The sequence below is a fragment of the Lentilactobacillus fungorum genome (genome assembly GCF_016860605.1).
GTDB classification, from domain to species: domain Bacteria; phylum Bacillota; class Bacilli; order Lactobacillales; family Lactobacillaceae; genus Lentilactobacillus; species Lentilactobacillus fungorum.
The window spans coordinates 173014-403699 of sequence record NZ_BNJR01000012.1; the positions used below are offsets into that span (position 1 = coordinate 173014).

Annotated in this window: 181 protein-coding genes, 3 tRNA genes, 1 pseudogene, 1 CRISPR repeat array and 2 other annotated features (2 of these 188 running past the window's edge); of the genes and pseudogenes, 79 read left to right on the plus strand and 106 right to left on the minus strand. The window is 41.7% G+C overall.

The window, feature by feature from the left end:
* The 3 genes in view from YK48G_RS06475 to YK48G_RS06485 are tightly spaced (at most 15 nt apart) and all read right to left on the minus strand, a layout consistent with a single transcriptional unit that may run on beyond the window.
* On the minus strand, window positions 1-1535 hold the 5' portion of the coding sequence (locus YK48G_RS06475; RefSeq protein ID WP_203629902.1) for a copper-translocating P-type ATPase. 394 nt of this gene lie to the left of the window's left edge; only the first 1535 of its 1929 coding nucleotides appear in the window; its start codon is at window positions 1533-1535; its stop codon lies beyond the left edge, outside the window.
* Window positions 1532-1807, minus strand: coding sequence for a cupredoxin domain-containing protein (locus YK48G_RS06480; protein WP_203630089.1), 276 nt, complete (start codon window positions 1805-1807; stop codon window positions 1532-1534). Before YK48G_RS06480 ends, YK48G_RS06475 begins: the two co-directional genes overlap by 4 nt.
* A 15-nt stretch (window positions 1808-1822) precedes the next feature.
* The gene (locus YK48G_RS06485; protein ID WP_203629903.1) at window positions 1823-2191 is read right to left on the minus strand and encodes a cupredoxin domain-containing protein; all 369 of its coding nucleotides are present in this window, start codon (window positions 2189-2191) and stop codon (window positions 1823-1825) included.
* 240 nt (window positions 2192-2431) lie between these two features.
* Between YK48G_RS06485 and YK48G_RS06490 the strand changes: the two genes are divergently transcribed.
* From YK48G_RS06490 to YK48G_RS06515, 6 genes are all read left to right on the plus strand, one after another.
* A complete protein-coding gene (locus YK48G_RS06490) occupies window positions 2432-3295 on the plus strand; it encodes an SDR family oxidoreductase (protein ID WP_203629904.1) in 864 nt (287 codons plus the stop codon).
* 166 nt (window positions 3296-3461) lie between these two features.
* Window positions 3462-4166 (plus strand): ABC transporter ATP-binding protein, encoded by a 705-nt coding sequence (locus tag YK48G_RS06495; RefSeq protein ID WP_284692026.1) that lies wholly within the window; start codon window positions 3462-3464, stop codon window positions 4164-4166.
* An 86-nt stretch (window positions 4167-4252) separates the two neighbouring features.
* Window positions 4253-4534, plus strand: a binding site (T-box leader).
* 106 nt (window positions 4535-4640) lie between these two features.
* Window positions 4641-6239: a peptide ABC transporter substrate-binding protein gene (locus YK48G_RS06500; protein WP_203629906.1), complete on the plus strand. Its 1599-nt coding sequence runs from the start codon at window positions 4641-4643 to the stop codon at window positions 6237-6239.
* Between the two features lie 40 nt (window positions 6240-6279).
* Window positions 6280-7461: a metal-dependent hydrolase family protein gene (locus YK48G_RS06505; RefSeq protein ID WP_203629907.1), complete on the plus strand. Its 1182-nt coding sequence runs from the start codon at window positions 6280-6282 to the stop codon at window positions 7459-7461.
* A gap of 338 nt (window positions 7462-7799) precedes the next feature.
* Window positions 7800-8861: a YdcF family protein gene (locus YK48G_RS06510; protein WP_203629908.1), complete on the plus strand. Its 1062-nt coding sequence runs from the start codon at window positions 7800-7802 to the stop codon at window positions 8859-8861.
* A gap of 28 nt (window positions 8862-8889) precedes the next feature.
* Entirely contained in the window at window positions 8890-9996 is a 1107-nt protein-coding gene (locus YK48G_RS06515; protein ID WP_203629909.1) for a VanZ family protein, read from the plus strand.
* A gap of 111 nt (window positions 9997-10107) precedes the next feature.
* On the opposite strand, the gene YK48G_RS06520 is transcribed toward YK48G_RS06515, so the two are convergent.
* Together YK48G_RS06520 and YK48G_RS06525 are read right to left on the minus strand one after the other, a co-directional pair.
* Window positions 10108-10602 (minus strand): C39 family peptidase, encoded by a 495-nt coding sequence (locus YK48G_RS06520; RefSeq protein ID WP_203629910.1) that lies wholly within the window; start codon window positions 10600-10602, stop codon window positions 10108-10110.
* A gap of 95 nt (window positions 10603-10697) precedes the next feature.
* Window positions 10698-11585 carry a LysR family transcriptional regulator gene (locus tag YK48G_RS06525; protein WP_203629911.1) on the minus strand — a complete coding sequence of 296 codons (888 nt, stop codon included), beginning with the start codon at window positions 11583-11585 and terminating at the stop codon, window positions 10698-10700.
* Between the two features lie 149 nt (window positions 11586-11734).
* Between YK48G_RS06525 and YK48G_RS06530 the strand changes: the two genes are divergently transcribed.
* The 3 genes from YK48G_RS06530 to menC are packed head-to-tail and all read left to right on the plus strand — an operon-like array spanning window position 11735 to window position 15505.
* On the plus strand, window positions 11735-13087 hold the full coding sequence (locus tag YK48G_RS06530; RefSeq protein ID WP_203629912.1) for a M20/M25/M40 family metallo-hydrolase: 1353 nt from the start codon (window positions 11735-11737) through the stop codon (window positions 13085-13087).
* A 10-nt stretch (window positions 13088-13097) separates the two neighbouring features.
* Entirely contained in the window at window positions 13098-14363 is a 1266-nt protein-coding gene (locus YK48G_RS06535; RefSeq protein ID WP_203629913.1) for an MFS transporter, read from the plus strand.
* 17 nt (window positions 14364-14380) lie between these two features.
* Entirely contained in the window at window positions 14381-15505 is a 1125-nt protein-coding gene (menC, locus tag YK48G_RS06540; RefSeq protein ID WP_203629914.1) for an o-succinylbenzoate synthase, read from the plus strand.
* 222 nt (window positions 15506-15727) lie between these two features.
* On the opposite strand, the gene YK48G_RS06545 is transcribed toward menC, so the two are convergent.
* Window positions 15728-16018, minus strand: coding sequence for an HPr family phosphocarrier protein (locus YK48G_RS06545; RefSeq protein ID WP_203629915.1), 291 nt, complete (start codon window positions 16016-16018; stop codon window positions 15728-15730).
* A 303-nt stretch (window positions 16019-16321) separates the two neighbouring features.
* Between YK48G_RS06545 and YK48G_RS06550 the strand changes: the two genes are divergently transcribed.
* Together YK48G_RS06550 and YK48G_RS06555 are read left to right on the plus strand one after the other, a co-directional pair.
* Entirely contained in the window at window positions 16322-17461 is a 1140-nt protein-coding gene (locus YK48G_RS06550) for an exonuclease SbcCD subunit D (RefSeq protein WP_203629916.1), read from the plus strand.
* Window positions 17458-20595: an SbcC/MukB-like Walker B domain-containing protein gene (locus tag YK48G_RS06555; protein ID WP_203629917.1), complete on the plus strand. Its 3138-nt coding sequence runs from the start codon at window positions 17458-17460 to the stop codon at window positions 20593-20595. Before YK48G_RS06550 ends, YK48G_RS06555 begins: the two co-directional genes overlap by 4 nt.
* Window positions 20596-20644: 49 nt before the next feature.
* On the opposite strand, the gene YK48G_RS06560 is transcribed toward YK48G_RS06555, so the two are convergent.
* The 7 genes from YK48G_RS06560 to YK48G_RS06590 form a co-directional block, all read right to left on the minus strand.
* The gene (locus tag YK48G_RS06560) at window positions 20645-21403 is read right to left on the minus strand and encodes a M15 family metallopeptidase (protein WP_232365301.1); all 759 of its coding nucleotides are present in this window, start codon (window positions 21401-21403) and stop codon (window positions 20645-20647) included.
* A complete protein-coding gene (locus YK48G_RS06565) occupies window positions 21404-22840 on the minus strand; it encodes an APC family permease (RefSeq protein ID WP_203629918.1) in 1437 nt (478 codons plus the stop codon).
* A gap of 818 nt (window positions 22841-23658) precedes the next feature.
* A complete protein-coding gene (locus YK48G_RS06570; protein ID WP_203629919.1) occupies window positions 23659-24318 on the minus strand; it encodes a methionine ABC transporter permease in 660 nt (219 codons plus the stop codon).
* Entirely contained in the window at window positions 24311-25363 is a 1053-nt protein-coding gene (locus YK48G_RS06575) for a methionine ABC transporter ATP-binding protein (protein ID WP_203629920.1), read from the minus strand. The genes YK48G_RS06570 and YK48G_RS06575 overlap by 8 nt, the downstream gene beginning before the upstream one ends.
* Window positions 25357-26178: a MetQ/NlpA family ABC transporter substrate-binding protein gene (locus YK48G_RS06580; RefSeq protein WP_203629921.1), complete on the minus strand. Its 822-nt coding sequence runs from the start codon at window positions 26176-26178 to the stop codon at window positions 25357-25359. The genes YK48G_RS06575 and YK48G_RS06580 overlap by 7 nt, the downstream gene beginning before the upstream one ends.
* A 25-nt stretch (window positions 26179-26203) precedes the next feature.
* Window positions 26204-27154, minus strand: a complete 951-nt coding sequence (locus tag YK48G_RS06585) for a ketopantoate reductase family protein (RefSeq protein WP_203629922.1) — start codon at window positions 27152-27154, stop codon at window positions 26204-26206.
* 642 nt (window positions 27155-27796) lie between these two features.
* A complete protein-coding gene (locus tag YK48G_RS06590) occupies window positions 27797-28984 on the minus strand; it encodes a helix-turn-helix domain-containing protein (protein ID WP_203629923.1) in 1188 nt (395 codons plus the stop codon).
* Between the two features lie 156 nt (window positions 28985-29140).
* Between YK48G_RS06590 and YK48G_RS06595 the strand changes: the two genes are divergently transcribed.
* Both YK48G_RS06595 and YK48G_RS06600 read left to right on the plus strand, forming a co-directional pair.
* On the plus strand, window positions 29141-31174 hold the full coding sequence (locus YK48G_RS06595; protein WP_203629924.1) for a right-handed parallel beta-helix repeat-containing protein: 2034 nt from the start codon (window positions 29141-29143) through the stop codon (window positions 31172-31174).
* 198 nt (window positions 31175-31372) lie between these two features.
* Window positions 31373-32608 (plus strand): MFS transporter, encoded by a 1236-nt coding sequence (locus tag YK48G_RS06600; RefSeq protein ID WP_203629925.1) that lies wholly within the window; start codon window positions 31373-31375, stop codon window positions 32606-32608.
* Window positions 32609-32707: 99 nt separating this feature from the next.
* Here YK48G_RS06600 and YK48G_RS06605 read toward each other — a convergent pair whose 3' ends face one another.
* Genes YK48G_RS06605 through YK48G_RS06615 form a run of 4 tightly spaced genes read right to left on the minus strand, consistent with a single transcriptional unit; the run spans window position 32708 to window position 37469 of the window.
* Window positions 32708-34762 (minus strand): CocE/NonD family hydrolase, encoded by a 2055-nt coding sequence (locus YK48G_RS06605; RefSeq protein WP_203629926.1) that lies wholly within the window; start codon window positions 34760-34762, stop codon window positions 32708-32710.
* Window positions 34763-34767: 5 nt separating this feature from the next.
* Window positions 34768-35085, minus strand: a complete 318-nt coding sequence (locus tag YK48G_RS13525; RefSeq protein WP_232365302.1) for a periplasmic substrate-binding domain-containing protein — start codon at window positions 35083-35085, stop codon at window positions 34768-34770.
* The gene (locus tag YK48G_RS06610; RefSeq protein WP_232365303.1) at window positions 35086-36387 is read right to left on the minus strand and encodes a peptide ABC transporter substrate-binding protein; all 1302 of its coding nucleotides are present in this window, start codon (window positions 36385-36387) and stop codon (window positions 35086-35088) included. It abuts the gene before it with no gap.
* Window positions 36388-36401: 14 nt separating this feature from the next.
* On the minus strand, window positions 36402-37469 hold the full coding sequence (locus YK48G_RS06615; RefSeq protein ID WP_203629927.1) for a mandelate racemase/muconate lactonizing enzyme family protein: 1068 nt from the start codon (window positions 37467-37469) through the stop codon (window positions 36402-36404).
* Between the two features lie 307 nt (window positions 37470-37776).
* On the opposite strand from YK48G_RS06615, the gene YK48G_RS06620 reads away from it, so the two are divergent.
* The 4 genes from YK48G_RS06620 (at window position 37777) to YK48G_RS06635 (ending at window position 42476) form a co-directional block, all read left to right on the plus strand.
* The gene (locus YK48G_RS06620) at window positions 37777-38790 is read left to right on the plus strand and encodes a LacI family DNA-binding transcriptional regulator (RefSeq protein WP_203629928.1); all 1014 of its coding nucleotides are present in this window, start codon (window positions 37777-37779) and stop codon (window positions 38788-38790) included.
* 344 nt (window positions 38791-39134) lie between these two features.
* Complete coding sequence (locus YK48G_RS06625; RefSeq protein WP_203629929.1) at window positions 39135-39890, plus strand: glutamine amidotransferase; 756 nt, start codon at window positions 39135-39137, stop codon at window positions 39888-39890.
* A gap of 484 nt (window positions 39891-40374) precedes the next feature.
* Window positions 40375-41373 (plus strand): DMT family transporter, encoded by a 999-nt coding sequence (locus tag YK48G_RS06630; RefSeq protein ID WP_203629930.1) that lies wholly within the window; start codon window positions 40375-40377, stop codon window positions 41371-41373.
* A 47-nt stretch (window positions 41374-41420) separates the two neighbouring features.
* Window positions 41421-42476 (plus strand): linear amide C-N hydrolase, encoded by a 1056-nt coding sequence (locus YK48G_RS06635; RefSeq protein ID WP_203629931.1) that lies wholly within the window; start codon window positions 41421-41423, stop codon window positions 42474-42476.
* Window positions 42477-42687: 211 nt separating this feature from the next.
* Here the strand turns inward: YK48G_RS06635 and YK48G_RS06640 are convergent, their stop codons facing one another.
* From YK48G_RS06640 to YK48G_RS06690, 11 genes are all read right to left on the minus strand, one after another.
* Complete coding sequence (locus YK48G_RS06640) at window positions 42688-43257, minus strand: hypothetical protein (RefSeq protein WP_203629932.1); 570 nt, start codon at window positions 43255-43257, stop codon at window positions 42688-42690.
* Window positions 43258-43277: 20 nt separating this feature from the next.
* Window positions 43278-45032 (minus strand): DUF2075 domain-containing protein, encoded by a 1755-nt coding sequence (locus tag YK48G_RS06645; RefSeq protein ID WP_203629933.1) that lies wholly within the window; start codon window positions 45030-45032, stop codon window positions 43278-43280.
* Between the two features lie 18 nt (window positions 45033-45050).
* Window positions 45051-45362, minus strand: coding sequence for a nucleotide pyrophosphohydrolase (locus YK48G_RS06650; protein ID WP_203629934.1), 312 nt, complete (start codon window positions 45360-45362; stop codon window positions 45051-45053).
* Window positions 45363-45539: 177 nt separating this feature from the next.
* Window positions 45540-45989 (minus strand): protein NO VEIN domain-containing protein, encoded by a 450-nt coding sequence (locus tag YK48G_RS13670; RefSeq protein ID WP_203630091.1) that lies wholly within the window; start codon window positions 45987-45989, stop codon window positions 45540-45542.
* 181 nt (window positions 45990-46170) lie between these two features.
* Window positions 46171-48078: an MrfA Zn-binding domain-containing protein gene (drmB, locus tag YK48G_RS06660; RefSeq protein WP_203629935.1), complete on the minus strand. Its 1908-nt coding sequence runs from the start codon at window positions 48076-48078 to the stop codon at window positions 46171-46173.
* Window positions 48075-51602: a helicase-related protein gene (locus tag YK48G_RS06665; protein ID WP_203629936.1), complete on the minus strand. Its 3528-nt coding sequence runs from the start codon at window positions 51600-51602 to the stop codon at window positions 48075-48077. The genes drmB and YK48G_RS06665 overlap by 4 nt, the downstream gene beginning before the upstream one ends.
* Before the next feature lie 3 nt (window positions 51603-51605).
* Window positions 51606-54020 (minus strand): DISARM anti-phage system protein DrmE domain-containing protein, encoded by a 2415-nt coding sequence (locus tag YK48G_RS06670; RefSeq protein WP_203629937.1) that lies wholly within the window; start codon window positions 54018-54020, stop codon window positions 51606-51608.
* A gap of 34 nt (window positions 54021-54054) precedes the next feature.
* Window positions 54055-55302 (minus strand): DNA cytosine methyltransferase, encoded by a 1248-nt coding sequence (locus YK48G_RS06675; RefSeq protein WP_203629938.1) that lies wholly within the window; start codon window positions 55300-55302, stop codon window positions 54055-54057.
* A gap of 47 nt (window positions 55303-55349) precedes the next feature.
* Complete coding sequence (locus YK48G_RS06680) at window positions 55350-55787, minus strand: very short patch repair endonuclease (protein WP_203629939.1); 438 nt, start codon at window positions 55785-55787, stop codon at window positions 55350-55352.
* A 169-nt stretch (window positions 55788-55956) separates the two neighbouring features.
* Entirely contained in the window at window positions 55957-56463 is a 507-nt protein-coding gene (locus YK48G_RS06685; RefSeq protein WP_203629940.1) for a hypothetical protein, read from the minus strand.
* Between the two features lie 76 nt (window positions 56464-56539).
* A complete protein-coding gene (locus tag YK48G_RS06690; protein WP_203629941.1) occupies window positions 56540-57394 on the minus strand; it encodes a hypothetical protein in 855 nt (284 codons plus the stop codon).
* Between the two features lie 297 nt (window positions 57395-57691).
* On the opposite strand from YK48G_RS06690, the gene YK48G_RS06695 reads away from it, so the two are divergent.
* The 4 genes from YK48G_RS06695 (at window position 57692) to YK48G_RS06710 (ending at window position 62295) form a co-directional block, all read left to right on the plus strand.
* Window positions 57692-58531: a hypothetical protein gene (locus YK48G_RS06695; RefSeq protein ID WP_203629942.1), complete on the plus strand. Its 840-nt coding sequence runs from the start codon at window positions 57692-57694 to the stop codon at window positions 58529-58531.
* Window positions 58532-58688: 157 nt separating this feature from the next.
* Window positions 58689-59123, plus strand: coding sequence for a hypothetical protein (locus YK48G_RS06700; protein WP_203629943.1), 435 nt, complete (start codon window positions 58689-58691; stop codon window positions 59121-59123).
* Window positions 59124-59433: 310 nt separating this feature from the next.
* Window positions 59434-61647: an amidase family protein gene (locus YK48G_RS06705; RefSeq protein WP_232365304.1), complete on the plus strand. Its 2214-nt coding sequence runs from the start codon at window positions 59434-59436 to the stop codon at window positions 61645-61647.
* Between the two features lie 258 nt (window positions 61648-61905).
* The gene (locus tag YK48G_RS06710; RefSeq protein WP_203629944.1) at window positions 61906-62295 is read left to right on the plus strand and encodes a tautomerase family protein; all 390 of its coding nucleotides are present in this window, start codon (window positions 61906-61908) and stop codon (window positions 62293-62295) included.
* Window positions 62296-62656: 361 nt separating this feature from the next.
* A CRISPR array of direct repeats spans window positions 62657-63233; the repeat unit is 28 nt; unit sequence GGATCACCCCCACATACGTGGGGAATAC.
* A 294-nt stretch (window positions 63234-63527) separates the two neighbouring features.
* Here YK48G_RS06710 and YK48G_RS06715 read toward each other — a convergent pair.
* From YK48G_RS06715 to YK48G_RS06760, 10 genes are all read right to left on the minus strand, one after another.
* Complete coding sequence (locus YK48G_RS06715) at window positions 63528-64604, minus strand: M24 family metallopeptidase (protein ID WP_232365305.1); 1077 nt, start codon at window positions 64602-64604, stop codon at window positions 63528-63530.
* 378 nt (window positions 64605-64982) lie between these two features.
* Window positions 64983-66014 (minus strand): LacI family DNA-binding transcriptional regulator, encoded by a 1032-nt coding sequence (locus YK48G_RS06720; protein ID WP_203629946.1) that lies wholly within the window; start codon window positions 66012-66014, stop codon window positions 64983-64985.
* Window positions 66015-66671: 657 nt separating this feature from the next.
* On the minus strand, window positions 66672-69056 hold the full coding sequence (locus tag YK48G_RS06725) for a phosphoketolase family protein (protein WP_203629947.1): 2385 nt from the start codon (window positions 69054-69056) through the stop codon (window positions 66672-66674).
* A gap of 158 nt (window positions 69057-69214) precedes the next feature.
* Window positions 69215-70534 (minus strand): L-fucose:H+ symporter permease, encoded by a 1320-nt coding sequence (gene fucP, locus YK48G_RS06730; RefSeq protein ID WP_203629948.1) that lies wholly within the window; start codon window positions 70532-70534, stop codon window positions 69215-69217.
* Window positions 70535-70574: 40 nt separating this feature from the next.
* Window positions 70575-71510, minus strand: a complete 936-nt coding sequence (rbsK, locus tag YK48G_RS06735; protein ID WP_232365306.1) for a ribokinase — start codon at window positions 71508-71510, stop codon at window positions 70575-70577.
* 32 nt (window positions 71511-71542) lie between these two features.
* A complete protein-coding gene (locus tag YK48G_RS06740) occupies window positions 71543-72154 on the minus strand; it encodes a KpsF/GutQ family sugar-phosphate isomerase (RefSeq protein ID WP_203629949.1) in 612 nt (203 codons plus the stop codon).
* Between the two features lie 17 nt (window positions 72155-72171).
* Window positions 72172-72594, minus strand: a complete 423-nt coding sequence (locus YK48G_RS06745) for an RbsD/FucU domain-containing protein (RefSeq protein ID WP_203629950.1) — start codon at window positions 72592-72594, stop codon at window positions 72172-72174.
* Window positions 72595-72680: 86 nt separating this feature from the next.
* Window positions 72681-73103: an RbsD/FucU family protein gene (locus tag YK48G_RS06750; protein ID WP_203629951.1), complete on the minus strand. Its 423-nt coding sequence runs from the start codon at window positions 73101-73103 to the stop codon at window positions 72681-72683.
* Between the two features lie 306 nt (window positions 73104-73409).
* The gene (locus YK48G_RS06755; protein ID WP_203629952.1) at window positions 73410-73922 is read right to left on the minus strand and encodes an ECF transporter S component; all 513 of its coding nucleotides are present in this window, start codon (window positions 73920-73922) and stop codon (window positions 73410-73412) included.
* A gap of 49 nt (window positions 73923-73971) precedes the next feature.
* On the minus strand, window positions 73972-74553 hold the full coding sequence (locus YK48G_RS06760; protein ID WP_203630094.1) for a TIGR01440 family protein: 582 nt from the start codon (window positions 74551-74553) through the stop codon (window positions 73972-73974).
* A gap of 386 nt (window positions 74554-74939) precedes the next feature.
* Here YK48G_RS06760 and YK48G_RS06765 point away from each other — a divergent pair, with 386 nt between their 5' ends.
* Complete coding sequence (locus YK48G_RS06765) at window positions 74940-75815, plus strand: hypothetical protein (RefSeq protein ID WP_203629953.1); 876 nt, start codon at window positions 74940-74942, stop codon at window positions 75813-75815.
* A 57-nt stretch (window positions 75816-75872) separates the two neighbouring features.
* Here the strand turns inward: YK48G_RS06765 and gltX are convergent, their stop codons facing one another.
* From gltX to YK48G_RS06795, 6 genes are all read right to left on the minus strand, one after another.
* The gene (gene gltX, locus YK48G_RS06770; RefSeq protein ID WP_203629954.1) at window positions 75873-77381 is read right to left on the minus strand and encodes a glutamate--tRNA ligase; all 1509 of its coding nucleotides are present in this window, start codon (window positions 77379-77381) and stop codon (window positions 75873-75875) included.
* Between the two features lie 32 nt (window positions 77382-77413).
* Complete coding sequence (gene gad, locus YK48G_RS06775; protein ID WP_203629955.1) at window positions 77414-78862, minus strand: glutamate decarboxylase; 1449 nt, start codon at window positions 78860-78862, stop codon at window positions 77414-77416.
* Window positions 78863-78927: 65 nt separating this feature from the next.
* On the minus strand, window positions 78928-80454 hold the full coding sequence (locus YK48G_RS06780) for an amino acid permease (RefSeq protein ID WP_203629956.1): 1527 nt from the start codon (window positions 80452-80454) through the stop codon (window positions 78928-78930).
* 263 nt (window positions 80455-80717) lie between these two features.
* Window positions 80718-81296, minus strand: coding sequence for a TetR/AcrR family transcriptional regulator C-terminal domain-containing protein (locus YK48G_RS06785; protein WP_232365316.1), 579 nt, complete (start codon window positions 81294-81296; stop codon window positions 80718-80720).
* Window positions 81297-81568: 272 nt separating this feature from the next.
* Window positions 81569-81640: transfer RNA gene (locus tag YK48G_RS06790), tRNA-Gln, on the minus strand.
* A gap of 11 nt (window positions 81641-81651) precedes the next feature.
* A tRNA-Glu gene (locus tag YK48G_RS06795) sits at window positions 81652-81723 on the minus strand.
* A gap of 566 nt (window positions 81724-82289) precedes the next feature.
* On the opposite strand from YK48G_RS06795, the gene YK48G_RS06800 reads away from it, so the two are divergent.
* Together YK48G_RS06800 and YK48G_RS06805 are read left to right on the plus strand one after the other, a co-directional pair.
* On the plus strand, window positions 82290-82595 hold the full coding sequence (locus YK48G_RS06800; RefSeq protein WP_203629958.1) for a hypothetical protein: 306 nt from the start codon (window positions 82290-82292) through the stop codon (window positions 82593-82595).
* A 275-nt stretch (window positions 82596-82870) separates the two neighbouring features.
* Entirely contained in the window at window positions 82871-82966 is a 96-nt protein-coding gene (locus tag YK48G_RS06805) for a type I toxin-antitoxin system Fst family toxin (RefSeq protein ID WP_232365307.1), read from the plus strand.
* Window positions 82967-83431: 465 nt separating this feature from the next.
* Here the strand turns inward: YK48G_RS06805 and YK48G_RS06810 are convergent, their stop codons facing one another.
* Window positions 83432-83617 (minus strand): hypothetical protein, encoded by a 186-nt coding sequence (locus tag YK48G_RS06810; RefSeq protein WP_203629959.1) that lies wholly within the window; start codon window positions 83615-83617, stop codon window positions 83432-83434.
* A 321-nt stretch (window positions 83618-83938) separates the two neighbouring features.
* Between YK48G_RS06810 and rbsK (YK48G_RS06815) the strand changes: the two genes are divergently transcribed.
* The 6 genes from rbsK (YK48G_RS06815) to rbsK (YK48G_RS06840) all read left to right on the plus strand — a co-directional run bounded on the left by rbsK (YK48G_RS06815) (window position 83939) and on the right by rbsK (YK48G_RS06840) (window position 89689).
* Entirely contained in the window at window positions 83939-84871 is a 933-nt protein-coding gene (gene rbsK, locus YK48G_RS06815) for a ribokinase (RefSeq protein ID WP_203629960.1), read from the plus strand.
* 113 nt (window positions 84872-84984) lie between these two features.
* Complete coding sequence (gene rbsD / locus YK48G_RS06820; protein WP_203629961.1) at window positions 84985-85380, plus strand: D-ribose pyranase; 396 nt, start codon at window positions 84985-84987, stop codon at window positions 85378-85380.
* Between the two features lie 174 nt (window positions 85381-85554).
* Window positions 85555-86913, plus strand: a complete 1359-nt coding sequence (fucP, locus tag YK48G_RS06825; RefSeq protein ID WP_203629962.1) for an L-fucose:H+ symporter permease — start codon at window positions 85555-85557, stop codon at window positions 86911-86913.
* Window positions 86914-86980: 67 nt separating this feature from the next.
* Entirely contained in the window at window positions 86981-87631 is a 651-nt protein-coding gene (gene deoC, locus YK48G_RS06830; protein WP_203629963.1) for a deoxyribose-phosphate aldolase, read from the plus strand.
* Between the two features lie 110 nt (window positions 87632-87741).
* Window positions 87742-88758, plus strand: a complete 1017-nt coding sequence (locus YK48G_RS06835; RefSeq protein ID WP_203629964.1) for an aldose 1-epimerase family protein — start codon at window positions 87742-87744, stop codon at window positions 88756-88758.
* 13 nt (window positions 88759-88771) lie between these two features.
* Window positions 88772-89689, plus strand: a complete 918-nt coding sequence (rbsK, locus tag YK48G_RS06840; protein WP_203629965.1) for a ribokinase — start codon at window positions 88772-88774, stop codon at window positions 89687-89689.
* Between the two features lie 148 nt (window positions 89690-89837).
* Here the strand turns inward: rbsK (YK48G_RS06840) and YK48G_RS06845 are convergent, their stop codons facing one another.
* The 14 genes from YK48G_RS06845 to cobT all read right to left on the minus strand — a co-directional run bounded on the left by YK48G_RS06845 (window position 89838) and on the right by cobT (window position 107997).
* Window positions 89838-90671 carry a Wadjet anti-phage system protein JetD domain-containing protein gene (locus tag YK48G_RS06845; RefSeq protein WP_203629966.1) on the minus strand — a complete coding sequence of 278 codons (834 nt, stop codon included), beginning with the start codon at window positions 90669-90671 and terminating at the stop codon, window positions 89838-89840.
* Between the two features lie 2 nt (window positions 90672-90673).
* Entirely contained in the window at window positions 90674-93784 is a 3111-nt protein-coding gene (locus YK48G_RS13530) for an SbcC/MukB-like Walker B domain-containing protein (protein WP_232365308.1), read from the minus strand.
* A 10-nt stretch (window positions 93785-93794) separates the two neighbouring features.
* Window positions 93795-94793 (minus strand): hypothetical protein, encoded by a 999-nt coding sequence (locus YK48G_RS06855; RefSeq protein ID WP_203629967.1) that lies wholly within the window; start codon window positions 94791-94793, stop codon window positions 93795-93797.
* A gap of 14 nt (window positions 94794-94807) precedes the next feature.
* Complete coding sequence (locus YK48G_RS06860) at window positions 94808-96334, minus strand: hypothetical protein (protein ID WP_203629968.1); 1527 nt, start codon at window positions 96332-96334, stop codon at window positions 94808-94810.
* Between the two features lie 290 nt (window positions 96335-96624).
* A complete protein-coding gene (rihA, locus tag YK48G_RS06865) occupies window positions 96625-97557 on the minus strand; it encodes a pyrimidine-specific ribonucleoside hydrolase RihA (RefSeq protein ID WP_203629969.1) in 933 nt (310 codons plus the stop codon).
* A 24-nt stretch (window positions 97558-97581) separates the two neighbouring features.
* The gene (locus tag YK48G_RS06870; RefSeq protein WP_203629970.1) at window positions 97582-98160 is read right to left on the minus strand and encodes a uracil-DNA glycosylase family protein; all 579 of its coding nucleotides are present in this window, start codon (window positions 98158-98160) and stop codon (window positions 97582-97584) included.
* Window positions 98161-98374: 214 nt separating this feature from the next.
* Window positions 98375-99775: a Na+/H+ antiporter NhaC family protein gene (locus YK48G_RS06875; protein WP_203629971.1), complete on the minus strand. Its 1401-nt coding sequence runs from the start codon at window positions 99773-99775 to the stop codon at window positions 98375-98377.
* A gap of 105 nt (window positions 99776-99880) precedes the next feature.
* Window positions 99881-101302, minus strand: a complete 1422-nt coding sequence (tyrP, locus tag YK48G_RS06880) for a tyrosine-tyramine antiporter (protein ID WP_203629972.1) — start codon at window positions 101300-101302, stop codon at window positions 99881-99883.
* 48 nt (window positions 101303-101350) lie between these two features.
* Window positions 101351-103222, minus strand: coding sequence for a tyrosine decarboxylase (tdc, locus tag YK48G_RS06885; protein WP_203630097.1), 1872 nt, complete (start codon window positions 103220-103222; stop codon window positions 101351-101353).
* A gap of 214 nt (window positions 103223-103436) precedes the next feature.
* Window positions 103437-104693 carry a tyrosine--tRNA ligase gene (gene tyrS / locus YK48G_RS06890; protein WP_203629973.1) on the minus strand — a complete coding sequence of 419 codons (1257 nt, stop codon included), beginning with the start codon at window positions 104691-104693 and terminating at the stop codon, window positions 103437-103439.
* Between the two features lie 200 nt (window positions 104694-104893).
* Window positions 104894-105127, minus strand: a complete 234-nt coding sequence (locus YK48G_RS06895; protein ID WP_203629974.1) for a helix-turn-helix domain-containing protein — start codon at window positions 105125-105127, stop codon at window positions 104894-104896.
* 54 nt (window positions 105128-105181) lie between these two features.
* On the minus strand, window positions 105182-105427 hold the full coding sequence (locus tag YK48G_RS06900) for a hypothetical protein (protein ID WP_203629975.1): 246 nt from the start codon (window positions 105425-105427) through the stop codon (window positions 105182-105184).
* Between the two features lie 666 nt (window positions 105428-106093).
* Window positions 106094-106765, minus strand: a complete 672-nt coding sequence (locus YK48G_RS06905; RefSeq protein WP_203629976.1) for a hypothetical protein — start codon at window positions 106763-106765, stop codon at window positions 106094-106096.
* A 188-nt stretch (window positions 106766-106953) separates the two neighbouring features.
* On the minus strand, window positions 106954-107997 hold the full coding sequence (gene cobT, locus YK48G_RS06910) for a nicotinate-nucleotide--dimethylbenzimidazole phosphoribosyltransferase (RefSeq protein ID WP_203629977.1): 1044 nt from the start codon (window positions 107995-107997) through the stop codon (window positions 106954-106956).
* A 381-nt stretch (window positions 107998-108378) separates the two neighbouring features.
* Between cobT and YK48G_RS06915 the strand changes: the two genes are divergently transcribed.
* The gene (locus tag YK48G_RS06915) at window positions 108379-109782 is read left to right on the plus strand and encodes an FAD-binding oxidoreductase (protein ID WP_203629978.1); all 1404 of its coding nucleotides are present in this window, start codon (window positions 108379-108381) and stop codon (window positions 109780-109782) included.
* 163 nt (window positions 109783-109945) lie between these two features.
* On the opposite strand, the gene YK48G_RS06920 is transcribed toward YK48G_RS06915, so the two are convergent.
* Both YK48G_RS06920 and rlmH read right to left on the minus strand, forming a co-directional pair.
* Window positions 109946-110710, minus strand: a complete 765-nt coding sequence (locus tag YK48G_RS06920) for a glucose 1-dehydrogenase (protein ID WP_203629979.1) — start codon at window positions 110708-110710, stop codon at window positions 109946-109948.
* A gap of 102 nt (window positions 110711-110812) precedes the next feature.
* Window positions 110813-111292, minus strand: coding sequence for a 23S rRNA (pseudouridine(1915)-N(3))-methyltransferase RlmH (gene rlmH, locus YK48G_RS06925; protein WP_203629980.1), 480 nt, complete (start codon window positions 111290-111292; stop codon window positions 110813-110815).
* A 600-nt stretch (window positions 111293-111892) separates the two neighbouring features.
* Between rlmH and YK48G_RS06930 the strand changes: the two genes are divergently transcribed.
* The gene (locus YK48G_RS06930) at window positions 111893-112075 is read left to right on the plus strand and encodes a hypothetical protein (RefSeq protein ID WP_203629981.1); all 183 of its coding nucleotides are present in this window, start codon (window positions 111893-111895) and stop codon (window positions 112073-112075) included.
* Between the two features lie 6 nt (window positions 112076-112081).
* Here YK48G_RS06930 and YK48G_RS06935 read toward each other — a convergent pair whose 3' ends face one another.
* The 6 genes from YK48G_RS06935 to yycF form a co-directional block, all read right to left on the minus strand.
* Window positions 112082-113338, minus strand: a complete 1257-nt coding sequence (locus tag YK48G_RS06935; RefSeq protein ID WP_203629982.1) for a S1C family serine protease — start codon at window positions 113336-113338, stop codon at window positions 112082-112084.
* Between the two features lie 96 nt (window positions 113339-113434).
* A complete protein-coding gene (locus YK48G_RS06940; protein WP_203629983.1) occupies window positions 113435-114238 on the minus strand; it encodes an MBL fold metallo-hydrolase in 804 nt (267 codons plus the stop codon).
* Between the two features lie 19 nt (window positions 114239-114257).
* Window positions 114258-115094, minus strand: coding sequence for a two-component system regulatory protein YycI (locus YK48G_RS06945; RefSeq protein ID WP_203629984.1), 837 nt, complete (start codon window positions 115092-115094; stop codon window positions 114258-114260).
* A gap of 17 nt (window positions 115095-115111) precedes the next feature.
* Entirely contained in the window at window positions 115112-116410 is a 1299-nt protein-coding gene (locus tag YK48G_RS06950; RefSeq protein ID WP_203629985.1) for a YycH family regulatory protein, read from the minus strand.
* Window positions 116400-118253, minus strand: a complete 1854-nt coding sequence (gene walK, locus YK48G_RS06955) for a cell wall metabolism sensor histidine kinase WalK (RefSeq protein ID WP_203629986.1) — start codon at window positions 118251-118253, stop codon at window positions 116400-116402. The genes YK48G_RS06950 and walK overlap by 11 nt, the downstream gene beginning before the upstream one ends.
* 33 nt (window positions 118254-118286) lie before the next feature.
* On the minus strand, window positions 118287-119003 hold the full coding sequence (gene yycF, locus YK48G_RS06960) for a response regulator YycF (RefSeq protein WP_203629987.1): 717 nt from the start codon (window positions 119001-119003) through the stop codon (window positions 118287-118289).
* 255 nt (window positions 119004-119258) lie between these two features.
* On the opposite strand from yycF, the gene YK48G_RS06965 reads away from it, so the two are divergent.
* Window positions 119259-119331: transfer RNA gene (locus YK48G_RS06965), tRNA-Lys, on the plus strand.
* 137 nt (window positions 119332-119468) lie between these two features.
* Here the strand turns inward: YK48G_RS06965 and dnaB are convergent.
* From dnaB to YK48G_RS06985, 4 genes are all read right to left on the minus strand, one after another.
* A complete protein-coding gene (dnaB, locus tag YK48G_RS06970) occupies window positions 119469-120857 on the minus strand; it encodes a replicative DNA helicase (protein ID WP_203629988.1) in 1389 nt (462 codons plus the stop codon).
* Window positions 120858-121031: 174 nt separating this feature from the next.
* The gene (rplI, locus tag YK48G_RS06975) at window positions 121032-121484 is read right to left on the minus strand and encodes a 50S ribosomal protein L9 (RefSeq protein WP_203629989.1); all 453 of its coding nucleotides are present in this window, start codon (window positions 121482-121484) and stop codon (window positions 121032-121034) included.
* A 36-nt stretch (window positions 121485-121520) separates the two neighbouring features.
* Complete coding sequence (locus YK48G_RS06980) at window positions 121521-123533, minus strand: DHH family phosphoesterase (protein WP_203629990.1); 2013 nt, start codon at window positions 123531-123533, stop codon at window positions 121521-121523.
* 214 nt (window positions 123534-123747) lie between these two features.
* Window positions 123748-125139: an amino acid permease gene (locus tag YK48G_RS06985; RefSeq protein ID WP_203629991.1), complete on the minus strand. Its 1392-nt coding sequence runs from the start codon at window positions 125137-125139 to the stop codon at window positions 123748-123750.
* Between the two features lie 357 nt (window positions 125140-125496).
* Between YK48G_RS06985 and YK48G_RS06990 the strand changes: the two genes are divergently transcribed.
* The 3 genes from YK48G_RS06990 (at window position 125497) to nhaC (ending at window position 129386) form a co-directional block, all read left to right on the plus strand.
* On the plus strand, window positions 125497-125793 hold the full coding sequence (locus tag YK48G_RS06990; protein ID WP_203629992.1) for an ArsR/SmtB family transcription factor: 297 nt from the start codon (window positions 125497-125499) through the stop codon (window positions 125791-125793).
* Between the two features lie 227 nt (window positions 125794-126020).
* A complete protein-coding gene (locus tag YK48G_RS06995) occupies window positions 126021-127400 on the plus strand; it encodes an MFS transporter (RefSeq protein WP_203629993.1) in 1380 nt (459 codons plus the stop codon).
* A gap of 567 nt (window positions 127401-127967) precedes the next feature.
* Window positions 127968-129386, plus strand: coding sequence for a Na+/H+ antiporter NhaC (gene nhaC / locus YK48G_RS07000; protein ID WP_203629994.1), 1419 nt, complete (start codon window positions 127968-127970; stop codon window positions 129384-129386).
* A gap of 215 nt (window positions 129387-129601) precedes the next feature.
* On the opposite strand, the gene rpsR is transcribed toward nhaC, so the two are convergent.
* The 15 genes from rpsR to dnaA all read right to left on the minus strand — a co-directional run bounded on the left by rpsR (window position 129602) and on the right by dnaA (window position 146570).
* Window positions 129602-129838: a 30S ribosomal protein S18 gene (gene rpsR, locus YK48G_RS07005; RefSeq protein WP_203629995.1), complete on the minus strand. Its 237-nt coding sequence runs from the start codon at window positions 129836-129838 to the stop codon at window positions 129602-129604.
* Between the two features lie 37 nt (window positions 129839-129875).
* On the minus strand, window positions 129876-130406 hold the full coding sequence (gene ssb, locus YK48G_RS07010; protein ID WP_203629996.1) for a single-stranded DNA-binding protein: 531 nt from the start codon (window positions 130404-130406) through the stop codon (window positions 129876-129878).
* Window positions 130407-130440: 34 nt separating this feature from the next.
* The gene (rpsF, locus tag YK48G_RS07015; protein WP_203629997.1) at window positions 130441-130737 is read right to left on the minus strand and encodes a 30S ribosomal protein S6; all 297 of its coding nucleotides are present in this window, start codon (window positions 130735-130737) and stop codon (window positions 130441-130443) included.
* A gap of 377 nt (window positions 130738-131114) precedes the next feature.
* Window positions 131115-132224: a lactate oxidase gene (locus YK48G_RS07020; RefSeq protein ID WP_203629998.1), complete on the minus strand. Its 1110-nt coding sequence runs from the start codon at window positions 132222-132224 to the stop codon at window positions 131115-131117.
* A 188-nt stretch (window positions 132225-132412) separates the two neighbouring features.
* A complete protein-coding gene (locus YK48G_RS07025) occupies window positions 132413-132772 on the minus strand; it encodes a hypothetical protein (protein WP_203629999.1) in 360 nt (119 codons plus the stop codon).
* A 68-nt stretch (window positions 132773-132840) separates the two neighbouring features.
* Window positions 132841-134763 carry an FtsX-like permease family protein gene (locus YK48G_RS07030; protein WP_203630000.1) on the minus strand — a complete coding sequence of 641 codons (1923 nt, stop codon included), beginning with the start codon at window positions 134761-134763 and terminating at the stop codon, window positions 132841-132843.
* Window positions 134760-135515, minus strand: coding sequence for an ABC transporter ATP-binding protein (locus tag YK48G_RS07035; RefSeq protein WP_203630001.1), 756 nt, complete (start codon window positions 135513-135515; stop codon window positions 134760-134762). Before YK48G_RS07035 ends, YK48G_RS07030 begins: the two co-directional genes overlap by 4 nt.
* A gap of 223 nt (window positions 135516-135738) precedes the next feature.
* Window positions 135739-136740: a sensor histidine kinase gene (locus YK48G_RS07040; protein ID WP_203630002.1), complete on the minus strand. Its 1002-nt coding sequence runs from the start codon at window positions 136738-136740 to the stop codon at window positions 135739-135741.
* Window positions 136730-137416, minus strand: coding sequence for a response regulator transcription factor (locus YK48G_RS07045; RefSeq protein WP_203630003.1), 687 nt, complete (start codon window positions 137414-137416; stop codon window positions 136730-136732). The genes YK48G_RS07040 and YK48G_RS07045 overlap by 11 nt, the downstream gene beginning before the upstream one ends.
* A 119-nt stretch (window positions 137417-137535) precedes the next feature.
* On the minus strand, window positions 137536-140091 hold the full coding sequence (gyrA, locus tag YK48G_RS07050; protein ID WP_203630004.1) for a DNA gyrase subunit A: 2556 nt from the start codon (window positions 140089-140091) through the stop codon (window positions 137536-137538).
* 185 nt (window positions 140092-140276) lie between these two features.
* On the minus strand, window positions 140277-142220 hold the full coding sequence (gyrB, locus tag YK48G_RS07055; RefSeq protein ID WP_203630005.1) for a DNA topoisomerase (ATP-hydrolyzing) subunit B: 1944 nt from the start codon (window positions 142218-142220) through the stop codon (window positions 140277-140279).
* A 16-nt stretch (window positions 142221-142236) separates the two neighbouring features.
* Window positions 142237-143355 (minus strand): DNA replication/repair protein RecF, encoded by a 1119-nt coding sequence (gene recF / locus YK48G_RS07060; RefSeq protein WP_203630006.1) that lies wholly within the window; start codon window positions 143353-143355, stop codon window positions 142237-142239.
* Window positions 143352-143582 carry a S4 domain-containing protein YaaA gene (gene yaaA / locus YK48G_RS07065; protein WP_203630007.1) on the minus strand — a complete coding sequence of 77 codons (231 nt, stop codon included), beginning with the start codon at window positions 143580-143582 and terminating at the stop codon, window positions 143352-143354. Before yaaA ends, recF begins: the two co-directional genes overlap by 4 nt.
* Before the next feature lie 302 nt (window positions 143583-143884).
* On the minus strand, window positions 143885-145024 hold the full coding sequence (dnaN, locus tag YK48G_RS07070; RefSeq protein WP_203630008.1) for a DNA polymerase III subunit beta: 1140 nt from the start codon (window positions 145022-145024) through the stop codon (window positions 143885-143887).
* 193 nt (window positions 145025-145217) lie between these two features.
* Entirely contained in the window at window positions 145218-146570 is a 1353-nt protein-coding gene (dnaA, locus tag YK48G_RS07075; RefSeq protein ID WP_203630009.1) for a chromosomal replication initiator protein DnaA, read from the minus strand.
* Between the two features lie 504 nt (window positions 146571-147074).
* On the opposite strand from dnaA, the gene rpmH reads away from it, so the two are divergent.
* The 4 genes from rpmH (at window position 147075) to YK48G_RS07095 (ending at window position 150077) form a co-directional block, all read left to right on the plus strand.
* The gene (gene rpmH / locus YK48G_RS07080; RefSeq protein WP_087069517.1) at window positions 147075-147209 is read left to right on the plus strand and encodes a 50S ribosomal protein L34; all 135 of its coding nucleotides are present in this window, start codon (window positions 147075-147077) and stop codon (window positions 147207-147209) included.
* Window positions 147210-147267: 58 nt separating this feature from the next.
* Window positions 147268-147633, plus strand: coding sequence for a ribonuclease P protein component (rnpA, locus tag YK48G_RS07085; RefSeq protein ID WP_203630010.1), 366 nt, complete (start codon window positions 147268-147270; stop codon window positions 147631-147633).
* Complete coding sequence (yidC, locus tag YK48G_RS07090; RefSeq protein WP_203630011.1) at window positions 147630-148466, plus strand: membrane protein insertase YidC; 837 nt, start codon at window positions 147630-147632, stop codon at window positions 148464-148466. The genes rnpA and yidC overlap by 4 nt, the downstream gene beginning before the upstream one ends.
* Before the next feature lie 282 nt (window positions 148467-148748).
* Window positions 148749-150077, plus strand: a complete 1329-nt coding sequence (locus YK48G_RS07095; protein ID WP_203630012.1) for an enolase C-terminal domain-like protein — start codon at window positions 148749-148751, stop codon at window positions 150075-150077.
* Here YK48G_RS07095 and YK48G_RS07100 read toward each other — a convergent pair.
* On the minus strand, window positions 150074-151036 hold the full coding sequence (locus YK48G_RS07100; RefSeq protein ID WP_203630013.1) for a cation diffusion facilitator family transporter: 963 nt from the start codon (window positions 151034-151036) through the stop codon (window positions 150074-150076). The genes YK48G_RS07095 and YK48G_RS07100 overlap by 4 nt on opposite strands.
* A 234-nt stretch (window positions 151037-151270) precedes the next feature.
* On the opposite strand from YK48G_RS07100, the gene jag reads away from it, so the two are divergent.
* The 4 genes from jag (at window position 151271) to YK48G_RS07120 (ending at window position 156860) form a co-directional block, all read left to right on the plus strand.
* Window positions 151271-151978, plus strand: coding sequence for an RNA-binding cell elongation regulator Jag/EloR (jag, locus tag YK48G_RS07105; protein ID WP_203630098.1), 708 nt, complete (start codon window positions 151271-151273; stop codon window positions 151976-151978).
* A gap of 217 nt (window positions 151979-152195) precedes the next feature.
* Complete coding sequence (gene mnmE / locus YK48G_RS07110; protein ID WP_203630014.1) at window positions 152196-153590, plus strand: tRNA uridine-5-carboxymethylaminomethyl(34) synthesis GTPase MnmE; 1395 nt, start codon at window positions 152196-152198, stop codon at window positions 153588-153590.
* 270 nt (window positions 153591-153860) lie between these two features.
* A complete protein-coding gene (gene mnmG / locus YK48G_RS07115; protein WP_203630015.1) occupies window positions 153861-155792 on the plus strand; it encodes a tRNA uridine-5-carboxymethylaminomethyl(34) synthesis enzyme MnmG in 1932 nt (643 codons plus the stop codon).
* A gap of 318 nt (window positions 155793-156110) precedes the next feature.
* Complete coding sequence (locus YK48G_RS07120; protein ID WP_203630016.1) at window positions 156111-156860, plus strand: SDR family NAD(P)-dependent oxidoreductase; 750 nt, start codon at window positions 156111-156113, stop codon at window positions 156858-156860.
* A gap of 151 nt (window positions 156861-157011) precedes the next feature.
* On the opposite strand, the gene YK48G_RS07125 is transcribed toward YK48G_RS07120, so the two are convergent.
* Window positions 157012-158202 carry a multidrug effflux MFS transporter gene (locus YK48G_RS07125; protein WP_203630017.1) on the minus strand — a complete coding sequence of 397 codons (1191 nt, stop codon included), beginning with the start codon at window positions 158200-158202 and terminating at the stop codon, window positions 157012-157014.
* Between the two features lie 562 nt (window positions 158203-158764).
* Here YK48G_RS07125 and lepB point away from each other — a divergent pair.
* The 4 genes from lepB (at window position 158765) to arfA (ending at window position 165388) form a co-directional block, all read left to right on the plus strand.
* Entirely contained in the window at window positions 158765-159352 is a 588-nt protein-coding gene (lepB, locus tag YK48G_RS07130) for a signal peptidase I (RefSeq protein WP_203630018.1), read from the plus strand.
* A 394-nt stretch (window positions 159353-159746) separates the two neighbouring features.
* Window positions 159747-162125: a hypothetical protein gene (locus YK48G_RS07135; protein ID WP_232365311.1), complete on the plus strand. Its 2379-nt coding sequence runs from the start codon at window positions 159747-159749 to the stop codon at window positions 162123-162125.
* Between the two features lie 5 nt (window positions 162126-162130).
* Complete coding sequence (locus YK48G_RS07140) at window positions 162131-163501, plus strand: glycoside-pentoside-hexuronide (GPH):cation symporter (RefSeq protein WP_203630019.1); 1371 nt, start codon at window positions 162131-162133, stop codon at window positions 163499-163501.
* A 384-nt stretch (window positions 163502-163885) separates the two neighbouring features.
* Window positions 163886-165388, plus strand: coding sequence for an arabinosylfuranosidase ArfA (gene arfA / locus YK48G_RS07145; RefSeq protein ID WP_284692023.1), 1503 nt, complete (start codon window positions 163886-163888; stop codon window positions 165386-165388).
* Window positions 165389-165535: 147 nt separating this feature from the next.
* On the opposite strand, the gene YK48G_RS07150 is transcribed toward arfA, so the two are convergent.
* Both YK48G_RS07150 and YK48G_RS07155 read right to left on the minus strand, forming a co-directional pair.
* Entirely contained in the window at window positions 165536-166411 is an 876-nt protein-coding gene (locus tag YK48G_RS07150) for a helix-turn-helix domain-containing protein (protein ID WP_203630020.1), read from the minus strand.
* 442 nt (window positions 166412-166853) lie between these two features.
* The gene (locus YK48G_RS07155; RefSeq protein WP_203630021.1) at window positions 166854-167492 is read right to left on the minus strand and encodes a histidine phosphatase family protein; all 639 of its coding nucleotides are present in this window, start codon (window positions 167490-167492) and stop codon (window positions 166854-166856) included.
* A gap of 661 nt (window positions 167493-168153) precedes the next feature.
* Here YK48G_RS07155 and YK48G_RS07160 point away from each other — a divergent pair.
* The gene (locus YK48G_RS07160; protein WP_203630022.1) at window positions 168154-168702 is read left to right on the plus strand and encodes an RNA 2'-phosphotransferase; all 549 of its coding nucleotides are present in this window, start codon (window positions 168154-168156) and stop codon (window positions 168700-168702) included.
* A gap of 273 nt (window positions 168703-168975) precedes the next feature.
* Here the strand turns inward: YK48G_RS07160 and YK48G_RS07165 are convergent, their stop codons facing one another.
* Both YK48G_RS07165 and YK48G_RS07170 read right to left on the minus strand, forming a co-directional pair.
* Window positions 168976-169581, minus strand: a complete 606-nt coding sequence (locus YK48G_RS07165) for an anthranilate synthase component II (RefSeq protein ID WP_203630023.1) — start codon at window positions 169579-169581, stop codon at window positions 168976-168978.
* A complete protein-coding gene (locus YK48G_RS07170; protein ID WP_203630024.1) occupies window positions 169565-171040 on the minus strand; it encodes an anthranilate synthase component I family protein in 1476 nt (491 codons plus the stop codon). The genes YK48G_RS07165 and YK48G_RS07170 overlap by 17 nt, the downstream gene beginning before the upstream one ends.
* Before the next feature lie 210 nt (window positions 171041-171250).
* Window positions 171251-171539: a binding site (T-box leader), on the minus strand.
* Window positions 171540-172076: 537 nt separating this feature from the next.
* Between YK48G_RS07170 and aroF the strand changes: the two genes are divergently transcribed.
* The 4 genes from aroF (at window position 172077) to YK48G_RS07190 (ending at window position 175076) form a co-directional block, all read left to right on the plus strand.
* Window positions 172077-173093, plus strand: a complete 1017-nt coding sequence (aroF, locus tag YK48G_RS07175) for a 3-deoxy-7-phosphoheptulonate synthase (protein ID WP_203630025.1) — start codon at window positions 172077-172079, stop codon at window positions 173091-173093.
* Complete coding sequence (gene aroB, locus YK48G_RS07180; protein WP_203630026.1) at window positions 173090-174172, plus strand: 3-dehydroquinate synthase; 1083 nt, start codon at window positions 173090-173092, stop codon at window positions 174170-174172. The genes aroF and aroB overlap by 4 nt, the downstream gene beginning before the upstream one ends.
* A 291-nt stretch (window positions 174173-174463) precedes the next feature.
* The gene (locus YK48G_RS07185; protein WP_203630027.1) at window positions 174464-174793 is read left to right on the plus strand and encodes a toxin-antitoxin system; all 330 of its coding nucleotides are present in this window, start codon (window positions 174464-174466) and stop codon (window positions 174791-174793) included.
* Window positions 174783-175076 (plus strand): type II toxin-antitoxin system RelE/ParE family toxin, encoded by a 294-nt coding sequence (locus YK48G_RS07190; protein WP_203630028.1) that lies wholly within the window; start codon window positions 174783-174785, stop codon window positions 175074-175076. Before YK48G_RS07185 ends, YK48G_RS07190 begins: the two co-directional genes overlap by 11 nt.
* Before the next feature lie 146 nt (window positions 175077-175222).
* Here the strand turns inward: YK48G_RS07190 and YK48G_RS07195 are convergent, their stop codons facing one another.
* Complete coding sequence (locus tag YK48G_RS07195; protein WP_203630029.1) at window positions 175223-175639, minus strand: OsmC family protein; 417 nt, start codon at window positions 175637-175639, stop codon at window positions 175223-175225.
* Between the two features lie 247 nt (window positions 175640-175886).
* Window positions 175887-176189 carry a type II toxin-antitoxin system RelB/DinJ family antitoxin gene (locus YK48G_RS07200; RefSeq protein ID WP_203630030.1) on the minus strand — a complete coding sequence of 101 codons (303 nt, stop codon included), beginning with the start codon at window positions 176187-176189 and terminating at the stop codon, window positions 175887-175889.
* Window positions 176190-176478: 289 nt separating this feature from the next.
* Between YK48G_RS07200 and YK48G_RS07205 the strand changes: the two genes are divergently transcribed.
* The 12 genes from YK48G_RS07205 (at window position 176479) to YK48G_RS07260 (ending at window position 197876) form a co-directional block, all read left to right on the plus strand.
* The gene (locus YK48G_RS07205; protein ID WP_203630031.1) at window positions 176479-177378 is read left to right on the plus strand and encodes a macro domain-containing protein; all 900 of its coding nucleotides are present in this window, start codon (window positions 176479-176481) and stop codon (window positions 177376-177378) included.
* Window positions 177379-177390: 12 nt separating this feature from the next.
* Window positions 177391-178425 (plus strand): DarT ssDNA thymidine ADP-ribosyltransferase family protein, encoded by a 1035-nt coding sequence (locus YK48G_RS07210; RefSeq protein WP_203630032.1) that lies wholly within the window; start codon window positions 177391-177393, stop codon window positions 178423-178425.
* 469 nt (window positions 178426-178894) lie between these two features.
* Window positions 178895-179758: a hypothetical protein gene (locus tag YK48G_RS07215; RefSeq protein WP_203630033.1), complete on the plus strand. Its 864-nt coding sequence runs from the start codon at window positions 178895-178897 to the stop codon at window positions 179756-179758.
* Between the two features lie 33 nt (window positions 179759-179791).
* Window positions 179792-179986, plus strand: a complete 195-nt coding sequence (locus tag YK48G_RS07220) for a hypothetical protein (RefSeq protein ID WP_203630034.1) — start codon at window positions 179792-179794, stop codon at window positions 179984-179986.
* A 27-nt stretch (window positions 179987-180013) separates the two neighbouring features.
* Complete coding sequence (locus YK48G_RS07225) at window positions 180014-180874, plus strand: SseB family protein (protein WP_203630035.1); 861 nt, start codon at window positions 180014-180016, stop codon at window positions 180872-180874.
* A gap of 31 nt (window positions 180875-180905) precedes the next feature.
* On the plus strand, window positions 180906-181100 hold the full coding sequence (locus YK48G_RS07230; protein WP_203630036.1) for a hypothetical protein: 195 nt from the start codon (window positions 180906-180908) through the stop codon (window positions 181098-181100).
* 258 nt (window positions 181101-181358) lie between these two features.
* Entirely contained in the window at window positions 181359-189677 is an 8319-nt protein-coding gene (locus YK48G_RS07235) for an MBG domain-containing protein (protein WP_203630037.1), read from the plus strand.
* A gap of 292 nt (window positions 189678-189969) precedes the next feature.
* Window positions 189970-194751 (plus strand): MBG domain-containing protein, encoded by a 4782-nt coding sequence (locus YK48G_RS07240; protein WP_203630038.1) that lies wholly within the window; start codon window positions 189970-189972, stop codon window positions 194749-194751.
* A 112-nt stretch (window positions 194752-194863) separates the two neighbouring features.
* A complete protein-coding gene (locus YK48G_RS07245; RefSeq protein WP_203630039.1) occupies window positions 194864-196258 on the plus strand; it encodes a helix-turn-helix domain-containing protein in 1395 nt (464 codons plus the stop codon).
* 262 nt (window positions 196259-196520) lie between these two features.
* Window positions 196521-197120, plus strand: coding sequence for a hypothetical protein (locus YK48G_RS07250; RefSeq protein WP_203630040.1), 600 nt, complete (start codon window positions 196521-196523; stop codon window positions 197118-197120).
* A gap of 127 nt (window positions 197121-197247) precedes the next feature.
* Window positions 197248-197511: an antitoxin gene (locus tag YK48G_RS07255; RefSeq protein ID WP_203630041.1), complete on the plus strand. Its 264-nt coding sequence runs from the start codon at window positions 197248-197250 to the stop codon at window positions 197509-197511.
* Entirely contained in the window at window positions 197508-197876 is a 369-nt protein-coding gene (locus tag YK48G_RS07260) for a type II toxin-antitoxin system PemK/MazF family toxin (protein WP_203630042.1), read from the plus strand. Before YK48G_RS07255 ends, YK48G_RS07260 begins: the two co-directional genes overlap by 4 nt.
* A gap of 195 nt (window positions 197877-198071) precedes the next feature.
* Here the strand turns inward: YK48G_RS07260 and YK48G_RS07265 are convergent, their stop codons facing one another.
* The 4 genes from YK48G_RS07265 to YK48G_RS07280 are packed head-to-tail and all read right to left on the minus strand — an operon-like array spanning window position 198072 to window position 203066.
* Entirely contained in the window at window positions 198072-198293 is a 222-nt protein-coding gene (locus YK48G_RS07265; protein ID WP_203630043.1) for a hypothetical protein, read from the minus strand.
* Entirely contained in the window at window positions 198262-199758 is a 1497-nt protein-coding gene (locus tag YK48G_RS07270) for a glycosyltransferase (RefSeq protein WP_203630044.1), read from the minus strand. Before YK48G_RS07270 ends, YK48G_RS07265 begins: the two co-directional genes overlap by 32 nt.
* A gap of 31 nt (window positions 199759-199789) precedes the next feature.
* A complete protein-coding gene (locus YK48G_RS07275) occupies window positions 199790-201565 on the minus strand; it encodes a hypothetical protein (protein WP_203630045.1) in 1776 nt (591 codons plus the stop codon).
* Window positions 201558-203066 (minus strand): BglG family transcription antiterminator, encoded by a 1509-nt coding sequence (locus YK48G_RS07280; protein ID WP_203630046.1) that lies wholly within the window; start codon window positions 203064-203066, stop codon window positions 201558-201560. The genes YK48G_RS07275 and YK48G_RS07280 overlap by 8 nt, the downstream gene beginning before the upstream one ends.
* Before the next feature lie 1090 nt (window positions 203067-204156).
* On the opposite strand from YK48G_RS07280, the gene YK48G_RS07285 reads away from it, so the two are divergent.
* Entirely contained in the window at window positions 204157-204399 is a 243-nt protein-coding gene (locus YK48G_RS07285) for a hypothetical protein (protein WP_203630047.1), read from the plus strand.
* A gap of 289 nt (window positions 204400-204688) precedes the next feature.
* Here YK48G_RS07285 and YK48G_RS07290 read toward each other — a convergent pair whose 3' ends face one another.
* Window positions 204689-207412 carry an ABC transporter permease gene (locus YK48G_RS07290; RefSeq protein WP_203630048.1) on the minus strand — a complete coding sequence of 908 codons (2724 nt, stop codon included), beginning with the start codon at window positions 207410-207412 and terminating at the stop codon, window positions 204689-204691.
* Between the two features lie 9 nt (window positions 207413-207421).
* Complete coding sequence (locus YK48G_RS07295) at window positions 207422-208123, minus strand: ABC transporter ATP-binding protein (protein WP_203630049.1); 702 nt, start codon at window positions 208121-208123, stop codon at window positions 207422-207424.
* A gap of 187 nt (window positions 208124-208310) precedes the next feature.
* Here YK48G_RS07295 and YK48G_RS07300 point away from each other — a divergent pair, with 187 nt between their 5' ends.
* The 3 genes from YK48G_RS07300 to YK48G_RS07310 all read left to right on the plus strand — a co-directional run bounded on the left by YK48G_RS07300 (window position 208311) and on the right by YK48G_RS07310 (window position 212698).
* Entirely contained in the window at window positions 208311-208928 is a 618-nt protein-coding gene (locus tag YK48G_RS07300) for a TetR-like C-terminal domain-containing protein (protein ID WP_203630050.1), read from the plus strand.
* A 309-nt stretch (window positions 208929-209237) separates the two neighbouring features.
* Window positions 209238-210668, plus strand: a complete 1431-nt coding sequence (locus YK48G_RS07305) for an APC family permease (protein ID WP_203630051.1) — start codon at window positions 209238-209240, stop codon at window positions 210666-210668.
* A 575-nt stretch (window positions 210669-211243) separates the two neighbouring features.
* Window positions 211244-212698 carry an NADP-dependent glyceraldehyde-3-phosphate dehydrogenase gene (locus tag YK48G_RS07310; protein WP_203630052.1) on the plus strand — a complete coding sequence of 485 codons (1455 nt, stop codon included), beginning with the start codon at window positions 211244-211246 and terminating at the stop codon, window positions 212696-212698.
* A 232-nt stretch (window positions 212699-212930) separates the two neighbouring features.
* Here the strand turns inward: YK48G_RS07310 and YK48G_RS07315 are convergent, their stop codons facing one another.
* Window positions 212931-214187, minus strand: a complete 1257-nt coding sequence (locus tag YK48G_RS07315; protein ID WP_203630053.1) for an amidohydrolase family protein — start codon at window positions 214185-214187, stop codon at window positions 212931-212933.
* Window positions 214188-214446: 259 nt separating this feature from the next.
* Here YK48G_RS07315 and YK48G_RS07320 point away from each other — a divergent pair, with 259 nt between their 5' ends.
* On the plus strand, window positions 214447-215013 hold the full coding sequence (locus YK48G_RS07320; protein WP_203630054.1) for a DUF1097 domain-containing protein: 567 nt from the start codon (window positions 214447-214449) through the stop codon (window positions 215011-215013).
* A 279-nt stretch (window positions 215014-215292) separates the two neighbouring features.
* Here YK48G_RS07320 and arcC read toward each other — a convergent pair whose 3' ends face one another.
* The 3 genes from arcC to YK48G_RS07335 are packed head-to-tail and all read right to left on the minus strand — an operon-like array spanning window position 215293 to window position 220174.
* Window positions 215293-216252, minus strand: a complete 960-nt coding sequence (gene arcC / locus YK48G_RS07325; RefSeq protein WP_203630055.1) for a carbamate kinase — start codon at window positions 216250-216252, stop codon at window positions 215293-215295.
* Window positions 216253-216280: 28 nt separating this feature from the next.
* Entirely contained in the window at window positions 216281-217132 is an 852-nt protein-coding gene (locus YK48G_RS07330; RefSeq protein ID WP_232365312.1) for an oxamate carbamoyltransferase subunit AllH family protein, read from the minus strand.
* Between the two features lie 9 nt (window positions 217133-217141).
* Window positions 217142-220174 (minus strand): bifunctional FdrA/YlbE family protein, encoded by a 3033-nt coding sequence (locus YK48G_RS07335; RefSeq protein WP_203630056.1) that lies wholly within the window; start codon window positions 220172-220174, stop codon window positions 217142-217144.
* Between the two features lie 204 nt (window positions 220175-220378).
* On the opposite strand from YK48G_RS07335, the gene YK48G_RS07340 reads away from it, so the two are divergent.
* Together YK48G_RS07340 and YK48G_RS07345 are read left to right on the plus strand one after the other, a co-directional pair.
* Window positions 220379-221989, plus strand: coding sequence for a PucR family transcriptional regulator (locus YK48G_RS07340; RefSeq protein ID WP_203630057.1), 1611 nt, complete (start codon window positions 220379-220381; stop codon window positions 221987-221989).
* A gap of 39 nt (window positions 221990-222028) precedes the next feature.
* Window positions 222029-222841, plus strand: coding sequence for an alpha/beta hydrolase (locus tag YK48G_RS07345; protein ID WP_232365313.1), 813 nt, complete (start codon window positions 222029-222031; stop codon window positions 222839-222841).
* Between the two features lie 64 nt (window positions 222842-222905).
* Here YK48G_RS07345 and YK48G_RS07350 read toward each other — a convergent pair.
* A pseudogene (locus YK48G_RS07350) lies at window positions 222906-224312 on the minus strand (MFS transporter); the annotation flags it as partial.
* 549 nt (window positions 224313-224861) lie between these two features.
* Here YK48G_RS07350 and YK48G_RS07355 point away from each other — a divergent pair.
* From YK48G_RS07355 to YK48G_RS07365, 3 genes are all read left to right on the plus strand, one after another.
* The gene (locus YK48G_RS07355) at window positions 224862-225620 is read left to right on the plus strand and encodes an NADP-dependent (R)-specific alcohol dehydrogenase (protein WP_203630059.1); all 759 of its coding nucleotides are present in this window, start codon (window positions 224862-224864) and stop codon (window positions 225618-225620) included.
* A gap of 263 nt (window positions 225621-225883) precedes the next feature.
* Entirely contained in the window at window positions 225884-226348 is a 465-nt protein-coding gene (locus YK48G_RS07360) for an NUDIX hydrolase (RefSeq protein ID WP_203630060.1), read from the plus strand.
* Window positions 226349-226428: 80 nt separating this feature from the next.
* Entirely contained in the window at window positions 226429-227202 is a 774-nt protein-coding gene (locus YK48G_RS07365; protein WP_203630061.1) for a hypothetical protein, read from the plus strand.
* Window positions 227203-227277: 75 nt separating this feature from the next.
* Here the strand turns inward: YK48G_RS07365 and YK48G_RS07370 are convergent, their stop codons facing one another.
* Window positions 227278-227997 (minus strand): response regulator transcription factor, encoded by a 720-nt coding sequence (locus YK48G_RS07370; protein ID WP_232365314.1) that lies wholly within the window; start codon window positions 227995-227997, stop codon window positions 227278-227280.
* A 187-nt stretch (window positions 227998-228184) separates the two neighbouring features.
* Between YK48G_RS07370 and YK48G_RS07375 the strand changes: the two genes are divergently transcribed.
* From YK48G_RS07375 to pstA, 4 genes are all read left to right on the plus strand, one after another.
* Complete coding sequence (locus tag YK48G_RS07375; protein WP_203630063.1) at window positions 228185-229078, plus strand: phosphate ABC transporter substrate-binding protein; 894 nt, start codon at window positions 228185-228187, stop codon at window positions 229076-229078.
* A 107-nt stretch (window positions 229079-229185) separates the two neighbouring features.
* On the plus strand, window positions 229186-229425 hold the full coding sequence (locus tag YK48G_RS07380) for a hypothetical protein (RefSeq protein WP_203630064.1): 240 nt from the start codon (window positions 229186-229188) through the stop codon (window positions 229423-229425).
* A 111-nt stretch (window positions 229426-229536) separates the two neighbouring features.
* Window positions 229537-230460 (plus strand): phosphate ABC transporter permease subunit PstC, encoded by a 924-nt coding sequence (gene pstC, locus YK48G_RS07385; RefSeq protein ID WP_203630065.1) that lies wholly within the window; start codon window positions 229537-229539, stop codon window positions 230458-230460.
* Window positions 230457-230686, plus strand: the 5' portion of a protein-coding gene (gene pstA, locus YK48G_RS07390) for a phosphate ABC transporter permease PstA (RefSeq protein WP_203630066.1). It continues 658 nt past the right edge of the window; 230 of the gene's 888 nt are visible here — the first part of the coding sequence; it begins with the start codon at window positions 230457-230459; its stop codon lies off the right edge, out of view. The genes pstC and pstA overlap by 4 nt, the downstream gene beginning before the upstream one ends.

The following is a 230686-nucleotide window of genomic DNA, read 5'->3' on the forward strand; positions in this document are numbered from 1 at the left end:
AGCGCTTTAAACCGATTGGCCTTGTCTTTGGGTAAAACATTGGCAATGACTTGATCAATCCCAACTTCATTCGCAATTGATTGAGCAACTTGTTCATTATCGCCAGTCAGCATGACCGTTTTGAGCCCTCGATTTTTGAGGGCGGCAACTGCCGCTTGAGACGTTTTCTTAGGGGTATCTTGAATGGCAATTAGGCCAATTACCTGATCAGCTTGGCCGACGACAACGACCGTTTTGGCCTGTTGCTGAAGTTTCTCAAATTGCCGGCTCAACTCCGAAGTCAGTCGAATATTTTCGAGCAATTTGTCATTACCTACAAACGCCATTTGACCATTAATTTCTCCCCGGACGCCTTTGCCTTCAACGGCTTCGAAGCGATCGACGTTCATCATGTCAATTTGTGTTTGCTTTGCTTCGTTTAAAATGGCGACAGCCAAGGGATGCTCAGAAGCTTGTTCCAAACTCGCTGCAATTTGTAAAATCTTTTCACGATCGCCGATGATATTAGTGACCCGTGGTTGACCAACCGTAATGGTTCCCGTCTTATCAAAGACGACCGTTTTAACATCATTTACCGCTTCCAACACTTGGCCATTTTTAATTAAAATGCCCATTTTGGCACTCCTGCCGGTGCCCACCATCAAAGCAGTTGGCGTGGCTAAGCCCAACGCACATGGGCAAGCGATGACGACTACTGACACTGCAAAGATCAGCGAACTTGCAACACTGGCGCCAATCAGCTCATACCACACTAAGAATGTCAAAATGGCAATGATTAAGACTAGTGGGACAAAGACAGCCGACACTTTGTCCGTTAGGCTTTGAATGGGTGCGTGACTATTTTGCGCTTTTTTAACCAACTCAACGATTTGAGCCAACATGGTATCTTTTCCGATTTTAGTTGCCTTGTAGGTCAGTGTTCCCGATCCATTAACCGTCGCGCCCACGACAGCGTCGCCAGCGATCTTTTTAGTCGGCATACTTTCGCCGGTGACCATTGATTCGTCAATCGTTGAACTGCCCGTTGTAATTTCACCATCGACGGCAATCTTTTCTCCTGGCCGAACTTTAATCAGGTCACCCACAACGACCTTCGAAACTGGCAGCTTGATAAATTGGCCGTCACGGAAAACTTCGGCATCCTTAGCTTGCAGGTTGACCAACTTTTTAACGGCACTAGAAGCATTCTGACGCATTCGCGCCTCAAACACCTGTCCTAGCAAGACAAAGGTGGTCACAAAAGCAGCACTTTCAAAGAATACCGGCTGCTTGGTAAGCATTGCATAGATACTGTATAAGTAGGCCGTAGCGGTCCCAATGGCAACCAATGTATCCATGTTTGAATGATGCTTTTTAAACGACGCCCAAGCACTTTTTATAAACGGTCCTGCCGACACCAGCATAATGATCGTCGTTAACCCCAGCATCGTGTACTCACCACCCGGTAACATCCACCCAAATGGTTTTAAGATCATCTCGGCCAGCATTGGCAGCGATAGAATCAGTGATACCCAGAATCGTTTGGTAATTGTCATGGCTCAACCTCAACTTTTCCAAAAAACATGTCCATCCCACAGCTAAAGCTAAATTCACCGGCTTTATCGGTTGGCACACTAACAACTTTAACCACGTCAAACGGCAAAGTCGCTTCAAAGCCCAATTCCTTTGAGTGAACGACGTCTAAACACCCCTGCTCTGAAACCCGCTTAAAGCTGAGCTTGGCTGGAATTCCCTGTTTTAGCTTAATGACTTCCGGCTGATAACCACCCGAAACAATAATCGTTGCGTTTTGTTCTTTTTGATCCATCATCGATTCCTCCAATTATTTAATAATGACTTTGCCATGAAACATATCCATTCCACATGCCCACTGGTATTCACCGGGCGTGCTGGTATCAATTTCAACTGATTCAACCTGATTTTCAGGAAGTGCTTGGTTGATACCAAAATCAGAAAATACTACCCGGTCCAAACAAGATGAAGCGTCTTTTCTGGTGAAGTTCAAAGTAGCCGGCACGTTTCGCTGAAGGGTCACCACTTCTGGCGAATAGCCACCTTTTACCTCAACATCGACGACTTGGTGATGATTAGCAACTGCCGCTGCTGCCTCATCGGTCGCATGCTTACCAAAGAACCACCAGCCGATAAATGCAATGAGTCCTAATCCAATCACTAATACAATGATTTTCATTTTATTTCCTCCCCGTTTACGTTTGTAGATTTATGATTACCTTATGCCTTAAGTTTACGTTTGTCAACTATAAATCAAATTTTTTTCATTCCAAATTAAAATCAATCAACATTAGAATGAATAGGCTGCTTGACAATGCCGCCGCCAACTCAATTTCTTGTATGGTTCTGTCGTCCCTGATACCATCATCTTAGAAAGACTTTTTCCTGTGAATTTATTTAGAAAGGATGCTGATGATTAATGAAGTATGCAGTAACTGGTTCAACCGGCAAATTTGGTCAAGCGGCCATTAAAGTTCTCAAAGATACTATCGGCTCCGGCAATATCATTGCCCTTGCCCGAAATACCGACAAAGCCAAGCGTTTATTCCCAGAGCTTGAGGTTCGCCCTGGTTCTTATGACCTAAAAGACCAGCTGGTGACATCGCTAACGGGCGTGAGTCGCTTGTTATTGATTTCATCGATCCCCGGCCAAACGGTTTCTCGAGTTCAGCAACATCAAAACGTGATTAACGCGGCCAAACAGGCGGGCGTTCAGTTCATTGCTTACACGAGCTTTCCGCGAGCCAATTCAGCGGCGTCTCCCTTAGCTGCAGATCATCGAGAAACTGAGCAGGCTTTGCGCCAATCAGGGATCAACTATGCTTTTCTTAGAAATAATTGGTACTTGGAAAATGAACGGTTATTCTTTAATGACGCGCTAGCCAATCGGCCATTTGTCTACTCTGCTGGTAATGGTCGAGTTGGTTGGGCACTTGAGCGAGAGTATGCGGAGGCGGCCGCCAAAGTCCTCTTGAGTGACGATCCTAAAACTGTTTATGAATTTAGCGGTCCACAGCATGATTACGCTGATTTAGGCCGGGCATTACAAGTTGTGAGTGGTCATCAGTTTGACATTACTTCAACTTCAGACGACGAACTAAGAAAGCGGCTCATAGCAATGGGCATGAAAGAACCCGCCGCGAATCGAGTTGTCTCAATGCAACAGTTAATTAGAAGCGGCGATCTTGATGAACCATCAGGTGATTTGGCAGATGTCTTGGGTCATTCACTGCCAACGTTTGAAGATTCAATCAAAGAAGTACTAGCCAAGCTTCAAAACTAGGTCCCTAGTGATTAAGCTAGCCCTCTAATCTAACAATTTATCCAAAATCCGTAGCAGTCAGGCTGCGGATTTTTACTTATCGTCATTATTCATATCCCTTTCAGCTAGTTGCTTCAACCCATTATTGCCAGTATCATAATGATAGAATGATATCGTTTGGAGGAACATCATGACCTACATTGACGTTGAACACGTTTCAAAAATCTATGGCAGCGGCGAACAAGCCGTCCATGCCAACAATGATATTAACTTTAAAATTCAAAAGGGCGAACTCACCATTATCGTTGGCGCTTCTGGGGCTGGCAAATCAACTTTATTGAACATTCTAGGCGGTATGGATACCCCCACTAAAGGACAAGTGATTGTCGACGGTCACGATATTGCGACTTATTCCAGTAAGCAATTAACCACCTATCGCCGTCATTCAGTTGGCTTTGTTTTCCAATTCTATAACTTGATCCCAAACCTAACTGCCTTAGAAAACGTTGAATTGGCCTCCCAGATTTCTCCTGACGCCTTGGACGTGACTTCAGTCATGACCGATGTTGGCCTAAAGAATCGAATGAACAACTTTCCGGCCCAACTTTCAGGTGGTGAACAGCAGCGAGTCGCCATTGCCAGGGCGATTGCTAAAAATCCTGATTTATTACTTTGCGATGAACCGACCGGAGCCCTCGATTATAAAACTGGCAAAAGTATCTTAAAGCTGCTGCAAGATTTCTGCCATCAAACGGATAAAAATGTCATCATTGTGACCCACAATGGCATGATTAAACCCATGGCTGACCACATTATTGAAATTGGTGACGGCCAAGTAAAGCAAGATGAGTTGAATGGGTGGCCGGAATCGGTTGCCGAAATTGAATGGTAAAGGACAGTATTGCGCATTGCTCGATCACAGGTTGACATTGAAATACGAAAAGCATATATTAGAAACCATTAAGAAATAATGAGAATTTAATGGCATTGATGAAGAAAGTAACGTTTATCCATTTTGTTAAGCGAACCCGGTTTAGTGTGAGCGGGGACAATCGAATAAATGCGAAAATCACTTCAGAGCTGTGGGCTGAACAATTAAGTAAGCAACCACCGGTGCGCAACCGTTAAAAATGCGGCAAATCGTAATATGGCGCTTCTACTCAGATCCTAGCTGGGTAGATCACGTAACTAGGACATATTACCGTTTGTGTAAGGCTTTTTAAGCGAACAAAGGTGGTACCGCGCAAATGCGCCCTTTCAGATAAACAATATCTGAGGGGGCGCATTTTTAATTTCTGTCAACCAAATTTCTTATCAAAAATAAATCTATCATCATTTCTTAATCAAAACTAGGAGGCAGATAACTATGAAACATAAAGGATTAACATTATCAATGATACTTCTATTAGGTGGGTTACTTTCTGCATGTGGCAGTAGCGCCGCGTCGCATCATCAATCATTAAGCGTGACCTTACCTGATGAGCCGGCAACTGTTGACCCTAACACTTCATATGATACCAATAGTGGCAGCGTTATTCAGCAAACTTATGAAGGCCTTTATACTTACGATAAGAACAACCGGCTTGTCCCAGGGGTTGCCACTAAAATTGTAAAACCAACCAATGGGGGTAAAACATACACATTTCATTTAAAGAAAAATGCTAAATGGAGTAACGGCCAGCCCGTAACTGCTCAAGATTTCGTTACATCATTTACTAGAACCGTTAATCCCAAAACGAAAGCACAATTTGCCAGTGTCTATAGCGCTTTTAAAAACTTTTCAGCTGTCCAGGCTGGAAAAATGGCTCCCAATAAGCTTGGCGTTAAAGCACTTAATTCTAAAACGCTGCAAATAACCCTCAGCAGACCGGTCCCTTATTTCAACGGCCTGGTTGCTAATCAATACTTGCCCATCAATACACAAGCGGTCAAAAAATACGGTAAACAGTTTGGAACCAATTCCAAGACGGCAGTTTACAACGGTCCGTATAAATTAGTTGGTTGGACCGGTAGCAATTCAGCTTGGAAATACGTAAAAAATCCGTATTATTGGAATAATCATAACGTTAAAATCCCAACCGTTAACGTTACATTAGCTAAGGATCAAAATACCTCTGTTAATTTATTTAAGGGTGGCAAAGTCGATGTAACGTCCGTCACTGGTCAATATGTCAAACAAAACAAGAACGATTCGCAACTACATACGCACTTGATTGGCCGTGAAAATTATTTGTACTTCAACAGTCAAAAGTCCGCCACCAATTCACTTGATTTACGACAGGCAATGTCTGCGGTCATTGATCGAAAAGAATTGGTAACGAATGTTCTTCAAGATGGCTCAAAACCAATGCTTAACGCTGTTCCCCAAGGTGATCAAAAGAATCCAGCAACCGGTCAAGACATGGCACAGGATGTTGGTAATTTGCTCCCTTACAACGTAAATAAAGCCAAGCAATATTGGCAGGCCTATCAAAAAGCTACCGGAAAAAAGAAAGTTACTTTAAATTTACTAACCGATGATACCGATCAAGATAAACACGTTGGTGAATATATCCAAGCTGCGGCTGAAAAAGCGTTTAATGGGTTAAAGGTTACCGTTACCTCTATTCCGCACGCACAACACGTTGCTAGAGATTTTGCCGGCAACTTTGAAATGAACTTAACCGGTTGGTCAACTAATTGGCTTGATTCTTCGGACTTTTTAGGATTATCCCAATTAAGTAACCAGGTTAACTTCACCCACCTTCGGGATAACAAATTAGACACGCTCATGAACGAATCTAATCAGTTATCTGGTCAGGATCGATATCAAAAATTAGTTGCAGCCGATAAGCAGTTAGTAGCTAACAAAGATTTAGTGCCACTATATCAACCTGCTCAAGCAAATTTGGTTAATAAAAAGGTTGGCGGTCTAAAGTATTCATTACTTCATGACGCCCAATATCAATATGCTTATTGGAAGTAACACCCAATCATTACGAATTATAAAAATGGAGGAATTTAATATGACAAAAACACTTTTTCATAACTTTTCATTATTTGACGGTCGGAGACCTGAAAATGATCAAAATGCTTGGTTCGTCGTTGAGAACGGCAAACTAGTGGATCGAGGAACTGGTAACACGCCTAAAGCTGAAGAAGAAGTTAATTTGAAAGGTAAGTTTGTTATGCCCGGCTTCTTTAACGTCCATTCCCACTTAACTTCTCGACCAGATACGTTTGACGGCGGCTTTAATATGTCTGAAACGGAAGCATCATACTTGGCAGTGACGCACTTACGCCAAATGCTTAAGTCCGGCGTCACATATGTTCGAGAGTGTGGCGATTCATACGATGTAGATATCAAATTAAAGCGGCTAATGAAAGTCGGCATGCTCAAACATGTTCCTGAACTCAAGCCTTCTGGTAAAGTCATGTCAATGACTGGTGGTCATGGTGACGGCCCCCACATGGCTTATCTGACCGATTCACCTGATGAAATGCGCAAAGCGGTTCGAACGGCGTTAAAAAATGGTGCTGAAGTTATCAAAATGATGGCAACTGGTGGTGTCATGACCCCTGGTGACTTTATGGCAGATCCCCAACTATCTGTAGCCGAAATGCGGACTGGCGTTGAAGAGGCCCACCATAAAGGCATTCGTGCTTCTGCCCATGCTGAGGGTAATCCGGGGATTCAAAACGCCCTAGATGCTGGAATGGATTCATTGGAACATGGATTTTATGTAAATGAATCTGAATGCCAACAGTGTCTTAAGCAAGGAACTTTCATTACCCCAACATTAATTGCTGAAATGAATATCCCTAAATATGGCAAAGGAAAATTACCTGAATGGGAAATCAAAAAGTGCGAAGATGCTTTGGATGATACTTACGTTAACTTCAAACGGGCATTTAAAATGGGCGTTCGCTTTACATTGGGAACTGACGCCGGAACGCCATTCAACGGCTTTGATAAAACGCCAGAAGAATTTGAGTACCTGACCAAGATTGGCATGACACCAGCCGAAGCCTATCAATGTTCCACATTAAATTCGCCAGAATTATGTGATGTTGCCGCTACTCACGGAACACTAGAGGTTGGGAAATTCGCCGATTTCTTGGTACTCGATGAAGATCCCCTCCAAGATGTTAAAGCTGTCCAACAAGAAAACAAGCAAGTTTATCTGCATGGCGTTCGCGAATTTTAATTCCTAATGACCAAACGACTGGTACAAGATATTTCACCCTGCCAGCTATCAATTGAGCAACTAATCTGTATAAATAAATTCCCCTTCTCAATTCCAACTACAAAGAACAACTACTGCCACACAAAACTTATGTTTGTGCTTTACAAGCGGGTTATCCAAACACTTTAAACTGTAACTGTTTGGATAACCCGCTTGTCGTTTGAATGCCAACTAGGACAGTTTGGCAACTTATCGTTGGCCGCTTTTATTTTGACGACCCACTTTCCCTCGATGAAAGTAATAATCCCCTTTGCCTTACTTTTCCATCTGAAATATAATGATACAAAGGGGTGTTTAATTTGTTTGTAATCCTGATACCAACCCTCATCATTTTAGTTTTACTTGGGGGAACATTATGTACATATTTAATTCGCAATCGAAATTCGTCATTACTTGGCTGGTTAGTCAACTTATCGTTAATTACGTTATTAATATTGCTGGTTCAACTGATCTCGATTTATAACAACGTCACTTTGGGAATCATCGTTGGCGTTATTATTGCCGCCGTGGGGTTAATTATTTTTCTAGGCTTAACCTTAAGCTTTATTTTTTTATTCGCAAATGCCCTGATTGTTTGGCAACGGGAAAATCACAGCTTATCCAGTTCATTGACATTAATTGCTGGAATCGGCGTTATCTTAGTGGATATTTTCGTCTTCTTTAATCCATTTCGGACACCAACACCATTACAAACGTTTATCATAGCGTTTTTAACGATGGTAATTGTCTACGTTCTCCTAACCGTCTGGAATACAATTACGTCAATGATCGTGTATCATTGGTATTTCCCCAAAAAGGACAAAGATTACATTATCGTTTTAGGCAGTGGTCTAGTAGACGGTTATAAGGTTGGCCGGCTGCTCGGTAACCGAATTAACAAAGCAATCGACTTCTATCATGAACAGCTTCAGAGCACCCATAAACGGGCCAAGCTCCTCTTTTCCGGCGGCCAGGGATCGGATGAAAAGCTGCCAGAAGGGGTTGCCATGCAAAAATACGCTATCGAACACGGTATTCCAAAAGCTGACACGCTTGTAGAAGCGCAATCGGTTAATACTGATCAAAACATGCGGTTTTCAGAAAAAGTAATTGAAAATGACGGTGGTTCTAAGGATAGTAAAAAAATCTTTGTGACAAATAACTTTCACACCCTGCGAGCAGGAATTTTAGCCCACAAACAAAAAATCCAAGCTTATGGCCTTGGTGCCAAAACGCCATTTTATTATCTACCAAATGCCGTCATTCGTGAATACCTGGCGCTTTTTGTCATGCACAAACGATTTCACATCACGATGCTTATTTTAATGTTTGCCCTTTCGGTTATTTTAGGGATCGGGGCGTTCTTTGTCCCTGCCCGCTAAAAGACTAATTTTATTTGAGGAGAACTTCATGTCACAATATATTCACGTCATTTATACCGCCGCGATTTTCTTTCCAATTATCGCGCTGATCATCACGTTACCAATTCTAATTGTGAACTACCATCGTTACGGCGCCTTACCTAAATGGAATATTTTCATGCTCTACACGTTTGTTTTTTATATGATTTGCGCGTACTTTTTGACGATCCTGCCACTGCCGTCCAGAAGTTTCGTAGCCCATTTAACAACGCCAACTCACAATTTCGTTCCATTCACGTTTGTGACCAATTTTTTTAAGTACAATCCATTTTCATTAACCCATCCTGGAACCTGGTTGGCAGCTTTAAAAGCCCCAACAGTTATCCAGCCGGCATTTAATTTATTGTTAACCCTGCCATTCGGCTTTTATCTCCGTTATTATTTCAACCGAAACTGGAAACAAACTATCCTGTTAAGCTTTTGCCTCTCGCTATTTTATGAACTCACCCAGTTATCTGGTCTGTATGGAATCTACCCGCGTCCCTACCGATTATTTGATGTTGATGATTTGCTGCTAAATACCTTGGGAGGCCTCCTAGGAGGTGGCTTGGCCAGCTTATTCAGTAAAGTCCTACCAAGCAAACAAAAAGTCAGGCAATCAGCCGCCGCTCGGAGTCAAAACGTTTCGCCGCTTCGCCGTGGAACGGCCCTGGCAGTTGATTGGATTATTATTGCCATCATCAGCGATCTGTTAAACCTCATCATCGGCCCCCGCTGGCTCTTAACGTTCATTGCCTGGGCTATTTTAATTATTGGCGCAGAAATCGCTAACCAACGAACAATTGGCATGCGGGTTGTCGGCATCCGCTTAACGAATCAATTTGGTCAGGCAGCCTCCAGTCTTCAAATTATTTTACGAAACGCGATTGCTTATGGTATTATTGGCGGCACTTTTGCCATTCAAGGCCGTTTATTAGATATGACTGGTTACGCACCCGTTTCTGAACTGACAACGATTAAAAACATTGTCCTTGCACTTTCATTTGTCCTCTTATTAATTTTAGTGGATCTGTTAATCGAAACGTTTTCTCAAAAGCACCGGCTATTTTTTGAACGCTTAAGTGGAACTGATACTAAAGCCAGCAGGTATCATTAAGCGTAAAAAATGGCCAAGTCATTTTCATTTTCGCCGTTACTCAATTCATCATGAACCGCTGAATTAAAGCCGAGAACACCCCTAGTTTAATAGGTGGTTGATCTCGGCTTTTTAATAACTTAACGCCAATTTTTGTTTCTTGGCCCGAATGGCTTCAAACTTATCAATCGATAGCGCTGTTTGTTCGCCAGTCCAGCAATCGTTGTAGTAAATCGCTTGCTGATCAAATCCCGTCATGAGCAACGCATGCGTATTAAACCCATCAAAATCGCCCACCCAGACTACGATGGGATGCTTGGTATTATTGAGAACTGTCATGAGCTGTTCAATTGACTGGCCGCTCAAGTTTACCGCGTTCCCCGCATATTTAGACACTAACGGCATCAAAGCCGACGGGTAAATACTATCACCGCTTTTTGAAAACGGATCGCCAACAAAGCCTCGGTTGGGATCAGTTCGATCATATGGCATTTCTTGGGCTAATTTTACTTTATCAAGATTGACGCCTGCATATTGCAGCATCATGGTGACTGCCGTAATTTCGCAGCCTGTTGGCAGTTCCGGCAGTTGCTTGATAAGTGGGACGATTAGTTTGAGTGTTTGCATGATGAACCTCTTCTCCGTAGTCAAAAAACCACTATTTTCTCAAGATCATAATCTGTTTATTCATATGAATCAACACAAGTCATGGATTACAAAATTCATGGCTTCTTTTGCTGTTTGCCAATTAATAGTTCTGCAAAATAACCTTTGATAATTTTCTCAATCACTTTATGATACCGATCGCTTGCAATTCCCGGATAGTAGCTTAGGTAAATGTTTCGAAAAAGCTTGGGTGGTTCGATATGTAACAGCTTAACATGGGATAAATCTGGATTGGCCCACGAATACTCGGGAATTAACCCAACACCAAAATTCTCAGCAATTAGCCCCCGCAATGTTTCTCGATCACTTGTCACAAAAGACGGTTTCAGCACAACTTTATTTTCCATAAAAAAGGAATCGATTGTTCGCCGTAAAGGACTACTGCCGGTTAAAATAAATTGCTGCTGTCGAAGTTGGTCAACTTTAACGCTTGATAGTTCAGCAAGTTTCGATGCTTCACTGACCGCAACCATTATCTCTTCTTTGACCAATAACTGATTAGCATTTCCCTTAACCGGGTGGGTACTGAACTCAAAATCATAATGTTCTAATTGGTTACTTTCAAGCCCATGCTGAATCAATTGAATGGTTACTTCCGGCAATTTTTCTTTAATTCGGTGTACGATTCCTGGAATCATCGGTGACGACGTTTCAAATCTAAAGGTAATCTGTCGATTTTTATCTGAAGAAATCTGCTGAATTCTGTTGACCGAACTATCGATAATATCAACTGCTTGTTGAATGTCATTTTGAAAGATATTTCCTATTTGACTTAATTTAAGCGCATTACCATTCCGAGTAAATAACTGCACATGCAACTCATCCTCAAGTTCTTTGATACTTCGGCTTAACGATGGTTGAGATACATGTAAATGACGTGCAGTTCGAGAGATATTCTGTGTTCTAGCAACTTCTAGAAAATACCTTAATTGCAAAAATCTCATATAGATCTCCTTTTACCATAACGATAGTGATATACGGTATGCCAATTATTGTAGTGTACACGGCTCAAAATGTGCACTATTATTTTCATAATCTTAATTTTTAATTAGATTACTCACATCTTTTTATTATAATCGAAAGGAGTCTTAATTTGAATCGTCGAGATACCTTTATTGAAACCAAGCTTCCAAAATTCAAAAGTATTCTAGCAAACCTGATTAAGCTAAAAAGCATTAGCGCAACGAATGACGGCATCTCTGAAACGGTCACTTATTTAAAGAAACTGCTAACCAGTTTGTTGGCTGCGGACGTTGACGTCATTCAAACATCCGGCTCACCCACAATTGTTGCAACGATAGCTGGTTCAACGGCAGAAACCGTTTTGTTTTACGGCCACTACGATGCTATGGTTCCTGGTAACGAAGCGCTTTGGCATACCCCGCCTTTCCGCCTTACTGAAAAAGATGGTCGCCTGTATGGACGAGGCGTTGGTGATAATAAAGGGCAGCTGTTAGGACAAATAGTTGGATTGTATACCTATAAACAGTTACATGGCACCTTCCCTTTTAATATTAAATTATTGATCGAAGGCGAAGAGGAACAAGGCAGCCTGAACTTACCGATTACCGTTCAGAAGTTAGCCGCAACTAAGTTAAAGGATGTTGATTACGTCATTGTAATTGATGGTTCATTTAATCAATCCGGTACCCACGTATTACGTCTAGGCAATCGGGGCGCACTTGGCTTTGAACTTACCGCTTACACAGGAAATCAAGATAATCATTCCGGTAATCTAGGCAACATTATGAAAAATCCTGTATTGCTGTTAATCCAATTGATTAATCGATTAATTGATGTCGATTCAGGGCACGTTAAGATTCCCCACTTTTATGATGGCGTCGAGCAACCAACGGCTAGGGATCTGGCATGGATGGAAAAGCTCCCTTATGATCCCAGTGACATTAGTAAACAGACTGGTGTTTTAAGGATACCCAAAGAATCAATTAATTATTATCAAAAATTAATGTTTGAGCCAACATTCAACATTTCCGGGATCACATCCGGTTATACCGGTAATGGGATGAAAACGATTATCCCCCACGCTGCAACGGTTAAAATTGACTGCCGTCTTGTCGCCGCTCAAAGCATTCAAAAAATTCAAAAATCAATTATCGAACTGCTTAAACCCGAACTAGACGACCATTGCGTCTCCTTTAAGCCGCTAGTAAAGGTGCCGGCCAGCAAAACCAATCCAAATGATTCACGAATTTCCTTAATTATTTCAGCAATCAAGGAAGCGACTGGGGATGCTTTGGTCGAACCGGTAATGCCAGGAACCGTTCCCAATTATGTTTGGACTGATATTTTAAAAGTGCCAGCCTTTACAATTCCCTACGCAAACTTCGATCAACACAATCATGCTCCTGACGAAAATATCACTCTCCGCGCATTTATTGATGGTATCAAAATATCGTATGAACTAATTAATCATTTAAAAAAGTGAGGTCATTTTTATGGAAAAAACATCCCCCATTGCCGAAAGGGAGAACAGTACCCCTAAGAAACCCGTTTCTACGTTTATCTTACTTTATGCCGCCTATATCATTTGCTTTATTGACCGTTCATCAATCAATATTGCCCTATCATATATTGGGACAGACTTTCATTTGAGTACAGCGACCCTTGGGGTAGTTGCCAGTGCCTTCTTCTTTAGCTATTCATTCATGCAAATTCCTGGTGGTTGGCTAACCGACAAATTTGGAACCAAGCAAACCGTTATTTTTGCAATTACCATGTGGTCATTATTTACAATCTTGACTGGATTTGCCTGGTCTTTAGTTTCTTTGCTACTGATTAGATTTCTTTTTGGAATTGGTGAGGGCGCTTACCCTTCAGCAAGCCTCAAACAAATTTCTGAAGAAACTTCTTATCAACGTCGCTCTCAGGCAACCTCTGGCATTGTTTCTTCCAATTATGTGGGCGCGGCAATCGCGCCGATGATCATGGCACCTATCATTGCAGGTGTTGGCTGGCGAGCTTCATTTCACGTTATGGGAATTATTGGACTGGTTTTTGTTTTCGTTTATATCCTTATCTTGCGGCCGATTAAGCCGGTCACAGCTAGTTCGAATTCTTCAGTCAAAACTAAAATCCCGTGGTCAAAAGTTTTATCCAGTTCCCTTATTTGGAAATTTTTCACCATCGTGTTTGGCCTAAGCATTATTACCAAGGGCCTTGATACTTGGATGCCAACTTATTTATTACAAAGCCGCCACATTAATCTAGCTGGAATTGCTTGGCTGGTCCCACTGCCTTCAATTGCTGCTGGAGTCGGTGCCATTATCAGTGGCTGGCTTATGGTTCACTTCTTTGCTAAAAAGGAAAAGTGGTTCATTGCCTTTGCCAGCTTACTCGCAACCATCTTTATGTATGGCATGTATCGATCATCTTCATTAGCCAGTGTTATTTCCTTTGAAGTCCTTACCTACTTTTTCAAATCAATTGCCTTTAGCGGTAGTTTTGCATTTTTTGCTTCACTTTTAACTAAACGAGCATATGGCTCTTCAATTGGAATCGTTAACTTTGGTGGCCAGCTTGCCGGCTTTTTAGCACCAATTATCATCGGGATCCTGGTTGAAAGCTTTGGTGGCTCATACAGCATTGCTTTCTTATTCTTGGTATTTGCTGCCGCAATCGCATTCGTTGCTTCATTAACCTTAGGTAATCAAGAATTACAAGCAAAAAAGCAAACCGCAATTAAAGATTATCAAACTAACTAACCAAAGGAAGCCTTCTTATGAAAATTATAAAAGCAACTTTAAGAAAAGTAGATCTACCCCTGCGAACCCCCTTTCAAACCAGCTTTGCAACGATGACTCACAAAAAATGCATCATCCTAGAACTTCAAGACGCAGACGGTACAACTGGCTTTGGTGAATCCTCCGCTTTTGATATCCCATTTTACAATGAAGAATTTAGAGATGGCAGTTGGGAATTAATCAAAAATTTGTTGCTTCCAAGGATTCTCGACAAAGAGATCAGCCATCCTGATGAGATCTATCAATTATTTGCTGACATCCGAAAGAATAACATGTCAAAATCTGCCGTTAATTGTGCCCTTTGGGATATTTTTTCCCAGCAAAATAACGTCACGTTGGCATCAGCGCTTGGTGGCATCCGCAAGCGGGTCGAGGTCGGTGTTAGCATCGGTATTCAACCCTCTCCAGCTAAACTAGTTGAAGTCGTTGGCGGCTACTTAGCCGATGGATATCGTCGAATCAAGATGAAGATCAAGCCAGGTAAAGATTACAATTATTTACACGCAGTTCGTACTGAATTTCCTGACGCTATGCTAATGGCAGATGCAAATTCAGCATACCGATTAAGCGATATCGATATGCTGAAAAAATTGGATAACCTCAATTTAATCATGATTGAGCAACCCTTAGAACCTGGTGATTTAGTCGATCATGCAAGCCTGCAAAAGCAACTCAAAACCAAGGTTTGTTTAGACGAAAGTATTACTTCATTAGAAGATACCAGAAAAATGATCCAACTTGGAAGCGGTAAAATTATTAACATTAAAGTTGCCAGAGTGGGTGGCTTAACAATTGCTAAGCAAATTCAGAAACTAGCTTTAAAAAATGGTATCGAATGCTGGTGTGGCGGGATGCTTGACTCGGGAATTGCCAGAGCAGAAAACATTGCTGCCGCAACACTACCTGGATACACCCTGCCGAATGATATTGCAGCATCTGAACGCTATTATGACCACGACATCGTGACCCCTATGATCCCCCTTAATGGCACTTATGTTGATGTCCCCCACAAAATTGGCATGGGATATGATATTAACTGGGATAATTTGAAGCGTTTTACAGTTGAAGAGCAAACTGTTGAAATGAAGGCGAGTTTAATTTAATAATAACGATGGTAAATGAATCAAGCTATTTGTATGAACAAGAAGCCAGAACACATTCGTGGAACTACTACCCGAAGTTTCTAGCTTCTTTACTTGTATAAATTATTTTAAGGAAAAATCACTCCAGTCGTTGCTACCATTGGTTGCTCAAAAAAACTACCAGTGGCTAGATACCAACCACTGGCAGTTTAAATTTTTAACACATTAAATCGAATGTACCTCCTACGCTTCACGTCTTGCATCTGCATCCTCAACCAAGCCTTCGTTTTTTAACTGTGCATCGATGCCGCGCATTGCTTCTGCCTCATCTTCACCAGCTACTTGAATTTGAATGTCACTGCCATTCGGAATTCCAAGTGACATCACACCCATAATCGACTTCAAATCTGCACGCTGACCTTTATAAAATACGGTAATATCTGCTTGATAGTCGTTAGCGGCCATTACTAATTGGGTTGCTGGCCGGGCCATAATACCAGTTTCGGCATGCACTCGATAAGCTTTTTCTAACATACTGATCTCCCTCTTTCAAATTGATATATTAATTCTATTAACAAGATTGATTATAGCACTTAGTGTAAGCGATTTCATCTCAATAATCAACAACTTTTTTACGTAAAATGGCATCTAAAAAATGATATTTTAGTAAATCTTTATGAAGTTAAGGTATTTTTATAACGATTTAGGTTGATTGCACTGCTTTGAAATGCAATTGCTTTCGCTTTTCCGCTGGCATATACTCAAAACAGATTTCTAATTATCCGTAATTAATTATTAAAGTATCCGAAAAATGACTTACTGAAGGGATGAACTTCCGTGCGCTTTTTACATACCGCCGACTGGCACATTGGCCACCGGCTCCGTGGCTTTGACTTAACCGATGAACAACAAAATGCTTTTGACCAAATCGAACAAATTGCGATTGAAAAAAAAGTCGATGGCATCATTATTGCCGGCGACCTTTATGATCGTTCTCTGCCCGCCGAAGATTCAGTAGCGATGCTCAACCAGATGATTGAAAAATTGAATTTAGACGATCATTTCCCAATCTACGCGATTTCTGGCAACCATGATAGTGCAACGCGACTGTCAACTGGGACTAAGTGGTTTAAAAACACCCAGTTTTATTTACACACTAAATTGACGCAAGCCTTTCAGCCGGTTGAATTACCTGATACCCAGATTTTTTTGCTGCCCTACTTCGCCCCATTTGATGCCCAGCAATACTTTGGGGACGATTCCCTGAAGACCTTGGACCAAGCGTTTATTCCGGTTGTCGCTAAGATGAAAACTTTGTTTGACCCCAATAAGAAACATCTCCTTGTCGCCCACTTTTTTGCGGCAGGTAGTACCCATACCAAATCCGAGACCCAAGTACACGTTGGTGGATTGGCCGCCGTCCCGGTATCCCTGCTCAAAGATTTCGACTACGTGGCGCTGGGCCACCTTCACGGCAAAGATGCTTTGCACGCCGACAATGCCAGATACAGCGGTTCGCCGGTGAAGTTCTCTTTGTCAGAAGCCAACCAGCAAAAGGGCGTTTTCATCGTTGACACAGACGACCCGTTATCATTTTCGTTTAAACCAATTAAACCACTGCGCGACGTCCAACGACTGACCGAGACGTTTGCCAACCTGACCAGCAAAGACTTTTACAAGCAACTGAATTTAGATAATTACTATGGCATTACGTTAAAGGACACAAAACCAATCGTCAACGTCTTGGCCCGCCTGCGAGACATTTATCCCCACGTCATTTCATTAGATCGTGAAAATGGTTATGACACAACGGTTGATTACAAAGGTGAAAGTGGCAAGAAGATCCGCCAAAAGGATCCAATGGTACTGTTGGCAGATTTTTATCAACAAATTGCCAAGGAAGATTTAACGGATCAACAGAAACAATGGGCCAAAGCCGCCCTCAAAATCGCAAATAATGGAGGTCAAAACTCGTGAAGCCTTTAAAACTCAAAATGCAAAATTTCGGCCCATATGCCAACGAAACGATCGATTTTACCGCGCTCGACAAGACGCCGGTGTTCTTGATTTCGGGAAATACCGGCAGCGGCAAGACCACTATTTTTGACGCGATTACTTTTGCGTTATTTGGCTATAGCATCACCAATGAGCGTGATCCGCAAAGCTTACGGTCCGATTTTGCCGACTTGGATTCGCCAACCGAGGTTGAACTGACCTTCGAGCACCAGGGAAAAACTTACGTGATCAACCGCCAGCCCAAGCAGCTTCTCAATAGGAAACAGGGCGATGGGCAAATACTATACAAAGCCAAGGGACGACTTCGTTTTTATGAGGGCGATAAAAAGGTCAATGAAACCACCAAGATTCAGGAAATTGGCAACAAGATTGAGCAAATTCTTCAACTCAACCGCGAGCAATTCGTTCAGATTGTGCTGTTACCGCAGGGAGATTTTCGCAAATTTTTGGCAGCCGACAGTCATGACAAGGAAGCCTTACTGCGAAAAATTTTCCATACCGACCTTTACAGCCGTTGGAGTGAGGCATTAAAGGATCAGCTGAAAAGCCAAAGAAATGATTTCAAACAGTGGCAGCGCACCATCGAAGATAATTTAGCCGCCATTCAGTGGGTCGAGGCGCCGGCAGACATTGCCAACCAGCCTACTGAAGACCAGATTGCCGCGCTCAAGCAGCAGCAAAAGCACGCCAAAGCGGTGTTGGATGACCTTGACAGCCAATTTAAACAGCTTAACGCCGCAATTACCAAGCAAACCACTCAAATGGCGACAGATAAACAAATGAATCAGCAAATCCACGACTTGAGTCGACAACGCCAGCAACTCAAAGAGCTAACCGCCGAAAAACCAAGGTTCACGAAGCTCGCCGATCAAATCGGTCAATTGAAATGGGCCAAGGACCTTAAAAACAGCCACGACCGGTTTCAAGAAATTCAAAGCGATTTGCAGGGCTATCAGGAAAAATTGGCTAAATTACAACAACAACTTACCAGTCAACAAGCTGATCAAACCCAGGCAATTCAAGCCAAGGCTAAGCTAGCCGACCAGCAAGATCACCAAACTAAGCTGAATAAGGAGCTGCCAATTTTAACTAAACAACGGGAGAATTTTCAAAAAGTTGCCAACCTTCAACTGATCGTTAATCAAGCAACTGCCAAGTGCAACTCAAAAGCGCAACAGCTTCAAACCCAACGGGAAACGATCGCAACGCTGACCAAGCAAGCCGACCAGATCAGCCAGGCGCTCAAGCAGATAGACGGCTTAAAGGAGCAGCAATACCAGCTGCAGCACAAGCAGGACCTCATTCAAAATGAGACCAATCAGCTGGACCAATTGAAGGCCAGCCAGCAGGATAATCAGCAACTAGCCGCTAAAATCAACCAAAGCCAAGCAGCCTTGGCGACGTTTGAACAGGCAGTGGCCGAGGATCAAAAGACCTACGATGACTTGCGCAACGACTGGCTGCGCAATCAAATCAAGAATTTAGCCGACCAGCTGATCCCAGGGACCCCCTGCCCGGTTTGTGGCAGTACCGACCATCCGGCACCGGCCAAAGTCGCAACTGCAACCCGGCCGGTTTCAGATAGCGCATTAAAGCGGGCCCAACAAAAATTACAGACCACTCAAGCTCAAAAGAGCGGTCAAGAAGCCGAGCTGCGTAACCAGCAAGCCCAATTCACCAAGCAAACGAAGCAGTTCCAACAACGGCTAGTCGACTTTGCCGCCAAATTAAAGCAGCAGCAACTCATTGAAGTGTCAACCACTCAACTGGCCGAATTAGATGAAGCATTAACCAACCAAGCTACCCAAACAACCCGTCAATCGGCAGCCGTTAAGCAGCAGCTGGCCGAGTTAGCCAGCCAAGCCGACAAACAGAATCACATTCAACAGCAACTCTCAACTTTAACCACCAATTCTGAACAGCTTGCCCAAGCGCTTGATGCCGCCAAAGCAGATCAAGCCACCAAAATCGGCCAACTAAAAGCACTTCAAGCCGAGCTGCCGACCAATTTTAAAAATCAAGCCGAGTTGGATCGCTACATTGCTCGCCTGAAAGCTGAGATCAACCAATACAATAAAGCCGTTGAAACCAATCAAGTAGCGCTGACCAAGATTGGCAACCAGCTTGCTTCAACCAAGGCAACCATCGCACAAATTAACCAGTCAGTTGATTCCAGCAAGGCCACCCGAAATCAAATTCAGGCAACCCTCACCGCAGCGATTCAACAACAATTCGGCGCCAACGACTGGGCACCGTTTGTAGGTTTACTACAACAGCTCCCCCACCTTGCAACCGCTCAAAAACAGCTTGACGATTATCACCAGCAAATGCGTGATTTGACGGTGACGATTCAAACCAATCAAAAGCAGGTTGGCAATCATCAGTTGGTCGATATTGATGAGGAAAATAAGGCATTGGATCAGCTCAATCAAAAGTCGGGGGATATCCAGAAGCAACGAGCCGACCAAACCGACCGCTACATTTCTAATCGAAACGTCCTAAATACGATTACCAAAAGTTTCAAGAATATTCAAACTCAACAAAAACAATTCACCGAATTAGAGCAGCTGGTTTCGACGGTTTCGGGCAATAACGATGCTAAGCTGGGCTTGGAACGCTATGTCTTGCGGGCTCAGTTGGCTGAGATTCTCAATGTTGCCAACGAACATTTAAAGCAGTTAAGTTCCGGCCGCTATCACCTCCTATTACACAAAGAATCCGGTACCTATCAAAGAGATACCGGACTCGAAATTGATGTGTATGATGATACGGTCGGCGAAACCAGGAGCGTCCACACCCTCTCAGGTGGCGAAAGCTTCATCGTCGCGTTGTCGTTGGCCCTAGCCCTGGGTGAAGTGATCCAAAACGAAGCCGGCGGCATCAGCATTGATACGTTGTTCGTCGACGAAGGCTTCGGCAGCTTAGACCAAGACTCGCTCGCTACCGCCATGGCCGCCTTGGAAAACATCGAAAGCAGCAACCGCACGATTGGCATCATCAGCCACGTGACGATGCTCCAAGACAGTATTCCTTACCAAATTCGGGTGCGGGCTGTCGGGCAAGGGAAGAGTGAGGTGTCGGTGGTGGGAGTGTGAAAGTTAGTCTAATGAACGTCGGTTTAGTTGGTCATACCGCCAACCAGCGCTACTTTTCAAATGGATCTCGCCATGGAAACTTGGGCTTCGTTGGTCCATAAATGGCAAATTCACTGCCAGACTTCCACGCCCAGTTTTGATTACCATAATCATAATGCCACCATTCATCCGTATAGTTGGTAAACCCAACGTTTGTCATTAAATGATAAAGCAGCCGCCGGTTTGTAAGCATCAAGGTTTCCTCATCAGTCAAGGTGCCGCTAGCTAATTTTTCCTCAAAGTATGACGTCCGAGCCATTTCAGTATGATCATCAAATGGCGTACCAAAATCCAATAAGTGACCTGTTTGGTCAACAATGGCTAGATCAACTGCACCACCTGTATGATGTGGCGAAGGCTTTTTAGGATCGCTAGAAGGCGGCGCCACCGTAATGAGTGTCTTTGCGGTTAAGTCTGCGGCAGATAAATCAGGATACAAAGTACCTAGCTGATTCTTTAAGGTGTCAAATAAACTTTGCTGCGTCTCATTAGATCGCCACACATCAAATAGCACAAATTTATATCCCGTGGGCAAGTTGGCAGCTGCCGCCACTAATTTGTCATAAACGGTTTGGCGGATAAAAATTGGCGGAATTGCGCCGGTAATTCCTTGGTAAAAGTAGGCTGGATAGGCCAACACTTTTTCCGGGTAGAAGCTAGCATTAATAAGTGATTCACCGGATTCCTTAATCAAGGGTTCATGTGACAGCTCCCAGTTCCATGGCTGATCTGCCATTGGAATTGGTTGATCAACGGCTATCTCTTGCATCTACAAGGCCTCCTTATTACTACCCGACAAATGATCTTGAATCGGTAATTTGAATTGCTGACCCAAGAATTCCTCTGAGATTGAAGTTTCATTCTTTTGAGCTAAATAACTGAATAGCCCCAAACCACACCAGACTGCCAAAATCACGTACTCATAGGGCCAAACTAAGGAGACTGGTGTCCCAGGGATCAGCGTAAAAATTGCAATTCCTAGGGCAACAATTCCACCTAGACTTGGATATATGAGATGCTTATTTTTAAATCCCGGTTTTAGTTCTGAATAGTTTTTTCTAATTTTTAACAGACAAAATGTGCTGAACGACCAAGCTAATGCAATCAAAAAGCCACCCATATCCAGAAAATAGACCAGTGTCCCCTTGCCCAACCAGCCGAGGCCAAGAACTAACGCCAACACCAGCCACAACGCATTGGTTGGAGTTCCATACCTTGGATGGGTTTTAGCAAATAGTTGGGGAATAATCCGACCACGTGCCAGCGATAAAATGACCCTTGGCGCCGCTGCAAATAACGTTACTGCACTCGTAGCCAAGCCTAAAAATGAAATGGCATAAGCGAAAACACTCAGAATTGGAAATCCCGCCGCTTTAAATGCATCAATTGTTCCCATTTGCATTGAAGCGGTTTTTTGCCATGGATAAATCCAAGCAGACGATAATAAGACAGCAATATAATAGCAAGCAGCAATAACAATCGATAAAATGACGACCAATCCAATCTTTTTCTTAGGAATTTTTGCTTCCTCAGCCATGATTGCAACAGATTCCCATCCCGTAAGAAACGTCATTGCAGGTAAAATAAATCGAAAGATTGAAGTGAACTTATCCTGTCCATCAGAAAAAGCCGGCATGAAATTATTAACCGTTCCCTTTGAAAAGCCAACAACAACGAGGGCTAGTCCTAAGCTAATCAGCAACAAGAACAAAACTATTTGAATGTTGCCAGTTAACTGAGCGCCAAAATAATTCATTCCAAAAACCAATAGCATCATCCCAACACCAATCGCCAGTTCGGTAAAATGCACCCGGACACCGGCAAATGAATAATATGGTCCAGTTGCGATTTCGGGAAAGATGGTCGATATCAATAGACTGGATGCCGTTACGTAAAATGCTAATGTACTGATATAAGCGCCTAGGAGAGCCCAACCAGCAAACAGTGCCCCTTTTTTACCATAGGCCGCATAGCCATAAACTACTTCGCCACCTGATCTAGAAAAGATTGTCGATAATTCGGCAAATGATAGTGAAACCAGAACTGCTAGTGCGGAAGCTACCAATAGCCCAAAGATTTCGCCACCAGCACCATAGGACTTAAAGAATTGACTATTGGTATAAATCCAACTACTACCAATGACGCCACCAGCTCCGAGTGAAACGAGACCTAAAAATCCGATATTACGCTTTAGCGAACTTTCCATAGATTAGCCTCCTACCAAGTATCTTTCCAATAAACAACTTACTTTGTAATTATGTGTATCTTAGGGAGGCCGGGAAGAGAAGTCAATGAATCTTTATTCATTCAAGCCGAATACCATATCATGGTAGTGTGAAGTTAGAATTACTGTTGTTCTAGGTGTTTCTGAACAAAATCTTAGGTTGAAAGTTGCCCATGTTATAACTATAAGGTAGCAAATATGTATAGATACTCTTTTTACTTTTTTCATACTAATGTTAGAAAACTTTTTTTATTCGTAAGAACAAGCTAAATAACTTAATAACCAAGGAAAATTGTCCATAAAATGATAGATTGTTTATTTTTGGCTAGTGCCAGGGAAATCGAGTTAGGGAAAACACAAATACTTAAGAAGTCCAAACTGAACCAAGCCATCAATGATCTGATTAATTAATGGAAAACGCTAAAATCAGCGGTTTGAATTGCTATAAGTATCTGTCCCCATCTATTCACAGAACTTCTTCAATTGACCAATTCCCAAATTAAAAATAGTCAGGAGCTTATTTGCTCTGCCGACAAAGGTTAATAATTCTGCGGTAACCAGCTTTTTTTAAATGCCCTCTAATAATTGTGAACTAAGGTTAGCATAATCGGGGGCATTTTTAGCTGCCTACTTAGCTACTACTCGCTGGGGAGTTTGATAAAGTGTAACTGTATGTATTGAAAAAAGCAGTAGAACATTGTTTAGTGAACAATTCCTACTGCTTTTTGTGCTGTCTATGTCTAATAGAAATTTAATATTAGCTGATATCGATGTTTATGAAGTTATGATAAGATCCACAATTATTTAGCCAACTTTTTTGCCAACCAATTTCCAAAGCTTTGCACTAATTGAACCACGGCTATTAATACCAAAATTGATGCATACATGATATCCGGCTGATAACGCTGGAATCCATATTGATATGCAATATCACCGAGTCCACCAGCACCAACAAGCCCGGCCATTGCAGTAGCACCAATCAATCCAATAGTTGAAATAGTTAAAGCCCGGGTTAATCCGGCTCTTGCTTCTCTTAGTAAAATCGAAAAAATAATCTTGCTATTTTTAATTCCCATCGACTGATACGCTTCAATAATTCCTGGGTCGACATCTAATAAAGAAGACTCTACTAATCGCGCAAGATACGGTGCACAGTAAACAACTAAGGGTAAAATAACACCGCGAATACCGATTGTTGTTCCAGCTATAATTTGAGTAATTGGTAAAATTAAAAATAAAAGAATAATAAATGGTAATGACCTCAAAACATTAATAATTGTTTCCAAGATTGCGTGAAAAGTTTTGTTTGGATACATACCACTTACGTTTGTCTCAACCAAAAGTATGCCAAGCGGAATGCCAATGATAACAGTTATTATCAGAGTCACAATCGTCATTGCCAATGTGGCTGATAATCCTGTAATAAGTGTTGATCCCCATTCACTAAAAAAATTATTCATAGCTATTTACCTCTTTAACAACGACTCCTTGATCTTGGATATAATCAATTTCCTTCTTGAGCATTTCCTGATCTTGTATATCTAAAGAAATTAAAAGTTTTCCAAATGGTTTACCCTTTAGATAACTGATTGACCCAGCGAGAATGTTCGGTTTAACATGAAACTTATCCGATAACGTTGCAATAATTGGTTTTTTGGCCTGTTCACCAACAAATTGCAGTAATAATAATCGATTATCTTTTCCTTCGGAAGCTAATAAGTCCTTGGGGACCCCGAGAGAATCGCTAGCTCCTAAAAACCGCTTAGTAATCTCATTTTTAGGATGTGTAAAAATATCGATAGTATTGCCAATCTCAATCAAATTTCCTTGGTCCATCAATGCAACCCGATCACAAACTTCACGAACCACTTCAAGTTCATGGGTAATCAGGAAAATTGTAATCCCTAATTTTTTATTAATATCTTGTAATAAAGTTAAAATTGATTCAGTCGTTTCTGGATCCAAAGCACTAGTTGCTTCATCCGATAACAACACATTGGGTTCATGTGCTAACGCCCGAGCAATTGCCACTCGTTGTCGTTGACCGCCGGATAATTGGTTAGGATAACTATCTCTTCGATCCCAAAGCCCAACAATTTTAAGATATTTTTCAACTCGGGTCTTAATTTCGTCTTTCGGAATTTTCTCTAACTTAAGTGGTAAAAATATATTTTGATAAACAGTTGCCGTTTTTAATAAATTATAATTTTGAAATATCATGCCAATCCTATGTCGTAACTGCTGTAAATCACTTGAATTCAAACTGGCAACATTTCGATTATTAACGATAACTCGACCTCTAGTTGGCGTTTCGAGACCATTCACCATCCTGATTAAGGTACTTTTCCCAGCACCTGAATAACCAATAACACCGAATATCTCTCCGCGCTTAACTGAAAACGAAACATCTTGGACAGCTTTAACCTCATGAGCACTATTCTTTGCAGCAAATGTTTTACTAACCCCATTAAACTGAATTATAGTTGCATCTGTTTGCTCTACCATTCTGGAATAAGCGCCCCCTTAAATTCTTTATTTACATAATTTTTAATTGCGTCTGAGTGATAATACTTCTCAATCTTTTTAACAACCTTATCATTCTGGTGCCCAGCCTTAACAACAAAGTAATTTGGCCATGCATTATTCTTTAAAGGCTCATGAGCTATTGCTTGTTTTAAAGTCATATTATTGTCTAAAGCAAAATTGCTATTGATCGCTGCGGCATCAAACTCATTTAGTTGTTTAGGAATTTGAGAAGCATCCAATTCATAAATTTTTAGTTTCTTAGGGTTAGCCGCAAGATCATTTTTGGTAGCTTTCAATCCAAGTCCAGACTTCAGTTTCAAGACACCCGCTTTTTGAAAAATTCGCAACGCTCTGGCTTCTTGAGTTGCATCGTTCGGAACCGCTATTTTTGCTCCGGTCTTTAAATCTTTCAGATTTTTTATCTTGTTAGAATAAATCCCCATAGGAAGTGCTACCGTCTTAAAGGCCTTTACAAATTTATAGTTTTTATCCGCCATTTGTTGTTTCAAAAATTGTCCGGTTTCGAAAGAACTTGCTTGAATATCACCAGAATTTAAAGCCGAGTTAGGCGTATTATAATCCGTAAATGACCTAATATTAATTGTTAACCCATGTTTTGCAGCGATCTTTTTAACTTGTTCCATGATTTGCTGATGGGGTCCTGCCGTTACGCCAACCGTGATGCTTTTCGTACTAAGCGGCTTTGAGGAATTATTACCACATCCCGTGAGAAATAAAATTATTCCGAATAGTGAAAAAATGAGTGCTGTTGTTTTTGTGAGTGTTTTTTTCATATTAATTCTCTCCAATGATTGATTTTTATTGAGCAACTTTTTCTGCATGTTCTGCTAAGTGAACTAAATCGCGCAAAAAGTCATGTGCTTGAGCGTTGTATCCGTATTTTTTACCTAATTTGTAAATATACCCATTAATGTAGTCCACTTCTGTTGGCCGATTTTTACTAATGTCTTGATACATTGATGGATAATGAAGCGGTGTTACATCCCGAGTTGCATGAACAATCATTTCAAATTCCTCATCTCGGTTATTGAGCGGTTTGATATTTGCTAAATCACAGACGTGGAATGCTTCATCAATTAATCTCGTAATCAATTTTTTGGCGTTTGGTGAGGAAATGAATTCCCCTTCTTTTAATTGATACATCGAACAAAGTGTATTCACAATAGAGTTATAGATAACCTTTGTCATGAGCGTCCCCATAAAATTATGAGTAAGCGTAGGTCCAAGCCCGGCTTTTGCAAATTCAGCCATTACTTGGTCTGTAAATTTAGTATCTTTTTCGGTTTGATTGACCAGATTGATTGTCCCTGTACCTTTTTTACCAATGAAATCAATGTCTCCTGCGCCATTTAAGACAGTTCCAATCATTGCGGTTCCTGCAATAACTTTGTCAGGATCAAAATATTGATTAATTTTTTCAATGTGGCCCATACCATTCATACAAGTAATTGCATATTGATTCTTATGAAAAAAATGACATGATCGATCCAGCATTTCTTGCAAACCCATTTGTTTAGTAAAAATAATGAATGCATCCGGAGTGTCTTGATAATCTTCGGGGTAACAAACTTTTAGAGAAACAAAGTGTCGATTTTGACCATCTCTAGAAACATATACCCCACCTTGTTTAGCAATCGTTTCAACCTGGTCCTTCCAAGTATCGATAAAATCAACTTGTTGACCTGACTGCTGAAGCAGAATACCATATCTTAATCCCATGGCTCCTGAACCTAACACTGCATAATGCATGAATAATTACCCTCCTTATATCAAAATATCACCTATGCTTTCAATAATGAAAGCAATAAAAAATCCCTTATCCAAGAATTGGATAAAGGACGAATTACCGTGGTACCACCTTAATTGGCATAGCAAATAACTGCTACACCCACTCACAACATGCCATAACGAGCACACCGATGATCCTTTCAAGACGCAAGCAAACGTCACAAAAGCACCATATCTTAGAGCGAAAGACCATATTCCCAATCTATCGAAGTCCACCTTTCAGCACTATGGCGGCTCTCTGTTTCATCTCAATAATTAGTACTCATCTTTCAAAGATTTAATTAAATTAGCATCATTCTAATATCGCAACTTACTATTGTCAAGTTGCCTTTTTTAGAAAAATAGCCCCATTTGCCACAATAATTTATTTTCTTAATCCTTCTAATTTTTCTCTTAATGCCAAAAATCTCAAGTCTCCAGTGTTAAAAATAGAATTTTTCACGCTGGCACTTGAGATTTCTTGTAAGTTGGTTGCAACACATCATTTTACTTGTTAGTCATTTTTCCTAATTCAGAATTTTTTATTTACCCTTCAATTTTTTCTTTCATTAACTGATAATATACAAAAATACGAAAGCAATCTTAGCCAATAGAAGTTAAACATCAGCCAATATTAATATTCATGAAATCATACATATTCCAATTTTCCGTATAATGCGGATTTTTCCGAGCTTTATTGGGCCCCACACCGACCAGCGCCTTAAAATCACGACAAAGATGTGCCTGATCAGAAAAGTTCAACTGAGCAGCAATTTCTGATAACGGTAAATTGGTTGTCAACATAAGCTGAATGACACGATTAATTTTAACCAGTATTCTAAATCGAGAGATACTAACGCCAACCTCTTGTTTGAAAAGGGTTGATAAATAATGTGGTGACCACCCCAGTTGATTGGCTAGTTCTGGAACCGTCAACTTAATTTCTGGGGAATCAAGAATAATCTGGTAAATATAACGAATATCTTTGGAAAGATGAGCGTTTCTAAGCAATCGCACCCGCCGAGCGATATCCTTTAAAATTTCTTCAATCTTTTGCATGACATCATCAAATGCGGTAAGCGATTCAATCGTTCTGACATATTGATCATTCAGCGAATAAGCCTGTTCATAGTCCACCCCAGCATTAATGGCGGAGCGCAACGTCACAGAAACAACGATGATTGCCCAGTTTTTAATGCTTCTTAGCTTCCCTTTATCTGATAAAATCCCGATTCTTCCAGAGTTAATTAAGGCCATAAATGCAGAATGAATAGCTGAAGGATCACCTAAAACAACGGCAGCTTTTAATGCCCGCTCATACAGATAACTAATATGGACACCGTCATCATTAAAGGTCACAGCCGCAATTGTATCGTCAAGCTGATCTGAAGGAATCGCTCGTTCAAAGGCACTATCAATGTTTTCCAATCTCACCGGCAGTTTAATGAGTTGCGAAAAAAATAAAATTTGTTGATAGCATTGCTGTTTATCCAAAATCGTTGTATTAAGCTGCTTTGACAAATAAATAATCTTTGAATTTAAGTTTAAACGTTTCCCTGACTCATTATAGTTAATAATTTCAGGACCAATTAAATAAATAATATCATTCTTTACGAAGCAAAAAGTGAACAGTGTTTGAGTATGCTCTAGTATCAAGAAGCCATCCCGTTTTGGCATGTGTTTCAACATGGCAATGTATGAATTAGCCAAAATCTTCCCCTTTTTAAATTCGATATTTGGTCTTTGATTAACCATTTTTATTTCAATTGCCGGAACGTTCAATGAACTTATGTATAGCTGTTCGAGTGTCATAGCTTTAACTCCTCCTTAATAATTATTCAAAAAGTCGGATATTTTTTAAAGTCATTTCAATACTGCTTAATTATACTGTTTCTTGTAAGCGTTTACTACGCCAACTCAAAATGGCTAAAAGGTATATCTAAAATTTTTTACGAGGAGGAATTTGTTGTGAAAATTTATGTTAATGCAGCCGCGGTACGTGACGGCAACGGCACTAAAGAAACCCCTTACAAATCAATTAATGAGGCAGCAAAAATTGCCAATCCTGGCGATGACGTTTTGGTGTTTCCAGGAACTTACCGGGAATATGTTAACCCAATTAACGGTGGCACTGATGAAGCTCGGATTACTTACCGCAGCGTTGAACCACTAGGCGCCGTGATCACTGGGGCTGAACGAGTGACAACCTGGAAGCAATATCAAGACAACGTTTGGATTTGCCGGATTAATAATAGTCTTTTTGGCGATTACAACCCCTATAAAACCTTTGTCATGGGCGATTGGTATTTTGGCCCGGTCGATAAACATACCGGTGCCGTGTATATGAACGACCGCCAGTTCTATGAAGCTGCCTCTCTACAAGCATGCATCGACGCAAAAGTCTATGCCCGTTCGTGGGAGCGAAAGAATTCCATCTATAAGTGGTATACGGAACAAGATGATAAGGCCAACGAAACCATTATCTACGCTAACTTTCAAGGGCAAAATCCAAATAAAGAAGATGTTGAAATCAACGTCCGCCGCGAAGTCTTCATGCCTCAAGCAACGGGCATTAATAACATTACGGTTAGTGGCTTTAAAATCAACAAAGCGGCAACAACTTGGGCACCTCCAGCTTCTTACCAAGATGGCATGATTGGTCCCCACTGGGCAAAGAACTGGATTATTGAAGATTGCGAAATCAGCCATAGCCGTTGTGCCGGGATTTCACTTGGGAAATATCGCGATCCCGATAACGATCAATACTTCACATATAAACATGTTAAGAGTCCAACCCAAATGGAACGAGACGCGGTTTGTCGTGGTCAATACCATGGTTGGCTGAAAGAAAATATCGGTCACCACATTGTCCGACGTTGCAACATTCATCACTGTGAACAAGACGGGATTGTCGGCCGCCAAGGTGGTGTCTTTAGTATCATCGAAGACAATCATATTCACGATATTAACAACATGCAGGAATTGGCTGGCGCCGAAATTGCCGGTATCAAAATGCACGCCGCAATTGATGTGATTATTCGCCGCAACCATATTCATGACTGCACAATGGGGATTTGGACTGACTGGGAAGCTCAGGGAACCCGGATTACTCAAAATCTGTTAGATCACAACTATGCGCCAGACGGGACAGCGACACGAATTGTTGGTGCAATGCAAAGCCAAGATATTTTTGTTGAAGTTGGTCACGGTCCAACTCTAATCGATAATAATTTACTACTATCCAAAGCCTCCCTAAGACTTGCAACGGAGGGAGTTGCTTGTGTTCACAACTTGATGCTGGGGTCAATTACTTCAATTGGTGCCAATACGGACTTCTTTGTGGACGGCAAGAACCAACCCAGATTCACGCCTTATCATATTCCTCACAGAACTGAAGTCGCTGGTTTTATGACCATTTTGCACGGTGATGATCGCTTTTATAACAATATTTTCATTCAGAACTGGCCAGTTGAAAAAACCGGAGAAGAAACGCTTGTTGATAGAGAAGCTGAAGATACAGAACAAGTCGGGACCAACGGCTTTGATGATTATCCAACTTATGACGAATGGTATGAACAATTCAAGAAATTTGACGGTACGATTACAAAAGAAAACGACATGTGGGACTTAATGAGTGCCCACTTTGGTCATTTGCCGGTTTGGGCAGCAGGTAATATGTACTTTAACGGTGCCAAAGCTTGGAAGAAAGAAACGGATAATCTGGTTAATACCAGCGATCAGGTTACATTCGATCTCGTGTCCGACAATAACAAGGTCACAATTAAAACTAACTTATATGACCTTATTGGTGACTACTTCGGAGGCATTATCACGACTAATACGCTAGGAAAAGCATTTGAACCAGAACAACGTTACGAAACGCCTAAAGGTGACGACATTATCTTTAATGAAGATTACTTCGGAAATCATCGTGGTATTTCAACGATTCCTGGGCCGTTTGTATCCGGTAAAGCTGCCAGTGAAACTTTATGGTCAAATTAGATTATTAAGATTCTAATAATTAACAATCAAATATTGAAAATTTCTTAATAACAATATCGATTATTACAAGAAGATTCTTGCTAGGAAGACTGAGACTCAATACTTGCGCTAGTAAGAATCTTTTTGTAAATATTGTCATTTTAATACGACGAATAGCACAACAGCATGCATTTTTAGTAATACGAGGAGGATTATATTATGGAAAACGAAACAAATACCGCATCTAAGTTCCCCTATCGCTTGGGATTTGGACTGCTTTTTGGCTTGTTGGGATGGTTAGTCCCTTATCTAGGAGTTAATTCGACATTATTGCCTGCGAAAATTCAGCAGATAGCTCCCAATCAAAAAGTTCAAATTGTTGCTTTACTGGCAACAATTGCAATGGTAGTAGCCACGATTGCCAATATCATTGAAGGGGCCCTGTCCGATCGAACAACCAGCCGCTGGGGCAAACGAAATCCATGGATATTTTTGGGAATGATTAGTACCCTTGTTTGCTTTTACTTTCTAACCAAAGTTACCACTATCTCTGGAATTATTATCAACTGGTCACTCTTTCAAGTGGCATTAAATATGATGGTTGCGCCACTAGTTGCCTTCATTGCAGATAAAGCACCCGAGAAGTATAGAGGATCAATTTCAGCGTTTTACGGTGTTGGCATGAACATTGGAACTCCAGTTGGAACTATGATTGCCTCACAGTATATTACTAATGTTAATAATGGTATTTATATATTTATGGTTTTTGAAATCGTCTTCACCTTAGTTGGATTGTTTCTTGTTGGCAATGGTAGCAATAAAGGAGAAACTGTTACAAAACTACATGGATCTGAATTAATAGAGGCCTTTTCTTTTCCAATCCACGGTGATATTAGAGATTTTTACTTGGCTGTTATTGGTAAACTACTATTTGTTTCAGCTCAATTCATTATTACTGGTTATCAATTATATATATTTACAGATTACATGAAATTATCTGACGCTAATGCTACTCACAATCTCTCCATCATGTCTATTATTTTACTTGTAGCAGGTGTAGCGTTTGCCACTATTGGTGGACCCCTTGCTGACAAATTTCACAGTCTAAAACTTTTAGTTGCAATCTCGACACTGGTGATGGGGCTTGGTGTCGCTGTTCCAGCAATTGATCCAGCGCCTTGGACCATGTTCGTGTATGCCGGTTTAAGCGGTGCAGCCATGGGAATGTATAACTCCGTTGACCAGGCTCTAAATGTAACCGTTTTACCGAATCCCAATAGTGCTGCTAAAGATTTAGGAATTGTAAACCTCGCTAATTCACTTGGTCAGGTTTTTGGCCCTATTGTTGCTTCGATGATTATTGGCGCAATTGGCTATCGCATGATGCTTCCAGCTGCAGGAATTATGTGCTTGGTGGGAGCAATTCTGATCTTGATGATTAAAAAGGTTCATTAATTTATATTAATCAATAACTATCAAAAATGACATACAGTTATGTTAATTTAACCACTAGTTAACATAACTGTATGTCATTTTTTTGATTGTATCTAATTCTTAATCTCGATTAAACATAATCCGCGACGGATACTCCCCACCCCCATAAATCACCTGGTGCGCTACAACCGGGTGGTTGCCATCAGCTCCGGCCTCTGTATTGGTGTTAGGGAACACTAAATTATTTGCTGCGCTCGCAATGTCTAGTCGCAAACGATGGCCAGGAGCTAGTTGAATGGATGTCTTTTGCGTTTCGACTTCAAACTGATAAACCTTTCCGGGTTTCAGTAATTTTGGCTTATCCTGTCCATCAAAAAAGATCGCATTCATCACACCATCATCAATATTAATTGAACGGCCATCAGGATAGACATCCGTTAACCGGACAACCCAATCCGTATTCACAGCCGATGAGCTGGCATAAAAGACGATTTTAAACCAACCCGTAATGGTCAATTCCTTCGTTAAGGGTTCGCTAGTAAAGGTTAGCACATCATCCCGATTTTCAACTTTTGCATAGTCATTCGGAAATTCCAGTTCATTTTGAGAGACATCAATCAAATGTGGAGTTGGCTGCTTTGGATCATAACCGAACCCAGCCGTACTTCGTGATGTTGGCTTTTCTGATAGCAACGTTCCTTTTTGACAATCCAAGTACCAACTAGTCGACTGCTTGTTAGGTGGAAATTGTTCAGCATGTCGCCACTTGTCCGCGTTTAACGTATAGTAATCAACGGGCGATTCCTCATTAATTCCGTTATCAACGCCGTTCAAGAAGTGGTCAAACCACCTGACGTGCTGCAAATCAATATCAAAGCGCAGGGCATGTTCACCCAAATGAACCGGACCTAAATCATATTGGGCGTTCCCGCTGTGTACCCATGGCCCTAAAATTAGTTTTCGTTGGCCGCTTGGATACCGATCAGTTACCCGAATTGCCTCGGTCGTCCCAACACCATTATCATCAAACCAACCACTTTGGATTAGCGCTGGCACGTTAATTTGATCTGCTCGCGTTTTCCAGTCCATTTGTGCCAAAAATGCGTCATACTTTTTATGCTTCATAAACTCAGAGAACCCCGGGATTTCGTGTCCCAGACCAACTACCGGAATCATGTTTAAAGGACGAATGCGCATGAGCTCATCCCAATCATCCCGCTGCATCTTCTCCGGGTGAAATTGCCGTTCGGCAGTCGAAAAGAACCAGGCCAAACTGCCCGACATTGGCGCGCCGTTCTTATAAATTGTGTCATTAAAGGGGCCACCAGCTGTCACAATACTAACCAGCGCTTTTAGATGAGGGGTGCCAGACGAGGCGGCCGCCCATTGGACGTAGCCGCCATATGAACCGCCGATCATGCCGACGTTGCCATTAGACCACTCCTGCTTGGCAATCCATTCAATCGTATCTTGGCCATCTTCGCGTTCGTAATACATTGGCAGCCAATCACCCTGTGAGTCATTGCGCCCGCGAACATCTTGAAGAACGACCACGAAGCCCCGTTGGACAAAGCGCTCATAATCGCGATAGAACATTTGGCGGCCGTATGGCGTCCGACCCAAAATCACACTGTGAGTTTTCTTGCCATCATCAGGAATAAAGATTTCAGTTGCTAATTCGACGCCATCCCTCATTGGCACCATCGCTTTAAAATGAGGCTTAATTTCAAGCGGCGTCGTGAGTAGCAGGCCGGCTCGCTGCCAATCTGCCAGCACGGTTGCTTGTTCATACCCTGGTTGAATCAGTACCGTTCCCATATTTCGAACTGCCACTTGCAGTCCAACAAGGTGGCCGTCATCAACAATCAGGTTAACGGCCGGCTTCTTCTCTCGTTGAATCCACAGGTGCTTGTTAGACGTTGGTTGATAACTCTCGCCAGTTTGAGTGGTAAATTGGTTACCCGCCCGTAACTTTGCGGATAATTCCGGCTTGTCTACAAGTTTTTCAACAGCTTCTCTTAAATTGAAGTGCAATCTATCGGTGTAATCCGCTTCAACCTCACCCTCAAAAGCCTGCCACTCACCATCTACCGCATTTTTTCGCACTTGAATGCTTGTGCCCTCAATCGAAAAAGTTGCTTCTTTAATACCGGTTTGGTAATAATCAAATTTCAATTAAATCACTTCCAATAAGCAGTTGCATAAGTGAACGGCGCACCAACCATGTGATGCTGAACACCTTTCAACTTGGGATTTTGTAAAATTGAGTATACTTGCTGATTAAGCGGTACAATCGCTTTATCCACTTGAACGAGTTGTCGTTCTGCTTGGTGGAGTGCTTGGAATCGTTTGGCCGGGTTATTAACGAACTGACCGTTTGCCTGGCTCATGAACTTATCATACTTTGTATCACTAAACTGCGTCCGGCCGCCGGTTATAAAATTGGCCAAGTAGGTATTTGGATCTTGATAATCGGGTCCCCATTGGGCAAGCGCCATCTAGAATTTACCCTGGGCAATCATACCGAGCTCTTGTTGTTGCGGCAATGACCGAATCTCAATCTTCAAACCTTTGAGTTGTGATTGCAACTCGGATTGTAGATACTGAGCCGTTGTCTTCTGCCAATCTTCATCGTCAACTAATAGTTGAATAGTAATCTGCCGCTTATTAAATTGTTTCAATGCCCTCTGCCAGTTCGCCTGAACTAGATTCTTATTTGGAACAGCCAACTTGCCGCCTTCTGCCCGGAAATCTTTACCGGTTGCTGTGTTCTTAACAAATTTAGGGGGAATGTAACCCGTTAATGGCGACGATTTATCTTGAAGAATTTTTGTGGCTAACTGCTTCGTGTCCACAGCATTTGCAATTGCTGTTCGGAAATTCTTATTGCGGAAATCATTATTTGTGCCCTTCTTAAAGTTAAATTCGAGATAAGTCACCATTGAGTTCGGAATGGTCTTAAAGCCCGCTTTGTTTTGGTTATTTTTAACCAGATTACCCGTTAAGAACGTCATATCCAGCTTCTTGCCTTCGTACTGACTCAAACCAGTTTGGGCATCCTTGATAATGTTAAAGTTAAGTTGATTCAGCCTGGGTTTAACGGGACCAACGTAGTTTTTATTTCGGGTTAGCGAAAAACTGCTAGTGCCTTGACGATAACTTTTCAGCTTAAAGGGACCATTAGATAGCATTGTCTTTGGCGAAGTTGCATAGCTATTTCCTTGTTTTTCAACAAACTTCTGGTTTTGGGGGAAGTAGGGATTAAATGATAATAGCGACGTAAAATATGGCGTCGGTTTTTGTAAAGTAACCTGCAGGCGGTACTTGCCAAGCGCTTTGACTGCCAACTTGCTTGGCTTCATCTTGCCGGTTGCTATTTTATCGCCGTTTTTAACAATCGTTTGAATAATATAAGCATAATTACTTTTGGTAGCCGGATTAGCCCCGCGCGTCCAAGCATAGACAAAATCGTTGGCCGTCACTGCAGCGCCATTTGACCACTTAGCATTATGTCTTAAATTAATCGTGTAAGTTTTATTACCATTACTCTTTGTCGGCATTCCTTTGGCAATATCCGGCTTAACTTGATCCTTGGCGTTCATTCGATACAACCCACTCACCAAAGCATCTTGAACGTCAAAACTATTTGGATCTTGCGCCTTCAATGTGTCAAGCGAGGCCACTTCTGTATTTAACCCAAAGGTGGCCGTCTTTTTGCTTTGGCTGGTACTCTGTTTGCCACAGGCTGCTAGCAGCAAGGTGGTCGCCAACATCGCCGCAATTGTTAATTTTTTCTTCATGAATAACTTCCTCCTCAAATGTTAATTGTCATTCCTAAACCTGGTTTGTCGCTTAACGTTAACAGACCACCCTCGTTGGTGAAACCGCCACTCAACCAATCCGGCTCTTTAAACATCAAAAAACTGTCAAGATCACAAAAGGCAACGTTTTGGTGAGCGGCCGCAAAATGAGCGGCCGCACAAATTCCCAATCTGGTTTCAGCCATACAACCAATCATGCACCTAATTCCAGCCGCTTCGGCTACTTTGTTGATCCCCTCTGCACCAAAAATCCCAGCTGATTTCATTAGCTTAATATTCACAATATCTGCTTCGCCATTACTAATGACCTGGTAGGCATCGCTAGGCGTGTGAACACTCTCGTCTAACATTAGGTCTTGCATAATCGCACTTCTGATCACTTTATTTTCCTCATGTTGCCAATAAGGCAGCGGTTGTTCGACGATTTGGAGTTGCGTATTTTGAAATTCGTTAAGAATTCTGATCGTTTGCTTAGCGTTCCAGCCCTGATTGGCATCAATCTTGACTAACGCTTTATTCCCAACTGCATTTAGAATTTCTCTAATTGCTTCTTCATCGGATTGCTGATCAATTCCGGTTTTGACTTTTAACGCCGAGAAGCCTTTACTGACATAATCAACTGCTTCATTGGCCATCTTTCTCGGCTCATCAATTGAAATTGTGATGTCTGTATGTATTTGATTATCACTGCCGCCTAACAGCTGATAGATCGGCAAGTTGGCTGCTTTGCCCATTAAATCATAAAGGGCAATGTCAATTCCCGCCTTTAGCGCTGTGTGGCCAACAGTTTGGCTATCCATTAGTGAATGAACGCGCTCGATACAAAGCGGATTTTCACCTGTAATGGCTTTAGAGACCGCCGTCAAGGCTACTTTTTCAGTTTCGATTGACTCACCCGTTACTGGTTCAAACGGACAGGCCTCACCGTACCCGATTAAACCGGTGTCAGTCGTTATTTTAATCATTAACGATTCAACGGATTGAATCTCGCCAAACGTCACCTTCAACGGCTGCGTCAACTGAATATTGACCGCTTTACCAATAATTTGCTTAATCTGCATGAGAATATCACCCCTAAAATTAAAAACATTCTAATGTTATTAGATGATAAAGCGTTTAATCTGAAAAAGCAACCATCGCCGCAAAGCTAAAAAGCGATTCTATCAGTAATGATTACTACTCAAGCAACTCAATTAAGGTGGGTTAGATCACCATGCTTGTACGGCTGGTATCGATGTCGACTCATGACATTGACTTCAGTTGTCCAACTGCAGATATATGAGTATGATTAGTCATAGAAAATTTTTTGATAGGGTGACGCCACTTAACAAGTTGTTGTTACCTTGCCTTGAATGGAGGGACCAGCCATTGAAATATGGGATGAAAGACATCGCCAAAAAAGCCAACGTTTCACTAACAACGGTTTCGTTGGTTTTAAACAACAAGGAATCACGAATTTCTACTCAAAAAAAACAGGAAATTAAGCGAATCGCCAAAGAAATGAATTATCAGCCCAACTCGGCTGCCGTGCTCCTTAGTAAACAAATTAGCTATAATATCGGCTTAATCGTTCCAGACATTACTAACCCTTTTTTTACGGAATTGACCCAGTTCATTAACCGCCAGTTGCGTCAGAATGGGTATTTCACGTTATTCGTTGACAGCGGTAATTCCTACCTCGGTGAAAAACAGGCCATCGAAAATATGATTTCGCGAGGAGTCGACGGTATCTTGTTGGTGCCTTCAAGTGAATTCTTTTCGGCTGATCAAGCCGAAGTTGAAACAATGTTCAAAAACGCTGGTAAACCAATTATTTTATTAAATGCCAGCACCGATATGGACATTAGCTACGTTAATTTCAATAATGTTGAAGGGGCTATGATGGCTACTCAAGAGCTAATTGATCATGGTCATCGAAATATTGCTTTTATCAAGGGAAAAGATCATTTGGTTAATGCTCAGGAACGTTATCAGGGTTACAAAAAAGGCCTTGAAAAAAACCAATTGCCATTCCGAAAAGCGCTTGTTTTTGAAGGTGATTACTCTAGTAACAGCGGCTATCAACTAGCGCCACAAATTTTAAAACAATCGGCCATTACTGCCATTTTAAGTTCCAATGACCTGATGCTATTTGGTTTAATTAAGTGGTCCAAGGAACAGGGCGTAGACATTTTTAATCGCTTCTCAATGGTGGGGTTCGATAATACACCCTACACCGAAATTATTGAGGTGCCGTTAACGACAATCGACCAAGATGCAGAAAAAATGTCCGAAGATGCCATTAAGATGCTTCTAAAAAAGATCAAAGGAAAGCACGATGTGACAGAGAAAATTATTATTCAACCTCGTTTAATCAGAAGAAAATCCGTTAAATTTATTTAGTTGTGTCATAAAATCTTACACAATTTTTTGACACGATTTTTTATTTTTCTTGATAAAGCGCTTTATCTTATCGATATTTCTAATCCCTTATGTAGCAAGGCTTTTCGCTTTAATAAATGGTTCCGCTTACATTTTATTAATGTAATGTAAGTTGACATTCATTTAAAACATGGTATTCTACATTTGAAGAAGGCGTGATCATATGACGCATTTTTCTTTACTCGTTTGATAAAGCGCTTTATCAAACGATTCATGAGTTTGTTTCTTGTTTTTAATTCTGACGGGAAAGGGCCCTTTGTTTCTAGACCAAACTTCTCAAACAACTTTAGGAGGGATCGCTTCAAATGGCAAAAATACTGTTAGCTGGCGAATCATGGATTTCAACCACAACTGAATATAAGGGATATGATTCTTTTACAAGTACTAAATTAGAAATTGGGTGTGAAGCCCTATTACATTCACTGAAGGAACTCGGCCACACGGTCACTCACTTAAAGGCTCACGACGTTCCTGAAAAATTTCCATGGACAATGGCAGAACTCAACCAATATGACGTCGTTCTTCTCTCTGACATCGGTTCAAATTCGTTTACCTTATCCAATGGGGTATTCGCTGGGGGCAACCCTGCCGTTAATCGGCTTGAACTGCTAAAGCAATGGGTTCTAGCCGGCGGCGCATTAATGATGGCGGGAGGCTACTTATCGTTTAGTGGCTTTGAAGGCAAGGCTCATTACCACGGCTCACCAATTGAAGACATCTTACCCGTAAGCGTTAAGCCCTATGATGATCGAATTGAAGCCCCCCAAGGTGTCCACCCCGTTCAAAAAGTCGCTAACTCGATCACAACCGACTTAGGCCCATTCCCGGTTATTCTGGGTTACCAAGACATTGAACCCAAGCCAGACAGCCAGGTCTTGATGATAGCAAATGATACCCCCCTCTTGGTAACTGGTAAGGCTGGCAGTGGCCGAACGTTAGCTTATGGAACCGATATTGCCCCCCACTGGGCATCTCAAGACTTTATGGCTTGGAACCATTATGGCGAATTTTTCTCCCGCTGCATTAATTGGCTAGCTGGTAAATTAGTAGCCGTTAGTTAACTAACGTTAAGATAAGTCGGTTAATTTGATTAAGTATGTTGCTTGTGAGCACTGCAAAGTCTCGCACATGAACGCCTCGCTTAAAAGATCTAAATTGAGAATTGCCAATCAAGGCGTTTGTTGAGTTGGGTGTTAACTGCTTGGCTTCGCTCACCGTTTTAGGACAGCTGCGTCAGGCAGAAACCTCCATATAAGCACCTTCAACAAAAATCCCAAGCCCAGGAATTTCTGTTAAAGGAGACTTATATTCCGACGGCCGTGAAACGCCTAGCCTATTTGGCGGTTTCTAAGCGCCTGACTCCGCTCACTATTTTAGGACAACTGCACAAAGCAGGGATCTGCGCGTAAGTACCTCAGCCACAAATTCCAAGCCCGGGAGTTTCTGTCTGAGGAACCTTACACTCCGACGGCCGTGAAACGCTGGCCTACCTGGCATTTTCTAACCGCTTTGCTCCGCTCACTATTATCGAAAGGGGTAATAATCATGAATGAACAACCATCGACAAATAATTTGAAAAAAACTGAAAAGACTGTTGTTGTACCATTGTTAGTAATTGCAACTATTTTGGCAGGCATGCTGTCCCCGATGCAGTCCGCCGTCAATGGTCAAGTTGGGAAATTACTGAAAGACGGGAATGCCTCGGCAGTCGTCTCATTTGGCTCCGGTCTGGTCGTGATGGCAATTATTATTTTGGCGCGTCATTCAACTCGAAAGCAATTTGCCGCCATTCCCCATAAAATTGCCGCTAAAAAAATCCCATGGTGGAACTGGATTGCCGGGATTTGTGGCGCCATGGTTGTCTTTTCCGAAGGTGCTTCTGCATCCGTTCTTGGGGTCGCAACGTTTCAGACAACCTTAATTTCAGGCATGGTTATCTCTGGGTTAATGTGTGATCGCCTCGGAATCGGCGTTCCAGAAAAGCAATATTTTAATTTCCCTCGAATTCTTGGCGCAATTCTTGCCATTGTAGCAACCATCCTAGTGGTCTCACCAAACTGGGAAGCCCCCAAGGTTATTGCATTAGCTATTTTACCCTTTCTTGCTGGTTTATTGGCAGGGTGGCAACCAGCTGGTAATTCTGCCGTGGCCCAAGAAACGGGTTCGATGTTAGTTTCAATCACTTGGAACTTTATTATTGGCTTCTGTGTTCTGGGAGGTGTTCTCTTAGTTCGAGTTCTCATGGGCGACGTGTCCTTTAGTTTACCAACCGCCTGGTGGATGTATTTAGGCGGCCCACTGGGCTTGCTTTCCATCGCTTTGATGGCTTTATTGGTTCGAGGCTTGGGACTCCTGTTACTAGGATTGGCATCAACCGCCGGCCAGTTAATCGGTTCCGTTTTGATTGATTGGCTAATTCCTCAATTAGGAGCACAAGTCTATACCGTAACCGTTCTGGGTGCTTTGGTCGCTTTGATTGGTGCTGGAATTGCGATGATGCCTTCCGCTAAGAAACACGTTGCAGTTGATGAATTGGAGAATTAGTCATTGGAAATGATATTTCAATGCAACCTTCGGAAAGGAGCCGCACAATGGCATGTACAGGAATTGAATTAATTAGCAGGCAAGGTAACCCTTATTGGGCGAGAACCCAAGATTTTGAGCAGCATTTCGAATACTCCGGAGTCAAGATCACTAAGGGATACGAATTTACGGCAACCTTCACCCCCTTTAAAACCCAAACAAACGTGATGGGCATTGTCTGGGCAAAAGACATTCACAAATCGCCGGTGCTGCTGGATGGCATCAATGATTATGGTATCTGCGGTGGTTCGTTTTACTTTGATCACTTCTATAAATATGTTCCCACAAAAGAAATTACCGCAGCCGGAAAAGTTGCCATTCGTGGTGAAGAATTATGTACGTGGATACTAACGCATTATAAAAGCTTGGATGATATTAAAAAGAACCTCGGCAATGACATCGGAATTACCAATGAGCCGGGGCCAATGATGGGGATGTCAGTCCCACAACACTGTGTGTTCCAAGATGAGACGGGGCGATCGATTGTTGTTGAACCTTCTGTGGAAAACAGCTTTAGGATCTTTGAGAACCCGGTCGGCGTCTTTACCAACGCTCCTACATTTGATTGGCACCTTAATAACCTCAAAACTTGGCTGGAAAGAACGACAAATCGTAGTTACACCTATCAAGTTGATGAGCCAATTGAGCAAATTAAATTAGGCGAATCAACTAGCGGATTAGTTGGAATTCCAGCTGATTATAAGCCAGAGTCACGATTCTTGCGGGCAGCCTTCTCTAAGCTACTTTCGACTGAAGTAGATGACGATGAAGCTTTGAACCAGCTGTATCAATTGCTGACGGCGGTCAATACACCGAAAGGTTCTCTAAGAATTAATGCGGATGATAACACCTTAGTCGCTTGGACTCAGTACACCGCTGGCTATGATATTAAGAAAAAGATCCTGTATGCCTTCACTTATGACAACAGGAACCTGCGTTCGCTTACGTGGGGGGATCCGCGTGAGTGGAAAGATGGGATGAGTTACTTTAGTTTTATTTCGAAGCAGACTGCGGTGCCGTTTGAGGCGAAGGATGAGTGGGGGAGTGGGGAGAATACGATTTAATAATTTTTGCATGCTTGTTTGGAGTTAAGAAATTACACCCTATGTAAACGAGAATCAGTTCGTTTATGTGGGGCGTTTTTTAGTAGAAAGTGATTTTTGACGAAAATAAAAGTTATTCTTTAATTTTCGAATGACTTTCCGATTAATTGGTAACCTTTCATTAATGATCCATAAAAAATATCGATAACTTTATTATTAGTACTGAATTATTTTAAACATGTCGAAATATGATTGCGGCTTTAACTGCTGCGCGGATATACTTTTTGCGCCTCAATCCTCCATGTATATCACGGTACCACTGAATATTTTGATTATCTGTAAAAAAAATCCCGGGTACCTTATGTTCGTTGCCCATCCCATGACTATCTTCGAAAAAATATTCTTTTGAACCAGGGGAAAAGATTTCATAATAATACATATTACGGCATTCACTTAAATCAGGATTGCCACCCGTACGCTCTACCATATTCTCTTTTTCACTTATAGAACTATTTAAATCTTCAGAATCTTTTGAAAAATGCAGGTTATAATTTTGGATATATCTTAAGATTTGTAATGATGACTTTTCTGAATAATCATTTGGAACCATAAATGATATCACATTATAAACTGGAAATTGGTTATCATTAGAAACTACGCAGCTTTTCTTAATCCCTTCACCATCTCCTATCCACGTTGAAATATGCGTAGCAGCTTGCTTTTTATTATTACGTATTTGCGATAAGAATGTTAAAGCAACAAACATTAACGAAATAACGGAACAAACATCAACTATAGACATTATCTTCACCACTCATTATATTAATTACATAGTTCTGCTTTAAGCAAAGCTTCCCTTAACTCATCATCCACCGCATAAATATAAAGTCCATTAACCCCACGGGTCAACAAAACATTCAACTCATTAGGCAGCAATTGACTGGCAACTTTACGTTTTTTTCCATCTTGTAATGTCCGATTGCGAATTGCGTTAGTATTTTCACTGGCATCTGGATCGAAAATAACATGTCCATTTCGATACTTAACAGATGGTCCAATAATGACACCACAATAATTTAAATCGAATCCTTGAATAGTATACGTTGAGCCAACTTCATCAATAGTTTGCGACTGCTCAGCCCATGCTAGTTTTTTCAGTGATCGCCCTTTTTGCTTAAGCTGCAAGTTCCAAGGTAATGACAAATCACCGGCCGTCACCATCCAGTAATCCCCGTTATCAGGTTTTCGTTTGCTGTTATATTTCCAATCAAAGGTCGCTAGGATTCTAGATAATCCCGACTTTTGATCCCCTAAAGCTTTTTCGCGGATAGCTTGATACATTTCCTTAGCATCATCAAATATTTTTAGATCATAATTTTTATCCTCAGGAATTTTCTTGATAATCTTCTTATCGGTAATATCTCTGATCCAATCAATCGTCTGCTGGTTAGCGTGAATTCGCAACTGATTACTTAACATAATCAAATTATTGTTTTCCATCGCTTTTTCTTCCAAATTTTGAATCTGTTTTGGCTCTAAATATTCCTCGGTTTTCAAAATCTGATTTCGATCAAAAATTGCTACAGTAATTCTGGCCCGTTTAAGAATATCATCTAGTTGATTTTTGCCTCGATAAGCCTGTTTCCCCTGCGTCCACAGTAAATGTGCTTCATCAACCAGTACAACATCAGCAGGATTGCTTTCGTCATGAGTATTAATGAAGTGAGTCGGTTTGCTAACAACATCATCATTCTTATAATTCAAATTCAGTTTATTGATAATATCTTCATAAACTTTTAACTGCTCATCATGATTAACCAAGACATAGTTCTTTAGGTTATCAAATCCTTGACGAAGGATGCTTCCATCATTTTTTAAGGTGCTAATTAAATAAAAAATCGTACTCAACAGTACAGTTTTGCCTGAGCCAGCCTCACCTTCCACTAAAATAAGCTGACCGGTTTTCTTCGATAACAAGGCATCAATAACTCGATCGATAATTAGGTCACGTGCGTTCTTTTGTTCAGTTGTTAAATTATGAAATGGCGATGCCTTGAAAATGGCAGAATCCCGGATAATCCTTTCTACAGGAAATAAGTCTGGATTAAACCCACGAAGTTTACGCCAAATTCTCGAGAAGATTTTATCTTTTTCATCTGAGGTATAGTACTCATTTTGTTCATTTTCGCGTCGATTATTTAAATGTTTGACGTCAGGAACACCAAGCATAAAAAGCATCATTTGGTTTTCAATATCTAGCGTTAACGATTTGTTAAAGTGATCGTGTCCGATGACAAACATTTCAGCATCGTTAGTTTTTGAAAGTTCCCGCCAATCATCTCTAACTTTGGGATCTTCGTTTAAATGCTGTTCAGTTCTTCGTTCAATATCGTTGGTTTCACCAACATAAACTTTATAACCGCCTGATTTTATGGGTGAGCAGATTACATACACAGTCGGATACTCTACAAGCAGTTTATGCTTCAGCTTATCCCCCGCAATCATATCTTCTAGATTACTAGCAGCATGAGAATCGTATTTAACTTTTTCGATTATCGGATATCCAATATCACTCATCGCAAACACCCTTCAATATTATTCATCAAATTTCCAATGACGCTTCTTGTTTATGTCTAACTTTTCTTGAACAATGTCATCTGGCTTGACCCCAAGCTTATCGCACATGTAATAGCAATAGGTTAAAATATCAGCAAGCTCAAGCTCCATATCATGCTTCTGCTTATCAGAAAATCTATCATCTTTTTCCATATCCCATAAGAACAACTCATTTAGTTCGCCAGATTCGATTCCAATCGCACGAGCTAAAGCTGGTAATGTGTGATATTGATTCCAGCCTCGACTGTCTCGGAAGTCGGTTAGTTCTTTGATTAGTTGATCATACTGCATGTTTGCAATCCTCCAAGCGATAATTCAATCTGTCCATTATTGATTTAATAATAGTATATTGCTATGAATAAATTACTGGATTTATAATACAATCAAGAAAGATCTCTAACAATCCATATCATGCCAAAACTATATTTCTAAATTGTAGTAGGAGTCCGGATTAATACAAAGTCCAATTTAATACAAGCTAACTTGAAAAAAAGTAGGCGTTAAATTCACCCGTGTACTAGAGTCAAGAGCTCCCACTAACTTGTAATACTTAATATACGGCCAGTCCTTTCGGTTTAAATCAAACAAACGAACCAAAACATATTGATTTTGATATTTCCTTGAGACTTCTAATTCTCGTTTCGTTAAATAAAATGGTTGGGAACTATTACCGCCTGTACTTTTCACTTTACCGCCTGTACTTTTCACTTCTATATATATTGGATCCTTATTCTTGTCAATTGATTGAATATCATATCCAAGGCCATCTCCTTCGTCAACTGAAGAATGCTTAACGTATTTTTTGATATTTAAATTTGGAAACTCCTTCTGAACCTTGTTAATTTCGTGATTTAAAACAATTTTTTCACCTAAAAATCCAAGCTTTGACTTTTTATGTTGAGGATGTCTTTTTGGCAGCTACTTACTACTATTCAATATTCCGATTAGAGTTATAATGATATCATCTGTCAGCAACGGTTGTAAAATGTTGGAAACAATAGATCCCCGTAGCCTTTTTATCCGGATTAAATGGCACAATTCCCAATGTTGCACTTCAACTGAAAAATTGGACTCAATTTTTCAGTTGAATCCCACCAAATTACTCCATGTCAGAAAAAAAGCCCAAATGAGGATTATTCAAAGTTCCAATTAACACACCACGATCAAGAAATTGATTACGTTTTTCACAACTTGTTTCCGAAACCAATGCACATGCATGACATGCACCAGCGTTCAATGAGTCACTGCCTTGCCCATCACTTTCGATACAAATAGGATCAAAACTGCACCATTTTGCCTTTTCAATGGCTGCAGATAATACCCATTTAAGCTTTTCTGGAGCTCCTTGCTTCACCAATCCGCCCAATGTACCTTCCGAATCAGAACTTGATGTATAAATCAAGATCCCATACATCTCTTTGCCAGGTTCATTGGAGTAGTAAAGTCTTTCTTTTAAAGCCGTTGAAGAATATCCGCTGGAAATGCTTAATTCTCGAAGAAGAATGTGGCTTAAAGTATGCAGCAGATAATAATCAGGAGTTATATACTTCTTATCATCTTCGAAAACTCCTTTATTATTCACTTTATTATAAATTCTATCTGATATTGAAGATCCTTTTATTTTTGTTAACCACGAAGAAACTTTCTTGGTGTCTAACGACATAAAAATTCCCTCACCGCGTGATGCCATGCCAACATAATAACCATCCCCACGAATCAAAGGGACTTCGTTTGAGGATTCGGTATTTTCACCTTCTGTCTGAAGAATCACTTTCATACTATCGGAATCAGTAGGCTTTAGTCGACTAAAACTTCTCAAAGCACTAACAACTTCTAACTGGTGTATTAGTGATACATTAGTTACTACGTTAGGCAACCCAGAGTTAACAAGAGTTTCTTTCTTAAAAATAGTTTCCTTTAATTTATCAGATTTGTTATCATACTTTGTGACTCCTGATAAAATATTAAATTCAGCTCTTCGATAGTCCATAACCTTAACATCATCATCTGGATTATCATCACTTGGAGATAATTTGCATACAATTTCATCAACTAATTGATCTTCATTTGTCTTAAATTTATTTGCATTAAGCCTATCAACTATTTCCTTAATTAATAAGTGAGGGATCCCTTGGTTTAATACAGCTTTAAGACTGTCTGAAGAATCCCTACTAATCCTCATCTTGATATCCGAATAATCTTGCTTTGCCAAATCATCGGACATAACAGCGTCCATTAAGCCTCCCAACTTAACAGGTATATTCACAGACGAAGAAATATTTGGAAAATATAAATTATTTGCACTTCTTAGTAATACTTGAAGCTTCCTGTCACATTTTTTGTTAGAAGAATCATCTTTCTTCCAATAATGTTTGCCTTCACAATGAACACCAATTTTGTCAAGATATGAGTTAATCACACTCGGACGAAAAATAATGCCTAAACTTTTTTGTGAATGACAATTTGCACAGTACACAAAATAATCAGCAATTGATCCAGTTTGGTTAGCTCTTCGCAGCTCCAAATCTGGGTAGTTACATGCAGCGCCTCCGTGTGCCCATTCAATCCATGGAAAATCTTGAATATGACCATTTGAACAAGCACAAACAAACCTCACTGGAACAAGTTCTTCATGAACCATCTTCGTTGGGTCAAAAGGTTGTTCATCGAACTTCTTACTTGGGCGTTTAAGCATTCTCCGCCATTCTGTGATCCTCCGAAGTTTTCGTGTGGTTGGCGAAAGGTACCAAGTTGGAAATCTAATTCCAAAAACACTCGTTGACTCGGTATCATCGGAACTGATCGGTGGTTCAATGAATCCTTTGCAATGCATTACACTCTGTAATCTTGGATCATTAATTTTTTGACATTGACTCATATCCCAATACTCTGAGTCACTAATCATAACAGTTTGGTTATTGATGTCAAATAATGCCCCAATCCCAAACGGGGTTAGCATTTGTGACCGTCTAATATTATGCTCCGGATGAAATTTTTTCAGTGTCATTCTTCGATATCCCCCTTTATTTCCACATATGAAGTATCTTCAACATCACGCATACTCCCCATCACATTAGTAGATTCAGGATGGGAGTTGTCATTAAACGATTTCAATAACAAATTACCAGCATACTTATCTGATTCAGTGATATATTTGTAGTACGCAAATTTTTGGTAATCTGAATCTTTTTCTCTACCAACATCAACTTTGGCAAGTGATTTCCACTTTGCAATAAACGATTGCATTATGTTGGTAGCATCCTTTTCATACAAATGGTATTTATCCTCCGAATCTCTAACTCGATTACTAAGAAAATGTTGTACTTTTACTAGGTATTGTTTGGTTTGATCATCTAGAATACTTTGCGGACAATAATCCCCAGAAAGCGATTCAACCGTATTACGGAGCATCGAAACCAACACTCCTGGAATACCCTTTTGCATTGCGGGAACAGAAAAAGGTGTCACACTACTTGGTTCAACATACTTGTATAGGCTTTGATGATATGCTTGGAACGTTTCATAATGTGAGCGATCACGACTTCGCATCGTATTGTAAAGCGTAAACACTGCTCCCAAGGATCGTCTCCCAACTCGACTGGTGGCCTGAATGTATTCAGAAGTTAACTTAGGTTGTCCTATTACAAGCATTGTGTTGAGCCTTGAAATATCAACACCTACAGAAAGCATATTAGTTGCCAAGAGAGTATCAACTGCAACATGACTATGTTTATTATCGGAAGAGGCATCATCATGACGAATCCCCAACTCTTTAATAATATTGGGTATTTGATTTCCAGCTATCCGAGAAGTAAGTTCTTTTGCATTATCGTCAGATAAATATCTGAATGAACTATTTGGAGTATCAAATCTTTTCTTTAATTGTTGAAGATAGTCTCTTACATCATCCCGAATTAAAGAGGATGCTTTTCCTAATTCCCTTAGGCTATTAAAATAACAGGCAATCGTCCAATACAATTCTTCAAAAGTCTTGGTATTCTCATCTCCACCGAGACCTACGACGCACTGAAGCATCGCGGCTATCATATGAACCTCAACTGTCATCTGTGACTTACCGGTTCCCATGATTCCATAATATTTTCTGCCATGACCTTCTTTAGCCTCACGGACGAAAAAATTATCCCCTGCGGTTATTCCCTGTGGGGGAAATAATTGAACTTGCCGATCAAAGATTCCCTTAACTTGTTCATCTGCATTTCGTATTGTAGCTGTTGATGCGATATACTTAGGCCCTTCTTTTCGATCACCATTTTCCCCACTTTGGAGAATGTAATCAAATCCCGCCTCGTAAAGTCCCACTATGCTTCCCAGAGGTCCAGATATAAGATGTAATTCATCTTGAACAATCAAATCAGGACGACCATATCGTTTGGGATTATCCGATCCAAATAACTTTTGTGCATCCTCTTTCAGTGGTACTTGCGCAAATTTATCAACCGTTCCAAATATCAAGGTTGGCCGCACCCTATATATTGATTCATCCACAACATAAATTGGGAGCCCTTTATGGAATGGGCAATCCTTTGTTAAACAGCACATATTATATTCATCATGTGCTGTAATTTTCTTATAACCCCAGTATATTTTAGCCTTCATGTCTTTTTCACGTGGAATGATACTATGTTCCTTGCCACACCAAGGACATGTTAATAATTGAAATTTATTTTTCAGCTTAGCATCTTCAATTGTATTGGAACGCAGCATTTCTTTAAAATCATCTTTAGCATTCTTAAGTCTATTTTCTGTACCCTCTCCAATCCAGAGCCCGATACTTATTTCTGAGCCGCCAAGATCATTGCGATTTTTTCGAATATATTCGAGCGCACAAATCATTTTGGACGCCCGCTCAAACTGTTGCGCAGTCAGTAATCGCAAAGTGTAACGCATAATTACTGTAACACCTTCATAACTATGCTTGTGAGTAAGACGACGATAAGCAATTACCGCGGCAATTGCGAATAAATACGCCTCAGTTTTACCACCGCCAGTTGGTACCCAGATAAGGTCAAGATCACCACGATGTTTACTCTTAGGGTTCAATACTGATTCAAGTGAGTTCAAGATAAAGGCCAGTTGAAATGGTCGCCAATAGAAATCAACACCTGAATAATTTTTTGTTTTATATGCTCGGGCCTTTTTTTGATAATCTTTCATTCGTTGGAGCAACATAGTCTCATTAGCAATATTAAAAGCCTTGAATGCAGAGGGTGAATTCTTTAAGAATTCCAAAGTCTCGTTCATTCGCTCCACACTCTTTTTACAATGAGTAATATTGGTATTTGCCAGCGCTTTAAATTCTTTTGGCAATAAGTCGGCATTCCCTTTAGTTTCTTGAATCCATTCTTCGTACTTTTTAATAAATACTTTCAGATTCCCTAACTGTTTGTTCAAATTACCATCAATGTAATTGGCTGGATCGAGAACATTTTGAGAAATTGATTTGTTTTCAGTATTTGTTGGCAATAATTCATAAGTTGGAATATAGGTTGTGGAAACTGAGGACACAATTCCATTCTCCTTACGCCATTGTGCTGATACGCCGTGTCCCAAAGCATATGTTTTTTTATTTCTATACAGAAAAATATTCATGGCATCTTCATTTTGTAGTTTCTTTAAATCAGGTATTTTTACATCTTCAGATGCATAGAATTCCAAGTTTTGCTGAGCATTGACAGTAATTGAACTCTGAAAAAGCGCTTCGTCATTCAAATTTTTCATAACTACCGTAACAGCCTTGATGTCACCAACATTTTTTGTTTTAAGAATTTGAACTTTATCAAAAATCTCAAGATTTATGCTTTCGTTATCATCTAACTTGTATGAAACGATTTGTTTTTTTAAATTATTTTCGTTAATATCGATTTTGATATTAAACATGTGCGGTTCACGTCGAAAAAAAGAGTGGTTATAACTATAGCTATATGATAAACGGTTTAGTTGCTTTAAAACGCGAATAATTGGAGATTGTAACGTATTTAACTTGCAATTTAAATATGCACCCAGCTTTTCTCTGGCTACCTTCACCTGATCTCCTGTATCTCCTTTGATCGCCACAGAAAGTTCTTTTTCATCAAATTCTAAGAATGAGGTATCATCAAGTTGTTCTAGTTGCTCAAAAAGGTCATTATTAATATCTATAAAGGGTTTAAGAATTTTCATATACATAGCAGTACAAATAGAAGCTTCAACTGCCGACGCAGTTGTCTTAATGTAAAAAGTCATCCCCATAGAGCTAGCTCTAAAGTTATTGTCTACAGAAACCGGATCTTCAATTGCATCACCCGATTTTTCAACTTCTGCAGTATCATCCGCATCACCACCCTTGAATGAATCCTTCTCAGAATATAAGATTCCGGTAACATAACGAACTTTGGGGTTTTCAGAAATAATTTCTCTCTCTGCATCACGGCTGATGCTTTCTGATCCCGGTCCTAATATTAATCGTTTAATTCGTTCTGAATATTCAGTCCTTGCATCGTTTTCTTCATCTCTCGTAATTTTCTTTTTCATTTTTTATCCTTTCAAAAAAGTATTTGTCATAAATCGCGGTACTGCCGGCACATTAACTTCCCTTATAGAAATTACTTTACCAATTAAGAATGTCTGCGTTGCAATCTGCGCCAGCTTTTTATTATTCAGGCTGGCTAATTTGGCATCCCTTAAATCTGTAAGTTTTTGTTTAACGATCTCACTGGAGTGGTAAAATGCTTGATAATTGTTTTGAATATCTTCATCTCCAATTAAGCGCCCAACATATCTTATAAATAAATCTGTTTGTGGAAGAATAGGCATCTTGTCTTGGTTAGACCAAGTTGCATAATACGAAACATCGTGTGTAGGAGCACCTTCCAATTCCATCTTTCTTTTTAACACGGCAGGGGAGTATCCATTCCTATTAATGTAATTAAGAAAGGATCTTTTCCACCTAAAATCATTTTTTTCATCGAGATTAACAGGGGTCACTACTCGCTCAGACATCTTTTTAAAGTGCTCACGATAAAGCGAATCCGAATAAGGAACCTCAAAATCAATTATTTGTTCACCTTTAGAGATTAGGTCTATACGTTTCTTTAAAATTGTGCCATTTCCTGTAACTGTAAATAGATGTGCATTATCAGTCCCATAAAGTTCATATCCCGCAGTTAGTTCAAATACTTTATGAACATTAACGTGCGTGTTATCAGGAGCATTGTCACTCAATCTAGCAACTCGAGATTTTATCTTGTTTAGATAGATTTCGTCAGTGGAAAGAATTTCATCTTCATCTTTTTCAATCTCTTGAACCAAATCCGGATGATCTTTTGCACTAAGTACTTTCGGCATTTGTGCATGCTTGATGCCTCTTATGATCTCGGCTGCCAATTTACTGAGTGAATCAGCATAAGCATAATGCAGGTCTGTTTTCACTTTCCATTTATCATTTAACTTCCGAATTAAACGAATCTCTTTCTGGATGGACCATTTCAATGGTTTAAGAAAATCTTGCGGGGTTACAATTATCACCTTTAAGGCTAAAAAGGATTGGGTCCATTTTTCTCGTTCATGTGCATAAGGGTTGACAAGAATGATTGCATCAAACCTACCATACATGTCATCGGTTATTTGATCCCGATAAGAAAAAGTTGTGACATTAAACCGATTAAAGATTGATTCATATTCCTGTTTTAGATCATCGATAACAACAAGGGCACAGCGTGAATATGTATCAATGCTCTTCATTAAACATTTTTTCATCTGTGCTCCAAATCTGTTATGGAGCATTAAATGAAGGTGATCGATTAATTCATCAATATCCAATGTATTATGAAGTCGTCCGTATTCTTCCAATTTGCTAATCTGGCTATCAAAAACCTCCGAATTTATAGAAGCAACACTGGTACTGGTACGTAACGAGTTCCAAATTAACTTAGCAAAATATGTTAGGATCTTATCCTTTTTATATTCCTTCCAAGAATCAGTAACTATTGTTAAACAAGTTTGAAATTCTATATTTGTGTGGACGCTCCTTACTAATAGTTCTTCATCATATTCAGATAACCAATTTCGATTATATTTTTCTTCACCTATAAGCTCTAACGAATCATCGCTAAAAATGGCACTATTACTAGAAAAAAGAGCAATTGAGAAATGAAAATCCTCAGCCAAACTAGGTAAAGACCGAAGATTCGAAAAGTTGCTATCATTAAACCATTTGTTGCCAAATACATATACGGCTTCAAATTGTAAATTATCTTCATCCAATCCATTAACAATCTCATTAATACTCGATGAAAATAGTATAAATGAAGTTTCTGTCGTGTCCGAATGTAATACCGTGTGCACCTTACCACCTGCTGTTAAATATGAAGATGGACAAATTTCCCCAAAGAACGACCTCTTATTACCAACCCAAAATTGAGAACTTAAAATATCAGTATATACGTTTTTGGGCAATACGATTGCAATTTGTTTATTTTCAGTTAACCCCTTAAGATCCATTCCAAAATGCTTGGCAAATTGGTCCAACACCCCTTTAGCACGCCGTTTCTTAGTTGTTTTTGCTTTATGTCCGTATCTTTCAAGCATTTGTAGGGGTACTTGTAAATCACAAGGATTTTTACTTTTGGCCGCAGACTTCAAAACATAATTTCCATCATTATTGTGACCTTGAAACAGGTAAAATTGCTTCTTATACTCTATAGGATCACCAATTGTCAGCTTTTGAACCTTCAGTTGCTCATCTTCTTCGATACACTTTAGAGCAAAGTTTAAACATACTAAAATAATAACTTCACGAAAATATTCTTCATTTAAGTACTGGTAAGTAAATGATTCACTTTTTTCACTTAAGGCTGCAATTTCATCTAAAACCCGCTTACGCTGAACTGGAATATATCCAAATGGGCTATTCTCTATCAAAAAGCTTTTTACATCATCTCTAAATTTCATTCTTCCCCTCCAATTTTGCTTAAGAATATTCTGATTAACTTAACATAAGTTTGGAAACCGAAGCGGCAATTTTCCTACTAAATATTGGTGGTACTGCGTTTCCAATTTGAAGAAAAGCTTGTGTTCTTGAAGTTTCAAAATAATAATCATCTGGAAATCCCTGTAATCTTGCAGCTTCTCGGACCGTAATGGATCTGTTTTGTGCAATATCTGGATGAATATAGTGATGCCCATCCTTAGCAATGTGAGCTACTATAGTATGAGCGGGCTTACACGAATCGAGCACTTTAAATCTATCAAGAAAAATATCCTTGTGTTTATGTTTTTGTAGCTGTAGCGGGAGATTATCATACTTTAGATTTTCCCCTTTACGCTTTGCCAACACAACTTGCCGATAAATCTTTAAATCGGTTTCACTATTCGGCCGGCTTATATTTTGAGTTAATGGTATGTTCGCCATGCAACGATAATTACACTTTATAAAACTATTTGGCTCCCCAGAATAACGATTGATTTCTTGACCAGCAGTTAGTGCCGGCAAGTCAGCAAACACTTCCTTTACATTTACTGCTGGTTCCATGGTTTGCTGAAGATACTTAAAAAAACGGCTAATTTGAGATCTATTTTTCTTAGGGACTCCATAAATAATGACTCTTTCTCGAGTTTGAGGAACCCCATAGGCACTCATATCAATAGTTTTGACGCCCAAACTATACCCCGCACTCTCAAATTCTTTTTTCATCTTTGGGAGTAACAACTTACCATCAATATCACGAAACGACTTTAATCCTTTCACATTTTCAAACACAAAAAATTTGGGATTATATCGATTCAAAAATTCGATGTAGTATTTATACAAATAAATTCGCTCATCTGTTGACTTTTTGGGAGCATTGCGGGCTCTACCAATTGTTGAATACGCCTGACATGGAGGTCCTCCAATAACTCCATCAACATTTCCCCCACAAAGAGATTTATCAAAAAAATCAAAAATACTCTGCAACGTCTGTCTACTCATCGTCACGTTCAATGTCCTATGTAACAATTTTTGGTCAACCTTAGATAACAATTCATTTAGGGGCAGATCACCATTCAAGAAATCCGAATATAACTGAATCTCATTCTTGTTTTTTAGCCAATAAAATGCATCTCGCAACTCCAAGGTTGTACAAGCCGCTTTATTCATTTCAACGTGACCTAAAATTTCAAAATTCTTACTTCGAAAGCCTTCGGTTAAACCGCCAGCTCCTGAAAAAAGATCGATTATTGTTAATTTTGTCATCTTGCCCCTCCTTTGTTTATGCATTTAATTTATTGTAAAAAGACAAGTTAAATCTTCCTTTTCTTTTTTGTAATTTCACTTAATATAATTCGCACACAAGCATCAGGATTTTTCAAGACTTCATGTTTTTCCCAAAACCGTAATACTGTCCAACCCATTTTCTTAAGCTGTTGGTCTTCTCTCCGATCCCTATCAATGTTTCCTTGGATTTTATTAAGCCAAAACTCCCGATTGCGATGTAATCTAATTTTCTTTTGATTTTCCCAATCATAACCATGCCAAAACTCTCCATCAACAAAAATAACTATTTTATATTTTGTAATGACAATATCAGGCTTGCCGGGTAATTTTTTATAATTTCTTCGATATCGGACGCCCTCATGCCACAAGCGTTTTCCGAGCAACGTTTCACCTTTACCGCCCTTAGACTTTATTTTTGACATCATTTTAGATCTATAAGAGGTCGTTCTTAAATGTCTTACCATTTCTAATGATTACTCCTTAGATGTAAGTTGGTTCCCGAGACAACTTCTTAGAAAGGGTTATAGTTGATAAATCAGCTCTCAACTACTTGCTTATCGAATATTAAATGTACATTTAACAATATCCTGATATATAATCAGCCCACGTCGATCCATCTAATGGCATTAACGCCTACTTCCTATGCCCCCATCCCCCATTCATAAGTCCACCAGCCAAAAAACCCGACCAAAAATCGCCGAAGTGATCACTGCGGTCAACCTTTTCTTCGGGGGGATCAACTGGCAGTTCTGTAGTGGGCCCACCTGCGTTTACGGCCAGATGCACAAGCATATAATCCTTGAGAATGCTGACGCCCAATTCGTCTTCACGACTCTCCAGATATTGCCGGACTTTATGATCATCTATGCTGGGCATACTGTGCCAATAAATTGGCTTGTAGTTGTCGGGGTCATACGGCTTAATCGAATATGTCATCCCCCAATGGTTGATTAAACTCATGTGAATTGGATCAATGAACAGAATTGCACTAGTATCACTAGCTCTAAAATGATCATAGAGGTAGTCATAGTCCCCAGGGTCCGCGTAAGTAAACCCATATTGCTCAATATACATCGGATTTTTCACCGGTACCAAATATTTCTTTAATTCCGGATCCATTTCGATAATTATCCCTCCCAATGACGCTCAACTGCTAACGTAATTGACAACAATCAAAATCGTTGGCTTTTCGTAAGCCACCGAGCCACCTTCTTACCTAATGCTTAAACGTATCATCCCCACTATTCTCCCCAAAATACCAGCCATCCAAAAAGCCATTATCATACTTGGCGTCCCCATCACTATCCCAAAAACTGGTTCGTTTAGGACCGTGGTAGTTATGCCGTTTGATAAGCCAATAAATAATGGTAATGACAACGATTAGCACAATTGACCAAAAAACAACTTCCTCAAATTGCGGACCAGCGCTTAGATTTTTGACGGCCACATCTTGATTGATGAAGTGAGATATCACATTAACCGTGTGCGTAACATTTTCTTGGCCTTCATCTTGAAAGTTCAACCTTTTCGACAGGAAAAAATTTCTAACGCCGCCATTGGCATTAACGCCATCCGCAGAAAGCATTGGCAAAACGTGATACTTGAAATTCGGCAAAACGGCAATAATCGTAATGCTATCCGCTTTAGTTAAGTCGGTGTCCGTCAGGCCGTTGTACGAATAACCCGTATATTCTTTAATAAAGTCGTCCTGCAAATCCCCGGCAGCGTCTTGGAGCATATCCAAATCCAACCCGCCATCTTCTTGTATGGTTTCCAAATCAAGTGGGCTATTGACCTTGTCAAAATCGCTGGGCTTGGCAGCTGATGAGATAAACCAAATTTGTTGTTTTCGTGGTTTCTGAGCTAAGCGGTCATTTTCAGCCGTGATTTGTTGTTTCTGTTTTGCGGTTAGGATATTTAATTGATCGTCAATTACTGGCTGGAAATTGTACTGACTAGCAGCAGCCTGGTGGGTAACTGTCATTATCGCCAACAGGCTAAATACGACTAGAAAAATAACCTTAAATAACTCAATCGGTCTTAATTTATTCGAAATTTGTCTGTCAGACATCGTTCCCAATCCCCTCTCCCCATTGGTCTACACATTCCATCTTCTTGATACTATCATACTGCACTTTAGTGAAAATAACTACATGGTTATTGATTATATTGGGAGAAAATTGGGTTACTTAATTGCTTTCGAATTTAATCGACTTGAAAAGCGCTTCATTCATCAATAGTTATGATAATATTAATAATGAATTGAAGCTTGGCTTCATGCCGGCCGTCTTATTTCGGCAATCCTTCTCAAAGAGTTGCTTGATGGGTTTTACTATGCTAAATACAAAATCTGGGAGGAACAGACAGAATGCCTCAAAAGCAAAGAATCACGCTTACCGATATTACAACCATTGCTAACTTGAACGCCACTGAACTGCTTAAAACGATTGGCTCGCCAACAGGAATATATCAAAAGAGCACCTTTTATGATTGGCAAAACTTTTCATCTAATAACCAACCGAATAAGATGACCAATAACATTCTTGAAGAACTGACTTTCCACGTGAGTTCCTTTAGTGATGTAGCGATTTTCATCAACTCACTAGCCAAAATTGATACCATCGAATTTACTAATGGAGCCGGAGTCATCAGCGACTTTCAAATTACCGATGAAACCAAGGTATTAAGTTACCATCATTCGATTACGCTACAAAATAAAAGAGTATCCCGAATTCATGACGTTCTCAGCAATCAAGAGACCTTTCCAATGGCCAGCCCAATCCAATATATTTTTTATACACTTAGGAAAGAAGCAATCGTTGATGGGCGGGATGATTTCACATTTGATTTCTTTAAACAGGACTCCAACAAGGATGAAATTAATCACTTTAAGGCCCCTTTCCTTTGGTTTGACGGAGCTCATTTTCAAAAAGAACAGACAAGAAATGCAACTCAATTTGTGATTGAATGCACTTCTAATGAGGACGCCAACGAGTTGCTGACCATCGCAACTAATCCAGACCATATCAATTTGGAGATTGATACTTGGGGTCACGATGTTATTACCCTCTCGCTGCCACCAGCCCATGCTTATCTTGAGGATGAAAATACGGTGGTGGTGACGTCGTTTTCTTCATCAAAACAGCACTTTGATTCCCTCCCTGATGCATTTAGTCCTTCTGACCCAACCACTGACTGGGTAGACTGACCGAATCATTTAAAGTATTATCAACGATTCAGAATCAATCAAGTTTATAAATATTAAGACAAATCGCTGCTATTGACCCTAAATATGAAAAGATACGAAAACATTTTTTCAAGAGCGGTATACTCAAATAGATAAGAATTATGGAGGGGATTATTTTATGAATCATCTACGGTTAATCTTAGCTTCAGCAACATTGGGCGTTGGGTTAGTCGCACTGGCACCCGCATCGGCCAGTGCCCAAATCACCCACACCACCCCGCGGGCAATGCGGGGTACTTGGTACGGCTACAGCAAATCTTATGGCTTCTGGGAAAAGATTCATGTCACCAAACATTCTTTTAGATATTCAGCTGAAGGCCAAAGTTACGGTATGAAAGGGCGCCACTTAAGTGTGGTTTATGGTCACCGCCATGGTAAAACCACGGTTACATTTCAATATACGGGTCACGTAGCAGCTACCGATTCTTATCATTTTGGTAAGGCTAAGGTCCATGGCCGGTATCACACCGCATTAATTCAAGACGGCACCACTGCGATGTTCCACTCTAGGGTTAAAAGCTATTATGTTCCAAAGGCTTATCGATTTATCTAAATAACTCGTCGTAATATGAGCAATCCCTTTAACGGCTTAAAATAGTCAATAACAAAATATTCTCAGTATTTAAGGCGACAAGTTAGTTACTCTCAATCTAGAGTAATTGATTTGTCGCCTTAATTGTGGCATTGAGTACCGAGACGTTTACACGCCAAATTTCAATCAAATTTCACTGACTATATCATGCTTTTAATTAACAAAAAATTCACAAACATTTATAATAACAGTTGCTATACTTTTCCACTGTAACCGCTTAAAATTATTGATAGTAACCACCGCTAACATTTGTGAAGGGGGGTTATTCACATTGAGGAATCACAAACTTTTTTCTAAATTTTCAAGATTCCTAGTCGTCATTGTTGCGACGGCCAGCTTCTTAACATTATCGCAGAGCCAAGTTGTTCAACCGACCTCGGCTGACACAACCCCGACAATCACTGCTAACGCCCAGAATCAAAACCAAACTAACCAAATCACCGACGAACAATATCGCAATGCCAGTGCCAGTCAATTAGCCGCGATGGTACGTAATGGTCAAGTAACGCCCCAGGAGTTAATCCGCCATGCATTTAACATCATTAGCGAAGATAATCCCGCTTTAAATTCAGTTATCTACACCCGCGAACAACAGGCCCTTGCCGAAGCCAGTCAACTAAAAGATACTGGTCAGCCATTTTACGGCGTTCCAATTTTAACTAAAGGTCTGCTTCAGCTGATCGCTGGCGGGCCTAACGCCAACGGCCTGTTGCCAGCCAAAGGAACCACCATCTCAGCTACGATGCCAGTAACTAAGGCCTTTCAAAATGCCGGCTTCATTGTTATTGGCTTGACCAACTATCCTGAAATGGGATTGTTTAATGTTACCAACTCGCTACTCTATGGGGCAGCAAGCAATCCGTGGAACCATGATGATAATCCCGGTGGTTCATCTGGTGGTGCTGTTGCCAGCACCGCCGATGGCATGGTACCGCTAGCGGGCGGCAATGATGCCGGCGGTTCAATTAGAATTCCAGCTTCATGGACTGGGTTAATCGGCTTAAAACCAACTCAAGGTATTATTACTGGTGATAGCACGACAATTGGCGCCGTTAATTTTGCGGAAACTAAGACAATGCAAGATACCAATGCCCTGTTTGAGAGCCTGCTTAACCCTAAGATGGCTGACCAGGTTCAGCCAGCGCCAACTAACTTGAAGGACATGCCAATTGCCTATTCCACAAAATCACCAGTTGGCACGCCGGTGAGTGACGACGCCGTACAAGCAGTTCAAAATGCCGTTGCTTTTCTTAAATCTCAAGGATTTAACCTCGTTGAAGTTGATGCACCAGTGGATGGCGTTAAATTAATGCAAGCCTACTATTTAGCTGCAACTAGTAGCGGCGCCACGGCCAACTATATTATCAGCACAAATACCAAGCAGAATATGACCTTCGATGAAGTCAATCCAATGACGTGGGGCTTGTATCAAGCATCAAAGAAATTGCCGGCAGATGCTAGAACCACCTATACTAATGAATTGAACCTAATTAGTCAGCAGATGACCGCGTTTCATCAAAAGTACCCACTCTATTTGACACCAACCACTGCCACCACCGCGCCGAGTAACAACGATCCAATCGTCTTACCAGAATACGCCGAACAATTGAAAAATAGCGGTAACTTGAGTAGTGACCAGCAAATGCAACTCATCTATGATGCTTGGCTGCATGGCCTTTCAAAGACACCTTTTACGCAACTGGCCAATATGGCTGGCGAACCGGCAATTAGTTTGCCGACCTACGTGAGTCCAGCCGGCATGGCATTAGGAATTCAATTAGAAGCCGGCAAATATCAAGACCGACTCTTGCTTAAGATAGGTGAGCTTTTTGAGCAACATGGGCTATTTAAAGAACTTACTCATCAGACCACAACGCCAGTGCCAGCTCCAGGGTCAAATAACGATGCATCGATAACTGCGGGTTCTACTACCAGTAGTTCTGCAACTAACCCAGCTAGTGTTTCTCCAAATACTAATCCAATTCCTAAAACACCTGTTACTGTCAAAAATGATGCAAAAGTTCACCCCATCGTGGTCTACACCCTCAAAAAGGTCTACTTGCATCAATCGGCTAATTTCACCAAAACTAATCGGATCGCAACATATTCCAAGCAGTTACGGCCAAACCGGCCAATGTTTCTAGTCACCGGCTACATTCGAGATCACAACGGTTATTTACGTTACAAAGTCCGCGATATCAATGAGCATACCAAAAATGACGGTAAACAAGGTTATCTAACGGCCAACGATCAATTTACGCGAAGCGCTTACTATCAAATAAAGCCTAACTGGATTAAAGTTATCAATCCAAAAGGCCTAAATGAGTATATGAACGTGGATCTAACCCGAAAAACAAAGCATATTCAGCGGGGAACCGTTCTGAAAATCAAAAAAATTGTGACCTATCATTTAACAACTCGTTTTGTGTTGCAAAATGGCCGAATCATTTCAGCAAATAAGAAACTAGTCATTGTCAATAAATAATTACTACATCACTCAAGTTCAAAGATCGATTAATTTTGAGCCTTAGTCGCTTACTTGAATTCATCAAATAAACTTTTGCGTCTTGTCCATTTAACGTCATTCCAGAAATACTTTTACAGCCTCACAAAATGGACTAACAATACAAAGGACGCCTCGGATCGTAAAAACTTCTCTAAGCTAAACTCCACCCATAGCCTTCAAAACGACCTATACTAACAGTGACAACTAGCCACTAAGAAATCGAATGGAGGAACCCTCATGCCACTCATGAGAATCGACGTCATCAAGGGCCACGATGACGCTTACCTTAAGAAGATGCTTGATATCGCCTACGACGTCCAACTCGAAGCCTTCAAGACCCCCAAAGGCGACCGCTACCAAATTTTGACCCAACATGAACCATTTGAAATGCAGATTTTAGATACCGGATTAGGCATCAGACGATCCCAGGATGTGATTCTTTTCAATTTAGTAACCCGACCAAGAACTACGAAGGCAAAGCAAGCGTTCTATCGCCAGCTAACTGAACGTCTTAATACTGAATTAGGAATTCGAAAAGAAGACATTGTCGTCAGTTTAGTACCAAATAATGATGATGACTGGAGCTTTGGCAATGGTGAGGCGCAGTTTTTGACGGGAAAGCTTTAGCAGAACTTTCTATAGCTGCCTTTAACGTTGGTATTATTTCAAATAGCTGACCACCGTTATACTTCAGCCTGATACCAGCCAAATTAAAAGTTACCCCCTTAATGTAAGCTAATCACATACATTGAGGAGGTAACTTTTCTATTGCACATTGCACTTCAAAATCTATTAAAAGGGTTAAATGATGCTTCAGTACTAATTCTTAGCGTCTTTTATCTCTCGAAACATTATTATGCGATTGCAAGGAAGAATTTAACAACGTATGTAAGCGCAACGCCAATAATTATGAGCCAAAGAATACATCCCACACATGAAGAAACCGTATCCAGCAAATCTCTAAGCATTCGTCTGTCACCTTTCGATAAGATTGCCCCCACACACGTGGGGAATACGCATCAGTTACGGTTGGAAATACTTGCATGGGAGGATCACCCCCACATACATGGGGAATACTGCTGTTAGCAACGGAACCGGTTGACTTATTAAGGATCACCCCCACATACGTGGGGAATACCAGTGACACTGGCGTCCTCAAGTGCGCTTTCGGGGATCACCCCCACATACGTGGGGAATACACACCGCGATTGAGTGACGCCGATTTGCGGACAGGATCACCCCCACATACGTGGGGAATACTCCAGGCATCAATCGCTTCTAGTAAGTCACTCAGGATCACCCCCACATACGTGGGGAATACGGGGAATAATTAACAAGTGCATTGTAGCATGAAGGATCACCCCCACATACGTGGGGAATACGATTTGGCAATCGATGATCAGAAGGAATTTTTAGGATCACCCCCACATACGTGGGGAATACGAAAAGCTAAAGCCTTGCAATACCTTGCTTTAAGGATCACCCCCACATACGTGGGGAATACCTGTATGCCATCATTAGTGTTGTAATTTTGTTAGGATCACCCCCACATACGTGGGGAATACACTAACGAATCCTTGCTATAGAGCCATTACTAAATCTTCAAACCACTAATTTCAATCAACTTGAAAAATCAAACCCCATCGTCTTTGCTTCTAGTTAATAATATACTCTTTATTTAACACAAACGAACCCCTTAAAATTTGATTCTGCATTAAAATAATCTTTGCAATAAACCGACGTCATCAAACAAAAAGCGCCCTTTCAAAGTTTCCCTTGAAAGAGCGTTTTTGAGCACCGCACAATATTCATCAAGAACGACCCAAAAGTTTCACGTGGAACATAACACTCCTAATCTTTCAAATTACCTGTAAAGTTCGTGGCGCTGAAGTCAATCGCTCATTACCCTCTTGAGTCACTAGCAAATCATCTTCAATTCGCACGCCACCTTTTCCCGGCAAATAAATACCAGGTTCTACCGTCATCACATAATTTTCATGAATAACATTCGATTCGTAGCTCGGTCCAAAATTGGGTGTTTCATGAATGTCCAACCCAATACCATGGCCGCTACCGTGCTTAAAGTAATCACCGAAGCCCATTTCACCAATATAATCTCGCCCAGCAGCATCAATTACCTTACCATTATTGCCAGGCTTAATCATCTTAAACATTCTTTCCTGGGCTTCATGAACAACATCGTATACATGACGAAGTTCATCGCCCGGGTCTCCTAACGCAAATGTCCGCGTCATATCTGAGGTATACCCATCAACGTAATAGCCAAAATCAACCGTCACCATGTCGCCTTTTTCAAGTGGCTTAGTTGTCGCAAAACCATGAGGCAACGCCGAACGGTAACCGCTAGCAACAATCGTGTCAAAACTGGGCTTTTGAGCACCGTGCGTCAGCATCCAATTATTGAGCCAATTGGCCACTTCTAACTCAGTCTGGCCAACCCTAACTTGGTGGATCAACTCACTAAATGCTTGACTGGCTAACTGAGTTGACTTCCGCAAAGCCGCGATTTCATCAGCATCCTTACTTCGACGCATGGCCTCGATTACATTGGTCGTTTCAACTAACTGGCCGGCAAGCTTGCTTTTCAATTGATGAGCCAACGCTAAACTAACTGAAGTTTCAATACCAATTTGCTGGCCACCAGCTGCTTTGAGAACGTCATTAGCCACATCGTAGTAATTGCGGGTGATGCGTAACTCAATATCTTTAGGTAAAGATTGCTCAAGTTCAACTTTGTACCGATCATCAGTGATCATCGTTTGTCCAGTGGCAGTCACAACTAGGCAGCCATCACCTGGCAGGCCGTCAAACCCAACTAGATACAATAAATTAAATGAGTTGGTCACAATAAAACTATCGATGTGTAATTGCTGGAACTGCTGGCGTAACTTTTCGATGCGATTAATGGTAATCAAGATAGGGACCCCTTTCAATATTTGCATTTAGCTAATATTCAATAATATAGTCAATCAATAAATAATCTTTCTTACTTAAGATTCTTCTAAAATGGGAGCTATGTGTAATTATTTTAACTCTATCTTATTAAAAAAATCATAAACTATAACCAATTTATCCGAATTTTCCGCAAGCTTTCAACGTTTCTTTGAAAGAGATTACAATAGTTTTGCACAAGATTACAAAGAATTAAGATGCTTTGGGATAGGACTGCAAAGTGCAGCTATCATGTCAAAGGGCAGCTAAAAATCCGATAAAACTAGTGCAAACCACCAAATTCTACAGGACTACTATTTGATCTATTCTCTATATCCCTATTTCAAACTCATAATAAACCTCTAAGACTTGTTCTTCGACAAATCCAACACAGAATCTCCAACTACTAATTTACCAGGAACGACTGTACTCTTAACTTCTTCACCACTCCCATCAGCTAATGAAATAAGCTTTTTGCGAGATTCAATTGCAATTCTCCTGATATCCTGCTTAATGCAGGTTACTTTTGGAGAAATGATTTCTTGTGCATCTAATTGGCCAAATGATACCACCGATATGTCTTCAGGAATCCGTAATCCCATTTCGTTAGCTGCTTGAATAACTCCTATTGTCATTAAATTATTTGCACTAAAAATAGCCGTATAAGGATCCCCTGACTGACTGTTTTTCTTCAAAAATTCCTTAACCCGCTGATAAGCGATCTCTTGGCGATAATCGGCGGGAATTACGCCTTCTTCTCTAGAAACTAGATTGTTTTCAATCAGAGCAGCCCGATAACCAAAGAATCGATCACGTGAAGTTACTGATCCTTTAGTCCCAGACACAAAAGCAATATTCTCATGTCCTTTTCTAACTAAGTACTCGGTTAGAGCTTTAGCCTCATCAAAATTTGCATTACCAACAAATGGTGCACCCTTAACGCCAAGGTCCCGATCCAGTAATACGACATGGATGCCAGCATTCATAGCTTCTTTAACGTTTTTGGGATTCAATGATGTTGATGAAATTGCCATTGCATCGACGCCTTTTTCAATTAATACATGAATTAGCTTAGTTTCTTTATGAACAGAATCATCGGTATTGCAAACTAGCAAGTTATAATTTTGATCAAACAATTCATCATCAATTAATTTGGCAATTTGTGAGTAGTATGAATTATTAATATCCGCTACAACTAAAGCCACTAAATTAGACTTATTTGTTCGTAAGTTTCTCGCACTATTACTACGATTAAAGTGAAGTTCCTTAATAACCTTGAGGACCTTTTCTTTGGTCTCTTTTTTTACCGGATAATTACCATTTAAAACTCTCGAAACCGTAGAAATTGAAACTCCAGACATTCTTGATACATCACTAATTGTGGCTCTTTTCATACCACCCAACCTCCTGATATTCTTTTTTAAATAATTGGGGCTATTAAATTTGCTTCGTCAGCCTCTATTTTTACTTCAGAAATTTTACTTATAACTTATATATACTATATTACTAACATTATTTTGACTTTACAGCCAACGTTTCTTATAACGCCACTAACTTAACCAATAATGTCATTCAACTAAAAAACAATTCGATTAATTCAATGCTTTGCAAATATCTATCATTATACTATCTTATTTTTTATATTTTCCAATCAAGCTGCCTCTCAAAGGGCCGGCTAAACTCATTATTCCTTATAATCTTCATATTTACAGAGATAGTCTATTTTATCTTAATACAATTTATTAATCGGAAAGCTACCATACCAATTATTAATTAACACTCTCATTTCTTTCCATTCATTGACCGTAAATCAGTCTCTGATTTAAAGCAAGTAAACTTCCAATCCGATTGGTTAGTCACCCTCCAGTATTAGAACAATATAAACAGCTGCTCTTAGAAGCAGATTAAAAAAGATATCATTTCTGTCTACCATGATGATAATTAATAAATAATATGCTGCTATCCTTTACGTAAAAAAACTTGATTCCGCTAAAACAGAACCAAGCTTTTTAAGCTCATATACTTTTGCATATCAATCACACAGAATACTTTTATTTGGTTTTTAAAGCCTCCCATTGCCATTCAGTCACTTCCGGAAGATCGGTGCCGGTGTCTCGGATATAACGATTGTGCTCACTAACTTTGTCGTTCATGCGTTGGATGAAGTAACTGCCCTTAACTGAGTATGCTGGAATATCTTGAACAGCTTCCTTAGCCAAGTCGAAACGATCCAACTGGTTCAAGACCCGCATGTCGAATGGTGTAGTGATATCACCATTTTCACGGTAGCCATGAACGTGCAAGTTATGGTTGTGACGATCAAAGAAGATGTCCTTGATCAAGCCTTCAAAGCCGTGGAATGCGAAGATAACTGGCTTGTCAGTCGTAAACAAGTTGTCAAATTCTTCATCACTCAAGCCACGAGGGTCAACCTTAGGTGAACGAAGCTTCAATAGATCAACCACGTTGATGTAACGAATCTTCATTTCTGGGAATTCTTTGTTCAAGATTGAGATTGCAGCCAATGCTTCCAAGTTAGGTTCTGAACCTGCAGCAGCAAAGACAACATCTGGTTCTTGACCTTGGTCAGTTGATGCCCAATCGATGTAGCCAAGACCGTTCTTAACAAGGTTTTGAGCTTCATCCATAGTGTACCATTGACGACGTGGGTGCTTTGAAGTAACGATTAAGTTAATCTTTTCGTAAGTTCTGAATGCAGAATCACCAACAGCTAACAATTCGTTAGCATCAGCTGGCAAATACTCACGGATGAATTCAGGCTTCTTCTCAGCTAAGTGAGTAAGCATACCTGGATCTTGGTGGGTATAGCCATTGTGATCTTGCTGGAAGACGGTTGAAGTATTAATCACATTTAACGATGGATAATCGTGACGCCAATATTGCTCCGATGCTTTACGCATCCACTTAAAATGTTGAGTCAGCATTGAATCGACAATCCGTCCAAATGATTCATACGTTGCAAAGAAGCCATGACGACCAGTCAAGACATAGCCTTCAAGCCAACCTTCTGCTTGGTGTTCTGAAAGTTGTGAGTCAATAATCCGCCCTTGTGGTGCAAGATTTTCATCATATGGATCATCAACGTCTTCCATCCATTGGCGTTTTTTAGAATCCAGTAACGCATATAAACGATTAGATTTAGTTTCATCAGGCCCAAACGCACGGAAATTAGTCGGATTCAGATTTGAAACTGCTTTAAGCCATTTAGACCACTCAAGCATATCTTGAGCTTGGGTAACCCCGCGGTTTTCAAATTTGAATTCAAAGTCATCAATCTTAGGTAACTTAAGTGGCTCTGGCTTAATTCCACCGTTAGTGATTGGGTTGACGGACATCCGCTTGTCGCCCTTAGGAGCGAGTTCACGAATTTCTGGCTTCAATGTGCCGTTTTCGTCAAACAATTCTTCTGGCTTGTATGACTTCAACCAGTCAATTAATAAGTCTTTATGTTCCATTGAACCTGCGGCAACAGGAATTGGAACTTGGTGAGCACGGAATGAACCTTCGATTGGGTTGCCATCAAGATCCTTCTTAGGACCAGTCCAGCCTTTAGGTGAACGGAAGATAATCATTGGCCATGTTGGTAAGGCATTATCATTATTTTCACGAGCATTTTTCTGAATTTGTTTGATTTTCTCAATAACTGTATCCATCACCTGAGCCATTTGCTTATGAGCTTCCATATGATCAGTGTCAGCCGTAACTTCAACAAAATATGGGTCCCAGCCCATTCCTTTAAAGTAACTTGTTAAATCTTCATCACTCATTCGAGAAAGGATGGTTGGATTAGAAATCTTATACCCATTCAAATTAAGAATTGGCAAAACGGCTCCATCCTTGATTGGGTTAATAAACTTATCGGAAAACCACGAAGTAGCTAGCGGACCTGTTTCGGCTTCACCATCACCAATTTCAACAGCAGCGATTACATCTGGATTGTCTAAGATTGCACCGGTACCATGTGAAAGTGAGTAACCAAGTTCGCCACCTTCGTGGATTGAACCTGGTGTTTCTGGTGCAGCATGAGAAGCAACCCCACCTGGGAATGAAAATTGCTTAAAAAGTTTTTGCAAACCGCTTTCATCCTGAGTGATATTGGGATAAATCTCAGTGTAACTGCCATCTATATATGAATTAGAAACCATCACTTGCCCGCCATGACCTGAACCTTCAATATAGAACATATTCAAATCATATTTATTAATAATTCGATTGAGATGCGCATAGATAAAGTTTTGACCAACAATTGTTCCCCAATGCCCAATTGGTTTAATTTTTACATCGGTAGAAATTAAGTCCCGCTTTAAGAGTGGGTTGTCTCTGAGAAATAGCTGACCTACTGATAGATAATTTGCAGTCCGCCAATACTTATCGGTTAACTCAAGGTATTGTGTCGAATCGTAATCAACAGCCATAGAATTAAGTCCTTCTTTCAATATTAATATCCTTTTCTTTACATCGAGTAGTATTATAACAGAGTTTTGAATTTTATGGTATCGATTTCTATAATTGCTAAATTTATTTATTTAACAACAAGTATCAATACCTAGTCTTAATTCCGGTACTTTCTCAATTAACTATTCGACTTATTTGCCATAGGATGCGTATCATGTTTTAATTCGGAGAAGAAATATAGACCAACTAGAGCAAATTCAATTGCCGGCAAGATAAATGACAATTGCATATTAGTTGCATCCGAAAGTAGCCCTTGGAAAGCGGGTAATACCGCACCACCAACAATTGCCATAACGATAAACGCACTAGAAGTTTCGGTGAATCGTTTGTCTTCGACCGTCTCAAGTGTTCGGGCAAAGATCGTTGGCCAACATGGCCCCATCAAAGCGCTAACGCCAGCAGCCGCGTAGATTGCCGTAATGTTTGGTACAAATGTTGTATAAACGATCATCAGGGTTCCCAGCAAAGAATAGGCAAGTAAAACCCAGGTCTCTGGCAATTTCGAAAGTAAGTAGCTGGCAACAAACCGGCCAATGAAGAAGCAAATATAACTATAGAGCATGAAGTTTGCCACAAAACGTTCATTAAAACTAGGGAACATATCAAGTGCTAGACGCATCGTAAACGACCAAACACCGGTTTGAACGCCCATATATAGGAACTGAGCGCCAACACCATGCCAGTATCTATGATTATGAATAAGGTAACCCATCGCCTCACCAAATGTAGCCTGTTTTTCCCCCTCTTTAACCTTTGGCTTTCCTGTAGGGAACTTAGTAACTGCAAAAAGTATGATCATAATAACTAAAACAATCAAAACGTATTTATAAGGCTCCAACGTTCGACCCAATTGTTCCTTGCCAAATTCAACCGCTGCACTTTTACTCATTCGCGACATTTCTTCTTTTAGATTGCCATCTGTAAAAATCAAATATTTTCCTAAAAGAATGCCAATAATGTCACCGACCGCATTCATTGTCTGACTAATATTCAAACGAACAGTTGCAGATTTTCGTGGTCCCAAAATCGAGCTATACGGATCAGCAGATGTTTCCAAAAAGCTTAATCCAACTGCTTCAATAAAAATCGCAAACAAGAAGATTTGGTACGTTACTAATCTTGAAGCCGGGAAAAACAAGAAACAACCAAGAGAAAACGCTGCTAGCCCGGCAATAATGCCAAGCTTGTAACTATTCTTTTTGATAAACATTGATGCGGGAATTGCAATTACGAAGTACCCTCCGTAAAATGCACTTTGAACAAAAGCTGTTGAAAAGTCACTCAAATTAAAGACAGCTTTAAATTGTGTAATTAAAATATCATTTAGACTCGCAGCAATCGCCCAAAGAGCAAATAGAATCGTAACTAATATAAACTGCCAGATTGGTGTTCGATTCAAATACCCATCAGGTTCCTCCACCCAGTTTGCATTCTTCATATTATACTTCCACCTTTTCTTATCTATACTAATAACGCCATTAACCCTGTGCTACATTATGTTTCTCTAAGAACTCGTCAACTTCTTTTTTAGTTGGTAAGGAGGGCTGGGCCCCCATCTTGGTTACAGCAATTGCAGCTGCGGCAGCTGCATAATGCAAAGAGTCTTCTATAGAAACGCCATTTGCCAATCCATAGGCAAACGCACCAATATACGAATCTCCTGCGGCCGTTGTATCCATCGCAGATACCTTAAATGCCGGAATGCTTAATTCTGTTTCAGCGTTCTTAAAATAGCTGCCCTTTTCACCAATTGTGATTAGAACATTCTTATATCCCTGATTTAACAACGCGTCAGCTGCTTTTCGAATGCCAGCATCAGTACCCGTCTTCACACCCGTAATCAGTTCTGCTTCGTGTTCATTAGGCGTCATATAAGTAACCATTGGGGCAATTTTGGGATCGAGTTTGGCAGCCGGTGCCGGATTTAGAATAATTGTTTTATCATACTTATTGCCCAATTTAATAGCTTCATACACCGTCTCCAGTGGAATTTCCAATTGTAAAATGATAATATCGGTCGTTCGAACAACATCTTCCAACTTATCAAGATCAGCAGGCGTAAATTCGTAGTTAGCACCTGGGACAACAACAATTCTGTTATGACCAGTTGCGTCAAGCTGCGGATTACCAATTCCTGAACTTGCCTTATCGGTAAACAATACATGGTCATGTTTAATGTTGTTATCGTCTAGTGACTTGATTTGATCTTTACCAAATGAATCATTCCCAAGTTCTCCCAGCATTTCAACATTGCCGCCAAGTCGTGCCGCTGCAACAGCTTGATTAGCACCTTTACCACCTGTGAATTGGCCAAAGGATTTACCAATAATCGTTTCGCCTTCTTCTGTAAATTTATCGGATTTAACAACCAAATCAGTCATGAAACTGCCAATAACTAAGATTTTTTTCATCATTGTCACCCTTTTCTTTAAATCAAAAAACACTATTACTTAATTAATCCCTCTTTTAGCAGCCGTTGCCCCAGTGCACCACCGGGATGAAACATGCCAAACTGAACTTCTGTAAAATGTTTCTCTTCTGATACCGCCAATGCAATTGCATCGCCTACTACTAAGACAGCCGTGGAGCTTTTAGTGGGTGCTAAATTAAACTGATCAGCTTCCCCATTAACCGCCACTTCAAGTAAATAATCGCTTTTTTGAGCCAATGTAGATTCTTTATTCCCGGTCATCCCAATAATCCGCGCTCCAATTCGGTGAATCGGATCAATTGGATTAATCGCTTCTTTTGTTTCCCCGGAATTAGAAATATCTATTACTAAGTCATCTTTAGTAACCATACCAAGATCTCCATGCATTGCTTCGGTCGCATGCATAAAGAATGATGGGGTCCCAGTACTGGCAAAGGTTGCTGCTAACTTTTCACCAATATGACCGGATTTACCAACACCTGTAAAGATCAGCCGGCCTTTTAGGTTCAATATCTCATCAATAACTTGGTTGTATTGTTTTTCATTAACCTGAAGTCTATCTTCAACATTCTTAACCGCGGCAATTTCATCCTCTATTACTCGGTGCATAATCGAAACTGAATTCATAGTTGGACCTCCTTTGATTAATCATTTGTTGCAGGTGCAACGGTCAATAAGACATTGGCAAATACTCGTGTTTCGCCTGTGTTGATCCCCAGCTTAAGGTTGGTCGATTTTTTACAGGCATCGTAAAATTCTTGCCTCCCTAATTTGGTTAAATCTTGCGTCCCAAGAATCTTTTCAAACTCCGTATAAATTGCTGGTTGTTCACCTTCTCCTGGTGTCATCACCTCAGCTTTTTCAAAATTAATTTGAGAATTCAGTGATTCTAGTACATCAGTAACCTTTGGCAATCCCGGTTTTAGACCAAGGTATACTTTTTCAGTTCTTTCGTTAACATCTGAATCCAACGGATAATTTCCATCCGTAATCAAGATTTTGTCTCCATGACCGCAATTAGCAAGTGCGCGTAAAATAGCTGGATGTAATAAATTTGTAGTTAGCATAGTTCACATTTCTCCTTTATTTATAGAAATCGTTTTCTAAAATGAATAATAAAAAACGTTTTCCTTTTAAACTTCCTGACTCATCGTTAATCGTTTGTTGCAGGGGCCACTGTGAGCAAAATATTAGCAAAGACTCGCGTTTCACCCGTATTAATCCCTAATTTCAAATTAGTCGACTTTTTGCATGCATCATAAAATTCCTGACGACCTAGTTTAGTTAAACCTTTCATCCCTAAAATATTTTCAAATTCATTATAAATCGCCGGCTGATCGCCTTCTCCAGGTGTCATCACTTCAGCTTTTTCAAAATTAATTTGAGAATTTAATGATTCCAAAACATCAGTTACTTTTGGCAAACCAGGCTTTAAAGCAAGATAAATTTTTTCGGTATTCTCGTTTGTATCAGAGTCCAATGGATAGTTTCCATCTGTAATCAAAATCTTGTCTCCATGACCACAATTTGCAAGTGCTCGTAAGATAGCTGGGTGTAATAAGTTCGTCGTTAACATAAAAAAACCTCCTAAATTTTTATAGAAAACGTTTTCTATTGAACAGTAGTAATGTTAAAACATTACGTAAGCGCTGTCAATAGATTTGTGGAATTCTTCAAAAGATAACCAGAAAAAATAGCAAGGTAAAGCTTTTGAAATACCGTTTAATGTCAATAACCATAGTTATTGAATGCAGAATCATTTAATGACATAGTAAAAATAAATAGTGACTGGTAACGATCTGCTTTAGTTAGAACAATAAGAAATATACTAAAACCGACACTTACTAGCCACTACTAATTACATGTAATTAGAGATAGTACATCAAATGCGTGCCTTCAGCCTTGGTGTAATTAAATAGGCAATTACCGAACCGATGCCACCCTGAATTAAATTGGTTCCAACTCCAATAAAACCTGTATAAATATTATACAGAATTGAATCTGCAAAAAAATATCCCATAACCATCATTAGAATTCCGGCAATTAAAGAGATAAATTCAATTATTTTCCTATTAGATTCCCTTCCGGCAATTAATCCAACGATCAAGCCTTCTAAGCCATGAATAATTAGTGAGAACCACATATATTGGCCATATCCTGAAACCAAATCAAGCAGGAATCCGCTAAAGCCACCGATAATTGCTCCAAATTTTGATCCTAACAGTAACGCACTAATGAAAATTCCTGCATCGCATAAATTCACATTACCGTGGGTCATTGGAACAGGAATAATAAAAAGGCGACTAATTGTAACTGTAACTGCAATAAACATTGCCACCAAGACTAGTTTATGAATATTATTTCCTATTTTACTTTCAATATTCTTGCGGTTCATTTTAATTCCCTCTCAAAACACTGTTCTGCATATATTTATAACTGTACACTCACTTTTTCAGAGTATGCTCACACTCATTTTCTGCAGAAAAGTCATAACGTGCACGTACCCCACCAATTAGCTTTGGCCTTGAACTTAGTAAAACTGCTTTAGCTTCACCAACGTTATTGTGCATCGTTCGAATGGGTATTTGTACAAATTTGATGTGCATTCCAATTTCTGTTCCGCCAATATCTATTCCTCCAAACGCTTCAATATGCTCAACCTCAACGGGATCATTCATTCGTTCATAGCCTGCAATTTGGGTTCCACCACCCGCATGGATGGATGGAACTACAGAAACAAATTCTAAATTATTTTGTTCAGCTACCTTTCGTTCAACTAATAAAGCTCTATTTATGTGTTCGCACCCTTGGATAGCAATATTAATATTTCTTTCTTTTAAAATATTTCTAATCGTATCAAATACCATGAACCCAACTTTTAGACTGGAATTAGTTCCCTTCCATCTACCCAAGATCTCGCTAGTGCTACATCCCACAACAAATATACTATCCTTAGGAAACTTCACAACTTGAAAGTAATCCATTAACACATTCTGCAAATCTTGTTGTATTTCGTCCAGATACATATTTCTCACACTTTCTCATCCACCAATTTGTCATTCAGCTGGTATTTTAGCAACCCTCATCTCACTAACTGAATCCTGATCATTCTTAATATTCTTAAATCTACGTTTTCAAATACTTGTATCACTCAAACATTCGTAGTTGTTGAGGATACACTGACATGATATTCTTAATTTAGATCAGAGATCCCCAATTCATCTAATTATTAATCAATAGCAACTCTTCGTTATCTATCAACCTTATTGCCATTCAATATAACTAGTAACTTCTCTAACCCCACCTATGGATGGGACAAACACGTATTACACTTGCTTTTGATACAATGTCTATGGTATAAGTAGTTCTATTAATTATTTGATCACAGTCTTAGTTAAGGAGGAAAAATCCAATGCTTGATGATTTTAATTTAAGCACAACTTTTTTTAATGACTCATTTTTTAGGCACGTAAATCATGAAAGTCATCACTCCCGTAGCCTTGAAAGAAGAAAAACGCCGAAACAGCTTGGATTAGATCGCATTGCCCATTTCTCCCCCAAAAATAATAATATTGGAAAACAATTCATTACTTGGGAAAAAGATAATGATAAGCTTCCAACGATATCGAGTAGAAATGATTGCTTTAGAGAATTTGCAAACAATGTTAGTCAACTGAGAAATCATGGCTTAGGAACTGATCATAAAATTCGCTTTATCGATAAAGTAGACTATTCTTTAAATGTTTCAGCCGTTCGTTCTCTTAAATCGCAGGATGCTATTAATCTTTATAAACGTCAAATGGGTTTTATCTCCATGTATTCGAATGAACCTAATCCATTCCAAACAATCCGCGATTTGTTTAATAATGTTTCAGTTTATAACCGTCCAAATAACTATGGTTATACACCATCCGGATCCTTTGCTGGAACTTATGTTAATTTTTTGTTGGACTATTACTTTTCTCTTTATATTCCTAACGAAACTGAATGGAATATATATTTAATGCAGCAAAGAATGGCTTTAAACGAAATAGAAAAAGATGTGTTTGCGATGCTGAACGGACATACCATGATGAATTCAATAGATGAAAATGGTGAGCTTCAGATAACTGCATTTTCAACCGTTGGGCTAGAATTGATCGCTGATATATTGAGACCAGTTAGAATTGATTCTCCTCAAATTGAATCTTTTGAAGCGGCGTTTACTACCGAGATTTGGAGAAGCTATTTTCCATATACTTGGGCACTTGTAAATCCTTCAGAAGCATCCAAAGTTATGAAACGTTAATCGTTAATAATGACAAAAAGGGCCATGACAAAAAATTTGTCTCGACCCTTTTTTCGACTATCGATTTTTTGTACTGTCACGGCTCAATGCCTTATTTACTAAGTTAATTATAGTACTAATGGAGTATAGTTTAAGCACACTTCCAATTCTTGGAACGTTTGTTTGCCCAGTAAAAGCGATATTCATTGGAAAATAAAGCTGCTTACCAGATTCTCCTGTATGATCTCCGACTAATTTGATAATCTCATTAAAATTGATATCCTCAGTATTTTTTTCAGCTAATACTTCCTTTTTAAAATCCATTAAAATCGATTGAACGGTTTCAGGTGGAAATTTATTAAATTGACAATAATTAAACGTTTGCTTCTCAATATTTGCAAAGAAATATACTTTTTGCATTATATCTGTTAATTTATAGACTTCGCGTTGATAAATTTCCGTAACATGCCAAATAAATTCTTCCAAGTTAGGCAATTCCACCGTTTGAAGTTTCACAGCGATATCAGATTCTCCTTCATTTATTAAGTCAAGAATCCTATTGGTTAAAGTAGATATGCTTGAATTTTTTATATATTGTGAGTTCATCCAATCCAATTTGCTCTGGTCAAAAAATGCTGGCGACCTAGACATTCGATCGGGATCGTATGCTTTAATTAGTTCTGGCTTACTATATAATTCTTTTTCTCCAACTGGTGACCATCCTAAGAATGCAATAAAGTTAAATATTGCCTCACTCAAATATCCTTGAGCCCTATACTGGCTGATAAATTGTAAAGTTTCTTTGTCACGTTTGCTTAATTTTTTTCCAGTTTTAGGATTATAAATTAGCGTGATGTGCCCAAATTTTGGTGGCGTAATACCAAGACCCTCATATACAGCAATTTGTTTAGGAGTATTAGCAATATGATCATCACCGCGAAGTACATGCGTAATGTCCATTAAATAATCATCTATCACGACAGCAAAATTATATGTTGGCATTCCATTACTCTTCTCAATAATAAAATCACCACCCATATTATCAGAATTAAACTGAACATTTCCCTTAACAATATCATTCCACGCATAAACATGATTCTCTGGCAAATGCAACCGAACATCTGGCTTTAATCCTTGTTTTTCAGCATTTTGCTGATCTTCCACACTTCTACCATACCAGCGTCCATTGTAATGAGGAGGCTCTCCATTTTTACGCTGTTCTTCTCGCATTATCTTTAGTTCGTCTTCGGTCGTGTAATCTTTATATGCACGACCATCATGAAGTAGCTGCTGAATATACTTGTGATACAATGCTACTCTTTGAGATTGATGATAAGGTGCGTATTTAGGATTGGGTTTATCAGGTCCTTCATCCCAATCAATACCCAACCAGTGTAAATTTTCTATTTGGCTGTCTTCACCATGAGGGACATTTCGCTTCATATCAGTATCTTCAATTCTCAATACCATCGTTCCATGAAAGTGTTCTGCAAATAAATAGTTAAATAATGCTGATTGCGCATTTCCAATATGCAAAAATCCAGTAGGACTTGGTGCATATCTTACTCTAACCTTCTTACTGTTCATATTCTGACACTTCTCTCGTTCTGATATTCATCTTAACTATTACTTACTGCCGTGGAATCAGACGATGATGGAATATTATATTCTAATTCAGTATCGCCATGCACTTTGTTAAGATTATGAACTGCCATTTTAAGATCCTCAAGGAAGTCATCTAAAATTGTCATCGTCATCGAAGGACGCACAACAATCCGGCTTATCGTTGTATCTTGACGATTCTTCGGAAGTGGATATGCCGGTACTTGCCAACCATACTTAGCTAATTCTCCTTCTAAATCATACAAAGTCCAACTAACATTTGCATCATCAGCGAGTTTCCAACAGTTAATTGGTAATCGACTTCCATCATTAAGAACCTCAAAAATCTCAAATTTATTTAACTCATCAGTAATCTTTAGAGAAATGCTACGAACATTATTCATAATTGCCTGGTACCCCGCCATTCCAAAACGAACAAAATTGTAGTATTGGCCAACAATATGTGCACCACTGTGCGAAAAGTTAATAGCGATTGAGTCAACGGTTTTCCCAAGATATGGAACTGAAAATCTCATTTCTTTTGGAAGAACGTCCTCTGTATTGTTTCTCCAGACAATCCAGCCAACGCCTGGGTATACCATACCGTATTTATGACCAGAAACATTAATTGAAACAACATTCTTCAAACGAAAATCCCAAGGTTCAAAACCGTCAACAAACGGTGCAAATAGCGCACCAAAAGCACCATCAACATGAATTCGAATTGGCAAAGTAGCAGTCTTATTGTACTCTGATACTAGTCGGTCTAATTTTTGGATATCATCAACTGCTCCTGTATAGGTAATTCCTTCAATACCGATAATGCCAATTGTATTTTCATCTACATAATCCATAACATGATCCATGTCCATTGACATATGCCTTTGATCAATCGGAACTTGACGAAGTTCAACATTCCAATAAATACAAAATTTTTCCCAAACAACTTGATACCCTGACATAATAACTAAGTTTGGTAAATGATGGTGCAAGTCGTCCGTGTCAAACCCCGCTTTTTCTGCCCGGTGTTTCCAGCTTAATAGTAATGACAGCCCACCAAGCATGCACCCCTCTGATGACCCAACTGTAGAAGTGCCAATAAAATCCTTATATAGTTTTTCGGACTTCGGAATTCCCCACAAATGTGCAAGCATACTTACACAATAATTTTCCATAGCAGCAGTTTTAGGATATTCCGATTTATCAATAGCATTCGTGTTTAGTGCATCTGTCATTAATTTTTCAGCTTCAGGTTCCATTTGAGTTGTACAAAAAGTTGCGAGATTCTGATTAGCTTTAGCTTCGTTTAATCGATAATGCTGGACTAACTGTTCCGCAATATTTGCTGGCATAGGGTGTTCCGGTAATTCTTCCGTTGGAAGTGACTTCCCAGCTTCAATACTTCCCAAAAAGTTTTGTTCTAGTCCAATTTCATCAATAACTTTACTATCTATTTTTTCATTCATAACGTATTTACCATCCTACTTGTCAGGTAAGATAGTTTCCTCCTTTTTTCACGATCTATGCTAAGTTAATGACTCTTATTTTTTACAATTTCTCTATCACCATCAGCGGCGTATGTCGAACCAGCAACCGTTTCCTCAGAAGGAAGGCCTAACTCATTTGCCCAACGCTTGTGATATCTGTAGAGAATAAACGGGACAAAGAATACAAGCACAAACCCAACTAACAGCAAGATTAAATAAGTACGTTTTGCTGTTGGAACCATATCTTTAGGTGGGAAGAAGGTTACTAAAAAACCAAACGCTGAAAGTATAAATCCTAATCCGCCATAAATGAGTCTCATTATTTTACTTTGAGATGCTACATAGGGACGTTCTAAGTCATTATGCTTTATTTGCAATACAAGGTAACTAACGAAGAGCAACATATACATCAATGTATATAGTGCAACCGTTAAACTCATTGCGGTCTGAAACGACAAATTTGCTTTGTTGCCACCGGCGCCAAACGTTAGTAAAGCTCCCATTATGGATACAATTATTCCTTGTAAAATCATAACGTTAGTTTCAATACCGTACTTATTTGCTTTAGAAAACTTTGGAGGTAAGAAACCAGATTTCGCAGCCTCAAACATGCCAGCATTTGGTCCAACCACCCAACTACTTATTTCACCAAGTACACCAATTGCTAACAGTAATCCACTAAGCTTCTCAACAAACACAACACTAATACCAAACCTCTGGACTAACGCTCCATATGCATAAACGATACCAGTACTTAACTGAATATTATTATTAGGGATCGTTCCCGCAATTGCCATACTCCCAACAATATCAGAAAAGATCGCGCAAATTGCCAATGCTAACATTACTTTTGGATATACCCTTGGATTTTCCAAATCTTTAACATGAGGTGCTGATCCTTCAGCCCCTGCAAATGCTAATATAAATGGAACGAATCCAACTAACACGTCCCCACTCCAGCTACTAGGAAGTATCGTCTTAAAATTAATATTAATAAGCATTGGATTCCCTTGTGCTAGATAGATAATGAAAATTCCGAGTAAGAAAAACACTGGAATAATAACCCCAAGAGTAAAGCACCATTGTGCAATTCTACCGGTGATTTTTGTACCTCTTTGTTGAATAAGTATTAATCCCCACAAGATTATCATCATCAATCCAAATTTTACAAAGGGATTGTTATTTATAATTGGTAAATTAATACTAATTGAAAGACATCCAATAATGAAGTACATCATTGTATTCATACCAACAGTAATGTGAATCCATTGGTAAAATAATGCTGCCCAACCAGTCTTTTCACCAAGCATATTCCTTGCCCATGTAAATATACCGCCCTTGCTCCATCCATCAATTGAAGCCATTTCCCCTGCTGCTTTAGTTACAGGAATAAACCACAATATTCCAGCTAAGAACAGAAAAAACAGAGCCGTCGGACCTTGTTTTGCAAATGCAGCAAATCCATAGACTGTCATTACCATAGAAGTTGTCATGGAAAACAACTGAAATCCATTGATTCTGTTGGCTTCCTTAATGGTTTCAGCCTGCAATTCAACTTCATCTTTTTGCAATTTAATACATCTCCTTTCAAGTTCAAAACCAACTTTATTAAATGTATGGCCATTACATTTAGCTACCAAACTAAGTTATCTTCCTTAGTTACACGATGAGCATAAGTCAAAAGTAAACTTTTTAAAATATACAAATCATCGGATTTGTATGACTCCTATACAAATGAATGTAAATGTACGTGTATAGTATTATTAACTTAATAAAAAAATAAACTATCCAGCTTTACATCGCTTATTGTTCAATGCAGCACTGTCTAAATAACTTAAAGTGCATTTTGAATATGCTTGCTATTATGCACCGTATTATTTGAATCGATGCCAAGTAACATCATCAAGTGCTGTAAATCAATATCAAGTAGATCATTAACAAGTAATTCGGGATTCTCTCTTAATCCACCCATAAACCAGTTAATGATAATTCCCTGCAAACCATACTCAAACAATTTCCACGGTTGCTCTTTGGCCTTTCTAGATGATGTATCTCCTTGAATTAAATTCAAAACCCCGCGAAGCATTAGATCAATAGATTGCAGTACAAAGTCCGTAAATAATGAATATGCTTGGGAACCAACAATGTGTTGCATGAACTCTCTGTTCACATCGATATATCTAAAAATCTTTAAATAGCATTCTTGCCAGCTTTCATAATTCATATCTAATGTCAGTTGGTTTGCAAGACCTGAAAGGGCATACTGAAGACAGTCAAATTTATCTTGGAAATGATAATAAAAAGTTTGCCTATTATAAGATGTTTTTGAAACAATTAATTTCACTGAAATATCATCAAAGGACATCTTTGTAACCAAGTCGATTAAAGATGAGCTCAATTCCTGTTTAGCCATTGAATCCACGATAACCACTCTTTTCACTCGTTTGTAGTTATGCCGATTATTAATCTCACCATAAATTAAAGCGCTTTCAAATTCACACGATTTAAATTACCTTTATTGAAGTATTACATCATTACTAATCATGTCACTATCGTTTAAATACTTATCAGATTTAAATTAAAGCATCCAAATTGTTCGTTAAGTTATTGAAACTAATTTATATCCAGAGAAAAAACAGCTATTTTGCAAATTAACGATATTAGTTTTTAATCGTGCCTTACTACTTGGGTTAGCTGGATTCGAACCAACGCATAACGGGATCAAAACCCGTTGCCTTACCACTTGGCTATAACCCAAAATTAAATAATGGCCCGTACGGGATTCGAACCCATGATACTGCCGTGAAAGGGAAGTGTCTTAACCACTTGACCAACGAGCCAACAACTCTCTACAAAGACATTATGCAATATAATAGTTGTTCACGCACTATACAGATTCTGACTTTTGTATAGTAAAAAGTATTTTTTTACTTATTAACACGTAGTGCAATAAAAAAGATTAACACCGGAATAAAAACAACACTAGTTATTGCGGTTCTGACATGTCCAAATGTGTAGTTTAGTACTGCATTGACCAATAGCACGATAGAACAGAATAATATTAACGCTATCTTCTGTTTTGACATGTTAGCATCACCTCGCAATTATTGCCATTGCCATCCGGTTACTGCATTGAGAACTACCTCAGATGCTAATGAAACAAGTCCACCAGCTGCTGCAACTCCAGCAGTTATATAATTAACGTCAAACCAAATTCCACCTGGAACAGATGCCTTAATTTTATAATTCATTCTCTACAATTAGGAGTATTTCATGATAATTTAAATATGTTATCATTAACATTACTAGAATTCATTGATTTCTACAGTTGGTTTCGTTTGAGCAACAGTAACCAAAGGGAAGCATCTAACCTTGCATCAAATCAAAACAATTAAGGAGTTTTAATGTGAAAAAAGATGCTGAATCAAAAAATCACATCGGCCCTGCAACATTACTCTTTTTACTTTGCTGGACTACTAGTTTAGCCTTGGTTTTTATTTCTGTTTTAAACTTAGCAACTGGAATCCTGTCTGCAATCATTCTCGGACTATCGATAATCAATCTCGCTGGGTTTGAAAGCCTCGAAAATTATTGGGATAATCTTAATCATCGGACTAATAGCGAAAAATGGTACAGAACAAGGCTTAAAATGATTGCTACAATTATTCTATTTACTCTTTACGGTAGTTTACCTAGGAATTTATCTTTTTAAAGAAATTAAGTACAGGAATGAACAACAATAAAGCCAAATCTATTTAATTTGAAGTGTCAGCTATATTAAACCCAATACATAAATAGCAGCGAGAAGACGGACAACATAGCAACAGTGTGCATGTTTAATTGACGTCAATTGCATCAATAAAAAGAGCTAAGGCTTACTTTTGGATATATATCAACCGCAGAGTAAAGCCTTAGTCTTTTTGCTATACTTAAAGGGCTGGTTATTTACCTTCCGGGGCTTGCGAGGGGCTGGATACCCGAAAGGAAGTGATTTTCTTGGATTTCATATTGGCTAACTTGATTCTTCCGATCTTGGTCGGATTAATCATAACGTGTTTTGCCTACTGGCTTAACAAGCGCTGATATCCCCTCATGGCACATCTAAATAACTAGCGATTTGCTGGAGTAGCTTTTAGCGGAGCTACTCTTTTTTGGGCACAAAAAAACTGCTTACCTTAGCGGTGGTAGGCAGTTAAATGATTTTCTTGGATTTCAAATATAGTATACCATTCACTCCACAGCGCTTCAACAAATAGCAGCAAAGAATCTTAACCATGATACGACTTGTTAAGTCGCCTACCTCGCATCAGTTAGGAGGTGTTCATATATTCGGAACTTCTTTGCACTTTGACTATATTATACCAAGTGCTTTTTCAAGTTTTGAGCAGCAAAAGGCCATCTTTCTATACGTCTTTAAATTCAGTTGCCTTCTCGCTACTATCTCAGACTGACGTTAAATCGGTTACTTCAATTGTGAGGCGTTCAAATTCATGTTCGTTTTTAAATATTGGAAATACAGTAAAGCTCGCCTGACATTGTCCTAAAAGATTAATCACACTCAAATAAGGGTGAGTGATAATCGTTATTATTGAAAATGGTCAAATTTAAAGATTTTGCTTGCTTAAATTCAAATACAAACTTTGGTTTTTTCTCATAAATATAATAATTTACTTGCTTATCAATATTCAGTAAGAAAGCAGCTTGTTTTAAAAAGTCCAGTTTAGATTGATCCACCAAAATTCCTCCTTTCTAAATCTTAGCTTACTCAAGAGGCTGAGACAAAAATCTCTGCCTCGGATGGTTTAACTTTCAAGCTTTAATTTAGAATATTTTTTCTCAAAAATCCCTTATCCAACAATTTTATGAAAATAATGTTCTCCCCATAACCCAAGCAACCACGGCATTTCCCACCCACTACCACTAAAAAAAATCAACACAACACTTGAAAGCGATTCCAGATTGTGATAGATTATTGACTTGTAAAACGGTTTAGTAAAACGTTTCAGCTTATTTTTAATAATTCATACTAAGTTTTAGATAAGGAAGTGGTCTTTAGTGAATAAGGTAACGGTACTAGGAAGCCTAAACGTCGACACATCGTTTAGGATTAAAAGTTTCCCGCAACCTGGCGAGACGGTTCAGGTGAAAGAAAAGAGTAACGCGGCCGGCGGCAAGGGCGCTAATCAAGCTGTCGCTGCGGCTCGTGAAGGTGCTCAAACTGCTTTTATTGGTCAAATTGGAAATGATTCGGCAGGCAAATTTATGCTTGATTCATTGGAAGCTGATCATATTGATGGCACTTATGTTAGCCAAAATGAAAGCGTTGGCACTGGAACTGCTAACATCATGCTAGATGAGGCGGGTCAAAATTGCATCCTTGTGTATGGTGGTGCTAACCAGGCCTTAACAGATCGTGATGTTCAAAAAGCAGAACCCATCATTAAGAATTCTGACTTCATTGTGGCTCAATTCGAAACCCCGCAAGCAGCCGCAATTACCGCATTTAAAATTGCCAAAGCCAATGGCGTGACCACGGTTTTAAATCCAGCTCCTGCTCCGGCTAAAGCAATTGATCCGGCTCTTCTTCAGTTAACGGACATCATTGTCCCGAACGAACTTGAAAGTGCCTCAATTACTGGTATCAAGATTACGGATGAAGCGTCAATGATTCAAACTGCGGCTCAATTCCAGAAGATGGGGGTTCCTAACTTAATCATCACGGTAGGTGACAAAGGCGCATTTTATTCAACTGAAGCGGGTCATGATCTGATTCCTGCTTATAAGGTCAAGGCCGTCGACACCACCGCTGCTGGGGATACCTTTATTGGCGCATTTGTCTCTCAAATTGCACCTGACTTTTCAAACATCGTTTCAGCAATTAAGTTTGCCGAACATGCAAGTTCACTAACGGTTCAACGACTTGGCGCCCAACCTTCAATTCCCAAGTTGGAAGAAGTTTTAGTTGCCGAAAAAGAATCTGCATCATAACTTTACAATTAAAAATTAGTGTTTTAGGACAGACGCGCAAAGCAGAAACTTGTACTCAGCCTATTGCTAGTTTCTAACCGCTTTGCGTCACGCACTTTGAAAGGAAATCCAAAATGAAAAAAACAACTGTTATCAATTCTGAATTATCAACCGTCATCGCCGGCATGGGCCACATGGACTGGTTAAGTATCGGCGACGCGGGGATGCCAGTCCCAATGGGAACCAAAAAGATCGACCTGGCTTTGACTAAAGAAATCCCAAGTTTCATCGATGTTTTAAAAAACGTCTTAGCTGAATTAGAGGTTCAAAAGATTTATTTAGCCGATGAAATCAAAACAAAGAATCCCGACCAACTCAAAGCAATCAAAGAACTTTTACCTGACGTTGAAATTGCCTATATGCCCCATTCAGACCTCAAGAAAAATTTGGCAAACTGTCACGCTTTTGTCCGAACTGGTGAAATGACCCCATTCTCAAATATTATTCTTGAATCAGGCGTTACGTTCTAATGATTTTGATTTAGTTTTTCGTAACTTAGTTTTAGGACAGCTGCGCAAAGCAGGGATCTGCGCGTAAGCACCTTCAAGAGAAATTCCAGAACCGGGAATTTCCCTTGAAGGAGACTTACACTTCGATCCCAAACCGCTTTGCTCCGCTCACTCATTTTTAAGGAGGATCCAACTATGGAAGCAAGTCGTCACGTCGTTGAAGAAAAGCACGGGTGGAAACAATACGCCGATGGCTATCTCAACAAAACCCCTATTTTTCAATTTGTCTTAGTATCTTTAATTTTTCCACTTTGGGGGGCTGCAGCATCCCTGAATGATATTCTCATTACTCAGTTCAAGACGGTTTTTATGCTTAACGACGCCGCTACCGCGTTTGTTCAAAGTGCTTTTTATGGTGGTTACTTTTTAATTGCCATTCCAGCATCACTTGTTATCAAGAAACAAAGTTACAAGTTTGCGATTATGACCGGGTTAATCTTTTATATTATTGGTTGTGCCATGTTCTTTCCCGCTTCCCACGTCGCCACTTATACCATGTTTCTAGCCGCAATTTTTGCGATTGCCGTTGGTTTGAGTTTCTTGGAAACCTCTTGTGATACTTACAGTTCAATGATTGGGCCGCGGAAGTATTCAAATATTCGAATGAACATTTCCGCCACTCTGGTTCCTTTAGGTGATATGGTCGGCATCATCTTAGGGAAATACTTAATTTTTGGTTCCGTTGGTAACTTGTCTGAAACCATGAGTCACATGCACGGGGCAGAACGAATTGCCTATGGCGAAAAGATGCTCCAGTTGACTTTGCAGCCATACAAATATATTCTGGTCGTTTTAATTGCGATTTTAATTATTTTAGCCCTCACACCAATGCCAAGTTCAAAAGCGGTCAGTCTTGATAAAGAGAAGAAAACTACGCCAAGCCTGGGCGAAACGCTTAAGTACCTTGCCAAAAACACCCGATTCAAGAAGGGGATCATGGCTCAATTCTTTTACGTTGGGATGCAGACCACCGTTTGGTCATTTACGATTCGATTGGCCCTTAACTTAAATACCAGCATTTCTGACCGGGATGCAAGTACGTTCATGATTTATAGTTACGCCGCTTGGTTCTTCGGTAAATTATTTGCCAGCTACCTGTTAAAAGATCATTCCATTACGGGTGTCTTAACCATCTTCTCAGCCCTTGGCACAATTACGTTAATTGGCGCAACCACCATTCCAAACATGACAGCCGTTTGGATGGCCATCGCTGCTAGTTTCTTCTTTGGTCCAGAATGGCCAACCATTTACGCCCATACACTGGATACCGTTGAGGACAAGCGCTTTACTGAAACCGCCGGGGCCATTGTGGTTATGGCCATCGTTGGTGGTGCGGTTATCCCCGCTATCCAAGGGGTCGTCTCTGATATGACCGGTTCCATGCAGACGTCATTCATTGTCCCAACCCTCTGCTATGTCATTGTGACCATCTACTTCTTCTTTGAATATCGATATGACCTGGCTCACCCAGAACAAATCGAACAAAATCAATAGAAGTGCCTTATAACTGTGACTTATGGTATCTTATACTTGTAAACAAATCGAAAAGAGGCCTTCATTCATGGAATCATTAAATCAATATATTGACCATACCTTGTTAAAACCAGAAGCAACTGAAGCTGATGTTGACCGGGTTGTCAAAGAAGCGATTGATAACAATTTTTATTCAGTCATGATTAATCCTTACTGGGTTTCACATGTTCATAATTTACTCGCTAATACAAGTGTTAAAACGGCAACCGTGATTGGCTTTCCCCTCGGGGCTAATACCACAAATATCAAAGTTGCCGAGACTAACCAAGCCATTGAAGACGGTGCCGATGAAGTTGACATGGTGATGAACATTGGCGAATTTAAGGGCGGCAACTACCAAACTGTCCAAGAAGATATTCGATCAGTCGTCACCGCGGCCCACAAACGGGATACACTGATTAAAGTCATCATTGAAAATGCGCTATTGACCGATGACGAAATCGCCAAAGCTGCCGACATCGTTGCTAAAACGGGAGCCGACTTTGTCAAAACCTCAACTGGTTTTTCAACTAAGGGAGCAACTGCCCATGACGTTGCGATCATGAAAAAAGCCGTTGGCGATCGGATTCAAGTTAAAGCTGCCGGTGGCATCCACTCAGCTCAAGACGCCGAAGACATGATCAAGGCTGGGGCCACTCGCTTAGGCACGAGTGCAAGTCTCAAGATTATTGGTAAGTAATACTGAAACTAACTTAAACAGAGAATTTAATATTAGTTCTCTGTTTATTTTAACCAGCGTTTTGTAAGCGCTTTATAAATCAAAATTAACTGTTAAGGAGACCTGCAACAATGAAATCATTGAATCTAAGTCACGCAATGTTTAACCCAGCTCCCTTCGAATTATTTCAGGATGACAACTTTTCTATCAAAACATTCATTTACCCATCAGGCATTGAAGCTCTAAAATTAGAGAACTCCCAGGGTGCTTTGACCGTTCTGCCATTTCACGGACTGATTATTTGGGACGCCATCTTTGATAACATTTCGCTCAAAATGAAGGATATGTTCAGCCAGCCGTTACCTGGCCCGGGAATTGCTGATACGTATGGCTGCTTCCAATTTACCTCTGGTTTATTGGCTAACGGTACACCAGGGCCAGCTGATCATTATCAACTGCACGGAGAATTTCCGACCTCTGAGATGGACGAATCCCATTTAACCTTTGGCGACGACACCATCACGATTCACAGCAGTTACGAATATGTTAAAGGCTTTGGTGACCATTACTTAGCTGAACCTGCCGTTACGATTCATAAAGATAGTGGTTTATTCGACATTCAGCTCAAGGTTACGAATCTTTCAAACTATCAGCCGATGCCATTACAATACCTGTGCCATATGAATTACGCCTATGTCGACAATGCCCAAATGAGTGCCAACGTTCCTGATGACGCTTTTCAACTCCGCCAAACTATCCCGGATCACGTTCACCCAACCCCAGAATGGACAGCCTATAATGATCAGCTAAAGGCCTCGGGCAAATTGATCAACAAGCTTGACGATCCAAATCACTACGATCCAGAAATTGTCTTCTTCTCATCGGACTTGTCAAAATACGTCGATGAAGCTGAATTCCGGGTGGATATCGGTAAGGGAAAGAACTTCTTAACTAAGTTCTCAACCAAACAATTCCCAATTGGTACCCGCTGGATTCTCTACAATCCCGATCAACAAGTGAATGCGTTTGTGATTCCCGGAACGAGTACCCCAGAAGGCTTGGCAGCCGCCAAAAAAGCCGGCACGCTCATCATGCTCAAGGCCCACGAATCTCGGGAATTTAAAGTCACCACTGGTTTAGAAAACTAAGGAGGAATTCAAAATGACTCAAAGTGACGTTTTAGTAATTGGTTCAAACATGATTGATTTAATTACGTACATTGACCGAATGCCAATTGAGGGCGAAACCGTTGAAGCCCCAGATTTCCAAATGGGATTTGGTGGCAAGGGGGCCAATCAAGCCGTAGCAGCCGCTCGCTTGGGTTCCAAGGTTAGCTTCATTACAATGGTCGGCAACGATACCTTTGGTCAGCAACAGTTAGCCAACTTCAAGGAAAATCAAATTGACACAACTGGTGTGGGCACTGGTACCAAAAGTAGCGGTGCCGCCCCAATTTTCGTTGAACCATCTTCTGATAATCGAATTCTCATTATCAAAGGAGCAAACAACGAATTAACGCCAGCAGTTCTTGACCAACACGTCGACCTTATTAAAAACGCTAAAATCATCGTGCTTCAACAAGAAATCCCCTTAGAAACAAACTACCATGCCATCGACTTGGCTAACCAATTCAACGTGCCGGTATTATTAAACCCAGCACCAGCTAACAAGGATTTAGATATCAATCACGTTTCCAATGTTAACTTCTTTTCACCAAACGAAACCGAACTGGCAACCTTAACCGGAATGCCAACAACTAACCTGACCGAAATCAAACAAGCTGCGCAACATATGGTTCAAATGGGCGTTAATAACATGATCATCACTTTAGGCTCAAAAGGGGTTCTCTGGGTGAACAAGGATACTAGCGACTTAATTCCGGCTGTCAAGGTCAAAGCCGTTGACACGACCGGGGCTGGCGACTCGTTCATCGGCTCATTTGCCCATTACTTTGCTCAAGGTGAAGCTATCCCAACCGCCTTGAAACACGCCAATCAGTATGCCGCAATTACTGTGACCAGACAGGGGACTCAGAAGTCATATCCAACGGCGGCTGAGTTGGCAAGTTTGGTTAAGTGAGACTGACCATCGGCAATCTCAATCAGAAAATGTGATAGCAGATAGTAAAAAGCCGGAAGTCTTGTGATTTCCGGCTTTTTGCTACAACGACACTCACCCGATCCGCTTTTACGTTAATCGAAATGAGTGTCGTTTTATTTAGTAGCTATCAATTTTCATAGTGAAATCCAGCCAGCCATCTCGGCACTGCCCGCTTGTACTCGCGAATCAGTTGCTCTTGTTCAACGAACTTGCGGCTAATCTCCAAAAAGTTCGCTTCCTGTTGCCAAGTAGCATCACCAATCGTTGCATCGGCATGGATTCGCTGGTTAGCATTCATCGAAATGCCATAGCCCGCGACCCAACTCGCTGCTTGGCCAGGGTTTTGAATGTCGGCTAAATGACTGTAGTCTCCGCCTGTCTGTTTGATGAGCGCCGTTAACGTGTCAGCCATCTTAATCCCTTGCGTATCCAAATCACCCAGATAAGTGAATTCAATTTGGCGAGCTAGCACCGCCACGACCTCTTTGTATACCGGATTAAAATCATTACCAGATTGTAAAATTAACGGCCAGGTTGGCTGAAGGTGATGCAGCCAAATAAACACCCCGTTGTTTTCGATGATCACTGCCCGCTGAGTCGTTAACGGTAACTTCAATACATCCTCGACTTGCCAATGATTGACAGTCAATGGCTGGGGCCAATTTGTTTGAAAAATATTAGCACAGATGAATTCATCACCAATAATTTTAGCTGGCAGCTCGTGAATGGGTGTATTAGCCGCAATTGTCGCCAATACCCACTGATAATACTTGTAGATTGGTGGATTGACGTTCGGATCGTTCAAAGTATGGGCAGTGAAGCCACAATCAACTGCCTGTTGGCCTCTTGGTGGTAACAGTTCACCCGCGACGATTTTTTGAAACAAAGGGGTCAGTCTTTGGGCTTCCGATCCTAGATGAGTCCCTGTTTGTTTTTCATAGATTTCTAAAAAATTAACCATGATTATGCTTTCCATGACGAAACTTTTACCACTTTGTTGAGATGAAACTTGCCGTCGTCTCGGTTTTGAGGCGCAATTACTTGATAGGTAATATTATCCACCCCATCAGAAAGCAACTTGTTCTGAGCGCCACTTGGCATCGTAGCAATAAAGTTAAAACCAAACCGGTTAATCGTTTTGGCAAAAATCCGGGCGGTTTGTGGATCTAATTTATCGGCAAATTCATCGAACATCACCAAATAAGGAGCGTCTTTTCTGGCCGCCCGGCTCAAAATCATTTTTGGCACAAGTAATAGCGGCAACACCATCGCTTGGGCTTTCTCAGCACCAGACCCCCCTGATTCAACGAAGGTATCATCGACAATCTCATAATCGTCTTCACTACTGTGACAGCGCTTGATCTTGACAATGAACTGCGACCAGTAGCGGGTGTCCAATAATTCGCTAGCCCGTTGATTAAAGGCCTGTTCGTCGTTAGCCAGTTCAGAGTCGTTGGCTAATTGTTCCAGTCGTTTGTTAATGGTGGCAGAAACTGCCGGCCGTTCGTCTAATGATGGATCCAGAGCTTCTTCAATCACCTGTGGGTCAACCTTTTGCGGCGTCAATTCAATCTTTAATTTGATCCCATTGCTGTCACTAACCCCTTCTGAAAGCATCTCATTAAAGTTATGAATGGCTTGGTATTGAGACGCAATCCGTTGAATCACAGCTGCTTGGTAAGTTTGATTAGCCAAATCTCGACCACTTTCAACTTCTCCGAGGGCTTTCACAACATTTTCATTGGCAGTTTCTAGAATCTGGTAAACACGGTCGATATCAAAGCTGGCAACAAAAGTTTCATCCACTTTTTCAATTGGATTGGGAAACATCTGATCGGCAATTTCAGAATATCCCAGCTCGTCAAACAACGTATTAACAGCATTATTATCCAGCCGATCCTGGTTTGATGCATTAATTTGCCGGCTTACCCGGTTGCTCAATTCACCAATTGAATTGTTTCTGATCGCCGTTTTGTTTTCCGCACAATACTTAACCAAAGCATCGATATCGATTAACGGCTCGTCAACTGGTGGTAGATAGGCTTTCAGTTGATCTAAAATAATATTAACGCGTTCGTTCAAATCGGCCATGGTCGCTTGTTCATCCTCAATTTGTTCGTTAAGTCCCTTAATTTGTGAATGTGCATCAACGACTTTGGCTTTGGCTTCATCGATTTGAACTTTCAAATTATTAACCGTTATCGTTTGGCGATCAATCCGCTCGTTTAGCGTTGGATCGATCTTTAAGTTAGTTAATTGATTTGTTAAGCTGGCAATTTGTTGCTTCGTTTGCGCCAAATTAAAGGTTGGATCAAGGTTGGCTTCAATATCTGCTAGTCGGTCTTTGATTGCTTGTTGCTTAGTTTCAGCCTGCTCAATATGCCCTTGCAACGTCACTGACTGTTGCCCTAATCTAAATAAGTCAGCTCGGTATCGATCTGTGTTCATAAGCAGCTGATCATCTCTCAGTGCTGCTTTAATCTCTGGATGTTCTGCCACCAACGTTGCCATTTGCTGCTTTAATTCATCATACCGACTAGAAATTTTAGCAGCCCCGGCCTCATGAATCGCCCGGTTATCATAGTGAAGCTTTTCCTTGATTGGGGCGGGCCGCAAACCAGTCACATCAACTTCAATCCGGTCGTCCATTTGGGTTCTGGTACCAGTGAAAACTTTGATTGAATTTGTCAAATTCTGACTGTTACTTAGCCAGCGTTGATATTTGTTAACTAAATTACTAACTCGCTTGATTTGATCAGCCAAATCCTGAGCTGCCGTCTGCAAGTCCGTCTGGTAATTAAGTTCTTGCCAGCCCAACTTGTTAATCAGTGATTGAATTTGTCCTTTTAATGGCTCAATCTTCTCATTCGTTAAACCAGTGAGTTGGTCATTTAATTGCTGAAGGTTAGCCTGGCCTTCAGTTTGTTCTGCCAACAGGGTAACCTTTCGCTGCTGGTTTTCCTTGAAGACCTTCACCGCTTTTTTTAGTGATTGAATTTCACCTTGGAGTTGCTGACGTTCTTGTTGAATCACTTTTTCGCGCTGTTTTTTAAATTTCAAATCATTTAGCTGTTCGTCGGCAGCTGCCAGGGCTGCTGTTTGAGTTGCCACTGTCTGCTGAGTTAATTCGGCCTGCTTAGTTAATTTATCAATTTTGAGATGCTGCGCGTTAATCTTGTTTTGTGCCTTGGAGTAGGGATCAAAAAGCTGGCTGCTAAAGTTATCCATATTTCCAAGAAAAACCATTTGTTTAATTCGATCAATTCGAGTAACAGCTATTTCGATGCGCTTTTTTAAGTTTTGACGGTCATTGACGTCGCGCTGGAAACTAGCCACTTGATGAATGATTTCCGGATCAATTCTTTCCTGAGATTGAATCAAGGCATCCCGAATCGGCTCAAACTTGGCATTCCCCGCCGTCAGCATAGGCGAAGCGATCATCCGGTCAGCTTGGGCCAGCAATCCTAATTCTTGGCCACTGAGTCCGTATACTTCGGCCGCGACCCGCTCACGAAAATCACGGGCCTTTTCACAAATATGTAAGTGATCGCCCAAGCCTTCATTTGCTTGAATAAACGCATCCCTATCAAGGGACTTGCCATTATCATCGATCGTTTGAACCGATAACGGCTGGTCAAAATCCCCGTTGGTCGCAATAAACCACCACGTTTTACTCCGGGGATCCCCCTTAGCACGGTAAGCCCCAATTCCTAAAATAACCTCTCGATATTTAGAAGCCAGTAATTCATAAGCGTAACCGGTCCGCACTTTCATGGCACCCTTACCCCATCCCAGTAGCATTGATTCAAACGTGCGACTATCGTGGGAACTATTGCGTGGATCGATGCTGTTTTTTAATTTTTTAGTGTCAGTGGTAGGATTAAATGATGGCGTGGCAATCGAGCCGTCAACCAACATGGGGAAAAAACAGTTAGCCAACGTGGTTTTGCCAACGGCGTTCTCACCGACTAGGGCAATATTGCCATGAGCCGATACCGGGATATCCAGGCTGCGGTATAAATTGAAATTCCTGAGATGAAATGAAACGGGAATCAGTTTTTCACTATTATTCATTGAGAGCTCCTTATTCAAATACTGCTTGGTCAGCGTCGTTGGTGGCTTTAAAGCGTTTGGCAACTGGCGTTGGTTGGTAGTAATCACCGGTTTCAATAACCAATGCGTTGGTCAATAAACTCTTTTTCACATCCGTTGGGTTTACGGTTCGACCGGGAAAAAGAGCTTTGGCGACTTGGCGAATTTTGGTGGTTAAGTTGGTTTTCTTGATGGGATCGTTAAGCTGATTAGCCAGCGCAATGGCTACAATTAATGGTTTGGCTTCACTCTTTTTCTGCTGGTTATCTAACAGAATCGCATAATCTTGACCACATTCCAACCGAAAGCGTGCCAAAGGCTGCCACTCTGCCGCTAACTGTTCTTTATTGGCAACTAATTGCGGCCATAATTCTGGAAACTGGTGAGGCGATAGGTACCGAAACCTAAGCAAAACGCGATTAATCCGCTGGCAGTCACTCAACTGACCGGTATCTTGAGGATGCATCATATAGGCAATCATCTCGTGAGTAATACTGGTGAAGTCCGGATTGATGTCCCAAAACGGATCCATGATTTCAGATCGACTGGCTTCGTCGCCTTCTGGGTAATCCGGTGTGAACAAGCCAAAACGCTTGACGAACAATTGATCAATAATCGCATAAATTGCTGGTTCATCCAGTTCAAGGACCTCACTGTGAACCTGCTGAATGATACTCTGGGAGTCGATCACCATGTCAGACGCCAACCCATCCATTTCTGGCGAACTAATCACAGCCTTGAGGGTCGCCAACAAAACGTGCTTCTCAGCATTGGTTAGACTTCCGGGTCCAACTAATAAAACCAGATTATTACCGTAATTCAACGGTTGGGTGCCAATTAAGTGATCAAAAAATCGGTAGACCCGACGCTGTTTATAAGTTCGAATGGCACTTAACGTGACCTTAGTGGTAGTGGGTTCTGGTGTGCTGGTAAATAATTCTTGATCAATTAGCCGGTTAATAATTAGCTTTTCAGTATTTCCTAGTTCCATCGATTTTCCTCCACCTACTTGGCAAATCTGACAGTAAAACCACTCGGTAAGTACACGCTGTATTGCTCACCTTTGCAGTGAAGCTTAATCTGACCACATTTTTTAATCGGAGTCACCGCAACCACTTGGCGGCCAAACGGCGCGAAACCATTTAATTGATCATACGACAGCGCCGTGTACAGGCGGGCAACCTCATCTCGAGCAAGTTGGCTATCAAATTCTAAGTTATGATCAACTTTAGCCTTTCCAGTGGCATCGATTGGCAGCGCCCGATTGAAATCAGCGAGCCCTTGATCCCAACCAGAATCGGCATAGGTATCGTCAGCGAGGTCTGGATTTTCATCCTCGGTGGCAATAGTTCGCCTTGAATTATCAATCAGATAATCTACCGGCCGCAAACTGACGGCATCCAGTAGGTCATTGGCATCCTCTTCATCCCGATCATCAGCGAGATGAACTGGCAGTGCTCGAGGAAAATGAACATCTTCGTAGTGGGTCATTAGATCGTCTAGTTGCCTAGCCATTTCTTTAACATCCAACTGTTGCTGCTGACTGTGTTCGTATTCGCGAACTAGTAGCCGAATGGTTCGACTAATCGTGTCGTACAACATATAAACGGAGTCAACACTATTATCAATTTTATTGGTGGTGCTTTCGAGGCTGTTGTTTAATTGTTCAAGGCTGGCCTGAACCACTTGGCGGGTATTTTTAAAATCAATCGCCATTTTATCTTCACGGCCCAGCATTTGATCAAGGTCAATGCTGTCCTTACCTTGTTTACTGGCCGCGATCCGCCGGGAATAATCCTGGTCAAATACCATATGCTGGACTTTGCTGCCAGTTCGAATCATCTTAATAAACGCTGGAATTGCCCGTTCTTTCAGCAATTTCTGCAACGTTTCAGCATTTTGACTACCATGATTAAACGAGATATCATTCGCCAAATCTGACAAGTCGGCATCCAACTTATGCATCCCTTTGAGGACATCCTGTGAGGCGTCGATCATAACCCCAAAGTGGTTAAATAACCGACTGGTCTCGGCATTGATATCTTTGGTATAGATTTCATTGACCAACTGGCAATATTCGTCAATTCGATTAACGTTAGCGGTTGCCATGGATTGTGAGTCAGCCGCCTTTTGCATGCCATTCATAAAGCTTAAGCCAACTGAATTAATTCGGTAAATGTAGGTCGTCTTAATGTGGCGGGTTCCGTTATGCATCTGCTCGCGAACTTTATGCTGACTTTTTTCAATCATATCGGCAGTCGTCAATTTATCGAGAATTTTCTTAAAGACTTCATTGGCAATCGGTTTTTCATTTTGTTCCAGATAGTTGATGTTAAACTGCTGCAACAAAAAATCCGCCGTGATTGGCGTATCGGTATTTTGCGTATTATGGCGCAAAATCGTCAGAATCCACCAACCAGCTAGCGGATGATTCATATTTCCACCTAGAATAGTGGCGTTAAGAATGTTACGAAGTTCTGTTTGAAGAGTTGGGGTCATCGAAATTCCTTTTCTTGAGTCGTTGGTTGACAATTAGTTTCCTATATTATAAGCGATTGTGATGACTAGTGCTACCCTGACCATTAACTACCAATTAAAGCTGGGGACAAAAGGCGTTTTGATCCCAGAATATAATAGAAACTGCCAATCGTTCCTGGTTCTGGAATGGTTAGCGATTTCTATCGAACGATAGGGACCCATCGTTTACCAATTAGGCTAGGTGTTTTACAATCTCGTCGTGGTCTCAATCCAAATATGGGTGAGGATCTAAGTTGCAATTACGGGTGGAAATCAAATTTTGTTCCACCTTCGAGAAACTGCTGCTATCCAAACGTTTTCAACGAATCCATAATCAAGTGAATGAACTTCTCACGATCAATCCCCAACAACACCTCCGTATTTTTAGGCTTGCCGGTCAGTTCGTAATAGTCACAAACCGTCTCCCCATCGGTCAGATCCCCTTGATTTTCAACATCGACGTTCATGAGTTTACTTTCAAACATCGTTGGATCAATCAGCCAAGCGATTGTACATGGATCATGAAGGGGCGCCCCTTTAAAGCCCCATTTGGGTGCCTCATGATAGCGCTCAAAGAATTCCAGCAAGCCATAAAAAGCGTGGGCAACCGGATTTTTGATCTCGTCAATTTTCGCAATTTCGCTCTTGAGAATCTGAGCCTTGTGAGTCACGTTTAATGGTGCCATTGTTAATGGAATCCCAGAGTTTAATACGATCTTGGCCGCTTCAGGATCAACGAAGATATTAAACTCAACCGATGGTGTCCAGTTTCCTAATCCCATCGCACCACCCATAAAGACGATCCGCTCAATTTTGTCAGTTAGTTCTGGATAAACTCGCAGGAACAAGGCCGCGTTGGTCATCGGTCCAGTCACAACTAACGTCACCTTTTCAGTAGATTTTTGAATGGTTTGGGCCATGAGTTCAATTGCCGGCATTGGTTGCGATTTAAAATCTGGATCAGGTAACTCGGCGCCATCTAACCCAGATCGACCATGAACATTACCAGCCGTTCTCAGTGGGCGTAACAATGGCGTTTTATTGCCACTAGCGACCGGAATTTCTTCATGTTTCATTAAGGTGAGCATCCGCATCGCGTTATTTAATGTCTTTTCAGGAGTTTGGTTGCCTGCCGAAGTTGTCACTGCAGCTAAGTCAATCTTGGGCGACACAATTGCCAACATCATCGCCAACGCGTCATCGTGGCCTGGATCACAATCTAGAATAATTTTTGTCATATCGATTTCCTTTCTGATGCTAGTTTATATCACTTTGCCAACTCGCTCCCTCAACGCCTCGACCACCTCATCCATGAACCAAGGATGGGCCTTTAACCAACCATAATTAAGTGGGGAGGGATGAACTAACGGAAAGTACTCAGGTAAATAGTCATTAAAATGGCGAACTGTTTCTGTCAGGTTCCTTTTTCTGCGATTACCTAAATAATATTTCTGAGCATATTGACCAATCAGTAACTTTATCTTCACTTTGGGCATGAGCTGCAATAACGGTTCATGCCATTTATCAGCGAATCCTTTTCTTGGTGGTAAATCACCATGTTTACCCTTGCCAGGATAATAAAAATCTAGTGGCATGACCGCAATTTTACCTGAATGATAGAATTGATCTTTAGTTATTCCCATCCAATCCCTTAGTCGATCACCACTAGGATCGTTCCAAAAAATCATCGACTCTTGAGCTTTACGACTTGGCGCTTGACTAATAATTAGAATTTCAGCCTCTGGTTCAATGTGGTAGAGCGGTAAAATTCCCTGCTGGGTATACGACTGATTTTGTGCATCAGTCTGAATTGCCGTGAAGATCTCATCTGCCGTTTTCATAGATATCGAGGTCTCCTTTCAAGATAATAATTGAGTTTTGCTGACATTCTCTTTTGAGTTGCAACAAATTAAGTATACTGCAACTTACTAGACCACATGAGCCCATAATAAATCCCGCCAAAATGACAATCAAAGTTTTGGCGGGATTTATTAATCATTGAGTTAAGTAGCCTGTTAAAGTTAATGCTTCTTTAATATTTATTGTAAAGCACCTTCACGACGCATGAACCGCATGTTGGCGACATTTCCACGTTACAATTGTGAACCCCAAAATGACTGTCAGCAGCGGATTTAAGTATGAATAGAATGCATAACCCACGTAGTCAATCGAATTGATACCAAGGGCAGCCGCACAAAATACTCCGCTTACGCCCCATGGAACAATCGAATTAATATCAGCGCCACCTGTTGCCAACGTCCGCGATAGGTACTTCCGATCAATTCCTAATTCATCGTATGCTAATTTAAACGTTTCTCCCGGCAAAATAATTGCCAAATATTGCTCCCCAACTAAAAAGTTAACCCCAATTCCACCCATTAAAGTGGCTAAGATTAGCCGGCCAGGAGTTTTAATGAAACCTTTTAGACTCTCAATTAACGTTTTAACAATACCAAATTTAATGAGTAACCCACCTAGTGCCAGGGCAACGATAATCAGTGACACTGAATTCAGCATATTGGTAATCCCTCCGCCACTCATTAAACGGGCAACCACGCTATTACTATCGTTTTCTTGATTTCCATTTATTAACAGGTTCCCTAATTGACTCAACGTAAACGCCCGATCCTGGCAAAAAATAAGCCCGATTGCGACGATTGAGCTCATAAGTAACGTAGGAATTGCCGGTACCTTTCGCCAAGCCAAGATTAGCAAAACGCCGATTGGAATTAGTGGTACCCAAGAAATCTGATAGTTTACCGCTAATTCATTCATGATTGCTTGGATTGCATTCACATCCGCTGCTTTATGAGATTTGCCAACAATTGACAGCAAGATAATTGTTCCTGCTGCGGCCGGGAGGCAAGTCATTGTCATGTTTTTTAAGTGACGATATAAATTTACCTTGGCAATCCCGGTCGTCAAATTCGACGTGTCAGATAGCGGTGAAAGATTGTTGCCAAAGAAGGCCCCGGAAATGATTGCCCCAGCCGTAATTGACGGCGAGAAACCAAGTACATGACCAATTCCCATGAAGGCAATACCAATAGTCGAAACGGTTGTAAACGCACTGCCAATCGTCATTCCAATTAACCCACAAACAACAAAAACCGTTGGCAAGAATAATTTTATCGATATTATTTGAAAGCCAATATACATCATTGTTGCAATCGTGTTGGATTTTAACCAACTGGCAATCAAAATGCCAATAATCAAGAAAATTAAAATTGGTATGATTCCCTGTGTTACGCCATCAACTACGCCCGAAAAGATATCATCCCAAGAAAATCTTTTTGCCTTACCATAAAATAGCAGTCCCGTGAATACCAAGATAATTGGAACTTGAGGTGCTAATCTAAAATGAATAATCATTATTCCAAGAACGCTAAACATAATGCCCATAATCAATAAACTTTCGATTAATGAAATCCTTGCCGGCTTGCTGGTCCCGTTCATTTCCAACCCCTTCTTTCCAAAAAAAGACTTGCAGCAAAACAAATGGTTTTGTAGCAAGCCTTTCAATTATGAATGTTCTTTTATATAGTAATTATCAAACAGCCCTCAGTTCATTGTTTGTAAATCGGCACGAACTTGCGTAATCCATTCAGTATTCTTATGACTATCAATATAAAGTGGGATAACAAATAAGATAGCTGTAATCGATAAAACAAAAATTGCTTGAACGAGATCTGTCGTTAAAAGCGTTGCTGCGATAATGACAGTAATTCCAAAAATTAATAAGAATGCAACTGAATAAGCAACCCCGTTTCCATTAGTTCCTAATCGATATGGACGATCGAGGTTTGGCTTCATTTGCCGTAACCTAATGAGTGAAATCGCAATTAGAATGTATACCAGTGCATAAATCACAGTCGTTGCATTGGTTAGGGTTAAGAACACGCCGTTAACATCTTTCATGACTCCATAAAGCAAGGCAAACATTGAAATACAAATGCTTTGTGTGAGAACAACGTTTCGAGACACACCATACTTGTTAACTTTGTGATAGCCGAAGCTGGCAGGTAACTCTCCGCTACGAGCAACTTGGGTCATCGTTTTAGAAGGTCCAGTTACCCAAGCCGATAACTGGATTAAAACGCCAATTACGACCATAAAACTGAAAATATTTGCAATTATCGTTGGCCAACCCAGAATTTGACACCAAAGAACAATTGGTTGGGTAATGTTTGACAGTTGCATCTTTCCATTAGGAACCGTATTAGCGACTAGCATTGCGTTCAAAATATTCATTAAAACCAAGCCAATCAAAGCAATAAAGATTCCCCGAGTATATGTTCGCTTTGCATCATGTAATCTTGGAATGAACACTGATGAAATCTCAATTCCCGTATAAACAAATGAAATCGCGGCAAAATACTTTAAAGTCGATAAATTACTTAAGCTTGGCAATAGTTTAGCGATTGAAAAACTTCCGAGATACCCCGCTGGATTAACGCCGGTCTTGATTAAAGCGGTAATCCCCATGATTAGCATAATCACAATCGGAATATAGACGCCCAGCCAAACACCAATGTTGCCGCCAACCTTGGCCATATCAAATTTTAAATTTAGAATCGTGATGATCCAATAAAACCCTAAAATATTCGCAAAGATAAACCAATGGTTATTTCCTAAAGCAACGTTGCCAAATGCGTTCCCCCACAACGGTCCAATGGTGGAGGCCACCATTACCATTCCCGGAAACATCTGCACCCAAAGCAGCCAAGCAGTCACAAACCCCCACTTTTCGCCCAACGCTGTCTTAACCCAAAGTTGGGGGCCACCATCTGCCTGCAGCATCGTCCCCAATTCACCGGAAATCAACGCTACCGGCAAGGCAAAGAAAATAACTGCGAAAAGCATGTAGGTGATTTGAGCCCAGCCAGCCGCGGCAACTGAGGGAATTGATCGAACCGTTGCACATAATGCCATCGTCATCCCAATAAAAGTCCCCAAACCAAGCTTAATCCCTTGTTTATCCATATAAATCCCTTCTATCCAATAATTTCAATTACCCCTAGCAATATAGATCTACGATAATTGTTTCGTCCGGATGTTTTCAAAGATATTTTCAAGATCTTTTTTCATCGCCAGCTTGATTTTAGGTACGAAATAATAGAAATTATCTTCTTGATTCATGTATGGCGTCAATACGGCTGCCCGAATGACGGTAATTTTACCTTCTTGATTCCAATCCGCTTCAGTAAATCCAAGACTTTTTACAAATTCAAGCGGGCTATTGCCATAATCCGGAATGGCAAAATCCGTATGAGAGACGATGTATTCCTTGCTATATAAGCTATCTTTCACGTATGAAGCTTCTTCATAGAAGGCATGGTTGAGCCGGTTCATGTCAGCCAAGTTGTCATTACCCTTTTCTTTGAGAACGTAGTCCACCATGTTGAAGTCGGGGCTAACAAGCGGATGAACTTCAATCGTTCGCTCGCCAATCTTAAAGCTCAAATTCTTTAAGAAATCGTAGTAACGATGGGAACCTTCCACTGATGCACCTTGTAATTTACCATAGCCACTCATATTAAGCGGCAACACATGATGCGCTGTCCAAACAGAAGCCGCAGTCGCCCCAGCCTTTGAGCCTTCAAGAATATATGCGCCTAATAATGCCGGAATATCTGCGCCCTTTTCAAATACATAGGTTGCAAAATATGAAATTACGTCACGCATCTGAAGATCTTTGATCACAATACCCCCAGCAGAATACGGCACATAGCCCATTTTATGAGGATCAATTGTAATTGACTCAACTTGATCGAAGGCCTTATAAGCTTCATAAACATCACGTTTAATCATCTGTTTGTTTTCAGTAAAAACCCCATACTTTTGGTGAAGGTCAGGTAACTTTTCATAGGGAACAAAGTCATTATTCTCATCCAGGAAAATGGTTCTAAAATAGCCGCCATATGCTGCATCCACATGAATGTAAAAGTAAATTCCTTCACTTTCCAACTGCTTACGTAACGCCACAATCCTATCAATTTGGTCCACAGCGCCTTCCTCCGTGGAACCGGCTACCCCAACAACTCCCAAAATGGGGATCCCTTTAGCGGCTAGATCGCGAATAATTGCTTCAAGTGCGCCAATATCCATCCTAAAATCATTGTCCAAAGGCACGGGAATAACTTGGTCTAAGCCAACACCAATAATGTCTGCCGCTTTCATCCAAGAATAATGCTTTGTTTGCGGTACCAACCATTTTCCCAATTCCTGTAAATGTTTCCCACTACGAGCTGATCTGGCCTTAATTTCATCCAGTCGGTTACCAGACTTAGTCAACAATTTCATAATTTGGTTTGTCGATAAATTCAATAATTCCCATTCCGACATTCCAGCAACTAATTCTGGCACGACTTCTTTAACTGCTAATGGGAGTGACTTAATATTTCGGGCATACCAAAGGCCCTCTAAGTTGGCCAAGGAACCATCGGCAACAATGTGCCCCCAGCCGTTTTGATATCCCATCATGCTCGCAAACTCATGCCCGACTTCTTCTTCCATTTGTGAAGTGGCTGGTGAAGATTCATAAGCAACATTATTGCCATTCCATAGCATTGCGTAGTTGTATGCCAATAACGCCGGCATGAGCGTTTCGGAATTCATGTGCCCCCAATAGCGACCAGCAGAATGCCAAGGAACGGATTCAGTTCGAATTCGTTGAGACAGTTCGTCCAACACGGACTTCATTCGGTTAACAGTTGCACCAAACGCCGGTGAACCCTGCTCTTCATGTGAAATCATCTTTTTATCTTGCGGCATGTAATTTTGCCGCCAGCCGATATGCTCATCGATTAACTTGTTTAACAGACTTTTATAAAGTTCCCCATTTTCTGCCTTATCCCCAATAAATAACGCATCCAAATTTAGCTGTTCAGATTCTTTAATCATCATTTGCACCCTCCATTTGCATCGTTTGCAATTGCAAAGTTAGAATACGCTTCCAAAAAGAAACTGTAAAGGGTATTAATTCTGGTTATTGAGTTTTTAATTTTCAAATTAAATTTTCAAAAAATCATTGACAACGGCTGCACGCATTAAAAAAGGATAACCGGTATCGGTTATCCAAATGACTAAATATTTTTTTAATCAAAATTTTATTTATTTAATCCTGGACATGAGCTAAGAAGTACTTCTTTTTCCCCCGCCGAATAATGACAAATTGACCGTCAAACTTGTCATGTGGGTCAATTACCTGATCTACATCAGTAATTCTCACGCCATTAACGGTAATGGCACCGTTTGTAACGTCTTCTCTCGCCTGCCGTTTGGATGGTTCAATTTCGGTAGTTACCAGCAGCGTCACGATATCACTAGGGGTTGACGTAATTTCAACGCTGGGCGCTTTGCCAAAAGCTGCTTGTACTTCCGTGGCACTTAACGATCCAATGTTGCCAGCAAACAAAATATCGGTGATTCGCTGAGCAGACTTTAATGCGTCTTCGCCATGGACGAACCGAGTAACTTCCTCTGCCAAGCGTCTTTGAGCCAAACGATTCTCTGGGTGCGTTTTTAATTGCCGCTCAATTTCAGTAATCTCCGTTTGATCCAAAAAAGTAAAATATTTTAAATACTTGATGACGTCACGATCGTCTTGATTGAGCCAAAATTGATAAAATTCGTATGGTGACGTCTTCTTTTCATCCAACCAAATAGCTCCGCCGGCCGTCTTACCAAATTTAGTACCATCGGCCTTAAGCATCAGCGGAATCGTTAGCCCATAGACTTCAGCATCTGCGCCGGCAACTTTGTGAATCAAATCAATTCCACTTGTAATGTTGCCCCATTGGTCAGCCCCACCGATTTGCAATTGCACGTTGTATTTTCTGTGCAATGTTAAAAAGTCAACAGACTGCAAAATTTGATAGGCAAATTCCGTAAAAGAAATGCCGACATCAAGGCGGCTGGCAACAATGTCTTTGGCTAACATGGTATTGATATTGAACAGCTTGCCATAATCCCGCAAAAACTCGAGCAGCGAGATTTTTGACAGCCAGTCGTAATTATTCACAAAAGAAATGTGGTCAGCCCCACCAAATAATTTTTGCATTTGGGCAGATAAAGCGGCCACATTGTGTTGGACCGTTTCCATCGTCTGCAATTGTCGCTCAGATTTGCGGCCGCTGGGATCGCCAATGCTGCCAGTAGCGCCACCGATCAAAATATATGGATGGTGATCGGCCAGCTCAAAGCGTTTCATCATCATAAACGGGATTAAATGACCAATGTGCATGCTGTCACCGGTTGGATCCACCCCACAATACAATGAAATTGGCCGGCTGCTCACCAATTTCTTTAACCCTTCCGCATCAGTTTGTTGATTCACGGCCCCTCGCCAAGTTAGTTCATCGATAATATTCATTATTCATAACCTCCGGAATAGTAAATTTGTGGAAAATTCCTCCACAAACATAAGCAAGCTGGTCAATAGTGTCAACTAAATTCTGGTTGGGATGCTGTTCATCAATTTCACATATTCTCATTTATAGCATCTTTATTTTCAGAAAAACACCATGTTTTTTCAGTAAATAAAAAAGCTAACCTCTTCAATTACTGAAAAGACTAGCTTACTTGCTTTCGCCTCGCGCCTTCTTGGGCTTGTATTTCCGTGACGCCGGTAACGTGTTCCATTCCTTGCCGGGTAACCACTAGTTGTTTGCCGAATTTTCGGATGCTCCCCTTGGGAAACTTCCATGGCGTTTTACGATACATTTGCCGCACGTAATCATCGGCTTTATGCCAACGCTTTGCCGCTTCTGTCGATGACATAATATCCGGGTCATTCAGGTCAATCATAACTTCGCCCCCATTCCAGTATCCAAAAACTGTCGTTCCCAGTCAAAATAATCCCTAACTGAAATGATTATCCGCACCCTTTTCAATCACCGATGCGATTTGGTTGGCTAGCTTGTGCAGCCCAACCAGCAACGATACAGCCATGATGAACAAGATTAATCCCGATATCAAATTTAGATTGGCCCAGTTTGCCATCAATAAGATGACAACCAATGGTATCAAAAACAAGGCGTGCAAACTAACCCTAAGCCCCATTGGACTTGTTAATTGCCGCTGCAGCCGCGTCATTAAGTGTGCCATAAAACATTCCTCCTTCACGATTTTTACTATAAGTGACAATTGTTTTACCTAGCTGACGATTACATGGCCACATTCAGCACAAACAACGCTACCATCATTTTTTTTGATAAACTCAATGTCATGACATTCTGGACAATGAATTGTTGTATCTGTCGATTTCATCAAAACGCCCACCTTTCAATTATGATCTGTAAGCCACTACCTTCACCTTAATAACATCAAAAAGGGCGCCCCTTCGCTAAACTCATAACGAAGGGACGCCCTTTTACGCGGTACCACCCTAATTCAGGGTCGTCAAATACCCTGCTCTTAACTCCAAATATCGTTGAAGTCACCGCGCACCCGGTTCTTGTAGTTCATCATATCGCCCTGCATAGTTCTCACCAGCCACTATTTCTCTTCACACCGAGACGATACATTACTTATTTAAAAACCTGTACGATTGATGTTGACCATAGATTAACATGCAAAAATGAGAATTTCAATAGTTTTAATCTTTTTGCTTCAAGATAATTTAATTTGTCGGACACCCATTTTGACGATAAAAAAAGATTTTAATGTCCCAAATCCGGACTGATTAAGGATTTAATTAGCCAATGCCCTTGAATATCTATGCAATGACAACTGGTTGAATTTTCATAATCATTCAACAAAAAGTGGCTCATATCAGCTCAGCCACGAATCATACCAAAACTTTTTCTTAGTGATGATTTCTTGGGCTATCTTTACCAACCGGTTTTTTTGCTGATAAAACAGAAGGCTGTCAACATTTTGATGGAAATTTCGAGTAAGTTCAGCCAACTCAGTTTTATCTTGAAATAGCCATTTTAGCGCATTCAACTGCTCATAAATGATCACCAAATTGATTGCTGACGGCTGCATTTTGCGAATTTTCATTTGTTCCTTAAGGCTGGTAATAACTTGATTCCTAGCAGCCGCCGTTGGCAAATAAATGACGTGAGTATCCAAATTCGTTTTTACTGACGTCTTTTCAACCAGCCCACTTTCAAGCAACTCGCTGCCAATACCATCATAAATTTCGTTCGCAATATCCCAACTGGTAATGAAATCCAAAGCAGTTTCGAGAGGCTGCTTTTGTTTAACCGCCGCCGTGATCTTTGCTTTTAGCCCATTTAAATAGGCAGGTAAATGCGTCAACTTTTCCTCATTTTCAATCGCCAGCTGATTATTCCTTATTGATAAAATGCGTTGGTCAATCAAGTCCAGTAAAGCCGCCAAAACAAAGTAGGCTTGATTGGTAAATCGCGTCCGTAGCATCGGCTTTTTCTCGATCCGTTCCGTTAATAGTAAATCATTTTTTGCAGTGATGAATTGCATGGTGCCGCCTCCCATTTTAGCTTCTAAATAATGAGCAATTACATGATAACACCGATGGTAGAAGGCGGAAATAGATGAAGAAATTAGTCACCCACACCTTGCTAGTTACTGACGGCAAAAAATGTGAATTTGTTTTGTTTCACGTGAAACATCAAAATTGATTTGCTGATAAAATCTGATAAACTGCCTTATTTCGTAAAAAATACATCCAAGTCCTCTAAGGTATTCATATTCTTTAAAATCGATTGCACCGCGTCAATTAATGATAATACCAGCACAGCGCCGCTTCCTTCTCCGACAGCCATATTAAGTTCTAATAATGGGTCCAGTCCATATCGTTGCATGACCAGTTGGGTGCCTCGCTCCTTTGAAGCATGAGAAGCAATCAGGTGTTGACTAATGCCCGGGTACAGCCCTTCAGCAATTGTTAATGCAGCTTCCGAAATGAATCCATCCATAATCAACGGTACGCCATTTTGGGCCGCGCAAATCATGGCACCAACTTTACCTCCAATTTCGAACCCACCAACCTTACTTAAAACGTCAATTGGGTCTGCTGCATCTGGTCGCCACTTGGCAATGGCTGCTTCGATCACGTCTGCTTTATGTTGAAGCCGCTGATCCGAAATATTCGATCCTCGGCCAACGACACTTGCAACTGGTTCGTTTAGCATCACTGCAATAATTGCTGAAGAGGCAGTTGTATTGGCAATTCCCAGTTCCCCAATTGCCAAAACTTGGTTCCCATCATCAATCGCTTGGCTGGCAACATCATACCCGATTTGGATTGACTGTTCAGCTTCTTTTCGAGTCATTGCGGGACCCTGCAGCATATCAGTTGTCCCCCTTCTGATTTTTCGATTTAACACTTTAGAATTAGCTACATCCGCATCGATGCCGACATCAATTACTTGAACCGCGCATCGATTTGCTTTGGCAATTGCGGCAACGGTGGTATTGCCGGCCATCATGTTAACCGCCTGCAAGGCCGTTACATTTCTCGGAGTAGCTGAGACGCCTTCTCGTTCAACCCCATGATCGGCAGCAAACACTAGACAAACTCGTTTTCCCGTTTGAATATCAACCGTTCCTTCAATTCCGGCAAGTTTATCAGCTAGGATTTCAAGTTTTCCTAAGCCGCCAATCGGTTTACACTTATGATCCAATTTAGTTTGCATTTCTTCAATTGCAGCTTCTGAAATGGGCTTTAACCCTGTTCGTTTTTCTAACATATTCAAGCTCCTTTGATTGCCAATTGTGCCATCATTAATTTGAAGCTAATATACCATTAAAGCCGCGGTCTGATCTTACCTGATTATTATTACTTTTTTGCGAATCCAAGCATTCAGTAAACAAAATAATGCTAATTCCAAAAAGTCGTAGAATTATTTTGTTCACTTGATAAAGTCAGGTCAAAATTCTGGCAATCGATTTCGTTCAGACTATGATAAAAACAGAACATGAATCGGACAGCTATGCCGGGCAGAAAATGACAGATATGTCTCCTTAGTCAAAAATTCCAGAATGAGGAATTCCCGTTCAAAAAGACTTATCTACAGGATTTCTATGCGCCTGGCTCCGCTCACTGCATGAGAATGGAGAGGTGTACCAATATGAATAAATTCGTTGCTTATTCAAATAGTGAAATTATTCGGGATCTTAAAGAAAACGTTCCAACTGGAAGGGTTAATATCAGCCCTGATTTTCTTGAGCAGGCAGAAAATGATCAATACGGCGTCAAATTAGCCGATGGTCTGCCGTTAGCATTAATCGAGGCTAAAACCGTTAAGGACGTCCAAGGTGTTTTGAAAACCGCTAGGAAGTTTCATATTCCAGTTGTCCCAAGAACGACAGCTACCAGTACGGTGTCTGGATCAGACGCGATTGCTGGCAGTTTCATCTTATCAACCGCTAAAATGAATCACATCAAAGAAATTAATAAAGCTGATCAAGTTGCGGTTGTTGAACCAGGCGTCATTAATCAGGAATTAGACGATGAAGCTCGAAAATTTGGGCTCTTTTACGCGCCGGATCCAGGGTCCAAAAAGATTTCGTCGATTGGCGGTAACGCATCAACCAACGCCGGTGGGATGAGTACTGTTCGCTATGGCACAACTAAGGATTCTATTTTAGGCTTAAAAGTTGTTTTAGCCGATGGGCGAGAAATTCAGTTAGGTTCCCGCAGTCTAAAACAAGCATTTGGCTACAATCTTACTCAGTTATTTGTTGGCTCGGAAGGAACCCTTGGAATCATTACTGAAATCACCGTTCGCCTGTTTCCAATTCCGCTTGGCAGTTCCATTATGGGATTAGCGTTCTTTAAGGATATGAAGACATTGTCCACTGCCGTCACAGAAATAAGGGGATCTGGTGCCTATCCGTCCATGTTGGAGGCATTGGACGCTGACACCGTGAAGGCCTTGGATAAATACGAAGGCACCCATTATTCTGAAAATGCCGGGGCAATGTTAATCTTGCGACTCGACAGCAGCAATGACGAAATGCTCAAAACCACCGAAAACATTTTGGCAAAACGCGGCGGCCAAAACTTACAACTAACCACTGATCCAAAGGAAGCTGCCGCAATTACCAAACTCAGACAAGACATGTTGCCGGCCGTCTTTGCTAATGGCCAACACGTTATGGAAGACATGGCCGTACCGCTATCCAAACTAGCTGAGATGATGGATTATATTAAGAAAGTTGCCGATCAATTGCACTTGGAAATTTATACGGCTGGTCACGCGGGCGATGGTAATGTCCACCCGACGATCGTTTGGACTAAAACTGATGATGATAGCGACGATATCCCTGATGCCGTTCAAAAAGCGCTTCAGTTGATGTTTAGAAAGGCGCTTAAACTGGGTGGCACCATTTCAGGTGAACACGCGGTTGGCCTACTAAAGAATCAATGGAATAACGAAGAACTTGGTGATGACGTCGATATGATTCAGCATCAAATTAAGGCGTTATTTGATCCAATGAACATTTTGAATCCAAAGCGAAAGATTGATTAAACGCTTCAAGTTGTCAGCTACGATGATAAAGAATTCAATTTAAAACAGGTCCTTGCTGGTTGCAAATTTCACGTACTCATTAGCTAACAACTATCGATAGTAAGCCGCCCTCATTGATTGGCCTTTTGACCAATCAATGAGGGCGTTACTAGTTCTTATTGAATTAATAGGCAGTCCAGCCACCATCTACGGGTACAATGGCGCCATTAACATATCGGGCTTCATCGGAAACTAGGAACAAAGCAGTGTTAGCAATTTCTTCAGCCGTTCCCGGTTCCGGCGAAGTTGCCATTCCAGTCGATTGACGTTTGAATCCAAATTCATCAACGTTTCCCATTGACTTTGCAATGTTGGTTTTAATTCCACCAGGAGCAATTGCGTTTGTTCGAATACCATCATTTTGGTACATATACGCTGTGTTTTTGGTAATTCCAACAACCGCGTGCTTCGATGCCGTATATGCAACCCCAGCACGAGCGCCATGAGTTCCACCGGCAGAGGCAATGTTTAAAATAACTCCCTGCTTTTTTGGTAAGAATTCTTTAATTGCTTCTCGTGTTGCGTACATCACACTATCTGTGTTTACGGCGAATACTTTTTTCCACATATCATCAGTAACATTTCCAATTGGCGCCATATTATCCATAATCCCAGCATTATTAACAACAATATCTATATGATCAAAATGTGCTTTAGCCGCCTGAAACATTTCTTTAATGCTATCTTCATCAGCAACGTTGGTTTTTATTGAGAATGCTTGTCCGCCTGCATCTTTGATAGCAGCAACCGTTTCATTAGCGCTATCAATATTTAAATCCGCAGCAACGATGTGAGCCCCTTCAGAAGCAAACAATTTTGCCATTGCTGCCCCCATACCAGATCCCGCACCGGTTATAATAGCAACCTTTCCATTTAAACGATCAGCCATGAAAACCATCTCCTTTAGTTTATAAATCGCTTACAATTTTATTATAGAAGTATGTCTGCATTGAGTAAAAATAAACGACTTATAAAATCATCAGTGAAATGCTTACTTATGATATGGACTCCCTTCGTTAATCATAAACGCGCGATAAATCTGTTCGGTTAACACTAGCCGCATTAACTGGTGTGGCAATGTAAACTTTCCAAATGAAATCTGGGTATTCGCTCGATCGAGAACATGTTTTGACAAGCCAAGCGAACCGCCAATCACAAACGTAATGTCGGAATGACCATAAGTGGTTAAGTCAGCAATTTCCTTCGCAAAGGCTTCAGATGAGCGTTCTTTGCCCAAGATCGCAAGTGCATAAACGTACTCGCGATCTTTAATTTTAGCCAAAATCCGCGAACCTTCTTTATCCATTACCTCATTCATTTCTGCTTGACTCAAAGATTCTGGCGCCTTTTCATCGGGAACTTCAACAATCTGAAACTTACAGAATCGCGATAACCGCTTCGCGTATTCAGCGATTCCTTTCTTAAAATAAGTTTCCTTTAATTTGCCAACCACGACTAATTTGATATTCAATTCAAAAATTCCTTTCAACGTCATTTAGTTTGTGTACAAAAAGCTGTTTATAAACAAGTTGTCCACAAAGTTATCCACAAGTTAATGTGTATAATCATTATTTTTGAACCCCGCATTTTTTTCGAATTTGTCAAGCACTAAAAAACTTATCCACACAACTGTGGAAAACACTCGTTCGCAATCATCAACCGCAAACCTTATTATAGCAGCAATTTAAGCAGCAAACAAAACCATTTTTTAAAGCAAAAAAAGTTATCCACAAATTCTGTGGATAACTTTTAACAATTGGGGGATAACTTATTAGCGTCCATAAATCAATATTTGTAACTTGCCTGTGAATTATCCACATAGTTATCCACAAGCCAAATGTGAACAACTACTTTCGTTTTAATTTGTTAGTTAATTATTTACATGAAATTTACACAGAAGTTCGGATTTAGCAATAATGTAAGTTGCAAGATTCATTTAACCGTCCCCAATCGTTCGGAAACGTGTCTAAACAGCCGATTAAATGAACAAAACGTTCCGTTTCTCTCATTATTTTTTAAAACCACAAACTTCGTCGCTTCTTTTCGTATTTTAGATACTAGAGGTGATCAAATGTCAGTTAAAATTCAATCTATCAATCACATGAATGCCTTTCTTCTTCCCGCCACCATTCAACCACAAGCCAAAAATTATCACGTTTTTCAAGCTGATGATGGCGTCATTTTATTGATTCCAGTACCACCAGTAGCCAACCTAAAAAACGACTCCTCTCAAATCGAGAACGAGCCGTTATAAAATTCATTATTTACTTGCTTCACTTAATACTTTATTCGTTGCCTTTTGGTTTAAGGTAATGGTGCTAGTCTTCTTTTCACCCTTATGATAGTAAGTAACCGAGATCTTATCGCCAATCTTATGCTTGTACAAGATATCACGCAATTGACTTTGTTCGGTAATCTTGGTGCCATCTAAGCTTGTAATCACATCGTACTTGGCAATTCCAGCCCGTTTAGCCGGCGAGTTTGCATTTACTTGAAGGACAACAGCTCCTTGAGTGACACTCTTTGGCAGCTTCAATACAGAGCGTTGCTGCTCTTCTGAAATATTAGACAAATCCGTGTAGCCAATTCCTAATGCTGGGCGAACAACCTGACCATTCTTAATCAATTGATTGATAATGGTGACAACCTCATTACTTGGGATTGCAAAGCCCATTCCTTCAACGCTTGTTCCCTGTTGATCCGAAGCTAACTTCATCGAGTTAATTCCAACTACTTGACCAGCCAAGTTGATCAGCGGGCCGCCTGAATTACCAGGATTAATTGCCGCATCCGTCTGAATAACGGTTGCGTTACCGATTTGTTGACCACTTTCCGAAGTTTGCGGCACTTCTCGTTTCTTAGCTGAGATAATCCCTTGGGTCACAGAAGTTGCGTATTGAGAACCAAGTGGCGACCCAATCGCTAGAACTGGTTCGGCAACTTTAATATTGTCGGAATCACCAAAGGTTGCAACTTTATTAACCTTATTGGAGCTAATCTTGATAACTGCCAAATCAGTAACGGCATCTTTACCAACAATCTTAGCGGAAACCTTTGACCCATCGCTTAAAATGATTTCCAAAGCACTAGCACCGGAAACCACGTGATTATTGGTTACAATATATGCGGTGTTGCCACTCTTCTTGTAGATCACGCCTGAGCCTTCGCTGGAAGCTTCCAGTTCACCACTTTTTTTACTCTTGCTCGAAGAGGACGTGTCACCGCCAAGAATCCCAGCCAAGGTATTATCACTTTGACTTTCCCGCTGCAGGTTAATAACCGAAACAACCGTACTTTTAGTAGCGTTAAAAGCCTTTTCAGCCTGTGTACTAAGGTTAACTTTCATGTTAGAAACCTTAGTGTTGCCATTTTTATTGCTACCGGAAATTAATTCGGTTCCAGTACTACTGTTACTATTATCAAAATATGAAATACCGCCGTAAGTGATGCCACCACCCAGTGCGCCGGCAATGACAGCTGTTGCAATAATTTTTCCAATACCATTTTTTTGGGCCAATTAGTGTTCCCCCTTTTCTTTTTACATTACAATATCATAATACCTTTTTTTATTGAAAAAAGTATGTTTAAAACTTTAGGAATCTTTAAAGGAAATCTAAACAATCATTAAAGGTGATGCCTGATCTGGCTCAGTATCATATAATTTGAAGTCCTTGCCAACTCCCAAATCATGATCAGCCAAGATAGAAGCTACTGTTAAGTGACATAAAGATTTCATGTTATTATGTTGACTGCGATGACCCAGAAAAATTTTCTTGGTCCTTCTGCCAATAACATCTAACATTGTGTTGGCTCCATCTTCATTTGATAAATGACCCTGGTCGCCCAGAATCCGCTGCTTTAGTGGCCACGAGTACTCACCATTTTCCAGCATCTCAATATCATGGTTGCATTCCAGAAGATAAGCATCAGAATCTTTAATGACACCTTCCATTCGATCCGAGACATAACCTGTGTCAGTTAAAACCACGAAGGATCGGTTCTTATGATGAAATACATAAAATTGCGGCTCAGCAGCATCATGGGAGACTGAAAAGCTTTCGATATCAATATCACCAAAATCTTTAACCGTGTCTGGCGGAAAAATATTTTTCTTTTCAGTTGGTATTTTACCAATCCGAGAACTCATTGCATCCCAGGTTCCCTGATTTGCATAAACGTTTAAGTTATAACGCCGAGCCAAGACACCGACGCTTTGTCGATGATCTGAGTGTTCATGAGTAACCAATAATGTGTCTACATCATTGAGATCACGACCAATTGAGCTCATCAAGTGCGCAATCTTTTTACCACTCAATCCTGCATCTAGTAAGATTTTGTGCTGCGGCGTTTCAATATATGTCACATTACCAGTACTCCCGCTGGCAAGGACACTGATTTGCATTTCATCGTTATCCATTCTTAAAGCCTTCCCAACATTAGTTAATTTCAGATGAACTTTGACTGTTCTTTAAATTTTCATCCGTTTCTTTGATAATGCCACCAGTAAACGCATTAATCCGCTTAATTTGAGTTTGAGTCGAATTTTGAGGCTTAATCGCAATAATCCAGGTCGGAATAAAGACTCGGTCATTATCAATTGACAACAACTTCGTATATCCTAACCGGGTCCAGGCAACTTTAGTGTTGTTTGGTATTTCATTATACTGATATAGCCAGATTAATGCACGGGTTTCGGAGATTGTTTCCGATTTTTCCCGCAAGCTTCTTATACCTTGAAGATACGTTTGGGTGTAACTAACAATTTGGTAATTGGTGTTCAACGTAAATTTAATCTGAGCTTCAGATGAATACATCAAGCTGCCCATTGCTTTTTGCGAGTACACCAAATTTCTAGCGGTTGATAATTCTTTATTGTAAGTGTACTGATCTCCAAACAAAATAAAGGTTGGATCACTTAACATTCGATTGACCGTCTTTTGAGGCGCGTCTTTACTAACCGTAATCGGTTCTTTAAACTCACTTTCCAATTCATGATCAATGTAGCGGGGAGTCTGATTGACCAGCTGCCCCATTTGGTTTCGCAAAACGTCATTTTGTGTGCCGGAAATGTAATAAGCAAACCCCTTTTTATTCGATACATCGTCTACTTTAATCTGATCATTTCGCATTTCTTTGACGATTTTAGAGTTTGAGTCACCTTGGGACACGTTTTCGGTTTGTAAGTCATTATTTTTTTCGAACATTCCAAATAAGAAGATATCAATCGCAATGAAGGTTACTAGAAAAATAATCTCAATTCTTCTAAAGTTCACCGGGCTCCCCTCCTTTCCTAGTACTGATTCATCATCTCTGTATAGCTGTGCCAACGCCCTTTATAGTAAACATACCAGTCTGGGTTAAGGTCAACTAAGAGCGGTGACGTGCTATCTTTTTTCCAACCATAGCCAAGCTGAATTTTTTTGATTGCTTGGCGCTTATAGCCATGGTCAGCTAATCGTTTTAAGACAACCTCAGTTGCAGGTAAAGTAAGGTACCCTTTTTTGCTTGGAATTGGCACTTCTGGATTATCTAAAGAAAAATCCATTCTTTGAGCGCTTGAATTAATTGTTCGCGTTGAAATCGTTCCAAAACCATTAGTCCGAAAAATCGGAAACCCTTGGACAAACGTTCGATACATCACTGTTCTGGTTTGAGTATCATAATCAAAGAAACGCACATTATCTAATGATAATCCCAAGTCTGACAACTTGTTATAGGAATTAGTCAAAACCGAGGTGATGTTCTTTTTGTTTTTGTTTGGCCGATAATCAGAAAAACGACCCATGCGGGTTTTTGAATTAAATAACAGCTGAAGGGAACTTTGATCGCCATAAATCACAACGTTTTTTCGCCGCTTGGCGTTGACGCTTTGAGAATCATCATCTGTCAATAACCGGCTAACATAATAATCCTCTGATTGCCGGTCAATCAAGTACTTATAAGGCTGCATTTGCACCGTGGTATTTACATAAACCAACGGCTGATTATTAAACAGCTTAAAGGATGCCGGGATTGTTCGCATATCCATTGTTAAAACCTTGTTCAGGGCTTTTAAAGAATGCTTGCTAACCTTTACTTGATAGACTTTAAATCCCTGATCATTCAACAAGTAAATCTTAGTTGAATCGTTGGTTGGCAAGATAATTCGGTTAACCGTATAATTCGGAAACTTTTTAAACCGGTTGCCAACGTTGAGATTTAAAATTTTCATTGATACCGGCGTCGGGTAACTTAACATGACCGATCCAGGTTGATTAGCAATCTTAAAATACGTTTCCTTTGAGCCGCTGCTGTACCGGGATATTTTAGGTTTTTGATAATCCCGAATCGTCCGTTTTAATTCAGAAACAACGTTGACCAATTGATTAACCAAGATGTGCTGCTTACCTGCATTATTGGTATAAACAGCCTGGATAGGCGTGTAAACATAGCGCTTAGGCTTAATCATGGTCTCAGTTTGCGAATTTTGTTCCGGACTTTGTTTACTTCGATAATTAGCCGGATTCGTCCACAAAACCATTGAAAGAGTGAGGCTGACAATAACCGCAATGGTTAAGGCAATTGGTATCAAGTATTTGCTAAACTTCATCCCACAAGTCCTCCTCCTTGATTGGCTCATATGGCAACGCAATATAGAAGGTCGACCCTTTGCCTTCGACACTTTCTACCCAAAGTTGGCCTTTAAGCGCTTCAACCACCTCTTTTGAAATGGCTAATCCAAGGCCACTGCCGCCTTGTTGTCGCGAACGGGCCTTATCAACTCGGTAAAATCGGTCAAAAATATGGGGAATATCTTTTCGCGGAATTCCCAGGCCTTGGTCACTAATGCTTAAAATAACCTTATTGCGAGTCTCGTACAATCGACAAGTAATGACGCCACCATCCGGTGAATATTTAATCGCATTATTCATTAAATTATCGAGAACTTGGGTAAAACGATCAGTATCTAAATCAACCCAAAGATCTTGGTTAGTGAATTTGCGTTGAATCGTATACGTTTTTTCAGGATGATCATCCTTTTTAAGAATCATATCAAAGCGGTTGAGGACATAGTTAAACAGTTCATTAATATTAACTAATTCAACGTCCATTTTTTGGGTGCCTGAATCCATTCTGGACAATGTCAGTAAATCATTAATCATCCGAATCATCCGGTCGGTTTCGTCTTGGGTCACCTTCAAAAATTTGGGCGCTAATTTTTCATCTTTCCAAGCACCATCGGACAAAGCCTCAATATAAGAACGAACACTAGTTAGCGGTGTTCGAAGCTCATGGGAAACGTTGGAAACAAATTGTTTGCGATCTTGGTCAATTCGCTGCTGTTCGGTAATATCTCGCAAAACGCAAACCAGGCCACTGATAAATCCTGATTCACGTTGAATAAGCGAAAAATGCGCGTGTAAGATCAAACTATGATCATCACTTGAGAAGTCCAAAATTAATTCGTCCGGTTTTTCAAGTAAATCTCGCAAGCTATAGTCTTTTCGAATATCTAAGACATCAAGAATGGATTGACCCATCGCTTGATTCTCATCAAGATTCAAAAAACTAGCGGCGGTTTCATTAATAATAATCACATTTCCCCGGCGATCCGTTGCTAACACACCATCAGTCATGTTCGCTAACACCGAATCCAATCGGCGCCGTTCAGATTCAGTCGATTCATGAGATTCTTCAACCCTCACTGAGAGGTTGTTGACGGCACTAGCCAGTTGGCCTAATTCATCGTTACCATAAACGTGGACTTGACCAGAATAATCACCCCGGGCAATTCGAATCGTTTGCTTCTTCATCTCTTCAATTGGCCGTGTAATCGCTCTGGAAATCACAATTGAGATTAATAATCCCAAAATGATCGCAATCGACGCGGCAAACAAGAAGATCACGGTCGTATTATTAATGGTCTGATACACATCATCAAGGTTGGCTTTGGTATAAACAACCCCAACTAAGGTACTGTTATTGCCAGAACTTTTGATTAACGGTGAAATCAACGTGTAATAACGTGTGTCCGTCGTCGAATCATAAGTGTTCTTTTCAATTGTCGTTCGCCCGTAAATCGCGTTTTTAACGTTATCATCCGTCGTCTTTTGGCCAACAATTGCTTGATTATTCACCTGATTAGTACCGCGAATGGTTCCTTTGGTGTCGATAACTTGATACTGAGCGTTATTTGGGCTGCCGGAATCGTTTAAGATTGTCCGGATTCGCCGATTCGCTGCGGTTTCATTTGTCCGCGACAATTGCGTGGTCAATGAATTGGTCACGTAAGTTTGCAACTGAATTTGATTTTTAAACGTCGATAAATTTTGATGTTCCAGCTGCCTCACGAAGACAGCCCCCACGATTTCAAGTGTGACGAGTAGTACCAGGGCGAAAACCAGCGCTATCTTAAATTTAATTGATTGGTAAAACTTGATTCGATTATTCACAACCAGCTAATACCCCTTACGTTTAAATTCATGCTATGCTTGGTCACTTTCTGGGTTCCTGAGGTAATAACCGACCCCTCTGCGGGTTACTAACCAGGTTGGATGGCTCGGGCTGTCTTCAACCTTTTCACGTAAACGGCGAACCGTTACATCCACTGTTCGAACGTCGCCAAAATAGTCATAGCCCCAAACCGTTTGTAATAAATGTTCTCGAGTCATCACTTGGCCAATATGTTGTGCCAAGTAATGCAGTAATTCAAATTCCCGGTGAGTTAATTCAATGTTTTCACCACGCTTGGAAACCGAATAAGCTTCTGGGTGAATCACCAAATCACCAATTTTGATATCTTGATTATCATCATTTTCGTTGGAACTGCTATTATTGGTGCCCTGGCGCCGTAAGTTTGCTTTGACCCGGGCAACTAATTCGCGGTTAGAAAATGGCTTGGTAACGTAGTCGTCGGCACCAAGTTCCAGGCCAAGAACCTTATCTAATTCAGAATCCTTAGCCGTTACCATGATAATAGGAGTATCCTTTGTCTTTCGAACTTCTCTGGCAACTTCCAAGCCATCAACTTTTGGCAGCATAAGGTCTAAGATGATCAGGTCCGGATCAACATCCTTCACTTGCTGCAGTGCTTCTTCACCATCGTAGGCTACGGAAACTTCATAGCCTTCTTTGGTTAAATTAAATTTCTCAATATCGACGATCGGTTTTTCATCGTCAACTACTAAAATTTTCTTTGCCATTAACAATTTCTCCTAACATGGATTTTAGATTGTTATTTTTTCATGAATTTGCGCACACCAACATGTTGCTATTATAACACAGGTGCTTCTAGGGAGAATAAAGCCGAACGTTGCTGGATCTGTACGAGATAACGTTATCTTGCGGCCGATGAAATTCTCTAAAGATACTTCGAAAATTCAAAACAACAATTACTTTTGGAAAACCTGTTGCAAAACTTTTTTTCATATGCTATTATATTTAAGTCGGTTAGTGATGGGCAGTTAGCTCAGTTGGTAGAGCAACGGACTCTTAATCCGTGGGTCCAGGGTTCGAGCCCCTGACTGCCCATTTATTACATACTACTAAATAACGATCATGCCGCTGCTTGCAGCCATGGTTGTTATTTTTTTTGCTCAAAATTTGATTATATGAAAAGGATCGAGGCAAGTCAAGCAACAGCGTTGGTTTTGACTGTCTCGATCCTTTTATGCTTGCTGGGCATATGAGATCGATGAAAACTTATTATACGATTTTACAAATAATAACTTAACCGTCCCTCGCGGACCCGACCGGTTTTTTTCAATGATAACTTCAACTTCACCCACATCGTTTTCATCGTCTTCGCCACTCGACCCACTGGATTGGTCATCATCGTCCTCGTCTTCATCCCGATAATAATCATCCCGGTATAAGAAGGCAACGATGTCGGCATCTTGTTCAATTGAGCCGGATTCTCGAATATCAGATAATACCGGCCGCTTATCTTGCCGTTGCTCAACGCCACGAGAAAGTTGTGATAAAGCAATAACTGGGACATGGAGCTCTTTGGCCAGTTTTTTTAGTTGGCGGGAAATCCCGGAAACTTCTTGTTGCCGGTTTTCGGCGTTGCTGCCTTCAATCAGCTGCAAGTAATCAACAACCACTAAGCCTAAATCCCCTGATTCCTTTGCTAACCGACGGCACTTCGCCCGAATTTCTGACATCTTAATCCCTGCGGTATCGTCAATAAAGATCTTGGCTCTAGATAAACTGCCCATGGCGACCACCAGATTTTGCCATTCGTCTTCAGTCAACTGGCCAGTCCGTAGATGATTTGCATTAATACTGCCTTCCGCACATAGCATCCGGTTAACTAAGGACTCGGCACTCATTTCCAAACTAAAGATCGCAACGGTTTTATCGGTTTTGGTGCCGACATTCTGCGCAACATTTAACGCAAAGGCTGTTTTTCCAACGGCTGGTCTGGCGGCTAAAATGATTAATTCATCGTCATGCAGGCCCGTCGTAATCTTATCAAGCTCTGGATACCCAGTAGACAGCCCAGTAACCGTATCACCTTCTTGAGATAGCCGGTCAATCTCATTAAACGTATTATTCAAAACGTCTTTAATTGCCTTAAAACCAGACTGATTTCGGTTCTCGGCAACGTTCATAATATCACGTTCGGCGTCGTCTAAGACGGTCGTAATATCATCATCAGTGTTGTAACTATTGGTCACAATATTGGTCGCCGTTTGAATCAAGCGCCGCAGTAACGACTTGTCTTTGACAATCTTGGCATAGTAAGCAACGTTAGCAGCGGTTGGAACCGAGCCAGCCAGGTCGGCAATGTACTCCATGCCGCCAACATCATCCAAATTGTTCTGTTCAGTTAATAAATTGGTAATCGTCACAACATCAACGGCTTGATCACGATCGTTTAACTCCACCATATCTTGAAAAATAATTTGATGTGCCCGTTTGTAAAAATCATCGGGCTCCAAATATTCCATGGCTTCAATTAAAGCATCCGTGCTCAAAAAAATGGCACCTAGAACCGCCTTTTCCGCGTCAATATTTTGTGGCGGTAACTCATTTACAAAATCATTGTTCATTTAAGTTCCTCATTCATTAAACAACCAAAAGTTCAGTATGGACATTCTAGCTCATTTTCTCATCAGTAGCAAAAAAATAGCAGCTCCCAATCGTTCATACCAGAATTTAAGCCAATCAAACCCTTTCCTGGCGGAACTGGCTTTGATTGGCTTAATTGCTAGTCGCTTTTATTGCTATTTTTCTGCCACGTGAACGCGAATTCGAGCTTCTACTTCAGGTCGTAATTTGACATGGACATTGGTATAACCAGCGACCCGAATTGGATCAGCCAGTTCAATTTTGCGCTTGTCCAGTTTAATGCCATATTGCTTATCTAAGGCAGAGGCAATCTGCTTACTTGGAATTGATCCGAACAATCGGCCATCAGTGCCAGCCTTAGCAGATAATTCAACCACTGTCTTGTCATCTTCTAATTGGGCCTTTACTTTTTTGGCTTCTTCAAGTTCTTCTTCTTCGCGTTTCTTTTCAGCCCGTTGCTGACCTTCAAGTTGGCTCATCGCAGCGCGGGAAGCCCGTTTAGCTTTGCCGTTTTTAATTAAAAAGTTTTGAGCATAGCCGTCAGGAACTTCTTTTACCTCACCACGTTTACCCTTACCACGGACGTCTTCTAGAAAAATGACTTTCACAATCGATCACTCCTACTATCCTCAAATTAAATACCTTTATTCATTATCATCGATATACTTAATGGTTTCAAGCAGTAATTGTTTAACATCGGCAATGGACTTGCCTTCGATTTGAGTGGCCCCACTCGATAAGTGACCACCGCCGCCCATTTGCTCCATAATAATCTGGACGTTAATTGAGCCGGTGCTTCGCGCAGACACACCAATTTTACCATCGGAACGCTTGGTAATAATAAATGACGCGTCAACACCCGACATCGTCAACAGTGAATCGCAAGCCTGAGCTGCGGTTACCGGGTCATACGCCCGATCTTCTTCACCAACAATCATCGCCATATTCTTATGGAAGAATTCAACCATTGAAATCAGATGGTTGCGCTGTAAATAATTATCGATATTTTCCTTCATCAACTGCTGCATCTCGTCAGAATCCGCTCCCGCCGACCGCAAATAACTAGCTGCATCAAACGTTCGCGTCCCGGTGCGCATTGAAAATGATTGGGTGTCAATAAAGATCCCGGTTAGCATCGCCGTTGCCTCAATTCGATTAATCGGTTCTTCTTCATGAGGCTGGTATTCAAACATTTCAGTAATCAGCTCACACGTTGATGATGCATATGGTTCGATGTAAACCAGCATTGGGTTCTCAGGAAATTCTTCTCCTCGACGGTGATGGTCGATGATAATCACGCGCTGGGCCATTTTCTCGTATAGTTCTTGAGAGATACTAATGGATGGCTTAGAGTGATCCACCATGATCAATAAACTGCTGTCAGTGGCTTTTTCTAACGCTTCTGTTGGGGTAATAATCGAATCGTTAATTTCAGGATATTTTTTTGCGGCTTCCAGTAGCCGTTGAATATCCGAATGAACTTTTTCTTTGTCTAAGACAATCCAACACTTTTTATTATTCATTTGCGCAATTCGGCGAATCCCAAGGCAAGCGCCCAGTGCATCCATATCAGGTCGCGTATGTCCTTGAACAAAGACCTGATCAGATGCATTCATTAATTCGTTTAAAGCTTGAGAAATCATTCGTGCCCGAACCCGAGTCCGTTTCTCCATTGGGTTCGTTTTGCCGCCATAGAAGCGGGCCGTCCCATCCAGTGACTTGACCACAACTTGATCACCGCCTCGACCCAATGCGAGGTCAAGATTACTTTGTGCCTGATCGGCCAAGCTATTTAAGTCATCTTCTCCATAAGCAATCCCAATACTTAAGGTCAACGGGAAGTTTTGCTTGGAAGTGGTCTCTCGCACGACGTCCAAAATATTAAACTTATCGTTTTCAATCGCCGTGAGTGACTTTGCGTATGCTAACAAGAAGAAATGGTCATCATCAATTTGCTTCAGGTACATGCCATATTTTTGAGACCAAGTTGCCAATTCATTGGTGACGTAGTTACTTAAATTAGAAATTTCCTGATCAGTCATTGACTGCGTAATTTCGTCGTAGTTATCCAAGAAAATTTGACCAACGGAAATTTGCTCAGACTCATAGCGTTCCTGAATATTAGCGTACTTCGTAACGTCCATCATGTAGATTGAATTGTATTCCTTTTGAATCAACAGGGTAAACTTGTGGCCGCGCCAGGTGATGGTATGAAAATCGTTGGATTCTTCATACTTCATAACCAATTGCTGTAAGTCTTGGTCAATATCAACAATCTTTTTGCCTAACACGTTTTCATCCTTAAAATACTGCATCAAATAAGGATTCGTCCATTCAATCAAGCCATCACCATTCGTGACCATGACACCAATCGGCATTTCGAGTAACGCTTCTTGCTCACCACGATGAATTCGATATGATAAATCAGTAATGTAGCGATTGGTATCAGAACTAATCTCATTCATCATCACAATTGTGTAAACTAAGCCAATCACACTAATGATTACCATGATCGCTGACACAAGAATATTATAGAGAAATGAAACGACGACGCCATAAATAACGATTAGGGCAATAAATATCATGATTCGCCGAAGCCGTCGATTATGAACAAACGGTGGTAGCTCACCGTCATTATGTGCAAACCAATTTTTCATTTTATGTCCTCTTACTCAATGTGCTTAATGGTTTTATTTTACCATAAAATCAAATTGGGCGATGACTTGCCACTCTTTGGATTTATTGTCCACGCTAGCGCTTTACTATGATTTCAACGAATTTAACTAAAATCAATTGCCCAATGCCCAAAAAAGAAGCCCAACAATTAAAACTTGCGGACTCCTTAATTCATAACTATGCTTCACTAAATCATTACTGATCTGTACTTGGTACTAACTTATGCTGATGTAAGTAGGTCACACCGCCAAAGACAACGGTCCAAACAATCGCGCCCACCGCCCCAAAAATGTCTTCTGGAATGAAGAAAAGGGTGAAAAAGACCACTACGAAAAAGCCAATTGTTAATGGACTCATGAGTTTATACGCCGGCATTAAGAACCCGTTAGGCAAAAAGTCACTGGATGCCCGATATTTTCGATGAGCCAAGAGTGCCAAGGTATACACAATAATGTACATATCACTGGAAACCCCAGTCACAATCGTAAAAACAGAACTTAAAACACTTGTTAGGCTCATTAAAGGGGTAATTAATACCAAGATGGCTGAGAAAATAATTGCATTAGCCGGGACACCATTTCGAGAAATTTTAGCAAAATTTTTACGTAACCAGCTATCGGCAGGCACTTCAGTTGCTAGTTGGTAAAAATGACGGCCAGCTGAGAAGATACAACTATTGAGTGCCGAAGCGGCTGATGTCAGAACAACAAAATTAATTAAAGCAGCGGCGGCTGGAAAACCAGCTAATTTGAAAACTTGAACGAACGGACTGGCATTTTGCGAAATTGACGTCCAGGGAATAATTCCCATGATGACAATCAAAGCGCCGATATAAAAGATCAAAATTCGCAATAAAGTTTCATTAACGGCTTTTTTAATCACTTGATGAGGTGATTTCGCCTCACCGATCGTGATGCTGACAAATTCGATACCTTGAAAGGCAAAGAACACCATTGGAAAGGCTGAAATGAAACTATAAATGCCGTGAGGAAACAACGTGAAATTGTTAAAAACGTTTGCGAGCGTCGCATGGCCTAGTGGGGTAACTGAATTTTGAGCCATCATAAAAATCCCAGTAAAAATCATTGCTAAAATGGCAAGAATCTTAATCATGGCAAACCAAAATTCTGCTTCGCCAAATAGGCGGGCGGCGATTAAATTAACCCCCGCTAAAATGCCGAGAAATACAATTTCAATCAGCCAAGCTGGAACGTGGGGGAACCAATACTGAACATAAGTCGCCGTCGCGGTTAATTCTGCCATACAGACAAAAACCAGCCCAATCCAATACGTCCAGCCGGTAAAGTGGCCAACCGTAGGACCAAGGTATCGCGAGATAAAAGAGACAAATGTATGTTGTGACGGGTCAGAATAAAACATCTCGCCAATTCCTCGCATCATAAAGAAGAAGAAAAGGCCTAAAACAACGTACACTAACATCACCGACGGGCCGGTCTTACTAATTGTACTACCTGATCCTAAAAATAAGCCGGTCCCAATCGTGCCGCCAATTGCGATCATCTGCACGTGGCGATTACTCAAAGCCCGCATCGTGCCGTCTTGGTTCTCCGTAATTTTTGATTTCATAGGCATCCTCCTGAAGATAAGATATAAATAAGATTATGGTTAAAATTGTTCTCATGTTAATGCTGGTATCTTATCATAATTTGAAAATGGATGTTATTTATAATGACATTTCGTTATAAAAGTAGGAATTTTTGTTGATTTATTAATTATTATTAGGGAATGATGTTATATTTTTTTACATTATTTGATAATTAGCCAGCATTTTAGCAATTACCAACCGAAAGGTACAAGCGCCACTTTTTGACAACAAATTGGTTTTTCTCTTGCTTATGATTACCAAATTACCTGTAAATCATGAAGAAGCCCTGCTTAAATCATAAGAGTTGAAATAATAACCCATAAAAGTATAATAGTATTATGATTATTGAACTAAATGCACAACAAACAGACGAATTAAGAGTGCGAATTTTTAAGGCGTTAGCAGACCCGATTAGAATTCAAATTATTCGCTACCTAAGGAGGGTGAATAAAGAGACAACGTGTGGTGATGTTAGCAAAGTCATTAAAATGAGTAAATCGGCGGGCTCATATCACTTTAAAGTTTTAAGAGAGGCCGGCTTAACAATTACCCGAAAAGATTCAAGGGAAAAGTACGTTTCTTTAAACTACGATACCTTTGAAAAATACGTGAATCATTTTTTGGATTCTTTATAGTTCTGTCTACCAAGTCCAACTTCGCACGAAATCAGTTGATGAGTGGTTAGTTTTAACTAACCGCCATCAACTTTTTTAGTCTGAAATCATGACTAATCCGATATGCTGGCACCCACTCAACTTTTCGCGAGCAATCCAAATATAGATTGACGGCCTAAAAATCATATGGTAGTCTTCAATATAGTTCAAAAGTATTTGAACTATTAAACTTAATTTGGAGGCTTATCGTGAAAAAACATCACTCAACTTGGATTCTCGCACTCACATCACTGGGATTTTTTATGTCCATGATGGATTCAATGATTGTAACCACCGCGTCGACAGCTATTAGAAATGATTTTAATATCTCCGTCAGCCAGCTCCAGTGGGCCTTGAACGCTTATAATGTGACTATTGCAGCTGTCCTTCTTTTTGGCGTTGCACTTGGGGATAAAATTGGCCATCGAAAGATTTATAACATTGGCATTCTTATCTTTGTCATTGGATCAATTGCTTGTGCTCTATCCAGCAATATCACTATGTTAATTATTGCCAGAATTATTGAAGGCGCCGGTGCCTCCGTGATGACACCCATGTCAATGGCAATCCTGACTTCTGCATTAGCACCTCAAGAACGTGGCAAAGCTTTAGGCATTTGGAGTGGAATTGGTGGCTTCGCTTTAATTGTTGGACCAGCTCTTGGCGGCATGATCGTCGCTAACTTAACCTGGCAATGGATATTTTGGATCAATGTCCCTATTGGTTTAGTCGGTATTTATTTTTCACAAAAGAAACTGCCAGAAACGATTGTACAAGGCACTCAATTAAACATCATCGACTCAATCCTCATCATCCTAGCTTCGTCAGGATTAATTTGGGCACTTTCCGAAAGTAGATCCCAAAACATTTCAAGCTCAACCATGATTATTGGCATCATCAGTGGCTTGTTAGCAATTGTTTTTCTCCTTCGGCAACTTAAAGAAGTCCATCCTATGGTGCCACTTAACCTTTTCAAACGATCCCCATTTAGCGGTGGTAATATTTCAACATTCTTATTGTATGCCTCAATGTATGGGGTCGTCTTTTTTCTTCCCCAGTACTTCCAAATCGTTAATCACTCAAACGCTCTTAGCGCTGGCTTGAAGATGCTGCCATGGACGGGAACATTGGTGTTGATTGCACCATTTGCTGGCAAGGCCGTAGACCAGTTTGGCGAACGGCTAATCGGCACCATTGGATTGACAATGCAAGGAATTGGCTACTTATGGATTGCCATAATTAGCAGCCCTAGCACCTCTTATTTAAATATTGTGGTGCCATTAGCAATTGCTGGAACTGGGTTATCCTTGGCAGGACCCGCTCTCCAAAAAGCCGTTGTTGGTGCGGTTGAGCAAAAATTTATTAGTCAATCTTCAGGAATTTACAATATGTTTCGTTTATTTGGCGGGGCAATTGGCGTAACTGTTTCAGTCATTATTTTCTATGCTTATGGGAGCGCAACCGCCGCCGACGTATTTTCAGTCGGTTTTAATGCCGCAATGATTGGTGCGGCCGTCATCTCGCTACTAGGAATTATCCCCGCGCTTTGTTTAAAAACAACTGGGTTGATTGTCCCCCGCCGTAAATAATTCTTGCAATTTTTCTCACCAAGTTTTATACTCATTCCAATAATTAAAGTCGAGTTACATCAAGTAGTTCCTTATCTGGGTGTCAGGAAGTTGGCGGCTGCTGCGAGCCAATCAGGGTAAGGGAGACGAAATACCGTAATTCCCGACAATGGTCAATAACTAGAATCCATTATCTTCTAGTGAGCGGTGTATTTGTTGAATACACAAGTTGGGTGGTACCACGGTTAAAAATCGTCCCTATTGCATTAATTAATGCGATAGGGACGATTTTTTGTCTACTTATGAGAGGAGCGACTAACCATGACACAAAGAACAACTAATGGGGGCCTTAGTCGGTATTGGTTAACCATTTTCTACCCTTATTGTGAAATGAATTTGGATTTGACACAACGGTGATGAAAAAAGAATTGACGTTCGCCAATCCCTAACAAAGGACAGCTACGCCAGACAGGAATCTGCGCATCAATCCCTCGGAAAAAATTTTGAAATTGAAAATTTTTTCTCGCAGTGACTGACATGCCAATCCCTAATCGCCTGGCTTCGCTCACTAAAAAAGAGGTTATCATTATGAAAAATAGCAAAATCAGTCTAAGAGAATCAGCCATTGTTTTAATTGTTGCGTTAGCCATCATGGGAACCGGCGTGATTGCCTTACATTTGTCTCCACAAGTACCAGTTTTACTCGCAATTACCGTCGTTATTTTTTGGGCCAAATTGACCGGGTTTGACTGGAACGCCATTAACGCCGGTATTAAAGATGGCATTGATAAAGGAATTATTCCAATTGTCATTTTTATTTTAATTGGGGCCATGATCAGTACCTGGATCGCTGCTGGAACCATTCCAACCCTAATGGTCATCGGCTTTAAAGCCATCAGTGCCCAATGGTTCTTGCCAACTGTCTTTCTCGTTTGTTCACTTGTGGGGGCAGCCGTTGGCAGTTGTTTTACAGTAGTTTCAACAGTGGGCATCGCCTTTTTTGGCATCGGCGTGACAATGAACTTTAACCCAGCATTAGTTGCCGGTGCTATCGTTGCCGGCGGCGTCTTCGGTGATAAATCATCCCCACTTTCCGAAACAAATAATTTAGCTGCCGCCGTTGTCGATACTGATTTATTTGATCACATGAAAACTATCCTCTGGTCAACAATCCCTGCCGCAGTCATTTCAACCATTGCGTTTGCTGCTTTGGGATTAGGCCACAACCATGCTGATATGGCTAAAATCAACACAACCGTTGCGGCTCTGAGCAGTGACTTTCACATTTCAATTATTTCATTAATTCCAATTATCCTTGTCTTTGTTTGTGCCGCCTTTAAAATGGCCGCCATTCCAACAATGCTGCTCAACATTTTTGTTTCCGCTGCAATGATGTTTCTCAATAATCCCGGTTTAAACATCACCAAAGCCAGCAACATTATTACCAACGGCTTCGTTGCCAAAACGTCAAATAGCGAAGTTAATTTACTCTTATCACGAGGTGGCATCGTTAGCATGATGCCCACGGTAGCTTTGATCGTGCTAACCCTCTCATTGGGCGGCCTGTTAGTCCATTTTGGCCTCATTGGCGCAATTATGACCCCGTTAGCCTCACATCTTAACAGCCCGGCTAAATTAGTAACTGCCGCTTTAGGCGCTTGCATTGGCGTTAATATTTTTGTTGGTGAGCAGTTCCTCTCGATCATTTTACCCGGTCGAGCATTTAAGAAAACTTTTAATAACGGCGGCCTAGCCAGCAGAGCCCTTGGGCGGGTCTTAGAAGATGGCGGCACCGTGCTTAATTACCTAGTTCCTTGGGGCGTTGGCGGTGTCTTCATTGCCAATACGTTGGGCGTCCCAACAATTCAATACTTGCCGTTCGTCTTCTTTAGCCTCTTATGCCCAGTTTTATCATTGCTTAGCGGCTTTACCGGCATTGGCCTGAAAAAGACGACCGTCTCTGAAACGATTACAAAAAATGGCAAGGTTGTTCCCGCTCAAAACTAATTACAGTGGAATCATGATAAAAACGTTTGAAACGTCATCATTGTTTCAAACGTTTTTTATGTTGTAATCAGGTGATGACTGTTTCTTGGAGAATCACTTGATGTCGTTACTCACAATTGGCCTAAGCAATCCGTCACAGCCATCATGTGAAAAGTTACCCCGATTATTAATAACAAAAAAGCCATCCCATTTAGGGATAGCTCTAAGTATTACGATTAGTCAGCAGCAACGAATGGCATCAAGCCCATAATCCGTGCTCGCTTAATTGCAATAGTTAATTTACGTTGGTTCTTAGCGCTGGTTCCGGTAACTCGGCGAGGTAAAATCTTGCCACGTTCTGAAACAAAGCGTTCCAACAAGTTGATATCTTTATAGTCGATGTATTCGATGTGGTTAGCAGCGATAAAATCAACTTTGCGACGACGACGGCCGCCACGTCTTTGATATGCCATAGTATTTCCTCCTCAAAGTTTCTTATTCACCAATTCGTTAGAATGGTAAATCATCGTCGGAAATGTCAATTGAATCCCCTGAATTAGCGAATGGGTCACCGGGATTGCCACTATTGTTAGCATTATTCCCGTTATTGCTACTCCCATTATTGGGTTGATTCGTTGAACCGTTATCAAACGGATTGGCATTTCCATTGTTTTGTTGAGGAGCATTGCCATTTTGCTGATTACCTGAGTTATTCCGTGCACCACGGGGTTCAAGCAACGCAAAATTATCTACCACGACCTCAGTCACATAAACTCGTTGACCCTGTTGGTTTTCGTAATTTCTGGTCTGGATGCGGCCATCAATTCCAACAAGCGAGCCTTTATGGGTGAAGTTGGCAAAATTTTCAGCGGACTTACGCCAGATTACGCAGTTAATGAAGTCAGCCTCACGTTCTCCCTGCTGATTGGTGAATGACCGATCAACAGCTAAGGAGAACGAACCGACAGCGATTCCGCTTTGAGTGTATCGTAAATCAACATCGCGGGTTAGGCGACCCGTTAAAACTGCACGATTAAGCATGCTGAAGTGCTCCTCTCATATTAGAATGATTAAATTAGTCGTCACGAACAACGATCATATGACGCAAAATATCGCCATTGATCTTGGAAAGACGATCAAATTCGTTCAAAGCGGCATCTGAATCAGTTGTTAAAGTAATAACGTGGTAAGTTCCTTCGTTATAACCACCAATTTCATATGCGAATCGACGCTTTGACCAGTCTTTTGAATCAATAATCTTAGCACCATTATCAGTGATAATCTTGTCGAATCGCTCGATCAATTCTGATTTAGCTGATTCCTCGATATCTGGTCGAATGATGTAAGTAATTTCGTATTTCTTTTCTTCCATGATTGCACCTCCTTGTGGACTTATGGCCCTCTTCCCGAGAGCAAGGAGAGTTTCTGTTTTTACCCAGATACTCACAGTGTAAAACTATAACATGTAACCTTAAAAATATCAATACGCCTAATGATTGATTTACGATACATTAATTATATACGCAAATCAAAGCCGTTATCATTTTATTTCAGCAAATACCAAAACAGCGAGCAGTCATACGACCACTCGCTGTTCCTATTGTATAAATCAGGGGTTGGAAACGTAGGGGACATTTCCAAATTGTGCCCCAACCACTAAGTGCTCTCTAGCTTGAAATTCCATTGAAAATTAGAATGAACGACCATCATTCTTTAGAGAGCATCAATGGAATGCAGCACACAGATCAATTAGTACCTAATATCCAATAAGTGGGTCTTCTTAACATCGTCAATCGTCTTGGTGCCAGCTAGCTGCATAATAATCTGCAGTTCTTCTCCCAAGTGTTCAAAGACTGATTGAACCCCTTGAGCGCCTCCCAATGCCAAACCGTAAACTGCAGGTCGGCCGATTCCGACTAAATCAGCACCGGAAGCTAGTGCCTTAAAGACATCTGAACCACGACGAACACCAGAATCAAAGATAACGGGTACTTGGCCATTAACAGCCTTGGCAACACTTTCCAATACGTCAAATGAAGCTGGGCCACCGTTTAATTGACGACCACCATGATTAGAAACGTAAACACCAGCAGCACCAGCGCCAATTGCATAAAGGGCATCTTCTGGCGACTCAATTCCTTTAACAATAACTGGTAAATCGGTGTAGCTGGCGATCCGTTCAACATCTTTTGGCCCAATCTTTTGAGCGGCGGCAGCATAGATTTCGGCAATCCCTTTACCCTTGCCATTACCTTCACTGAATTTCAATAAGTTAGCCATCGGGATTGGGAATTGGAAGTGATTGATAATATCAGCTTCTCGATAGCCATCAACCGTTGCGTCAACGGTCAAAATAATCCCTTTAGCACCAGCCTTCTTAGCTTCATCCAGCAAGGCCTCATTAAACGTCCAATCCTTACTCATATAAAGTTGGAAAAGTTGCGGCGCACCGTTGCCAGCAGCGGCCGTATCCGCGATCGATGTTGATGAATAGGTACTTTGAGCCATTAGGCCGCCAACTGCCGCGACACCTCGAGCGGTATCTTTTTCGCCTTCAGCGTGAGCGAGTCCCTGCGCAGCGGTTGGTGCCATCATAATCGGCGTTTTTAGCGGAATGCCAAAGACGTTAGTAGCCAACTCCGGCTTTTCAATATTACTTAAAGCCTTGGGAACAATTTGTTTATGGGTAAATGCTTTTCGGTTTGCCTGCAGCGTCCACTCATCTTCTGAGCCGCCGACTATGTAACCAAATCCACCAGTCGGGATAATTTGTTTTGCTTGCTCTTCAAGCGAAGGCAAATTTAAAATATCTAATTTCTTTTCGTTTTCATTTTGCTTGTATCCATTAACTACAGCCATCGCTGACGCCTCCATCAATCAGTCTATTCATTACTATCGCAAGTGTAACACTTACATTTAGTAAGTCAAAGAATTGCATCTTTTATTTTTTGCGATCATTTATCTAGTTATGATTTCTATGATTGACGAAAACGCTCATTTTGATTAATAGCTAACAGCGTGACAAATTTTTTAACTGTGTTAGGTAATCATTTGCTCGTATTTTGCAGTTTTAATAGAAAGTAACGGCTACAATTAGCAACGCCCAAGCCGCCAACCAAAATCCCTAATAGTGTCAAGATCCCGGTCAATCGAATCAAAGCAATTACAATCAGCAAAATGAAAATCAATAGCCAAATTCCTTGATACACATCACCTACGATCGTCACTTTTGTTAGGAGCACAATACTTATGACAGCGATTCCAAGGACAACATTGACGGCGATGGCTTCCCACATCCCGGGCTTGCCAAATGTACTGTTTCCTAAAATTTGATATTCCGAAATCACGACCACCACGCAAATACTGAGAATCATATTTAACCCATACGACATAATTTGACGGCGCATTTCTTTTCCCCCTTCAATGACCATTGTTCAATCAATTACGCCTTTAGGACAGCGGACCAATTGCTGTCCTAAAGCGGATGAGTCACTAACCGTTGGTAAACTTTAGTAGTTAACCAATAGATGATTAAATAACAAGCTACTAATAGCACAATCGTTACCAAGCTAACGATCATTAACAAACTCAACCGATACATTGAAAAGATCGTTAACACACTGCGAATGGCTGGAAATGCAAACCCCAAATGAACGACCGCACCAACAATTGGCAACATAAATACCAAGAGTACCTGGCTATGGATGGCCTTTTTACTCTCCAATTGACTGAGGCCCACTTGCTGCATTGTTTTAAACCGTTCAGCGTCAGCGATGCCTTCAGAGACTTGTTTGTAATAAATAATGAGGGCTGTGGCAAAACTCATTGTGAAACTGATTAGAATCCCAACAAATAAAAAGCCACCGAAAAGCGATTTAAATAGGGATTGTTGACTCACCTTGGCAGAAAATTCATCGTTTCGTAAATGCTGCTTTTGTTGTAAAGCCAACGCAAACCGCTTTTGATTCTTTTTTGAACCCTGGAGATTAAAGCCACGGATATATAACCAAGGGGTTGGGTTAATCGCTTTTGCCACCCGCTGATTTGCTGTCACGATAAAGACAGGTTTAAAAATTGAATGCTCATAACTGACCGCCATTTTGAAATTTGGGATGACCTTTACAGGATACTTGTGTTTGCCAATGATGAGTTGCTTGTTATGGTAATGATTATCCGGGGTGTACATAAGCAATTGATTGCCGACTAACTTCTGGTGGGTACCTTGAATTCGGTTATATGACTCAATGCTCATCGTGCTTAATTGATGAGATGTCTTAGCCGACTCGTTTCTCTGAAATCGATTGGCTGTTAAAATACCCGCAGTCGGCGTCGTCATACGATAATGCTGATCGGCTCCCAGTTCCACGTGATACTGTTTCGCTATCTGCTGAGTTTGCATGATCATCCGCGCTGTCGCCGGCCGATTCGTCATTGTAATCACATCATAGGGGTTCCAAAGTTGAACTAAGTTTTGCTCCCCCACAAATAAGCTGGTGGTTGCAATAACCGTTACTAAGATTGTCGTACATAACAAACAAATAGAAGCCAAGCCGGCCCCATTTTGTTTCATCCGGTATAACATGCCAGAAATTGAAATAAAATGGTTTGGCTGATAATAAAAATGCGGCTTTGATTTTAAAAACTTCAATAAACTGATACTGCCGGCGATAAAAACTAAGTAGGTGCCCAACACCACAAAAATGACGGCAATCATAAACCTGACAATTGAGCCCGCATTTGGTTTAGTCGTCACGGCGATTAAGTAGCCAGCCCCGAGTGATAAAAGACCAATTAAGCCAACGATCCAACGATTTTGAGGCTCTCGTTCACCAGTACCAGCCGCTCGCCAGAGATCCGCGGGTCTCACTTGGCGTAATCGAAGAAAATCGTAAATTAAAATTGCTAAGAAGATCCCGCCGAAAAGGATTGTAACCGTGATTGAAGCAGTTAGAGAAAAACTTTCTTTCAAACGATAATCGGCAAGTAGTCGTTGCAAGACTAAAAAAGCAAGTTGAATGAAGGTGGTTCCTAAAATCAACCCAATTACTAAACTAACAATGTACAAACCAGCATTTTCAATTAACAAAATCAGCCGCAAATCAGTTTTGGTTAGGCCTAGCATATTGTAGAGGCCTAACTCCTGATTTCGTTGCTTGATTAAAAAGCTATTAACGTAGAACATAAAAATAATCGCAATCATCACGACAAATACCAAACCAATTCCGATCACGTTAATGATAATGTCACCATTTGTCGTGTTTTTTAATGTCCGGTTCCCCAATAAATTCCAAAAAATATAGTTGATTGCAATCAATACTGAGCTGGCTAAAATGAAAAGCCCGTTTTCTCTTAAATGATGGGTGAGACTATGACTCGCCAATTTCCAATGAATCATCATTGCACCTCCTCACTTGCCAAAGCAGTGAGAGTTTCAGTAATTTTTGTGAGGTAATCCCGCTTACTTTGATCACCTCTAATAAGCTCATGGTAAATAACGCCATCCTTAATAAATAATGTTCGTTTCGAATAGCTGGCAGACACCGCACTGTGGGTAACCATCAAGATAGTTTGTCCTTGTTCGTTGACTTGATCAAACAACCTTAATAAGCTAGCCGCATTATGTGAATCCAATGCACCAGTTGGTTCATCAGCTAATAATAACCGTGGCTGTGTGATTAAAGCACGGGCAGCAGCAATTCGCTGTCGTTGACCCCCGGAAATTTCATAAGGATAACGCGCCAAAATGTTTGTAATCTCTAATTGTTTCGCTAACGGCATCAACCGCTGCTTCATTTCTTGAGGCGTTTTTCGGGCCAATACCAATGGCAGAAAAATATTATCTTGATTATTAAAGGTATTGAGCAAATTAAAATTTTGAAAGACAAACCCGAGTTGTTCCCGGCGAAATTTAGCAGCCTTTTGCTCCGTTAGTTCATTTAGATCCTGATCATCAAGTTTAATGATCCCACTGCTAGCTTTATCCAAAGTAGCGATAATATTAAGCAGGGTCGTTTTGCCAGCGCCAGATTCACCCATGATGGCAACGTAGTCCCCCTGCTTAACTGTTAAAGAAATGTCCTTTAGCGCAATAACTTCTTGGCTGTCTTCTTTAAAGATTCGCCGAATATGTTCCAATGTTAATAATGGCATGATGTGACTCTCCTTTGTTTGATTTAAGGCCAGTATAAAAGGCTGCCAACGTTCATACCAGTTACGGTAAAGTCAGCAACCTTACAATTTGTTATTTTAATTAATTCTGCTAAGTAACCTTGTTCATTATCATCGTCAGCAAACGCCAACGCTAAAGCCTATCGTTAGGAACGATTAGCCTCTAAACAACCACAATACCCCTAACTTTTACAACATTTGCTGGTTACTTAACTTTACGCCCATCAAATCTCACATGGTCTTTTTGAAAAGTCAGGGTCACCGTTGTTCCGATGTTTCTCGTGGAACAAATCGTTAATTTTTCGCCAAGCAGCTTGGCAACCTTGTGAGCCATATATAATCCCATCCCAGTCGCTGCCTGCTGTCTTCGACCATTTTCACCGGTAAACCCCGGCTCAAACACTCGGGGTAAGTCACTAGCAGAAATGCCAATGCCATGATCTGTAATGGCTAATTGGTTTTCTTGCCACGAGATATCAATGCTGGCCGCTTCGGTTGAATATTTTAAAGCATTAAAAATCACTTGCTCTAAAATAAAGCTTAACCATTTTTTATCCGTCAGAACTTGGACTTTCCCTAATGTCAATTGAGGGGACAACCGCTTATTAATAAAGAAAATCGCATCGTCTTTAATAATGGGCATTATGAGCGCTTCAACTGACTGCCACGTGAAATCCAAATCATGATGAAAATCTGCCAACCGTTCATAATTTAATAAGAGCGTCATTTGGTTAGTAATCAAGTGAATTTGCTGCTGGATGTCATCACTTTTAACAGAATCGTTATTTTCCGCTAATAACTGCAAGGCGGTTAGTGGCAATTTGATTTCGTGACTCCAAAGCATCAGATAATCCTGTTTTTTTGCCATTCGCTGATCCAAGGATCGTTGTCGGCGGACTTGTTGTTGTTTAATGTCAACCAATGCCTGCCAGTACGGTTGTAGCCTTGGGTTATGCGGTTTTATCGGTAATTTATCTTGTTCGATGGACTGCTGCAAATTTTTAATGTCCAAGTATTGAGTGATAAGCCGATACCCAATGATCACAACTAATGGAATCCAAGTGAACCGCAACAAATCGACTACAACTGATTGAGGAACCTGATATAGCTCGCAAAGCCCCCAGACCATCAATAACATCCCAATATATAGCAGGATAACGGTTATTTGTGATTTAATAAGTTGTTTTAACCAATCTTTAGAGTTCATCGGCAGCCACCAGTCGATAACCATGTCCACGCTCAGTTACCAAGCGATTTCGCAAATTTACTTGTGCCAATTTGTCCCGCAGTCGGCTCATATTAACGGTCAACACGCTTTCTTCGATAAATAAACCGCCTTGCCAAATAGTTTGCATTAACTGCTTCTTTGTCACTAATTTACCAGCATTTAGAAATAATAATTTTAAAATTGTTCCCTCCGTGGGGGTTAATTTAACACTTACATCACCATGCTTTAATTCATTAGTCAAAATCGTTAACTGATAGTCTTCAAAAGTCAACGTTTCCATCGGTTTAGCAGCTTGCTTTGTTCGCCGGATAACGGCTTGAATTTTTGAAACTAACACGTTTAGCGAAAATGGTTTGACGATATAGTCATCCGCGCCAGCCGCAATCGCCCGAACAGCATTTGGATCCATTTCGGCGGCCGAAATAAAAATGATAGGGACTTTCGATAGTTGTCTTAACTGATTGGTCCAATAAAACCCATCAAACGTTGGTAACGTGATATCCATCAACACAATATCCGGGTTAAAGTTTTGAATTTCGTCAATCACATGATCCCAACTAGTCACGGTTTGAGCGATATACTGCCATTTATGAAATTCCTGAAGCATAGCGGCCGTAATTGTTGGGTCATCTTCAACAATAAAAATGCGATCCATTGTTTAACCCCCTTTAAAGGCTTAAATAGCAAGTTAATCATACCATTTTTGCCCAAGAAAAAAACTGGTCATCCAGTTGGATTCCCAGTTTAACGGCTTAGTCACTATCTTCTTAATCATTAATCACCATCTTGATGATCATCGGCTTCAGTTGACTGATCAGAATCGGTTGGTTGATCAGTTGCGTGGTGATCGTCATCTTCATCCGATTGTTTTTCAACTTTAGCCATGGTTGCGACTTTGGCACCATCATCCATACGAATTAAGTGAACACCTAAAGTAGCTCGACCAGTTTGCGATACATCTTCAACGCTAAATCGAATCATGACGCCCTTATCGGTAATTAGCATGATATCTTCTTCGCCAGTAACCGTGGTTAAACCAGCAAGTGGTCCATTTTTTTCAGTAACGTTAGCAGTCTTAATTCCTTTACCGCCACGACCTTTGATTGGATACTCGCTAGCCGCTGTCCGTTTACCATAGCCATTTTCAGAAATAATAAATACTTCACTATCTGGCTTTAACGTGTCAGCCCCAACAACATAGTCTAGATCTCGTAGACGAATTCCCCGAACTCCCGTTGCTGATCGGCCCATTGACCGCACATCTGCCGCGTTAAAGCTAACGGCATAGCCTTTGTGCGTGCCAATAATAATGTTTTGGTTTGGATCCACAATTAAAACGTTGATAACTTGATCATCATCTTTTAAATGAATTGCCTTAAGACCATTGCTACGAATATTAGCAAATTCAGCTACTGGCGTTCGTTTAACGGTTCCGTGTAAAGTCACAAAGAAGAGATCTTTTTCGATATCGCGGTGTTTATCTGAAACGTTGATGACCGCTTCAATCTTTTCTCCATTACTGATATTCAGCAAGTTGATGATTGGAATTCCTTTTGCCGAACGACCATATTCAGGGATTTCATACCCCTTCATTCGATAAACTTTGCCTGCGTCGGTAAAGAATAGGAGAACGTCGTGAGTTGATGTTGAAACTAAATGTTCCACAAAGTCATCGTTATGAACACCCATTCCCTGAACACCACGACCACCACGGTTTTGTGCCTTAAATTCGGTCGTTGGCAGTCGTTTAATGTAACCATTATGGGTAAGTGAAATAATGACATCTTCTTCTTCAATTAAGTCTTCATCTTCAAGACTTAACACTTCACCAACCAATAGCTCCGTTCGCCGCGGATCACCAAATTTATGTTGAATTTCAAGTAATTCTTCATAAATGATTTGGTTAACCCGCTCACGGCTGGCTAAAATCGCCTTGTAATCTTCAATATCTTTCATTAATTGGGCATATTCTTTTTCAATCTTGTCACGTTCCAACCCGGTTAAGCGAACTAAGCGCATATCAAGAATTGCCTGAGCTTGTTTATCATCCAAGCCAAAGCCCTCAATTAATTGATTTTTAGCCACTTCACCAGTTTGCGAACCCCGAATAATCTTAATGATTTCATCAATGTGATCTAATGCAATTCTTAAGCCTTCAAGAATATGAGCCCTAGCCTGGGCTTTCTTTAATTCATACTGGGTCCGGCGTTTGATGACCTCAACTTGGTGTTCCAGATAATAGTTCAAGATTTCTTTCAAGCTGAGAATCTTTGGCGTTCCTTTAACGATCGCCAGCATGTTAAAACTAAATGATGTCTGCATCAAAGTTAATTTGTACAAATTATTCAAAATAACTTCAGCGCTGGCATCCCGACGAACGTCGATCACGACCCGCATCCCTTCACGGTCGGATTCATCATTGATATCGGTAATGCCTTCAATTCGTTTATCCCGGGCAAGTTCCGCAATTCTTTCGATTAACTTAGCCTTGTTAACCATATATGGCAATTCGGTGGCAATAATTCGCTGTTTGCCATCTGGCTTACCTTCAATTTCAACTTTGGCGCGGACAATAATCGTCCCCTTGCCAGTTTCATAAGCCTTTCTAATGCCAGATTTGCCCATTACCACACCACCAGTTGGGAAGTCTGGCCCCGGTAATACTTCCATCAAATCAGCCGTCGTCGCTTGAGGATTGCTCATCAATACGTGAATGGCACTGATTACTTCGGACAAGTTGTGAGGTGGAATATTTGTCGCCATTCCAACGGCAATTCCTGAAGCCCCATTAACTAGTAAGTTGGGAAACCGGGATGGCAGCACACTAGGCTCACGTTCAGTACCATCATAGTTAGGTTGAAAGTCAATCGTATCTTTATTAATATCGCGAAGCATTTCCATCGCAATTTTACTCAAACGAGCTTCTGTATACCGCATTGCCGCAGCGCCATCGCCATCGACAGAACCGAAGTTACCATGACCATCAACGAGCATATAGCGATAACTGAATGGTTGCGCCATTCGAACCATTGATTCATAAACCGCCGTGTCACCGTGGGGATGATACTTTCCCAAAACATCCCCAACGATTCTGGCCGATTTTTTATAAGGCTTATCTGGGGTAACCCCCAGTTCATGCATATCGTACAAGATTCGTCGATGAACTGGTTTTAATCCATCACGAACATCAGGTAACGCCCGTGCAACAATGACACTCATTGCATAGTCGAGAAACGATGTTCGCATTTTTTTAGATAAATCAACATTGGTAATTCGACCGGCAATATCACCACTGTTGTTATTTTCGTTGGCCAAACTGTTTACCTCCATTCATATCAAGGGAAGAAGCTGATGTTTCATGTGAAACATCAGCGAACGTTTTTTGTGGAACACCTATTCATATTTTTTAATTGCCTGGATCGACGACCTTTTTCGTCTAGAAAACACTTAACCGAAAACACCCGTTGCTAAACAGAAACTGATACGCCGGTTTCTAATTGCCCAGCGCCGCACTCTCAGACATCCAAATTCTCCACAAACGTTGCGTTATCTTCAATAAACTCACGCCGGGGCTCTACTTTGTCGCCCATTAACATTGAAAAGACACGGTCAGCCTCTGCGGCATCCGACGATTCAACCCTCAGCAAATGCCGATTTTCTGGATTCATCGTTGTGTCCCATAACTGTTCGGCGTCCATTTCACCTAGACCTTTATACCGTTGAATAACCGGTTTAGGCGATGGTTGCAAGGTTCCTAAGAACTGGCTTAAATCTTCATCAGAATCAATATAACGAGACATTTTTCCTTGACGAACTTGGTAAAGCGGTGGTTGGGCAACGTACACGTAGCCGGCATCAATTAGCGGCCGCATATACCGATAAATTAACGTTAACAACAAAGTTTGAATATGCGCACCATCCACGTCGGCATCCGTCATAATAATCAACTTGTGGTAATTAACTTTTGAAAGATCAAAATCTTCACCAAAGCCAGTCCCCATCGCTGTAAACAATGACCGAATTTCTTCATTAGCTAAGATCCGATCCATGCTGGCTTTTTCAACGTTCAAAATTTTACCTCGAATCGGCAAAATGGCTTGAGTTAACCGCGAACGTCCCTGTTTAGCTGAACCGCCGGCAGAATCACCCTCGACAATAAACAATTCTGAAATTCGTGGATCTTTACTGGTATTATCAGCTAATTTACCAGGTAAATTACTGATCTCTAGACCACTTTTTTTACGAGTCACTTCACGTGCCCGTTTAGCAGCTGATCGGGCTTTAGAAGCTAACAGCCCTCGGTCAACAATTTTTCTGGCCATCTTAGGATTTTCCATCAAAAACTTGGCAAAATGATCACTAAAGATTCGATCAGTCACTGTCCGAGCATCCGAGTTTCCTAACTTGGTCTTTGTTTGGCCTTCAAATTGAGGATCTGGGTGTTTAATGCTGACAACGGCGGTCGTTCCTTCACGGACATCTTCTCCTGAAAGATTAGGTTCATTATCTTTCAGTAACTTATTTTTGCGGGCATAATCATTAATCACTCGAGTTAAGGCACGCTTAAAGCCTTCTTCGTGCGTCCCGCCTTCGTACGTATGAATGTTATTGGTAAACGTCATTAATGTATTGTGGTAATCATTGGTGTATTGAATGGCAACCTCTACGGTAATACCATTCATAACCCCTTCCACATAAATTGGTTCATCGAGTAAGGTTTCCTTGCTCTTATCTAAATATTCGACGTAATGCCGAATGCCGCCTTCATACATAAAGTCTTGTTCAGTTGGTTTTTCGGGACGTAAATCCCGAATTACGATTCGCAAACCTTTGTTTAAAAATGCTAATTCACGTAACCTAGCCGTTAACACCTTAATGTCATAAGTGGTGGTTTCTCGAAAAATATCTGGATCGGGGAGAAAATGCACTCTGGTTCCGTGTAAGTCATCAGACACCGTCTTGATAACCTTCATTTTTGTCTTAACATGGCCCCGGGTAAAGTCCATATAATAAACTTTGCCGTCTCGAGTAACCTCAACATCCAGCTCAGACGACAAGGCGTTAACAACGGAAGCACCAACCCCATGGAGGCCACCGGAAACTTTGTAGCCGCCACCGCCGAATTTACCGCCAGCATGAAGAATTGTGAAGACCGTTTCTAAAGCGGGTTTGCCGGTTTTTTGTTGGATATCAACCGGAATGCCTCGACCATCGTCGACAACGGTAATACTATTATCCTTTTCAACAGTCACGGTAATCTTAGTTGCAAATCCCGCTAATGCTTCGTCAATTCCGTTATCAACGATTTCCCAGACAAGATGATGTAAGCCTTGCGAACTAGTTGTTCCAATATACATCCCTGGACGCTTTCTAACAGCTTCAAGCCCTTCCAAAACTTGAATTTGGCTCGCATCATATTCGTGAGCTAATTCTTTTTTTGTCTCTTTCTCATCAGCCATATCCGTTTCTCCTTCACTATTTTTCCAGACTTACATTGCCATTCTCAATTCGAAATATCTTAGGGTTGGTCAATAGTTCCTGTTGGACGCCGCTTAAGCTCGTCGTTGTTAAAAAGGTCTGAACCTTATCTTGAATTGCCGTTAGTAAATGGGTCTGGCGAAAATCATCCAACTCTGACAAAACATCATCCAATAATAAAATTGGATATTCATTGGTTTGTTCTTTCATTAAGTCGATTTCGGCCAACTTAACAGAAAGCGCAGTTGTCCGTTGTTGGCCCTGGGAACCAAACGACTGCACTTCTTTACCATTAATTACAAAATTCAAATCATCCCGATGAGGGCCAATTAACGTAGTTGAGCGGGTAATTTCTTTTTCTTTGATTTGCTTAAATTGGTTAAGCAAATTTTGATAAATCGTTTCTACTGAGGTTAATTGATCATCAGCCACCGCTGTTTTATAGGCAAAGGCTAGCGTTTCTTTTCCCTGAGAAATCTCTGAGTGAATCCTTTGCGCAAACTTCGCCAATTTTTTGATCAACTGCAATCTTTGAAAGATAATTTCAGCGCCATAAGCCGAAAGTTGATCGGATAAGACATCCAAATAAACCCGATCAGATTGCACATGGTGATGTAAATCTCTCAAATAACGATTTCGTTGTTTTAATATCTTTTTATATTGGGTGGAATTATATAGGTATCGATTACTCATCTGGCCAAATTCCATGTCCATAAATTTTCGCCGGACTTGGGGGGCACCTTTGACAATCGAAAGATCCTCAGGCGCAAATAAAATGACATTCAATTGGCCAACATAGCTTGAAAGCCTGGCCTGCTCCAAATGATTTACTTTCGCTCGTTTCCCTTTTGGCCCTAAATCAAGTTCAATTGGAACTGACCCCAGTCGCTTTTGTAAAATTCCTCTAATTTGAGCAGTTTGGCTATTCCAATTGATCAATTCTTTTTCATTATTAGTTCGATGGCTTCTAGTGAGGGCTAAAACATAAATTGCCTCTAATAAATTTGTCTTCCCTTGCGCATTTTCACCAAGAAAGACGTTGATCCCAGCCGAGAAATCGAGTGTTTGATCGATATAATTACGAAAATGATGGAGCTCAATTTTCGTTAACTTCATTCAGATTCCTGCTTTGAGTGAATAAAAAATAAGCCAACGCCTGGCACCTCAACGTGATCGCCATCGTATAATTTTCTGCCACGACGATCATCAGGTTCATCATTGACATTAACGACGTTTTCTTTTAAAAACCATTTGGCTTGGCCGCCGCTACTAATGATGGCTTCTTCTTTTAGCAACTGCCCCAAGGTCATGTATGGTCCAGCAATGAGTATCTCTTTTTTCACAATTTCACCCACCTTTTACAGTTACCATTATACCCCTTATTTTATTAAAAGTACATGTTAACAACGATTCTTGGGCATTCTCAGAACTTTTTGACTTTTTGGATATTTTTATCAAAAATCAGCGAAAGTTGCTAAAAACTACGTATATGAGCTAATAAATCATTCTCGGTCTTTTTTTACTTTTGAACCTGAAGAATATTAGCCAGTCAATGAGTGGATTTCACAAAGTTAATTTTAAACAGAAAAAAACCAGCCTAATAACGCTAAGGCTGGCAACGCTGGTGCTTATTGATAATCGTCAACTAGAACGTCCGAATCGGCGTAATCAACTGAATGAAACTCTCACTGTCTTCAGTTGGGGTTAGCGTAAATGGTCGCAATGCGGACGTAAAATCAAGATTGATCGTTGCTTGACTAAATGACCGTAACGCATCCTTCATATAATCCGGATTAAATGAAATCTCTAATTCATTGCCTTCAACACTTTTAGGAACCATATCTTCTTCAACATTACCAACGTCTGGTGAATTGCCATAGATGGTAACAGCTTTCTTATCAGGGTCAATCGTGATCTTTACCACATTATTCCGGGATTCGTGAGAAAGTAAGGAAGCCCGTTCAATTGCAGCCAATAATTCAGGTGCCTCAAAAGAAACTCGGGTATCGTAAGAATCTGGAATCAGCCGGGTTGTATCCGGATAATTGCCTTCAAGTAAGCGTGAATAAAAGAGCGTATCGCCAATGACAAATAGAGCTTGATTTTCCGTAACCGACAATGAAATTTCTTCCTGCGCGTCTTCAACCATCCGTGATAGTTCCGTTAAACTTTTTCCTGGAATCACAAAATCATAAGCATCATCAATGGACGACTCTAAAGTCACTTTGCGTTGGCTTAATCGATGACTATCTGTTGCGACTGCCAAAATGTTGTTACCGGAAATAACGAAGTGAACACCTGTCAAAATGGGGCGGCTTTCTTGGTTGGAAACGGCTACTACAGTTTGACTAATAATTTGTTTAAACAGGTCTGCTGCCAGTGGAATTGATGTGTTGGTTTGAATTTCAGGCAAATGTGGATAGTTGTTCGCATCTAATCCATTAATTGTAAAAGAAGATTGACCTGAAGTAATCATTGTCTGGAAATTTTCGCCAACCTCAAGCGTAATGGTATCCTGCGGTAATTTCTTAACAATGTCGGTAAAGAAACGAGCGGGCAAAACAATTGATCCTTCTGATTCAACCGCCAATAAGTTATCTGGATTATCTGCTTTAATAGTTGTTTCAATTGAAATATCAGCATCGCTACCTGTCAAGACAATCGCAGATTGGGTAACGACTAGTTTAAGTCCCGTCAAAATTGGAATTGTTGTCTTAGTAGAAATTGCTCTAGAAACGGTGTTGAGTGCTTTTGTAAATGCTGTTCGACCAATTGTAAACTTCATGCTTTAAATCAACCTCCCAAGAAGTGGTGAATAGACTATATTTAATTAATAAAAGAAAAAGTAGTAACAGTAGGCACTGTGGAAATGTTGATAACTTTGTTTAAGTCTGAAGTTATCAACAAAAAAGCTGTGGATAAAACTGTGCATAACTGCTCGGCCTTTTTATTAATTATCCACAGCCGATTATACCATTTTAACTAAGCTCACTTTTGATATCGGCGATTTCTCTGCGTAAATCAGCATCAATTTTGATGATTTCGGCAATTTTATCGCAAGCGTGAATGACGGTTGTGTGATCTTTGCCACCGAATTCTTTACCAATCTTAGGTAAGGAATTGCTGGTCATTTCTCTTGAAAGATACATGGCGATTTGTCTTGGCATCACAATTGACTTCATACGTTTTTTACCTTTTAGGTCGCTAATTGAAACGTGAAAATAGCTGGCGACCTTATTTTGAATATCAACAATCGATAACTCTTGGCTGGTCTTGGTTAACTTAAGCCCCCGTAAGGCTTCGTAAACCAAATCAGTTGTTACCGGCTCGTTTTTGAGCTTGGAATAAGCTTGAACCCGAGACAGTGCCCCTTCTAATTCCCTGACGTTTGAGTCAATTTGGCCGGCAATATAAGCCAGGGTATCGTTTGGAATGGCTAGGTTATCCAGTTTAGCTTTGTTCTTGAGAATGGCAATTCTGGTTTCTAGATCAGGCGGCGTAATGTCAACCGGCAGTCCCCAGGCAAAGCGTGAAACCAGGCGTTCTTGCAGCTTGGGGATTTCTTGGGGAACCCGATCGGACGTCAAAACAATTTGCTTATTATTGTTATACAAAGCGTTAAATGTGTGGAAAAACTCTTCTTGAGTCCCTTCTTTTTGGGCAAAGAACTGAATATCATCGACCATCAAAATGTCTACGTCGCGGTATTCTCGTCGGAATTCTTCAGTACGATTAGTTTGAATTGCGTTAATGAAGTCATTGGTAAAGGCTTCACTGGTGACGTACTTAACGTTAGTTTCTGGATGATCTTCGAGTCGTTTATTGCCAATTGCCTGCATTAAATGCGTTTTGCCTAAGCCGACACCCCCGTAAAAGAACAACGGGTTGTAAAGCTTGCCAGGTTCTTCTGAAACAATTAACGCAGCTGCATGAGCCATTTGATTGCCTTTGCCGATGATAAAGTTATCGAATGTGTAGTTGGGATTGAGATGATTATCTTTACTAAAGGAAAAATCATCACTAACCGCGTTGTCTGAATCTGGATTGGCTGGCTGCTCTGAAGTTGGGTCTTCTTTTTGGATATCAGCGTCGAGAACAAACTTTGGCTCAATGTTGCCTTTGGTAATGATATAGGCATATTCAATGAGGTTCGGTGCCAATTGTTGTTTCCAGTAGTCCAAATGTAATTCAGAAGGTAAAGATAGCGTGAGTGTTGCCCCGTCAAAACTAACAGGTGTAACCGGCTTGATCCAAGTGTCGTATGTAAGGTCAGTCGTATTACTTCGAAATTGTTCACTTAATTTTTGCCATAAAGAATCCTTATCAAGCACTTTGAATTTCCCCCCTCTGATTTGAGTCGTTTACGAAATGCAAATTAATTCTAGCATTCTCCAGAAAAGTTTTCCACAGGCAAAAAAGGCCTGTGTATAATTGTTTCACAGGGAGGGGAAAACGGAATAAGTAACTTGTGGATAAGTGGAAAACAAACAGGGAATTATCCACAATTCACAGGTAGCTGTGGATAACCAAAGCCGATACGAACAAGGATATTTCAAAAAAAGAAAAAGAAATCCACAGCCTGTGGATAACTTTAGAAACAATCTGTGAGTCTGTGGATAAGCCTGTGTAAACTGCCAAAAATAACCAGTGGGATTACCGTAGTTATCCACAGCTTTTGTTCATGAAACAAATTTAAACTTTTTTTGCTTTTTAGAAGAACTGAGAAAAGCCTATTCCATTAATTAGCAATTTATGTTAGTATATTTGGGAAATGCATTTGAACATATAGTGAATGAATGCTTAAACGCGACTTCGAAGCAAAGGAGGATATCATCATGAAGCGAACTTACCAACCAAAGAAGCGTCACCGCGCTCGGGTTCACGGATTCCGTAAACGGATGAGCACCAGCAATGGTCGTAAAGTGCTAGCACGCCGCCGGCAAAAGGGTAGAAAATCATTGTCTGTTTAGACCACTGACCATTCAGTGGTCTTTTTCATATTTTTTTGTAAATTTGTGGAGATGGATCATGCGAAAATCGTATCGAGTAAAAAAAGAGGCAGAGTTTCAAAAAGTATTTGAAACTCATAACTCGGTTGCAAATCGTCAATTTGTTGTCTATTCCTTGGATAAGCCTAACCAACCACATTTTCGCGTCGGCATTTCCGTTGGTAAAAAAATTGGCAATGCTGTACATAGGAATTGGGTGAAACGTCGGATTAGACAAGCGTTACTGGAATTAAAGCCTGATTTGCGACAAGATGTTGACTTTATCGTGATAGCACGCCCATCAACGGATCAGATGTCGAGCAAGAAGATCAAAGCAGGTTTGATTCACGTACTTAAGTTAGCTAAGCTGATCGATTCCAACTATGATAGTGGGGAAAAACGTTGAAAAAGAGAATAAAAAAATTACTGGTATTACTATCATTAGTAAGTTTAACCGTCGTTCTTTCGGCTTGTAGTAATACGCCAATCACTGAGCACAGTACAGGTATCTGGGATGGCTGGGTCGTCCTAAACTTTTCTAGGGCCATTATTTGGTTATCGAAGTTCTTTAGCGATAACTATGGGATGGGAATCATCATCTTTACCATTTTGGTTCGGATTGTGATTTTGCCGCTGATGGTTTATCAGACCAGAAGTATGCGAAAGACCCAAGAAGTTCAACCGCAGTTAAAAGCATTACAAAAAAAGTATTCCTCAAGGGATGCTGAAACGATGCAAAAGCTGCAAGCAGAACAAAAGAAGCTTTATGCCGAAGCAGGAATTAATCCAATTGCTGGCTGCTTGCCATTGATTGTCCAAATGCCAATTTTGTTTGCCCTATATCAAGCAATTTGGCGAACTGATATTTTAAGGAGTGGGACGTTCTTCTGGTTACAGTTAGGACATCCAGATCCATATTTCATTTTGCCGGTTTTAGCGGCGATCTTTACCTTTGTTTCGTCTTGGCTGGCCATGAAAGGACAACCTGAATCCAATTCAATGACGACGATGATGACCATTGGGATGCCGTTTTTTATCCTCATTATGGCGGTTAGCTTACCATCTGCGCTATCGCTTTATTGGGTGGTTACCAACGCCTTTCAAGTGGGCCAAACCTTGGTCATTCAAAATCCTTGGAAGATCAGGCGTGAACGTGAGCAAAAACAAAGAAAAGAACGCCAGCGGCAACGGGCCATTAAAAAAGCCATTAAGAAGGCTAAAAGAAGCAAACGTAAATAATGAATGATTGAATTACCAAAAACCTGTCAAGGCAATTTGCCAAGACAGGTTTTTCTTTTGGGTCTAATTAACCGGTTACATTTGCCGACTAAACGATTAAAATAAAGCTATTAATTTAATTTTTGATAGAAGGGTAGGACGAGGTAATCGAAAGTGACCAATCAATTAGTCGTTTGCTGGCTGTCGACGAGCTAATCGATAAGCTTTTAAATTTTAGTTAATGGGCCACGGCGATACGTTTATTTACCTAAGTATCCTTTGATTATACGAGGAGTGATTAAAATGACGATTCCCATTATTCGAAAGATGGATGTCATCCCCGTTGCGGGTTATGACAGTATGTTGTTGAACTTAAGCGGTGCTCACGGCCCGTTTTTTACTCGTAACTTGGTCGTTTTGACAACTGATCGAGAAACGGTTGGCGTCGGTGAAGTTCCCGGTGGCGAAAAAATCACCCAAGTGCTTATGGCGTCAAAATATTTAGTCATCGGCAAGCCTCTAGGAGACTATAAACAAGTTCTCCAAGCAATCAAGCGTCAATTTGGTAATTTAGACGTGGCTGGCAGGGGGAACCAAACATTTGATCAGCGGGTAACCATCCACGCGATCACTGCGGTTGAAACGGCATTTTTGGATCTTTTGGGGCAATTCTTGCACGTTCCGGTTGCGGCGTTGTTGGGCGATGGTCAGGTGAGAGAAAAGGTGCCGGTTTTGGGTTACTTGTTTTATATCGGTGATCGAACCAAAACAGATTTACCGTACATTTTCGATGATGATCAAAGCGATGATTGGGGCAAAGTTCGGCGACAAGCAGCCCTCACGCCCCATGCGATTGTTAGGCAAGCCAAGGCAGCTTTTCAGCGTTATGGTTTTACGACTTTTAAGTTAAAGGGCGGCGTCTTTGACGGCCAAAAAGAGGTGGCCGCCATCAAAGCCCTCCACAAAGCCTTTCCGACAGCCAAATTGGACCTGGATCCAAACGGTAGCTGGTCACTAAAACAAGCAATAACTTACGCTAAAGCCCTGAAAGGAATCTTGACTTATATTGAAGATCCCTGTGGCGCTGAAGATGGGTTCTCCGGCAGAGAAATTCTAGCTGAATTTCAAAAAGCGACATTTATGCCAACGGCTACAAATATGGTTGATACTGACTGGCGGCAAATGCGCCATGCCATTAGCTTGAATAGTATTTCGATCCCATTAGCCGATCCTCACTTTTGGACAATGGCCGGCTCGGTCCGTGTGGCTCAGCTATGTCATGAATTTGGCCTTCACTGGGGAATTCACTCCAATAATCACTTCGATATATCACTGGCAATGGCGGCAAATGCTGCGGCAGCGGCGCCTGGAGATATTGACGCGATCGATACTCACTGGATTTGGCAAGATGGTCAGGCACTAACCAAGCATCCGTATCAAATAAAAAACGGCACGTTAACGGTTTCAAAAACGAATGAAGGCTTAGGGGTTGAAATTGATTGGGATGCGATTAATAAAGCCCATCAACTTTACGTTACTCACCAGTTGGGAGCCAGAGATGATGCCAAAGCAATGCAGTATTTAATTCCCAATTGGCAATATGATCCCCATCGGCCGGCCCTGGTTCGCTAATCAACGTCGTTAGGATTGTCTTTTAAGCTGACTGGATAAGTCATTACATCAGCGTCCAAAATATCATATTGGGTCATTAACGCGTGCTCAACTTTTTCGCCAATTGCGTAAGCGGTGGCTAAATCAGTATCGTCTGCTAAGTAAATGCCAATTTTCATGACCACTTGATCACCTAACCAGCGGGGTTCAATTCCTTGAATTCCTAGAACGCCGGGAATCGCACTAATGGTTTGACTGTAGTGGTCGATTGAGGTGGGGTTGAAGCCTTCAGTCAGCCGCATAATGGTTGTTCTAAAAATTAAGACCGAAGCGTGAAGAATCAAGCAACCAACAGCAATCGTCGCCACGCCATCCAGCCAAGGGGCACCTAGATAGGCGCCACCAATCGACAGAAAGGTGCCAAAACTAGTCCAGGCATCACTTTTTAAGTCTTGACCGGAAGCTGTTAATGCTTGATTGTTTAACTGGGCACCTTTCAGTGCGTTAAATTTTGCTAGGATTGAGATAACTAAAGCAGACAAGAGGCTAATGCCCAGTGACCACATATTGGGATGGACGAAATGGCCAGCAAAAAAGTTATGAATTGCAAAGCCGCCATCCACTAAAATTTGAATACTGACTGCAAACATAATCGTTGCCGATAAAAGGGCCGCAATATTTTCGTATTGCCAGTGGCCAAGTACATGGTTTGAGTCTGGTGGCCGGCGAGAGACCCTGAGGCCAATGATTAAAATGGCGGCACCACAAACGCCGGTTAAATTATTAAGCCCGTCGGCAATGAGAACTGTAATGTGGTTCCAATAACCGATAATTAGTTCAGCGGCCATAATAAACGTATAGGCGGTTAAGTTTGCATAGGTTATCTTCTGGGCTTCTTGAAGTTTACTTAAGCGGTGTTGCCGATCCAGTTGAATGTTTCGCCCAGCATCATATTGATTTATATTTGCCAAAATTGACACTCCTCAAAACGAAAACTAGTCGATTGAACGCCATTTTTTGATGACTAAGTAGTACAGGGTTATTACCGTCCATTATACCGTCCTCATGAAAGATTGGTTAAATGGTGATTGTAAAAAAGTTATTTAATTTAAAGTTTCCGATTAGTTTGCGTTTTTTATCGGAAACCATTTATAAGTGGGCGGTTTTATGCTATCATAACCTAGTTAAATCCATTCAAATAAAGGGAGTTTATGATGACAATTTACTCTGGAAAAACTATCCAAGATGCCGTAAAACAAGGGCTAGCCGCCTTATCAATGACTCAGGACCAAGCTGAAGTAACCATTATTCAACAACCCAAAAAAGGGTTTTTAGGCTTTGGTCGCAAACCAGCTCAAGTTGAAATCAAGCAAAAAAGCAGTCTTAAACCAAGCCCAGCAAGCCCTCAACTTAATTCAGAAACCAAGCAGCCGACTACTCAACCGAGTAGTAACGAGAAGGCTGTTGATTTAGAAATGGTTTCACAACAATTAGCCAATTATTTAAGTGATGTACTCAAAGCAATGGGGTTTGCATTCAAATTAAAGTTAGACATTCAAACCAAGCATGCCATTTATATTGACATTGATACGGACCAGGAAAGCCGGTTAATTGGCAGACATGGCCGCACGATTAACGCGCTTCAAAACTTGTCGCAGATTTTTATTAACCGACTGGGGGCCAATAACGTTGACGTGGAGCTTGATACTGCGAACTATCGCTCGAGGAGAAGTGACGCTTTAAAGCAATTGGCAGAAAAAACGGCTCGAAACGCGATTGCGAATGGCAAGCCGGTATATTTGAACCCAATGCCTTCTTTTGAGCGCAAACAGATTCATAATGCGCTTTCTGATAATAAGTATGTTGTCACGTATTCAACTGGTAAGGAACCTCACCGGGTGATTGTGGTTGCGCCTAAGTAATGATAGGTAACAAGTCCAAATTTCGATTGACAAATCGCGTACTTTAAAATATTATGAAGGTAATCATTCTTATCTTAACTAGGTAAAGTAGTCAAAGTGCTTTATCCATGCTAGTTCTTTTTAGTGTGGAGTGGCGCTTTTTTTGTGCGTTAAAGCCGGTTTTGTGGTTTAATAGCCACACAATTGGTTTGTTTAATATTCGGAGGGAAGCTTAATCATGGTTTTAACAACAACAGAATTTGATACGATTGCAGCTATTTCGACGCCGCCTGGTGAAGGTGGCATTTCGATCGTTCGGATTAGTGGCGAAGACGCCTTGGCCGTTGCTAAAAAGATCTATCGAGGTAAAAACCTTGATAAAGTTGCCAGCAACACGATTAATTACGGCCACATTGTCGATCCAACGACTCATGAAGAAGTTGACGAGGTAATGCTCTCAGTAATGCGGGCCCCGCACACTTATACCGAAGAAGATATTGTCGAAATTAACTGTCACGGCGGCTTAGTTGCTACGAATCGAATTTTACAATTAGTTCTAAGCAACGGTGCTCGGATGGCTGAACCTGGGGAGTTTACAAAACGGGCTTTTTTAAACGGTCGAATTGACCTGTCCCAATCAGAAGCCGTTATGGATTTGATTGAGGCTAAAACGGATCGGTCCATGAAGGCGGCTATTAGCCAGTTAGATGGTAATTTGTCTCACCTAATTAAGCACCTGCGAAAGGATATTTTGGATGTACTGGCTCAAGTGGAAGTTAACATTGATTATCCAGAATACGATGATGTGGAGACGATGACCAGTAAACTTTTGCGGCAAAAAGCAACTGATGTCCACGAACGAATTGTGCAACTCTTAAAAACCGCTAAACAAGGTAAAATCTTACGAGAAGGCTTGGCAACGTCAATTATTGGCCGACCCAATGTTGGTAAATCAAGTTTATTGAATCACTTGCTGCATGAGGATAAAGCGATTGTAACCGACGTTCCGGGAACGACACGGGATGTTTTGGAAGAATATGTTAACGTTCGTGGCGTCCCCTTGAAATTAGTGGATACGGCCGGTATTCGGGATACGCAAGATAAGGTTGAAAAGATTGGCGTGGACCGATCGAGAAAAGCAATTGACAGTGCGGATTTAGTTTTACTAGTTCTAAATGCCAGTGAAGCTTTAACCAACGAAGATCAAGAGTTATTAAAAGCAACTGAAGACAAACAACGAATTATTGTTTTAAACAAAACGGATTTACCAACCAAAATCAATTTACAGCAAATTAAGGCTTTAACAAAGGGCCAAAAGATCATTTCGACTTCGGCGATTAAAGCAAATGGAGTTACCCAGCTGGAAGAGTTGATCGCTAAGATGTTCTTCGATGAAGGAATTACCAGCAGCCAAAACGACGTGATGGTAACCAATGCCCGCCACATTGGCTTGTTAAACCAAGCCAAGTCAGCTTTGGAAGATGTGATTAAAGGATTAAATGACGGCATGCCGGTTGATTTAGTTCAAATTGATATGACCCGTTGTTGGGATTATCTCGGTGAAATTACCGGTGATAGTTACCAAGATGAGTTGATTGATCAATTATTTAGTCAATTTTGTTTAGGGAAATAAGTTTGGAGGACAGCTGCGCCAGGCAGAAACTTCCACATAAGCACCTCAGCCAAAAATTCCAAACCCGGGAATTTCTGTCTGAGGAGACTTATGTTCCAGTTTCTAACCGCCTGGCTTCGCTCACTGATTTTAGGACAGCTGCGCAAAGCAGAAGCTTGCACCTAAGGCTACTCGACCAAAAATCCAGGCCCGGGATTTCCGGCCGAGTAACCTTAGGCTCCAGCTTCTAAGCGCTTTGCTTCGCTCACTTTATATTTTGGAGGAATTTTGTTGAAAAGTTTACGTGTAAGCGATGTGAAACAGAAATATCGCGGAAAAGATTATGACGTTATCGTCGTTGGTGCCGGTCACGCTGGTTGTGAGGCCGCTTTGGCTGCAGCTCGGATGGGCAATCAAACATTGCTTTTAACCATCAATTTAGACATGGTCGCCTTTATGCCATGCAACCCATCTGTTGGTGGCCCGGCAAAAGGCACCGTGGTTAGAGAAGTCGATGCCCTTGGTGGTGAAATGGGCAGAAATATCGATAAAACATACATTCAAATGCGGATGTTAAATACCGGTAAAGGCCCGGCGGTTCAAGCATTACGAGCTCAGGCTGACAAGCATGCTTATCACGCAGAAATGAAGCACACGATTGAAAAAGAACCCAACTTGACGCTTCGTCAGGGAATTGTCGACTCGTTGATCGTTGAAGACGGGACCTGCAAGGGCGTTGTTACCAACACCGGCGCAAGATATGCTGCTAAAGCGGTTGTCGTTGCTGCTGGGACGGCTGCCCGTGGAAAAATTATTATTGGCGAGTTGATGTATGCATCCGGGCCAAATAATTCGCAGCCAGCTGAAAAGCTATCGGAGAATCTTGAATCACTTGGATTTGACCTCGAAAGATTTAAGACTGGAACGCCACCGCGAGTTGACGGAACAACGATTGATTACAGTAAAACTGCTGAACAGCCTGGTGATAAACAACCACATCATTTTAGCTTTGAATCGGCTGATAAAGACTATTTGGCCGTTAAAGACCAGCTATCTTGCTGGCTGACCTATACGAACGAAACGACTCACCAAATTATTCGTGATAACCTCGATCGCGCCCCAATGTTTACTGGTGTGATTGAAGGCGTTGGACCGCGTTACTGTCCATCGATTGAAGATAAGATTGTTCGGTTTGCGGACAAAAGCCGCCACCAGTTATTCTTAGAACCGGAAGGCCGCAAAACCGAAGAGTGGTACGTTGATGGCTTATCAACGTCAATGCCCGAAGAGGTTCAACAAAAGATGCTTCATACCATTGCCGGATTAGAAAATGCTCAAATGATGCGGCCAGGGTATGCCATTGAATATGATGTTGTAGCGCCTTATCAACTGAAACCAACGTTAGAGACCAAAGTGGTTAAGAATCTCTTTACTGCTGGTCAAACCAACGGGACGTCAGGTTACGAAGAAGCTGCTGGCCAAGGGATCATTGCTGGCATTAACGCTGGCCGGCGGGCACTTGGAAAAGGACCGTTTGTGTTAAAGCGCAACGAAGCTTATATTGGCGTGATGATCGATGATTTAGTGACGAAGGGGACCAAAGAACCTTATCGATTATTGACTAGTCGCGCAGAATATCGTTTGTTGTTGCGAACTGACAATGCGGATATGCGATTAACCGAAAAAGGCCATGAAATTGGCTTGATTTCTGATGATCGTTACCAAAAGTTCTTAGCTAAAAAACAAGCGATTGAGGCTGAATTAGACCGACTGAACCAAATTCGAATCAAACCGTCTGATGACGTTAATGCGTTTATAACGGCTCACGGTGACAAGCCATTGCAAGATGGCGTGATTGCCGCAATCTTTTTACGACGGCCATACGTTGACTATCAAACTTTGATGCGCTTTATTGATGCTCCGGCCGAGCCATTAGACCGACATGTGATTGAGCAAGTTGAAATTCGGACTAAATATGCTGGCTATATCAAAAAGGCTGAGCAAAGTGTTGCTAAAATGAAGAAAATGGAAGCCAAGAAGATTCCAGATCGAATTGATTACGAAGCCATTGATGGCATTGCGACCGAAGCTAGGCAGAAACTGCAGAAAATTCATCCCCAGACAATTGCCCAAGCATCACGGATTAGTGGTGTTAACCCTGCAGACATTGCAATTTTAAGCGTTTATATCCAACAGGGAAAAATTACAAAATTGGCACAATAGGTATTTGCTAGTGGCAGGTTAACTAATCTCAAATGACGGGTCGACTAGAAACTGATACGGTTTCTGGTCGGCCCGTTATTTAGCAAGTCAAAATTTCCCTCTCTAAATTACTATGGGGTTATGATACAAGTGGATAGGTAGTTATGTGATTAAGGCAATATTAAGCGGAGCCACCCCTTTTGCATTAGTATCACCGGCAAGCTTCTAATTTTAAGGATGGCTGTTCGTGAAGCTCGATACGCTAACGACCCTGAAACGTCTAGTTTATCTGGGGGATGTGAACGGTTTTGCTCTGCTCACTTTTAAGGGGAAGGTATGATGACTCAAAAAGTTGCGGTTGTGACCAATGCGACTAGCGAAATTGGATTGGCAATTGCGAAACAGTTAATGATGAAAGGCGTTAGAATTATTGCTACAGGAACTGATCGGGAAAGGCTAAAGCAGATTGAAGATACCTATGAATTATTCGAGGGGAGATATGTCCAGTCAAATAGCTGTTCGGCTGTTAAGCACTTTGTTAGCGACGTGGTTCGGCAATACGGACAGATTCATTATTCATTTCCCGTTGCGGAGTCTTCTGAAGCGGGCTTGATGCTTCATCAGCCGCTTGCGGACTGGAATTTTGTGGTTAATTTAGTCCTGAACGGCGTGTTTTGGTTCGTTAAGTATATTGGCCGGCAAATGAAGCAGCAAAATAGTGGCCAAATCGTCATGGTTTCTTCCTTAGCAGCTCATGTGCAAACGTTTGGAGAAGCAGATTATGCTAAGATCAAGTCAGCAATCAGCTTGTTTACAAAGAGCGCGGCTTTGGAGCTTCAAGATAGTAACGTTCAAGTAAATGCAATCATTCCAGGCGTTGTGGCCAAGATGCCAGCTGCTAACACTAAACGAGTGGTTGGCCAAGCCAATCAATCGATACCTGTTTCGGCTAAGCGGCCAGCTAAACCGTCGGAAATTGCTGAGCCGGCGATCTTTTTAGCAAGTGAAGCGGCGAGTTATATCAACGGCGTGACGCTAGTTGTAGATGGCGGCTGGGAAGTTACCGGATTACCGGACGTTCGAAGCTAGTTTGCTATTAGTAGGATTTAAAGGCAAAATAAAGCGGATCGGCCAATCACTTTAAAGGAGTTAAAAGTGACTGGCCGATCCGCTTAATCTTAAAAGTTAGGCGACGAAGCATGATGGTTTTCCGATTACGTAGCGTGGCAATCGGGTTAAATTATGGTTGCCTGCGAATTGACGTAAATAGCCCTAGGCTGGCTGCCAAGCAACCCGTAATTGATAGCGCCATTGGCAGATAAGTTGCGCTGCCCATTATGCCAACAATGTGTGACATCATGCTGCCAATGGCATTTTGTGATAGCCCCAGTAAGGCTGAAATACCCCCGTTATTTTGCAATGATAGGTTCATGATAATTGAAGTGGTTAACGTAAACAGCATGCCAAATTGGGTGACAATCAGAAAGACTAAGATAATGACTAATGGCAAATTATTGAAGAATAACGCGCTTAAGGTCAGTAAAGTCGCCGTTAAAACGGTTGTGGTCAGGACTAACTTGGTTTGCTTGGTTTCAGAAAAGCGAGCGGCTAGTCCACCAGGGATGATTGAACCAATGGCGATACCAATACCGTTTAAAGCATACAGTAAGCTGAAATTTTGAACCGATAGTTGAAAGAAGTTTTGAAAAACAAAAGCAGAAGCTGAAATATAGCTGAAAAGACCGCCAGAAACTAGGCCGGTTGCTAAAATTAACTTAACGAACCGGACATTTTTGAGGAAACCAAACATCTCAATAATCGACTCCACTGGATGGCCACCAAGCCGCTTTTCAGGAGGAAGGGTTTCTTTAACCCCTAACCAAAGGGCAAGCACCAAGGCGAAGCCAATCACGGCTAGGAGGACAAAAATGCCTTGCCAGCTAACGTAGCGAATCATAAAACCGCCAATAACTGGGGAGATGACCGGAAAGATGCCGTTAACGGCCGAAAGCATCGCGTAAAACTTTGTGAGGAGCGTGCCGGAAAATAGGTCGGACGCCACTGCTCGGGATAAAACTTGACCGGAAGCCCCGGCGAGGCCTTGAAAGAATCTAAGGCCGATTAGTAAGAAAACTGAGTGGGTAGCCGCGATGAGCAGCGAAACTACGGCAAATACAGAAAAGCCAATGATCAAAGGCTTTTTGCGACCATACTTGTCACTGAGCGGCCCGGCAATTAATTGGCCTAATGCTAATCCCAGTAGACAAGCACTAAGACTTAATTGGACGAGGGATGCAGAAGTCGACAAATCTTGCGTCATTTCTGGTAGGGCCGGCAAGTATAGGTCAATAGACAATGGCCCAGTTGCGCTAATGGTGCCTAAAATTAAAATTAACCAAATTCTGGTTGCTAAAGTAGTTTTCGTTTTCATGGGGGACCTTCTTAAATAGTGAGCGAAGCAAAGCGGTTAGAAAGCGGAGTGTAAGGCTCCTTGGCGGGAAATTCCCGGGCTTGGAATTTTTCGCCAAGGTGCTTACACGGAGCTTTCTGCTTTGCGGAGCTGTCCTACATCAGTGAGCGGAGCAAAGCGGTTAGAAGTCGGAGCCTAAGGCCACTTGGCCGGAAATCCCGGGCCTGGATTTTTGGGCAAGTGGCCTTAGGTGCAGACTTCTGCTTTGCGCAGCTGTCCTAATAACAGTGAGCGGAGCCGGGCGCTTAGAAATCGCCAAATAGGCTAGGCGTTTCACGGCCGTCGGATCCTAAGACGATTCGGCCGGAAATCCCGGGCTTGGATTTTTTAGTTGAGATGCTTATACGAAGCTTTCTGCCGAACACAACTGTCCTATCATACAAGGTTAATAAGCCTTCTTAAAGTTACTATTAGGTTAATTAACCCGTAATTTGTTGTCATGATGGGAATTTATGCTAAAATTAATGACGGCTGCATTCTAGTAAAAATTTTGAATTATTGTAGCCCCCAAAGGAGCTTTGTCATGAAAGTAATCAAAGAAATCGCAAGTTGGGTAATTCCCATCCTCGTTGGATTGGCTATTGCCTTTTTAGTAAAAACCTACGTCTTCACAATGGCTCGGGTGGATGGCCCATCAATGGAACCCAACCTTATTAATAATGAACGATTAGTGGTTTGGAAGCAAGCAAAAATTAAGCACCTGAGTGTCATTGTGTTCGATGCCTATGGCGAGGACCCAACGGCGACAAAGCCAAAAACGGACTACGTCAAACGGGTAATCGGATTACCGGGTGATACCGTTTCCAGTAAAAATGGCAATATTTATGTTAATGGTAAGGTGGTCCCCCAAAAGTTTATCAGCATGCAAGAGCGAACCTCTGGCACTGGTAATTGGGACTTACAGACACTGTCAAGAAGCTGGAATAAGAATGTTAACGTGACAAAAGTGCCGAAGGGCGAGTACTTTGTTCTGGGTGATCACCGGAGCGTTTCTAACGATGGTCGTTACTGGGGGTTTGTCCCTAAAAAGAAGATTGTCGGCGTTGCAAAAACCTTCTTCTGGGAGACTAACAAAACCAAGCGGCACAATGTTAATGATTTAGGCTATTAAAGCAGCAAGTTTTATAAGAATCATCGTTAAAAGATATGAGGATAAATAGGTGATGAATCAGTGAATGGCTGGTTGATCACCTATTTTTTATTTATTCAACGCTTAAAAAGTGTGATTAATTATAAATTAATTATTTGATTTTTGAAATTGGTAGGTCAACTGACCTCAACGCTAAATCGCCATAGATCCAAAAAAGAAGGGAATAAGTATACTAAGTTGTCAATTATTGAAGTTAACAATTATAAATTGCAAATTAAAAAGTGTAAATGAACTTACTTAAATTATATAAAAGAATGCATTGATCTGTCATTTAAACTAATTGGGCGCCAAGGTATCCTTAAATGGTAAGCGGTTGCATATAATTCGATCCCGTTTGAAAAAGGAGGTTTTCTAAATGAAGTCAGACTTTCTGACAATTTCGCAAAATAAACGCGGTGCTATCACCAAGTTTCAAATAAACGACGACCCAACCAATATGAATTGGGTAATCGATCCTGATTATTTAGCATCATTGAACTATCACGACCTAGATAAGTTGTTTGGCGAATTCAATGTCACGATTGATGGGAAAAAGTACCGAAGCATTGACTTTAACCCTCAAGTTACGACGAGTGATTTAACGAGTCAAGTAAGTTATCACATTGATTCACTTGACTTGGTTCAGCACTTTAAGCTAACTGGCAAGGCGTTAACCTGGCAGTTTACGGTTACAAATCAAGCCGATCGGGAGGTAACGATTCATAACCTTGGTCTGTGGGTAAGTCTTGCATACGTGATGTTTCGAGATAAAAATGTCCAGCGAAATGCTAATCAATCCGCGGCCATATTTCCTTCGATTTCTCAAAATTATACCAAGCTGGCAGCGATTAGACGAGATAATACTCAGCCGAACTTGGGACTTTACCAAACCAAAGGAAATGTGTTATCGGTTGGGACGTTTAATGAATACACGAACCGCTTTTTTGAAAACGTTTCACCGTCACTGGATGGCATGCTGTTTCATGAAATCATTCTAGCTGGTGGCTATGACGATGACAAACGCCCTCATCATGATTGGATTTATCCGCAAACCGAACTTCACGTAAAGCCAGGTCAAACAATTACGTGGGCGTTTGCACTACAGCCCTTTGGTAGTCGTCAAGATTTCTATCAAGTTGCTAAGTCTTATGGCCATCCACGGATCAGTTTTGAGCCACTGGTTCAATCCGGGCAACGCCAGCGATTTACGATTGAACTAGCCAAAGATCAAGTTATTAAAAGAGTGGTTGTTAAGCATCACGCCGACGGTCGCTTAATTGAAGACGACATATCCGACGAATTAGACGGTACACGCCTCATCTATCAGCCAAAGGGAGTTGGTGAACACGAAATTTGGCTGACCTTTGCGGACGGCACTAGCGATATGGGTGTCTTTAACGTGATGAGTTCAGTTAGTCAATTGCTCAGGAATCGTGCGAATTACGTATCAACGCATTCTTATTCGGGAGCAAGTGGAAAAGTACCTTATAGTTTCTCACCGGTTTCTAATCAAGGTGAGTCACTGGGAAAGCTCACCTTTATCGTTCAGGAATGCTTGTTGGATCCAAAAGTTGATGATATTGCCAAGCAAATTGCTCAGGTGGAAGAAAGTGCTGTTAAATATGTCCGACCCAAGTGGTTCATAAATGGCGATTTTAAACATCCGCGAAAATTATACGGTGATTTTTACCGCGTGATGGATTTCGAATATATTGCCCATCTTTTTTACCTGCTATCAAAGGTTCCGACCAAATACCTTCACTTAAATTCGCCAAAAGATTACCTCGCTTGGGCGGCTCAGGTGTTTGATGTCCGGGTTAACCCTGATTTACACGACAACCAGCGAGGCAAAGAGGAAGCTCAGATGTTGGGTCTTTATTTCACCTACATTGAGGACTTGCTAAAAGATGTTAAAGCTGCCGGCTTGGATCAAGAATATGCAGAAATTTCCAAGTCTTGGGCGATAACGACTGACCGGGTTGCGCAAGGCGCTAAGACGCTTTCGGCTGCCATGACTGAGCATTTCTTTGATAATGCTGGCTTTGGACCAGCAACCGGCGCATTAGCGTTAACTGGCAATCTAGCTGCTGCTAAGGTATACGGTGAACTACTAAAAGCCAACATTGGTTTTAGCAATGACTTTCGTTCCCAAAGCCCAGATCGATGGTGGGAAGCACTTTCTTACATGGTGCACTCTTTGTGGGGTGGGATTACGGCAGCCGCTGCCCAAGTGAGTGGTGAAAACCTCCAAGACGTCGAACTGGTTCAAGCGGGTTATCGGGCCACCAATGCAATTCTTTATATGTATGATTCAAACGCATCAACTACCGATCGTTTCTTAAAACCAGGCGAGGCTGCTTCGACTTATAGTATCGCCGGCCCCAACGTTAATCGCCCGGATTTATCCAGAAATCGATTTGGCCAGTCAATTTTCGCTGAAGACGGTGGTATCTTTAGTCGGCTTTTCCCAGATGGGTATACCGGTGAAGATGATTGGGATATGGGCGAAGAACTCGTTGCTTATCTAAATGGCTTTGGGCAAACAACTTACCTTTATTCTGATGACCAAGGCCAGCTACACGCGATTAATGGTGCCATCAGCCAGCTAAATTCAACTGATTATCAAATTCAAAGTTTCGCACCATATTGTCGTCGATATGTGAATCTTGATGACGGCAATCAATTTGTTATGACTGCCAAAAAAGTCATTTTTGACGTGCAGTCGAATGTATTTCATCCAGTAAGGGAGGATTAATTATTATGAAAAGTTCGCTAGGAGACGCGATTAATAGTAACGTTAAGATCCCATTTCATCGAATGTTAGCTTATGCCAGTACAGATGCTGCTGGTAACCTATTGTACACTACCGTCACCACGTTTATTTTGTACTATTACACCGACGTATTCGGTTTATCGGTCGCCGCTGCCGGGACCATTTTGCTGGCAGCTCGAATCTTAGATGCCTTTGACGCCCCAATTTGGGGATTCATTATTGACCATACGCATACTAAATGGGGTCAAAGTCGGCCATATTGGCTGTGGATGGCCTTTCCGTTTGCAATATTCTTTATCCTGATGTTTTGGTCACCAGATCTCAGTGCAACTGGTAAGTTTTGGTGGGGATTAATTACCTACCTGCTCTTCGGGATTTGTTACACTGGCGTGGGTACCCCAATCACGTCAATCTTACCAAACTTAAGTAATAATTCTGATGAACGGATTCGTTTAAACAGTACTCGAAGCATCGGTGGAATGATCGGCTACTTCATTACTGCAACGTTTACGTTAAGCTTTGTCGCCTTCTTTGGCAACAATCCCCAATCCGGTTGGCGAAATACGGCACTAATTTTAGCAGTTATTGGTTTTTCGCTTCTCATGTTTGCCTTTTTTGATACACGCGAGATTAACAAGCCGAAAAAAGGGATTTCGATTATCAAATCCATCAAGGCTGCTAAAGCCAACTGGCCATGGTTCATTCTAGTTATGGTCTTTATCTTCTATTGGCTAGGGAATGCATCTCGGACTTCCGTGGTTGTTTATTATACGCAATATAACTTGGGTCACAAAGACTTTGCGTCGATCCTAAACGCGCTTGTGATGTTCCAGATCATTGGGATGGTAGCAATTCCATTCCTAGTTAAAAAATTCCGAAAGTCATACGTCTTAATGGCAGGGATGTTCTTAGCAGCTTTCGGGCAGATCTTAATCTCATTAACCGGCCACTCATTGATTGGTTTATCATTCGCTTGGGCACTGGCCTCAATCGGAACAGGAATTTCTGTTACCTTACCATTTGCGATGTTGGCCGACACGGTTGATTATGGTGAATGGCGAAATGGTATTCGGGCCAGTGGGTTCTTAACCGCCATTGGAAGTTCATTTGCGATTAAAATGGGTTCAGGTCTTGGTGGCTGGGCACCTTCAGTGGTCCTTGCCCATGCCGGCTATAAAGCTGGGGTTGTTCAAAATGCTGGTACGCTGGCCGCAATTAAATTCAGCATTTCATGGCTGCCCGCAATCTTCTTTATTATCGGTGGGTTATTGATTCTGTTATACGTTAAGTTTGAACGAAATGAGAAAAATATTCGCACGACACTGATTAAGCGCCGTGGTGAATTGAGCGAAGACTAGGACAGCTGCGCAAAGCAGAAAGCTGCGTGTAAGCACCTTGGCGAAAAATTCCAAACCCGGGAATTTCCCGCCAAGGAGACTTACCCTCCGCTTTCTAAGCGCTTTGCTCCGCTCACTAATTTGAGGACAGCTGCGCAAAGCAACAATCTGCGCGTAAGCACCTCAGCCAAAAATTCCAAGCCCGGGAATTTCCGTCTGAGGAGCCTTACACTCCGATTGTTAACCGCTTTGCTTCGCTCACTATTTTAGGACAGCTGCGCCAGGCAGAAATCTCCGTATAAGCACCTCTAACAAAAATCCCAAGCCCGGGGGTTTCTGTTAGAGGAGCCTTATACTCCGATTTCTAACCGCCTGGCTCCGCTCACTAATTTTAAGGAGGAAATCATGAAAGGGAAATTAACAGTTGATCCAAGTAATCAGATTTCGACCATTGACGAACGGATTTACGGTTCATTTATTGAACAGCTTGGTCGAGCTGTATATGATGGTATTTATCAACCAGGCCAGGCCAGCGCTGATGAAAATGGTTTGCGCCAAGACGTGATTGACGCGATTAAACAATTAAACGTGCCAATTGTCCGCTATCCGGGCGGTAACTTTGTTTCCCAATATAAGTGGGAAGATGGGATTGGTCCTAAAGCTGATCGACCAACCCGGCTAGACTTAGCTTGGAAATCAATTGAAACCAACGAATTTGGCCTGCATGAGTTTATGAACTGGGCTAAAAAAGTGGGGACTAAAGCAGATATGGCCGTTAACTTGGGAACTCGCGGCATTATGGCGGCTGCTAATCTAGTTGAATATTGTAACTTTCCTAAGGGGTCTTATTGGAGTGATCTTAGAAGAAAGAACGGTCAAGAAGCACCTTACCGGATTAAAACCTGGTGTTTAGGTAATGAAATGGATGGCCCTTGGGAAATTGGGCAAAAGACGGCCTATGAATATGGTCATTTAGCTAACGAGGCGGCTAAAGCCATGCGAGCGGTTGATGATCACATTGAGTTGGTTGCCTGTGGCAGTTCATCGATGGATAACCCAACCTTTGGTGACTGGGAAGCCACCGTACTGGATCAATGCTACGACAATGTTGATTACCTGTCTTTGCACCGATACTATGGGTATTATAATGACGATGATCCAACTGAACTAGATAACTATCTGGGTAAAAATATTGATTTGGATCAATTCATTAAGGGCGTTGTGGCAATCTGTGACGCCGTTAAAGCCAAGAAGCGGACCAACAAAACCATTAACTTATCCCTTGATGAATGGAACGTCTGGTACCATTCAAATGATGCTGACACTAAGGTTAAACCATGGCAAAAGGCGCCGCACATGTTAGAAGATATTTATAACTTTGAAGACGCACTGCTAGTTGGTAGTCTATTGATCACCTTATTGAAGAATAGTGACCGGGTCAAGATTGCCTGCTTGGCGCAGTTAGTTAACGTGATTGCCCCGATTATGACTGACGATAATGGCGTCTGGTATCAATCCATCTTCTATCCATTTATGCAAGTTTCAAACCATGGTAAAGGCGTGGCGTTAGCACCAAAAGTTGACGTGGCAACGTATCAATCAAGAGAGTTTCCTGAAGTTCCTTATCTGGATAGTATTGCAACTTATGACCAAGCAAATGGGGAACTGACAATTTTTGCTGAAAATAAAAATCAACATGAGTCATTAGACTTTAAGACTCAGCTAAAGGATTTAACGATTGCCGAAGTGATTGAAGCCACGCAATTCTATGGTTATGGACCAAAAGAAGATAATCGAAATGGTCAAATGAAACTGCAGCCATTGAGTACTCAGGCGGCTGGTGATCAGATTACGGCTACTTTACAGCCATTATCTTGGAACATGATTCGAATCAGGGTTGCCAATTAGCTGGTTAGTTTAGCTAGATCGTTGTGATTGAGTTTTAAAAAAATAAGGACCTGGGAAGCGAGTGTAAGAAACACTCATTTCCCAGGTCCTTTATTAATGGGGGGCGGTATCATCATTGAGTTAAAGAAAAGCTACTAGCCAATTGGGCTACTGATTGGCATTGTTACCATATTTTTTGCGGTAGTCTGCCGGAGAAGTTCCATAGCTTTTCTTAAAGGCATTTGAAAAGTAGTAGACGTTGCTGTAACCGACTTCCAGCGCAATGGTACTGACTGGTTCGCGGGTTGTTAACAGCCGCTTAACAGCTTCTTCTAAGCGATAACGCTGCAAGAAATGGTTGGGCGTCATCCCAAAAGTTTTTTTCATGCTGGCTGTAATCGAGTTGGGGTGAACGTGAAACATTTTGCCTAAAGTTTCGTTCGTAATTTTTTCGTCAAAGTGATCTCGCAGATACCGCTGAATTTGATCAGCTAGGCGCGTGGTGGATGATTCCCCGAGATTGGGGCTTTGAATCATTTGTAATAGATCGATAAATAATTGTTGGGCTTGCCAAAAACCAACGTTGTTTTGTAGGGCACTATTTTTGAAAATTCGGTTAATTAATGAAAAGAGATCCTCTTGATTGGTGAAATGACGTTTTTTAGCCAAGTACATTGTCATGGTTGGCGTAAAGTAATGTAGCGTGGGGATGTCAATTTCGGAGCCAACCTGCACCGGCCTTTTTTCCTGAACCCACTTACCGGTAATGTAAAAGTGAATCCAGTAGTATTCAGTTTGTGATTCTGCGGGTTTCCAAGAATAGTGGTGATGGCGGGGAAGCAAGATAAACATATCATTGGCGGCTAGCGTATAATTTTCACCATCTTCAGCGATAAATAGCCGTCCTTTAACAATAAACATCAGCACAAAATACTGAAGGTCATTTCTATTAGGGTGAGTTTCTCCCGCTCCAAAAATGGCGTAACCGCCTTGGATAAATGTTGGCAGCGGTAAACATGAGATTGATATGTAACGATCTTCCAAGTTGGGCACCTCGTTTATAAAAGTGAGCGGAGCAAAGTGGTTAGAAACTGGAGCATAAGGCAGCTTGGCCGGAAATCCTGGGCTTGGATTTTTGGGCAAGTGGGCTTAGGTGCAGCTTTCTGCTTTGCGCAGCTGTCCTAAGTAAAAGTGAGCGGAGCAAAGCGTTAACAATCGGAGGGTAAGTCTCCTTCAAGAGAAATTCCCAGATTTGGAATTTTTCTTGGAGGTGCTTACACGCAGCTTTCTGCTTTGCGCAGCTGTCCTAAGTAAAAGTGAGTGAAATAAAATAGATTTAAAATCGCTAAAAGCGACGACACGATCCAGTAAAATAAACCAACTAAATCGGCCGCCATTATCGCAATTTAGTAATTTAGTAGTCAGAAATGGACTCACTGCTTAATGATATTAGTATAGTCCACCGTCCACGTAATTGGAAAGCGCTTTATAAGTCATTTGAAATGACCACGGGTTCACTGGTCACGTCAAGGACGATGACACTGCCATTTTGCGGCTGTTTAGCAATTTTGTCATCACCAGAATAGTTAGTAGCGAGGTTTCTTAAAAATGTTCCATGTGAAACAACCAGCGCATTTTCGCCGTTCGAAAGTTCATCTTGAATATGCGTAACTGCTGAGTTGATTCGAGCTTCAAGCTGTGCAGCCGTTTCGGCTTCATGAAAGGGATCAGCGTCGTGCATGAAATCGCGGACTTTCAGCAATCCGTAACGTTTAATGAGGTCTTCCTGGTTAAAAGTGCCAAGTGGGCCGCCAATTATATTCCAAGTTTGAACACTATCAACGGCTTCAAATGAACCGAAGTAAATTTCGCGAATATCTTGGTGAACTTCTCGTTTAACTGAATCGCTACGGTGATTTTGAGCAAGGATAATATCTAACGTGTGAATCGCTCGCAGCATGTCCGAACTGACGGCCAATTGAAAGTCAAGGTCAGCCAGTCGTTTGCCAGCAGCGACAGCCTGAGCCTCCCCTTTTTGGGTCAAAGGCGAATCCACCCAACCTTGCATTCGACGAAACCGGTTCAGTAGGGTTTGGCCGTGGCGAACAAAATAGATTTTTTTCATGATAAACCTCTTTCAAATTAGTTTAAGTCGATTTTATCATAAAAGTGAGCGGAGCAAAGCGGTTAGAAACTGGAACATAAGGCATCTTGGCCGGAAATCCCGGGCCTGGATTTTTGGGCAAGATGTTTTATGTGGAAGTTTCTGCTTTGCGCAGCTGTCCTAGTAAAGTGAGCGGAGCAAAGCGGTTAGAAGTCGGAGCCTAAGCCCACTTGGCCGGAAATCCCGGGTTTTGATTTTTGGCCAAGGAGACTTACACGCAGCTTTTTGTTTTGAGCAATGTCCTAGTAAAGTGGCCGAAGCGCTTAGCAAACGCCAAGTAGGTTTATACACAGGTTTTGAATTGGTGCAGCGATCCTAATTTCAAAAAACTTTTGAATTTTAAGTTCCATTTAAGGTAGTGACGGTATTCTATAGACAATCAAATATGACCCCTCATCATATTTGGTTGTTAAACGAAGCTGCACCCCCCTCATGCAGTGGATTTACCCTAAGTTTAACTTAAACCCCTCAACATAGAATAACCCCTCAATATATGTGATTATCCGGGCACATGGAAGCTGATTGCTTCTGTGTGCTTTTTTTGATTTAAAATGGGCGTTATTAATGACAATGGGTATAAAATGAACTTATGAATCATTTTAAAAAATGAGGAAGCGAGCTTATGGATCGTCAGTTAACCAGAATCAGCAAGCGCATCTCGTTTGTACTGCGCCACCATCCGGAGCGGATCGGGATTTCATTGGATCAATACGGTCGGGTTAACTTAGAATCGTTTATGAATCACTTTAATCGTCATTACGGCACGCCGATTAGTGAACCATTGATTCAAAAAATAATGGCGCAAAGTGATAAACAGCGTTATGCCATTGAAGGGGATACAATTAGAGCGTTGTACGGGCACAGTATTCCGGTTAAACCGTTAACACCGCCAACAATGCCCCCTGAATTCTTGTATCATGGGACCACTCATGCCGCAGCGAGATTGATTGTTGACGAGGGCCTCAAAAAAATGGACCGCGATTTTGTTCACTTGTCCGCTAATCAACAGATGGCAATTCAAGTGGGCAAGCGCCGGGACAATCACCCAGTTGTGTTTGAGGTTCAAGCCAAAGCAGCCGCGACAGCGGGGATATTATTTTATCCCACCAAGAGCGGTATTTGGTTGGTTGATGCAATGCCCGCGAAATATTTGCAAGTGATTCAAAGTTAATGACAGGGTTCTAGTTACTTGGATCCGCTCATTGGAGGAATGAACATCATGGCAGACAAATCAGATGCGCCGCAAAAATCGACAAAAATTCCTCGCTCGATGCAGGGAAACTGTCCAAGGTGCCACCGCCCCATGCAAATCAGCTACGGTCTAAATAGGTGCCCTTCTTGCGGATTTATTTTTAAGTCGAATTTTAAGGTACAGTAAGTCACTATCGTCAAAAACTAACCCCCTTAAAGTAGCGATCATCGCCATTTTAAGGGGGTTAGTTAGTTATAATGTCCGCGCCAATTTCTGTTGGTGGACAATTTCCAAAAAATTTAAAATTAACTGTCTGCCAACTTGCGGATCCGTCATGATTGATTCGGGGTGGAATTGGACACCATAAACGTGGTTAACGTCATCAGCCACGGCCATAATTTCATCAGTTTCAGTTTTGGCGGTTACCGATAAATTAGATGGGATCGTCGTCGGATCGATGACCAATGAATGGTAACGGGCCGCTTCAAACGTTTGGGGACAGTCTTTGAATAAGCCGGTCGGGGATGTGACTTTAATTGTCGAAGGCTTCCCGTGCATTAGATGGTCAGCATGAACAACCTTGGCACCGTAAGCTTGGCCAATGGCTTGATGCCCTAAGCAAACGCCCAAAATGGGCACCTTACCAATAAAATCGCGAACAATTGCCGGCATTTGACCCGCATCTTCCGGCCGACCGGGTCCCGGCGATAAAATTAAGCTCTCTGGGGAGCGGGCCGTTAACTCAGCGCTGGTAATGGCGTCGTTTTTGAGGACGGTAATGGGCTCATCAGTTAAACTGCCGATAAGCTGATACAAATTATAAGTAAAACTATCATAATTATCAATTAGATAATGCATCGACAATCCCTCCTTTGGCAGTTTCCTTTAGTGCGTTAACAACCGCGCTGGCTTTATTGTTAAATTCTTGATATTCGTATTTGGCAATACTATCGGCAACAATCCCAGCGCCTGAATGAACGACTAGCTGATCACCCTGGCGGTAAGCGAGCCGAATGCCGATGCAAAGGTCTAGGTCACCATCAAAGCCAAGGTAGCCGAGACAGCCGCCATAGACGCCGCGCTTGCGGTTTTCGAGTTGGCCAATCAGTTGCATGGCTGAAATTTTAGGTGCGCCAGACAAAGTGCCGGCCGGCAAAACGGCGTTGACGATGTCAATGGCCGAGACATGATCGCTTACGGTACTCTCGACGACCGAACCCATATGCATCACGTTAGCGAAGCGAAGCAATTTGCGATAAGCAGTCACTTGGACGCTGCCAAATTGGCTAACGGCTCCTAAGTCGTTTCGACCCAAGTCAATCAGCATGTTATGCTCTGACAACTCCTTTGGGCTGTGCTGCAATTCAGCAGCAAATTGATCATCTTCTGCCTGATCGTGGCCCCGTCTGCGCGTCCCGGCTAGCGGATAGGTAAAAAGGGTCTGGTCACGTTTGGTAATCAGTGTTTCTGGCGAGGCACCAATCGTTTCAAAATCGTTGTGACGAAAGTAAAACTGGTAGGGCGAAGGACTCTCATTGAAGAGCGTTGGTGCTGCGGCAAATAACGATCCGTGCATTTTGGCTTGCTGGGGATTTGATAAAATCAACTGAAAAATATCGCCATCGATGATGTGTTGTTTAGTCTGTTCAACCTTTTCATCAAATTCTTGTAGGGAGAATTGTAAGCGAAGCGGCGTCATTGAAAATGATGGTAATGGCTTTCTGGCAGATACTGCCAAAACAGCTTGTTTCAATTGGGTTAAATGAGTTAATACCGATTGATACAAGTTGGTTAATTGAGCTGATGGAACGATTTTGCTTAACGTGACCATTTGGGTGGCGTGGTTATAGGCGATCACTTCATCGACGAGTAATAGGTCCGCATCGTTGAGCGCCATGGGATCCGCTACGGCTGGTAAGTGAGCAGTTGTCGCGTATTTGGCGTAATCGTAGCTAAAGTAGCCGGCCAAGCCACCTAGAAAAGGCGGTAGGCTGGGGATACGGGGCGTCTTGTTTTCCGCTAGGATTTTTTCAAGCACGGGTTTGAGTGCAACTGCCTCCGTTGTTTTTTTGCCCATTTGGTCTGACATAGTGAGCTGCCCGTTTCGATAGGTTAATGATTTGAGCGGATTAACGCCGATAAAGCTGTAGCCATCCTCAGTTTTCTTGGGTTTGCCAGTTAGCAAAAAACACGGCTTGTCTGGTTGGTCAAAGGCTTGGGTAATCGCGATTGGATTAAAGCTGGGAAGTTGAAACTGTAAGGTAATTGGCACGGCTGGATAATTTTTTGCGTAAGTTTGTAATTGTGTGATTGTCATCTGATGGCCTCCAAATAAAGTGAGTGGCGCTGTTCTAATACTAGGTTAAAAGAGCGATTGGAACTGCCATCGTTTGACCGCGTTGAATTTCATCTTACTGCCTCCATTGGTTAAGGTGTCAAAACAAAATGATCGGCTGGAAGGTGCTATTCGAGTTAACGCCTTCAGCCAACAAAAAAATCCGTCCCACAACAAATCAGAAAGTAATTTGTTAAGGACGGATTAAATCCGCGGTGCCACCTTAATTTGAGATTAACAAAATTAATTTGACAATTGCTTTTTATATTCAAAAAGATTAATCATTTTGATAACCCCACCCTTAGCGAAGTGCTAACACACCTCCGACAACTGACGTATGCCTGAACGTTTCTCCATACTCGATTAACTTTCAGAAGAACCCTCTGTGGTCCATTTAATTGCGTGTCTCCGACCGCACTCTCAGCAACGGCGGCTCTCTTTGCGGGCATCACAATCTTGATCTCCACATCAATGGTTTATTGTAGGACGAATTATTAAATTGGTTTTAGGTTACGGCGATTGGGGAAAGATGTCAAGGGGAAAAGTGAGCAAAGTGGTTAGGTGCCAACTTCTACTTTACGAAACGGTCTCATTCTAAGAGCCTCAAGCAATGGCAGCTCCATCTTCATGGCAACTTGGCCCCAATACCCGATGAAAAGTCACTTTTTCAAACTCAAGGGTTGACACTCACTCTAATTCATAATATGATAACTGCAATTAAAATTTAACTTTTCTAAGGGGATTCTAATTATGCTGAAACTAAACCAAAAACCAAATCGATTTAGCTACTATTGGTCATTGTAGTGTTCACGCCGTGCAGGTTGTGGGCACATTCCTACAACTTGTGCGACCAATAGTTATTCAGCATGATTAGCCAACCGGTCACACAGTAAACTTCCAAAATACTGCGGGACCAATTTTTTTACCCTTAAACCAAACTCCCGTGGTGTTTTAGACACTGCGGGAGTTTTATTTTACAGTCAACCGTCAATTAGACAAAAGAAATGGAGATCATCATATGATTATTGTAATTAAAACGGGTCACGAAAATATTGTTAATGAAATTAGAAATCGCTTTGATGGCACCCACGACCTTTTTGTTCACCACAACCGAGTGGCGATTCAAGGGATTACTGAAAAGGACTTGAATGCAGAAGAAAGAAACGCGATCGATTTAATCATCGACCACGTTCCCGCTGCGGTCCAAGGCAGCCGGTTATTTCATCCAGAAGATACGGTTGTCACGACTGCTCATAGTCAAATCGGCGGTGACCATTTTACCATGATGGCGGGCCCCTGCTCGGTTGAGTCTGCCGAACACGTCATGAAGATGGCTAAAGTCGCCAAGAGCGGTGGCGCAACCATTTTGCGAGGCGGGGCTTTTAAACCCCGGACTTCGCCATACTCATTCCAAGGATTGGGCGAAGATGGGCTTAAATTCTTGCGGGCAGCCGCTGATGCTTACGACATGGATGTGTTGACTGAGGTGATGGACCAAGATCACGTTGAAATGGTGGGCCGATACACCGATATTTTCCAAATTGGCGCTCGAAATATGCAGAACTTCTCACTACTCAAAGCCGTTGGCAAGACGAATATTCCAGTGATGCTTAAGCGGGGGATGTCCGCGACCATCGATGATATTTTAAATGCCGCCGAATACATTGCGGCTGGCGGTAATCACCAAATTATTATCACGGAACGCGGCATCCGCACCTTTGACAATAAGTACACCCGAAACACCTTAGATGTTGGCGCCGTGCCGGTCTTGCAAAAACTGACCCATTACCCAGTGATCGTTGACCCAAGTCATGCGGCTGGTCATACAGAATTTGTAACGCCAGAAGCCTTGGCTGGGGTTGCAGTTGGCGCTAGCGGCTTAGTCGTTGAGATTCACGACGATCCTGCCCACGCCTTCTCTGATGGCGCGCAGGCATTAAAGCCAGATGAATACCGACAAATGGCTGTCAAAGCCTTTGCGATTCGTAAGTTGCTCGTAACTCCCGCCGAAGAAAAAAGTGAGGTAAAATTATGAAAATGATCAGAGTTGACCTACCCGACCATTCCTACAACGTTGAAATTGAAAACGGCATTTTAAGCTGTACCGGCCAACTAGTTTCAAGTGTTTGGTCCCAGCGAAAAATTGCCCTTGTGAGTGATAGTAACGTTGCCCCACTTTATCAGGATCAAGTGGCCGAAGCTTTAGAAGCAGTTGGCTTTAGCGTCCGTAACTACCAATTTCCAGCGGGTGAAGCGTCTAAGTCGCTGGCTGTTCTCGAGGACTTGACCCAGCAAATGGCTGCCGACGGTTTCAACCGAGATGATGGCGTGATTGCTTTGGGTGGTGGCGTAACTGGCGATTTGGCCGGCTTCTTAGCGGCTACTTACATGCGCGGGATTAGCCTGATTCAAATACCAACGTCATTGCTAGCACAAGTCGACAGTTCAGTTGGCGGCAAGACGGCCGTTGATTTGGATAATACTAAGAATATTATCGGTGCTTTCTACCAACCTGATTTGGTGATCATTGATCCAGATACCTTACAAACTTTGAAAACCCGTGACTTAGTGGAAGGCTATGGGGAAATTGTCAAAGTGGCCGCCTTATCAGATGGGGATCTTTGGCAATTAGTTGAATCAATTAATTCGCCAGCCGATATTTTAGCCAACGCCAAAGAATTGAGCATTCATTCTGTGCAGTATAAGGCCAACGTCGTAATGGGTGATGAAAAAGAAGGCGGCTTGCGGCAACTGTTGAACTTTGGTCATACAATTGGCCACGCGGTTGAAGCATTGGCTGATGGCGATCTTCGGCATGGCGAAGCGGTCAGCATTGGGATGGTAGCAATGACTCAGATTTTTGAAGAAAAGGGTCTCACCCGCCCCGGACTAACGCAAACGCTGGTTGAACGACTGGACGCAGTGGACTTGCCAACAACTTCGGTACTTTTAGAATCACCAAAAGTCTTCGATAAAATCAAAAACGATAAAAAGAACCGCGACGGCCACCTGAATTTAATCTATGTCCATCAGGTGGGGGCGCCAGCAATTAAGTCAATCCCAAGCGAGGATATTCGGGAATTTTTGGATATTAAGGCGATAAACGTGTCGTAGTTTCATGTGAAACATTTGGTAGAATTAAAGGGTAGTTAGGGTAGTAGAAGACCTTCAAAGCTAAATTTTGGTTTTAGAGGACTGTTTACCCAAGCTGCTCTTTTTGGCTGGTTGAGAATTTATCTGAGTTGCTTTTGATTGAAATTGCTGAATATGTTAGAAAGGAATTTTTAAATCGGTTAGAGATTGATGGTTCAGGAAGTATCAGTAATTTCTGAGTAAAGTTTATTGTAATGACTACACCTGATGGGTATAATGTAATTACAAATAAGAACAAATGAGGTGATTTGAATGGAAACTCAGACTCGAAGACAGGGGAACTCAATTATGCTGACGGTTCCAAGTAAGTTTCATATTGGTGAGGGTGTTACTGTGAAGCCAAAATTAACGCCTGATGGGATATTCTATGAGTTTGTCCACGAGGATGATGACTTTTTTAATTTTGATAAGGATATTTTAAAAGATATTGTGAAAGACAAAGTACCAGCAGAACAAATTCCAGATGAGTTTGCAAAGCGAAAACAGGCCCTTAGCGGTGCATGGAAAAAGCTGATTAAGGAGGCCAAAGACTCTTCGGTAATGACGACCAGAGAGGCCTTTGAAAAAGAAGTTGGATTATAAAATTGATGTTCCCAATCGAGTAAAGAGATACATTAAAAAAATTAAAGATAAGCACCTTAAAAAATCAATTGTTGAGGCAATCTATGAAGATATTCCTCATAATCCTAATAAGGGAATTTCGAAAATTGGTGATTTAGTTGGTATATATACATGGGCAGTTAATTATCAAGGGACCACCTATCGAATTGCTTACACATTTGAAAATGAAAGCCTAATTTTGATTGTTTTGGTTGGTCCACATGAGAATTTCTATCAAGCTTTAAAGCGGACTGTTGGTCACTAATATCTGTGTTCTTAATTCATATTGGTATCGATTATTATTTCAGAGTAAATCAAAAGAGCTAGCAAAGCAGAAACGGGAACAATCAACTTTACTAGTTTTTTATATCCTAGTAACTATCCGACATCTTTTCAATTTGAGCTTCCAATCTAAATAAATTTCAATTCAATTGGTACCGCCCGCTTCAAGGTTTCATGAACCGTACAATCCTTAACCACCGAGTGCATAAAGGCTCGATGAGCGGCTTCATCTAAATTGGTTTCGGCGTGAACTTCCAATACAATCTTGGTAACCGCCGAGCGACCATCTTGATACTGGGTAGTTTCACCGGTTGTCTTGGTTTCGAACTTGTTAATGTGAATTTCCGGGTGCTTTCTGGCAATGTCGTTAGCGGTAATTGCCAAGCAGCTGCCAACCGCTGATAGCAAATATTGAACCGGGTTTGGCCCCGCGTCCGTACCATGGCCGGAAATCGGTTCGTCGACGATAAATTGGTGAATGCCAGTTTTCGTGTCGACTTGGGCGCCGACATTTCTAAGCTTTGAATGAATGATGTATTTTCCCATAGTGATCTTCCTTTATTGCGAGATTTGTGATGATCCTTTTCAATTATTATAGCGGTTTTGGAGAGCGTTTGTTGGAAAGTGATTGTTTGGTGTTAAAAAAATGAGGTGATATGGTTGCCCCCAGATTTCGCTTGTCGACCTGGAGGCAACGCATATTACCTCAACTTTTTTAGTTTCAAACGAGGCTGGGACTTTTATCCCATCCTCAATATTTTCATTAAATTGTTTCTTGAAAGTTTTTCGATACTTAATTTTCTTTATCGTCATCTGACAGCAACATTTGGAGTAATTTTTTCGGATCGCTAGTGCCCGGCAGGTTGTTTTTACCTTTAATCTCATCAATAGCTTCTTGGATACCAGCAAGCGTCTCTTGGTTGGGAATCATAAAATGTTCTGGCAACCCCTCGTTAGCAACTGAAGTCAAGGTCGCTCTTACAAATTCAGAAATTGTGAGGCCTTGTTTTTCGAGTTGTGCTTCTGCTTTTTGCTTAATATCTGGATCGATTCGAACGTTTATTCGTGGTTTAGTTTTGGCTTTCGCTTGTGCCACCTACATCGCCTCCACCATTATTGTATGACAATTGGAACACGAATGGCAAACATTGTGAATTGAATGAAAATCCATTCCAGAAAAAAGCGATGATATACCATCCTTTATCCGAGGTGATTTAGCATGTCAAATCGAACTAAATATTCTAACGACGAAAAATACCTAGATGATTTAAAATGACTGACTTACCTAGGATAGGTGAGCAGCTATGATATACTAGATTCATCCAATGCAATTATTGCATATGTCGTCTTTTCTAAGATAGATTCCTATATTTGGAGTTGATTTAATGATTATATATACGAAGACGAACCTTTTTAAAAGTCCAGCTAAGGTTCTTGTAAATACTGTGAACACTGTAGGCGTGATGGGCAAAGGAATTGCGTTAGAGTTCAAACGATTATATCCTGAGATGTTTCATCAATATCAGCATTTTTGTGAGAATGGTCAATTGAGTATTGGAAAACTTTGGTTATACAAATCGCCAACTAAATGGATCCTTAACTTTCCAACTAAACAAGATTGGCGTAATAAGTCAAAGGTTGAATATCTGGAATCTGGGTTGAAAAAGTTTGTTGAAAATTATCGTCGTCTTGGCATTACATCCATATCATTTCCAGAGCTTGGCGCTGGAAACGGTGGGTTGAACTGGGATAAGGAAGTTCGGCCATTAATGGAAAAGTATTTATCTAGACTTCCAATCCGAATTTACATTCATCTTTATGATAAGAAGAATGTAAAAGCAGAATTTATGTCTATAAAAGAAACTCAAACATGGTTGAACAGTCAGCCGGACCTGTTGAGCTCCGTTGAAGTGCTTCAAGAGTTGAGGAAAACTGCTGTAGACAATCCAATTCCGGGTGTATCTCCTTCTTCATCTGTTCATGATGGTCCAATGACGCAAGCATTCCGCATTACACATGACACAAGCGATTACTATTTAACTCGATTTGATCTGGATGAAACTTGGAACTCACTTCGTAGTACAGGTATTTTGTTACCGATTAATTATCCGAGTGTTATTGAAAAGAATGGTGATTATAATATTTATAATCAAATTTGGATGAATCTTAAGTTTGTAACAAAAACAACAATTTCTTTCCACGGTCAAATTGAAGACGTTCTTTTCCTCCGTAAAGATAAGCTACCGAACACTTCCTTTCAAACTAAAACGGAACAGTTAGTATAAGGAGAATTCATAATGAGTTTTCAAAAGACTATTAACGATATTAAAGATGGTAACATTCCTACAAATTTAAACAGACTCAAACGGCGACTTTGGCCAAATTATTGTTATCATTTTACAAATATTGATAATGCGATACAGATACTCCAAGCAGGATACCTTTATTCTCGTAAACGTGCTATTTCATTAGGTATTATGAGAAATGAAAATGCAAATCAAGATATTATTGCGAATACACAACCAAAAGTATTTGATTACGCAAGATTATATTTTCGCCCCCAAGCCCCAACTCTTTTTGATAATGAAGGATTTAGAGCCCAAAAAGCTTATAAACATGCTAGGTGTCCATTTCCCATCTATTTTCTATTTAGTCTTTCTGATGTTTTAAACTTACCTACTTCCTATTTTAGTTCAGTAAGTCTTGCAACTCATCAAAAGCCTGTTTTTCTTTCGAGTGAAACAGATTTTTCGGAATTACCTTTTAACTTAATATATAACGATAGTAGGTTTACAAGAGCTGAAAGAGATAATATTGTCCGTCATGAGCAGGCTGAGATTATTGTCAAAAGTCAGCTATCATTATCATATTTACAAAAAATAGTTGTTCGAAGTGTTGCAGAAAAGGATACTTTGGATCAGCTACTTAAGAATGCCGGGTTAACTAATTTTCTAGATCAAATTGAGATTGATGAAGATGGTTCTTTCTTTTTTAAAAGATGGACATATATGGACGACGTAACGATGAACTCTGACAACATTAAGCTTTCCATGAGGGTTGGGCAAGATGCATTTCCAACAGATTGGGGTAATAGTCCAAGAGCTATAGTACCTGAAAGTCACGAGTTGTATCTCAATTACCGTGTCGTGATAATTGATTCAAATAATCGGGAGTGGTACTGGCCAAATCCAGCTAAGGTAAATGCGCTCCCACAAAATTTGACACTATCGTTAAAGAATATTAATGACGATAATTATACTGTTAAAGTGTATTTAGATGGCCAGCTTGCCTATTTTGGTAGACACGACGAATTTTCTGATTTACCGTTTTAAATTAATAGTTACATCAATTGAATAAACATACTCCAAACCACCAACACCTGGTGGTTTTTTCTTGCCCTCAGTTCTCATACACCCAAAAAACTTACAAAAATATATCAAAAAACGAACAAAAACTCACCCCTTAAAAAGGGCTTAAAATTGTCACCCTCCGCAAAATTGCTGTTATGAGGGCAACCATCTCAAACCATGAATCGTACAACCACGCCGCTAATTAAAAAAATCATCCAAATTTCAATATTTTTTTGATTCCAAAAAAATCGCGGACAAAACCGTTTGAATACATATAGATATATATAATCGTTAATTTAAAATGATAATTGTAAATAAAAAAGTAATCGTAATATTAACAGTGCGTGACGCCAGGTAGTTTGTTCAGTGGTCGCCCGACTCTTAGTTTCAAGTTAAGGGCCAGCGATAAGCCAGCTCACTTAGCGCCGCCTGCTAGATAGAGGGGGAATTAATGATGTCAGAAGCTGAAGGGGCGGCCCGCCAAGCGCAGAACTACGCGGAGATCCACTTTGAGAGCCGGGATGGCGAACAAATTATGGAGCCGCTCAAAATTTTTCGGGCGATCAGCGAAGAGTATCGCATCGCACTGCCAATCTTAAACGGCTATGTATTGATTAATAAGCCACAGCACCTGACCCGCACAATGACGAGCGAGCCGGCAATTATCAAATTAGTTTACGCCAAGATTGGGTCGCTTCACGTTTATCACGGCCTCGTTGATATGACCGGCGAACTGATTCCACTACATAATGGTGATCGGCCCGACCAAGTGGCGCCAGTTAAGCTGCCAGATATTGATGATGATCATCATTACTATGTGATGGCAGACGAAGGGATTGGCGACCAAGTTAAAGATGTTGATCAATATCAGCCAGTTGATCCAGCCGCCAAAACCAGCTTGGTGAGTTTAACGGCCGCCGAAAAGCAGAAGGTTGACCGCATGGAACGGGAACTCAGCCAAGGGGATAACGAGAGCATTTTAAACATCGAGGATTTAAAGCGTGAATTAGAAGAACCGGCAGTTGACGAAACTGGTGACCCTGGCCACGACTTCGCCGCTGACCAAGCGGATCAATCGATTGAGGCTCACCAATCACAATATTTTGATGACCAACCTCTTAATCCGACTGTTAGTCAGCCGACCGATTCACAAACGGCTGCGAAGAATACGCCGACTACTTTGCTGGCGCAAGCACTTGGGTTGATTTGTACCAGCCTGGCACAAGCTGAAAGCAAAGAAGAAATTGATAAGTTGGCTGAATCGGCTAAACAATTATTAGTAACGATTCGAACCTTGGTTAAGTTAAATCAATAAGCAACTTGAACGATAAAAGTGGGGGAATTAAAGATGGAAGAAAAAATGGCAGCAAGCAACATCGAATCACTTGTGAATATCACGCCAATTAAAGTGTTAAGCCAAAGCATGAACACGATTGCCCAGGCAATTGATGACGCGGCCAGCGATGGTAATCAAAAGCAGGTACTCCGCCTGGTGGATAGCGCGGAATCCCTGCTTAAAGCCATCACTCAGCTGAATCAATAGCCAATCGGCCGAGGGAGGAAGGATCAGATGATGGAAAATGATTCAGTGAGTCAAAATAGACCGGCCGAGGACTTGACGCCGACCAAGCCAAAGTCAGAGGGGATCATGTCGTTTAAGAAGCTGGGATTCAATCAACGGCTTCAGTCGTTCATGGATCAGCCAATGGATCCCGAACTGGAGCATAAGTTTGCCGCGGCTTTGTTGGAAATGAAGTTCTACGCACCAGTTCAAACCGGCCGGCGTAAAGCTTCGGCACGCCAGCCACAGCCAGCGTTCACCTTATCAGTCGCGGTAACGACTTACTTGGCTGATGGGCAAAAGTACATCCCAGTCTTTACTGATTTGGCGAAAATGCAAGCGTTTTTAGCTGGCTCGCCTAACATGGCGCCCTTTCGTTCGTTTGAATTCACCAGTAATGAATTAATGGCTGAAGCTGACCAGTTCAACCTAAAAGGCATCCTGATTAATCCAGGGGATCAAAGCTTCCCATTGACGCAGGAATACTGGGACTATATTCACAAAGTCGCGCCGGTGGTTGCTTCAAAGAATCAAGCCGACGACTTCATGTTTAAAGTAATCAACCCAACGCCGACAAAGCTCCAAGATGCTTTAAGCCGTGCGCTCAGACACGTTCATAAAGTTCAAGCGGCTTGGTTGGTCATGTTAAAGCCGAAAAACGAGACGAGTTATCAATATGCAGTAATCGTGGACTACCGCGGCAAGCCAGAAGCCTTTGAAGCCAAAGTTTCCCGCAAGCTAGCCATCGCGGCGCATCGCTACTTACCATATGGGGCTGACATTATTGTCGGTCGGATGGTTGGTCGCTTAGGTGAAGCAATCAAGCATGATGTTGATTCGTTTTATAAGCGCTTTGGATGGTTCGCTTAGGTTAATTGCTGGATAAGAGGTCAAAAGCGTTATGGAAAAATATCAAAAGACAATCCCAACTCGGCACCAAGTCAAAAAGCAGCGGCAACTGGTTGCCCATTCAGTTGCCAATGCCAAGCAAAAGCCAGCTACTCGAATTAATGGCTTAGAAACGACAGTTGAAATCGACAGTATCATTGACGTGGGGACGTTTCCCCGGGTTAAGCGAATCACGAAATCAGAATGATTGAGGATGACGATGTCAGGTAGCGGCCTGACGTTGATTACTTGAGGATAAGTTCATATATGTAAAAGGTGTAAAAGGTAATCATCTGCGGGTGAAGTGCCTGGCTTCGCTCACTGTTTGAGGACAGCTATGCAAAGCAGAAAGCTGCACCTAAGTTGACTTGACCAAAAATCCAAGCCCGGGATTTCCGGCCAAGTCAACTTAGGCTCCGCTTTCTAACCGCTTTGCTTCGCTCACTATACTTTAGGGGGTATAACAATGAATCGATATCAATATAACACTAGACTATTTAGGGATAGTCTGGAGAAACAAGAACACTACAAGTTGTACAAAAAGGGTAAATTATGGCTCGTTGCTGGGATTTCCATGTTCACTACCGGCCTGTCATATACCATGCTGACATCGCATCCGGTTCACGCTGACACAACGGCCACTTATGACGGCGACGCCCAAGCGGCTGACGCCTCGACAGCTGCAACAGCAGTAGCGACTAAACCCGACGTGAATACTACTTCAACTAATCAAACCAGCGACAGTGCGCAAACCAGCACGGCCGCCAATACTGCTAGTACAACCAGTACCGCAACAACGCAATCAAGCGCCACAGCTGCTAGCAATCCTACCGGTGAAATCACTGGTACCAGCAGTTCAAGCACGCAGGCCGCAACGGATAATCAAGCTACTCAAACCAGCCAGGCAGCCCAATCAAGCCAGGCAAGTTCAACTAAGGACACAACCTCAATTCAAGCACCTACCTCAACTAAAGTTGGTCGAGTGGACAAGCACGCAAAAAATGAGTTAAAAGTGAAAAAGACTTCCTATAAGAAGCTCACCAAATACAGCAAGCAATCTGCCCAAACGATTATTAATCAAGCCAACAAAGCGATCAAAGCCACCCAAAAGCAGATCGCCAAGGGTAACACGATTGCCGGTGCTAAATCAGACGATAATATTCCCCAAGACGATGCACTAACTGCCATTAGTACGCACCAAAAAGCGGAGCAAGCCCAAGTCTTGAAGACGGTGAAGGCCGCCCAAAAGCTGGCCATAAAGAATAAAAAACAGGCCACTACTAAGCTGAATACAGCACTAGCAGTGGTCGCCAACATGCACGATGAACTGAACCAAGCCACCGCGCTGGTTGCGGCGGATAAAAAAGGTGTTAAGGCTCACGTGGTTGCCAACGCCAAGGCGGCCTACAACCAAGTAAGTGTGCCTAATGGGACGTCTGCTAAAGTGGATGACTATGGTGATTTAATTATCACCGCCAGCAATGCTCGCAGTTATAACCAGGTGCTCAAAACCATACATAAACAGGGGTTAACTGGGAGCTTTCGGCAGATTGTGGATCCGGCAGAGGCGGCTAGTTTGACGTTGAGTGGGCCAACAGGGATAACGACAACAGATACGGATGGGAATATAACGATTGATAGATCGAAAGCAACAGGACAGGGTGGAGTAAATGTTTCTGTAACTTTTAATATTTCTGGAAACAAAGGGGATAAATTTTTTGTTACAACCCCTAATGCTCCGGGCTCTGTTAGTGATTCATCTATTGCCACAAGTGTTCAAAATTCAGATGGATCAACAACTACTACGTGGACACTTGACCAAGATAATGTAACAAAAAAAGAAAATTTAAATTTTGAATATGGCCGTACACCAGCATATGTTTATAATGACTTAAGTAAATCACCCGACACTGGTAACTTTTGGCCTGGAGCTAATACCCCCGATGCGGAGACTGATAATGGAGTTGTCCCAGATGGAACAATTTTACCAATTAGCTATGGTGGTACAAATATTGATACACAGTATAAGAAAGTTACCCTTGATAATAAACGTACCATAGACGCGATGTCTTTAGGCTCACCACAGGGGAGCAGTGCAAAAAAAGCAGGTCAGAATTACACATACGTCTTATCTTTTCGATCTAACGTGACTGGTTTTAATAGTTTAGGGGTTGTTACTGCGGTTATTGATTTACCTGCAAACTTTGTGTTTGATTCAGATGAAACAGACTATATCCAACGGAATAGTTATCGAAGTGGCATTGGGGTTAATTCGTTTAAAGTTCTTCCAGGAAATAAGCTGCAGATAACTAGTGGGGGTCAGAATCATGCTTGGGCATTTAACGACTCCACAATAAATTTTGCTGGACACTATACGGACGGTACCACTGGTTCTCAAACATTTAAGGTTGAGAGTTTTAAGACGGCTTATCTCCCTGGCGGTGATGGCAAAGCTCCAGTTGTTAATGACAATGGGGGTGAGAAGCAGTTTACAACCCAATCATCTGATTTTAATTCTGGACATTTATATGACTTTCCAAATACGACCTTTACGGATACATTAACTACTAATAATACTACAAGCTTATTAATTATAGATCGCGGCATTAATGCCTCTAATACACTATTAATTGGTTCAACTACGAATAATGTGTTGGCTAATTTTAGAGTTGCTAATACGGGAAATACAACAGTTGATCCTACCTATACAATTAAAATTCCGAATGGGGTTGATTCTACGGGAATTAACTTACCATTAAATCAAGCCATCAACTCAAATTGGCCTAAGGATACGACTTATGATGTAACTGTTAATTATAGTGATGGAAGTTATCAAACATTTACAAAACTTGGATCGGGTACCACTGTTTCTTCAATAAATGGTACTGATGTTCAGTTGATGACCATTCCGACTAATGCTCATGTAACAAATTACGTAATTACTCAGTCCAAACAAATTGCTCCCGATAATTTTATGGGAACTCAATATAATGCAATTGGTGATGGTGACGAAGCTTGGTGGGTGGAGTCAACTAATATTAACGATAACGATATTGTTGCTGATGCATTTACTGTTTTGGGAAATGTTGGCACCAAAAATGTAGCACCGGTTACAGATGGACAAAAGTTATCAATAAATCTTAATATTGCTGATAAGAATTCAAGTTACACGACTTCATATGATTCAACGTTTACGGCAACTGATAAAAGTACTGCAGAGCTTAGCTTTAATAGTGCACCTGGTTCTGTGACGCCGGGACAGACTTTTACAACTTATCTTACTAATGGGTATGGAAGTGGTTTTAATACTCAAATTAGTGCCAATCTTAATGCGAATGCATTTCGGGATAGTAAAGGACAGGTTATAAATAAGCCATCAGCAACTGACCCTAATGATCAGACTAGTTATTCTGGTAATAGTCGTTCAATATTTGAACCAGTTATCTATATTACTACCCCGGCACAAACAAAGTTGGTTCCTAACGCAAAAACTGGTTTACCAATTACTGAAGCTGGTATTGGCTGGAATGGGGTTAATGATACCCCTAAGGTTTCGACATTTGTTAATGCTGATGGTTTGACGGTTACTAAAATGGATTATACCGGTACTGGATTTGAATGGACCCCGCTAAACCAAGGAATGGCATTAACTTTTAAAGTCAATGATGATGCCGTTTCAGCGTTTGTCCCGTGGAACAACTCTGAAGCTACCGGAGACGGTTCATACAATGGTATTAGTTACGTTAATAACAGAGATTTTAAAAATAGTGGGTTAACTTCAAGTAATAATTCTGCAACCAAATTCGGTACAACTGGTGAATCAGTTGCGGTAGTTATGGTAAAAGGAGATGCAGTTTCGAATGCTCGTCAAACGAGTTTATCAGACTTGCAAAACCTATATATCCAAACTGCAGATGGTCAAAAGATAACGGGATTATCTGCTATTCAAAATGGTGGTATGCCAGGGCCTACTGGAGCAGGTACTTTAGTTAATGACTCAAAACTATCTGGGTATTTCTTTATTAACGCTCCCCAATCCATGATCCTCAACGGCACCATCCAAGACAACCAAAGCTTTGGCTCCAGCTACAGCGCCAACGGGGTTAATAACCCGATGAAAAATGACGCACAATCAATTCGGTTGCGGTTAGCCAACAACACGGCCAATACCAGCACCAACGTGGGTGGGGTGATCAACCTCCCAACCGAAGTCACCGCCAATAGCGGCGATACTCCCGGCAAGTTTGCTTTACAACTGACCGGTGCAGCTAAGGAAGGCAAGAGTACCAGCGGCGATACCACGACGACTTTGTATTCAACTGGCAAGGCCACGTTATCTGCGGATGGCAAGTATGTCACCTTAGCTGATGGCAATAAATATTACTTCAATTCGGCGGATGGTAAGAGTACCACGACGGCTGATGATCTGATGACGGCTAACAAAGTTACCGACTGGTCCAAGATTGTCGGCATTGTTACCTCGATTCCCAAACTAGCTTCCCAAGATATGGCCGACGTCATTTTGCCGGTCAAGGATCCGGATAGTGCTAACGACCGCGGCAAGCAAGTCACGATTCCAACCGCCTTCCGGGTGGACGGGTTGAACAACGTTAACGGTTCGATTACCGATTCATTTACCACGACCGCCCACATTAAGAATGTTGATCAAGACGGCAACGTCATCAATGGCTTCCCCGGGTCCAATGGGGGCTATTCCGATGACGGGATGGCCACGCCGCCAACTGGGGTGGCTGGTTCTAAGATTTTGAATAATATTCCCACCATTCCCGGTTACGTCTTCACGACCACTGATGGCGATACCACGATTAAGCTGGATGGCTCATCGACGTTAGTCAACCACTTCCAAGTTGACCAGGCGACCTTGACGACCAAAGGCCGGCCGAAGGGTGAATTAACCGATACGGCATTCGGCAATACCGCCGCTAACACGGGAGATAAGACCGCTACTGGTACCGATACGATTACCTTTAAGTATACCGATAAGGACTTAGCCGCTAACGGTGGCGTCTATCAAGTCACCGGCCCCGACGGCAAGGATTACGCGACTTTGGCAGAAGCTTTGGCGGCCAACCCAACCTTTGATTTGAAGTCAGATGCGACGGGTGCCACCCAGACCTTTACGGTGACCTTCACCCAGACACCAGTTGATCAAGATTCGATCATTTTACAGCCAAAGACGAAGCAATACGATGGCGATGCCAGCACCGATCCCACGACCTTTGACGTCAAGCTTGCCAATGGCGTGGTTGCGCCAACAGCTGGCTGGATCACTGCCGATTTTGATGTGACGGGGATTACCAGTCAAAATGTTGGCAGTTATGCCATTAAGTTAAGTGCTCAAGGCTTAACCGATTTACAGAAAGCCAACCCCACCAAAGTGATTTCCATGGCGGACGTGACTAATACCCAATTTACAATTACTAAAGCCCCCGTCACGATTACGGTCCCAACGGTCACCAAGACTTACGATGGCCAGCCGTATACGGATACGTTGACCGCAAAGGTTGAGGGTGAAGCCGCTAAGGGCGACAAAGTTAAGTACAGCTTAAGTGATTTGAGTAAGGACGTTGATGTTGGCAGTTACGACATTGACGTCACCGCGGACGCGGCAGCCAACCCGAACTATGACATTAAGGTGGTGGCCGGCAAGTTAACGATTACGCCAACCGCCACCACTGGCAACGTGGTCATTGGTAACCAGACCAAGGTTTATGACGGCGATGCCAGCACCGACCCGACGACTTTTGAGGTGACTTTACCAAAAGGGATGACGGCTCCTAAAGACGATTGGGTAGCGGCCGACTTTGATACTAGCAAGATCACCAGCCAAAACGTGGGCAGTTATGAGGTGACTTTGAGTCAAACGGGTCTGGCTAAATTGCAGGCGGCTAACCCCAACACCGCGATTGATGCCAACAGCGTCACCGCCGGCAAGTTCACTATTACTCCAGCGCCAATTACGATTACCGGCCCAACGGTGACGAAAGTGTACGATGGTCAACCATATACGGATAAGACTAAATTAGTGGCCACGATTGCCGGCAAACCAAAGGCCGGCGTTGACCTGACGACCCCTCAATTAGGCGATATCAGTAAAGATGTCAACGTGGGGGACTACGAGATTTCAGTGACCGTTGATACAGCGGCCAACCCGAACTATGCCATTACGACTAAGCCCGGTCAGTTAACGATTACGCCAAGTACAACGACTGACAAGGTTGTAGTCGATGGCGGTACTAAGACTTATGACAACGATGCCAGCACCGACCCGACGACCTTTAAGGTAACGCTGCCAAAGGGCATGACAACCCCTAAAGATGGCTGGACGAAGGATGACTTTGATACTTCTGGCATTACCAGCCAAAATGTTGGCAATTATGCCGTCACCTTGAGTAAGACTGGTCTGGCTAAGTTGCAGGCCGCTAACAAGAACACCGCAATTGATGCCAAGAGTGTGACTGCGGGGACGTTCACGATTACCCCAGCCAAAGTAACGGTCACTGGGCCAACGGTTACCAAAGTCTACGACGGCAAGCCGTATAGCGATCAAACCAAGCTAGTTGCCACGGTGACTGATAAACCGGCCAAAGGGGTGGATGTTGTTTACCAGTTAGCTGATATCAGCCAAGACGTTAACGCTGGTAGTTATGATATCGCTGTAACGGCCGATGCCAAGGCTAATCCAAACTATGAGGTGACCGTGGTGGCCGGCAAGTTGACCATCACGCCAACGGCAACCACGGATAAAGTTGTGGTTGACGGCGGAACCAAAGTTTATGACGGTGACGCCAGCACAGATCCAGCCACTTTTGAAGTGACTTTACCTAGTGGGATTGTAGCGCCAACGGCTGGTTGGACGAAGGATGACTTTGATACGACGGGGATTACCAGCCAAAATGTTGGTAATTATCCGGTCACCTTGAGTCAGGCCGGATTAGCCAAGCTACAAGCCGCTAATGTCAATACCGCGATTGATGCTAACAACGTCACGGCTGGGAAGTTTACGATTACGAAAGCCCCAATTACGATTACTGGGCCGACTTTAACCAAAACTTATGATGGAAAGCCATACGCTGGGGTAGTGACTGCAACGGTTGCCGGCCAGCCAGCCAAGGGTGACCAGGTGACCTACCAAGTTGGTGACCTTAGCCAAGATGTGGCGATCGGCAATTATCCGGTTAACGTCACGGCCGCCGCTAACAACAATCCTAACTACACGATTACCATTAAACCGGGCACGTTGACGATTACGCCGGCACCAGTTGACAAGAGCGCGATTAATTTACAACCCAAGGCGAAGACGTATGACGGCGATGCCAGCACCGACCCAACCACTTTTGAGGTCAAACTTGATGATGGCTTGGTTGCGCCTAAAGCTGGCTGGACCGCTGCCGACTTTGATACCACTGGGATTACCAGCCAAAATGTGGGGGCCTACGCGGTTAAGTTAAGCGCTCAAGGCTTGGCTGATCTGCAGCAGGCCAACCCAACCAAGGCGATTACCATGGCCGACGTGACCAACACGCAATTTATCATTACCAAAGCCAACGTGACGATTACCGTGCCGAGTGTCACGAAGCAGTACGATGGCCAACCATACTCCGGCACTATCAATGCCACGATTAGTAACAAGCCAACTAAGGGTGACGACGTGAAGTACACACTTACTGATATCAGCCACGATGTTGAAGTTGGCAGTTATGATGTGACGGCGACAGTTGATGCGAACGCTAACCCGAACTACAACGTTGAGGTCATCCCAGGCAAGTTGACGATTACTGCGGATTACAAGTTGACGATTAATTACGTTGATGAAAAGGGCAAGCCAGTTGCCCCGGCCACGACTAAGGACAACATGAAGACTGGCGATGACTATACATCTAAAGCCATCGTCGTTCAGAAGTATTACTTGATTAAGTCGCCGACCACGCCAAGCGGCAAGGTGACGACGAGTGATGTGACCTTGACCTACGTTTACCGGCTAATTGGGAAGTACATCATTACACCACCAGCTAATCAAGGCGACGTGGCTAACGTCGTTTATCCAAACGATCCAGATGATCCGGCGAAGATTTTGACGCCGACCACGGGCATTGTCCCTTACATCTCTGGCTATAACGCAGTTGATAGCGATGGTCACATATTGAAATTGGCGGATGCTAAGGATCCAAGCAAAGGGTACTTGCCACCAACTGCGCCATACGCTACGCCGGATAAGGATACCTATATTACTTATCAAAAGGTGAGTCAACCGACAAACCAGCCAACGACGCAGCCGACCCAGCCGGTTCAACCAACTACGCAACCGACAAACCAGCCGACCACGCAGCCAACTCAACCGGCGCAACCAACGCAGCAACCCGCCCAGCCGACACAACAACCGGCGCAACCAACGACGTCGCCAAAGGAACCCACTAAGACGGCAAACCAGCCGGCCAAGCCAGCGGTTCAAAAGACTAAGTCACGACGAGCTAAGGCCAAGGGAACGTCCACGACTAAGCAGGCCGCAACGCCGATGAGCAAGCAGCAAATTGCCAAGACGCCGGTCAAGGTCGCTGGGATGTACAAGCCAAAACCAGCTCAACAATTAAATCAAATGAAACAAGTTTCAAACTCGAAGCAGGCTGCTAACCAACAACTAGCCGCCAAGCGACTGCCGCAAACTGGCGATAATCCAGATAACGGGGCCGTGCTTCTAGGGGTTATCGGCATGCTTAGCACAATTGGGCTAGCAGCATTGCGGAAAAAGCGCCGGCAAGATTAGGCACTTTTGAAGCAGTGGCTCGAAGGTGAGTGGCTCCGTTTCCCCTCAAATGGAGCCACTCACTCCAACATGGTGGACCACTCTGCCTCCCCTGACAGAGTTGCCCATTAGCCCGAATTACCTATCGAGCATACCCATCGGGCAGACGACTTTGGCCGCCTGTCCTACATAGTAAAACCCATAAATGAACCATCGCCCAACTATTGGGCACACATAACGGTTAATCAGTTGAGGGACGGTTAATCAGGTTAAACAGCTGTTTGATCAGCTAATATGATGAAATGAGGGTGTTATGGATATGAAACGATATCAGTATAATCAAATCACCAAGGCAGAGCCCCACGTGGTTCGCTACCGCCTTTATAAGGCCAAAAAGCAGTGGGTCGTTCAAGGGATGACCACGGTGGCTTTATTATTGGGGGTTCACGAGGCACAGGTCCACGGGGTGCCGGGGGTGTTTGCGCCAGATATCACCACCGCAAAGGCCGATACGGTCGATGACCAAGCTGACTCAACAGCACCAGCGACTCCGGCAGCTCAGAGTAATCAAGCAACTGACCAACCAGCGCCTGCGGTTAATACCCCAACGGCCACAGTGACTCCAACTGTTGTCAGTGAGCAAGGAGATCAAGCCACCCAGACGCCAACTCAGCCAGTGACAACGAGCTCGACTGACCAAACATCAGTGACTACTTCGACTGATGGGACCCCAGTTGTGACGCCAACGGCTACAGTTGAAGCGACTGCGCCGACGGCCACAACGGATACGCCGACTGGTACGCTGACTGCGACGTCAATCCCTAACCAAGCTGCTAGTCAAACTGTGCAGACGCAAAGTAACCAGACACAAAGTGACCAGACGCAACTAACGCCAAAGACTACTGTGACAGCCGTTAAGACGTCAACGGTGAAGGCATCAACGGCGAAGGCAGCGATCTCAAAGGCGGCTACCATCAAAGTAAAGAGCCCGGCTGATTTTAACCGTAAAGCGCAAAGGATGACTAACCAAGCGCAAAAGATTACCAAGCAAGTAAATCAAGTGGTCAAAGCCGATGCCAAGCAGGCAAATGCCAAAACCAACGATCGAATTGTCCATAATTCTGGTTTAGATGCACTATCTGCCCACGTCAATAATGAATTTAAGCAGGTCAAACTCACGCTAAGCCAGCCATCAAGCCAACAAGCTCAAAAGTTGGCAGCGATGCAGGCAACTTTGACTCAGGCTAACAATTTGTTGAAGAGCATGCACGCCGAATTAGACGTTGCTAACAAGATGTTGGTGGAAGACAAGCGAGGCGTCAATGCCCGATTCGTTTCGGATGCTAAGGCCACTTTAAATCAGTTAGTGTTGCCAGCGAACACCACGGCCAAAGTTGATGAATATGGCGACTTGGTGGTTACCACGAATCAACATACCAGCTATCAAGCCGTGTTGAATCAATTGACTTCAAAGGGATTAACCAAGCAGTTTAGAAATGTGGTGGATCCAACCCAGCTTTATTATGGGATTAACAGCTATTCAGACGCGGAATTGTTAGCCCAGGCTAAGCTCAATATTGATGCCAAGTTAGCGCCGTTAAAGATTACCCAAGACGTTAGTGACAGCAAAGAGCCGCCATTTTATCAAGCGGCCAACATTACATACTACAATAGCCTGGTCCCTTACTGGCAAAAGCTGCAAACGGCTTATAATTCTGGCAGTGCTGCTGACATGATGTTAGCGGCCGCCGAATATCTTGGCGCGGTTCAAGCGATTCAAAATTATTCCGATGGGCAACTAGGCGCTGGTTCTGACCAAAAACAAGCAACGGATAATACGTCGTTTGCCTTGATTATGAATGTTGACGAATATGATAACCCAATCTTTACGGAAACGACGGGTCGGATTAAAACTGGCGATTTATTGAATCATGCCGGGGTCGTGGTTGATCCGACAAGTTCAGCAACGGATACGGGTTCTTACGTCAACACCCTTCTTTCGCCAAGTGGCCTATCAGCCGCAACTTATTTTGTGGGCAAAGTCGGCGATGACATTGCCAATCCGACAATTAAAGCAACCGTTCCTAACTTTACTTACCAGAGCACCGATTATTCAACGGGTCAGTCGAAGCTGGTTGATATTACGAATGGTAAAACCCTCCAAGTGGTCGTCAACCACTGGACCAGTTCGGCGACACCGGTAACCACAGCCATTAAGGCAACCGTTGGCGATGTGACGAAGGTCGAAGATGGGACGCCAACATTTGCGACCGTGCCCAAGGTGACTTTAAGTGACGCCGCAGGTACCAAGTTGACGGTTCCCGATTTGTCCGCCGATGATTTCGATTGGAGCCAAGTGCAAGCAGCCCCAGCCAGCTACCCGATTACGTTGAATGATACTGGGATTCAAAAAATTCTAGCCGCTAACCCAAATACAACGCTGGCTACCAAAGACATTACGGCTGGCCACGCAATTATTACAGCGAAAGCGGCCACGGCCATTAAGGCAACCGTTGGTGATGTGACGAAGGTCGAAGATGGGACGTCAACATTTGCGACCGTGCCCAAGGTGACATTAAGTGACGCCGCAGGTTCAACATTGACAGTCCCCACTAATTTGACGACTGCCGACTTTGACTGGAGCCAAGTTAAGTCGACGCCGGCCAGCTATTCGATTACGTTGAATGATGACGGTATTCAAAAGATACTAGCCGCCAACCCGAACACGACGCTGGCTGTCGATGACATTACGGCTGGCCACGCAATTATCACAGCGAAAGCGGCGACAGCCATTAAGGCAGCCGTTGGCGATGTGACGAAGGTCGAAGATGGGACGCCAACATTTGCGACCGTGCCAACGGTGACTTTGAGCGATGCCGCAGGTGCCAAGTTGACGGTTCCCGATTTAACAACTGATGATTTTGATTGGAGCCAAGTAAAAGCAGCCCCAGGTACTTACACCATCACCTTGAATGCTAAGGGGATTCAAGAGATTGAAGCTGCCAATGAGAATACGACGTTGGCCGTCGAAGATATCACCGCCGGCCACGCAATCATTACCCCCAAGGCAGCGACCGCGATTAAGGCCACGGTTGGCAACGTCACTAAGGACTATGATGGCACAATCAATTTTAATGATATGCCAACGGTTGAATTGAGTGGCCAATCGAAGCTGACCACGCCGACCTTCACAGCCACTGATTTTGACTGGAGTTTGGTCAAAGCAGACGCCGGCACTTACAAAGTGACGTTGAACGCGACGGGGATGAAAAAAATTACCGCTGATAATGCCAATACCACTTTGGCAGCTAGTGACGTCACTGCCGGGCAAGTCACGATTAATCAGGCGGCGATTACTATTACGGCCGTCAATGCCAGCAAGACGCAGGGTCAAGCCGATCCGAAGTTGACGGCCACAGTGAGCGGCAAGCCAGCCAGCGGTGCAGCCGTTCAATACACGGTCAGCCGGGATGCAGGTGAGACGCCGGGGACCTATGCCATCAAGGTAGTCGCCAGTGAGAAAGCTAATCCGAACTATGCCATAACTGTTAAAGATGGTACCTTTACGATCTCACCCGCCGATAAACTTACGGTGACGGTCGGCAATATCGATAAGACCTATGATGGGACCGGCTTTGATGCCAAAGTTGTCCCAACAGTCACGTTAGCTGGTGGCGATAAGGTCAACACGCCAACGTTTGTTCATGATGACTTCGACTGGGACAACGTTAAAGCCGATGCAGGCATTTACAGCGTGACCCTTAACGCGGCTGGTTTAGAGAAGATCGCCGATGCTAATAAGGGGGCAAAGGTCACCGTAGTGGCCGGTAACGCCGTGATTAAACAGGCGGCCGTCACGATTACGGCTAATGACGCAACGAAGGTCGTGGGTCAAAAGGATCCAGAGTTATCAGCTACCGTCACCGGGAAACCAGCCGCTGGCGCCCCGCTCGTTTATACAGTGAGTCGAGCTGCTGGCGAAACGGCCGCTAAGTACGATATTACGGTGACTGCCACGGCTGCGGCTAATCCGAACTATTTGATCACAACGGCCAAAGGCACCTTCACGATTACTGCCGCTGATACTTTCAACTGGACGGCTCATTACGTTGATGGGGATGGTCATCAAGTGGCTGATCCTGTATCGAAAACTGATTTGCATGCGGGTGATGCTTACAAGACAACTGCCAAGTACGTTGACGGCTACTATTTAACTGCCGAACCAGCTAACGCGACTGGCACGATTAAAGCTGGTGATGTGACGGTCACCTACGTTTATCACAAAGTGGGCAGCTTCACAGTTACCTCACCAAGCGGCCAGACGACTACGATTGCCTATTCGGTGGACCATGATGACCCAACCAAGGTAGCCGCTCCAGCTGGCCAAGTCGTCCCGTATGTAAAGGGCTATAACGCGATTGGGCCAGGCGGTAAATTAACGCTGGTTGATCCTGCTGACCCAACCAAGGGCTACGCTTGGCCAGCCATTACACAAGCCGGCCAGCCGACTGCCATTACCTACGTCGCTGTTAATAATGGTGGTAACGGTGGGAATAGCGGGAATTCTGGCAATAACACCAACGACAACCAAGCAAGTGGCACGGTGACGCCAACGACTAATAATGCTGGTACGACGACTAATCAAACGAACAACGAAACTAATTCGACACCAGTGACTACTGACCAAACGGCTAGTCAATCAAGTAACCAGAAGAAACCGGCAACGGCCAAGCAGGCGAAACCGGCTGCCCGAGCTGCCCAAAAGCAGGCCACGGGTAAGCCAGCCGTTCAAAAGCGCGCGACTGCCGCTAAAGCGAATGGCAAGACCGGTCAATCAACGATTAGCCGTAACGCTGCCACTTTGAAACCGGGTCGATCAGCTTTGGCTAACCAGTCGGGCAAGCAGGGCGTTTCGGCAGCAAAGTTAGGTTCAACTAACCGGAGCGGTCAAGCACTTTCTGGCCAATCTCAAGTTGAAACAGCCACGAGGTTACCGCAAACCGGTGATGCAAGTTCGACAGCCTTAACTTGGTTAGGCGCTATGTTAGCTGGATTTTTAGGATTATTTGGCCTCAAGCGCCGCCGACGAGGATAACCATTAACTTGAAACAAGCTTAAAATCACGAAACTGGGCCAATTCGGCGATCGGATTGCCGAATTGGCCCAGTTTCGCGCTACATACAAGCTAGAAAGAAGATGAACCGTTCTTGTTTATTGAGATGCTGCTCACGAATCCTGAACGCCGGCAGTTAAAGCTGCTTGCGGCCATTCGAACCCAACGCCGAGTGGAGTTTACCGAATTGTCCAGGATCCTTCAATGGCCGTACGTGTCGACCCAACAGGTTTACCGACGGCTCATAGCTAATTATCAAGCAATTACTGGCGAGAAGATTTCTAAAAAGCGATTGGTTGAGCGGTGCGATTGGATCGATCAAGTACTCACTCAGTATCTGATTCGCAATTCAGTGGCATACCAATGCTTGCAAGCAGCGATTCGAGAACAACCCAAACCACTGCTTTCGGTTGGCAGCACGACGATTCTCAACCGCTTGCGGCCGATTGTTGGCTGGTTAGCTGAGCGAAACTTGGACTACAACTTAAGAAGTAATGAACTTCACGGGGATGAACGACTGATTCGGATTTTTGGTTGGCAGCTGTGCGAATTAGGTAATCAAAATTTGCAGTTAGCTGATGATGAAACCGCTTATTTAAAGGCGTTAACTCAATCATTGCCGCCAAAGGTGAAAAGGTCGCCTACAATTAACCGCTTTTTACAGGTGACCGCAGTCCGATTAGCCAAACGGCGGTATTTAACGCAGGAATCTCAGGCACTGCCCAGGTCAAAGCGTAACGAACTGATGCGGTTTACCAGTTTGCCAGCCAAGACCCGCAACGTTCAATTTAACTTGGCAGAAATTTATTGGCTGCAATACATGGTGGTCTACAGCCCGTATTTCGTGGACACGCGGATCACGAAGCTGGTTCGGCCAAAGGAGCGGGCGGTTTTGCCATATTTGATTCAATTAGTGGTGAAAACAGTGATCACGCGACTACAAGTTTATCGCTCGCCGCTTTACTTTGAAGAACTCGATGAATACTTGATGGAGGCGATTCAATTCGCGATTCTTTTGAAACAGCCGCCGATGCAACTCGCTGAACCGGATGAAGTTCAACGGATCCCGGGATTGCGGCGAATTGTTGCGGTGTTGGCTAAGGACATCCCTGAACTGGCCCGATTTGTCGATTTGATAACTGACGTTTTGAGCTGGTATTTGGCACCGTTTGCCTCACAAAAACACATTGAAGTCAGCTACCCCGCCCGGTTTGATGATTACATGGTTGGCATTATCCGCCAGCGATTGATGACCCGGTTCATGAGTATTGATTGGCGACTGCGGCAGGTGCCAATCTCTACAGAGGTGGCCACGCCCTTATTTCAAATTGTAGTCAAACCAATGGTACCAGCTCAAAATCAGTATTATTGGCTGCCATGGTTAAGTATTGAAAACAATATCCGGTTAATGATCGAAAAGGTTGGCCGCTGGTTAGCCGGTCTTACTTGGCCGACCGCCGTGGCTAATAAAGCTGTCCTACAAAAGTGAGCGGAGCAAAGCGGTTAGAAAGCGGAGCCTAAGTTGACTTGGCCGGAAATCCCGGGCTTGGATTTTTGGGCAAGTCGGCTTAGGTGCAGCTTTCTGCTTTGCGCAGTTGTCCTACAAAAGTGAGCGGAGCAAAGCGCTTAGGAATCGGAGCGTAAGTCTCCTTTGTGGGAAATTCCCGGGCTTGGAATTTTTCACAAAGGTGCTTACGCGCAGATTCCTGCTTTGCGCAGCTGTCCTACAAAAATGAGCAGGGGGGATTAAATTGATGGGACAAGTGATCGTGATTAGTTTGGTGATCGTAACCGTCATCGCGATTGGCGCTTGGATTTGGGCGGCAACCCATGATGGGGCAGTTGGCTTGATGGCGTTTTGGACCGTTGTTACGGCCGGGTGCTTGATCGTTGGTGTGGCATATCAGGTTCACGCCAATCATCATCGCCAGGTTGCCCAAAGTAAAGTTGTAAAGACACCCAAGAAGTTAAAGGACAGCACGTATTTTAATGAGCAGGCCAAGCAAACGGCTGCCCAGAAAAAGCAGGCATTGCAAGCGAAGAACCTGCTAAAGCAACTCCGCAGCACCTACCAAGCAACAATCGGGCCAGTCACGTTTGATGCCGCCAAGAAACGCTACGTCGTTCATGTGAAAAAAGCGGCCTATCAGCAGGCCCTAAAAATGATTCGCGAGCACCCAAAGGCAAATCAAAAAGCCCGCCGAACGATTCGGACGAGCTTTAGTGAGGCGACTAAAGTGATGGATCAAGCGTTAAAACAGCCGGGATACCAGTTGGTGTTGATGGCAAACGGGCGAGTGGTGTTAGTGGCTCAAGATGATCGGATTGTGGTGGATAAGTTGAGTGAGTAGTGTAAAAGGGCCTCATTATAGACGTGACTGTAACGCCTTTAATGGGGGCCTTTAGCTGTGGTGACATCGCTTGTAATAACTTTGTAATTACGATATACTTAGTTCGAATCTTAAGGAGGGATTAATCGTGAATAACTTAAAAATTGCGGACACAAAAACGCATAAAACTGGTAACTCAGTCAGTGTAACTTTACCTAAAATCACCGGCTTTTCGAGCAATGAGTCGGTAACAATTGAAAAAGTTGATGAAGATACTTTAATTATCAGGCGCGCCCACAGCCATAAAAATCCATGGACGTCGGGCGCATATGACAATGTTGACTTTCGTGGCCAGCTTGATGATATTGGGTTCAATGCTGGCAATGAGTCCAGGAAAGGTCAAGAACTATGACAACCACTTTCCCTGAACAAGGCGATATTATCGTCTTAGACTTTGAGCCCCATAGTGGACACGAGATGGGCGGACACATAACTAGTCAGCCACGACGTCCTGCTGTGGTTGTATCTAACTCTCAATACAATCGGTTAACGGGATTTGTTATCGTCATGCCGATCACCCACGGCACTAGTCAAATTCAAAAGGGCTTTGAACCGATTCTTGACCCGAGCAGTCGGACAAATGGTTATATCGTGACTTGGCAAACGCCCAATTATGATTACGTTGCCCGTAATGGTGAGATAATTGGTAAAGTTCCCGATAAGCTTCGCAACCATTTGTGTGCCTTAGCCGTCGACATTGTGGCTGCCAACAAATAAACGCAATCCTATCAAAGCTGGGAAATTGGTCGCAGTAATCCTAATGGATCGGCTAAGCGGCTTTTACAGGTACTGATTGATAATCCTCAGTTACTTGATCATTTGTTTGCGCACCAATCAAAATAACAGCTTGAAAGCGACGTCCTTCTCAAATTGGGGACGTCGCTTTTAAGCATGTTGCCATTTTAGGATTGATTATTCACCATCAATAAATGTTTTAGCAATTAACGTCAGATTGATAACCCCATTACCAGTTGGTAACCGAGGTGAACCGGGTCGGGATGTAATTTTGCTGAAGACCGCCGTTGTCTGTTCACCATCATCATGCCAAATACTTGTGAGAAAGGCAATGCGCTCATAGCCCTTTTGAATGCTGTTGTCATTATCAACTACTTGTTGCTCCGTGCTGATCCTCAATCACTTCCAGCCAATCTTTTCGAACAGCAGCAGCCGAAAACCGCTGCAATGGTTCAGTTGCTTGGCGACTATAAACTGCCAAACGCGTTTGGTCAATTAGGAGTTGCTTGATCGCCGTGTACATTGCTTCTTGGTCATTTGGCTGGATTAGGGCGCCGTTGATGCCGGTTTTAATCATTTCGCCCGGTCCGTAATTGACGTTGTAGCTGACAACCGGACAGCCATGGCCCAGTGCCTCTAAAACGGCCATGGAGAAGCCTTCAAACTGGCTGGTGAGAACGGTTATATCCGCTTGTTCGTACGCCGGGGTGAGGTCTTTCACGTAACCGCAGAAATGAATGTAGGCGGCTGCTTGGTTATCAGTGATGAGCCGATGCAGGTGTTGCACCGTCTGCGGGTCACTGGTGCTATCTTCATAACCGTAGATTTTGAGGTCGACGAACGGCAATGTCTGATGTAATCGTAAAGTGATGTGAATGATGTGATCCAGCTGCTTCATTTTGGTCACCCGGGCGACGGCAATGAGTTGGCCGCGTTTGCGGTTGGCGAAGGCTGGTTGATTCATAAATGCGGCGGCTGGTAAATAGCTGACCGGCACCGTATAAGCTTTAACCCCCGGGATCCTCGCTGAAACGTCAGCGGTTTCGGCAGCCGTTGACGAGATGATACCAGCCAGACGGTTCGTCATTTTGGCGATTTGTTTGACGTAAGGGTAAAAGTCGCCGTTTCGCTGGGCATTTTGCGTGAAGGTCGAATGGAGGACAATATAGCGCTTGGCTGGCTGGTTCATCAAACCAAATGGCAGGACGGCGATGTCTTCGCGATCGCAATAAAAGCGGGGATCAGTGTCGGCTTTTGCCAAACAATCTAAAAAGTAGGCCATCAGATGATCAAGGTCGTCGAACTGTAAATGACAGCCACCGTGGGTCAACATGATTAAGCTAAGGATTGGTTGATTATTCGGTCCGCCATGGTAACGAAAAATCATGGTGGCGCGGGCGGCCTGGTCATAATAAACGCGGGTGTTTAATTTACCGGCATCGTCGAAATATTCGGAATAAGCTAAATAGTTAGCTTCATAAAAATCCCGTCGGTCGGTAAAGCCCCATTGGTCAAAGTAGTCAACGTAGTAGATTTCTGAATTAGCGCGAACGACTTTTAGCCGGACTTTGCCATCAACCAGCGCAACCTGGTGATGAATCGGAAGATTAGATAGCCGGTCAATCGCGATAGTTGTATCGACGACTGGCCGGTTGACGTTTGTCCCTAGAAAGTATTGAAATAAATTGATGACCCGGCCGCTAATGCCTAAACGCGCCCAAGTTTGGCGAGCATTTCGAACATAGTTGCGAGTCAAGATGACAGCTGGCTGATTTAAGTCATCAAATAAGTGAAGCCGTTTAATTTCAGCGAGTTCGATCGCCGATGTATAATCGTCAATTTGAGACGTGATGAAGTAATGCATGGTTTACCCCCAACACTGCTGGTTTGTTAACTCATTGATTTTGGCTGTGATTTTCTTCATTGCGGGTGGTCCCAAAGTTAATGAGGCCACTAAGAGTCGCAAAGTAAAGGCCTAACTGCGTGTGGGACGGATTGCCGCTGGGATGTTTTGCTAATTGGTGATTTGGCGTGATTGGCGGGTTGGCCAACTGTGGACTTTGTTGGTTAGTAACTTGGAGGTCCAGTCGCAATTTTTGAATCGGATTGAGGGGTTTCGACATCGTGATTGGAGAAACTGTTGGGACTGTTGGGGGTTCAACGGCAGCCGGCCGCTGCACGGATTTGGTAACGTGGTAGCGGTAGTAAACGGGTTGGTGGCCGGATTGAGCGGCCGTTGCACGTAGATTAGCGTTGGCCGTAATCGTGACTGGTTCTATGCGAGCAGCCGGCTTGGTGGTCACCTTCTTTGCCGGTTTTGGCTTGTTAACAGCAGGTTTAGCTGGTTTAGGGTTCGCTGAAGCAGCGTGAGACAGGCTAGCCGGCTTGGCGGTGGTAGGTTGGGGTTCAACGGTTGCCACCGGGGTGAACGGTTCGGATTCGACGGCAGCGGCCTGCGTAGTGGGTTGGCTAGGCTGCTCGCTTGAAATAGTCGCCGGTTGAACGGTTGGCGTGATTGGCAGCTTCGTGTAGACGTAGCGGATGATGAGTTCACCCTGGTCGTTTAACAGACCGTAATCAAACGAAGCGTCCCAAGTGCCGCTGGCGATTGCTGGCCGAGTGACTAATTGATAGCCAGGAAGGTTAGCCGCTGTGGTTGACCAGCTGCCACCGTATCTGAGGCCATCGCCATTATTAGCGGCTACCGTTACTGGTTTTGATAATTGGTGGCCGGCTTCGTCGGTATCAATGACATAAATGGGGATAACGAGGATTTTGCCAATGTTAAGGTGGCTGCCACCGCCAGTTGTGAGGTCAAACGATAAATCGGTACCAGCACTTTTAAAAGTTTTCAGCAGGTAAAGGCGATTATCGGCAATAAACTGGTTCAGCAAGGTACTCAGATTTTTGTAGAGCAACTGTTGGTCGGTGGTGGTTGCCGGATCCCAAAGATCGCTTTCAAGGTTGCCAGCATTTGGATTGGCTTTGAGTAATTGATAATTTGTCTGATGAGTTTGATTAAACGTCGTTAAATAAGCTGCAACTAAGGCGGTGAATGCCGCTTGCTGCGCTTGGGTTGGCGTATCGTGGACACTGTTTTCGACGAGGTTTGTCAATTGATTGGTCGTGGCGGCCGACGCGTCAGTGGTCGTGACTGTCGGGTCAACTGTTTTCTCAGCTGCAGCCGCTGTGGTTGGGGCAACATCGGGATCGGCGGCAACTGACGTTGATGTTGGCGCAGCAGCGGTCGCTGATTCAGCTGGCTGTGAGTGAGTTGACGTGGACCCGCTGTTTTGGCTGTCATTGGCAGTCATGTCAGTTGTGTTCGGGCTGGCAGCTGATGGTGTCGTTGGCTTGATTGTCGTCGTATCAGCGACTGGATATGGGTCGCCAGTGGTTTGCGATGGGTTGGTCGATTCGGCAGCATCACTGGCTTGATTGGTAGCTGGATAGGTAATTTGTGGCTGATTGGCGGTAGCCGTTGACTCGGTAGCTGTTGAACTCGTTGGTTGAGCGGTTTGGCTGCCGGTTGTTGGCGACTCCGGGTTGGTAGCTGGTTTGAATTCGTCGGCCGAGACGCTTATCGGTGTGCTTGATAGGAGTCCCCAAAAGATGGGAATGAGGCCCAGACCAATTGCTTTTTTGTAAGAGAGCATCTGATGTTCAGGCATTGTGAGGCTCCTTTCTCGATAAGGCGGTGATTTTACCAACCAACTTCTCAACTTTGGCCTGTTTCAAACGAACAATGTTATCACCGAGGGCAGCCCAATCATCAGGCGATGGTGGGTTTCGCCAGATTGTCTGGGACTTCTTAACGGCGGTGGCGTAAAAATCTGATAAATAGATGTCGGTTGCCCTTGAAATATTAGATTCAATCACAATATTGGCGTTGGCAAAACCATTGAGCGTTTTGATGATGTAGTTGTTATAGAGCGTCCCTTGGGAGAAATCAACGCAGATATGCACTTTATCCAAGAGAAACTTCTTGGGGATGCCATTGATAAAGGCAAACATGTAGTCAAAATAAAGGTTGGCCGATTCCCGTTTGTTAAGGGTCATGATTTTTTGGGCCTTGATGTGTTCAATATAGCGATTAATGATGGCATGAAAAATCGGGTAGGTTTGCTTGAAAAAGTTAACCTGATCCAAAGAAATAAACGTTGTGGGTTCAATGTATAGCGTAATAAATCGTAGATGAATCCGAGTCAGTGAGATGAATAAATCAGTAGGATCAAACTGGGCAGGATCACTCAAGGCACCCTCCCGCTTGATTTCAGTAATTAAATCGTTGGTTAATTTGTAAGCTAGGGGATAATCGTCCTTGGTGAGAACTTGCTGGATGCCAGCCGCATATTCTTGGGTTAATAAGAAGGTGTAGAGATAATTCATCTCTTCATCCTTTAATTCGACCCGAAAATGGTCCTTGATGAATGTCTGAATGCTCGTTAGCTTTTCTCGGGTTTGTTTTGGAATATTATCAGCTGAAATTAATTGCTCAGAGATTTGGTGGCCATTGATTGCTCGCAAGATCCAAATCTTCAAGAAGATTTCTAACTTACTTTTTTGAACCGGTTTAATGAGAAAGGTGAATTGAGCCTGAATTCGGATAATCAGGTTATTAATTTGAACGTTCATGTCGGCAAAAGGGCTATCAATGCCGTTAAAGGCCGTGTAAAAGAATTCAAAGATATGTAATCGAAGGACATATTCGTAATCGTTAATGACGTTAGGTGAATGATAAAAATCAGAATTATTCAGGATTTGTTTGAGGGTGACTTCCGAAGCATAAAATTTGGTTTTACTGATGAAGTTCTGCCTCATGAAAGTACCCTTGGATACTGATTTTGATTGGAGAAAGTTGTATTTAAACAGTGCAAATAGGATAGATCTTTTTAAGTATAAAAGCCGAAGTTCATTAATAACCGTTGTCGTGATGTTATGACCTTGGAGAACGTTTTTTTCCGGAGTTGAAATACTGGCATCCTTGGCATATTGGATGCTAGCAAGATCCGTATTGATTGATGTTAATAATTGAGACAGCTTGTATTCTGAGATTGGCAGTGTATCTATAATCGACGACACAGTCACAATTGTATTTTGCTTAACAAAAAATTTTTCCAGCAGCAAAAAGGCCAACTGATCATTTTTTTCGAAGAATAATGTATAATCCATCGTATCCCCCTCAACATTATGGTTCAGATTGGCTGATTAGCTAAGGCAGCGATTTATATCAAGGCTGGTAAGTTTAGAAAGTGTGCCATGCAAAGCTTTGTGCAACAGCCCCTTTAACAAAAATGCCCGAACTGGAAGTTTATAACAAAGAAACCCCATACCCCTACAGCCGTGAAACGACTAGTTTACGCAACGACATTTAAGCACATTACGTTATTCACCCTTAGTTAACCGCATCAATCTAAAGTGCCCATTAAACATAAACAGCATTATCTAACTTATCATTATCGTTCAATTTAAAAGGAAGGTCAAATAAGGGGTGATTTGTCTAAACCCGTTGGCGTATAAGGGATAGAGCAGTTAGAATTAATGATTATCGGGTCCTTTAATTCCGAACTTTTAGAATTTTAATAGAAAGATAAGGAAACTTTATTTTGGGAGATTTTAGGTTGATGGTAGGTGCCGTTAGCGTTTGAATTTAATTAAATTAACTAGTCGTTCCAAGTAGTGGTGGCTAAACTTATGATATGAAGGGGATTTTCAATTAGAGGAAAGCGGATGGTTGGGGGTTATTCTATTAATTGATATAAGAAATAGGTTAATTTCGAATGGCTAACCGTAGTTCTGTCGAATGACGAGAGATTGCTATAATGAGGGTGGGAGGACAGCTGCGCCAGGCAGGAATCTGGCTCTGCTCACTTATGTAGGACAGCTGCGCCAGGCAGAAAGCTGCGTGTAAGCACCTCTGGAAAAAATTCCAAGCCCGGGAATTTCCTCCAGAGGAGCCTTACACTCCGCTTTCTAAGCGCCTGGCTCCGCTCACTTATGTAGGACAGCTGCGCAAAGCAGAAGCTTGCACCTAAGCTATCTCGGCCAAAAATCCAAGCCCGGGATTTCCGGCCGAGATAACTTAGGCTCCAGCTTCTAAGCGCTTTGCTCCGCTCACTTATGTAGGACAGCTACGCAAAGCAGAAAGCTGCACCTAAGTCAACTTGTCCAAAAATCCAGGCCCGGGATTTCCGGCCAAGTCAACTTAGGCTCCGCTTTCTAAGCGCTTTGCTGCGCTCACTTAATATTTAGGAGGGATTACATGGATTTGGACTTGATCGATTTAGGGGGATTCACCCGCCAAGAGACACGGGTGCTTGTGGACACGCCCGAACTGCAACGAACTCGGACAACATTTGATCATCGGTTGATCATTGTGACGGAGGTCGACAAACGAAATCACCAAATTAAAGTCAGTGCTAACTTTCAATGGGAACAAATTGGCAAAAAATGGCGGCCTAACGTTTCGTTACATAACACGCATTTTAAAGATCCGATCGCATAATTGAATGATGGGGTTCATCCAAGGCGGCTAATTAGCTATTCCGGAAAGGGGAAGCTGATTGGCCGCTTTGAATTTTAGAATCCAAGTTACTATGAACCCTATTTACTTGTTGGGGTACGTTGACGATTAATTTACTCATCAATTTGTATCCGGTGCTAAAAAATGACACCCGACCTATTTTTATATAGGACGAGTGTCATTTTATCGTAAGCAGTACAGCTTACCTTAAAGCTACAACAACCGACCGATACCAGGCTCATTCGTTCAAAACCTAGATTGGTTGTCATTATTAATCCACAGATTTTAAAGCTTCCAGCATATCAATCCGATTGATCTTGCGGGCCATTAGGATCATCACAATAACTGAAAAAATAATTGTGAGGATTGCTGAAATTGTTGGATTGGTCCATAAAAGGTTTAAAGTTGTCATGGCTGTCGCCGGTGGTAATGTCTGCATAATGTAGCGATGCAGATAATCTCCACCCCACCAACCAAATAATATTCCGACAGCGGTTAAAAAGAATGTTTCTCGATATACATACAAGACAACTTCCATTGGATAAAAACCCAGTACCTTAATCGTTGAAAGTTCGCGAATGCGTTCTGAAACGTTAATGTTTGTAAGCGTGAAAAGAACCACGAATGCAAGAGCGGATGCACAGAGCGTGATGATCAGAACTAAATTATTTAATCCGTGAAGAATGTTATTGATTTCTGTTTTTTCATCATCAGATTGAACAGCCGTGACAGAAGCATCCGGTTTATTTAGGTTTTTGGAGACCTGATCAATATTTTTAGCTGATCGGTTATTAAGCTTAATCATGTTAGCGTTGTAGTTTGCCGATTGGTTAAAAATCTGTTTGTAGTATGAAGGGGTTAGGTAGATATTGTGCCCCGCATACATCTCAACTATCTTGCCAATTTTAACTTGATGATTTTTGCCATTTGCATCTTTAATGGTGATCTGATCACCAACTTTTTTGCCGGTCAGGGTTGCAAGCTTTTTGGTCATTGCAATGCCGTTTTTAGGCAACGAAAGTTTTTGGTGGGTTTGAGGGTTTCTTAATGAGACATAGGATGAAAAATGATCTGGGTGCTTGGGAACTAGCATCGTGATCGTTTGATTGTTAATATCGTCCTTAGGATGCGTCGTAACTTGTTCATAAAAGACCTTTGTTTTACTTTTGATGCCAGACTGATTGTCAATTGAATCGTCATAGGCTGCCAATTTAGACGAAGATGCATCTGGATTGTAGATACTGATCACATCGTAGTGAACGATTTTTTGATATTGAGTTGATAAAATACCGTTTAAGGAATCACGAATACCAAAGCCGGTAATTAGCAAAGCGGTACATCCTGCAACCCCAATAATCGTCATCGCCATTCGAGTCTTATAACGCGCCAAGTTGCGAATCATGATTTTATAGTTGAATGATAAATGCCGCCAAATAAACGGGATCTTTTCAAGTAACACCTTAGCACCGGCCTTTGGTGGCTTAGGAAGCATCAAAGTTGCGGGGAGTTCTCGTAAAGAAATGCCGGCCGCATATAAGGCTGGTAAAGTGGTTACGGCAATTGATATAACTGTCGAAAGCGTGATCCAGAATGGGTCTAGTGGAGTTTGAAAGTTTGGAATTGAAAAGTTTGCCGCATAGGCTGCAAAAATTCGTCGCGGAAGAAATCCGGTTCCGAAAAGAACCCCAATCAATGATCCTAAAATTCCCGTCGATAGTCCATAAATAATAAAGACTTTGAGCGTATCAAATTTTGTATATCCTAGTGCTCGAAGGGTTCCAAGTTCAATTCGCTTTTGTCCTGCCATTCGTGACATTGTGGTGAAGCACACTAGAAGTGCTACTAGAAAGAAAATAATTGGGAACGTATTTGATAGTGAATCAATTCGCTTTGCGTCCTCACCAAATTGATTATAGCCGGTGTTATAGTCGTTACGACTTTTGATGGTGTAGACGATTTGTTGATCGTTGTTTTGAATGGCTTGTCGCTTATCTTGAAGATTCTTTTGGGCACGATTAATTTTAGCTTGAGCGCTTGAAATTTGAGCTAAATTTTTCTTGATGGTGTTTTCGGCGCTACGCAGCTGGGCTTGCGCCTGAGTACTTGCCGCTGATGCTTGCTGAGCTTGAGAAGTCAGTTGCTGTTGTTTGGCTTTCAGCTGGGCTTTTTTGGTTTTTAATTGTGATTGCTGATGGTTTAAGTTATTTTCAGCAGTTTTGAGTTTGTCCAGGCTACTCTGTTTTTCGTTATTAGTTCGGGTAACGCCACGATCACGGATTTTGTTATCCACATCATTAACATTATCTTGAACTTGTTGTTCATATTGATTAGAGTAGCTGGCACCATGAACGTTATTGTAGGAAATTTTGGCTATCTTTGGTTGGGTCGTTGTAAATGCCGATTTTGTCACAATCCCATAGGTCGATATTTGCCCATTACCGGCTGAAGTTTGGCCCATATTCACTTTTTTAAGATAATCAGGGGAAGTTACAAAGCCAACAATTTTATAGGAAGCTCGTTTTAAATTATCAATTTTGTGGCCACCCTTATTATTGACCAGCCAAAGCGAATCGCCAATTTTATACTTTGACATTTCTCGTTTATCGAGGGCAATTTCATGATTGTTTGTCGGTAATTTACCCTTAAAGACTTTGCTTTTGGATAATGATGTTGATTTGGTGTTTAATCGGATGCTTTTATTGGTATTCTCAATAACCGCATCTTGATAGGTTCCAAATTCAATTTTCTTGACGTGGGGCAGTGATTTCAAATAATTTTGGTCAGATTTGGAGATATCCGTGTTACTAGTTACAACAGCATCTGCCATCTTTTGCTCGGTATAGTAGTTATTTGCCGTTCGTCTCATATCTGGACCGGTAACTTTTAAGCCGATAAGAACGATGACACCAAGAGCAATTAGGGTAGTAACTGAAAGAAAACGAGCAAGTGAAAATTTAAATTCGCGCCGAATGTTTTTTTGTAATGCTTTTTTCATCGTCATCGCCTACCATTCAATTTGTTCAACAGAAGTAGGATTGGCATTTCGAACGTCCGCTTTAACTTTGCCATCAAAGAGCTCAATAACGTGGTCGGCCATTGGCTTGATCATGCCGTTGTGGGTAACAATGATGACGTTTTTTTGCTGCTGGTGACTAAAATCTTGTAGTAATTTTAAAATGCTTTTGCCAGTATGATAATCCAGAGCGCCAGTTGGTTCATCGCATAATAATAATTCTGGATTCTTGGCGATTGCCCGGGCGATTGCCACCCGTTGCTGTTCACCACCAGACAATTGAGCTGGAAAATTTTGAGCGCGACTGGCTAATCCGACGTCTTTGAGCACCTCTTCGGGATTAAGCGCGTCTGGGGCAATTTGAGAGGCTAATTCTACGTTTTCCAAGGCCGTTAAATTGGGAACTAGATTATAAAACTGAAAAACAAATCCAACTGATCGACGGCGATAAGTCGTTAATTTACGGGTGTTATAATTCGCAATATTTTTTCCGTTGATGATAACGTCACCCTTAGTTGGTTTATCCATGCCGCCCAAGATATTGAGAAGTGTTGACTTCCCAGCTCCGGAAGCGCCAACGATAATTGTTAACTCTCCCTTCTTGATTTCAAATGAAATGGCGTCATTAGCACGGACTTCCTCATCTCCCGTTTGGTAGATTTTAGAACTATCTCTAACCTTAATGTAAGTCATGAAATCCCCTCCATTTAAATAAACAATCTGTTGCTTTTAATTCGGAGTATACCGATATGTTAGCCCGTGGGCAACCATTAAAAATGAAAAAAGTGTTGATTTAAATCGTTTATATGGACAATGTGTTGACTTAAATTTCGGGACGGCACATAATTGGTATAAATTTTGATAATGAGGAGGGTTTAAAATGGCAGTTCATCAAAAGATTGTTAATACGGAAGCTAAAATTAAATCAGCGTTTATATTCTTGGTTAATCAAAATGGGCTTGAGAAGCTTAATGTTAAAAACATTACGACATATGCTCGTATTAACAGAAGTACATTTTACGCACATTACGTTGATAAGTTTGAATTGATTGAGCGATATGAATCTCAAATTTTGACCGATATTCAAGCTATTCTTCGCAACAATTTAACCAATACAATGCGCTACCAGGATCCCAAAACAAATAATCTTCAAATCTACCCGATCTTTAATTTGGTTTTGAATTATATCTACGACCAATTCGATTTGATAAAGGCACTTCTTGGGCCCAAAGGGGATCCCCAACTTGAGGTTCAAATCAAACAGATGCTGCTGGAAGTCATTAATGCGGATCTTTATCATGTTAAGGGAACGACAAAAATGACCCCGTTGATTCCTAATAGTTATGCTCACGAAATTGTGCTTGCTGGCTTATTCGATATTGTGAAGTTCTGGCTGTCGCAGTCGGAACCAGATACACCCCAGCAAGTCGCCGATATTATCGCCAGAACCCGCTTCATGAGTCCCTACGATCTTTTAGGCATTGAATCAAAAAGGTGACAACCATCGGTATTAGTGAGCAAGTGGGAGAGCAATGAAGTTGCAACAAATTTTTAAACCAAAGTTATCTGGCTCATTTTCTAAAGAAGATAATGGGTCAAAAACCCTTTGAACAGATTACGATTACTGATGGCGTTAACGGTTTATTCAAAGTATCGATGCCAACTTGAAAATACATTTTTTCCAGATTAGTATATTGGAAATCCAACGATGTTGGCGCTTTCATCAGCTGAATTCCTCTGTTAAAATAACTTACACTATAATAGTGTAGCGGTTGTTAATTGTGAACTTAATGGAGGTTTATTGATTATGGCAGGCTCTCTTAAACACAATATTAGCTTATTTGGATTAGTATCACTTGGCGCTGGCGGCGTTATTGGTAGTAGTTGGATTTATACCAACAGCCAGTTTTTTAAAGTATACGGCGCTGGCGGCGAAATTTTCGGCTTATTAATCGCTTCTGCGTTGGCAGTATTGGTTTCCCTGTCGTTCGCGGAATTATCAACGATCTTTTCTCGATCGGGTGGTGAAGTTGTCTATGGGTATGCGGCGTTTGGCAAGAAGGGCGCCTTGTTTGCCGGCTGGGCTTTATTGGGGGCGTATTTGAGCATTCTTGCATTTTTTGTCACCGCGTCTAGTTTGCTGATTTCGACGATTTTTCCCCAAATTGCGGTTGGGCCATACTACACATTTGCCGGGGTTCGCGTTCATTTAACGGAACTGGCCATTGGGGTGGCCTTTACGTTGCTGATTTTCTTGATCAATTACTACGGGGCCCAACTGACCGGGCGGGTTCAAATTTTATTGTTCCTGTTGCTGGTGATTTTGGGGTTGTCGTTGGTACTCGTTGGCTTTACTCAGGGAAATGCCGGTAATTTCTTACCTGCATTTTCGGCGGAGCAAAACAAGACCTCATCGATTTTCCGGTTTATTTTGCCAGCAATGACCTTCTTAACTGGTTGGGAATCGGTTGCTGTGATGGCTGAAGAGACTAACATCCCCAGAAAACGGATTGGTTTGGTGGTGGTGCTGTCAATTGTGATCGCCGCCCTATACTACTGCTCGGTGTTGTTATCGTCAGCTTGGATTTATCCCTGGGAAAAGACGGCCACGATGCAGATGGGGACAATCGATGCGTTTAAGGCGGCTGGCTTTCCAATTTTAAGCATCTTTGCATATATGATTTCCTTTTTAGGCTTAGCCACTAGTTTTCTATCACTGTTCGCGGCTGCTCCGAGATTGATTTTCTCCCTGGCACGGGGAAACATTCTACCGACTGCCTTTACGAAAATTCACCCTAAGTACGGAACCCCAACCAACGCGTTATGGCTGGTATTAGCGTTGGTTTTAGGCTTAGGCTGGCTTGGCAAGGGAGCCTTGGTTTATTTCCTAGACATGGGTGGCTTCTTGATCGCACTAGCTTGGTCGTTTAGTACGTTTTGTCTATTAAACATTCGCCGGAAATATCCTATGCTAACGGGCGGCTTTCGTAATCGAAACTTAGTTGCGCCGACACTTGGCGGCCTGATTGCCTTGGGGGTTGCGTTGCTGACGCTCATTCCCGGGACACCAGTGTCTTTGGTATGGCCGGCTGAATACGTGATTTTGGCTATTTGGGTGGTCCTTGGTTTGGTTAGTTATGGGATTAGCCGAAAGGATCCAACCGTTTCTGCAGATTTCTTAGGCAGTCATTTGGATGCGGTGATCGATCCTAAAACGGCTGAGCATTCAGATGATTGAGTACATTTAATCGCTAAATAATTGTGAAGGGCGTGGATAACCATAACCAGGCTCTTTTTATTTGTGGGAAACCGGCCAATTGAGTTGTGAAAATGAAGTATAATAGTGAAAATGGCGTTCGATATTTTACTAACTAATTTCATTAATTTAAGAAGGTTGTCATTTTTGATGGCGGCCTCGGCTGGAAACTTGAGATAAGGATCACTTGATGAGATACAAGAGATTAGTGCTACTGGCCGCAACTTGAACTTGGTGGCATGTTTAATTGTAACCGTTATCACAATAAAAAATTGTGAAAATCATTGGAAATTAATGAAATAATATTGTAAAATTGACGTTAATAAATTCGATCTATTTTCATAAGCTAAAAATGAGCGACGCAAACTAGTTAGAAACCGCTAAGTAGGTTAGACCTTTCGAGGCTGTTAAAATAGTTGGTTTTACCAATAGAAACTACCGGTTTTAGGATTTTTGCTGGGATAGCTTGTAGTGGTTTGTGATTGTGGCGTTGGTCTAAGCTGATGACTCATTTGATCGAATTTCCATAATTTGAATGACGGAGAGGAGAATTGATTTTGGATAGTATTAAAAATGAAGTAAAGACTTATCCAGCCTACCTCAAGGGGACATGGCAAGAAAGCCAATCTCATGAGACGATTGCGATTCAATCGCCTTGGAAGCACGATGTCATTGGGAATGTTCAAGCCGTCACTCAGTCAGAAGTAGATGAAAGTATTCATGCTGCTAAGGCGGCCCAAAAGCCATGGGCCAAGTTATCACTAGGTGATCGCGGTCAGTATCTCAATCGTTGGGCCGATGAACTTGAAGCAACCAAGGATGAGATTGCGACGGCTGTCATGAATGAAGTTGGCAAGAATTTTAATGACGCTGAAAATGAAGTTCAACGAACCATTGATTTAATCCGGTATACGGTTCAAGAGGCATTACACATGCACGGTCAAAGTATCCGTGGTGACGGTTTTCCAGGTGGTTCAAAAGAAAAACTGGGGATCATCGAGCGAGTGCCACTTGGTGTTGTTCTAGCGATTTCACCATTTAATTATCCAGTTAATCTAGCCGCTTCTAAGATTGCGCCAGCATTGATGGCTGGTAATGCCGTGATTTTCAAACCGGCAACTCAAGGGTCAATCAGTGGCATCAAGATGATTCAGGCTTTGGATCGGGCAGGCTTTCCACAAGGGATTCTCAGCTTAGTCACTGGCCACGGTTCAGTTATTGGTGATTACTTAACTGAACACCCAGACATTAACATGATCAGTTTTACCGGTAGCACCCGAACGGGTAAACATCTGTCGCAAAAATCAATCATGATTCCACTGGTATTGGAACTTGGCGGCAAGGACCCGGCAATTGTCTGCGATGATGCAGATTTGGATGTTACTGCTGATAATATTATTAAGGGTGCTTATGCTTATTCTGGTCAACGCTGCACGGCCGTTAAACGGGTCTTGGTCGATGATAAGGTAGCCGATGAGTTAGTTGCCAAATTAAAAGAAAAAGTTGAAAATTTATCAGTTGGTTCCCCGGTTAATGACAGCACAATTGTGCCATTAATTGATAACAAAGCTGCGGATTTTGTTCAGGGATTAATCGATGATGCCCTTGATAAGGGGGCGACGTTGGTCACTGGCAATCAGCGGGATGGTAATCTACTCGCACCAACCCTGCTTGATCATGTGACTCAGGAGATGGAGATTGCGTGGGTTGAACCATTTGGCCCCGTATTGCCAATTATTCGGGTTCATTCGCTGGATGAAGCCATTGAGATTGCAAACAAATCCAAGTTTGGACTCCAGGCCAGCGTCTTTACTCAAGATATCGATAAAGCAATCCAAATTGCCGGCGCTGTTGAGGTTGGGACGGTTCAAGTAAACGGTCGCCCACAACGGGGACCTGACAATTTCCCATTCCTGGGGGTTAAGGCTTCTGGAATGGGTACTCAAGGTGTTCATAATAGTATTTTATCAATGTCAAGAGAAAAATTGACGGTCATTAACTTAAAACGGTAATGACCGATTGGGTAACAGAATGATACGTTGATGTTTCACATGAAACACGATTAAAAACCACGGATTTAGCGCACATTCCACTGAGGTAGTGAGATGTCGGGCTGACGATCCGTGGTTTTTTTGAAATGATAGTTATTGGCTGTTTTTTTACGCTAGTTAGGACGTGGCAAAAGTTAGTATTAGTTTTGTGATGATGATTTCTAAACTTAGAAGATGGAATACGATAATTCGTTTATTTAGCGGAGATTGTTTCTTGAGAATCTCGATATAGCAGAACCTTTTTTTCAGTTTTGACAGTCACTCGACCATTTTTAATAATGAAAAGTCGCTCAGGAATGTCAATGACAGCATCATTTTTCTTTTTAGTATCTAATAATACTAAGTCAGCTCTATCGCTTTCATTAATTCCGTAATTTGTTAGTCTAAGTGCTTTTGCGGGATTATATGTTAACATATCTAAGACAGTGGGCAAATCCGATAAACCACCTAAGTGAGAAACTGGTATAGCTAAGAAGCCAACTTGCATGATATCGCCATTCCCATAGGGGGTAAAAGGATTACGAATATTATTTGTTGACAATGAAACATTAACGCCACCATCACGGAGCTTTCGAACAGGGGTGACACATCGACGGACATTGTATGCATCATTGCGCCCGCCTAAATGCAAATCTGTTTCTGGTAATGACATGACATTGATTTGTGCCTCGTGCATCAATTCAATGATTGGTTGAAGCTGTTCAGGCGGTAATGCCGCCAAGGCTGTTTCATGACCAACAGAAACTCGTCCTTGCATTCCTTCTTCGATAGTCTTACGAGCAATGTAATCAATCGTGATGTTATCAGCATCGTCAAAAAAATCCTGATGAAAATCAATATCCTTATCATATTTTTTAGCCAATTGAAAAATAAAATCAATGTGTTGTTTAGGACTGGGGTCAACGTAAGGGATGCCACCTACAACATCAGCTCCCATTTGCATTGCTTGATCCATCATTTCAGTCATCCCTGGTAGTTTGAATATGCCATCCTGTGGGAATGCAACTATCTGAATATCGATCATATCTTTGTATTCGTCTTTTAATTGGAGAATAGTTTTAAATCCATCAAAGCCGGTTTCAGGAGAAAATTCTGCGTGGGTTCTCATACTAGTAACTCCGTGGGAAATTTCCATCTCAAGGGCTGCCTTTGCGCGTTTATATATATCCTCTCTTGTAAACATTGGCTTAGCCTTTGCCGTAACTTCAATTGCTTCTTTGAGCGTTCCAGACTGATTATGAACTCGATTAGAAATCAAAGCCTTGTCTAAATGAATATGAGATTCAACTAACCCGGGGATTAAAACATGCCCATCACCGTTAATTATTTTTTTGGTTGGTTCATCAATTGGACAAGGAGAAATTTGTTTGATCTTGTTACCTTGGATTGCAACATTCATAAGCGGCTTGTTATCACTAATCCGTACATTCTTTAATAAGAGATCTACCATAATTGCACCTCGCTAGTTCATTCTTAACTACCAATGTCAAATATTGCGCCAACTGATAGTAAGCGCTTACAAGTCCTATTCTACATATTTTTTTAATTGGTGCATTGGCTTTCGAGTATAATAACCGTATTTATTTTTATCCATAGCGGCTAATGTAAACGCTTACTTTACTGAGTATGATTACTTTGTTTAAGAAATTAGTTAGTAAATAGTGATTTCAATCACACAATTTTTTGAATTTGAAAGGAGTATTGTACCTATGAAGACTAGTTTATCAATCAGTAAAGAGGCATTATACAGTGCACTTGGAATTGGCATATTCACTTTATTTTATGGATTGCTTTCCGGCTTGCTTGAATTCTGGATGGCGCCTGTGGCTTTTATTACTTCAGCTTTTTATGCTGGGTATGGGTCGAAGCAAAATACATCAGTTAACGTTTCACTTAGCTTTGGAATGGGTATAATTTGGGGGTTGATTGCATACAGCCTATTCCAAATTCAGAACATGAACATGTTATTATGGACCTCATTGGTATTTGGCGTCATGGCATTTATTGCCATTATTCTTCAAGGAACGATCCTTTCATTTACTAGAATTCCTGCTTGGCTTCTCAGTTGGGGAACGTTTATGGAAATTTCATTGAATAAACCGATTACAAACTGGCCACTTTTTGTGGTTGAACTTTCAGCATGTATGCTACTCGGTATTTATTTTTTGGACTTTGGTTCCAATCTATTTAAAAAATTCATGTATATTTGGTTTCCTGGAAAAATGTCTTCGGAAAAATCATCTATTGATGATGATAAACAAAATAGTCAAAGCTAAAAGCCCCTAAATTTGTGGCTCACGGAGTCAAAGGCTAGCTCTTATTTGTATTAAAAGCATACGATAATCATTTACTTGATCACGGGATTTACCACAACAAACAATCTAAGATTGGGTCCGAGTAGGAACTGATTAATTTCAGCTTCTAACCGGACCCAATCTTAGATTATTTTAATGATGAAGATTATATTCGCCAAATAGTCAAGACCTCACTATTATTAATTTAACGATCATTAGGATATTAACGTCATCTAAGTTGTTTCATAGTGACTTTTAAAACTATTTCGCAACGGCGACAATATTTTCATTAATAATTGTTGTGCCTTCTTCACCTGCAATAATGTCTTTAACGGCTTCTAATGCGCCAATTACTGCAGGGTTGCCAGTGTTACGAACAAAGTCAGTAGCTGCTTCGACTTTAGGCAGCATGCTACCTTTAGCGAATTCATCTGCATCAATATGCTGTTGAAGCTCATCAAGGCCAACTTTCTTAAGCTCAATAGCGTCTGGCTTACCATAGTTATAAAAAACGCCACCAACAGAGGTTAGAATAATCAATTTATCTGCATTTATTAACTGAGCAATTTTTGAGGCACTGAAGTCCTTGTCAATAACGGCCTCCGTCCCAACTAATTTGTTATCTTTCTTGATAACTGGGACGCCGCCACCACCTGATACAATTGGCACAATCCCATCATCTACGACTTGCCTAATAGCTCGATACTCATTGATTTCCAAAGGTCTGGGTGACGGTACTATTCGCCTATACCCACGACCGGCATCTTCCATTAATTGCCAATTAGGATGGGCGCTTTTAATATCAGCTAGTTCAGATTCTGTATAGAACGGGCCAATTGGCTTTGATGGGTTCTGAAACGCGGGATCATTTTCTGCAACAATTGTCTGGGTTATGATTGTTATCACATCTTTATCAATTCCTGATTTTAATAACTCTTCACGCATGGCATTCTGGAACCAGTATCCAAGACTTCCTTGGGTCATCGCACCGCAGGTATCCAACGGCATTGCAGGATTATCCGGCGTATCAGCAGCAGATTGCTGTAGTAAAAGATTCCCAACTTGGGGACCATTACCGTGAGTGATGATTAATTGATCACCGTTTTTAATAAAATTAACTAATTCTTTTGCTGTTTTTTTAACAGCATTCATTTGTGCCGAAGCTGATGCGTCTTTTGAAAGGATAGCGTTACCTCCCAGAGCAACAACAATTTTTGCCAATTTACTTTCCTCCTACGTTTATATTGTTTTATAGATTCGAATGCAAATTTTGAAGTATTGTAAATGCTGCGTACATTCCTAACAAGGTATCTGTTCCTGAAGTATGACCAAAGTCTTGAATGGCGAGCATGGCAGGTTGTAATTGCGCAATTTCCCCAACTTGGAGAACTTTTAAAAATGCGACCATCTTTTTTGAAGTGTAACCTTCAAGCGTTGCATTAATGTATGATTCTGAGACATCTGTTGTTCCGCCAAGTTGAAGTCTATGACGAACGGAATTCTGCCATGTTGTTAATTGCGGATAACGCGCTGCTGTTAGAATAGATAGATTGCCAACCATAATATCATCGCCACTTGGTGTCAGGCCGCGACCGCGTCCATATAAAAAATTTAATGTCTTAGTTTGTTCAGCGGTAGATTGGCTTAATCGAATCATATCTACCACTTTTTGCGGGGTATATTGATTGCCTAATCCCCAGTCTTCAGCAAAATTGATCACTTTAAATACATCGATGATTTGTTCAAGCGAAATTCTATCAAAAGTTATTTTAGGAAGCTGCAAATCAATTTCCACTAAGTCAGAGAGTGAAATAATCTTAATAGCCATGTTTGTATAAATAAAGAATTGTTCTTTTGTATAGAGAACTCGGTCGCCAACATCCACGTCTTTCAGTAAACTTTCCATATACTCGTCGTCAATCGTAATTCCAGTGGCCGAAAGCGATTCTGAAATATTACCGACGTGGCATAATAAATTAGGAAATTTAATGTTAAAGCTATGTTGAAACACGGTACTGACAATTCCGTGATCCTTGTTAGACAAATGGAGAGGGAGCATATTGCTCTTCTCTCCACTTACTTGCTTTTGATTATGGTTCATAAATATCACTTATTCCTTAACCAAATCTTTTTCAACTGATTCTTTTTCAGTATTATCCAACAGTCCCATACTATCGGCGTATGCAACTAATGCTTTTTCAAAGCAAGCTAATGGTGCATGCACAGTTCCAGCACCTACTTGGCCAACACCAGCGATCTTGCTGGCAATTCCGGTATTAATGATTGGTGTGATCCCAGTCTCAACAACCTTAACAATATCAATTCCAATTGCAGTTCCTTGATAGTCCCAAGTTGGAATAGTGAAATTTGGGTTGCGATCAAGCGTGATCTTAGCCATTTCATTACTAATTCGTTGCGCGTCTTTAAAACCACCAGCCCCGACAAATCGGGTGACTCCTGGTGCCGCAATCATTGCCATGCCACCGAATCCAACAGTTTCAGCAATTGCACTATCACCAATATCCGGATTGGCATCATCTTGGGTGAATCCAGTAAAGAATAATCCTTTAGGGGTATTAACGGGTGCAGTAAACCATTGATTTCCTAAACCGCTAATACGAATACCAAAGTCTTTCCCATTTCGAGTCATGGTTGTAACAACTGTCCCGTGTTTATAAGTTCTTGCAGCATCAACAACTGATTTACCAGTTGCCATCATAATGCTAAGGAAGAATTGATCGGTGTCAGCTAAAAATTGAATCACATCTTGCTTGTCTTTTTCTGGTATGTCTAATGAAACAATCAGTGGAGCAACTTCCTTAAGGAATACCAATGATGCTGCAATATTTCGTTGATGAAATTCGTCTCCCATGGTAATAGCTTTAGCCATCATAACGTTAACGTTTAAGCCACCATCAAGCTTTTTAAGAGCCTTACTTAATGTTGGCGCAAGTGTGTTAGCCATCCATTTTAGTCTATTGATAACTTCATCGTTGTAAGCACCAAATCGAAGTACTTTGCCTATACCTTCATTCATCGTGCAGTATGCGTAGTTATTTTTCAAAGTATTCTTAATGACCAGCACTGCCATATGGGCTGAGGTAATTCCGCCCATTGGGCCGACAGCGTTTACGTCGTGATTACACAAGAATTTGACGTCACCACTTTCAAGTAGTTTGCGCGCATCTGCTTCGTTATCAGCCCATCCTTCAAAGAGAACAGCACCGATACAACCGTCTTGCATTGGCTCAGTCATTTCATCATACTCAATTGGTGGTCCTGCATGTAACAACGTATGGCCTTTTAACTCTGAAATTACTGTGCCTGCTGGAACGACATCAACTAAGAATGGTGTCGCTTTTTTATATGCATCAATAATCTTAGTGTTTTCATCATTCCGTTTTTGAAGTGCCTTAACCTTCTTGATGATCTTAATCATTTTTTGATTACCACCGGCAATCGGCTTCCAATTGTACTGAACGCCAGTTCCACCAAATTTAATTACAGGATCCAAAAATTCTGCAACACCAATGTTAACGACCCGTGGCTTTGTGTAAAGTAAATCTAATATTGACTCACTTGGTGCCGGAACTTCGCGAATTGCACCCGTGTACGGCACAACCTTTTTGGCGGGCTCATTGACATCTTTACCAACCAGGTTAAGTGCATAGCGAACGGCTTGCGCATTGCTATCCAGAACAATAATACCAGCTTTTTGAAGTATCTTTCGAGCTGCATCGTAGTCTTGCGGATCTTCACGAGTTCCAACGACAGTTGCGATAAACTTAATTCGTGGATGCTTTCTAGAAGCTGTATTCACGGCATCAGCTAAGCTTTCAGCCATTGTATCGTCAGTTCCATATCCAAGAACATCATCAAGTAGAATAACGCCAGTATCTGGATTAGCTGCATATTCGTTAATCTTTTCGATCCGAATCCGGGGATCAATCATTGGGTGAGGGCGGCCTTGGGTATAGATGTCATCGCCTAAGTCGAGGACTTCATTTCCTTTTGCACGAAGAACATAGCCTTCATCAGAAATGATCCCGCCTAGATTAAGCGCTTCAGAGACCATCATGCCAGCTTCATAAGCCAGGGTGCCACCTGAATACAAACCAATGATGTGTTTACCATCAAGTTGTGGATCAGCTTCAATAAGTGGAACTTCTGAATAATAATTATCTTTAACCTGCTTGCCATTAGATAGATCCATCAAAATTCGGGAAGTTTCTTCCAGTGTGTGAGCTAAATATACTGAATCTTCATGATGATCTGGTTTTTCACCTAGAAAAATGGCAACAACAGGTTTGTCAATACTATGAAGTAAGCTAACAACATCGTCACGGACTTCTTTTGCTGGTGGCTTGGAAATAATACCAATTACTTCCGTTGGATCATGATGGGCTAATCCTACAATGGCGTCTTCCATCGTAATAGCACCAACTTTATCGGAAAGATCACGTCCCCCGGTCCCGATGGCGTGGGTTACACCTCCTCCCAAACGCTCGATCATACTGGTAACTTCTTGTATGCCAGTTCCAGAAGCGCCAACTAGTCCAATATTGCCTGACCGAACAACGTTAGTGAAAGCTAAGGGAACATTGCTAACAATTCCCGTTCCACAATCGGGACCCATTACTAAAAGCCCTTTTTTGTGAGCTTTTTGTTTCAAACGGGCTTCATCCGCTAGTGACACATTATCACTAAAAACAAAAGCATTTAAATTATGATCTAGTGCATTATCAATTTCATCAGCCGCATAGATTCCTGGCACGGAAATTACAGCCAAATTTGCATCTGGCATGGATTCCATTGCGTCATCCCAGTTTGTAACAGATTTTGAATCGGCAGCTTGATCATCGCTTTTAACTGATAAGTCGCTTAAAAATTTATCAATCTGTTCCAAAACATCATTCATAACATTTTTCTGGTCTGCATCAAGAACAATCATCATATCATTTGGTTCTGCCGCTTTTGCTTCATTTGTTAATAAGCCGGCTTCGTTGAAAATGTCCTTATTGGCATCTGTTCCCATCATAACTTGAACTTCCTTAACACCAGGCATGGAACTAATATTTTGCGTTAGGAGCATTAAGTTAATAGAGTCTTGATAACTATTTTTTCTAATTACCGTATATAGCAAAGCGTTTTCCTCCTTTATCGCGAACAATTTAACTTACGCTCCCATCTTACGGTCTTGGGGGAAATAATACATTTGCTCATAAAGATAATTTTGTAAGCGTTATTCTATCTGTATGAGATAAGTGAAATCGCTTTTTTGGAATTGATTTTTTCTTTATGGTAGTATCCTTTAAGCTAACTAATAATTTAGAAAGGAGAAAAATAAATGGGGGTTAATCTGAAAGATATTCAGCAAATCGATGCCTTGAAGAGTTCAAAACTAGTCGCATGTAGTAAAGGTATTTACAAATCCGTTGACAATATTATGATCACAGAAGCTAATGATGTTGAACGTTGGATTACGCCAAATGAAGTGCTGCTATCGTCGTTATACGGTTTTGATAAATTATCTGTTAAAGCAATTGACGGCTTCATGCAGTCACTAAACATGCACCATTGTAGCGGGTTGATTGTAAAGATATCTCGGTTCATTAACAAAATTCCCAGACAAATTATCAACGATTGTAATCGTTTTGATATTCCGCTGATCGAAATTTCTCAGGATGTTAAGTATAGTGACATTATGCTAGAAGCCATGCAACTATTATTTAACGAACGAAATCGAATACTTGATCAATACAAAACTATTAACCAACAGTTTATCAAGTTAGCAATTCAAAATAGTTCTTATCAATCAATCGTTACGTTATTAGCGAGGTTGGTCAAAAATTCAACATATATCTTTAAAATCGATAGTAGTAATAACGGCGTTGATATTGCACATAGTAAAAAGCCACAACAATCTATTCATTCTATTGACTTTGCTAATCAAAGACCAGTACCAAAGACTGAATATACTAATTGCCAATACTTCGAAGTTACCAGCCAAGATGGGACGGAATTCTTAATGGTCAAGATTCCACGTAGTCAAGATGATTTATATTTGGGAATTTTTCAAGAATATCCTTTGCAAGATATTGATTTTATGGCGATTGAAAATGCTGTCAATTTTACCCAAATGGAAGTCATCAAGCAGGCTGCTTTGGATCAAGGCCTTAGAACATATGCCAACGATATCATTGATGATTTAATTAACGGTAAAATTACTAGTGAAGAAGAGTATCAAGCAACACTAAGGCACTTCAAATTATCAGAAAATAATAGTTATCGGGTCGTGGTTATTCAAGTATTAGTGAAAAATGAAATCCAAACGGATTATTTTCGCGATAATCCAAAAGATGCGAACCGAATCATCATCCAATTCAAGAAATATTGGCCAGATACCGTTTATCGGGTTCGACAGAATCGAATTATACTGATCATTAATGATGAGCCAACCGGCAAGCTTCAGACAGATTTAGAAAGCGTTCTACAAGCATTGAAAACTTCCTATCCAGCTTTGGATTTTCAAATTGGATTGAGCGAAAGCTGTCTTCCAAAAGAATTCCCAAATCATGCATCACAAGCTTTAAGGACACTTCAGATTGCTGGTCATTTAAATAAAAAAAGCCAAGTTTTTAACTATAACGATCTAGGATTTTACCGATTCCTGTTTCAAGTTGATGATCCTGCAAAATTGAAATCGTTTGTGGCGGAGGACTTACTCAAACTGTATCGAGATAAGCCGGAGTTATACATTACTTTGAAGACTTATTTAAATCACAACCAAAACGCAAAAGCTAGTGCTGAAGCGCTATTTATTCATCCGAAGACAATGAGTTATCGGCTAAACAAAATTCAGGAGCATACGAATATCAACTTTTCTGATGTTGATGAAATTTTTAGATTAAACGTAGGGATCCGGATACTTAATGTTTTAGATGAAGAGAATATTTAGAAAGGGGCGTTAAAATTGCAAACTATAACGTATGACACGATGAGTAAGAAGATTAAAGGGTCATTTTGGAAAGCTACTAAAGATATCAATAAGCCGACTATCATTTATATTCATGGGGGTGGGTTAATCTTTGGTAATCGAAATGACCTCCCTAGAGATTATATTGATCTATTTTTAAAAAATGGCTATTCTGTTTTTGCCCCTGATTATCTTTTAGCACCGGAAAGCTCGTATCGAGATATTGTTGATTCGCTAAAAAAGGGAATTAGCTATTTTTTGGATCATTTTGACGAATTTGGTCTAAAAAACAATCAATATATTCTTTTTGGTCGATCGGCTGGAGCGTATTTATGTATGCAATTAATCGCTAGTGGGCTGTCTCCGACTCCCAAAGCACTTATTGACTTTTATGGATTTGAGAGTCTGCTAGCACCAAATCTGTTACGGCCTAATGCATTGTATTCAAGCTATCCAAAGGTTAACGAACATGAGTTAAAGTCTCTTATCAGTAATTCTCCTGTTAGTAATAGTTCTTATGAAAGTCGATTTCTAATTTATGTTTATGCACGGCAAACAGCCAAATGGCAAAAGATGATTTTTGATGATGGGGAAACAGAGATAAAAATTACTAAGGAATCATTTAATGATAAATTTCCGCCAACGTACGTGTGCCAATCAAATGCTGATCCAGACGTGCCGTTTATTAATTCAATCATGTTAAAAGAGAAACTATCTAATGCACGACTAATTCCAGTAAATTCAAAGGAGCATGATTTTGATAGAACGGTCACTACCGATACAATAAAAATTTATGAAAGGGTTATTGCCTGGTTAAGTGATATTGTAGGATAATTGAACAGCAAAATTCCCAGCAATTTCTTTTGAAAAAGCTGGGAATTTTGTTGTTAAGACTTAATTAGGCATTAGTTGTATGCTTCTTATCATTGGTGAATGTAAATAAGATAACCCCAACAAGTAAGAGGAAGGCCGCTACATAAAAGCCAATTTGCATTGAGCCAAATTGATCTGAGATCCAGCCAGTCAAGTATGGGGCAAGAATTGAGCCTGACATTCCAATAAAGTTATAAGCACTTAAGGCCGTCGAGAGTGAGCCCCGTGGTGAATTCTTAGTTACAAAGGCGATCAAAATTGGGTCAATAGCTAACTTACCAGTTAATCCATAAACGATTAACAGGACAATTAGCAATGATTTATTAGTTACAAAGGCAATTCCGAATACCGCAATCAATGAAATTGGGACTAAGAAGCCGATCATCATTTTAGTTTTCTTTAATTTATCATAAATCCTAGCAAATAAGAGTGCGCCAGGAATGGAAGCCCATGGGACCAAGGACGAAATAAAGCCAACACTGCTACCCTGAAATCCTCGTTCTACCTGTAAAAATTGGGGTAGCCAAGTTAGAATTACAAAATTGGCATAGATTGAGCAAAAGCAAAGAATAAAGGAAAGCAATAAATTACGATTCTTGAATAAGTCTTTAAGAGTAACCCTTTCTTTTTCAGCTTTAACAACTTCTTCAACTTTTTCTTTGCTTTCTTGGTCTTCTGGACGAATCACTTTTTCTTTCAAGACGATGTAAAAAAGGATACCAACGATAATAGTTGGAATAGCCATAAGCCAGAATGGGCTGGTCCATGACATTCCGTTTTGAAGCACCATATAACTGGAGAGAAGATATCCACCAGAAGTCCCAAACGCCATTCCGCTATTAATAATTGCAGTTCCTAGGGTTAAATCTTTGGTAGGGATGGCTTCCGTTGAAAGCGCGTATTGTGGCCCATAATATGTTCCTTGACTAGCACCAGCAAGAGCACGAAACAGCAGAAAGATTCCAAATGAAAATGCAAAACCACTAAAAAATGTCATAATACCTAAGATAACAAAGCCACTCATGATAATTAGTCGGCGGCCAATTTTATCACCTAATACGCCAAATGGAATTTGACAAATAGCATAGGTTAAGAAAAAAATACTATTTACCAATCCTAATTGAGTGTTGCCAATATGGAATTGGGCCCCAATTTGTTCCTGAATAGGATTGAGAATAGTTCTGTCAGCATAAATTAAGATCCAACCAATAAAACACAGTGCCACGACCCGCCACCAGTATTTTCTAGATACGTTAACCGGGTCACTTGATTTGGCTTTTGTCTTAATGGTTGTTACATTGTCATCCATTATATTCACTCCCTTGTATTTGTACTGCATATTGTGAAAATGCTCTTCAATTAGCATTATACGAAAGCGCTTTCTATATTTCGTGTGAGTTGAGAGATAAAATTTGTAGGAGTATTTATCTTGGTAGGAGTAATAAGAATAATGAGGCTTGAGTGAGTGCCATCGCTAATATAATAAGGATTAAAAGGTTTCCAATGTAACTACCTCTGGTCATAGTGGCACCTTTCTTAATTGATTTTAAGCAGAATATGTTGCCAATAATGCAGCTACATTTTGCTGTTCCTGACAAGCAAAAATTGTAGTATACAGTGATAGGTTTTAATTAAGTTGTCTTACCTACCAATTGATGCGTTGACAACTAGGAATACTGTTGTCAAAAGCTTGATATTGCCAATGATAGGGCAGTAGATAAATGCAGGTGCTTAGTAATTGTTAAATTAGGAATTGTTGACTAATTATTATGATTATTAGTATAGGAAATGCGGCCGGTAAGCGAAAACAATGGTTTTGAGAAGGCCGTTGAATTTTATCATGCAAAAAGCCTTCATTATGTTAATGGGTACACAAAAAGATGAAAATAATTTACAAAAGTAAGCAAATCAAGTATGATGTATTTGTGAATAAGATAACTAATTAATGCGGGCCAATACCGGCCACAGCGGAGGTAATCAAATGACGGATAGATTAAAAGGAAAAGTTGCAATTGTAACCGGCGGAACTCTAGGGATTGGTTTGGCAATCGCGGATAAGTTTGTTGAAGAAGGCGCGAAAGTAGTGATTACTGGCCGCCACGCCGACGTTGGTGAGAAGGCTGCCAAATCAATTGGTGGTCCAGATGTGATTCGGTTCATGCAACATGATGCGTCCGATGAAGCTGGCTGGACGACATTATTTGATGATACTGAAAAGGCATTTGGTCAGGTGACGACCATTGTTAATAATGCCGGCATTGCTGTCAGCAAGAGCGTTGAAGACACGACCACAGAAGAATGGCGGAAGTTACTGTCAGTTAACTTGGACGGCGTTTTCTTTGGCACCCGACTGGGTATTCAGCGAATGAAGAACAAGCATTTAGGCGCTTCAATTATTAACATGTCCTCAATTGAAGGGTTTGTTGGTGATCCAACGTTGGGTGCTTATAACGCATCTAAAGGGGCGGTTAGAATTATGTCCAAGTCAGCTGCTCTGGATTGTGCCTTAAAGGACTACGACGTTCGAGTTAATACTGTCCATCCAGGTTATATCAAGACACCGTTGGTAGATGACTTGGAAGGCGCCGAAGAAATGATGTCTCAACGTAGCAAAACACCAATGGGCCACATTGGCGAGCCAAACGATATTGCTTGGATTTGTGTTTACTTGGCATCTGATGAATCGAAATTTGCAACGGGAGCAGAGTTCGTTGTTGATGGTGGGTACACGGCTCAATAAGGAAAAAATAATTAATTAAGTTAGATAAGCTGATTGATCTTAAGCCCAGTTGAGGGTTTGAGATCGGTTAGCTTTTTTGCGAGAGATGATTATAGTTATATGTAACGGGTTACTAAAAATTATCCAACAAAATTTGGCAAAAGTAAGTATTTAACTAATCAAAGTTAGCTTCTTGAGTATATTTAAAATACAGGAGAGCGTAAACTTATAAAAAGGACTAGTGTAAAATTATTACCAATAATTAAGTGAGTTAGAAAGGAAAAATGACGAAAAATTATATTAAACAAATTCGAGAAAAAATCGGACACGACCCACTTATTCTTACTTTTGCAGGTGGGATATTAGTTAATGAAAATAATGAAGTTTTATTACAAAAGCGATCTGACTTCAATGCTTGGGGATTACCTGGAGGCGCATTAGAGTTCGGTGAGTCGGCAATGGATGCTTGCGTTCGAGAGTTTTTAGAAGAAACGGGTTTGAAAGTTAAGATTGAATCACTGCTTGGAATTTCTACTAACTATATAGAACATTATCCAAATGGTGATGTATCTCAATCGGTTGTCATTGAATTTATCGTTAGATTAGTTGGAAAAGAAACAACAAAATTATCTTCGGAAACGATTAAATTAGGTTATTTTGGTAAGGATAATTTACCTCGAGTTTTCAATGAGCAGCATAAAATGAGTATTCGAAATTATTATGCGGGTAATTACCCGTATTGTGATTAATCAAAAGCAATGATTACTCAGTGGTATCTTTGAGAAAGATCACTTTGATATTAAAAACAACGGCACAAGAAGGATAGTTCATGACAAAATTACGACCGACTAGCGGCAGGTTTCCATTCACAACTCAAGTCGATTACCGTCAGCGCTTACGCCACCTTGTTTTAGAGGCGTTGCCCGTTGGGGTTGAACTGGTGGCTGCCAACTTTGCCCGATCGACTGCGAGTTCTTATTGGTTGCTGAAAAAGCCCAATGACAAACGTCGAGATGATTGGCTCACCCTGCGGATTGCCACCCATCGTCTGTGGCTTGAACATGCTCGCCAGATTGAAGTTCTTTGGCAGCATCCCGGTGATTTTAATGAGCTGGCCGCTGCTATTAAGGGGCAGCTAACTACAACGGCTGTCGTGCACAATCAGTTTCAATTAACTAATCTGGATATTGCACTTTTGAGGCTATTGACGGCCCTGGAGCGGCACAAGTTAATCTGGTTCATTAAAATGACTGAAACGGTGGCTTCGGCGCATAAAGCCGTACCGCTGGATTTAAAGGCTGACTTTAATCACGCCCAGCTTTACTTGGGGGATCGAAACAATGCCAATGCATTATTAATTCCCGTCGAAGTTCCGGCTTTTCAGAAACAGCTGGCCGTTTTATATGGTCAAAATTTATTGTTTTCACAGTTTACCAAGCACGAATTAATGAAGCTATTACCAACTAATCAATGGATTCAGCCGATGTTGGCAGGGGCTTCTGAAAATAATGGTTGGCAGTCGGAAGTGACTGGGGCTTACGGTGAGGATTTTGTACAGCTATGCGACCAATTAATTGAACAAAGAACACGTCAATCGAGTTAGTTCTACCAACTTAGGGAACTAACTCGATTTGTTTTAGCATCCACGTTGAAAATTGGGCTAATCTGGGGGTCATTCCTAACTACTGGTTTCCGCCCGCTGGCTCCTAAACATGTACCCAAATCCTCTGATGGTTGTCAGCATTTCCGGTTCCTTGGGATTGACTTCGATTTTTTTCCTAAGGTTGCTGATGTGCGTGTCGATAATTCTCAGGGTTGCGCCAGTCGTGTTGCCCCATACCGCTGAAGCAATTTGGGTTCTACTCAAGACCGTATTGGTATTACTAATGAAGAATAGCAATAATTTATATTCGATTGGGCTCAAGTTGAGATTGGTTTTACCATTATTCACTTGAAACCGGTCGAGATCAATTTTCAGGCGGCCGACTTCAAGCCGGCTGCTTTTTTGACTCTGCTTTTTAATTTGCAGGCGATTGCGGTTTTGATAGATCCACAAGCGCTGGACGACCCTGGCAGTGACTTCTCTTAATGAAGATTGGTTCATGTAGTCGTCGAAATGATCATCAATAAAATAGGAACAAACCAATTTTTCAGACCGTTGCTTATTATCCACTAATAAAATGGGGCCTGCGATCTGGCTTCGGAGGATTCGAATTTCGGATTGGTTTTGTGGCAGTTTAACGCTGGTCAGATCCCAGATGACGCCAGACACTTGTTGCAAGAGATGATCCAGTGGCTCAAACGAGACCCGGAGATTGATGTTAAATGAATGAAGTGACTTTTCAAGTTGATTAGCGAGCTGTAAATCTTGGCTGATCAGTAAAATTTCCAATGGCATCTGCAGTTCCTCCATTTTAGTTAAATAGGTTACATCTTAAGTTATGCCATACTTTTGTCAGAAATCGGGGACTTTTACGTTACTTTTACATAAACGAAACTCGATATTTACATGACGTTGGTATATTAACAATGTACTTAAATGAGTACTAAAAACTTGGGATTCATATATAGGAGGAAACAGTGTTATGAAAAAAAGATCCTTTTTTTCAACAATAGTTGCCGTTGCAGCAGCGGGGGTTTTACTTGCCGGTTGTGGCTCAAGCAGCAGTTCCAAATCTAAAAAATCTTCAGCGGATTCAAACGTTAAAATTACGGCAGTTGGATCGACAGCGCTTCAACCACTTGTTGAACAAGCAGCTAGCGATTACCAAAAAGATAATAGTAAAGTTAATATCTCTGTTCAAGGTGGTGGATCTGGTACCGGATTGAGTCAAGTGCAATCAGGTGCCGTCCAAATCGGAAACTCAGATATTTTTGCTCAACAGCAAGATGGGATTAAGGCCAAAGAATTAGTCGATCATCAAGTGGCCGTCGTCGGTATGACACCAGTTGTTAATAAGGATGTCAGCGTTAATAATTTGTCAATGGCGCAACTAAAAGGCATTTTCACTGGTAAGTACACAAACTGGAAACAAGTTGGCGGCAAGGACGAAAAGATCACGGTGGTCAACCGAGCTCAAGGAAGTGGTACTCGAGCAACGTTTGAAGGAGCCGTTTTGGAAGGTGCTAAGGCCGTTAAGACTCAGGAACAAGATTCAAACGGAACGGTTCAAAAGATCGTGGCCAGCACGCCAGGCACAATCAGTTACTTAGCTTTCTCATATGTAAATAGCAAGATCAAAGCATTGTCGGTCAACAACGTTAAACCAACGGATGCAAATGTGACAACCAACAAGTGGAAGATTTGGTCATACGAGCATATGTACACAAAGGGCCAACCAAACGCAGCCACTAAGAAATTCTTGAACTACATGGACTCAAGTAAAGTTCAAGATGGCTTGGTACAAAAGCTTGGTTACATTAGTATCCATGATATGAAAGTAACAAAGAATGCGAATAATGCGGTATCACAAAAGTAACAGAGTGCGGAACCAAGCGGTTAGGAACTGTAGCATAAGTCTCCTCTAACAGAAATCCCCGGTTCTGGGATTTGTGTTAGAGGTGCTTATGCGGAAGTTCCTGCTTGGTGGAGCACGTTTCAGCTCGGCTGCCTAGAAAGCCCGGTTCTGGGATTTATGAGTGGGGTGCTTATATGGAAGTTCCTGCTTGGCGGAGCATCATTCGACTCGGCTGCCTAGAAATCCCCGGTTCTGGGATTTATGGCAAAGGTGCTTATGCGGAAGTTCCTGCTTGGTGGAGCACCATTCGACTCGGTTGCCTGAACCAGCACAATCAATCATCACTTCAAGGACGAACATTTCATTAGCAAACTTATAATAAATCAACTTTGAGGAGGCTGGTGGCAATCCAATTTTGCGCCAGCCTTCCTCAATATGACCCACAAATACACGTTGTTAATTTGACAAGGAGGCTAAGTATGGATGAGATTAAGAAGAACCTGCAAAGCTCATCGAAGGCAACCCACCAAGACTATTTTGGCAAGACCATTACGTATATCTGTATTGCCTTTGTTGGCTTGCTGGTCATTTCAATTCTCTATTTCATCACAACAAGGGGGCTGGCGACATTTACCGAAAACCACGTTAGCTTATGGAAGTTTCTATCTGGCAAAAACTGGAATCCAGGGATGTTAGACAAGCATGGACAGCCCCAAATTGGCGCGCTGCCAATGATTGTGACGTCATTTAGCGTCACGGTTCTGGCAGCCGTTGTCGCGACCCCGTTTGCGATTGGCGTTGCCCTTTTTATGACGGAAATCGCCCCAGAAAAAGGAACCAAAATTCTTCAACCGGTGATCGAGTTGCTGGTTGGGATTCCATCGGTTGTCTATGGTTTCATTGGTTTATCCGTGATCGTACCGTTAATTCGTCATAGTTTTGGTGGTACTGGGTTTGGGATTTTAGCCGGAACCTTGGTACTCTTTGTGATGGTGCTGCCAACCATCACGTCACTATCAGTGGATAGTATCAAAGCCGTGCCGATGTTTTACCGCTCAGCTTCACTTGCCTTAGGGGCAACTCGTTGGCAAACCATTTACAAAGTCGTTTTACGGGCTGCCACTCCTGGTATTTTGACCGCAATTATTTTTGGGATGTCGCGGGCCTTCGGTGAAGCCCTGGCCGTTCAAATGGTCATTGGTAATGCTGTATTGATGCCGCATGGCTTATTAACGCCATCATCAACCTTAACCAGCCAATTGACAACCGGAATCGGCAACACAACAATGGGAACCTTGCCCAATAACGCACTGTGGTCATTAGCCTTAATTTTGCTGTTAATGTCGTTAGTCTTTAACATTCTTGTGCGGTTCATCGGAAAGAAGGGGAGTTTGAAGAAATGAATCCTAAAACAAGCGATCAGCTTGCAACCGGCGTTATTTACGCGTTGGTGGCAGCCGTTATCGGTATTCTAATCTTTTTGCTTGGCTATATTTTAATGACCGGCATTCCCCATATTTCCGGGCACTTCTTGACGTCTGCCGCCCAGTCGTTTCGCGCCGGTGGTGGGGTTCGCGATCAGTTATTCAATTCGCTTTATTTATTAGTGCTAACGCTCATTATTTCGTT

Excerpts from the sequence above, each read along its gene's own strand:
- YK48G_RS06650 (WP_203629934.1), bottom strand. The coding sequence starts at position 45,362 with ATGCAGTATGATCAACTAATCAAAGAACTAACCGACTTCCGAGACAGT.
- YK48G_RS06980 (WP_203629990.1), bottom strand. The coding sequence starts at position 123,533 with ATGAAAAATTGGTTTGCACATAATGACGGTGAGCTACCACCGTTTGTT.
- YK48G_RS06950 (WP_203629985.1), bottom strand. The coding sequence starts at position 116,410 with ATGAAGTTTAGCAAATACTTGATACCAATTGCCTTAACCATTGCGGTT.
- YK48G_RS07285 (WP_203630047.1), top strand. The coding sequence starts at position 204,157 with ATGGATTTGGACTTGATCGATTTAGGGGGATTCACCCGCCAAGAGACA.
- YK48G_RS06575 (WP_203629920.1), bottom strand. The coding sequence starts at position 25,363 with ATGGTAGAGCAAACAGATGCAACTATAATTCAGTTTAATGGGGTTAGT.
- YK48G_RS06545 (WP_203629915.1), bottom strand. The coding sequence starts at position 16,018 with ATGTTAGAAAAAGCTTATCGAGTGCATGCCGAAACTGGTATTATGGCC.
- tyrP (WP_203629972.1), bottom strand. The coding sequence starts at position 101,302 with ATGGATAAACAAGGGATTAAGCTTGGTTTGGGGACTTTTATTGGGATG.
- YK48G_RS07225 (WP_203630035.1), top strand. The coding sequence starts at position 180,014 with ATGATGGAAAATGATTCAGTGAGTCAAAATAGACCGGCCGAGGACTTG.
- YK48G_RS07035 (WP_203630001.1), bottom strand. The coding sequence starts at position 135,515 with ATGCCATTATTAACATTGGAACATATTCGGCGAATCTTTAAAGAAGAC.
- YK48G_RS07295 (WP_203630049.1), bottom strand. The coding sequence starts at position 208,123 with ATGACTTACATTAAGGTTAGAGATAGTTCTAAAATCTACCAAACGGGA.
- YK48G_RS07355 (WP_203630059.1), top strand. The coding sequence starts at position 224,862 with ATGACGGATAGATTAAAAGGAAAAGTTGCAATTGTAACCGGCGGAACT.
- YK48G_RS06480 (WP_203630089.1), bottom strand. The coding sequence starts at position 1,807 with ATGGATCAAAAAGAACAAAACGCAACGATTATTGTTTCGGGTGGTTAT.
- YK48G_RS06490 (WP_203629904.1), top strand. The coding sequence starts at position 2,432 with ATGAAGTATGCAGTAACTGGTTCAACCGGCAAATTTGGTCAAGCGGCC.
- YK48G_RS07270 (WP_203630044.1), bottom strand. The coding sequence starts at position 199,758 with ATGCATTACTTCATCACGTCTCAAATTGACGATTATACATCGGCGATC.
- YK48G_RS13525 (WP_232365302.1), bottom strand. The coding sequence starts at position 35,085 with ATGGCGCTTGCCCAATGGGGACCCGATTATCAAGATCCAAATACCTAC.
- YK48G_RS06940 (WP_203629983.1), bottom strand. The coding sequence starts at position 114,238 with ATGGATAACGATGAAATGCAAATCAGTGTCCTTGCCAGCGGGAGTACT.
- YK48G_RS06630 (WP_203629930.1), top strand. The coding sequence starts at position 40,375 with ATGAATGAACAACCATCGACAAATAATTTGAAAAAAACTGAAAAGACT.
- YK48G_RS07375 (WP_203630063.1), top strand. The coding sequence starts at position 228,185 with ATGAAAAAAAGATCCTTTTTTTCAACAATAGTTGCCGTTGCAGCAGCG.
- YK48G_RS06930 (WP_203629981.1), top strand. The coding sequence starts at position 111,893 with ATGTCAGTTAAAATTCAATCTATCAATCACATGAATGCCTTTCTTCTT.
- gad (WP_203629955.1), bottom strand. The coding sequence starts at position 78,862 with ATGAATGAAAAAATAGATAGTAAAGTTATTGATGAAATTGGACTAGAA.
- YK48G_RS06505 (WP_203629907.1), top strand. The coding sequence starts at position 6,280 with ATGACAAAAACACTTTTTCATAACTTTTCATTATTTGACGGTCGGAGA.
- YK48G_RS06695 (WP_203629942.1), top strand. The coding sequence starts at position 57,692 with ATGCCTCAAAAGCAAAGAATCACGCTTACCGATATTACAACCATTGCT.
- rpsF (WP_203629997.1), bottom strand. The coding sequence starts at position 130,737 with ATGGAAGAAAAGAAATACGAAATTACTTACATCATTCGACCAGATATC.
- YK48G_RS06585 (WP_203629922.1), bottom strand. The coding sequence starts at position 27,154 with ATGCATTATGCAGTGTTAGGTTCAGGAGCCATGGGATTAAGATATGGT.
- tyrS (WP_203629973.1), bottom strand. The coding sequence starts at position 104,693 with ATGAATATTATCGATGAACTAACTTGGCGAGGGGCCGTGAATCAACAA.
- YK48G_RS07210 (WP_203630032.1), top strand. The coding sequence starts at position 177,391 with ATGAGTTTTCAAAAGACTATTAACGATATTAAAGATGGTAACATTCCT.
- YK48G_RS06875 (WP_203629971.1), bottom strand. The coding sequence starts at position 99,775 with ATGAACGGGACCAGCAAGCCGGCAAGGATTTCATTAATCGAAAGTTTA.
- YK48G_RS06580 (WP_203629921.1), bottom strand. The coding sequence starts at position 26,178 with ATGAAAAAAACACTCACAAAAACAACAGCACTCATTTTTTCACTATTC.
- mnmE (WP_203630014.1), top strand. The coding sequence starts at position 152,196 with ATGGTTTTAACAACAACAGAATTTGATACGATTGCAGCTATTTCGACG.
- YK48G_RS07220 (WP_203630034.1), top strand. The coding sequence starts at position 179,792 with ATGGAAGAAAAAATGGCAGCAAGCAACATCGAATCACTTGTGAATATC.
- YK48G_RS07195 (WP_203630029.1), bottom strand. The coding sequence starts at position 175,639 with ATGGGAAAATACATCATTCATTCAAAGCTTAGAAATGTCGGCGCCCAA.
- YK48G_RS07315 (WP_203630053.1), bottom strand. The coding sequence starts at position 214,187 with ATGGTAGATCTCTTATTAAAGAATGTACGGATTAGTGATAACAAGCCG.
- YK48G_RS06745 (WP_203629950.1), bottom strand. The coding sequence starts at position 72,594 with ATGCTAACTACAAATTTATTACATCCAGCTATTTTACGCGCACTTGCT.
- YK48G_RS07160 (WP_203630022.1), top strand. The coding sequence starts at position 168,154 with ATGGATCGTCAGTTAACCAGAATCAGCAAGCGCATCTCGTTTGTACTG.
- YK48G_RS06525 (WP_203629911.1), bottom strand. The coding sequence starts at position 11,585 with ATGAGATTTTTGCAATTAAGGTATTTTCTAGAAGTTGCTAGAACACAG.
- rpsR (WP_203629995.1), bottom strand. The coding sequence starts at position 129,838 with ATGGCATATCAAAGACGTGGCGGCCGTCGTCGTCGCAAAGTTGATTTT.
- YK48G_RS07125 (WP_203630017.1), bottom strand. The coding sequence starts at position 158,202 with ATGAAAACGAAAACTACTTTAGCAACCAGAATTTGGTTAATTTTAATT.
- gltX (WP_203629954.1), bottom strand. The coding sequence starts at position 77,381 with ATGAACAGTAAGAAGGTTAGAGTAAGATATGCACCAAGTCCTACTGGA.
- recF (WP_203630006.1), bottom strand. The coding sequence starts at position 143,355 with ATGAAGTTAACGAAAATTGAGCTCCATCATTTTCGTAATTATATCGAT.
- YK48G_RS06485 (WP_203629903.1), bottom strand. The coding sequence starts at position 2,191 with ATGAAAATCATTGTATTAGTGATTGGATTAGGACTCATTGCATTTATC.
- YK48G_RS07025 (WP_203629999.1), bottom strand. The coding sequence starts at position 132,772 with ATGCGCCGTCAAATTATGTCGTATGGGTTAAATATGATTCTCAGTATT.
- YK48G_RS07140 (WP_203630019.1), top strand. The coding sequence starts at position 162,131 with ATGAAAAGTTCGCTAGGAGACGCGATTAATAGTAACGTTAAGATCCCA.
- aroF (WP_203630025.1), top strand. The coding sequence starts at position 172,077 with ATGATTATTGTAATTAAAACGGGTCACGAAAATATTGTTAATGAAATT.
- YK48G_RS07040 (WP_203630002.1), bottom strand. The coding sequence starts at position 136,740 with ATGAACTCTAAAGATTGGTTAAAACAACTTATTAAATCACAAATAACC.
- YK48G_RS07235 (WP_203630037.1), top strand. The coding sequence starts at position 181,359 with ATGAATCGATATCAATATAACACTAGACTATTTAGGGATAGTCTGGAG.
- YK48G_RS07330 (WP_232365312.1), bottom strand. The coding sequence starts at position 217,132 with ATGAACCATAATCAAAAGCAAGTAAGTGGAGAGAAGAGCAATATGCTC.
- YK48G_RS06615 (WP_203629927.1), bottom strand. The coding sequence starts at position 37,469 with ATGCAGATTAAGCAAATTATTGGTAAAGCGGTCAATATTCAGTTGACG.
- rbsD (WP_203629961.1), top strand. The coding sequence starts at position 84,985 with ATGAAAAAAACAACTGTTATCAATTCTGAATTATCAACCGTCATCGCC.
- rihA (WP_203629969.1), bottom strand. The coding sequence starts at position 97,557 with ATGACAAAAATTATTCTAGATTGTGATCCAGGCCACGATGACGCGTTG.
- YK48G_RS06920 (WP_203629979.1), bottom strand. The coding sequence starts at position 110,710 with ATGGCTGATCGTTTAAATGGAAAGGTTGCTATTATAACCGGTGCGGGA.
- YK48G_RS06590 (WP_203629923.1), bottom strand. The coding sequence starts at position 28,984 with ATGACACTCGAACAGCTATACATAAGTTCATTGAACGTTCCGGCAATT.
- YK48G_RS06725 (WP_203629947.1), bottom strand. The coding sequence starts at position 69,056 with ATGGCTGTTGATTACGATTCGACACAATACCTTGAGTTAACCGATAAG.
- rnpA (WP_203630010.1), top strand. The coding sequence starts at position 147,268 with ATGCGAAAATCGTATCGAGTAAAAAAAGAGGCAGAGTTTCAAAAAGTA.
- YK48G_RS06900 (WP_203629975.1), bottom strand. The coding sequence starts at position 105,427 with ATGGCACACTTAATGACGCGGCTGCAGCGGCAATTAACAAGTCCAATG.
- YK48G_RS06870 (WP_203629970.1), bottom strand. The coding sequence starts at position 98,160 with ATGAAAACGGCAGATGAGATCTTCACGGCAATTCAGACTGATGCACAA.
- YK48G_RS07135 (WP_232365311.1), top strand. The coding sequence starts at position 159,747 with ATGAAGTCAGACTTTCTGACAATTTCGCAAAATAAACGCGGTGCTATC.
- YK48G_RS06670 (WP_203629937.1), bottom strand. The coding sequence starts at position 54,020 with ATGAAATTTAGAGATGATGTAAAAAGCTTTTTGATAGAGAATAGCCCA.
- YK48G_RS06905 (WP_203629976.1), bottom strand. The coding sequence starts at position 106,765 with ATGCAATTCATCACTGCAAAAAATGATTTACTATTAACGGAACGGATC.
- rbsK (WP_203629965.1), top strand. The coding sequence starts at position 88,772 with ATGACTCAAAGTGACGTTTTAGTAATTGGTTCAAACATGATTGATTTA.
- YK48G_RS06690 (WP_203629941.1), bottom strand. The coding sequence starts at position 57,394 with ATGTCTGACAGACAAATTTCGAATAAATTAAGACCGATTGAGTTATTT.
- YK48G_RS06895 (WP_203629974.1), bottom strand. The coding sequence starts at position 105,127 with ATGATTGACCTGAATGACCCGGATATTATGTCATCGACAGAAGCGGCA.
- YK48G_RS06845 (WP_203629966.1), bottom strand. The coding sequence starts at position 90,671 with ATGGTTAATTTTTTAGAAATCTATGAAAAACAAACAGGGACTCATCTA.
- ssb (WP_203629996.1), bottom strand. The coding sequence starts at position 130,406 with ATGCTTAATCGTGCAGTTTTAACGGGTCGCCTAACCCGCGATGTTGAT.
- YK48G_RS13530 (WP_232365308.1), bottom strand. The coding sequence starts at position 93,784 with ATGAATAATAGTGAAAAACTGATTCCCGTTTCATTTCATCTCAGGAAT.
- deoC (WP_203629963.1), top strand. The coding sequence starts at position 86,981 with ATGGAATCATTAAATCAATATATTGACCATACCTTGTTAAAACCAGAA.
- jag (WP_203630098.1), top strand. The coding sequence starts at position 151,271 with ATGACAATTTACTCTGGAAAAACTATCCAAGATGCCGTAAAACAAGGG.
- YK48G_RS06625 (WP_203629929.1), top strand. The coding sequence starts at position 39,135 with ATGGCAAAAATACTGTTAGCTGGCGAATCATGGATTTCAACCACAACT.
- YK48G_RS06755 (WP_203629952.1), bottom strand. The coding sequence starts at position 73,922 with ATGAACCGCAAGAATATTGAAAGTAAAATAGGAAATAATATTCATAAA.
- YK48G_RS06785 (WP_232365316.1), bottom strand. The coding sequence starts at position 81,296 with ATGGCTAAACAGGAATTGAGCTCATCTTTAATCGACTTGGTTACAAAG.
- YK48G_RS06515 (WP_203629909.1), top strand. The coding sequence starts at position 8,890 with ATGTCACAATATATTCACGTCATTTATACCGCCGCGATTTTCTTTCCA.
- YK48G_RS06710 (WP_203629944.1), top strand. The coding sequence starts at position 61,906 with ATGCCACTCATGAGAATCGACGTCATCAAGGGCCACGATGACGCTTAC.
- YK48G_RS06740 (WP_203629949.1), bottom strand. The coding sequence starts at position 72,154 with ATGAATTCAGTTTCGATTATGCACCGAGTAATAGAGGATGAAATTGCC.
- YK48G_RS06500 (WP_203629906.1), top strand. The coding sequence starts at position 4,641 with ATGAAACATAAAGGATTAACATTATCAATGATACTTCTATTAGGTGGG.
- pstC (WP_203630065.1), top strand. The coding sequence starts at position 229,537 with ATGGATGAGATTAAGAAGAACCTGCAAAGCTCATCGAAGGCAACCCAC.
- YK48G_RS06640 (WP_203629932.1), bottom strand. The coding sequence starts at position 43,257 with ATGTCTATAGTTGATGTTTGTTCCGTTATTTCGTTAATGTTTGTTGCT.
- YK48G_RS07290 (WP_203630048.1), bottom strand. The coding sequence starts at position 207,412 with ATGAAAAAAGCATTACAAAAAAACATTCGGCGCGAATTTAAATTTTCA.
- YK48G_RS07215 (WP_203630033.1), top strand. The coding sequence starts at position 178,895 with ATGATGTCAGAAGCTGAAGGGGCGGCCCGCCAAGCGCAGAACTACGCG.
- YK48G_RS06700 (WP_203629943.1), top strand. The coding sequence starts at position 58,689 with ATGAATCATCTACGGTTAATCTTAGCTTCAGCAACATTGGGCGTTGGG.
- YK48G_RS07345 (WP_232365313.1), top strand. The coding sequence starts at position 222,029 with ATGAGTAAGAAGATTAAAGGGTCATTTTGGAAAGCTACTAAAGATATC.
- YK48G_RS06720 (WP_203629946.1), bottom strand. The coding sequence starts at position 66,014 with ATGAAAAGAGCCACAATTAGTGATGTATCAAGAATGTCTGGAGTTTCA.
- YK48G_RS06675 (WP_203629938.1), bottom strand. The coding sequence starts at position 55,302 with ATGACAAAATTAACAATAATCGATCTTTTTTCAGGAGCTGGCGGTTTA.
- dnaB (WP_203629988.1), bottom strand. The coding sequence starts at position 120,857 with ATGAACAATGATTTTGTAAATGAGTTACCGCCACAAAATATTGACGCG.
- YK48G_RS07300 (WP_203630050.1), top strand. The coding sequence starts at position 208,311 with ATGGCAGTTCATCAAAAGATTGTTAATACGGAAGCTAAAATTAAATCA.
- dnaN (WP_203630008.1), bottom strand. The coding sequence starts at position 145,024 with ATGAAGTTTACAATTGGTCGAACAGCATTTACAAAAGCACTCAACACC.
- YK48G_RS06765 (WP_203629953.1), top strand. The coding sequence starts at position 74,940 with ATGCTTGATGATTTTAATTTAAGCACAACTTTTTTTAATGACTCATTT.
- YK48G_RS06520 (WP_203629910.1), bottom strand. The coding sequence starts at position 10,602 with ATGCAAACACTCAAACTAATCGTCCCACTTATCAAGCAACTGCCGGAA.
- lepB (WP_203630018.1), top strand. The coding sequence starts at position 158,765 with ATGAAAGTAATCAAAGAAATCGCAAGTTGGGTAATTCCCATCCTCGTT.
- YK48G_RS06680 (WP_203629939.1), bottom strand. The coding sequence starts at position 55,787 with ATGGTAAGACATTTAAGAACGACCTCTTATAGATCTAAAATGATGTCA.
- YK48G_RS06535 (WP_203629913.1), top strand. The coding sequence starts at position 13,098 with ATGGAAAAAACATCCCCCATTGCCGAAAGGGAGAACAGTACCCCTAAG.
- YK48G_RS06565 (WP_203629918.1), bottom strand. The coding sequence starts at position 22,840 with ATGGAAAGTTCGCTAAAGCGTAATATCGGATTTTTAGGTCTCGTTTCA.
- YK48G_RS06750 (WP_203629951.1), bottom strand. The coding sequence starts at position 73,103 with ATGTTAACGACGAACTTATTACACCCAGCTATCTTACGAGCACTTGCA.
- YK48G_RS06645 (WP_203629933.1), bottom strand. The coding sequence starts at position 45,032 with ATGAGTGATATTGGATATCCGATAATCGAAAAAGTTAAATACGATTCT.
- YK48G_RS07360 (WP_203630060.1), top strand. The coding sequence starts at position 225,884 with ATGACGAAAAATTATATTAAACAAATTCGAGAAAAAATCGGACACGAC.
- YK48G_RS06990 (WP_203629992.1), top strand. The coding sequence starts at position 125,497 with ATGATTATTGAACTAAATGCACAACAAACAGACGAATTAAGAGTGCGA.
- YK48G_RS07120 (WP_203630016.1), top strand. The coding sequence starts at position 156,111 with ATGACTCAAAAAGTTGCGGTTGTGACCAATGCGACTAGCGAAATTGGA.
- drmB (WP_203629935.1), bottom strand. The coding sequence starts at position 48,078 with ATGACACTGAAAAAATTTCATCCGGAGCATAATATTAGACGGTCACAA.
- YK48G_RS07280 (WP_203630046.1), bottom strand. The coding sequence starts at position 203,066 with ATGGATTATACATTATTCTTCGAAAAAAATGATCAGTTGGCCTTTTTG.
- YK48G_RS07185 (WP_203630027.1), top strand. The coding sequence starts at position 174,464 with ATGGAAACTCAGACTCGAAGACAGGGGAACTCAATTATGCTGACGGTT.
- YK48G_RS06635 (WP_203629931.1), top strand. The coding sequence starts at position 41,421 with ATGGCATGTACAGGAATTGAATTAATTAGCAGGCAAGGTAACCCTTAT.
- YK48G_RS06570 (WP_203629919.1), bottom strand. The coding sequence starts at position 24,318 with ATGAATAATTTTTTTAGTGAATGGGGATCAACACTTATTACAGGATTA.
- YK48G_RS06560 (WP_232365301.1), bottom strand. The coding sequence starts at position 21,403 with ATGCAAGAGATAGCCGTTGATCAACCAATTCCAATGGCAGATCAGCCA.
- YK48G_RS07240 (WP_203630038.1), top strand. The coding sequence starts at position 189,970 with ATGGATATGAAACGATATCAGTATAATCAAATCACCAAGGCAGAGCCC.
- YK48G_RS07340 (WP_203630057.1), top strand. The coding sequence starts at position 220,379 with ATGGGGGTTAATCTGAAAGATATTCAGCAAATCGATGCCTTGAAGAGT.
- YK48G_RS07320 (WP_203630054.1), top strand. The coding sequence starts at position 214,447 with ATGAAGACTAGTTTATCAATCAGTAAAGAGGCATTATACAGTGCACTT.
- YK48G_RS07230 (WP_203630036.1), top strand. The coding sequence starts at position 180,906 with ATGGAAAAATATCAAAAGACAATCCCAACTCGGCACCAAGTCAAAAAG.
- menC (WP_203629914.1), top strand. The coding sequence starts at position 14,381 with ATGAAAATTATAAAAGCAACTTTAAGAAAAGTAGATCTACCCCTGCGA.
- aroB (WP_203630026.1), top strand. The coding sequence starts at position 173,090 with ATGAAAATGATCAGAGTTGACCTACCCGACCATTCCTACAACGTTGAA.
- YK48G_RS06665 (WP_203629936.1), bottom strand. The coding sequence starts at position 51,602 with ATGAAAAAGAAAATTACGAGAGATGAAGAAAACGATGCAAGGACTGAA.
- nhaC (WP_203629994.1), top strand. The coding sequence starts at position 127,968 with ATGAAAAATAGCAAAATCAGTCTAAGAGAATCAGCCATTGTTTTAATT.
- YK48G_RS07045 (WP_203630003.1), bottom strand. The coding sequence starts at position 137,416 with ATGGATCGCATTTTTATTGTTGAAGATGACCCAACAATTACGGCCGCT.
- rpmH (WP_087069517.1), top strand. The coding sequence starts at position 147,075 with ATGAAGCGAACTTACCAACCAAAGAAGCGTCACCGCGCTCGGGTTCAC.
- yycF (WP_203629987.1), bottom strand. The coding sequence starts at position 119,003 with ATGGCAAAGAAAATTTTAGTAGTTGACGATGAAAAACCGATCGTCGAT.
- YK48G_RS07170 (WP_203630024.1), bottom strand. The coding sequence starts at position 171,040 with ATGACAATCACACAATTACAAACTTACGCAAAAAATTATCCAGCCGTG.
- gyrA (WP_203630004.1), bottom strand. The coding sequence starts at position 140,091 with ATGGAGGTAAACAGTTTGGCCAACGAAAATAACAACAGTGGTGATATT.
- YK48G_RS07305 (WP_203630051.1), top strand. The coding sequence starts at position 209,238 with ATGGCAGGCTCTCTTAAACACAATATTAGCTTATTTGGATTAGTATCA.
- YK48G_RS07095 (WP_203630012.1), top strand. The coding sequence starts at position 148,749 with ATGACGATTCCCATTATTCGAAAGATGGATGTCATCCCCGTTGCGGGT.
- gyrB (WP_203630005.1), bottom strand. The coding sequence starts at position 142,220 with ATGGCTGATGAGAAAGAGACAAAAAAAGAATTAGCTCACGAATATGAT.
- YK48G_RS07030 (WP_203630000.1), bottom strand. The coding sequence starts at position 134,763 with ATGATGATTCATTGGAAATTGGCGAGTCATAGTCTCACCCATCATTTA.
- YK48G_RS06915 (WP_203629978.1), top strand. The coding sequence starts at position 108,379 with ATGAATAAATTCGTTGCTTATTCAAATAGTGAAATTATTCGGGATCTT.
- YK48G_RS06985 (WP_203629991.1), bottom strand. The coding sequence starts at position 125,139 with ATGAAATCAAAAATTACGGAGAACCAAGACGGCACGATGCGGGCTTTG.
- tdc (WP_203630097.1), bottom strand. The coding sequence starts at position 103,222 with ATGATTAAAGAATCTGAACAGCTAAATTTGGATGCGTTATTTATTGGG.
- YK48G_RS06760 (WP_203630094.1), bottom strand. The coding sequence starts at position 74,553 with ATGTATCTGGACGAAATACAACAAGATTTGCAGAATGTGTTAATGGAT.
- YK48G_RS07370 (WP_232365314.1), bottom strand. The coding sequence starts at position 227,997 with ATGCCATTGGAAATTTTACTGATCAGCCAAGATTTACAGCTCGCTAAT.
- YK48G_RS07260 (WP_203630042.1), top strand. The coding sequence starts at position 197,508 with ATGACAACCACTTTCCCTGAACAAGGCGATATTATCGTCTTAGACTTT.
- YK48G_RS07205 (WP_203630031.1), top strand. The coding sequence starts at position 176,479 with ATGATTATATATACGAAGACGAACCTTTTTAAAAGTCCAGCTAAGGTT.
- YK48G_RS06855 (WP_203629967.1), bottom strand. The coding sequence starts at position 94,793 with ATGGAACTAGGAAATACTGAAAAGCTAATTATTAACCGGCTAATTGAT.
- cobT (WP_203629977.1), bottom strand. The coding sequence starts at position 107,997 with ATGTTAGAAAAACGAACAGGGTTAAAGCCCATTTCAGAAGCTGCAATT.
- fucP (WP_203629948.1), bottom strand. The coding sequence starts at position 70,534 with ATGAAGAATGCAAACTGGGTGGAGGAACCTGATGGGTATTTGAATCGA.
- YK48G_RS06610 (WP_232365303.1), bottom strand. The coding sequence starts at position 36,387 with ATGAAGAAAAAATTAACAATTGCGGCGATGTTGGCGACCACCTTGCTG.
- YK48G_RS07155 (WP_203630021.1), bottom strand. The coding sequence starts at position 167,492 with ATGAAAAAAATCTATTTTGTTCGCCACGGCCAAACCCTACTGAACCGG.
- YK48G_RS07165 (WP_203630023.1), bottom strand. The coding sequence starts at position 169,581 with ATGCATTATCTAATTGATAATTATGATAGTTTTACTTATAATTTGTAT.
- rbsK (WP_232365306.1), bottom strand. The coding sequence starts at position 71,510 with ATGATGAAAAAAATCTTAGTTATTGGCAGTTTCATGACTGATTTGGTT.
- YK48G_RS07275 (WP_203630045.1), bottom strand. The coding sequence starts at position 201,565 with ATGCCTGAACATCAGATGCTCTCTTACAAAAAAGCAATTGGTCTGGGC.
- YK48G_RS07365 (WP_203630061.1), top strand. The coding sequence starts at position 226,429 with ATGACAAAATTACGACCGACTAGCGGCAGGTTTCCATTCACAACTCAA.
- YK48G_RS06600 (WP_203629925.1), top strand. The coding sequence starts at position 31,373 with ATGGAAAACGAAACAAATACCGCATCTAAGTTCCCCTATCGCTTGGGA.
- fucP (WP_203629962.1), top strand. The coding sequence starts at position 85,555 with ATGGAAGCAAGTCGTCACGTCGTTGAAGAAAAGCACGGGTGGAAACAA.
- YK48G_RS07020 (WP_203629998.1), bottom strand. The coding sequence starts at position 132,224 with ATGGCTGTAGTTAATGGATACAAGCAAAATGAAAACGAAAAGAAATTA.
- arfA (WP_284692023.1), top strand. The coding sequence starts at position 163,886 with ATGAAAGGGAAATTAACAGTTGATCCAAGTAATCAGATTTCGACCATT.
- YK48G_RS06835 (WP_203629964.1), top strand. The coding sequence starts at position 87,742 with ATGAAATCATTGAATCTAAGTCACGCAATGTTTAACCCAGCTCCCTTC.